Below are 230,686 nucleotides of genomic sequence, written 5' to 3'. Positions count from 1 at the left end.
CCATGATCTACCCCAACGACGCTTTCGATCCGCTGCTGACCCTCAGTTGCGTGGCTGAAGAGCAGGCCACCACCCTGTACGGTGTGCCGACCATGTTCATCGCCATGCTCGACCACCCGCAGCGGCCGGAGATGGACCTGTCGAGCCTGCGCACCGGGATCATGGCCGGCGCCACGTGCCCGATCGAGGTGATGCGCCGGGTGATCGGCGAGATGCACATGAGCGAGGTGCAGATCGCCTACGGCATGACCGAAACCAGCCCGGTGTCGATGCAGACCGGTCCCGATGACGACCTGGAACTGCGCGTGACCACGGTCGGGCGGACCCAGCCGCAACTGGAGAGCAAGATCATCGATGAACAGGGCTGCATTGTGCCGCGCGGGCAGATTGGCGAGCTGTGCACCCGCGGTTACAGCGTCATGCTCGGTTACTGGGGCAATCCGGCGGCCACCAGCGAAGCTATCGACCCGGCGGGCTGGATGCACACCGGCGACCTGGCGACCATGAACGAGGCAGGCTATGTGTGCATTGCCGGGCGCAACAAGGACATGATCATTCGCGGTGGCGAGAACATCTATCCGCGAGAGCTCGAGGAGTTCTTCTTCACTCACCCGGCGGTGGCGGATGTGCAGGTGATCGGTATTCCCGATGAGCGCTATGGCGAGGAGATCGTCGCCTGGATCAAGTTTCACCCCGGCCACAGCGCCAGCGAGATCGAACTGCAACAGTGGTGCAAGAGCCGCATTGCCCACTTCAAGACTCCGCGTTACTACCGCTTTGTCGAGGAGTTCCCGATGACGGTGACGGGCAAAGTGCAGAAGTTTCGCATGCGTGAGATCAGCATTGCAGAGCTGATCAAGCGCTGAGTCGGCGGCGCTGCTAGCGCTGGCAAGCCAGCTCCCACAGGTACAGCAGAGCCCTTGAGTGCTCTGAGAACCCTGTGGGTGCTGGCTTGCCCGCGATTGGCTACTACGCTTTCAGCGGTGCCGGCCGTGTCGGCTCGGGGTTTCGACCCTGGCCTTGGCCAATTGCTGATTTTTTTTGAACCCCAAGCCGCGCCCCCGCTCGAACCTTTACCGTCACTTCATAACGGAGCAATGTTCGATGACCCGCGATGAGCCCTTCGAAACCGACCGCATGCCCTCGGCGAGCGACCACCCGGACCAGGCCCTGAGCCTGTCCCAGGCCTTGCTCGAACCGCGGATCGTGATCGAGAACACCGTGCCGGTACTCGATGGCGGACTGTTTGCGGTCAAGGCGGTGGTGGGCGAGCCGGTGCAGGTCAGCAGCAAGGTCTATGCCGATGGCCATGATGCCCTGGCGGTGATGCTCAACTGGCGCCAGGCCCATAGCCGGCGCTGGCATTGCGTGCCGATGCAGTTTGCCGGCAATGACCTGTGGCAGGCCGAATTCACCGTCAGCGAGCAGGGCCGCCACCTGTTCAGCATCGAGGCCTGGATCGACCCGTTCGCCACCTATTGCCATGACCTGGAGAAGAAGTTCAACGCCGGTGTCGCGGTGCCGCTGGAGCTGCAGGAAGGGCAACTGCTGGTCAAGCACAATATCGGTCGCAGCAGAGGCCCCTTGCGCGACCAGCTGCAGGCCTTGCACCAGCAGTTGCCGGGCCTGCCCGCCGATGAGCAGGTGGCCTTGCTGCTGCACCCGGACACCGCGCTGTTGATGGCCGAGGCCGAGCATCGTACCTACCTCAGTCGCAGCCCCGAATACCCGCTGGAGGTCGAACGCCTCCAGGCGCAGTTCGCCAGTTGGTACGAGCTGTTTCCCCGTTCGATCACCGATGACCCTGAGCGACATGGCACCTTCAATGATGTGCACGAACGCCTGCCAATGATCCGCGACATGGGCTTTGACGTATTGTACTTCCCGCCCATTCACCCCATTGGCGTGCGCTACCGCAAGGGCCGCAACAACGCCTTGCAGGCCGAGCCGGATGACCCGGGCAGCCCTTATGCGATTGGCGGCGCCGAAGGCGGGCACGAGGCGATTCACCCGCAACTGGGCAGCCGCGAGGATTTTCGCCGGCTGGTGGCTGCCGCTGCCGAGCATGGCCTGGAAATCGCCCTGGACTTTGCCATCCAGTGCTCCCAGGACCACCCCTGGCTCAAGGAGCACCCGGGCTGGTTCTCCTGGCGCCCGGACGGCAGCATCCGCTACGCCGAGAACCCGCCGAAAAAATACCAGGACATCGTCAGCGTCGACTTCTACGCCGCCGATTCGGTACCGGCCTTGTGGCTGGCCCTGCGCGACGTGGTCGTGGGCTGGGTGAAGGAGGGGGTCAAGACCTTCCGGGTCGACAACCCGCACACCAAGCCCTTGCCGTTCTGGCACTGGCTGATTGCCAATGTGCGCAGCCAGTACCCAGAGGTGATCTTCCTCGCCGAAGCCTTCACCAAGCCTGCGATGATGGCGCGCCTGGGCAAGGTCGGCTATTCCCAGAGCTATAGCTACTTCACCTGGCGCAACACCAAGGCCGAGCTGCAAAGCTATTTTGAAGAGCTCAACCAGCCGCCGTGGTGCTACTGCTACCGGCCGAACTTCTTCGTCAACACGCCGGACATCAACCCGTACTTTCTGCATGAGTCCGGGCGCGCCGGGTTTCTCATCCGCGCCGCCCTGGCGACCATGGGGTCGGGCCTCTGGGGCATGTACTCGGGCTTCGAGCTGTGCGAGGCGACGCCGGTGCCGGGCAAGGAGGAGTACCTGGATTCGGAGAAGTACCAGATCCGCCCGCGGGACTTCACCCAGCCCGGCAACATCATTGCCGAAATCGCCCAGCTCAACCGCATTCGCCGGCAGAACCCGGCCTTGCACACCCACCTGGGCGTGGCCTTCTATCACGCCTGGAACGACAACATCCTGTACTTCGGCAAACGCACCGCCCAGCGCGACAACTTCGTCCTCATCGCTGTCAGCCTCGACCCGCACAACGCCCAGGAAGCGCATTTCGAACTGCCGCTGTGGGAGCTGGGGCTGGACGACAATGCCGATACCTTCGGTGAAGACCTGATGAGCGGCCATCGCTGGACCTGGCACGGCAAGACCCAATGGATGCGCATCGAGCCCTGGCATCTGCCGTTTGGAATCTGGCGTATCGAAAAAGCCCACTAGAAAGGAGTCGAGCATGGCCAAGCGCATCCGCCCAGCCGCCTTTATCGATGATCCGCTGTGGTACAAGGACGCGATCATCTACCAGGTACACGTCAAGTCCTTCTTCGACTCCAACAACGACGGCATCGGTGACTTCCCCGGCCTGATCGCCAAACTCGACTACATCGCCGAGCTTGGGGTCAACACCCTGTGGCTGCTGCCGTTCTACCCCTCGCCACGCCGTGACGATGGCTACGACATCGCCGAGTACAAGGCGGTGCACCCCGACTACGGCACCCTGGCCGACGTCAAGCGCTTCATCGCCCAGGCGCACAAGCGCGGCTTGCGGGTGATCACCGAGCTTGTCATCAACCATACCTCCGACCAGCACCCGTGGTTCCAGAAGGCCCGCCACGCCAAGCCCGGGAGCAAGGCCCGGGACTTTTATGTGTGGTCCGACAGCGACCAGAAGTACGACGGCACGCGGATCATCTTCCTCGACAGCGAGAAATCCAACTGGACCTGGGACCCGGTGGCCGGCCAGTACTTCTGGCACCGCTTCTACTCGCACCAGCCGGACCTCAACTTCGACAACCCGCAGGTGCTCAAGGCGGTGCTTGGGGTGATGCGCTACTGGCTCGACCTGGGCGTCGACGGCCTGCGCCTGGACGCCATCCCTTACCTGATCGAGCGTGACGGCAGCAACAACGAGAACCTGCCCGAAACCCACCAGGTGCTGAAAAAGATCCGCGCCGAAATCGACGCCAACTACCCCGACCGCATGCTCCTGGCCGAGGCCAATCAATGGCCGGAAGACACCCAGCTGTACTTTGGCGAAGGGCAGGGCGATGAGTGCCATATGGCCTTTCACTTCCCGTTGATGCCGCGCATGTACATGGCCGTGGCCCAGGAAGACCGCTTTCCAATTACCGATATCCTGCGCCAGACCCCGGAGATTCCGAGCAACTGCCAGTGGGCGATCTTCTTGCGCAACCACGATGAGCTGACCCTGGAAATGGTCACCGACCGTGAGCGCGACTACCTGTGGAACTACTACGCCGAGGACCGCCGGGCGCGGATCAACCTCGGTATTCGCCGCCGCCTGGCGCCGCTGCTGCAACGCGACCGGCGCCGGGTCGAGCTGTTGTGCAGCCTGCTGCTGTCGATGCCCGGCACCCCGACCCTGTATTACGGCGACGAGATCGGCATGGGTGACAACATCTACCTGGGGGACCGCGACGGTGTGCGCACACCCATGCAGTGGTCGATCGACCGCAATGGCGGTTTTTCCCGCGCGGACCCGGCGCGCCTGGTGCTGCCGCCGATCATGGACCCGCTGTACGGCTTCCAGTCGGTCAACGTCGAAGCCCAGGCCCATGATCCGCACTCGCTGCTGAACTGGAACCGGCGCTTGCTGGCGGTGCGCAAGCAGCAGAAGGCCTTTGGCCGCGGCACGCTGAAAATGCTGTCGCCGAGCAACCGGCGGATCCTGGCCTATCTGCGCGAGTACACCGGCACCGATGGCAAGACCGAGATCATCCTCTGCGTGGCCAACGTCTCGCGCGCCGCACAAGCGGCAGAGCTCGAACTTCAGCAGTATGCCGACAAGGTGCCGGTGGAGATGCTCGGCGGCAGTGCCTTTCCGCCGATCGGCCAGTTGCCGTTCCTGCTGACCTTGCCGCCCTATGGCTTTTACTGGTTCCTGCTGGCTGACAAGGATCAGATGCCCAGTTGGCACGTCGAGCCGGCCCAGAGCCTGCCGGAGTTCACTACGCTGGTGTTGAAAAAGCGTATGGAGGAACTGCTGGAGGCGCCGTCACGGGCCACCCTGCAAGACAGTGTGTTGCCGCAGTACCTGCCCAAGCGCCGTTGGTTTGCCGGCAAGGAAACCGTGATCGAGCACGTGCAGATCGCCTATGGCGTGCGCTTCGGCGCGCCCACCAGCCCGGTGTTGCTCAGCGAGATCGTGGTGCAGGGCGGCGGTCGGAGCAGTCGCTATCAACTGCCGTTCGGCCTGATCGCCGAAGAGCACCTCAACAGCCCGGCGCCGCAGCAGCTGGCCTTGGCGCGGGTTCGCCGCGGTCGCCAGGTGGGCTTGATTACCGACGGTTTTGTCCTGGAAAGTTTCGTGCGCGCGGTGCTTGCCGGCTGCAAGGATGGCCTGCGCTTGCCGTGCGGCGAAGGTGAGCTGCGTTTCGAGGCCAGCGGGCAACTGGCGGCCTTGAACCTGGGGGAGGACGCTCAAGTGCGCTACCTGAGCGCCGAGCAGTCCAACAGCTCGGTGGTGGTCGGTGGCAGCCTGGTGCTCAAGCTGATCCGCCGGGTCAACCCCGGGGTGCACCCGGAGCTGGAAATGAGCGCCTACCTGAGCGCTGCCGGCTTTGCCAACATTTCGCCGCTGCTGGCGTGGGTGAGCCGCGTGGATGATCAGGCGCAGCCGCACCTGCTGATGATCGCCCAGGGCTACCTGAGTAACCAGGGCGACGCCTGGGACTGGACCCAGAACAACCTGGAACGGGCCATTCGTGACGAGATGGAGCCTTCGAGCAAGGACCAGGACGTGCACACCGATGCCCTGCAGGACCTGGCCGATTTCGCCGCCTTGCTGGGGCAGCGCCTGGGTGAGATGCACCTGCTGCTGGCCGCGCCCAGCGCAGATCCTGCGTTCCAGCCGCGGGCCAGCAACCGGCGCGACAGCCAGGCCTGGAACAAGCACATCAGCGCCCAGCTGAGCCGCGCCCTGGACTTGCTGCAGGAACACCGCGCCAGCCTCGACAGCGACAGCCAGGCCCTGGTCGACGACCTGCAACAGCAGCGCAAGCGCCTGCTCGAGCACATTGGCGAACTGAGCAAGCAGGCGCTGGGCGGGCTGCTGATGCGTGTGCACGGCGACCTGCACCTGGGCCAGGTGTTGGTGGTCCAGGGCGACGCCTACCTGATCGATTTCGAGGGTGAGCCGGCGCGGCCGCTGCAACAGCGGCGGGCCAAACACAGCCCGTACAAGGATGTCAGCGGCGTACTGCGCTCCTTCGACTATGCTGCAGCGATGGTGCTGCGCAGTGCTTCTGCTGTCGACCTTTCCGAGGCTGCCCGTCAGGCCCGTCAACGCGTTGCCCGCCGTTACCTGCACCAGGCCCGGCATGCCTTCATCGAAGCCTATGGCCTGGCCAGCGCGGCCATGCCCCATGCCTGGGAGCACGGCGACGGCGAGCAGGCGGCGCTGGCGTTGTTCACGCTCGAGAAGGCCGCCTATGAAATCCTCTACGAAGCCGAGAACCGTCCGCATTGGCTGGCTGTGCCTTTGCATGGCCTGCATGGTCTGATCAGTACCTGGGGAGAGCAGTAAATGACTCAACGCAAGCGCGAGGAAGGCGGGCTGGGGCAGCGTGATATCGACGCCCTGGTAAACGCCGAACACGCCGACCCGTTCGCGGTGCTCGGTCCGCACCCGGATGGTGCCGGAGGCCAGTTTGTCCGCGCCTATTTGCCCAATGCCCTGAACGTGCGGGTGTTGGCGCGCGACGACAGTCGTGTCCTGGCCGTGCTGGAGCAGGGCCCGGTACCGGGGTTGTTCATCACCCGTCTGGCGGAGCAACAGCCGTACCTGTTGCAGATCAACTGGGCCGGCGGTGAGCAGGTCACCGAAGACCCTTACAGCTTCGGGCCGGTGCTCGGCGACATGGACCTTTATCTGTTCGCCGAGGGCAATCATCGCGACCTGTCCGGGGCCATGGGCGCGCAACCGGTGAAGGTCGAAGGCGTCGACGGCGTGCGCTTTTCAGTGTGGGCACCGAATGCCCGGCGGGTGTCGGTGGTGGGTGATTTCAACAATTGGGACGGGCGCCGACACCCCATGCGCCTGCGCCACCCGTCCGGGGTCTGGGAGCTGTTCGTGCCGCGCCTGCAGGCCGGCGAAGCTTACAAGTATGAAGTGCTCGGGCGCGAAGGCATCCTGCCGCTCAAGGCCGACCCGCTGGCTCGCGCTACGGAACTGCCGCCAAGCACCGCCTCGAGGGTCGCAGGTCCCCTGGCCCACGACTGGCAGGACCAGGACTGGATGCAGCAGCGTGGCGAGCGCCAGGCCACCCATGCGCCGCTGTCGATCTACGAGCTGCACGCTGGCTCCTGGCAATGCGAGCTGGACGACAACGGCGAAGTGGCGCGTTTTTACAACTGGCGCGAACTGGCCGAGCGCCTGGTGCCTTATATCCTGCAGCTGGGCTTTACCCATATCGAGCTGATGCCGATCATGGAGCACCCCTTTGGCGGCTCCTGGGGCTATCAACCGCTGTCGATGTTCGCGCCCACCGCGCGCTATGGCACGGCCGAGGATTTTGCCGCCTTTATCGACGCCTGCCACCAGGCGCGCATCGGCGTGATCCTTGATTGGGTGCCGGCGCATTTCCCCACCGACAGCCACGGCCTGGTGCGTTTCGACGGCACCGCGCTGTACGAGTACGACAACCCGCTGGAGGGCTTCCATCAGGACTGGGATACGTTGATCTACAACCTCGGCCGTACCGAAGTGCATGGCTTCATGCTGGCTTCGGCGCTGCACTGGCTCAAGCACTTTCATATCGATGGCCTGCGGGTGGATGCTGTCGCCTCGATGCTCTACCGCGATTATTCACGCAAGGCCGGGGAGTGGGTGCCCAACCGCCATGGCGGGCGCGAGAACCTCGAAGCCATCGACTTTTTGCGTCACCTCAACGACGTGGTGGCGCTGGAAGCCCCCGGTGCCCTGGTGATCGCCGAAGAGTCCACGGCCTGGCCGGGCGTCAGCCAGCCGACCCAGCAGGGCGGCCTGGGCTTTGCCTACAAGTGGAACATGGGCTGGATGCACGACACCTTGCACTACATCCAGAACGACCCGATCCATCGCACCTATCACCACAACGAGATGAGCTTCGGCCTGATCTATGCCTATTCCGAGCATTTCATCCTGCCGATCTCCCATGACGAAGTGGTGCACGGCAAGCACTCGCTGATCGACAAGATGCCCGGCGATCGCTGGCAGAAGTTCGCCAACCTGCGCGCCTACCTGACCTTCATGTGGACCCATCCGGGCAAGAAGCTGCTGTTCATGGGCTGCGAGTTCGGCCAGTGGCGCGAGTGGAACCACGACAGCGAGCTGGACTGGTATCTGCTCAAGTACCCCGAGCACCTGGGCGTGCAGCGCCTGGTCAGCGACCTCAACCGCCTGTACCGCGAAGAGCGTGCCTTGCACGAGCAGGACTGCCTGCCCCAGGGCTTTCAATGGTTGATTGGCGATGATGCACACAACAGCGTCTATGCCTGGCTGCGCTGGAGCGCTGACGGCGAGCCGCTGCTGGTGGTGGCCAACTTCACCCCGGTGCCGCGCGAGGGTTATCGCATCGGTGTGCCGTTTGGTGAGCGCTGGGCCGAGGTGTTCAACAGCGATGCCGAGGGCTATGCCGGGTCCAACTACGGCAACCTTGGTGAAGTGGCCAGCCAGGCGTTGCCCAGCCATGGCCAGCCGTTGTCGCTGGGGTTGAACCTGCCGCCGTTGGGGGTGTTGATCCTGCGACCGCAGTGATTGCCATCGCCGGCAAGGCCGGCTCCCACAAAGGGCCTGCATGCAGCGAACCTGTGGGAGCTGGCCTTGCCAGCGATCGAGCGCGAAGCGCTCGCATCACCACCGTACCCTGATCCCCAGGTTGCCGATCAGCCCGTTCAGGTCATTGTCATCGACATTGCTGCTGTAATCGGCACTGACAAACAGCGCCACCTTTGGCGTTACCCGTGCCACCAGGCCCAAGCCCAGTTCGACCGTGGCGGAATTGCGCCCGCTGCTGATCTTGTCGACCTTGTCCAGGCTCAGGGTGTCGGCGTTGGAGAAGTCATACCAGACGTTGGTGCGAACGAACGGTTCGATCGGCATGCCGCGTACGTTGTAATGCGCAGACAACTTGGCACCGACCCGGCCGGTCCAGTTCGGTTGCTGGTCGAACGCCTCCTGGGTGTCGGTCTGGGTCTGGCTGCCCGGAAAGTACTGCTGGTTGATCAACTGTGCTTGCGGCTCGAGGGTCCAGTTGTTACCCAGGCTGATGGGGTAGCCACCTTCGACCGACAGGGTCAGGGCATGGCCGTTGCCATCCAGGCGCTGGCCGGTTTCGCTGCGGCCATTGATATCGAAGCGCGTGCCCATGGCCACGGCATCCAGGTGCCAGCCCTGATCGTGGGTCATGCTCCAGTACACACCCAGGCTTTGTCCGTCGAGGTTGAGGACGCTTTCCTTGTTGCCGACCTGGGGTTTGCGCAGGCCGTCAAAACCGCTTTGCAGGTTGCTGTGGCCGACAAAGAAACCGGCACGGTGAGTATTGCCGCCACTGGTTTCACGAATGAACAGGTCCGGGCTGATCTGCAGGCTCTGGTTCGATATGCCGAGGTTGTCGACTTCCGGGCTCGGGGTGCGGACCGGGGTCGGGAAAAACTGCGCCCACTGGCTGGCGATAGGGTCGGTCGCGGCCGGGGCGTGGCGCTCGGCCAGGCGCTCGGAAAACGCCCCGAGGGTGCTCAGGCCCAGGCCGCTGGTGCTGACCGGGTTGAGCGAGAGTACAGGCTGAGCCTGCACCAGGTTGCTGAACGGTTCGTTATCCTCCAGGCCCAATGCATGGGTTTCCAACGGGGTTGCCAGTAGCAGCGACGTGGAAACCGCATAGAAAACATACTCAAAGCCCGTAGGATTCGGAGTTTTTTTCATAGCGGATATCCTCTGTTTTCATAGCCAGGGTTCTGGCCTGATGTCACGGGCTGTAAGGCAAAACCAGAGGGCGACCCAAACCAGCAAACCGGTCCCTGCCGCGCGCTGAAAAGCGCGCGCTAGAGGCTCGGAATGGAATCTGCAATTGCTGCATTACTTCTAGCTAAGGAGAGGAGCGGGCGGGCGTCAAGAAAGCGTGAAATAACTGTTATCAAACTATTAGTGGTGGCAATACATTGAAATAAAACAAAAATTCACATTCGATAGCCGCAACTGCTCTTTCCAGCGTCACGGCTATGCCGAATGATTGCTAAAGCTGCACTTCCACCGCCAATGGCAGATGATCGGAGAGGTGGCTCCAGGGCTTGTTGCCGAGGATTTGCGGGGCATGGCTATTGGCGTTGCGCAGGTAGATGCGGTCCAGGCGCAACAGCGGCAGGCGCGCGGGGTACGTGCGGGCGAGCAGGCCATGATGGCGCTCGAAGGCTTCGTGCAGGTCGCGGTGCAGGTTGAGGGTGCGATTGCCACGCAGTTGCCAGTCGTTAAAGTCGCCGGCGATGATCACCGGGGCATCGGCCGGCAGCGAATCGAGCAGCCGGCGCAGCAACTGCAGCTGTTGTTGCCGATGGCTTTCGAGCAACGACAGGTGCACGCAAATGGCATGCACCTCGCGCTGTCCGGGTACATCCAGCACGCAATGGAGCAAACCGCGGCGCTCGGGGCCGGTAATCGACACGTCGAGATTACGGTGCTCGATGATCGGGTACTTGGACAACAGCGCATTGCCGTGATGGCCGTCCGGGTACACGGCGTTGCGACCGTAGGCGAAATCGCTCCACATACTGTCGGCCAGAAATTCGTACTGCGAAGTCGGCGGCCAACTGGCGTAGCGTGCGGCATGCCGGTCGTGGGAACCGAGCACTTCCTGAAGAAACACAATGTCGGCGCGGGTACTGCGCACCGCTTCGCGCAGTTCGGGGAGGATGAAGCGGCGGTTAAAGGCGGTAAAACCCTTGTGGGTGTTGACGGTCAGCACCTGCAGGCGCTTGACCGCTGCAGCCTGGCGGGCGGTAGCTGTATGGCGGGTGTCCGATTCAGCGCTCACGGTGACTCCTGTTCGACCCATCTATAGCATCGGACTTGCCGGGGTACGTGCAGTTCCCCGGCAGTCACGCATCGTCGTCACGGTACAGCTCGAGCAACACCAGCGAGCGACCGCTGACCTGAAACTCGCTGGCAAAGGCATGCTGCTCGCCTTTGCGCAGGTGCGGCCGGTCGGTGTCGACCAGGCAGTTCCAGTATTCGCCCTCCGGCACGCCGGGCAGGGTGAAGGCCACCGTGTCGTGATGAGCGTTGACGATCAGCAGCAAGGTGGCGTCGGCCCCCGGGCGCAGGATGCCACTGACCTGGGCGCGGCCATCCATGAGCATGCCCAGGCAGCGCCCGTGGGCGTCCTGCCATTGCTCGACGCTCATCTCGCTGGCGTCCGGCGCCAGCCACGTGACATCCTTGACCCCGATCGCCTCATTGTAGTCGCCGACCAGAAAACGCGAACGGCGCAGCACCGGGTAAGCCAGGCGCAACGTGGTCAGGCGCTTGACGAACTTGAGCAGCGCGGCGCCGTCGTCGTCCAGCTCCCAGTTGACCCAGCCGATCTCACTGTCCTGGCAATAGGCGTTGTTGTTGCCGTGCTGGGTGCGGCTGAATTCGTCACCGGCAACGATCATCGGCGTACCCTGGGCCAACAGCAGGGTGGCGAACAAGTTGCGCATCTGGCGCAGGCGCAGGGCCTTGATTTCGGGGTCGTCGGTGGGGCCCTCGACACCGTGGTTCCAGGACAGGTTGTTGTTGCTGCCATCCTGGTTGTCTTCGTCGTTGTCCTCATTGTGCTTGTCGTTGTACGACACCAGGTCGCGCAGGGTGAAACCGTCGTGGGCGGTGATGAAGTTGATCGAAGCATAGGGCCTGCGCCCGCGGCGGTTGAACAGCTCGCCGGAGGCGGTCATGCGCGCGGCAAAGTCGGCCAGCTGGCCTTCGTCGCCTTTCCAGAAGGCGCGCACGGTATCGCGAAAGCGGTCATTCCATTCCGCCCAGCCGGGAGCGAAGTTGCCCACCTGGTAACCGCCGGGGCCGCAATCCCAGGGCTCGGCAATCAGTTTCACCTGGCTGAGCAACGGGTCCTGACGGCAGGCGACAAGAAAACTGTGGCGCTCGTCAAAGCCCTGGTGATAACGGCCGAGGATGGTCGCCAGGTCAAAGCGAAAACCGTCCACGTGCATCTCCCCGGCCCAGTAGCGCAGCGAATCGGTCACCAGCTGCAGCACGCAGGGGTGGCTGAGGTCGAGGGTGTTGCCGGTGCCGGAATCATTGACGTAGAAGCGCTTGTCGTCGGGCATCAGGCGGTAGTAGGAGGCATTGTCGATGCCGCGCATCGACAGGGTCGGGCCCAGCTCATTGCCCTCGGCCGTGTGGTTGTAGACCACGTCGAGGATCACCTCCAGGCCGGCGTCATGCAGGTGTGCGACCATCTCCTTGAATTCGGCGATCTTGCCGTTGGCCAGGTAACGCGGGTGCGGGGCAAAGAAGGCAATGCTGTTGTAGCCCCAATAATTGTTCAGGCCCTTTTGCAGCAGGTGCTGGTCGTTGACGAAGGCGTGAATCGGCAGCAATTCGATCGACGACACTCCCAGCTGTTTGATATGGCCGAGCAGTTCGTCGCACATCAGCCCGGCGAAGGTGCCACGGTTGGCCTCGGGGACTGCCGGGTGGCGCATGCTGATGCCACGTACGTGGGCTTCGTAGAGGATCGTCCGCTCCCAGGGAACGCCTACGCGCTGGTCGCGGCCCCAGGTGTAGGCCGGGTCGATGACCTTGCACTTGGGCACGAACGGCGCGCTGTCGCGTTGATCGAAACTGAGGTCGCCATCAGGGTGGCCGATGGTGTAGCCGAACAGTGCCTCGGACCATTTCAGGCGGCCGACCAACTGCTTGGCATAGGGGTCGATCAGCAGTTTGTTGGGGTTGAAACGGTGGCCGTTTTCCGGGGCGTAGGGGCCGTGCACCCGGTAGCCATAGATTTGCCCGGGGTGGGCGTCGGGCAGGTAGCCGTGGAAGATCTCATCGGTGTATTGCGGCAGCTCGATGCGCTCGAGCTCGACCTCGCCGCTGGCATCGAACAGGCACAGCTCGACCTTGGTGGCATTGGCCGAGAACAGCGCGAAGTTGACCCCCAGCCCATCCCAGGTGGCGCCCAGGGGGAAGGGCAGGCCTTCACGGATGCGCGAGGGTTCGGGGTGGACTTCGGCGGCGGGCTTGGCTTTGCGGGTGGTCATTTGTGCTCCTTGATGAGGCTGGGACTGCTTTGCAGCCCATCGCCGGCAAGCCGGCTCCCACAGGATTCGGTGCAAGCAGCCCCTGTGGGAGCTGGCTTGCCAGCGATGCTTTCAACGGCTTAAGCCAGCGGCGGCTTCTTGGCAGCCCTGGGCTTCTTCGGCGCCGCCGTAGCGCCGGCCGGCTTGGCCTTGCCGGTGCTGGCCGGCGGCGCCTTGGCGGGTTTGCGCGGTGTCACCTTGGGCGCCAGCGCTTCGGCTTCGGCGAGCTTGCGCGCCATGTCCCAATGGCGCTGCTCCTGGCCTTCGGGCCGGCCTTCCGATTCCCAGATCTGATAGGCGAATTCACGGATACGTTTTTCTTCGACACTCATCTCGACGCTCCTGAGGACTTAATGATGTTCAATGAACAGATTGACCGGAAACTCCTTGAGTGCAGTACTCAGCCACAGCTCCTGTGAGGCTGAGACTGCGCCTGTGGCAAACAGTCCCGAGCAATTGGCAGGCGACAAGGCAAACGGCAGGATCAGCCGGGTATCGTCCCAGTTCTGTGCCGGGATCAGGGGTATTGGCGACTGTGCAAGCAAGCCCCAGGCCAGGCGTGGCACGACAACAATGGCGTGCTCGTCGGCACTCACCCGGGCAAACGCCAGGACCCGCTCGGCGTGCCTGCCGCGCACTTCAACGGGCAGGTAGCGACCGCGCAGGAACAACTGGGGGTACTGTTGACGCCACTCCAGCACCTGGTTGATCAGCGCCTGTTTGACCCGACCGCTGCGCCAGTCCTGCAGCAGTTGCGACGTTGTGGTGCCGTCCCCCAGCGCCTGGCGGCGGCGGGCAAAATCCACCGGCCGGCGGTTGTCCGGGTCGACCAGGCTCAAGTCCCAGAATTCGTTGCCCTGGTACAGGTCGGGCACCCCTGGCGCAGTCATGCGCAGCAGGCATTGGGCCAAACTGTTGAGGGCCCCCGGGCAGGCGATCGCTTGCGCCGCCTCGGCCAGGGAATGGCGCAACTGCTGACTGGCGCGCTCCAGCAGCAGGGTATCGATAAAGTCCAGGCAGGCCTGCTCGTAGGCCTCGTTCGGTGCGCTCCAGCTGCTGCGCAGCTTGGCTTCGCGCAGGGCTTTGCGCTGCCATTGGCGCAGGCGCTCGGCAAAGGCTTCCAGGGCCAACGGATCGTTCTCGTCGAGCTCCAGCGGCCAGCTGCCGAGCAGGGTCTGATACAACAGCAGTTCATCACCGGCGCCAGGCGCCTCACCGTCGGCCAGGGTGCAGCGCAAGGGGCTGGCAAGTTCGCGCCAGTGTTCGACCCGGCTGGCAAACCAGCTGCTGCGCTCGCTCAGCACCGCCAGGCGCGCGCGGGTGTCTTCGCCGCGTTTATGGTCATGGGTGGCGGTGGTGAGCAGGTTGTCCGGGAACTGCTCCAGGCGCTCGCTGCAGTGCTGATGGAAGTCCTCGACCGGGGCGCTGAAGCGCTCGGCATCAAAGCCGACATCGTTGCGCGACAGCAGCAGAGCCGAACGGTAAAACGCGGTGTCTTCCACGGCCTTGGCGGCGGTGGGTGACGTCAGTTGCTGGAAGCGCACGCAGGCATGACGGCGGTGTTTGCGTGGCCGGCCTGGCGGCAACTGGCGCCAGGGTTCGCCGCCGAGCCAGCGCTGCAGGTAATCGAGCACCGGCCAGTCGGCTTCGCTCAGGCACTGGCGAGCGCCACGCAGGGCCTGCTGGAAAAACGCTTCGTCTTCGCTGGGGCGCCCGCAGGCATTGATGTAGGTGCGGTACACCGGGTAGTGCTCGATCAGGGCCTGCACGGTGCGGCGGATGGCGCCGAAGGTCAGGTCGCGGCTCATCAGGTCGTCGCGGGCCACCTGCAACAATGCCTGGGCCACCGACTCGAAATCGCCGGCCAGGCTGCCATTGAGGATCTGCTGGCGGGCCAGGCGCACTTCCTCGGTAAAATCCGGGCGATCGCTGAGTGCGCTCCACAGCGCGGCCAGTTCACCTTCGCCGTCCGGGTCATGCTGCAGCAGCGAGACCTGGTTCATGAACTCATAACCGGTGGTGCCGTCGACGTGCCAATCGCGGTGCAATTGCTCGCCGGCGCCGAGGATTTTCTCGACATAGATCGGAAAGTGCTCCAGTGCCGCCTCCAGTGGGCGCTGGGCCAGCAGCCCGTCGACCCGGCGGCGCAGCTTGCGGCAGTAGCCTCGCGGGTCGGCCAGGCCGTCGATGTGGTCGATGCGCAACCCATCGACCAGCCCGCGGCCGATCAGCTCGAACACCTTGCCGTGGGTCGCTTCGAACACCGCTGCGCGCTCCACGCGCAAACCGCCCAGTTCGTTGACGTCGAAGAAACGCCGCCAGTTGATGTCGTCGCCGGCGGTGCGCCAGCTGGCCAGGCGATAGGGCTGGCGCTCGAGCAGTGCGTGCAGGCGCTGGAAGCCTTCTGGCGTGCGGCTGTCGAATGCACTGAGCAGATTGTCCAGGGGCTGCTGCCTGGACAGCGCGGCCAGCTCGGCCAGCAGCGGCCGGGCGCGCGCCGGCGCATCGGCAGCCGTGCGCAGGCTCTCCAAGCGTGCGCCCAGCGCCTGCAGGGCGGCGCCACCATTGGCGAGAATCACCCCGTAGTCGGCCGGGCAGATCGGAAAGCGGTGGTGGTGATGCTGGATATGAAACTGCCCAGTAGCGGCATCGAACTGCAGAGGGATTTCACCGCCTTGCAGCATCGCACCGTAGTCACTGGCCAGAAACGGCAGCAACAACTGGCCTTCGAGCAGCGGGTCGGGCGAGTGCCACTGGATGTCGAAGAATTCGGCATAGCGGCTGCGCCGGCCCCAGGCCAGCAGGTCCTGCCACCAGGGATTGTCGCTGCCGACCGCCATGTGGTTGGACACCATGTCGAGGATCAGGCCCATGCCGTGCAAGCGCAGCGCCGCCACCAGCCGCACCAGCGCCGCTTCGCCGCCGAGCTGCGGGCTGACCTGGCCGGGGTCGACCACATCGTAACCATGGCGCGAGCCGGGGCGGGCGCGCAGCAACGGCGAGGCATACAGGTGGCTGACCCCTAAGCGGGCGAAGTAGGGCACCAGCGCGGCGGCGTCGTCGAGGCTGAAGTCAGCATGAAACTGCAGGCGCAGGGTGGCGCTCAGGGCTTTCATCGGTCACGCTCCCAGGCTTGTTCGCGAGCCTGCGCCAGCAACTCCAGGCGCCGCGCCGCGTCCTCGTCGTCGAGCAGGGCAGTGGCCGGCAGGGCAAAGCGCCGGCGCCAGTTCGGGTGGCTGTTGGTGGTGCCCGGCAGGTTGGGTTGTTCATCGATGCCCAGCAGGTCTTCCAGCGGGACCAGCACCAGCGGCGCGCGGGTATGGCCGAGGTAGCGGATGCTGGCATCGATCAGGGCGTCGCTGTCTGCCAGGGGTTGGCCGTAGTTGTGTTCGAGGATCCGCCGCAGGCCCTGACGCTCGTGCTGGCGGGTTTCGCGCCAGTGGCGTTCGGTGATGCCGTCGATCAGGGCCAGGCGCTGGTTCCAGTCAATATCGCGGGCCTCCAGCCAGCCGGCCAGCGTCGGCAGGTCATGGGTGCTGGTGGTCGCCAGGGCGCTGTCGGGCCAGTCGAGGATGGGCTTGAAGTGGCCGGGCGGGTCCTGTTCGAACAGCAGCACGCGCATGCCGAGGATCGCCCGTGCGGCGAGTTTCTCGCGCAGCCCTTCAGGGACGGTGCCGAGGTCTTCGCCCAGCACGATTGCCTGGTGTCGCACTGACTCAAGGCTGAGCAGGCGCAGCAGGTCATCGAGTGGGTAGTGCAGGTAGGCACCCTCGGCCGGGCTTGCGCCTTGCGGGATCAGCCACAGGCGTTGCAGGCCCATGACATGATCGATGCGCAGGCCCCCGGCATGGGCGAAGTTGGCTCGCAGCATTTCGATAAAGGCGCGGTAGCCGTTGCGCCGCAGGCCTTCGGGCGAGAAGGCGCAGATGCCCCAGTTTTGCCCGGTACGATTGAGGATGTCGGGCGGGGCGCCGACATTCAGACCCGCCAGCAGCTCGTCCTGGCGGCTCCAGGCCTGGCTGCCGGCGCCGTCGGCTCCCACCGCAAGGTCAGCGATCAGGCCGATGCTCATGCCGTTGCTGCGCGCCGCATCCTGGGCGCGCTGCAGGCTGCGTTCGATCAGCCATTGGCAGAAGGCGTGAAACTCCACCTCCTCACTGTGCTGGCGGGCGAAGGCGCTCACCTGCGGGCTATGCGGGTCGTGCCAGGCGGCGGGCCAGCCGCGCCAGTCCTGGCCGATATCGCGTTTGAGCGCATGCTCGAGCAGCACCTCGAAGCGGCAGTGGCGCTCCAGTGCGGGCCCGGCGTGCTGGCGATAGCTGCTGAAATCGGCGAACAACGGGTGCTCAGCGGCGATGAAGTCGCGATACAGCGCGCGCAGCAGGCGCTGGCGAAACGACGCCGCCTGCGGCCAGTCGATCAGTGGCAATAGTTCAAGCTGCTCAAGCGGGTCGTGCAACTGACAAGCCTCAATGGCCATGCGCACCGCGCGGTCCCCCAGCAGCGCCGCGGGGCTGGCATACAGGCTGTTGAGAAACAGCCGGCTGGACGGCGAGTAAGGGCTGTAGCGCTGGGTGTCGCTGGCGAACATGGCGTGCAGCGGGCTGATCGCCAGGGCATCGGCGCCACGTTCGGCGGCGCTGCGCACCAGGGCTTCGAGGGCCAGGCAGTCGCCATAGCCGCCGTCGTTGGGGCGACGCAGGCTGTACAACTGGGCGCTCAGCCCCCAGCAGCGCGGTGTTGGCGTGCCGATGGCATCGGCAATGCTGTAGCAGCGTGCGGGCGCTACGGCCAGGGTGAAGTGCTGCTGGTCGATCTGCACCTGGTGATAGCCGATAGGCAAGCTACCGGCAAGCCTGGCTTGGTCATCCAACTGCAGCTGTTGTTCGCTGCCATCCTCAAGCAGCACCCGGCACGGCATCGACGCCGGGAAATAGCCTGCCAGCTCCAGTGGCTGGTGTTGGTCAACGGTCAACAGCGGCGGCAGGTGGCGGGCATCGTGGGCACTGAGCAGGGCCTGGATGCTGGCTTCGATCGCCTCGACGCTATCGGCCGGATGGCCAAGCCCGGCCAGCACCCGCTGCAGCGCCGGGTCGCTGACCCGCTGGGCGCGGCCGTTGGCGTCGATCCAGTCCACGGCCAGGCCCGCCAGTTCGGCCAGTTGCTGCAAGCGAGGGTCAGTCATGGGCAGGCTCCGCTGGGGTGGTCGGCATCAGGCTGACCAGGGTGGTGTAGGGCGGCAGGTGCGTAGTGCCGACGCAAGCCTCGCTGCAGGTGAACAGTCGCGCAGCGTTATCGGGCAGGTCGGCACGTTGCGAGGTCGGGCCAAGGTTCAGGTCGATACGCAGCTCGCCGCCGCTTTTCAGCTGCCAGCGCACACTCAGGGCCTGCGGCCCCAGCACCCGGGCACCGAGGGCGCGGATACCAGGCAGGTGCGGGACGATGCGCCGGGCGCGCAGGGCCAGCAGTTCACGGTATAACTGTAGCCAGGGTTGCTGGCGCGATTGGGGCGGGCGCGGCCTTGAGGCGTTGAAGGTGGTGACGGCGTTGGGGTCGGGAATCCGCGCCCGGGTCGCGGCGTCGGCAAAGGCGACAAAACTGGCGAACTCGGCCCGCCGGCCTGCGCGCACGGCATCGGCGAGTTCGTCGTGATGATCGGTAAAAAAGACGAAAGGTTGCTCGCAGCCCCATTCATCGCCCATGAACAGCAGCGGGATCATCGGTGCCAGCAGCAACAGGGTGGTGGCGGCCCGCAAGGCGGGTAGCGGGCACAGCTGGTTGAGGCGCTCGCCGAATGCGCGATTGCCGATCTGGTCGTGGTTCTGCAGGAACAGTACAAAGGCGGTAGGCGGCAAATGGCCGCTGGGCTCGCCGCGGGGGCGGCCGTTGCGGTCGGGCTGGCCTTGGAAGACGAAGCCCTGGCTCAGGCAGCGTGCCAGTTTGTCGATGGTCGATTCGCTGTAATCGGCGTAGTACGCCTCCTGCTCACCGGTCAGTAGCACGTGCAGGGCGTTATGGCCATCGTCGTTCCACTGCGCATCGAAGCCCTGTTCGAGCAGGTGTGACTGGTTATGTTCGTTCTCAAGGCTCAGCCACACCTGACGCCCGGGAGCGATGTCATTGCGCACCCGGCGTGCCAGCTCGGCGAGAAAATCCGGCTCATCGATGGCGTGCACGGCGTCCAGGCGCAGGCCGTCGATGCGGTAATCCTGCAGCCACATCAGGGCGTTTTCGATAAAGAAGTCGCGCACCTGGCGGCGGCGAAAATCGATCGCCGCGCCCCAGGGGGTCTTGCGATCTTCGCGGAAAAATCCGCTGGCATACTGGCCGAGATAATTGCCGTCCGGGCCGAAATGGTTGTAGACCACATCGAGCACGACCATCAGGCCATGGCCGTGGGCCTGGTCAATCAATTCGCGCAGTTGCATCGGGGTGCCATAACTGTGCTGCGGGGCAAACGGCAGCACGCCGTCATAGCCCCAGTTGCGTTCGCCCGGAAACTGCCCGACCGGCATCAGCTCGATCGCGGTGATACCCAGTTCGGCCAGGGCTGGCAAGCGTTCGATCACTCCGGCATAACCGCCGCACAGGCCGACGTGCAGCTCGTAGATGATCGCTTCGTGCCAGGGGCGTCCGTGCCAGTCCGGGTGCTGCCAGCGGTAGGCGGCAGGGGCCAGCAGCGCGCTGGGGCCGTGCACGCCTTCGGGCTGGTGGCGCGACGCCGGGTCGGCGACGCTCAGCTTGCCGTCGATGCGATAGCGATAACGGCTACCGGCGCTGCACGCGAGCCGGCCGATGAACCAACCGTCAGCCTGTGCCGGCAAAACTTCACGCCGCCCCGACGCGAACTCGACATCTACCCGCTGCGCGTCCGGAGCCCAGAGGGCAAACCGGGCGCTGTTGCTGTCCAGCATCGCGGCCCCGTGAGTCGCGCGCTCCTGTGACCTAAAGGGCATACCTGCCACCTCGCGTTCAGCGTGGGGTTGCACGGGCGTTTTCGACCAGTTCCTCGTAGAGACGGGCATAAGGCTCGACAGCCTGGCACCAGTTGAAGGGTTGGGTCATGGCCAGGCAACGCATGGCGTTGAGCAGGTTTTTTTTGCTGTACACGTAGAACGCCCGGCCCAGGGCTTCGCGGTAGCTGTCGACGGTGGGCTCATCGAACAGAAAGCCGGTCACGCCATTTTCGATGGTGTCGGCCAGGCCGCCGGTGTTACGCGCCACCGGCAGTGAACCGAAGCGCTGGGCGTACATCTGGCTCAGCCCGCAGGGTTCGTAGCGTGATGGCATCAAGAGGAAGTCGCTGCCGGCGAACATGCGTCGGGCATCGGTTTCATTGAAGCCAATACGCACGCCAATCTGCCCGGGATGGCGCAGGGCAAGTTCGCGCATGGCCTGTTCTTCTTCCGGTTCGCCACGGCCGATGATCGCAATCTGGCCCCCTTGGCGCACGATGTATTTGGCCACCCCCAGGGTCAGGTCCAGGCCCTTTTGATACACCAGGCGCGAAACCACGGCGAACAGCGGCCCGCTCGAAGGTTCGAGGTCGAACAGTTCGCGGACCTGCCGGGAGTTGGCGGCCTTGCCTTGCCAGTCGTTGAGGCTGAAGGGGTGGGCCAGGTGCGGGTCGCTGGCCGAGTCCCAGCTTTCGTCAATGCCGTTGGGGATGCCGCTGAGCAGGCCTTGCTGGGCCTTGCTGGCAAGAAAGCCATCCAGCCCGCAGCCAAATGACGGCGTGGTGATTTCCCGGGCGTAGGTGGCACTGACCGTGGTGATGTGGCTGGAGTAGGCGAGGCCGGCCTTGAGGAACGACAGCTTGCCATAGAACTCCATGCCTTCCTGCTGCAGGGCATGATCGGGGATCGCCAGCTCCGGGCAGCAGGCGCGGCTGACCACGCCCTGGTAGGCCAGGTTGTGAATGGTGAACAGGGTCGGGGTCTGCAGGCCGCGCCAGTGCATATAGGCCGGGGCCAGGCCCGCCGGCCAGTCGTGGGCGTGGACCAGGTCGGGCTTCCAGTGGACCATGCCTTCACCGGCGGCGATTTCCGCGGCGGCCAGGCCCAGGCGGGCGAAGCGGATGTGGTTGTCGGGCCAGTCGCGACCGTTGTTGGCACCATAGGGGGTGCCTTCGCGCTGGTACAGCTCGGGGCAGATCAACACATAGATGACCAGGCCATCGGCCAGGTCCATGCGTCCGATCTTGCACGGCGGCAAGGCCGCGTGGCCGCCCAGCTCGCCCACCAGGTGGATCGGGTTGTCGCTCTCCAGCACCTGCGGGTAACCGGGAATCAGCACCCGCACATCGTGCAAATGGCGCATGGCCCGCGGCAGCGCCGCCGAGACATCGCCCAGGCCGCCAGTCTTGACCAGGTCGGCGATTTCCGAGGTAACGAACAACACCTTGCGTTTGTGCGATGAATGTCTGGGGTCAGCACCCAGTGCCTTGGCTGTCGGCGTGAACTCCGCTCCAAGCGGCTCACGCGTATCCGGGGTGAAATGCTCTACATGAGGTTCGACAGCGGCACTGATCATACGTCTCTCCGTCCCTAAGTGGTGCGGGCGTGGGCGCCCGTTGTTGTTTCTTTACCGATACTGTTCTCTGTAAGTGATGTTGCCTTGCGTTCCATGCCCCGAAGCCAAGCGCACAAGCGCTACGCAAGCCGGCATCCTGCCGACGGCGTGGTGACAATATGGGGTGGGTGGGCCGCGTCCGTTGAAGCGGAATCGATGGCCTACTTAGTTCCTGACCTACCGCAATTCCAGAAGTTTCGACTAATTTCAGTCGAGTTTTCCGGGCGATGTCTGGCCGAGTACCGAGTGTAGGAGAGATATCGTGAAAAATGTGACCCGCTGGTCATTTTTGCAGAGGGGAAAACCTGCTGCCCCTGGACCGCAGGTCATGGCGCAGGTTCAGCGTGCGGCGGCAGCGAGGAGTGATGGCGGCTGATCGGCCACTGCTGGCCATTTTCTGTACGCCACGCTAATCGTCAGGCGCGGGTTGGCACCTGGCCGTCCTGGGCTTGCTGCAGGAGCAGATTCAGTTGGGCGACTTGTTGTTGCAACTGGTCGCGCTCCTCCTTGAGGCGACGCAGCTCGTCGCGGCGAACCGTCACGTAGAGGGTCTGGGCAGGCATTTTTGGCAGAAGGGTTCCCATTGCACACCTCGCATAGGGTGGGTCGTTTTTCTAACAGCGTAGCTGCTGGATCGGCGGCGATTCTGAATTCTTTTCGCGGTCATTGGAACTTTTTTGTTTCTGGTTGTCTTGCCGTTCGTCGCTGAACCAAGTGGGCGACGGCTGGACTAACCTTGAAGGCCTGAACCGGCATTTTTCATTCCAGGGGAGCATCGCACATGCAATTGGGAATCGTGGGGCTGGGCCGCATGGGCGGCAATATTGCGCGGCGCTTGATGCGTGGCGGGCATCGCATGGTGGTGCATGACCGTGATCGCCAGGTGGTGGAAGCCCTGGTCAAGGACGGCGCCAACGGCGCCCATGACCTTGGCGCGCTGGTGGGCAAGCTGGACAAGCCGCGGGCGGTGTGGGTGATGCTGCCGGCCGGTGCGGCGACCGAGCAGACCATTGCGCAACTGGCCGATCTGCTCGACGCCGACGACGTGATCATCGACGGCGGCAACACTTTCTACAAGGACGACATGCGCCGCGCCGCCGAGCTGGGCCAGCGCAACCTGCACTATATCGATGTCGGCACCTCGGGCGGGGTCTGGGGCCTGGAACGCGGCTACTGCATGATGATCGGTGGCGAAAAGGCGGTGGTCGAGCGTCTCGATCCATTGTTTGCCACCCTGGCTCCCGGGGTCGGTGACATCCCCCGTACCCGGGGCCGCCAGGGCCCGGCCGGGCGTGCCGAACAGGGCTATATCCATGCCGGGCCGGCAGGCGCCGGGCACTATGTGAAGATGATCCACAACGGCATCGAGTACGGCCTGATGCAGGCCTATGCCGAAGGGTTCGACCTGCTCAAGAGCAAGGGCAGCGATGCCTTGCCGGCCGAGCAGCGCTTTGACCTGAACCTGGCCGAGATCGCCGAAGTGTGGCGCCGTGGCAGCGTGGTCACCTCCTGGCTGCTCGATCTCACCGCCGATGCCCTGGTGGCCGATCCGCAACTGGGCGGCTACAGCGGCTCGGTCGCCGACAGCGGCGAAGGACGCTGGACCATTGATGCGGCCGTCGAGCAGGCAGTGCCGGTGCCGGTGTTGTCCAGCGCACTGTTCGCCCGCTTCCGCTCGCGCCAGCAGCAGGGCACCTACGCTGACCGCATGCTGTCGGCGATGCGCTTCGGCTTTGGTGGTCACGTCGAGAAGAACGCCGAATGAGCAAAACACAGATCGAAGCGGCCCCGCCTTGCAACCTGTTTCTGTTTGGCGCCAATGGCGACCTGGTCAAACGCCTGCTGATGCCGGCGCTGTACAACCTGAGCCGCGATGGCTTGCTCGACAAAGGCCTGCGGATCATCGGCGTCGACCACAACGCCGCCACCGACGGCGAGTTTGCCGCACGCCTGGAAGCCTTCATGCGCGAGCGTGACAAGGCTAGCCAAGGCGCCAGCAAGTGCCTGGATGACAAGCTCTGGGCGCGCCTGGCCAAGCGCATCGGCTACCTGACCGGCGACTTTCTCGACCAGGCGACCTACCAGGCCATCGCCGAGCGCATCCGCAGCAACCCTAGCGCCAACGCGGTGTTCTACCTGGCTACCTCGCCGCGTTTTTTCAGCGAAGTGGTGCAGCGCCTGGGCGCCGCCGGCCTGCTCGACGAAACCGACGGCTTTCGCCGGGTGGTGGTGGAAAAACCCTTCGGCTCGGACCTGGCCAGCGCTGAGGCGCTCAATACCTGCCTGCTCAAGGTCATGAGCGAAAAGCAGATCTACCGTATCGACCATTACCTGGGCAAAGAAACGGTTCAGAACATTCTCGTCAGCCGCTTTTCCAACGGCCTGTTCGAAGCCTTCTGGAACAACCACTACATCGATCATGTGCAGATCACCGCCGCCGAAACCGTCGGCGTTGAAAGCCGCGGCGGGTTCTACGACAACACCGGCGCCTTGCGTGACATGGTGCCCAATCACCTGTTCCAGCTGCTGGCCATGGTCGCCATGGAGCCGCCAGCGGCCTTTGGCGCCGATGCGGTGCGCAGTGAGAAAGCCAAGGTCATCGGGGCGATCCGGCCCTGGTCGAAGCACATGGCCCTGAAAAACTCGGTACGCGGCCAGTACACCGCCGGCAAGCAAGGGCGCAAGAAAGTCCCTGGCTACCGCGAAGAACCGCGGGTCGAGCCCGACAGCAACACCGAAACCTTCGTCGCCCTCAAGGTGATGATCGACAACTGGCGCTGGGTCGGCGTGCCATTCTACCTGCGCACCGGCAAGCGCATGAGCGTGCGCGACACCGAGATTGCCATCTGCTTCAAGCCGGCGCCCTACGCGCAGTTTCGCGACACCGAGGTCGAGCGGCTCAAGCCCAACTACCTGAAAATCCAGATCCAGCCCAACGAAGGCATGTGGTTCGACCTGCAGGCCAAGCGCCCGGGCCCGGCCCTGGCCATGGAGAACGTCGAGCTGGGCTTTGCCTACAAGGACTTTTTCAAGATGCAGCCGTCGACCGGCTACGAGACGCTGATCTACGACTGCCTGACCGGCGACCAGACGTTGTTTCAGCGTGCCGACAACATCGAGAACGGCTGGCGCGCGGTGCAGCCGTTTCTCGATGCCTGGAAGGAGGGCGGCGAGGTGCAGCCCTATGCCGCCGGCGAAAATGGCCCGACGGCGGCGGATGAGTTGCTGGCCCGGGACCGGAGGGTCTGGCACCGCATCGGGTGAAACCCATCGCGGGACAAGCCCGCTCCTACAACCAGTACGTCACCGCCCACCACCCCAGCCCACCCATGACCACGGTATAGGGCAGCGCCATCCACACCATGCGCCCGTACGACAGGCGAATCAGCGGCGCAATCGCCGAGGTCAGCAGGAACAGGAACGCCGCCTGGCCATTGGGCGTGGCCACGCTCGGCAGGTTGGTGCCGGTATTGATTGCCACCGCCAGGGTCTCGAAGTGCTCACGGCTCATGCCGCCGTTGACAAACGCCTGCTTGACCTCGGTGATATAGATAGTGGCGACGAACACGTTGTCGCTGATCGCCGACAACAGGCCGTTGGCGATAAACAGCATGCCTGGCTGCTGATCGGCCGGTAGCGCCAGCACCCACTGGATCAGCGGGGTAAACAGCTGCTGCTGGTGAATCACCGCCACGACGGCAAAGAACACCACCAACAGCGCGGTAAACGGCATGGCGTCCTGGAACGCGCGGCCCAGGCGGTGTTCGTCGGTGATGCCGGTAAAGGCGGTGATCAGCACGATCACCAGCAGGCCGATCAGGCCCACTTCGGCCACATGCAGGCCCAGGCCGATGATCAGGATCAGCGCCGCCAGGCCCTGCACCAGCAGCGCGGCACGCTGCTGGGTGGTGCGCTGGGCGTCGTCTTCGGCGGCATAGGTGGCCAGCACCTGGCGCACGGTGTCCGGCAGCAGGGTGCCGTAGCCGAACCAGCGCAGTTTCTCCAGCAGGACACAGGTGACCAGCCCGGCCACCAGCACCGGCAGCGACACCGGCGCGACCTTGAGGAAGAACTCGGCGAAGTGCCAGCCCATTTCGTGGCCGATCAGCAGGTTCTGCGGCTCACCCACCAGGGTGCACACGCCGCCTAGGGCGGTACCGACAGCCCCATGCATCAGCAGGCTGCGCAAGAACGCGCGAAACTGCTGCAGGTCTTCGCGGTGCAGGTGAGCGATCTGCTGGTCGCTGTCCAGGTCGGACTCTTCCCGCGGGTTGCCGCCGGAAGCGACCCGGTGATACACCGAATAAAAGCCCACCGCCGCGCTGATGATCACCGCCGTGACCGTCAAGGCATCGAGAAACGCCGAGAGGAAGGCCGACAGAAAGCAGAACAGCAAGGCCAGCAGGGTCTTGGAGCGCACCCCCAGCAGGATGCGCGAAAACAGGAACAGCAGCAGGTCTTTCATGAAGTAGATGCCGGCGACCATGAACATCAGCAGCAGGATCACCGGAAAGTTGTGCTGCAGCTCTTCATACAGCGCTTGCGGCGTGGTCATGCCCAGCAACAGGGCTTCGACCATCAGCAGGCCGCCGGGCATCAGCGGGTAGCACTTGAGCGCCATGCCGAGGGTAAAGATGAACTCGATCACCAGCACCCAGCCGGCCACCACCGGGCCAAGGGTGAACAGCAGCAGGGGATTGAGCAGCAGGAACAGGCACAAGGTGGCCTTGTACCAGCGCGGCGACTGACCGAGAAAATTGTGGGCCAGGGCGCCGGCCAGGGAGCGGGACATGAAAATGTATCCTTATGATTCAACAGCTGGGCAAAGTGCCGCATGTGTGAACGGAGATCAAGGTAAAAGTCCCGGTTTTGGCACAAGCGCGGCCTTGGCGCCGACGGCCACCTTGTTATAGTCCTGCGATCAACCTCGCCGCCATCAAGGAAAGCACCGTGACTGAGTACCAAGCGTTCAAGGTCGAACTGATTCACCACATCGCCCACGTGCAGATCAACCGCCCGGAAAAGTACAACGCCATGAACGCGGCGTTCTGGAGTGAGATCGTCGAGATCTTCCAGTGGATCGATGAAACCGACGCGGTGCGCGCGGTGGTGATCAGCGGCGCGGGCAAGCATTTCTCCGCGGGCATCGACCTGATGCTGCTAGCCTCGGTGGCCAACGAGCTGGGCAAGGACGTCGGCCGCAACGCACGCTTGCTGCGCCGGACCATCCTGCGCATGCAGGCGTCGTTCAATGCCGTGGACAACTGCCGCAAGCCGGTGCTGGCGGCGATTCAGGGCTATTGCATCGGCGGCGCCATCGACCTGGTCTCGGCCTGTGACATGCGCTACTGCAGCAGCGATGCGCAGTTCTCGATCAAGGAGGTCGACATGGGCATGGCCGCCGACGTCGGCACCCTGCAGCGCCTGCCGCGGATCATCGGCGACGGCATCATGCGCGAGCTGGCCTACACCGGGCGCAATGTCGCGGCTGACGAAGCCCTGCGCATCGGCCTGGTCAACCGGGTGTTCGACTCGTATGAGGCGCTGCTCGACGGAGTCTTTGCCATTGCCGCTGAAATTGCGGGAAAATCGCCGCTTGCCGTGGCCGGCACCAAGCACATGATCAGCTACATGCGCGATCACCGCATCGACGATGGCCTGGAATACATCGCCACCTGGAACGCCGCCATGCTTCAATCCACCGATCTGCGGGTGGCGGTTGCCGCCCACATGAGCAAACAGAAACCCGAGTTCGCCGACTGACGCCCGGCGGCGAACCTGCGCAAGGAACCGCACAATGTCAGCGCGCTGGATCACCGCAGTACTGGATACGAACATCAGCGGCGGCTGGGCAGTAGCCCGCTGCAGCGAAGGGTTCCTGGTCGATGATAACGGCGCGCTGTTCCCGCGCGACTGGCTCAAGCGCCAGGAGCTGGACGTGCTGTGCGAGCACGGTATCGGCCATTTCGATGGCCAGCCGGTGTTCCTGCTCGAATTGCGCAGCCCGCAGACGGTGCAGGGCTGCAGCTGGCGGGGGTTGCGTCAGTTCATGCTTGAAGGCGACTTCGACACCTACAAGGTCCTCGGCTACGCCGCGCAGATCGGCACCTGGGCCCGCGAGCACCGCTTTTGCGGCAGCTGCGGCCAGCCCATGGCGCAGATCCACTGGGAGCGGGCCATGTACTGCGCGCCGTGCGAGCTGCGCAGCTACCCACGCATCTCGCCGAGCATGATCGTGCTGGTCACCCGTGGCGATGAAATCCTCCTGGCCCGTTCTCCGCGCTTTGTCACCGGCGTGTACAGCACCTTGGCCGGCTTTGCCGAGCCGGGCGAGTCGGCTGAGGATTGCCTGGTGCGCGAGGTGCGCGAAGAGGTGGCGATCGAGGTGCAGAACATCCAGTACGTCGGTAGCCAGTGCTGGCCGTTCCCGCATTCGATGATGCTCGGCTTTCATGCCGAGTACGCCGGTGGCGAGATCATCATGCAGGCGGACGAGATCGAAGACGCCCAGTGGTTTCGCGTCGATGCGCTGCCGCCGTTGCCGGCGGGGCGCTCGATTGCCCGGTATCTGATCGACCTGTACGTGGCGCGGCGTCTAGGCCTGGCCGAACCAGTGCTGCCACGCTAGGCGCACGGTCAACGCCAGCACCACGGTGATGAACACCGGGCGGATGAACTTGCTGCCGCCGCTGATGGCGGTGCGCGCACCGAAAAATGCGCCGACCATCAGCGCCGAGCCCATCGACAGGCCCACCAGCCAGTCGACCTGGCCGGAGAAAATGAACACCGACAGGGCCGCGGCGTTGCTGACGAAGTTCATGCTGCGCGCCACGCCGCTGGCCTTGACCAGGTCGATGGGGTAGAGCAGCAGGGTACTGACGGTCCAGAACGCCCCGGTACCGGGGCCGGCCACGCCGTCATAGAAACCCAGGGTGAAGCCCTGGGGGATCTGCCACTTCTTTTTCACCGGTGCGTCGGCATCCAGCGGCGCCTTGGGCGTGCCGCCGAACAGCAGGTAAACACCGCAGAGGAAGACGATCACCGGCAGCATCTTGTTCAGCCATTCGGCCGGCAGGTAGTGGGCCACCACTGCACCGATCAAGGCGCCGACAAAGGTGCCGGCCAGGGCGTGACGCCACTGCGCCGGGTGGAACAGTTTGCGCCGGTAATAGGTAAAGCCGGCGGTGGCCGAGCCAAAGGTCGAACTGAGCTTGTTGGTGCCCAGCACCAGATGCGGCGGCATACCGGCGGTGAGCAGGGCAGGGGTGGTGAGCAGGCCACCACCACCGGCGATGGCATCGATGAAGCCGGCGACAAAGGCGACGGCGGCAAGAATCGCCAGGGTGGTGAGGTCTACGCTGAGTTCGAAAGGCATGGCGTGGGCTTAACAGGACGCGCGTTGGCAGGCGCAAGGCCGCCATGGTAAACGCAAGCGTTTGCGCTGCCCAGTGCAAGGCCGGTAGTGAGTAAATATCTATATGATCGACGCTGTCGACTTCTGATGAACTGAAGGTTCTCTTTCAATCAGAGGTATCCGTCATGTCATCGTTATTGGCCAATACCCCCGCAGCGTCGTTGCCGTATGCCGGGATCGGTTACATACCATCGTCGTTTTCACCCCTTGAACAGGAAGGTTTGCCCCAATGGCTGCAGACCGCCGAGCCGGCCAAACGCCTGCGCCTGATGCGCATACGTGAAGAGGGCCGTACGCTGCGCCGTGAACTGACGGCGGCGATCTGCGGGCTGCAGACCCTGTATGAATTCTGTCGACCCAAGCTCGAGCAAATGGCCCGTGAAAGCTCTGGCGAAGTGGTCGACACTGTCAACGGCACGTTTCTGGTGTTCAGCCCCGACTCAGCCGCGTTACCCAATCGCCTGGATGAGGTGCTGCTGAGTCAGCGCTCGATGTACGAAGCCGCCTTGCAGAACTTCAGCCTGGCGCAGCTGCGGCAATTGGCTGGCAACCCTTTCGTCAAGCTGGCAATACCCACGGAGTTCGATCTGTTTGCCGGCTTCACCGGCAAGGATCGGGATGCCGTCGATGCCGTAAGTTCCATCGTGTGTTACGCCGACGAGGGTGTTGCCTATGCGCTGCAAGTTCGCATCCTGGATATGGGCAAGCAGTATCAGGAGTACCTGACCCGCCAGCTGGCTGCCGGTTCCCTGCCGCAGGTCAAATGTGCGGCCGCCATGAATGTCCTGGCCGAGGAACTGGCGATTGCCGATATCAAGGGCCAGCTGAGCAGCGCCGCGAAGGTCATCCTCAACACATTCATCAACGGGGCGGCGCGCGATACCCGCCATGGCAGCAAGGTCCGGCATATTCTCAACGACGGCATCTCACCCTACGATCATGCCGAGGGGTGGTCGCTGCACCTGCTTGACGATGTGGCGTTGAGTGAAATTCTCGTGTTTGGCGCCGACAAGCCACAGTCGCCCTGTGTTGCCTTTGTACCGGGGCATCCGCAGCAGCCGTTGAAGGAGTACCCCTCCCGTTCAGCGTTCCTTGACGATCTGCAGGTACAGCTGACTGATGGGGCTTTCCAGGCCTTTTTCCGCCGTTTTGTACCAATGGCTAAATGGTCCATCGTGCTTGAAGCGTTGCTGGAGACCGACGAATACACACGCAACAGGCGCTTGAACCTGCGCACCGAATCGCTGAGCAAGGGTTTGAAGGCACACTGGTTCGAACAAATGTGCCGCAGGCTTGGCGACGATGCCAGGTACCTGGCCGTGCCCACGGCGGCGGTAGAGGGCCGCAGGACGCTTGGCAACATCGCATATTTTCTCGAGGCTACTCAGCAACACCTGATGTTCGGTGCCGGGGTCGGGTTTCAAGCCGGCGAGGAGGATGAGGGCCAGGCCCCCTCCGACTACGTCATGCCCTGGCGCTGGGTGATCCTGCCCAACGGCCGTTACGGGCGTTGGGCCAGCAACCTGAGCGCCTACACCTTGCCGCCCCCGCAGCAGTTCGATCCGCCAAATGATCGAGGCATCATCCATTCGTCCCTGGGGCGGGAAATCCGAATCAATGGCCGCAGCTATTTGATCAATTTCGATGCCAGTATCGAAAAAGAGCGCTTGAGTCTGATTAGCGATCAGCGCGACTATAGTCCGATCCTCGAGCACAACGGCGCGGGCAGTTGGCACCATAGCCTGGAGCGCCCGGAGCGATGGGGGCGGCTATCGTTGCTGCGGCGCCTGGGTAGCTGGCTGGAAGACCTTGGCGATGAAGATCTGATGCTGGCTGCACGCCTCAGTGGTGTAACCAATACCACCTTGCGCAGGGTGTATAGCCATGACGATGCGCCGCCTGCATTACTGGTGTGGACGATCGGCCGACTGCGGCGGGTGCGCAAGACCGAATCGCTGCTGGCGCTGGTCAAGGACGGGCGTGTGGTGCCTGCTGAGTACGAGGTGCCAGAACTGGCAGAATTCCGTGCGCTGTTTACTGTCACCGAGACTCAGGTACCCCGGCCACGACGCAGCCCACAACAGGACGACAGTAACGCTTATTGCGGCCCTGACTGCGGCGCACCGCCGGCGGTGCTGTTTCTGGAATGGTACGACAGGCTGTTTCGCGCGTTCCTGGCCCGCAGCGAAGTCGCCCTGCAACTGCCTGAGCCGGCGCAGGTGGCTGGCGACGTGCAACTTGACGAACTTCGCCAGCACTACCCGGACCTGCCTGTGCAGATGCTTGACCGGCTGATTACCGACTCCTCACCTCTTGTGCTGGAACGTCTTTCCCGCGGTGTCCTTGACCTGAACCTGTTCGAGCGTTCACGCCAGGCCTGGAACGCCTATCGGCTGACGCGTGCGCTGATGGGTTTTCGCGCTCCTGCCCAAGCCCACATCGATACCCGCCTGCTGGCGTTCGCACTATTACCGTCCCTGCCTGGCTGGCACTCAGACCTGAACCTGGCGTTGTATCCGGGAGATGTGCGAAGCACGACGCCGAGGCGCCATGCGCAGGTGCAAGGCGCGCCGTCCTGGGGGATGGGCGCCGGCAGCCCGGTCAGCTACGAAGTGGTTCGACTGGAGGGTGAGCGTTACCTTGACAGCCGTTTCCACAGTGACTTCTATGCCGCGCTGCTGGATCTGATGGGGGCTTCGCAGCGCCAACGCCTGGGGCTGGGTACGAACGAGACTGAACGCTTGCGCAACCTGCTGGATGAACTGGCCGCTACCGATCCGACGCGTGCTTTGGCCCTGCTTGGCATCGAGCGCCCACCCGTTACCTTGCATCCGCAAGGCTCCGGCCGCCGCACCCGGGCGATGGGTGGCACCGGTGGGCGGTTCGAGCGCGGGAGTAGTCGCGAACGGTTGCAACTCATGTTCCCTATGGCATCCGAAAGCCAAATCGATCGTATTTTTGACGAAGTGGCACAACAGGGGATGACGCTCACCGACGCACTCGATAGGCTGGAGCAAGCGCGCTTGCGCCTGGATGGCGCGTTGCGGGCTTGGGTCCGGGTCAGCAATGTGCAGGGGGCGGGTTACGGTGCGCGCCGGCGGGGGATTATCGCCGAGCAGTTGCTCAATGCCATGGCCCCGACAATCCGTGAGCTGGAAATCAACGATGGGTTTGTCGACAGCCTGCCCGAGCTGCCGCTGGACTTCGCCGCAGTCGAGCGCCTGACCCTCAACCTGCCGGCGATGGAAAATCTGCCTGGCAGCTTCATCGCGCGCTTCCCTAACCTGCGCGAACTGCGCTTGATAACCAGGATTGGTCGTCTGCCAATCGGCCTGACCGATTTGCCGCAGTTGCGCACGCTGTCCTTGACCAACGCGTATCTGCGCCCAGAGGACTTGAGGCCGATTGGCCTGCTTGCGCAATTAAGGGAGCTGAACATCATCAATCTGTGGCCAAGGCAAAGTCGTCGCGAAACGCTTACCTGGCGCGCCGAAGACATGGCGGCTATCGCCCGCTGCCAACACCTGCAGCGCTTGCAGATCCAAAACAGCCGGGCGTGGTTCGCGGACGATGTGATTGGCGCGCTGGCGCCCCTTCAACATCTGACGCATCTTGACCTGTCCGGCAACGCGTTCACCCTGTATGGAGAGAATGTTCGCGGTCTCGTTCATTTACGCCATCTGGACCTGAGCCGCACTCCGCTCTTCGACACAGTCGATGTCAGCAGGATGGGCGATTTGCGTTGCCTGGACCTGCATTACTCCTACGCCAACTGGCCGGTGGGCCTGGAAAACCTAGCGCACATCGAACACGCCAACCTTGAGGATGTCAATCTGGACAGCGTGCCGGCCGGTGCAGGCCTTGTGCCTGGGCTACGCCTGTCGGTTGACGGGCTCAATACCCCGGACCGCGAGCGAGTGCTGAGGGAATTGACTGAAGTGAACAACCTGCCTGGCGCGGTTTATGGCGAAGTCCGCCTGTCACGCGCTTTGGTGGGCGAGTCATCAACTGAATCCGAAGAGGAAATGGACACTGAGGAGAACGCCGAGGATACGTTGCTCGACGGCTTGTCGGCAGAGGAACGGCGCCTGGCGCAGCAATTGATTGACGAGAACAGTAATGGCAGCCGTGCGTTTTTTGCCTTGATGAATACGATACGCTCGCGAACGCCAGTGGATGAGCGCGAAGAGGTCACCGGGCAAATCCACTCGATCATCTTGCGCATGTTCAATGAGACCACCCGCGAGGCGTTCTATCGTGTGGCACTGGACCTGGGGTGTATCGATTCCGCGGTGCAACGTTTTTCCGACCTGCTGGGGCTGGCAGAAGCGGATCGGGTAGTGGCCAGTACCTCCGGCGACGCCCGCCCCGAACTGATCGAACTGGGCCTGTCGCTCTGGCGGGTGCGCAGCCTGCGTGAGTCCGTTGCCAGGCGTTATCGCGATTGGTGGGCGCAGCACCCTAATCCTGACGGCCAGCCGGATTATGCCGAGATCGAGTTGTATATTCGTATCGCTTTGACCACCCCGCTGCGTTTGCGTCACCAGCCGCGGCGCCAGGTCAATGCCGACTTGGTAACGTGGATGAGCAGCGCGATGGCGCATGAAGTCGAGGCGGACGTCCTGACCGCGCAGGCACAGGATTTCCCTGTGGCGTTGAGCGATCAGCCGTTCTGGCAGGAGCACCTGGGTGTGGAAGAGTACGCCCCCTGGAGTCACAAGGTTGCATCGGCGCTGCGGAAACTGAGGGATCGCGAAGGTGTGCCGCTCACGTTGAGCGAACCGGTACGTAACCGCCTGGCGCAGCTCCTCAGCCAGGCCCGCAAGGTCATTGCCGAGCGTGACGGCGTGGCAGTGAACACCGGGGCACTGGTGCTGGACAACGAAGACCATCGGCTGCAAGCGCTCCATCTGATGCCGGCAATGGTCCAGCAGTCCATGGTTGAATACACCCGGCAGATCGTCAACGAGTACTTTGCCCAGGGCATGTCGACACAAAGCCCGCAGCCGGGGCCTTCGGGCGTACAGCGCAAACCTTGATCGTCAATAGCGGTGAGTCATGAAGAAAGGGGCCAGTGCCCCTTTCTCTTTTGCGGTCATCGCCATCAGCTTAGAAAACCGCCATCCACGTTCAATGCCACACCGGTGGTATAGCTCGACGCGTCACTGGCCAGGTACAGCACTGCCCCGGCCATCTCCTTCGGATCGGCCACGCGCTTGAGCGGGATCTGCTGCAGGGCGGTGTTGAGGATCGCGTCGTTGTTGACCAGCGCCGAGGCGAACTTGGTATCGGTCAGGCCCGGCAACAGGGCGTTGCAGCGGATGCCGAACGGCGCGCACTCCTTGGCGAACACCTTGGTCATGTTGATCACCGCAGCCTTGGTCACCGAGTAGATGCCCTGGAAGATCCCCGGCGATACGCCGTTGATCGAGGCGACGTTGATGATGCTGCCGCCGCCGTTTTCGCGCATCAGCTTGCCGGCTTCCACTGACATGAAGAAGTAGCCGCGGATATTGACGTCGACGGTCTTCTGGAAGGCGCCAAGGTCGGTGTCCAGCACGTTGCAGAACTGCGGGTTGGTGGCGGCATTGTTGACCAGGATGTCCAGGCGCCCGAATTGTTCGCGAATGCCGGCGAAAACCTGACTGATCTGCTCCATCTCGCCGATATGGCAGGCAACCGCAGTGGCCTTGCCGCCGCCGGCAGTGATCGCATCGACGACCTGCTGGCAGCCCTCGAGCTTGCGGCTGGAGACGATTACATGGGCGCCTTGCTGGGCCAGCAGGTGGGCGATGGCTTCGCCGATGCCGCGACTGGCGCCGGAAACGAAGGCGACTTTACCGTCGAGGTCGAACAGGTGAGTCTTGGACATGGTCTTTTCCTTGTTGTAGTCGTCAGAGTGGGGACTTGGCGATGACCTGCAGGCTCATGTGCTCCAGCAGCGTGTTCATGTGAATGAACTGGGCGAAGCGCTTGTCCTGGGTCTGGCCGTGGAAGAACCGGTAGTAGATCTGCTGGACGATGCCGGCCAGGCGGAACAGGCCGTAGGTGTAGTAGAAGTCATAGTTGTCGATTTTGATCCCGGCGCGTTCGGCGTAGTAATCGACAAACTGCTGGCGGGTCAGCATGCCCGGGGCATTGCTCGGCTGGCGGCGCATCAGTTGCACCGGCGCCGGGTCCGCCGCTTCGATCCAGTAGGCCAGGGTGTTGCCCAGGTCCATCAGCGGATCGCCCAGGGTGGTCATCTCCCAGTCGAGCACACCGATGATGCGCATGGGGTTGTCGGCATCGAGGATGACGTTGTCGAAGCGATAGTCGTTGTGCACGATTGCAGGCTTGGGGTGGTCGGCGGGCATCTTCTCGCGCAGCCAGGCGATGACCTTTTCCCAGCGTGGCGCATCCGCAGTCAGGGCTTTTTCGTAGCGGCTGGCCCAGCCCTCGATCTGGCGTTGCACATAGCCTTCGGGTTTACCCAGGTCGCCCAGGCCGCAGGCGTTGTAGTCCACCTGGTGCAGTTCGACCATGCGCTCGATGAAGCTCTTGCACAGCGCCTCGGTACGCTGCGCATCCAGGCCCAGCTCCGGCGGCAGGTCCGAGCGCAGGATAATGCCCTTGACCCGGTCCATGACGTAGAACTCACCGCCGATCAGCGCCTCGTCGGTACAGTGCACGTAAGCCTTGGGGCAGTAGGGGAAACCGCTGTTGAGCTGGTTGAGGATGCGAAACTCGCGGCCCATGTCATGGGCGGATTTGGCCTTGTGGCCAAAGGGCGGACGCCGCAGCACGAACTCGCGCCCGGGGTACTGCACCAGGTAGGTCAGGTTCGAGGCGCCGCCGGGGAACTGGCTGATGCTCGGCGAGCCGCTCAGGCCCGGGATGTGCGCCTTCAGATAAGGGTCGATCACCGCAGCGTCGAGTTCTTCGCCGGGGCGGACCTGGGTGGACTGGTCGGTGAGCGTCATGCGTTTCCCTTATGATCAAAGCCAGAGATTATTGGTCAATCTAATTCCTGTAACGGTTGCTCACAAGCATAGGTCGGCCTTATAGGCGAGCGTGTTGCAGCCCAATCAGCAGGCTTGATCGGCTGAGCCGGTGGGTGGGGCAAGTGGCGGGTGAATACATATCTACATCCTCGCGCCAGCGTGCCTTTGATTGACTGCTGCCTCAAGCCATCCATGAGGCAGTGCACATGACAACCGACGCTTTGAGGCCATTCAAGGCCCACGACCAGTACTTCGAACAGCAGATCCCCACTTGGCTGAGCCATTCCAGCACCCATGCCATCAAAGAGCTGCATCAACGTCAACTGCCCCCTGCCCAGGTTGCCGCCGATACGGTGTCGCAGCTGCGCGACGCCTTCAATGACAGCCTGCGGCGTAGCCAGGCATCCAATGCCGCCGCCGCCAGGGTTCTGCGCACGGTCAAGGGTATCAGCGAGTTCGCCGAACCGCTGCTGCGGGCTGAACTTAAGAGACGTTTCTCGCTGGATATCAGCGTGACCGCCAATGAGCTGGTGCACATGCGCAATGACGCGTCCTGGCGCGAAGACCGCCTGGCTTCGGTGCTGATTTCTCGCCAACCGTTGTTGCAGGCGGCCTTGCAGAACTTCAGTGCAGGTGACGTTGAGGTCTTTCGCACCGATGCCTACAGCGCCGTTACAGCGTTCGGTGCCTTGCAGCCCTTTCCTGAAGCGGTCGACCCTGCTCGGCGCGCTCACCAATCCATCCGCTACTCGAGCAAACTGTCGATCAGCCCTCATCAGTTCGCGCAAATGTGTCGGGAGCTGGATATCGGCCAGCAGTATCAAGACCATCTTCAGGCAATTTTCGACGCCCCCAATACCCGTGACGCCGTGCGCCAGACCCTGGTTGCAGCCGCCAGAGACCTGTGCGAAACCAGCATTCACGCTGCCCGCGTCGCTGGGCACATCAGCGAGCCGGCCTACCGCATGCTGAAAAAACTGCTTGCCCAGTCGGCGACCTCCCCGGCGTCGCGTACCTTGAGGGTCGACAAGGTGTATGAGTATGGCAAGAGTGCGTTCGACGGTTCGCGTTGTTATTTGCTGAACCTGTTCGGTACCACCCTGGGCGCCGGCTTTTTGCTGATCGGCCCCGATCCTGCGAGCGCGCAGTCGTCTGTGCCATTGGTGGTACTGATGCCGGGCGCTGCCAAGCCTGTGCAGGAATACGACTCCTACGCGGATTTTTACCTCAGCCTCAAGGCGCGCTTGCTGAATCAGGATTTCAGGCGTTTCTTCAGCCGGTTTCTTGGGTGGCGTGGGCAGTCCAAGGTGTTCGGGCAGTTGACGTCGCCCAGCAGTTGGCAAGCGCAAAAGCCCAGGGCCCAGGGGGCTCGGTGTGGCGGCAGGGGTCGTGGGTACAGCGTTGAGCCAGCCGCTGGCGATCGACCTGCTGGAGGCCGTCGAACTACCGGGGGGCGAGGTCCGTTTGTGGCGGCCAGACCTTGGCCCTTACCAGCGCAGCGCAGAGGTGCTGCAGGGAAGCGTTGCCGATCCACAGGGCATTTACCGGGTCGATGGCAGGCGCTATATCCGCATCGAGGGCAAACCGTTCGAAATCACCCTGGATTCGAGCCTGGGCAAATGGCGGATCAAGCATCCCGACGATCCCCAGGCCTATCGGCCTGTGCTCGAGCATAACGACCAGGGGGCCTGGCATCATTCACTTGAGCGCGTGGACAGTTGGCCACGCAAGACACTGGTGCGCAGGTTGGGGCCGGGGTTCGAGGGCTGGTCCGATGCGCTGCTCGAACGCATGGCCGACATCAGCGGGGTCAGCGACGCGCAACTGCGTCGCGTCTACAGTGATGACCTGCCCACCCCGGCAGCGCTGCTCGATACCCGGCACCGTTTCGAAATCGATCGCTTGATCAGTGCGCAGATCAACAATGTCAGGACCGGGCAGGGGCTGCAAAAGGGATTCGACTATCCGGTATCGCTGTTGCCGGAGTTGCCGCAATGGCCGAGCGGCAAATCCATTGAACTGTTTGACAGCGCCGAGTTGTGGGGGCAACCGCAGGTGCATGGCAGCCCGGCGCCAGGTGTGGCGGCGATCAAGGTGTCGCGCAGCGATCTTGCGGCGGGACGCCTGGCCCGCAGGGTGATAGAAGGCTTGAGCCCGGCTGAGCGTCGCCATTGGTTTGGCAATGACTACCTGGCACGAGACCTCGAAGCAGTGCTGCGCCAGAGCCTGGCTGAGCGGATGCTGGCGTCAAGGGTGCGAATCTTCGATAGCCTGTACTTGGACCAGACGGAAATTGTCGACACCTTGCAACGGGCCTTGCAGCGTGATTTCCAGGGGTTGTCGCGCCCGGTCGCCAAGGCTTTGGCCGAGGCTGCCAGTGAAGTTGAAAGCAGTCGTTGGCAGGCTTCGCAGCGGGTGCCGCTGACGCTAGCCAAGCGGGCCCGCGAGGCTTCGCGGCAAATCCGCCTGTCACGCGCTTGCGAAGGCCTTGAAATAAGTTACCTGGCCAAAGACGACACCTACCGGCTGGCCCTTCATTTGTTGCCGGAACTACCCGGCTGGAGCGATACGGTTCATTTGAGCGTGCGCAGCGATAGTGTTTCCGGCACCGAACTTGACAGCATCGGCAGTGCTGCAGCAGTGTCACGCAAAACGCTGGTACGCACCGCGCAGGGGTGGCGCGCACATGACGAACGCGGGGAAACGTTAGACGGGCTGAACAGCTCAGACCACGGATTTTTCACCAGCGTGCTGCTGGCCTTGCCGGACAGCGAGCGTGTGGCACTTGGCCTGAATATCGACGACAGCGACGCACTGCGCCGCAAACTATTGGAGCTGGCCGCCCGCCAGCCGGCCAAGGCAAGGCTGGCGCTGGGCATGGCGGTGGACCATGGCGGCTTCAGGCCTCCTCTGCCTGTAGGCGCCGGGCGCCGTGGTTACCCCTTGGGCGGTGTGATCGGGCGCTTGTTGCCCCGCACTCTGGAGCAGCGGCTCAGAGCGCTGTTTCCAGATTTTACCGATGGGCAGTTGCGTGACTTTTTCCGCAACGCGAGCGTGCAAGGTGAGAGCCTGGAGAACGTAATCGGCGATCTGGAGCAGGAGCTGAGGGCCGAACGGGAAAGCTTGTCAGCCTGGGTAGAGCAAGGGGCTTCGGCCACTGCCCGCACACGGCGCAGGCTAGTGGCAATGCAGTTGCTGGATGTATGGCAGTTGCGTCACCGGGCGCCACTTGAGGTCAGTGAGTACCAACTGGATGGGACGCCGGGTTACCTGCTGAGACTGAACTCCCCTGTGGTTGACGCGCTGCCACCCCTGACGTGCGAAATCGACCAGGTTCTGGAACTCGAATTGAGCACCATGTCGGCCATCACCGAATTGCCCGCGGATTTCCTCCGAGCCTTTCCCAACTTGCGCCGCTTGAGCGTGCGCAACACACCGATCACTGACCTCCCTGAAAACGTGGCGCAACTGAGTGAGCTGCGGGTGCTGGATTTCACCTACACGCAAATAGGCCTGGCCAATCTTGAACGCTTGAGCGGGCTTCGACGCCTGTGGTCACTGGACCTCAGAGGCGTCTCGCGCTCAGCGCTCATGCTTACCGCCGCACAACTTGCGCCCTTGTGCCAGTTACCCGCCTTGCGCTTTTTGTCGCTGATGGAAAACCAAATCAGCTTCGGTCCGGGCGTGTTTGCCGAGTTGGCGCGGCTGCCGAACGTGCGCCAGTTGTATTTGACCCGCAATAACATCACCCTGACCGAGGCCGATGTCGGTGAGCTGGCTGGCATTACCACCTTGCGAGAACTGTCCATGGGGCGCAACCCCTTGATGCGCACCCCGGATATCCGCCAGATGCCGGCGTTGCGCCTGCTGGCCTTGCCCGAAGCGCAGATAACCACCTGGCCGCTCGGGCTTGAAACCACCTCGACTATCGAGGTTCGGCTTGAAGGCAACGCCATCACCGAGGTACCTGAGGGTGCCGGACGGATGCGGGGCCTGTCGTTTGGCTACGAGGGCATGAGCGAGGCGCTTATTACCCGGTTTATTCGTGAGCGCATGCAGTTGCAGCCCGATCCGGGCGCGGACGTGCTTATCGAGGAGGAGTGGGATGAGGACGCGGACGATGACCTCAGTGCCTATCACCAACTGACTGAAGAACAGGCGCACACCGCGCGGGAGCTGTTCAGCCTGCCCGACTCGCACTCCTTCAGGCGCTTGCTGGCCCGGTTGCTGAGAAACAGGCAAGTAGCCGAGGCTCAGGCCGTGAAGTTGATCGAGGCGGCAGCGGCTGACCCTGAAGGGCTGGGCAGGCAACTGTTCGCTCAGGCAGTCGACGCTGATACCTGTGAAGACCGTGACGTCGTGGTGTTCAGTGATCTGCAGGGGCTTGAAGAAGCAGACCAGGCCCTCAGCCAGGTTGCGCTTGCCCAAGGTGACCAGGCCAGTCGCCAACTGCTCGCCCTGGGTATCAGCCGCTGGCGCCTGCAGCGCTTGCGTACCTATGTGGCGGAGCAGATTCGGGGCTGGCGATCGTCGATGCCAGACATCGACGACATAGAAGTGGAGCTGTACTACCGAATTCACCTGGCCGCACGTCTGGGCTTGCGCAATCAGCCGTCCACGATGAGGTTTCCTGGTCTTGTGACCTGGGTGACCAGCGATATGCTGGAGGCGGCGGCGCGCGTCATTAGCCAGGACCAGGCTGGCTTGCTACCGCAATGGATGGTCGAGGAAGTCTACTGGCAGAATTATCTCAGGCGTGTGCACAGCGAGCGCTTTGAGGCGCTGCAGGTTGAACTGGCCGAAGTCTTCGACCCTGCAATCGATTTCATGGAAGCGCTGCAACGGCTCCGGGGAGAGCAAGCGGACCTGGCAACGCCGCTTCCTGTGGTACAGGGCCAGACGGCTGAGCAGCTGGCGCTGGCATTCGGGGTAGCACAAAACGAGCTGGCGCAGTTGGCTTATGTCGAGGCCGAATGGAGTCAGGCGTATGCAAACCTGCAGGATGCCAGGGAGGCCAGGGAGAATGAGCTTCCAGGGCTTCTGACCAGAGAGGAAATTGAGCGTAACGCCCGATAGCGACCTGCCGGCGATTGCAGCAGGCAAAAAACCGAAGCCAGGGCTTCGGTTTTTTTATCGCTGCAAGCCGATCAGGCCGGGAACAGCTCGCTCAGTTTCATCGACAGCATCATGTCGCCTTCAACGCGCAGCTTGCCGCCCATGAAGGCCTGCATGCCGTCGGTTTCGCCGCTGACGATACCCTTGAGGGTTTCGCTGTCCAGTACCAGGGTGCAGTTGGCGTCAGCGTTTTCGCCTTCCTGGATTTCGCAGGTGCCATCCTTGACGATGAGGGCGTAGTGCTTGTCTTCGTCAGTGATGTTGAAACCGAAAACCAGGTCCAGGCCGGCGGCAGCGGCTGGGTTGAACTTGGCTTTCATCGCTTCGACGGCTTTTGCTACATCGCTCATGGTGTGTTCCTTATTAAGTGATTTGCGTGACGGGTGAGGTCACAACGAGCCGGGGTTCATCGGTAGGTGATGAGCTCCGGCGCCTTCAACAGCTGCACATGGGCCTGGCTGTTGAAGGAAGCCAGGGCCACCTCGCGGCCGCGAAACTTCAGTTGGCTGAGCGAGGTGTTGATGATCTGCCAGTTCAGCTCGAAAGCCTGGCCGGCAGTGATACGGGTTACCAGGTGGAGCAGGGCGGCGATGGTGCCGCCCGAGGTGAAAATGGCAATGTTGTCGCCGTTGCCGGCCTGCTGCAGCACCCGCTGCAGGCCGCCGTCGACACGCTGGACAAAGCCCTGCCAGCTCTCGGCGCCTTCGCAGGCATGTTCGCCGCCGTGCCAGCGCTGTACCAGCAAGGCGAACAGGCGCTGGAATTCGCTGCGGTTCTGGGTGGCGTTGCGCAGTACATGCAGGGCTTCGGGCTCGTCCGGCAACAGGCCGGGCAGCAGGCCGCGGATCACGCCATCGGCGTCGAATTCGTTGAAGGCGTTGTCGGTTTCCAGCGCGGGCACTTCACAGCCGGCGTTGTGCATGACGGCCAAGGCCAGGCGCGCGGTGTCTTGCTGGCGGCGCAGGTCGCCGGCCAGGCAGCGGTCCAGGCGCAGGCCCAGTTGCGCCAAGTGCTCGCCGAGGGCCTCGCTCTGGCGCATGCCCACGGGCGAGAGGACATCATAGTCGTCTGCACCAAATGAAGCCTGGCCATGTCGAATCAGGTAGATACTGCCCACGTCGTCCGCCTGCACTTAAGGATGAGCCGAGGTTAGGTTGCCGCTGTCGGGCTGTCAACGAAAAAACATACAAGCGTTTGAAAAGAGCGTTTGAACTGCATTGCCGAAGATTTCCTACGCTGGCAGGGTCAAGGCCGCCTCGGTATGCTTGACTATCGGTTCGCGCCGTACGGGCGCAGGCATGTTAAGGAGTTACTGTGGAGTTTCTTGCAGAGTACGCAAGCTTTCTCGCCAAGACCGCGACCCTGGTGATCGCGATTCTGATTGTCCTCTCGGCGATTGCCGGTTTGCGCGGCAAGGGCCGGCGCAAGGGCGGCGGGCAGTTGCAGGTCAACAAGCTCAACGAGTTCTACAAGGACTTGCGCGAGCGCCTGGAAAGCACCTTGCTGGACAAGGCCCAGCTCAAGGCCCTGCGCAAGCAGCAGGCCAAGGCCGAAAAGCAGCAGAAGAAAAAGCCCGAAGAAAAGCCGCGGGTGTTCGTCCTCGACTTTGACGGCGACATCAAGGCCTCGGCCACCGAGAGCCTGCGTCACGAAATCAGCGCCGTCCTGAGCCTGGCCACGGCCCAGGACGAGGTGGTGTTGCGCCTGGAAAGCGGCGGCGGCATGGTTCACAGCTATGGCCTGGCCGCCTCGCAACTGGCGCGTATCCGCCAGGCCGGGGTGCCGCTGACGGTGTGCATCGACAAGGTCGCCGCCAGTGGTGGTTACATGATGGCCTGCATCGGCGACAAGATCGTCAGCGCGCCGTTTGCCATCCTCGGCTCGATCGGCGTAGTGGCACAGCTGCCCAATGTCAACCGCCTGTTGAAAAAGCACGATGTCGACTTCGAGGTATTCACTGCCGGGGAATACAAACGCACCGTGACGGTGTTCGGCGAGAACACCGAGAAGGGCAGGGAGAAGTTCCAGGAAGACCTGGACGTCACCCACCAATTGTTCAAGGATTTTGTCTCGCGCTATCGCCCGCAGTTGCACATTGATGATGTGGCTACCGGTGAAGTCTGGCTCGGCGTTGCGGCGCTGAACAAGCAACTGGTCGACCAGTTGATGACCAGCGATGAGTACCTGAGCCAGCGCGCCCGCGAGGCCAACCTGTATCACCTGCACTTTGCCGAACGCAAAAGCCTGCAGGAGCGCGTGGGGCTGGCGGCCAGCGGTTCGATCGAGCATCTGGCGATCAAGCTCTGGAGTCGTCTCAGTGGGCGCCTGTGGTAATCGCCCCCTTGGTGGTGCAAGCAGCGTGAGCATTAATTAACACCGTTTTCAGTCCCCAAACAGGTCTTCTAGGCGTTCATGCCAATAGGAGACCTGCCATGACTACCCCCCCTTCAGAATCCGCTCCCGGGCTGCACGGCCACTTTATCTCGCAACGTCTGCCCGATTGGGTCAGGCACTCCACACCTGCAGATTTCGATCGGATGGGCGCCCAACTGGTGCCCGAGCAGCACGCTAGCGCGCTGGCCAACTGGTTCGCGGGCGCCAGCGCCGCTGAGAAAAAGCTGCTCGAGGGCTATCAGACGCGCAGTCGGCGAACCGCTCAGCGGCTGGCGCGTGAGCTCAAAGACTTCAAAGGCATTACCGCCTTTTGCGAGCCCTTGCTCAAGGCCCGTCTCAAGGCTGATCTGGCTGCCGAGCCTGATATCGATAACGATGAGTTCGTGCGGATCTACCGGGAGCCGATACTGCTCGCGACGATGATCAGGATCGTCCCCCGGCGCCAGACCCTGATGCAGGCAGCGCTGCAGAACTTTGCTGCCGACAGCGTGTTTGAGACCGGTACGGCACTGGCGGCAAAAAATGCATTCTTTCTTGAGTTGATACCAGGAACCGAAGCGCATCCGCGTTTTCGCTATCGCTATACGCAACAGCTGCCCATCGATCATCAGGCGTTTGCCCGCTTGTGCCATGACCTGGACCTGGGCGGTCAATACCAGAAGCACCTGAGCGAGGTGTTCGAGCATCCGCGCACCAGCGCCCGGCGCCGCACCCTTGCCATCGAACTGAACAAGGACCTGCTGCGTGTTTGCCTGCAGATCGCATTCATGAAGCAGGAGATCAGCGAGCAGGGCCGCACGGTGCTGCTTGAACTGCTGCAAGGCGTACGTGCGCCACGCTGGAACGGCAAAATAGTACGCTGCAGCCAACTGAGCATGTTTGGCGTGCCGGTATCGGACGTGCTGGTGGTCGGGCCGGTACGTGACGACAATCAGGTCCAGCCGGTGATGCTCTACCTGCCAGGTGCGCCAGGCGCGCAGCTCAAGGAGTACCCATCGGTGCGGGCGGCGCTGGACGACCTCAAGATCAGGTTGCGTCAACCCGCTTACCAGGCATTTCTGCGCCGCTGTGTCTCCCCTCCATCGCAAGAGCATGTGCTGACGCGCTTGCAAGGTGCGCTGTACCACGATGTCAAAGGTGACGATGGTGTGTACCGGCGACTGCCTGACCCCAATGCCAACCTGCACCTGCGCGAGATTGTGGTCGACCAGGAGCTGTTCGCTTACCTGCAAGATCGCCATCTACAGAAGATCAAGGACGACGCCCGGGCCCTGGCGGTGCCCAGTGCCGACGTCGATGAGCAGGCCTGGCAAGCGCGCCTGGCGTACTGGGAGTCCATTGGTTTCAACCTGCTCAATGCGGCGGCGTTTTTTGTCCCGGCACTCGGCGTGGTCATGGCGGGAGTCGCTGCCGCGCAGTTGATCGGTGAGGTGGTGGAAGGTGCGCACGCATGGGAGGCGGGCGATCTGGCCGAGGCCTGGGGGCACTTGAAGTCAGTCGGCCTGAACATTGCGGTCATTGCCGGTCTGGGCGTTGCTGGCGGTGCGCTCCAGAGGGGGGGCGCCAGTGAGGTGGTCGACGGCCTGGTCAAGGTGCGGCTGGCCGATGGCCAACAGCGGCTTTGGCAGCCGGTTCTGTCGGACTATGCCCAGGAGGTCGCGCTGGACAGCATCGAACCCGACGACATCGGCCACTATCGGGTCGGCAACCAGCGCTACATTCGCCTGGGCAACGACACCTTCGAAGTGAGCGAAACCGAGGCGGGGCAGTGGGCCCTGCGCCATCCGTGGGACGAGTCGGCCTATCGGCCCGAACTCAAACACAATGGCCAGGGTGCCTGGCTGGTAGTGGGCGAGCAACCCTTGAGCTGGAGCCGTCTGCAGTTGCTGAGGCGATTGGGGCACGTTACCGAGGGCCTGAACGACGCCGAGCTGGTGCAGGCTGTCGAAATCAGCGGCGTCAGCGACGATGAACTGCGCGCCGTCCTGGCTACGCAGCAACCGCTGTCGCCGCTGCTGGCCGATACCCTGGAGCGTCTGCGCCTGGACCGTCAGCTCCAGGCCTGGATCGCTAACCTGCGCAGTGGCTCGCCAGGTGGGGTCGGACGTGATGTCGCTGCGGTACTGGCCTCGGAACTGCCCGGTTGGCTGCACCAGCCGATCGAGGTGTTTCGCGGCCCCGAGTTGTGGGGGGCGTCGACGGTTTATGGCCTGGACCGCTGGCCCAATGCGGGGACGTTCAAGGTGCTGATGAGCGAGCTCTACGCCAACAAGCTTCCCGAAGTCATGCTCCAGCAGTTGGATAGGCGGGCCATTGAGCGTTTGCTGGGCGCGCAGGTGCAGCCGAGCGAACGGTTGCAGGCGCTGCGCAATCTCTTGGCGGGCCGCGCAGAACAACGCCAGGCCGCCATTTTCGACAGTATCTATGCCACGCCTGCCGCGCAGGCCAGTGCCCAAGCGCGCCTGGTGCAACGGGATTTTCCCTCGTTGCCCCTGAGCGCCGCCGAAGCGCTGGTTGATAATGCCTCCTCGGCTGAACTGCAGCAGATGCAGGGTGCCGATGCCCGAGTCCCCCTGCGCCTGGCCGAAGAGGCGCGCGTGTACCAGCGCCAGGTGCGCCTGAACCGTGCCTTGGAAGGCATGTTCGAGCCCCGGCGCTCAAGCCTGGACAGCGACTGCCTGATGGTGCGGCTGCTTGAGCAATTGCCGGGCTGGAGCGGCCAGGTTCGCCTGCAGGTGCATGAGGGGACGGCCGACGGCAAATTGCTGGCGGCGGCTGGAGAATCCACCGGCACCCTGAAGACGTTACTGCGCAAGGATGGCCGCTACAGCGCCTACGATGCCTTAGGCAACGAACTGACGGTCAATGATGATATTGCCGGTGCGCTGCTCAAAGCCCTGCCTGACAGCGAGCGCCAGGCGCTGGGGTTGCAGATAGATCAGCCCATGCGCCTGCGCACATCGCTGATGGCACTGGCAACGAGCGATCGGCGGCGCGCCTCGACATTGCTCGGCCAGCAGCCCGTGCGGCCCTGGCTGCGCACGCCCATGGGCCTGGCCGATGGGCGTATCGGCTATCCACTGAGCGGTCGTGGGGCTGTCGGCGGCCGGTTCAGTGCCGGGCTGCTGAGCCAGGTTCGCAGCCTTTATCCGATCCTGGAGCCGGCGCAAGCAGAAGCGCTCCTCGAAGGGCTGGGGCTGACGGATGTCGAACGGCTCGAAGTGCTGGAGCGCCGTCGGCTGGAGTACGGGCAATTGACCGATACCTTGAATCAGTGGGTCGAGCAGGGGCAGTACACCGATATTGGCAATGTGCGGAACGATGCTGTGCACCCGCGGGTGTTACGTCAGGTTGCCTGGCAGATCCAAAAGGCCTGGCGCCGGGAAACAGCCCGCGTGCATGCGGGCGATGGGCGATTTGTAGGCTTTCGGTTGGAGTTGGGTAACCTGCGTCTGAGCCAGTTGCCTGCGTTGACCGCAAACTTCAGCCACATTGCCGACCTGCGCCTTTCAGGCATGGGCCTGCAAACCGTGCCATCCGGTTTCTTGCAGGCATTCAGCAGGCTGCGCTGGCTCGACCTCAGCGGCAATCGCCTGACCGCGCTGACCGATGCTGTCGGTGAGTTGCAGGGGCTGACCAAGTTGAAGTTACAGCGTAACAATCTGGTGATGAATGAGACGACCAGGTCGGTGCTTGGGCGTCTGACCAGGCTGAAATTGCTACACCTGAACGATAATCCGCTTGGCCAGCCACCGGCTGTGGCCACTATGCTGGAACTGATCAACCTGTCCTTGAAGAACACCGGGATCAGCACCTGGCCGACAGGCGTGTTCGAACTTGAAAACCTGGCGGTGCTGGATCTGCGCGACAACCGCATTACCCGCATTGCGCAAAGCGTACTGGAGCCGGTCGAGCATGTGCAACGAGTCGAGCGCATCAACGGCATCACCAGCTTGCATGGCAACCCGCTGGATGCCGACAGCCTCCAACGGCTGCAAGCCTACCGCGAACGTACTGGCCGGACCTTGGGAATCTTGCCGGTGCAACGTGGCCCTCATGTCGAGGCCTTGCCAGCGCCGACCCGGGGTGCGGATCTCTGGCTAAGGGGCGCCGACGTCACCAGCTCGGCGCAGGTTCGCAGCCATTGGCAAGCCTTGTCCGAATATCCGGAAAGTGGCGAGTTTTTCCGTTTGCTCAATAACCTGAGCTCCAGTGCTGATTTCACGCAGGGCTACCAGGCGCTGTGTGAACGCGTATGGCGAATGCTCAAGGCCGCCAACGACAGTACCCGCTTACGGGAAGAGTTGTTCGAGTTCGTGGCGCATCCGCAAACCTGTGCAGACGGCACCACTCTGGTGTTCAGCCAGTTGGAGGTGCTGGTGTTGGTGGAGCAAGCCAGGCAGGCCGGGACAGTGGTCGGTGCCGAGTACGCGCTGATCGACCTGGCCCGTGGCTTGAGCCGTCTGGATGCGGTGGAGCGGATTGCCTTGGGTGATATCGCCGCACGGCGAGCGGCAGGCCTTCGGGTCGATGACGTCGAAGTGCGTCTGGCCTACCGCATCGGGCTGGCGCAACGGCTGGAGCTGCCAGGTCAGCCCCAAGGCATGCGGTTCGAGCACATGGCCAATGTCACCGCAGCGCAACTGGACAGCGCCGCAACCGAGGTGCTGGAGGGGGAGACGCCGGAATCCTTGAGGGCGGGGATTTCGGGGCGGAACTTCTGGATCGACTTTCTCAAGGCGCGTTATGCGACACGTTTCGCTGAGGTCAACGAACCATACTTTCACCGGCAGAATGCGCTGGAGGTCGACAAGCAAGATATGGCTGACCAGCTGCACCTTAACAGATCGGACATCATCCTTCGGCGGCAAAAGGAGGCTGAGCAGCGATTGATTGAGTCACTGACCGTGCAGATCTGGAACAGCGTACCGGACCAGGTGACCCATCTCTAACCGCTGGCTCCCGTGCCTGGCCGGGTGCGGGAGCCGCTCTTTTACACATGCTATTACACAAGCACCGGCGTGACACATGCCGGCTGCGTAACACTCTGCCCTGGTTCGACTCCAGTCTCGACACACGGAAATTTTCCAAGAGTCTGGAGGAGTACGTCTTTTGAACAGTTTTTGCCCGCCATCGGCCCCAGCCGCACCTCAGGTAGCGGTAGGGTCGTCCCAGCGACGTGGCGCGTTGCGTGCAGGGGAGCGTGTCCTGCTCAGTGATGAGCGTGGGCATCTGAATGTCATCTGCCTGGCGCCGGGTGGTCAATTCCACACCCACAAAGGCTATCTTGATCATGACCAGATCATCGGCTGTGCGGAAGGCTCGCGGATAACCGGCAGCCAAGGCCTGCAGTACCATGTTTTCAGGCCGCTGCTGAGCAACTTTGTCCAGTCCATGCCGCGAGGTGCCGCGGTGATCTATCCCAAGGATGCCGGCCAGATTGTGACCATGGCCGATATTTTTCCCGGGGCGCGGGTGGTTGAGGCTGGCGTGGGTTCGGGGGCGCTGTCTATTTCCTTGCTGCGTGCGGTGGGCGATCACGGCTACCTGCACTCGATCGAGCGCCGCCAGGAGTTTGCCGATATCGCCCGCGGTAATGTCCAGAGCCTGTTCGGGCAGGCGCACCCGGCCTGGCGCATCACCTTGGGTGATTTGCAGGAACAGGTGCTCAAGCACGAAGCACCGGGCAGTATCGATCGTGTGGTACTCGACATGCTGGCGCCCTGGGAGTGTCTTGATGCGGTCGCCCAGGTACTGGTACCCGGTGGGGTATGGATCAGCTATGTCGCCACCGTGACCCAGCTTTCACGCACGGCTGAAGCGATACGCGCAGACGGGCGCTTCACTGAGCCCCAGGCCTGGGAGTCGATGGTTCGTGAATGGCATCTTGAAGGGCTGGCGGTGCGTCCCGAGCATCGGATGATCGCCCACACCGGCTTTTTACTGATGACCCGGCGCTTTGCCGACGGGGCAGGGCCGTTGTCGTCGGTAGGCCAGAAAAAAACCTTTGCCGATGAAGACTTGGATGCCTGGCTCGCCCTTGAGTCGACGAAGCGCCCCACGTCAGGCCGCAAGCTGCGTCGGGCCGCGAGGAGCGCGGCAGAGGGCACAGCTTTGGCGCAGGATGATCCAGGTACTTGAGATTGACTGCGGGGCAAGTCGGTTTGCCCCGCGATGCATTCAGCGACGACGGAACAGCGGTTGCGGTTCGTCAGTGGCGGCCTGGTAGGTCACCGAAAAGTCCTGCAGGCTTTGCAGCGCTTCGACCGGGTCCTTGTCGGCACGCAGGGCGAAGGCGTCGAAGCCGCAACGCTTCATGTAGAACAACTGATCACGCAGCACGTCGCCAATGGCGCGCAGCTCGCCGGTGAACTTGTAGCGGTCACGCAGCAGGCGCGCATTGGAGTAGTTGCGCCCGTCGGTGAAGGCCGGGAAGTTCAGGGCAATGACCTGGAACTGGTTGGCGACTTCGCCTATTTCTTCGGCTTCTTCATCGGCGTCCAGCCACACGCCCAGGCCGCCGTCGCGGGCCATGAGCATATGACCGTGTTCGCGCCACAGCTGCAGTGGAACAATGTAGTCGTCGCAGTTGGTCACTTCGTCGATGCTGAAGTCCTTGGGCAGCAGGTGCCAGGTTTCGTCGACGATCTGGTTGTTCTTAATGATTCGCTGCATAGACGCGTTCCTTGAATGGGTCGATGCCAATACGTTGGTAGGTGTCGATGAAACGCTCGTCTTCGGTACGTTTTTCAACGTAGACGTCGATCAGCTTCTCGATCACATCCGGCATGTCGTCCTGGGCAAAGGAAGGGCCGAGGATCTTGCCCAGGCTGGCGTCGCGGCTGGCGCTGCCACCCAGGGAGACCTGGTAGAACTCTTCGCCTTTCTTGTCCACCCCGAGGATGCCGATATGGCCGACGTGGTGGTGACCACAGGCGTTCATGCAGCCGGAGATGTTCAGGTCCAGCTCACCGATATCGAACAGGTAGTCCAGATCGTCGAAACGGCGCTGGATGGATTCGGCGATCGGGATCGACTTGGCGTTGGCCAGGGAGCAGAAGTCACCGCCCGGGCAGCAGATGATGTCGGTCAGCAGGCCGATGTTCGGTGTTGCGAAGCCGTTTTCGCGCAGCTCCAGCCACAAGGCGTGCAACTGGCTCTGCTCGACGTCGGCGAGGATGATGTTCTGCTCGTGGGAGGTACGCAGCTGGCCGAAGCTGTAGCGCTCGGCGAGGTCGGCGACGGCATCCAGTTGCTTGTCGGTCAGGTCGCCCGGGGCCACGCCAGTAGGCTTGAGCGACAGGGTCACGGCCACATAGCCGGGCTTCTTATGCGCCAGCACGTTGCGCGCGCGCCAGCGGGCAAAGCCTGGGTGCTGCTGTTCGAGTTCGCTGAAGTCGAGGTTGTCCAGCGCCTTGTAGTCCGGGTCGACGAAGTGCTTGGCCACGCGGTGCACTTCGGCTTCGGTCAGGGTAGTGCTCCCGCCGCGCAGGTGGACCATTTCGGCCTCGACCTTCTCGGCAAACACTTCAGGGGTGAGCGCCTTGACCAGGATCTTGATCCGCGCCTTGTACTTGTTGTCGCGACGGCCGTAGCGGTTGTACACGCGCAGGATCGCGTCCAGGTAGCTGAGCAGGTCCTGCCAGGGCAGGAACTCGTTGATGAAGGCGCCGACCACCGGGGTACGGCCCAGGCCGCCACCGACCAGTACGCGAAAGCCCAGTTCGCCGGCTGCGTTGTACACCGGCTCCAGGCCGATATCGTGCACTTCGATGGCCGCGCGGTCGCTGCTCGAGCCGTTGATGGCGATCTTGAACTTGCGCGGCAGGTAGGCGAATTCGGGGTGGAAGGTGGTCCACTGGCGAACGATCTCGCACCACGGGCGCGGGTCGATCACTTCATCGGCAGCGACACCGGCGAACTGGTCGGTAGTGACGTTGCGCAGGCAGTTGCCGCTGGTCTGGATCGCGTGCATCTGCACGGTGGCAAGCTCGGCCAGAATCTCCGGGATGTCTTCCAGGGCAGGCCAGTTGTATTGCACGTTCTGCCGGGTACTGATGTGGGCGTAGCCCTTGTCGTAGTCGCGCGCGATCTTCGCCAGCATCCGTGTCTGACGCGACGTCAGCTGGCCATAAGGCACGGCGACCCGCAACATCGGGGCAAAACGTTGGATATAGAGGCCATTTTGCAGGCGCAGGGGGCGGAACTCTTCTTCGCTCAGTTCACCGGCCAGGTAGCGGCGGGTCTGATCACGGAACTGCTTGACGCGGTCCTCGATGATCCGCTGATCGTACTCGTCGTATACGTACATAGGGGTCCTGTTCTCAAGCTGCTTGCAGCTAATCGCGCGCACGGCCGCGCACTCCGATGCGGAGCCGAAGAAAGATAGCAGTTTGCGTTTATGCGCAAAAGTGAAGTTTTTGCATATGAAAAGAACCATTTGGACTAAGTGAGACTGACTGGCGTTTAGCCAATGTGCCACTACGGGCGGTTATAATCGGCGGTTTGAATAGCGGGAGCGTTAACGCATGCTCAAGGCCTTGTGCCAAAGCCTTTGCCTGAGCCTGCCACTGGTGGCTGGCGCACAGGCGGCTTCAGTGGTGTTTCTCAATCCGGGCTATTCCAACGAGACCTTCTGGGTCAGCTATTCGCGTTTCATGCAGGCTGCCGCCGACGACCTGGGCATGCAGCTGAGTATCCAGTACAGCGAACGCCGGCCGGAGCTGGCGCTGACCCAGGCCCGGGAAGTGCTCGAAGGTCAGCGGCGCCCGGACTACCTGGTGCTGGTCAACGAACAGTACATCGCCCCGGAGATCATCCGACTGTCCCGTGACAGCGGGGTCAAACTGTTTCTGGTCAATAACGGCCTGACCCCGAACCAGGCCGAGCTGATCGACAGCCACCCGGACAAATACCCGCCGTTGCTCGGCACCCTGGTGGGCAACGACGAGCAGGCTGGCTACCAGATGCTCAAGCAATTGATCGCCTTGCGCGCGCAGCCGGGCCTGACCCGGCCGCTGGAACTGCTGGCGTTTTCCGGGCTCAAGACCACCCCGGCCTCGCAATTGCGCGAGCAGGGTATGCGCCGCGCCCTGGCCGAGCACCCCGAAGTGCGCCTGCGCCAGGTGGTGTATGGCGGCTGGGGCAGGGAGCGCGCCTATGAGCAGGCCAAGCAATTGATACAGCGCTACCCGAAGATCGAGCTGGTGTGGTCGGCCAATGACGAGATGGCCTTTGGTGCCATGCAGGCGATTGTCGAGGCTGGGCATGTGCCGGGCAAGGACGTGCTGTTCAGTGCCGTCAACAGTTCGTCGGCGGCGCTGCAGGCGCGCATTGACGGGCGCCTGAGCGTGCTCATGGGCGGGCACTTTTCCCTGGGCGGCTGGGCCATGGTGTTACTGCACGATGATGCGTTGAAACTGCCAATTGATCGGGACGGGCGCCGTGAACATCAGGTGCCGGTGTTGCAAATGATCGACCCGCTGCGAGCGCGGCGCTGGCTGAACCTGCAGGAACAGGCCGACTACGGCCTGGATTTCAACCGTTTTAGCGCCCAAGGGCACCCGGGCGACTACCGTTATCCGTTCCTCAAGGCCCCCGTCGAATATTGAAATGCCCCTGCTTGAGCAATGGCCATTGCTGGACTTAACTGCAACGGGTTACATGCATTCCCATAACCACTACAAGAGGCGATGCAATGGGAAATTCGACCAAAGCGGGTAAGCCTGACAGCAGTGTCGATGCCTGGGCGATACTCTGTCTGATCATCCTGGTGGTGGTGACCGCCGTGTATTGGGTCAGCCACCAGTGACATCACGCGATGGGTAACAGTGAACCGCCCGCAGAAGGGATATCTGCGGGCGGACTGCTGTTTAGCGGGCGGTAAGGTGCATGGCCAGTTGTACCAGCCCGATCAGTACCAGAATGAAAAGCAAGGTGAACACGGTGCCCAGCGCAATAAAGTGGCTGGCCTTGCCGTGGTTGAAGTCGCGGGCGCGGTTCTTGCCGCTTTGCACCCCGAACGCCGCCGCCAGGATGCTTTGCAGCATCTGCCAGAAGGTTGGGGGTTTGCCTTGGGCGGGTTCGTCCATGAGGGGCTCCTTATAGAAGGCATCTCCCCCAGTGTAGACGGAAGCTGCAAGCTGCAAGCTGCAAGCTACAAGCTACAAGCTACAAGCTACAAGAAGCTGATGCGCCCACTTGCAGCTTGTGGCTTGCAGCTTGCAGCTTCAGTTGTCATAGCCAAGGTTAGGCGCCAGCCAGCGCTCGCTTACGCTCAGGTCCTGCCCCTTGCGCACCGTGTAGCTCTGCACCTGGTCCTTGTCGACCTTGCCCACGGCAAAGTACTGCGCCTGCGGGTGAGCGAAGTACCAGCCGCTGACCGCCGCCGCCGGGAACATGGCGAAGTGATCGGTGAGGAACACGCCGCTGGGGCCGGTTTCGCCGATGGCGGTGCCGTCGAGCAGGCGGAACAGGGTTTCCTTCTCGGTGTGGTCCGGGCAGGCCGGGTAGCCCGGGGCAGGGCGGATACCCGCGTACTGCTCCTTGATCAGCGCCTCGTTGTCCAGGTGCTCGTCCTTGGCATAACCCCAGTAGTTTTTCCGCACCTGTTCATGCAGCCACTCGGCGCAGGCCTCGGCCAGGCGGTCGGCGAGGGCCTTGACCATGATCGAGTTGTAGTCGTCGCCCTTGTCCTGGTAAGCCTTGGCCACTTCCTCGGCGCCGATGCCGGCGGTGGTGATGAAGCCACCGACGTAATCGGTGATGCCGGTCTCTTTTGGCGCAACGAAGTCGGCCAGGGAGAAGTTCGGCTTGTTGTCCGGCTTGATGGTCTGCTGGCGCAGGTGGTGCAGTTGTGCCAGCGGCTGGCCGTCGGCGCCATAGACTTCGATGTCGTCATGGTTGACCTGGTTGGCCGGCCAGAAACCGAACACCGCGCGGGCGCTGATCAGCTTCTCGTCGATCAGCTTGGCGAGCATCTCCTGGGCATCCTTGAACAGCGCGGTGGCCGCTTCGCCGACCACTTCGTCGGTGAGGATGCGCGGGTACTTACCGGCCAGGTCCCAGGAAATGAAGAACGGCGTCCAGTCGATGTAGGCGGCCAGCACCTTGAGGTCGATGTCCTTCAGCACTTTGACGCCGGTGAAGCTCGGTACCACCGGCTGATAAGCGGCCCAGTCGTATTTCGGCTTGGCGGCAATCGACTGCTCGTAGCTCAGGCGCTCGGTGCGGGCGCTGCGGTTGGCGGTGCGCTCGCGGACTTCAACGTAGTCCTGGCGGGTCTTTTCGACGAAGCCCGGCTTGAGCTCCTTGGACAGCAACTGGGTGGCGACCCCCACGGCACGCGAGGCGTCGGTGACGTAGATCACCGCGTCGTTGCTGTATTTGGGCTCGATTTTCACCGCCGTGTGCGCCTTGGAGGTGGTGGCGCCGCCGATCATCAGCGGCAGGTGGAAGTCCTGGCGCTGCATCTCACGGGCAACATGGACCATCTCGTCCAGCGACGGGGTGATCAGCCCGGACAGGCCGATGATGTCGCACTTCTGCTCGCGGGCGGTCTGCAGGATCTTCTCGGCCGGGACCATGACCCCAAGGTCGACGATGTCATAGCCGTTGCAGCCGAGCACCACGCCGACGATGTTCTTGCCGATGTCGTGCACGTCGCCCTTGACCGTGGCCATGAGGATCTTGCCCTTGGCTTCGGGCTTGTCGCCTTTTTCCGCTTCGATGAACGGAATCAGATGGGCCACCGCCTGCTTCATTACCCGCGCGGACTTGACCACCTGGGGCAGGAACATCTTGCCGGCGCCGAACAGGTCACCGACCACGTTCATGCCGCTCATCAGCGGGCCTTCAATCACCTCGATGGGGCGCGCGCACTGCTGGCGGCATTCTTCGGTGTCTTCGACGATAAAGGCAGTGATGCCTTTGACCAACGCGTGTTCCAGGCGCTTGTCGACCGGCAGTGAGCGCCATTCTTCGTTCTCGACTTCCTTGACCGCGCCACCGCCCTTGTAGTCGTCGGCGATAGCGAGCAGGGCGTCGGTGCCGTGCGGGGTGCGGTTGAGCACCACGTCCTCGACCTTCTCGCGCAAGGCTGGCGGGATTTCGTCGTAGATCTCCAGTTGGCCGGCGTTGACGATACCCATGGTCAGGCCATTCTGGATCGCGTGGTAGAGGAACACCGAGTGGATCGCCTCGCGCACCGGGTTGTTGCCGCGGAACGAGAACGACACGTTGGATACCCCGCCCGAGGTCAGGGCGTAGGGCAGATGGTCGCGGATGTAGGCGCAGGCTTCGATGAAGTCGACGGCGTAGTTGTTGTGCTCTTCGATGCCGGTGGCGACGGCGAAGATGTTCGGGTCGAAGATGATGTCTTCCGGCGGGAAGCCCACTTCATTGACCAGGATGTCGTAGCTGCGCTGGCAGATCTCGCGTTTGCGCGCAGCGGTGTCGGCCTGGCCGACCTCGTCGAAGGCCATCACCACCACGGCGGCACCGTAGCGCTTGCACAGCTTGGCGTGATGCTTGAAGGCCTCGACGCCTTCTTTCATCGAGATCGAGTTGACGATGCCCTTGCCCTGGATGCATTTGAGGCCCGCTTCGATCACGTCCCATTTGGAGGAGTCGATCATGATCGGTACGCGGGAGATGTCCGGCTCGCCGGCGATCAGGTTGAGGAACTTGACCATGGCTGCCTGGGAATCGAGCATCCCTTCGTCCATGTTGATGTCGATCACCTGGGCGCCGGCCTCGACCTGCTGCAGGGCGACTTCCAGGGCTTCGGTGTAGTTCTCTTCGCGGATCAGCCGGGCGAACTTGGCGGAACCGGTGATGTTGGTGCGTTCACCGACGTTGACGAACAACGAGTTGCGGTCGATGGTGAACGGCTCCAGGCCCGACAACCGGCACGCCTTGGGGATGTCCGGAATGGCCCGTGGCGGGTACTTGGCCACCGCTTCGGCAATTGCCTGGATATGCCCGGGGGTGGTGCCGCAGCAACCGCCAATGATGTTCAAAAAGCCGCTGGCGGCGAACTCTTCGACCACCACGGCCATTTCGGCCGGGGTTTCGTCGTATTCACCGAAGGCGTTCGGCAGGCCGGCGTTGGGGTGCGCCGAGACATGCGTGCCGGCCTTGGTCGACAGCTCTTCGAGGTAGGGGCGCAGGTCCTTGGCGCCGAGGGCGCAGTTCAGGCCCACGGAGATCGGGTTGGCGTGGCGCACCGAGTTCCAGAAGGCTTCGGTGGTCTGCCCCGACAGGGTCCGGCCGGAGGCGTCGGTGATGGTCCCGGAGATCATGATCGGCAGTTCGACGCCGTCCTCCTCGAACACCTGCTGCACGGCGAAGATCGCCGCCTTGGCGTTGAGGGTGTCGAAGATGGTTTCGATCAGGATCAGGTCGGCGCCGCCCTCGATCAGGCCGCGGGTGGCCTCGATGTAGTTTTCTACCAACACATCGAAGGTGACGTTGCGGTAGCCCGGGTCGTTGACGTCGGGGGAAATCGAGCAGGTGCGGCTGGTCGGGCCGAGTACGCCGGCAACGAAGCGTGGTTTGTCCGGCGTCTCGAGGGTCTTGGCGTCGGCCACCTGGCGGGCGACGCGCGCGCCTTGCACGTTGAGCTCGTAGACCAGTGCTTCCATGCCGTAGTCGGCCTGGGAAATCTGCGTGGCGTTGAAGGTGTTGGTTTCGAGAATGTCGGCGCCGGCGTCCAGGTAGGCTTTCTCGATAGCGGCGATGACGTCGGGGCGCGACAGCAGCAACAGGTCGTTGTTGCCTTTGACATCGCTTGGCCAATCGGCGAAGCGCGTGCCACGATAGTCGTGTTCCTCGAGGCGGTAGCTTTGGATCATAGTACCCATGCCGCCATCGAGAATCAGGATGCGCTCTTTGAGTGCTTGCTGAAGTGCTTGGAAACGAGCGCTGCGGTCAGACATAGGACTACCTGGTCGGGCAAATACAAAAGTTGCGGAATAATAACAAAGCTGCGCGGTTTTTAGACGTGTTGAAGATTTACATGAATTTCATTCATGTTGGCACGCCGCCAGCACCGGTAGAATCGTGAAGCTATCAATACCCAGGACATTCGGCACATGGTGCATCGCTTACTTGCCGGCGCTTTCGCTCTGTTCATCAGCGGCGTGGCGTTGGGGCAAGCCCCTCAATCAAGCTCGGCTATTTCGTATACCCGGGACATCCAACCGATCTTTACCGAGAAATGCGTGGCCTGCCACGCCTGCAACGACGCGGCCTGCCAGCTGAACCTGGGCAGTGCCGAGGGTGCCTCGCGGGGCGCTTCGAAAGTGCCGGTGTACCAGGGCGACCGCAGCACGGCGGTGGCGCCGACGCGGCTGTTCTACGACGCCAACAGCACGCAAGCCTGGCAGCGCAAGGGCTTTTACTCGGTACTCGACAACCAGGGCAGCCAGGCTGCGCTGATGGCGCGGATGCTCGAACTGGGGCACAAGACCCCGCTGACGCCCAACGCCAAGCTGCCCGAGGAGATCGTCCTGGGCCTGAACCGCAACAACATGTGCCCGCTGCCCGGCGAGTTCGACGCCTATGCCGGCGCACACCCGAAAGAGGGCATGCCGCTGGCGGTCACCGGCCTCACCGATGCCCAGTACCAGACCCTGCAACGCTGGCTGGCGGCCGGTGCGCCGGTGGAGCACAACCCGATCCAGCCGAGCGCCAAAGAGGCCGCGCAGATCGCCGACTGGGAGGCGCTGCTCAACCGCCCGGGTTCGACCGAAGCGCTGGTCGGCCGCTGGCTGTACGAGCATCTGTTCCTGGCCCACATTCATTTTGTCGGTGGCGAGCAGGGGCACTTCTTCCAGTGGGTGCGATCGCGCACGCCAAGCGGCCAGCCGATCGACCTGATCGCCACGCGCCGGCCCAATGACCCGCCGGGCACCGACTTCTATTACCGGCTGATGCCGGTGCAGGGCGTGATCGTGCATAAAACCCACATCACCTACCCGATGGGCCCGCAGAAGCTCAAGCGCGTCAAGCAGCTGTTCTACAGCGGCGACTGGCACGCCAATGCGCTGCCCGGCTATGGCCCGCGCCACCGTGCCAACCCGTTCGAGACCTTCGAAGCGATTCCGGCGGTGGCCCGTTACCAGTTCATGCTCGATAACGCCGAGTACTTCGTACGCACCTTCATCCGTGGCCCGGTGTGCCGTGGCCAGATCGCCACCGACGTGATCCGCGACAACTTCTGGACGCTGTTCCAGGAACCGGCCCACGACCGCTACCTGACCGATGCCGAGTATCGCGGCCAGGCCACGCCGCTGCTGGCCATGCCCGGGCAGATCGACGACGTCGGCAGCATCCTGACCCTCTGGCATGCCTACCGCGACAAGCGCAACGAGTACGAAAAGCTGCGCCGCGATGCCTATGCCGAAGTCCCGCCGCCGAGCTGGTCGACCCTGTGGGCCGGTAATGACAACGCGCTGTTGACCATCTTCCGCCACTTCGACAGCGCCTCGGTGAGCAAGGGCCTGATCGGTGACGTGCCGAAGACCATCTGGCTGTTCGACTACCCGCTGTTCGAGCGCACCTATTACCAGCTGGCGGTCAACTTCGACGTCTATGGCAACGTCTCGCACCAGGCGCAGACGCGGCTGTACTTCGACCTGATCCGCAATGGCGCCGAGGTCAACTTCCTGCGCCTGATGCCGGCCGATGCCCGTGCTGCGATCCTCGGCGACTGGTACCAGAACAGCGGCAAGGTGAAGATGTGGATGGACTATGAGGACATCGACACCGCCACCCCGAGCGCGCTGAAGCTGGACAAGCGCGACCCCAAGCGTGACTTCGGCCTCAAGCTGATTCAGCGTACCGGCAGCCTCAATGCCACGCCCGACCCGATCAACCGGTGTCAGGGTGCCTACTGCTCGCGCCCGCAGATGAGCGAAGCGTTCCGCGATGTCGAACAGGCCCTGAGCCGCCTGGTATCACGCCCGGCGGCCGGCCTCAAGGTGATCAACCAGTTGCCGGAAGCGACCATGCTGCGCATCGAAGGGCCGGGTGGCCAGCGCCAGGTCTACAGCCTGCTGCGCAACCGCGCCCACAGCAACGTCGCCTTCATGCTCGGCGAGGCCTACCGTTACCAGCCGGGCCTGGACACCCTGACCCTGGTGCCGGGCGTGCTCAGCAGCTACCCGAACTTCATCTTCAACGTCCCGGCCAGTGATGTGCCGGAGTTCGTCGAGGACCTGGAAGCGGCCCGTGATGACACCGCCAAGTTCGAGCGTATTGTCATGCGCTGGGGCGTGCGTCGCAGCCATCCGCAGTTCTGGCAGTACTTCCATGACCTCGACAGCTACATCAAGGAGACCGAGCCGGTAGAGTCGGGCGTGCTCGACATGAACCGCTACGAGAATCTCTGAACATGATCTTTCCCGACAGAATTACTAGGACTTTGTTCGGCGGCCAGGTTGGCGTAAACTGCCGACAAGTCTGTGAGGAACTTCCATGAGCGCCATAACTATTACCGACGCCGCGCACGATTACCTGGCCGATCTGCTGGAAAAGCAGAACACCCCGGGTATTGGCATTCGCATTTTCATTACCCAACCGGGCACCACCTACGCCGAGACCTGCATTGCCTACTGCAAGCCGGGCGAAGAGAAGCCGGAAGACCAAGCGGTGGGCCTTAAATCCTTCACCGCCTACCTCGACGCGGTCAGCGTGCCGTTTCTCGAGGACGCCGTGGTCGACTACGCCACCGACCGCATGGGCGGCCAGCTGACCATCAAGGCGCCGAACGCCAAGGTGCCGATGGTCAACGAAGACAGCCCGATCAACGAGCGCATCAACTACTACCTGCAAACCGAGATCAACCCGGGGCTGGCCAGCCACGGCGGCCAGGTCAGCCTGATCGAAGTGGTCGAGGACGGTATTGCCGTGCTGCAGTTCGGTGGCGGTTGCCAGGGCTGCGGCCAGGCCGACGTGACCTTGAAGGAAGGCATCGAGCGGACCTTGCTCGAGCGTATTCCGCAACTCAAGGGTGTGCGTGATGTGACTGACCACAGTCAGAAAGAGAACGCCTACTACTAGCTCCATAGGGCCCCATCGCTGGCAAGCCAGCTCCCACAAGGTTCGGTGCATGCTGTACCTGTGGGAGCTGGCTTGCCAGCGATGGCGGTCTTCAAGCCTCAAAAGTCATAACTGACACTCGCATAGTAAAACGCCCCCTGCGCCCCCTCCGGCGACGTAATCGAATACTTCGGCACCCCGTACAACTGCGGCCCTTCGAGCTTGTCCGGATGGCTGTCTAACAGGTTGATCGCGCCCACCGACAGTTTCAGCCCCTGCTCGAAGCTGTAGCTCAGGTCCAGGTCGGTGATCCACTGCGGGCTGAAGGTCTGGTCCAGGTTCGGGTTGCTGCTGTTCAGGCTCTGCCACTGGCCATAACGGCGCTGGGTCAGGGTCACGCCCCAGTTCTCGTACAGCCAGTTGGCGCTCAAGGTCAGCTTGTCTTCCGGCGTGCCGTGTTCGATCAGGCCCTGGGTGGCGCGGCCGACGATCTGCTCGCCGCTGATACCGCCGACATCGCGCAGCTCGGTGATTCGCGTGCGGGTCTTGGCAACGCCTGCGTTGAGGTTGAGCCGGCCAAACTGCTGCAAGTCCCACTGGTATTGCCCCGCCAGTTCCAGGCCGTCGGTGCGGGTGTCGGCGATGTTGGTGTAGAACGCCGCGCTCTGGATGTTGGCGTAGGGCGTGCCGGCAAAGATCGGCCCGACCACGTTGCTGGGCAACTGGTCGGAGAGGGTGATGCGGTTGTCGATATCGATGCGGTAGGCATCCAGGGTCACCGAAGCGTTGCTCAGCGGGCGCCAGACCAGGCCCAGGGACAGGTTGGTAGACTCCTCGGGCTTCAACGTGCGGCCACCGAGCAAGGCCGCCTCCGGGCTGTCGGCGCGCAGGGTGCGCTGCTGTACTTCGACCCAGTTGCCGCTGCCTGAAGGCTGTTCGACCACCTGCACGCTGAACGACGACAAACCGCTCTGCACCAGCGATGGCGCGCGGTAACCGGAACTGATGCTGCCGCGTGCGGCGATTTGCGGGGTGAAGTCGTAGCGCAGCGACAGCTTGCCGTTGGTGGTGTCGCCAAAGTCCGAATAATGCTCGGAACGCACCGCAACCCCGGCCTGGAACTTGTCGGTGATCTGCCCTTCGACATCGACATAGGCACCGAACACCTTGCGCTCAAGCGACGCGGCATCGACCTGGGTGATGCCTGCGTAGTAACCGGGAATGCGCCGGCCACTCAGTGGGTCGAGCGTGTTGAACAGCGGCCCGTTCTGCCAGCCAGCCGCTTCGCCGGCACTCAGGCTGTAGTGCTCCTTGCGCCAGGCCAGGCCCGCCGACAGGGTCAGCGGCTTGGCCAGCAGGTCGGTAGGGAAGTCGCGGACCCAGTCCAGGGTCAGGTTGGTCTGTTCGTTCTCGCGCTCGCCGGTGTAGATCTTCTGCGGGCTGGCGTTGCCCCAGCTGGGGTTGATGGCATTGCGGTCGGTGGACTTGAGCGTGTCGTTGCCGTAGTTGGCCGCCAGGTCGAACTTGCCCAGTTGATCGTCTTCGTAACGCACGCCACCGGTCACGGCATAGTCTTCAAGGTTGTAGCGGGTGATCGGCAAACGACCGTCCGGGTAGCGCTGCAGGGCCACGCTGCCGTAGTTGTTGCGCAGGGTTGTCGGCGGGTCGAAGAAGCCTTCGGCGTCGGTGTTCTTGTGCGCGTAGGTGGCAAAGCCGTAGGCGGTCAGGCCGTCGCCGATGCCGAGCTCGCTGTTGGCCACCAGGTTGTACTGGTCGGAGACATTGCCCGAGCCCCAGTTCCAGGTGCGGTAGCGGTTGTTCTGTTCGCGCTCGCTGTTGATGCTGGGGGAGCCGGGGTAGAAAATGCGGTTGTCCGGGCGGGTGTCGCTGGCCGGGTCCTGGCTGCCGGCATCGAAACTCAGGTTGAGAAAACCATCGTTGGGCAGAGCCAGGCCCTTCCAGCCGCTGAGCTTGCGCTGCAGGCCGTCGCCCTTGGCGTAGCCGCCAAAACGATAGCCGATGTTGCCGCCGGCGTCGTTCTCCTTGAGCACGATATTGATCACCCCGGCGATGGCATCCGAGCCGTACTGGGCAGCGGCGCCATCACGCAGGATCTCCACCCGCGAGATGGCGCTGAGCGGGATCAGGCTCAAGTCCACCGCCGCCGCACCGCGGCCGTTGGCCAGGCCCTGGCGGGTGACGTTGGCACTGCTGTGGCGGCGCTTGCCGTTGACCAGCACCAGCACCTGGTCGGAGGCCAGGCCGCGCAACGAAGCGCCCTGGGCAATGGAGCCGGCAAAGGCCCCTTGCGGCGACTGCGGGAAGCTGAACGACGGCGACAGCGCAGTGAGCGCACCGGACAAATCCTGCGCGCCGGTTTCCTGCAACTGCTCGGCGCTGAGCACATCCACCGGGGCGGCGCTTTCCAGGGCGGTGACATCGCTGCGGCGGGTGCCGACCACCACCACGGTGTCGAGCTTGCTGTCGCTGGCGCCCGGCGCCTGGGCGTAAACGCCGGGCGCGCCGAAGCCGCCGATGACCAGCGCGATGGCGCTGGCCTTGGGGGTAGGTCGGAACATGGGAACAGACTCCTGTAAGGCGCAAAAGGTGCAGCGATCAGAACCGGCTGGTGACACTCAGGCCCACGGTGCGCGGGTCGCCATAGGTGATCACGTACTGGCCGGCGGTGCCGTTGGGGCGGCCGTGGACCTGGTAGCGGCGGTCGGTGAGGTTGTTGACGAAACCGGTGACGCTGAGCTTTTCATCCGGGCTGAACCAGGTCAGGCGGGTATTGGCCAGGGTGTAGTGCGGCTGGTTGAGGGGCTGGTCGGCGCTGCTCTGGCGATCGGCGAGGAAGTACTCGCGGTCACGGAAGCTGACATCGGCACCGGCCACCAGCTTGCCGCCGACTTCCAGCGGGATGGTGTAGTCGCCACCCAGCGACACCACGTAGCGCGGCGAACGCACGAAACTGTTGCCGCTGTAGTCGGCGGTGACAGCACCGGTGGTGGGGTTGGTGTTCTTGAAGTCGGTGTATTCGGTGTCGAGGAACGACAGCGCCGCGCGCAGGTGCAGGGCGTCGGTTGGCTGGCCCTCGATTTCGAGCTCGGCGCCCTTGACCTTGCCCTTGGCACCGTTGGTCAGCGCCGTGGTGAGGATGCCGTTGTTGACCGTCAGCAGGTTGACCTGGATGTCCTGGTAGTCGTAGTAGAACAGGTTGGCGTTGACCGTCAGGCGATGGTCGAGCCATTCGGATTTAAGCCCCAGCTCGTAGGCGTCCAGCTCTTCCGGATCGACCGTGGTCAACTGCGCGAGGCTGGTCGACAGCCCGGTGTTGAACCCACCGGAACGAAAGCCATGGGCGTAGCGGAAGAACACCCGCAGGTTGTCATTGATGCGGTACTCGGGGGTCAGGTCGTAGGTCCAGGCATCCCAGCGCTTGGCTTCTTCCTGGGAGCCGTTGCTGCCGTTGGCGGTCAGCGGGATCAGCGGGCCGTTGGCGGTGGCGCGGGTCAGTTGCACCAGGTCCAGGTCGATGTCCTTTTTCTCGGTGGTCCAGCGCAGGCCGCCGGTCACCGTCAGGTTGTCGGTGACGTCGTAAGCCAGGTTGCCGAACAGCGCGTAGCTGTCGGTCTTGTGGGTGTAGCTCAGGTCGCGAAAGTCCACCACACCGCCAGTCTGGTTGGAGCCCGTACCATTGGGCGTCGGCCCCGGGGTGACGGTGCGCAGGGCGCTGCTGTCGAGGGTTTCGTGGAAGTAGTGGGCGCCGAGCATCCAGCGCAGGGTTTCCTGCTGCGGCGAGGCCAGGCGAAACTCCTGGGAATACTGGTCGTAGCGGTTGTCGCTGTCGGCGGCGCCGTTGACTTCATAGGGGGTGTAGTCGGCGTCGCTGAGCTGCTGGTTGCGGATGTAGTCGTAGGCGCTGATCGAGGTCAGCGTGTAGTCGCCGATGTCCCAGTTCAGGGTCAGCGAGGTGCCGTTGTGGTCGAGCTTGGCATCTTCATCGACGTTCAGCTCGATGCGCCGGCCTTCCGGGCGCTGGTAACCGACGTTGTAGTAGCGGCCGAGCGTTAGCGAACCGCTGCTGCCATCGCCCTTGAACTGGCGGCCGTGGATCTTCCACAGCGCTTCCAGGTCGGGGTTGAGCTTGGCCAGAAACTGCACGCGCACCGCCTTCTTGTTGACGTCGCCGTAGGTCTGGTCGTTGCTCAGGTTGTGGGTGAAGCCATCGCGCTCTTCGGAGTACAGCGACACCCGTGCGGCCAGGCGCTCATCGACCAGCGCGCCACCGATGGCACCACTGAGGATGCGCTCGTTCTTGCTGCCAAAACCGATTGTGCCAAAGCCGTCGGTCTCGAAGCCCGGCTTCTTGGAGATGATGTTCACTGCACCAGCGGTGGTGTTCTTGCCGTACAGGGTGCCTTGCGGGCCGCGCAGGATCTCGATGCGCTCCAGGTCGAACAGCGGGCCGCCGCCGGCCACCGGCGCATTGAGGTAGACGTCGTCGGCGTAGATGCCCACCGGGTAGACGGTGGCAGCGCCAGTGTCGCCGGTGCCCAGGCCGCGGATGTACCAGCGCGGGCGGCCGTCGCCGTCGGGGTTCTTCGCTGAAGCGTTGGGGATGAACGTGGTGATGTCGCCCATGGCCCGAACGCCGTCGGCGGTGATGCTGCTGCCTTGCACGGCGGTGACCGCCACAGGGACTTCCTGCAGGGTTTCTTCGCGGTGCTGGGCGGTGACCGTGACGGTCTTCAGGGCCGGTGTGGTGCTGTCGTCGGCCCTGAGCAGTTGCGACTGGCTGGCCAGCAGGATGCTCAGGCCGATGCCTGTGGCGATTGGGTTAAGTGTGTGCATGCTGCTGGTCTCCCCGGATGTGCAGTTGAAGGGGATAGAGCAGGGTTTGTGCCATGTTTATAACATGCTGTATTTAAAGGGTTTTATTGGGTTTTTTAGCGGTGACTGTTAGCTATTCAGCAGGGCGGTGTGGAATGCCTGCTGCTCCAGCAGCAATCGCGAACCCTGTGGGAGTTGGCTTGCCAGCGATGGGCTGCAAAGCAGCCCCAAAAAACCTCAGGTCGCCACCCGCGAAGTGGAGCCGATCACCGCCTCCAGCACCCTGAAATCAATCCACTCACGCACATCGAAGCGCCGCGGTATAAAGGCCCAGCGATGGAGAAAGTCGGTGAAATCCTGCAACGCCTCGATCGAGCGGCTATCGAGCGTGGTGCGCAAGCGCCGATGGGCATCCTCGCCATAGGCCGCCGCCACCCAATACTCGCTGGTGTTCAGCTCACGGGCCAGGTAGCGCCGGGTTTCATCGGCATTGGCCCAGGCCCACTGCTCGGTGCGCAGCAGCACGTCAACGATGCGCTTGCAGGCACCGAAGTGCTGCTCCAGCAGGTTGATATCCACGGTCAAGGTGCGCGGCGTACCGTTGTTCGAACGAATCAGCGGGTCAGGGTGGGAGCCGGTGTCGATCACCACCCGCAAGCCGAACTCGTGGGCCAGTTGCAGCGCTGAGGCGCCCTTGAGGAAGATCGCATCGATATCCCCGCGCAGCAGGCCGATCAGTTCGTTGTTGCGCCGGCTGACCCGGTTCACCCCCAGGGTCACCGCTGCGCCATGCACATGGGTGACCTGTTCATCACTGTGAGTGCCGCCATAGGGGTAGTCGACCAGCTCGACATCGGCCACGCTCAGGCCTTCGAGTTTCAGCGCGTTCTCCAGCCCGCGCAGGGCCTGGGCGCGGGTGAAGTCGATCTGCACGTTGGCCCATTTCGGCAGGCCGAAGCGGCGGTTCTTCAGGTCGCGAACCGTGCGCACGCCACTGTCTTCGGTGGTCAGGATCAACTGCACTTCATCGGCCCAGCTCAGGCCCAGCACGCGGGTCTGCACGCCGCTGGCATAGGCCCAGATCGCCGGAATGTTGCCGCCGTGGCGCACCGAGTTGCGCAGGTGATGGTCGTAATGGGCTTCGCGCACTTCGCGCTCGCTGGATTCACGCAGCGACTGTATCGAGGTGCCCAGCGGCTGGAAGGCTTCGGCCAGGCGCCCGCTTTGCACGGCGATGCCAAGGCCGGTGGGCACCGGGCTGTGGGTGTACCAGAGGGTGTCGAGGGGTGTACTCATCGTGGGTTCCAGTCCTTGTAGAGTGGCCGGTTAGCCGGCCAGTGTGGTCTGCAGCCCATCCATGGGGCGGCGGTCGATCCATTGGCGCACATCGAACGCCGTGCGGATAAAGCGCCAGCGCTGCAGGAAGGCAATGAAGTCCTGCAGGGCGGCGATGGCCTGTTCGTCGAGGGCGGTGTGCAGGCGCTTGTGGGCGTCTTCGCCGTAGGCGCGGCTGACCCAGTACTCGCTGCTGTTGGTTTCCAGGGCCAGGTAGCGGCGGGTCTGCTCCGGGTGCTGGTGAGCCCAGGCTTCGGCGCGCAGCACGCTGTCGAGCACCCGGGTGGCGACGGGCAGGTGCTGGTCGAGCAGCGCCTGGTCGACCGTCAGGGTGCGCGGCGTGCCGTTGTTGCTGCGCATCAGCGGGTCGGGGTGGGCGCCGATGTCCAGTAATGTGCGCAGACCGAAATCATGGGCCTGCTGCACGGCGCTGGCGCCCTTGAGAAAGATCGCATCGACGTCACCGCGCAGCAGGCCGATCAATTCCAGATTGCGCGCTTCTTCACTGCTGGTCACGCTGCTGCCGGCAACAACGCGCACCGGGCTGTCACTGAAACCGCTGTCGTAGCGGAAGTTGACCAGCTGCAAGTCGCCGACCTGCAAGCCTTCGAGTTTCAGCGCGTTTTCCAGCCCGCGCAGGGCCTGGGCGCGGGTGAAGTCGATCTGCGCGCGGGCGCGGTCGGGCAAGCCGAAACGCTTGCCAGCCAGCTGCTGGATGCTGTGAATGCCGCTGTCGGCGCGGGTCAGGATCAACTGCGCTTCATCGGCCCAGGACAGCCCGATCAGGCGCGTGGCACGGCCTTGGGCGCGGGCCCAGATCGCCGGGATGCTGCCGCCATGGCGCACCGAATGGCGCAGGCTGTGATCGAAGTGCGACTCGCGCACCGCAGCATCGTCGGCCTCGCGGATCGACTGCACCTGGGTGCCGAGGCTGCGCAGGCTGTCCTGTAACCAGCCTTGCTGCACGGCGATGCCCAGCCCCGTGGGCACCGGGCAGCGGGTGTACCAGAGGGTATCGAGGGGTGTGCTCATGTCAGGCTCCGGTCAGGCAGTAGCGGTCAGGGGCAGGGCGGCGGGCGGCGCCTGACGCACCAGCGGCAGCACCTCTTGGCCGATGCGCAGGGCTTCTTCCAGGTGCGGGTTGCCGGCCAGGATGAAGGTCGAAAAGCCGGCGTCGCGGTACTCGGCCAGGCGCTCGGCAATGTGCTCGTGGCTGCCCACCAGGCCCACGGTCGGCCCAGGCTTGGCCTTGGCGAATCCGGCCCAGAGGTTGGGACCGATGATCAGGTCGTCGAAGCGCTGGATGTTCTGGTGATAGGCGGTTTGCCGTGCACCGCCGACCGAGTCGCTGGCGCTGGTGAAGGCCGTGGAGACGGCGCTGGGCTTGCCTCCGAGCTTGTCGAACTGACGGCGCAGGTCGCGCCAGGCGGCTTCTTCGGTTTCACGCGCGAACAGGTCGACCCGCAGACCGAAGCGCACCGTGCGCCCTTGCTTGTCGGCAAGCTCACGTACCCGCTCGATGTGCGGCTTGAGCTGCTCAACCGGCTCGGCCCAGTTCAGGTACACGTCGGCGTGGCGGGCGGCGACTTCTAGTGCCGGCTCGGAGAAGCCGGAGAAGTACACCCCTGGCTTGCGTTCGTTACCCAGGTGCGGCGGCAGTGCGCCGTTTTCCAGGCGGTAGATGTCGCCGTCGTAAGAGAAGCGCTCGTTGCTCCACAAACCCTGGATGATGTCGAGGAACTCGCCGGTACGCTTGTAGCGTTGGTCGTGGTCGAGAAAGTCACCCTGGGCGCGCTGGCTGGCCGGGTTGCCGCCGGTGATGATGTTCCAGTCCAGGCGCCCGTGGCTCAGGTGCTGGAGGATCGCCGCCTGCTGGGCGGCGTAGGCGGGCAGGGTCCAGGTGGCCTGGAAGGCGATCAGAAAGCGCAGCCGGCGGGTTTCCCGGGCCAGGGCCGCGGCGGCGATCCACGGCTCGGGGCCGGTGGGCAACAGCGCGCCTTCGAAGCCTGCAAGTTCCGCGGCCTTGGCCACCTGGGCGATGTAGTCGATGTAGGTGAAACCGTCGGCGCTGCCGTCCTGCAGCAGGCCGGGGGCGATATGCCCGGGCGTGTGGCTGAAGCTGCCGCGGTTGTGCTTGTCGGTGCTCAGTTGCGGGCCGTCGGTGCCCAGGGGCAGACGCCAGAAGAATTCGGTGCTCATGGCTGTTCCTCGGTGAATGTGAGGACACTGGTGCAACGCCCATGCCACGCCGCGCGGGCCCGGAATTACAGGGGGTTGAGGGCAGGGGTGTTGCCAGGGCAGCAGCGGGTCAGCAGTGGCTGCGGCGGTTGCAGCACAACAGCATCGCTGGCAAGCCCGCTCCCACAGGTTTGGCGTACACAGATCCACTGTGGGAGCCGGTCTTGCCGGCGATGGAAGGCAAAGCTTTCCTGCTTGTCAGCAAGCTTCCCCCTGTAACTCGGCACTGTGCTGATAGCGCCGGTACAACGCCGCATATTCGCCACCCCTGGCCAACAACTGTTGATGCGGCCCTTGCTCCACCAGCCTGCCCTCGCGAATCAGCACGATCCGCTCGGCATCGCGGATGGTCGCCAGGCGGTGGGCGATGATGATCGCCGTGCGCCCCTCGCACAGCCGCCGCAGTGCCCGCTGGATGCGCCGCTCGGTGTGCACGTCGACCGCCGAGGTGGCCTCGTCCAGCACCAGAACCGCCGGGTCGGCCAGGTACGCCCGCACCAGGCACACCAGCTGGCGCTGGCCCTGGCTCAGGTGGCTACCCAGCGGCCCGACCTGGGTGTCGTAGCGATGGGGCAGGCGTTCCAGCACCTCGTCGGCACCCAGCTCGCGCACCGCAGCAATCAGGGTTTGATCCTCGGCATCCGGTGCGGCCAGGCGCAGGTTGTCGAGAATGCTGCCGTTGAACAGTACGTTGTCCTGCAGCACCACACCCACATGGCGGCGCAACTGTTGCTGGCTGAGCTGGCGGATATCGACGCCATCGAGGGTCACTGCGCCCCGGTCGACTTCGTAGAAGCGCGTGAGCAACTGCACCAGGGTACTTTTGCCATGCCCGGACGGGCCGACGATCGCCAGCACTTCACCGGCATGAATGCGCAGGTCCAGGCCGTCGATCACCGGCCGGGCCGGCTGTGGCAGGTAGGCAAACTGCACCTGTTGAAAATGCACCTCGCCACGGGCCCGGGGCAGGTCAACCGGGGTAAGCGGGTCGAGGATCTGCGGCGCCGTGTCGAGCAACAGGAAGATCCGTTGGGCCGAGGCGGAACCGGTCGCGTAGCGTTCGAACAGGTCGGTCAGCTCTTGCAATGGCCCGAGGAACAGCATCACGTAGAACAGGCTCTCGCCCACCTGGCCGACTGTGACGGTGCCCGCGGCCAGGCTGTAGCCGCCGACCAGCACCAGCACCGCCATGCCGGCGGCGGTGAGCAGGGCGGTAAAGGGCGCGAACCAGCCCGAGCGCAAACTGCCGACGATCAGCGCGTTGTTGAAGGCGTGCAGCAACTGCTGGTAGTGCGCCAGGTTCGGCGCTTGCTGGCCGGTCTGCTGCAACAGGCGAACGCCGCTGACGCTCTCGACCAGGTGCGCGGTAAAGCGGCTGCGCTGTTCGGCGACCTTGGCCCAGTTGCGCTGGGCGATGCGTTTGAAGGCCCAGGTCGCCGCCAGCAGCAAGGGCACGCTACCGATCAGGCTGAAGAAGAACAGCGGTTCGATCAGCCACAGCATCACGGCCGCCAGGCTACAGCGCAGCAGGGCGCCGAGCAGCTCCGGCGGGCCCTGGATCAGCAGCGGCTCCAGGGCATCGACGTCGCGGTCGGCGCGGGAAATGATGCGCCCGGCGCGGGTGCGATCGAAGTAGCCGACGCTCAAGGCCTGGACATGGGCAAACACCCGCACCCGCAACTGGTTGAGCACGCCGATGGCGGCGCTGCCGGCAATGTACTGCGACACCCCGGCAAGTAGAAAACGCCCCAGCCAACTGGCCGTAAGCCCCAACCCCAGCCATAGCACCAGTGGCTGGTCGAGCAGCCAGCGGTTGCCGTCGTGGATCAGGCCGCGGTCGAGCAGTTCACGGACGAACCAAGGGCGCAGGAACACGGTGAACACCAGCACCAGCTCCAGGCCAATCACCCAGGCGATCTGCTTGCGCACCGGCCGCAGCAACGGCAGCAGGCGCTGGAACATGCTGCGGTCGAGGGCTTTTTTGGCCAGCAGTTCTTCGATTTCGATATCGCTCAGGGCGTTGCCCGGCAGTGGCTTAGCCATGGTCGATCCCCAGCAGGTCACGGTAGGTCGGGTTGCGTTGCAGCAGTTGCGCGTGGGTACCGCTGTCGGCGATGGCGCCATTGTCGAGCAGCAGCACGCGGTCGGCGCGTTGCACGGTGGAAACCTTGCTGGCGATCAACAGCAGGGTAGTGGCCTGTGGTTGCCGGCGCAGGTTGTCCAGCACTCGGCCTTCGCTGTGCGCGTCGAGGGCGCTGGTGGCGTCGTCCAGGCAGAGAATGGCGGGCGCGGCGAGCAATGCCCGGGCCAGGCACAAGCGCTGGCGCTGGCCGCCGGAGAGGGTCACGCCGCGATCGCCGAGCGGGCTGTCGAGGCCATCGGGCAGGCGTTCGAGGATATCCTCGGCGGCGGCCTGGTACAGGGCCTGGAGCAGTTGCTGGCCGCTGGCGCCAGGGGCGCTCAGGCGCAGGTTGGCGGCGAGGCTGTCGGCAAACAGGAAGCTCTCCTGGGGCAGTACATGCACGCGCCGGCGCAGGTCGCTCAGGTCCAGGTCGCGAATGTCCTGCCAGCCGGATTGCGCGTTGCCGAGCAGCACACGGCCTTCGGCAACATCGGTCAGGCGAGGCAACAGGCTGGCCAGCAGGCTCTTGCCGGTGCCGGTAGCGCCGACCAGGGCGACGGTTTCACCGGGTGCCAGCTCGAAGGCGCAGTGGCGCAGGATCGCCTGGCCACCGCCGGGGGCGGCCACGCTGACGTCTTCGAGCCTCAGCCCCAACGGCCCCTCGGGCAAGCGCTGACTACCGCCGACAAGCAGCGCCGGCGCATCCAGCAACTGCCAGATACGCCCGGCCGAGGCGCGGGCGTCGGCGAAGGTCTGCATCACCCGGCCAATGCCTTCGATGCGAAACACCAGGGTGGTGGCGATCAGCAGCGAGGTCACCAGTTCGCCAATGCCGATCCGGCCTTCTGCGACCAATCGTGCACCCATCACTAGTATCCACACATGCCCCAGCGCCACCACCGCCTGCGGCAGCGGTATCCGCGAGCTGGCGTAGGCCAGGGCCTGGCGGGCCAGGGCGCTGAACTGCACAACCTGGCGCTCGAAGCCGGCGATGCGCTGGGCCTGCAGGCCGAACGACTTGATCACCCGCACCGCGCCAATGCCTTCGGCCAGGTCCTGGTTGACCCGGTCGTAGGCGGCGCCGACCGCGCGGTCGAGGCTCACCAGGCGCTCGGTCTGCAGGACGAAAATCCACACCCCGAGCACCGTCAGCAGCAGCGGCCCGAGAGCCAGCAACGGGTCGTACCAGGCCAGCAGGCCGACGGTGGCCAGCACCACCAACGGCGTTTCGATCAATTGCCGCCAGAAACTCACCAGCGCATCGCGAACCTTGTCGGCATCGCGAGTGGTGCGGGTGACCATCTCGCCCATGCCATGCTGCCAGTGATAGCCCAGGTGCAGGCGCAACACCTGTTCGAGCAGGCGTTCGCGCAGGCGCGTCAGCAATGCCTGGCCGAGGATCAGCGAGCCGATGGCGGCGGCGTACTGCAACAGCGCCCGGCCGAGGGCCACGCCGAGGATCAGCCAGAACCAGCGCCAGGCGCGCTGGCTGTCGAGGCTACCATCGGCCAGGCGCTGCACCGCCGTGCCGGCGCTGACCTCGTTGAGGGCGTGGCCGATCAGCCATTGCTGCCAGACCAGCCCGAGGTTGATGGAAACGAACAGCCCGGCGACCAGGGCGAAACGCCAGGGCATTTCGCGGTAGATCGCCAGGCTGCGCAGCAGCGGGTGTCGAGGGCTCATGAAGGACTCGCGGCAGAAGGAAAGTGTGTGCTCAGCGGCTGGCGCCGGCCTTTTGCTTGGCAGTGAGGATGGCGGTGTATTCGCCCGGGTCGATGCCGTTGAGGTAGTAGTTGCCGACGTGGTGCAGGCGCCAGCGGATCGGGTCGTGGGTGGTGTGCACGCGGGCGTTGCGCCAGAAGCGGTCGAGGTTCCACTTGCTCAAGGATGAACTGGCACCGAGCAGCGAGAAGATGTCGCTGGAGATTTTCAGCGAAGCACCATCGGCATGGGCGCGGGCGGTAGCCACCGAGAGGATCAGCTCGTCTTCCAGGGCCTTGTTGTCCGGCTCCCGCTCATGGGCGTCGAAGGTTCGCGCGGCGTCGCGCAGCAACGATTCGGCCGCGCGCAGGGCCACCGCGTATTCGCCGATCTGGCGGATGATATGCGGCTCGTCACTGGCCCGTTCCACCTCACTCTCGACCCACGGCCGGGCGTGCTGGTTGAGGTAGTCGATGCCGGCCTGCAAGGCGCCGGCGGCGATGCCGGTGTCGATGGCGGCGTGGAGGATCTGCGGGAAGGTCAGGCCGGTGCGCTTCATCGGGCCCTGGCGACGCAGTACGTAGCGCTCGTCCAGTTCGATGTTGTCGAAGATCACCGTGCCGCTGACCGAATTGTTCTGGCCGAAGGCGTCCCAGTCGTCGACCAGGGTCAGGCCGGGCGTGTCGCGCTGTAGCAGCACCCCGGCGCCGCCGTCATCGCTGGCGGCGGTCAGCGAGATCCACTCGGCCAGGTAGGCGCCGGTGGAGTAGAACTTGCTGCCGTTGAGGATCAGCTTGCCATCGGCGCGGCGCTCGACCCGGGTCTTGAGGGCGAACTTGTTCTTGCCGCCGACCTCGGCCAGCGCATTGCCCAGGCGCTTGCCGGCCAGCACGTCGCTGACCACGCCGTCGCGCACCTCGTCCGGGTAGCCGCTGAGCACGCCGCGCAGCATCACGTTGTGAATCTGCAGTAACTGGCCGACGCCGCCGTCGGCGCGGGAGATGATGCGCACGGTTTCAACGATGGTTTCTACCGACGCGCCCAGGCCGCCCAGCGCTGCGGGTACACCGATGGCGGTGATGCCGCTGTCGGACAGCAACTGCGCCTGGCGCCGGGGCAGTTCGCGGTTGAGCAACGGGTCGGCGGCGAGGGCGGCGATGGCCTCGGCAATCTCATGGGCCGCGGCGATGGCCTGGGCGGGGCTGTGCAGGCGACGGGGCAGGGTACTCACGATAGGGCTTCCTTGAATGAACAGGTACCCAGGGCCTTGAGCAGGTTCTGTGCCATTGGCGGCAAAGCCCCGCGCAGCAAGGCTTGCGCAGCGTTTGCCAAGGCCGGGTGTTGCTGGAGCAGCAATCGGCGGGTGATTGTTGCTCTGGCAGCAGCAAGGCTGCGGCACAACTGCTGGCAGATCAGCAGTCGATGCCTTTGACAAAGGGCAAGGTCCAATGAAATCAGGGCCTTGCCGAGTTGGCACGGGCGCTGCAATACCTCAGGCAAAGGCCACCTGGCCGATTCGATCCGCTTGATGGAGCATGCCCATGACAATCGCCGCCACCTTGCCGCTGCCTACCACAACTTCGCTTGAGCAACTCTGGTTTACCCGCTGCCCGGTGCCGACCGCTTCCGGCATCGCCTATACCCTGGGCTGGCTCACGGAAGAATTCGCCGCCGACGGCCTGCCGGTACACACCCTGCAGGAAGCCCGGCAACTGGGCCATCACCACTACGATCACCAACTGCCCGGGCTGTTTCGCGAGGGCGGTAATGTCCCGGCCTTGGCCGCCCGCGCCGCCGGTGCGCCGAGCCGCCTGATCGGCCTGACCTGGATCGAGGAGTGGCAGACCATCCTGGTTCGCCCCGACTCAGGCATTCGCAGCGCCGCTGACCTCAAGGGCAAGCGCCTGGCTCTGCCGGCCTGGGGCGCCAACCGCCCCGGCAGCATCGCCCGGGCCATGAGCCTGCACGGCTACAAAGGTGCCCTGAGCCTGGCCGGGCTGAGCTTCGATGATGTCCAGCTGGTGGAAGTGGCGCTGCACTCCCAGGACGATGCACCGACCCCGCAGCAGGGGTTGCAGCGCCTGTGGTCGGGCCTGGATTACCTGGTGCGCGGCGAGGTCGATGCGGTCTACGTCAAGGGCGCTGCCGCCGCCGACGCTGCCCGGCGCCTGGGCCTGGTGGTGGGTATCGACCTGGACCAGATCGAAGACCCACGCTTGCGCATCAACAACGGCACGCCACGGCCGATCACCGTGCACCAGAGCCTGCTCGACGATCACTTCGAGCTGGTGGTGCGCTTTCTCGCCCAGACCCTGCGCGCCGCCGACTGGGCCCGCGATAACCGCGCCGGCCTGCTGCGCATCCTTCAGGACGAAACCCGCGCCGGTGCCGAAGGCGTCGATCAAGCCTACCGCGGCGACTTCCATACCACCCTGGCCCCGGACCTTTCGGCCGAGCGCCTGGCCTACCTCGACATCCAGAAAACCTTCCTCAACCTGCACGGCTTTCTCGAAGCCGATTTTGCCCTGGCCGACTGGGTCGACCCGCGTCCACTGCAAGCCGCCCAACAATTGCTGGCCGAACGCCGCGCCCGCGCTTAAAGGAGCATTGCCATGACTGTACTGACCAGCGACCACCTGATCGATGCCGAACTGAAAACCTTCATCGAGCAGGTGATCAACGAGGCCGAGCAGGCCTTCACCGTGTTCCGCGAAACCAACACCATCACCGCCAACGGCACCGTCGGCTTTATCGAGCGGGTACCGGGCCGCGAGCTGCTGGTGTCGGTCAACTACCCGGGGCCGTGGGAGTACCGCAAACCGCTGCAGGCCACGGTCAGCGACCTGGCCGGCAACCTGGTGCATGGCCAGGGCAAGGGCGGCCTGGGCCGATACGCCAAGCTGTTCCGCGAGCAGGCGCAGATCACCACGGTGTCCCATGTGCACTCGCCGTACCTGGGGGCCTGGGCCCAGACCCAGCGCACCTTGCCGTTCAACTATGTGCCGGTGCAGCGCTTCCAGCTGGCCCGCGAGCTGCCAACCTACATCGACCGGCGCCAGGACGAGGTCGATTTCATCCTCGAACGCCTGGTCGAGAACCCGTTCACCCCGGCCATCCTCGAAGCCAACGGCGGCGCCACGGTCTGGGGGCAGCACGGCCTGCGCGCCACCGCCGAGTTCATCGTGCTGCTGGAGGAGGGCGCGCAACTGCAACTGCTGGCCGAAGCCATCGGTGGCTCGCGGCCCTTCGGCCCGGGCGTGCTCACCCAGCAATGGAAGATGAGCAAGCTGATCGACAAGGCCAACGAGCTGGGCCTGATTCCCGCCACCGACCGCATTCGCGCCTGAGGAAAGACCATGGCAGTCAAGATTCTCTGGTACCTGACCAGCCCCGACGGCCCTTATCCATGGGAAGCCCAGGGGCGCTGGAAGACCGATTTTGCCCACCTCAAGCAACTGGCGGTGGCCAGCGATCGCCTCGGCTACTACGGCTCGCTGCTGGGCTCGAGCCCCAATGAAAGCCTGGCGGTGGCCGCCGCGCTGATCGACGCCACCGAGCGTTTGCGCTTTCTGGTCGCCCAGCACCCGGGCGAGCTGTCGCCGGCGGTGTTGGCCAAGTGGGCGCTGACCTTCGATGAGTTTTCCAACGGCCGCCTGTTGTTCAACGTGGTCAACGGCAGCGATGCCGGCCTGGCCCCCCTCGGTGTGCACTATCCGCACGATGAGCGCTACCAGTTCAGCCTGGAATACTGGCGCGCCTTCCAGAGCATCTACGCCGGTGAAACCGCAGGCTTCGACGGTCAGTACGTCAAGCTGGCGCCGCGCCCGGCTGCGGCGGCGCGCCACCCGCTCGGAGGCTGGCATCCGCCAAAACGCGCAAGCGTTCCGCTGTGGGGCGCAGGTACCTCGGGCCCGGGGGTTGCCCATTCGGTGCAACTGCTCGATGTCTACCTGAGTTTTGCCGACACCCCGCCAAAGCTTGGCGACAAGTTCCGCCGGGTGGCGGCGGAGGCGGCGAAGATCGGCCGCGAACTGACCTTCGGCACGCGCCTGCAGATTATCGTCCGCGAAACCGAAGAAGAGGCCTGGGCCCACGCCGAAAAGCTGCTGCAACAGACCTCGCTGGCCACCGCCCGCGCCGCCATCGAGCGCCAGTTGCCGCCAGGGCAAACGCTGGACACTTTCACCAGCGACAACCCGCAGATCCAGCGCAATGTGCAGAGCATCCGCGACGGCCGCCTGCCCACGACCCGCGAGCTTGAGATCTACCCCAACGTCTGGACCGGCCCGAGCCTGTTCGGCTTCAACATCCTCGGTCCTGCGGCCGGCACCTACCTGGTCGGCAGCGCCGAGCAGGTGGCCGCACGGATTCGCGAGTACCAAGCCCAGGGCACCTCGGCGTTCATCCTCTCGGGTTTCCCGCTGATCGATGAAGCCCACCGGGTCGCCGACCTGCTGTTCCCCTTGCTGGACCTGGACCACGGTTTCGACATTCCGCGCCTGAGTGCACGCACGGTTGCCGAACCGGCTTAAGGAGTTGCCCATGCCAAACGAATTTTCCCGCCGGGTGTTCCTCGGCAACAGCCTGGCCGTCGGTGGCGGTCTGTTGCTCGGCTCCAGCCTGCTCAGCGGCTGCGGCGGCGGTGAGCCTGCCGTGGTCGGTGCCATCAGCCGCCCCACCCAGCCGGTGCGCGGTGGGCGCCTGCGGGTCGGCATCATCGACGGCGACCAGGCCGGCAACCTCGATGCGCACAAGCCGTCTGGCGGCGGGATCATTCGCGGCTGGGCGCTGTACAGCAAGTTCTGGGAGTGGAACGACGACGTCAGCACGCGCCTGGGCCTGGCCGAGTTTGCCGAGCCCAACGCCGATGCCAGCGCCTGGACCATCCGCATCAAGCCGGGCCTGGAGTTCCACCATGGCAAGAGCATCACTGCCGACGACATGCTGTTCTCGATCCTGCGCCTGACCGACCCGAAACTGGCTTCGCCGTTTGCCGGGCTGGTCGGCGCCATCGACCGTCAGGCCCTGCGCAAGCTCGATGAGCGCACCATCGAGATCCGCTTCAAGCAGGGCCGCAGCTTCTTCCCGCTGGATGAAACCCTGATCGCCTTCGGCGGCATCGTGCCGACCGATTACCACCCGGTGAGCAACCCGGTGGGGGCTGGGCCGTACCGGCTGAAAAGCTTCGTGCCGGGCCAGCGCGCGCTGTTCAGCCGTTTCGAGAATTACTTCAAACCCAACCAGCCGTATGCCGATGAGCTGGAGATCATTGAATTCAAGGACCAGGTGTCGCGGGTCGCGGCGTTGCGCGCCGGGCAGATCGACGTTGCCAGCGGCGTGCAGGCCGAGCACAGCGCCTTGATCAAGGCCGACCCGCGGCTGCAACTGGTGGTGTCGCCGACCACTTCGTTCAGTGGCTTTAACCTCAACACCGCCAAGGCGCCGTTCCAGGACGAACGGGTACGCCAGGCCTTCCGCCTGCTGGCTGATCGTCAGGAGCTGATCGGCCGTGGCCTCAATGGCTTCGGGCGCATCGCCAACGACCTGTACTCACCGCAGGACCCGACCTACAACCACGCCATCGCCCAGCGCGGCCACGACCTCGACCAGGCCCGCTCGCTGCTGCGCCAGGCCGGCGCCAGCGACCTGCGCGTCGAGCTGACCACCACTGCCAACGAAGTCAACGCCGCCCTGGTGTTCGCCCAGCAGGCGAAGAAGGCCGGGGTCGAAGTCAAGGTCACGCCGGTGGACAGCTCGGTGTTCAACGGCCCGCAAAAAGAACAGTGGCTGATGTCGCCAGGCTCCACGCCGGCCCGTGGCTTCTTGGCCACCGGCCTGCACAACGACGCGCCGCTGGCGATCTACAACCGCAGCAATTTTCGCGATGAGCGTTTCTCCGAGCTGTTTACCCAGGCCCTCGGCCAGCCTGACCTTGAGCGGCGTAAGCAACTGGTACATGAGGCCCAGGCCATCCAGCACCAGCGCGGCGGCTTGCTGATCTGGGGCTTTACCGACGTGCTCGATGCCGCCTCCAGCAAGGTTGGCGGCCTGCACGGCGAACAGACCACCTTCGCCTCCTGGCGTTTTGACAGCCTGTGGTTGAACCATGCCTGAACCGTGCGCACGAACCTCCCGACTCCCGGCCTGGCTGCCGTGGTTCATCGGCCGCCTGGGCTACGGCCTGCTCACCGCCTGGGTCATCAGCCTGGTGGTGTTCATCGCCACCCAGGCGCTGCCTTCGGACCCGGCGCGGGTCATTCTCGGCCCCGAGGCACCGCTGGAAAGCGTGCTGACCCTGCGCGAGCAATTGGGCCTGAACCGGCCGATCCTGGTGCAGTACTTCAGCTGGCTCGGCCAGGTGCTGCGCGCTGACCTGGGGATTTCCCTGGACTCCAACCAGCCGGTAGCCTCGATCATCTTCAGCCGCTTCGGCAATACCCTGGCGCTGCTGGCCGGGGTGCTGGTGCTGGTGGTGCCGCTGGCCTTGAGCATCGGTGTCAGCCTGGCCTTGCGCCGCGACAGCCGCCTGGACCGCTTTGGCCTGTCGGCGCTGATCTTCCTCAAGGCCACGCCGGGCTTTCTGCTGGCCATCGGCCTGGTGCTGCTGTTCTCCATGCCCCAGGTCAACCTGCTGCCGGCGGTGTCGATCCTCGACCCGGACAAGGCCCTGTGGCAGCAGCTTGAGTACCTGTTGCTGCCGATCTTCGCCCTGAGCCTGTCGTCGCTGCCGTACCTGGCACGCATGGTCCGCGCCTCGATGATCGAAGCGCTGGACTCGGACTACGTCAGCGCGGCGCGCCTGCGCGGTATCGCCGAATGGCGCATCGTCTGGCGCCACACCTTGCCCAATGCCCTGGTGCCGGCGATCCAGGGCGTGGCCCTGACCCTGCGCACCCTGATTGGCGGTGCGTTGCTGGCCGAGGTGATCTTCAGCTACCCGGGGATCGGCACCCAGCTCAATAGCGCGATCCAGATGCGCGACCTGCCGCTGGTGCAGGGCGTGGTGCTGGTCATCACCCTCGGGGTGGTGCTGATCAACCTGGTGGCTGACTTGCTTACCGTTCTGCTCACCCCGAAACTGCGCACCGCCCGCCGCGCCACCCTGATCCAGCGCAACCGCCGCGGCATCCAGAGCTGGTGGCGGCGCCCGGCGGCCAAAGCCCCTTGAAAGGAATAGCCCATGTTCTATGCACGCTGGTGGCGTGAGCCACAGATTCGCCGCGGCGCCCTGGTGACCCTGGCCATCGTCCTCCTCGCCCTGTTCGGCCCCTGGCTGGCCCCCCATGCGCCCACCGACATGGTTGGCGGTGTCTACGGTGCTCCGGCCAGTGACGCGCCGCTGGGCCATGATTTTCTTGGTCATGACGTGCTGTCACGGTTGCTCAATGGCGGCTTGTCGATTTTGTGGATGTCGCTGGCGGCAGCGGCCATCGCCTTGATCGTCGGTACCGTGCTGGGGCTGCTGGCCGGTTTGTCGCGCCAGCGCCTGGACCAGGCGATCACGTGGCTGGCGGATGTCTGGCTGGCGTTTCCCGACTTGATCCTGGTGCTGTTGATTGTCTCGATGCTTGGCCGGGCGCCGTGGTTGATCGTGCTCACCGTGGCCATCGCCTTCACCCCCGGGGTGATCCGCCTGGCCCGTGGCAGCGCGGTGGCGGTGGCCAGCCAGGAGTTCGTCGAGGCGGCGCAGATGATGGGTTTTTCGCGCACGCGCATCCTCTTGCGCGAGATATTGCCCAATGTGCTGACGCCGTTGCTGGTGCACTTTGGCAACATGCTCACCTGGGGCATCGGCATGCTCTCGGGGCTGAGCTATCTCGGTTACGGCGTAGCGCCTCCGGCCGCCGACTGGGGCCTGATGATCAACGAAAACCAGGCCGGCCTGCTGGTCCAGCCCTGGGCGGTGTTGGCCCCGGCGCTGCTGATCGGGGTGTTCGCCTACGGCACCAATATCTTCGCCGAAGGCATTGCCCGGCATAGCGCGGGAGAACGTCGATGAATTCACATGCCCAACTGGCCCCATCGCTGGCAAGCCAGCTCCCACAGGATCCTTGGCCTGCTGCCGAACCTGTGGGAGCTGGTCTTGCCAGCGAGAGGCCGGCCCTGCAGGTGCAAAACCTGCGGGTTGAACTCAACACAAGCGCCGACATCATCGACCACATCAACTTCACCCTGGCCTCTGGCGAAATCCTCGGCCTGGTCGGCGAGTCCGGCTCGGGCAAGACCACCCTGGCCACCGCTTTGCTGGCCCATGCCCGGCGCGGTGCGCGCATCGCCGCAGGGCATATCCAGGTTGCCGACGTCAGCCTCCTTGAGCTGCACGGCGAGCCCCTGCGCCAGGCCCGTGGCGGGCTGATCGGCTATGTCGCCCAGGACCCGGCGCAAGCCCTGAACCCGGCCCTGCGCATCGGCCCTTTGCTGCTGGAAACCCTGCACGCCCATGAACCGCAGTTGCCAAAAGCCGCGCAGCAACAGCGCCTGCAACAGACCCTGCTCGACGTCGGCCTGCCGGGCGACGCGCAGTTTCTGCAGCGCTTCCCTCATCAACTGTCCGGCGGCCAGCAGCAGCGGGTGATGCTCGCCCTGGCGTTCGTCCTGCGGCCACGCCTGATCGTGCTCGACGAACCGACCACGGCCCTGGACGTCAGCACCCAGGCGCACATCCTGCAAACCCTGCGCCGGCTGTGCAAAGAGCAGGGCGTGGCGGCGGTGTACGTGTCCCACGACCTGGCGGTGATCAAGGACCTGGTCGACCGGGTGCTGGTCCTGTACGCCGGACGCATCGTCGAAATGGCCAGCCGCGAACGGTTGTTCGCCCGCCCCAGCCATCCCTATACCCTGGGGTTGCTGGCGGCGATCCCGGACGTTGCCCGCCAGCACCCGCTGCAGGCGATCCCGGGCCATGCCCCGGCACCGGGCCAGCGCCCCAACGGTTGTGCTTTCGCGCCACGCTGCCCTCGGCGTACGGCGGCCTGCGAGCAGGGGGAGCCGGGCTTGCAAACGCTTGAGGCCCGGCAACAGGTCGCTTGCCTGCATCCGCAGCTTGAGGCGCTGGCGCCGACAGCGGCGCCGCAGGTACGGGCGACGCGGGCGGATCAGGCACCGTTAATGGCGATCAGCAACCTCAACCTGACCTACGACCGGCCGGTGCTGTTCGACCTGGCCCTGGACGTACAGGCGGGGGAGTGCCTGGCGGTGGTCGGCGAGTCCGGCTCGGGCAAGACCAGCCTGGCCCGTACCCTGGCAGGCCTGGGCGACAACGCTACGGGTGAGCTGCGCTTCGATGGCCAGGCGCTGAGCCTGCTGGCCCGGCAACGTCCCAGCGCTACCCGCCATCGCATCCAGTACATCTTCCAGAACCCGTACCGGGCCTTGAACCCCCGGCAGACTGTTGGCCAATGTCTGCAGGCACCGCTGGAGCACTTCTTCAAGCTCAAGGGCCAGGCCTGCCGGGCGCGTATCGAGGCGGCGCTGCAACGGGTGGCCTTGCCGGTCACGGTCGCCGACAAGTACCCCCACCAGCTGTCCGGCGGCGAGCGCCAGCGGGTGGCGATTGCCCGCGCGTTGGTGTGCGAGCCGAGCGTGCTGATTTGCGATGAGGTGACCTCGGCGTTGGACGTTTCAGTCCAGGCGGCGATCCTGGCCCTGCTCAAGCAACTGCAAGGCGAGGGCATGACCCTGGTGTTCGTCACCCACGATCTGGGCGTGGTGCGAGCGATTGCCGACCGGGTGGTGGTGATCAAGCAAGGGCGCATCGTCGAGCAAGGCCCGGTGGATCAGGTGCTGGACCGGCCGGTAGACCGCTATACCCAGAGCCTGCTCGCCCATACGCCGAGATTGGCAGCAGCGCTTTAGCGGCGGCGCCAGGGCGCGCCGTTGGCAAAACGCGCCTCGATCCACTGCTTGAAGGCGAGGGTCGCGGCGCTGTTGTAGCGGGCGCCGGGGCGCACGAAGTAGATGCCGGCGTCGCTATCCAGTTGCCAGTCGGGCAGCACCGGCAGCAGGCGGCCGCTGTCCAGTTCGTGCTGCATCAGCCAGTCACCGCCGGCGAGGATGCCGACCCCGGCGCGCGCGGCGGCCAGTAGCGCTTCGTTGTCGTTACTGACCAGCGAACCGCGTACTTTTACCGTCTGCTGCTGGCCAAAGCCTGCCAGGCGCCATTCGGGGTACGAGCGCAGCCCGGTAAAACCCAGGCAGTTATGGCGGGCGAGGTCGGTCGGTGTTTGCGGCTGGCCGTGTTGTTGCAGGTAGGCCGGCGCCGCGCAGAGGATACGCCGATGCTCACAGAGCTTGCGCGCCACCAGCCGGCTGTCGGCCAGCTCGCCAATACGGATTGCGGCATCGAAGCCTTCGGCGACGATATCGACAAAGCGTTCGGCGTATTCGGTCTCAAGCTGTACCTCGGGAAACGCCAGGGCAAACTCGGCGAGCATCGGGCTCAGCCACAGCCGGCCCATCGACGAGGGCAGGGCGATGCGCAGCCGCCCGCGAATCTGCGTAGCGCCCTGGGCTGCTTCGCGTTCGGCCTCGCTGATCAGGTTTGCGGCCTGGCGCAGGCGCTCCACCAGCCGTGCGCCTTCATCGGTAAAGCGCAACTGGCGGGTGGTGCGCTCGACCAGGCGAATCCCTAAGCGCTGCTCCAGCGCACCCAGGCGCTTGGACAGCACCGACGGGTGGCGCTGCAGCGTGCGCCCGGCGGCGGCAAACGAGCCTTGCTCGAACAGCGCCAGGAGGGTGGCAAGCTCATCGGCCTGGCGACTGTCGAACGGGTCCATCGGGGCTACCTCGGTAGGTCAGGGCGTGAGGATGATCGCGCCCTGTGAACGTCCATATTGCAGGTCTTCATGGGCCATGGCGGCGTCGGCCAGGGCATAACGCTTGCAGATCTGCGGGCGAATGATACCTGCCGCCACCGCCGCCAGCACCTCCCCGGCACGTTGCTGGTATTCGGCAGCCGTTGCCGTGTGCGCCGCCAGCGACGGGCGGGTGATGAACAACGAGCCCTTGGCGTTGAGGGTGCTCAGTTCGATGGCCGGCGGTGCACCCGAAGCCATGCCGCAGGACACCAGCAAGCCGCGTGGGCGCAGGCTGTCCAGCGAGGCCTCGAACGACACCCGGCCAATCGGGTCGTAGACCACGTCGAGTTTCTGCCCCTGGGTCAGTTCCAGCACCTGCGCAGCCAGGGTGGCGGCGTCGAACACCAGCACCTCGTCGCAGCCGGCGGCCCGGGCGCGGGCGACACTTTCTGGTTTCGACACCACGCCGATGACAAACGCGCCCAGGTGCTTGGCCCAGGGCACCAGCAACTGCCCCAGGGCACCGGCGGCGCCGTAGATCATCAGCCGCGTGCCGGGCCCGACCGGGTAAGTGCTGTGAAGCAGGTAGTGGGCGGTGATGCCCTTGAACAGCAGCGCGGCGGCGTGGTCCAGGCCGAGCGTGTCTGGGAGTTTCACCAGCCGCTCGGCGGGGTACAGCCGGGCGCTGGCGTAGGCGCCCAGCGGGCCGGTGGCGTAGCCGACGCGCTCGCCGACAGCGATGCCGCTGACCCCCGCGCCAATTGCCGCTACCGTCCCGGCGCCTTCCAGGCCCAGGCCCGAGGGCAGGGCGATGCGCACATCGCCCTTGCGCTGGCTGACGTCCAGCGGGTTGACGCCGATCGCCGCCTGTTCAAGCCAGACCTCGCCGGGGCCGGGTACTTGCGCGGTGGTTTGTTCGAGGTGCAGAACACGTGGTGCGCCAGTCTGCTGGAGGCGGATGTGCATGACCATGGTTGAGAATCCTGAAACACAGTTAAGGTGCGTTCAAGGGTATTTTCTCAACCAGGGTCCAGCAATCGGCTTGTATGCAGTTGATTGCAGCAGCCAGTGCACGAGTCTGAGGGTTTGAACGTGCTTATGCCAGCAAAGGCCGTAATACGCCCGCTACGATTGTGTCGTTGAGGTACTCGACGATGCCGTGGCGGTTATCGCTGCCGTTGCTGGCGTTGCTGTGGTTTTGCACCGCAGGTGCTCCACTGAACCGCGCGGCGGGAATTTCGTAGAGCGCCACCACATCGCGTTTGTCACGAATGTTGACCCAGCTGGGTACGCCATCCGGGGCCTTGCGCGGCGAACCGTTGGAGGGCAGCCGGCTCAGGATGGCTTCAATGCCCAGGGGCGAGCCGAGGGTCACCAGGCCCTTGATATTGCTGCGTGCAGGCCGGTTCATCAGCAGGTTATAGGCAATGATGGTACCCAGGGAGTGGGCCACCACGATGCACGGATCGTTTTCTGGAAGCTGCGCATCGACCAACGTGTTGACCGCGTCACGGATGGTTTTTTCGGTCAGGTAGTACCACACATCGCGGGTGAACAACTCGACCGAGGTCGCGCCGACACCGGGCAACTGATCGAGCAGGCGCAGGGCCGCCAGCACGCCGCGCCAGTTCTGAACACCTTTCTCAAGCATCTCGCCATTGGCCTCGGCGTTGATCTGTTCCTTGCTGATACCTTGCTGCTTGGCAATGTCGTAAATGACCTGGCGCATGAACTCTTCTTCCTCGCCACCCGGGGCCGCGGCGTCGGCGCCTTTGTCGGTGAGTACCTGAAAGTCTTTCTGCGCTCTGCGGTAGGTTTCGTCGAACAACAGATCGCCGTAGTAAGGGAAGGCCACATCGACCACGCCAGTGTAGGGCGAACCGATGTCTTCAAAACCCTTGATCAAGGCATTGGTCCAGGTGTTTTGCAGGGTGAGCGGGTTCTTGCCTTGTTGTGACCGGCCATGGATGAACACGACTTTCATGACAACTCTCCTTGTAGAAAAGCTTCGATAAGCGGTTGGGTATCGCGGCGGCGAAAGGTCGACCATTCAGTATTGAGCCGGTATTTACCGGCTTCGAGGATTGCAGGGTGGAGCTTCTGGTTCTTGCCATGGGCTGCCAGCACTGTCCAACCCAGGCTCATCATCGGGCAGAACGGGGCGATCAGCGGCCGTGCCTTGCGCTTGCCGGATGCCAGGGCGCCGGCGAGCAAAGCCACATCGAACGGCACGGGCAAAGGCGGTTGGGACGATGCCTGGTAGTCAAGGAAGTAGCTCAGTACCGAACGCACGCCTTGGTCGTCAGCGGCCAGCAGATAGGCGTAGGCGGCGTAGATGCCCAAGGTCGGGTCCAGGCGCTTTTCCTGGCGCAGGACATCGGCGAAGCTCGATGCCTGGGTCGCGGCCAAGGTGCGCAGTTTGGCGCTGCTGGCGAAGGCTGCGGCAAGTGCTTGCAGGTGGTGCAGGTGCAGGCGCCTGCTCGGAGTTTGCGCAAAGGTCTGGGCCAGGGTCATACCCATCTCGAACGAAACCGACTGCACCAGGCCTTCGTCTACGTGGACTGTGCCGATGTAGCCGGGCATGACCGGCAAGACGATCAGGGTGTCGTCGCTGAACGTGACGATGACTGACTGTGCCTGAGCAGACGGCGCCAGGCTGATGATGCTCTGCTGGTCATGGGTTTGCACAAGGGGCGCCGCTTGGCCGGGGGCCACCAGCACGCTGATGGCCTGGCTGCCGATGATGCGCAATCCGCTTTCGGCCAGGCTCTGGGGGAGTGCTGTGTAGCGCTGCAGGTTGCGCCGGTAGGCTTCGTCGAGGCCGGCTTGTTCAAGCAATGTGGTGCTGATGTACGCCTCGGGTTCCTTGAGAAAGCTGCTGGCCACCTGTTGTATCGCCTGGTTTCGGCTGGTGACCCTGAGGTCTGCTGGAAACAGATCGGGAAGCGGCAGGATCTGGATTTGCTCAAAGTAGGGTGCTCCGGCTCCAGCCGGCAGGCCGTAGTCCAGCGGCCCGGGGCCAGGCAGCGGGGAAGGGCTCGCAAAGATTAGCGGCGGGCTGGCATAGCCGAGGAACAGCGGTTGGCGCGCCTGGACAATGATGTCCGGCGTTTGCTCGAAGCGCGGTGTTTGCTGCTGGGCGCGGGTCGGCACCTGGTTGTACAGGTAGTCTTCCAGAAGCCAGGTGGGAATGATCGGCACGCTGGAGCCCGGCCAGGTCTCGCAAATTTCTGTCGGTGGGCTTTGCAGCGCTTCGAGCAGGACCTTGGTAAAGAAGCCTTCGCCTTTGTACTCCTTGGCGGTTTGTGACGGTTCGGTGGCGTAGAAGATATCGACCTTGCCGGGCTTGATGCCGACCACCGCACCGCGTTTCACCGCCGGCCTGCCACTGACCTGGCCCAATGAACCAAAGGGGTCGACCGCATTGCGACAGGCGTCGGAGATGATCACGACATGGGGTACGCCAATATGGCGGGCGTTGAGCGCCGTTGCGGCAATGTTGATGGCTTCGTCGGGGTAGTCCTTGACGTTCGACAGCAAGACTTGTTCATCGGCGCCGTTCTTGACAATGCCGTGCCCGGAGAAATACAGAATCAACAGGTCGAGCCCGCCGACCGCGAGCAAGTCGCGGGCGGCGGTCTGGATCGCCTTGGCTTCGACCACCTGGTCATTCTGATCGGTCAGCACGCTGATGCTCGGGCTGATGCCGAACTGCTGTTGCTCCTCCAGCCAGCGGGCAAATTGCAGTGCCCCGCTGGCCGCGCCCTTCAACGAATCCAGAATGCCAGTGTGATCCACCCCGACGGCAATCAAACCAACGTTTCGGCTCATGGCCCGGCCCTCGGTCCGCTAGAGGCGTAGTGCTATCAGTATGGGGCGGTTTTTGCGCTTATCCAGTGCGGCGCCGGTGCCGGGCGACGAGGTGCCAGCAGGGCAGTCAGGCCAACACCTCGATAATTCGCCGGGCAATGCAGGGCGCATGAGTCTCCAGGGCAAAGTGGCCGGTATCGAGCAGCTCGACCACGGCATTGGGGTTGTCGCGCTTGTAGGCCTCGGCCCCCGGGGCAATGAAGAACGGGTCGTGCTTGCCCCAGATGATCAGCGAAGGCACCTGATACTCGCGCAAAAACGCCTGGAACTGCGGGTAGCGCTCAAGGTTGTTGGCGTAGTCGAGGAACAGGTCGAGCTGGATCTCCTTGTTGCCCGGGCGCTCCAGCAACAGCGCATCGAGGGTGTAGGACTCGGGGGCGACCAGGCTCGGGTCCGCCACGCCATGCAGGTACTGCCAGCGAGTGCCCTCCAGGTGCAGAACCGCATCGCCCACGGTTTTCCGGTTGGCCGCCGAAGGGTCAGCCCAATACGCCCTGATCGGCGCCCAGGCATCGCCCAAGCCTTCAAGATAGGCGTTGCCATTTTGCGAGACGAAGCCGGTGACCCGTTCAGGATGCGCCATGGCCAGGCGCAGGCCGGTGGGCGCGCCGTAGTCGAACACATACATCGCGTAGCGCTTGAGGTTAAGGGCCTCGACAAAGGCGCCGAGGGTCTGCGCCAGGGCATCGAAACTGTAGCGATAGTCGCGCTCGGGCGGCACTTCAGTGAAGCCAAAACCCGGCAGGTCCGGGGCAATCAGGTGAAAGTGCCCGGCCAGCAGCGGGATCAGCTGGCGAAACTGATGGGATGAACTGGGAAATCCGTGCAGCAGGAGCAATACCGGGGCCCCCGGCTCGCCGGCTTCACGGTAGAACACGCGAACGCCGTCGGCGTCGACGTACTGGTAGCGCACGGTTGGGGTGAAAGTGCTCATCGGACTGATCCTCTGTAACCGATTAAATTGGTTTGTCAGGTTACTGCGCGAGCAAATCTTGCACGAGCTTAGTAACCTGTCAAACTCAATTTAAGAGGTTACAGATCTTTCGCGATGAGTGGTGCTGTAACTTGTACTGCAGAAAATAAGGGTTACCATGGACCAACCCCAGCACCGAGAACGGCCATGACCGACACCATCACCGAGCCCTATGTCCTTGCCGACCACCCGGTGCTGGACATGCTCAACACCGTGGCCATTGTCGACGGCCAGCGCACCGATTTCTGGCGCAGCGATGCCGATGTGCTGACCTGGCTGCAGCGCCTGGGCTTACACCCGCAGGCGATGCCGCGCCTGGCCAAGGGCGCTTTGCTGGCGGCGGCAGTCACTTTGCGTGAAGCACTGCGCGACCTGGTCGAGCAGCGCAAGGCGGGCGAACGCGGCAATCCGGCGATCCTCAACCGCTTCCTGGCCCAGGGCGCCAGCCACGGGCAACTCGTGTGGGACCAGGACGCCAACCCGAAACTGCTGCGAGTGGCCGAGCAGCGTTCGGCCGAGCAACTGCTGGCGCCCCTGGCCGAGCAAGCGGCCGAGCTGCTGGCCGGCGGCGACTTCAGCCTGGTCAGAACCTGCGAACACCCGGACTGCATCCTCTGGTTCTACGACCGCACCAAGTCCCACCGTCGGCGCTGGTGCAGCATGGCGGTGTGCGGCAACCGGCATAAGGTCGCCGAGCACCGCAAGCGCCTGCGCCAGGAGTAGCCGCCATTGTAGGAAGGCTCTGATGCCCGGGTTTAAACACCCGGCAACCGGGCAGCGCTAAACCGGTGCATGCCGGCGGTTTAAACAAACCCCTCCAGCGCGCCATCTTGGCCCGCTATGTGCTTTGCCTCTGCCATCGATTGCTGATCGATTGGTCAAACCTGCAAGTCGCCGCATTGGCTTGAGCGCGCAGGTTGTTTCTTGCAAATGCGTCTGTAGCCCGATAGCTGCAGCGTTTACTGGAACCTGAGGCATGTCGCTCCCCGCAACCCCCGACCTGGACACCGCTGATGCCGGCTGGCGCGCCGAGCTCAGGCTGCGTTTCATCCGGGGCGAGACCAGGACCTGTATTGGTGCGCGGCGCCATTTCGGTCCACTTTTGGTGCAGCGGCCGTTCTATCCCGAGGGCGCGCCGTGCCACGTCTATGTGCTGCACCCGCCAGGCGGCGTGGTCGGCGGCGACAAGCTGCTGCTCGATGTGCAGTTGGAACCGGGCAGCCATGCACTGCTGACCATGCCCGGGGCGACCAAGTTCTACCGCAGCGCCGGCCCGACCTCGATCCTCCAGCAGCACTTCTACCTGGCCGAAAACAGCACGCTCGAATGGCTGCCCCAGGGCAGCATCTGCTTTGCCGGCGCCCGCGTGCGCCTGGAAAACCGCTTTACCCTGGCGCCCGGCGCCCGCCTGCTGGCCTGGGAAACCCTGTGCCTGGGCCGCCCGGTGATGGGCGAGACCTTCAGCCACGGCGCCCTCGACAGTCGCCTGCACATCGAGGTGGCCGACGACCCGGGCCTGCACGAACGCTTGCGCATCGACGGCGGGCCGCTCGACAAGCTCGCAGGCTTCCCCCTGCAAGCGACCTTCTGCGCCTACCCGGCCAGCAGCGAACTGCTCGACCACAGCCGCGCCCTGCTCGAAGACCTGGGCGCCCCGGCCGGCGCGACCCTGCTCGGCCAACTGCTGGTGGTACGCCTGCTCGACCACGACAACCAACGCCTGCAATCCACTTTGCAGCGGCTCTGGCATGCCTTGCGACCCGCCGTGGTCGGCCTGGCGCCATGCCCGCCGCGGATCTGGGCCACTTGAGAGAACGCCATGGAGCTGACCCCGCGAGAGAAAGACAAACTGCTGCTGTTCACCGCCGCGCTGCTGGCCGAGCGGCGCCTGGCCCGTGGCCTGAAACTCAACTACCCGGAAGCGGTGGCATTGATCAGCGCCACGGTGATGGAAGGTGCCCGCGACGGGCGCACCGTGGCCGAGCTGATGAACCTGGGCCGCGAAGTGCTGCGCCGCGACCAGGTGATGGCCGGGGTCAGCGAAATGATCCCCGATGTGCAGGTGGAAGCGACCTTTCCCGACGGCACCAAGCTGGTCACAGTCCATGACCCGATCATCTAGGAGCGCAGGATGATTCCCGGAGAAGTACAGGTCGCCGACGGCGACATCGAACTCAATGCAGGCCTGGCGGTAATCAGCGTCACCGTCGCCAACCACGGCGACCGGCCGGTGCAGGTCGGCTCGCACTATCACTTTTACGAGGTGAACAACGCCCTGGTGTTCGAGCGCGAGCCGACCCGTGGTTTGCGCCTGGATATCGCCGCCGGCACCGCCGTGCGGTTCGAACCGGGCCAGGCACGCACCGTCCACCTGGTGCCGTATCGCGGCAAACGCGAGGTCTACGGCTTTCAGGGCAAGGTCATGGGCAAGCTGGAGAATCAGGCATGAGCCGGATATCACGCAGGGCCTATGCCGACATGTTCGGCCCGACGGTGGGCGACCGCGTGCGCCTGGCCGATACCGAGCTGTGGGTCGAGGTCGAGAAGGACTTCACGGTTTATGGCGAGGAGGTCAAGTTCGGCGGCGGCAAGGTCATCCGCGACGGCATGGGCCAGGGCCAGATGCTTGCCGACCAGGCGTTGGACCTGGTGCTGACCAATGCGCTAATCATCGACCACTGGGGCATCGTCAAGGCCGACATCGGCATCAAGGACGGGCGCATCGTCGGCGTCGGCAAGGCCGGCAACCCCGATGTGCAACCGGGGGTGACCCTGGCGGTGGGGCCGGGCACCGAGGTGATCGCCGCCGAAGGCAAGATCGTCACCGCTGGCGGCATCGACTCGCACATTCACTTCATCTGCCCGCAGCAGGTCGAAGAAGCGCTGACCTCGGGCATTACCACCTTCATCGGCGGCGGCACCGGGCCTGCCACCGGCACCAATGCCACCACCTGCACCTCCGGGCCCTGGTACCTGGCGCGCATGCTCCAGGCCGCCGACCAGTTGCCGATCAATATCGGCCTGCTGGGCAAGGGCAACGCCTCACGGCCCGAGGCCCTGCGCGAGCAGATCGAAGCCGGCGCCGTCGGCCTGAAACTGCACGAAGACTGGGGCTCGACCCCGGCGGCCATCGACTGCTGCCTGAGCGTGGCCGAGGAACACGACGTGCAGGTGGCGATCCACACCGACACCCTCAATGAATCCGGCTGCATCGAGGACACCCTGGCGGCCATTGGCGACCGCACCATCCATACCTTCCACACCGAAGGCGCCGGCGGTGGCCATGCGCCGGACATCATCCGCGCCGCAGCCTTTGCCAACGTGCTGCCGTCCTCGACCAACCCGACCTTGCCCTACACCCAGAACACCGTCGACGAGCACCTGGACATGCTCATGGTCTGCCACCACCTGGACCCGAGCATTGCCGAAGACGTGGCCTTCGCCGAGTCGCGCATCCGCCGCGAGACGATTGCCGCCGAAGACATCCTCCATGACCTCGGGGCGTTTTCCATGACCTCGTCCGACTCCCAGGCCATGGGCCGGGTCGGGGAGGTGGTGCTGCGTACCTGGCAGGTGGCGCACCAGATGAAACTGCGCCGTGGCCCCTTGGCGCCAGATAGCGCACGCAGCGACAACTTCCGGGTCAAGCGCTACATCGCCAAGTACACCATCAATCCGGCGCTGACCCATGGCATCGCCCATGAAGTGGGCTCGATCGAGGCCGGCAAACTGGCTGACCTGGTGCTTTGGGCGCCGGCGTTCTTCGGGGTGAAACCTGCGCTGGTGATCAAGGGCGGGATGATCGCCATGGCACCCATGGGCGATATCAACGGCTCGATCCCGACCCCGCAACCGGTGCACTACCGGCCGATGTTCGGCGCCCTGGGCGCCGCGCGCCATGCCACGCGCATGACCTTTCTGTCCAAGGCGGCGATCGACCGTGGCGTGCACCGGCAACTGGGGCTGCACAGCCTGATCGGCGAGGCCCGAGGCTGCCGCACGGTGCGCAAGGGCGACATGGTCCATAACGGCCGGTTGCCGATGATCGAGGTCGACTCGCAAACCTACCAGGTGCGCGCCGACGGTGAGCTGCTGGTGTGCGAACCGGCCACGGTGTTGCCGATGGCCCAGCGTTATTTTCTGTTTTAAGGAGCGAGCATGATCCTCTTGACCCGTCGCCTGAGCGACACCGCCCAGGTAAGCGGCACCGTCACCCTCACTGTCGACACGCGCATCAAGAGCCGCGTGCGCGTCACCCTCGACGATGGCCGCGAAGCCGGCTTGATGCTCGAACGCGGGCAGTTGCTGCGCGGTGGCGAACTGCTTGGCGAAGCGCAGGGCGGCGAGGTGATTCGCGTGCTGGCGGCGGCCGAGCAGGTGTCCACGGTGCGCTGCGCCGATCCGCTGTTGCTGGCCCGCGCCGCCTACCACCTGGGCAACCGCCATGTACCGCTGCAGATCGAGGCCGGCCTGGTGCGTTATCAGCACGACCATGTGCTCGATGAGATGGTCCGCGGCCTGGGCCTGGAGGTGGAGCTCGAGCAGGCGCCGTTCGAGCCTGAAGCCGGTGCCTACCAGAGCGCGCCGCACAGCCACGCCCACAGTGACCATTTGTTCGTTCGCGTCGCTCAGCACTGATTGTCGATAAGGAGATTGCCCGATGAAAAAACTCATTACCCTCGCACTGCTGCTGGTTGCGGTTCCGGCGTTCGCCCACCCCGGCCATGACGCCAACCCGTTGCAGGACGGTTTGCTGCACCCGCTGACCGGCCTTGATCACTTGCTGATGCTGCTCGGCACCGGCGTGCTCGCGGCCCTGACCGGGCGCACCCTGGCGCTGCCGTTGCTGACCCTGGGCGCGATGTTCGGCGGGGCGCTGATGGGCCACGTGTTCGGCGGTGTGCTCGGCATGGAAACCATGATCATCGGCTCGCTGCTGGTGGCCGCCGCGGCGCTGCTGGTGCCCAGCCGCCAGGTATTGCTGGCCCTGGCCATGCCGCTGTTTGCCCTGTTCCACGGTTGGGCCCATGGCGTTGAAGCCAGCCCGGGCGCGTTCTGGGTGTTCAGCGCAGGGTTCGTCAGCGTCAGTGGCCTGTTGTTGCTGGTCGGTTTTGGCGCGGGATGCCTGCTGCGTCGGCACCAGGGCTTGCAGAAGGCCTTCGCTGGCGGCCTGCTGGCCGGCGCCGCGTTGGTGCTGGCCGGTTGATGAGCCACGACCTGAAGCTACTGCGCTTGCTGCAACTGGCCAGCCCGAGCCTGCCGGTGGGTGGTTTCACCTACTCGCAAGGCCTGGAGTGGGCGGTGGAGGCCGGCTGGGTGCAGGGCGCCGAAGGTTTTCGCAACTGGCAATGCCAACAGATCGAGGACACCCTGTGCCACCTCGACTGGCCGCTGCTGGCGCGGCTGTATCAAGCTTGCCTGGATGACGATGCCGAGGCGTTCGCGCGCTGGAGCCGGTTTTTACTGGCCAACCGCGAAACCGCCGAACTGCGCCTGGAAGAACGCCAACGCGGCATGGCCCTGACCCGCCTGCTCGATGGCTGGCAACTGGGCCAGGCGCCTGAATGGCGTGCGTCGCTGGAGCTCAGCCAGCTCGGTGGCATGGCCTGGTTGGCTGTGCACTGGGAGATCCCGTTGCGTGATCTGGCCCTTGGTCATGGCTATGCCTGGCTCGAAGGCGCGGTGATGGCCGGGGTCAAGCTGGTGCCGTTTGGCCAGCAAGCGGCACAGACCTTGCTGCGTGACCTGAGCGAAGTTCTACCCCAGGTGCTGCAAACCGCCCTGGCCCTTGGCGATGACCAGCTCGGCGGCGGCTTGCCGTTGCTGGCGATTGCCTCGGCGCGGCACGAAACCCAATACACCCGCTTGTTCCGATCCTGAGGAACCCCCCATGCAAAGCTACCAACAACCCCTGCGCGTCGGTGTCGGCGGCCCGGTCGGCTCCGGCAAGACCGCGCTGCTCGAAGCGCTGTGCAAGGCCATGCGCGACCATTATGAGATCGCCGTGGTGACCAACGACATCTACACCAGGGAAGACCAGCGCATCCTCACCGAGGCCGGCGCCCTGGCCCCCGAGCGCATTGTCGGGGTGGAAACCGGTGGTTGCCCGCACACCGCGATCCGCGAGGACGCCTCGATGAACCTGGCGGCGGTGGAAGAACTGGCGCGCACGTTCGGCAACCTCGAAGTGATCTTTGTCGAGAGCGGCGGCGACAACCTCAGCGCCACCTTCAGCCCGGAGCTGGCGGACCTGACCGTGTACGTGATCGATGTCGCCGAAGGTGAAAAAATCCCGCGCAAGGGCGGGCCGGGGATCACCAAGTCGGACTTCCTGGTGATCAACAAGATTGACCTGGCGCCTTACGTCGGAGCTTCGCTGGAGGTAATGGAAAAGGACACCCAGCGCATGCGCCCGCAACGGCCGTGGACCTTCACCAACCTCAAGACCGGGCAAGGCTTGCAGCAGGTGATCGATTTCATCGTCGAGCGGGGCATGTTGAAACCGCTGTGATCGTCAACAGCATCGCTGGCAAGCCAGCTTCCGCAGGAATGCGTGGGCCTGATAGAGTCGCCACCCCCAACGACTCGATCCAATGCAGGAGGCAACTTTGATGATGTGCAGTCAGTGCGGCAAGGACCACGCCGATGACCTGGGTGAACTGGCGTTCCGACGTCCGGATGCGCTGTTCGCGCTTAGCGCCGAGGAGCGCGAGCACAAGGTTAGGGAAAGCAACGACTGGTGTGTGATCGCCGGCGAGCGGTTTTTTCTGCGGGCACTGTTGCCACTGGCCGTGGCGCAAATGAACGATAGCTACTGCATCGGTATCTGGGTTGAACTGCAGCCGAGCGATTTCGAACGTGTCTGCGAGCTCTGGCGTGATGAGGGCCAGGCTGGCGAGCCGCCTTTTGCCGTACGCCTGGCCAACAGCATTGCCAACCTGCCAGAGACCCTGGGGCTGGAAGGCCTGCTGCAGTTGAGCGGGCCGACCTCACGCCCCAGTGTGACGCTGAGCGCCAGCAGCCACCCGTTGGCCGTGGAGCAGGCCAACGGGATTTCCTTGCACCGCGCGCATGAGTACAGCGTGATCTTCGCCTGAAAGGCCCAGGCCCGTATCGTGCTGGGTGGCCAGGCCTATGCCACCCATCAGTCATAATGTACCCCGAGCCACACCGTGGCCTGGGTGCTGTCGGTCCATTCGACCCGATGCCGGCAGTGCGCCGGAATATCAATGAAATCCCCCGGTCGTAGCACCCGCTCGGCAGGCTCATGTTCCAGCCGCAACCCGGCAGACCCGGCCAGCAGCAGCACCCATTCGCCCTGCGCCTGGTTGTACCAGAACCCCGGTGGGCTGGCCTGGCCGTGGGAGACGATGCGTTCAATGCGCAGCCCCGGGCGGGTCAGCAGTTGTTCGAAGTGCTCTTGTGCGCCCGCCGTGGGCAGTGGATCAAACAGGTTGTCGAGCATGGTGGCCTGGCTCTCGTCTGGTTGCACGTTGTGGTTTAAGGTGGGCACCTGCCACTCATGATAGGGATTGATCATGAAACACCCGCTTTTGCGGCCCCTCGTTGTTGCAATGCTGCTGGGCGCGGCCCTGCCAGCCCTGGCGGCATTGCCAAGCGCGCCGTCCTACATCGACGATAGCGGTTATTCGCCGGCTGCCAAGCAGCGCATCCTGCCGCCAATGTTCGCCCAGACCCTGACCAGCACCCGCTACCTTGCCAAGCCGGACAACCCGCTGATCACCCAGGCCGAAGCCAGCGAATTCCGCCAGACCAGCAACTACGACGAAACCCGCGCCTACATGACCCGCCTGGCGGCGGCCTCCGGTGGCAATATCGTGCTCAACGACCTGCCGGAAAAAAGCGCCGAAGGTCACCCGATGTTGATGGCCATCGCCTCCCTTGAGGTCGACAAATCGCCGGCCGGGTTGAATGAATCGGGCAAGCCGACGATCTTCGTCGAGGCCCAGATTCACCCGGGCGAAGCCAATGGCAAGGATGCGATGTTCATGCTCCTGCGTGACATGACCACGGGTGACAAACCGTTGGCTGCCTTGCTGGAGAAGGTCAACATCCTGTTCATTCCCACCGTCAATGTCGACGGCGACCTGCGCCGCAGTGCCTACGGGCGGATCAACCAGAACGGCCCGGATGAAACCGGCTGGCGGGTCAACGGCCTGAACTACAACCTCAACCGTGACTTCACCAAGCTCGACAGCGCCGAAATCCGCAACGTCGCCTGGGTGTTCAACACCTACCAGCTGAGTTTCTTCGCTGACATCCACTCCACTGATGGCGCCATGTACCCTTACGACAGTTCGTATTGCCACAATGGCAATGGCTGGTCGCCGGCCAGCAGCGCCTGGATGGACAACGTCATGCGCGCACCGGTGTACCAGGCGCTGGAGGCCGACGGCCATGTGGTGCACGAGTGCATCAGCCTCAACAGCAACCAGGACCCGAGCCAGGGCTACTACCCGTACCGCACGGACTACGCACGTTTTTCCAACCAGTACGGCGATATCCGCAATGTACCGTCGATCCTGATCGAGCAACACGCATTGCACCCGTACCAGACCCAGGTGCTGGGCAATTACGTGATGCTCAAGAGCATGTTCCAGGTGATCGGCGATCAGGCGGTGTCGCTCAACGAAGCCATCCGCCAGGACCGCGAACGCCTGGAGACGCAAGAGCAGGTGACCCTGACCTGGAAGCCGGGCAAGGCCCAGACCACAGCGTTTACCGTAGGTGATTACCGCTATGAGCAGTCGCCGATTACCGGCGCCAGGACCATTGTCTGGAGCAACACGGCGAAAAAACTCAAGGTCCCGGTCACCGGCAACACCGAGCCCGACCTGGTGGTCAAGCGGCCCCGGCAGTACGTGGTGCCGGGGCAGTGGCGCGAGGTGATCGCCCGGCTCAAGGCCCATGGCATCCACATGACCACTCTCGACAAGCCGACACCGATTGCCGTTACACTGTATCGCATGGATGAGGTGAAAGTGGCGGGTGGTTTCGAACCCGATCGCACGCAAAGCAACCAGATCCCCGGTTACGAAGGGCGCTTGCTGGTCAGTGGCGTGGCCAAGCCGCTGGAGCGCTTGCAGACCTTCCCGGCCGGTTCGGTGGTGATCGATACCGACCAGCCGTTGGGCGTGCTGGCGGTCAACCTGCTATACCCCGAAAGCCCGGACTCGTTCTGGGCCTGGGGCTTCTTCAATTCGACCCTGGTGGCGGCTGAAGAGCCGGAGGAATACGTGATGGAACCCATGGCGCGCAAAATGCTCGCCGAGAGCCCGGAACTGAAGGCCGAGTTCGACAGCAAGCTCAAGAACGACAAGGCCTTCGCCGCCAGCCCCAGCGCACGCCTGCACTGGTTCTACGCGCGCACGCCGTTCTATGACGTCAATGCGTTTGTCTATCCGGTGGGCGCGGTGTACTGACCGGGTATCAATCGGTCTGAAATCGGTATTGGTCTTGGGCAAAAGCGGTGATCTATAAAGGCTCTGGTCTTTCAGCCAGAGCCTACATTGCATGAACATCCGCCGTCGCTCGCTTTTCGCCGCCAGCATGGCCCACGCCGTGCACGACGGCCTTACCGACGTTATCTACGTATTGCTGCCGCTGTGGCAGGCGCAGTTCGCCCTGAGTTTTGCTCAGGTCGGCCTGCTGCGTGGCGCCTATGCCGGGATAATGGCGGGCCTGCAACTGCTGGCCAGCCGCGCGGCAAAGCGCTGGGGCCGGGAGCGCCTGTTGGTCGGCGGCACCGCCCTGGCCGGGCTGGCTTACCTGGTTGCCGGGCAGGCCAGTGGCCTCGCTGTGCTGTTGCTCGCGCTGTTGCTGGGCGGCCTTGGCGCCAGTACCCAGCACCCCCTGGCGTCGTCGTTGGTCACCGACACCCATGAGGCCGGGGGCGGGGTCAAGGAGGCGCTGGCGCAGTACAATTTTGCCGGCGATATCGGCAAGATGCTGGTGCCTGCCGGGGTCGGTTTGCTGTTGCTGGTAACCAGTTGGCAAACCAGCGTCACCGTGCTGGGCCTGCTTGGCCTGGCTGCCGCCGGCGTACTCTGGTGGCTGCTTGCGCCGCAGCCGTCGTTGCCGTCGAGCCCGCGCAAAACCGTGCCTGCCCGTGGTAACGACTCCGGCAGCGGCCTGGCCGCCTTGCTGCTGACCGGCACCCTCGACAGCGCCGTGCGCATGGGGTTTCTTACCTTTCTACCGTTTTTGCTGCAAGGCAAGGGCGCCGGCTCCGCGGGTATCGGCCTGGCGTTGATGCTGCTGTTTGTCGGCGGCGCCTTCGGCAAGCTGGTGTGCGGCTACCTGGGTGCGCGCATTGGCATGATGAGAACCGTGTGGTTCACCGAGTCGGCCACTGCGTTGCTGATCCTGTTGATGTTGTTCCTGCCGCTAGCGGCGATGATGGCGCTGTTGCCGCTGCTGGGCCTGGTGCTCAATGGCACCTCGTCGGTGCTGTACGGCGTGGTGCCGGAACTGGCGGGGGCGGGCAGGCGCGATCAGGCCTTTGCCTTGTTCTACACCGGCACCATTGGTGGCGGCGCGCTGGCGCCGGTGGTGTTCGGCCGCCTAGGCGATGGGGCCGGCATCACTGCGGCGGTAATCGGCCTGGCGGCGCTCCTGCTGCTGACCCTGCCGTTGTCCTGGTGGGTCGAGCGGCAACTGCATAGCTACCTGCCAAGGACCCTTTAGGCGCAGCGGTCGCAATCCAGGCGCCACCGGGTGTGCTGGCTGGGCGGTCCTCATCGCTGGCAAGCCAGCTCCCACAGGTTCTGCGCCAGCCGAGCCCTGTGGCCAGGGCAGCCAGTTGTTGAGCCTGCTCAGATAAAGATCGTTCCGCGCAGGTACAGCGCACCCTCACCGCTGATGATCACCCGGCCGTTGTCCAGCACTTGACAGTGCAGCTGGCCCTTGCGCACGCCGCCTTGCTCGGCCGTCAGGCTGCGCTTGCCCAGGCGCTCGGCCCAGTAGGGGGCCAGCGAGGTGTGCGCGGAGCCGGTGACCGGGTCTTCATTGACGCCTACCCGCGGGCCGAACCAGCGCGAGACGAAGTCAAAGTGCTTGCCCGGGGCCGTGACCGCAATACCGCGCACGTCAAAGGCCGCCAGCGCAGCATAGTCGGGCTCAAGATCGGCGATCAGCGCTTGATCCTCGACCACCACCAGGTAGTCATCGGTGCGGTACAGCGCCTCGATCCGCTCCAGGCCCAGGGCCTGCAACAAGCCATCGGGCACTGCCACGGCTTGTGGCTGCTTGGCCGGGAAGTCCATGGCCAGGCGAGCACCGTCACGGCGAACCCGCAACTCGCCGCTACGGGTGGCAAAGCGCAGGGTGTCGCGCTGTTCAGCGAACTGCTCGAACAGCACCCAGGCGGTCGCCAGGGTGGCGTGGCCACACAGGTCGACTTCTACCGTCGGGGTAAACCAGCGCAATTCGAACAGCTCGCCATTGCGCACCACATAGGCGGTTTCCGACAGGTTGTTCTCGGCAGCAATCTGCTGCAGCGTCGCATCCGGCAACCAGGCCTCAAGCGGGCACACTGCGGCCGGATTGCCGCCAAACGCCGTGGCTGAAAACGCGTCTACCTGGAACATTTCAAGTTGCATGCTGCTCATTCCTGTCCGTTGTCTGTCGCCCGGATCTGCTCCAGGTAGTTGTAGATGGTGTAGCGGGTCACGCCGAGTGTGGCGGCGGCTTTCTCGATACCGCCCTTGACGATGAACAGGCCGCGCTCCTGCATGTGCCGCACGGCCTGGATCTTTTGCGCTTTCTTCATGCCTAGCACGCCGCCGGGGCAGGCGTCCTGGATGATTTCGATCATCAACTGTTCCATGTCCCGGGATTCATCCGGCACTGGCGCAGGTGCGCTGGCCAGCCCCAGCAGGCCTGCGAGCACGTGATGCGCGGCAGCGATCGCGCTGAGGTCGGTGTTGATGCACAGGCTGGCAAACGGCTGCCCGCTGCTGTCGCGATAAACCACGGTAGCGCTGCGCAAGGGGCGGCCGTCGGGGGCGAGGGTGGCGTAGTTCTCGACCACGATCGGCTCGCTACTGGAGCGATCGTCCATCGCCCGGCGCACGGCGGCGAAACCCTGGTCATGACGCGGCCCGGCCAACACCGAATCACCGACCTGGCGCCCGGTGACATGGCCGTTGGCGATGGCGAGGATGGAGCGCTGCGGGTTGAGCACGTCATGCAGGACGATTTCGGTATGGGAGCCGAGTGCATGGCTGAGCATTTTCAGGGTGCTGTGCAGTACGCCGAGGATCAGCTGTCGTTCGCTGCTCAATGCGCTGGAAACCTTCATCAGGGCCTTCGAGGGAGTTGAATGGTCGCGGTCAAATTATCAACTAGTAGTTGAAATATCAACTAACTGTAGATTTTATGTCTAGCATCTCCACCCGCTAGGGCCCTTCAGGATTGCGTCCGCCCGGCTCAGGCACTTAAGATATAACCATTCTCATTTAATGCCTGCGCCGATGAAAGTGCCTCCTCCTGCTGACAGTCTCGACACCTTGTACAAGGGCTATCACGGCTGGTTGCTGGGGTGGCTGCGACGGCGCCTGGACTGTCCGCACAATGCCGCCGACCTGGCCCAGGACACTTTCGTGCGCCTGCTCAATGCCGGTGCCTACGTGGCGCCGCGCGAGCCGCGAGCGTTTCTGGCCACGGTGGCGCGCCGCCTGCTGGTCGATCGCGGCCGTCGGCAAAAGCTTGAGCAGGCGTACCGTGAAGAACTCGCGCGGCACGTCGAGCACCTCGAGCAGGCCCCTTCACCCGAACAACTGCTGGCGGCCGTAAATGCCCTTGAACACATTGCCCGCGCGCTGGAGCAGATGAGTGCGCGCGCACGTCAGGTGTTTATCCTGCGCCACCTGGAAGGCCTGAGCCATGCGCAGATCGCCGAGCGCTTCCAGGTCTCGAGCAAAACCGTGCAGAACGATCTGGTCCAGGCCTTGCTGCAGTGTCATGCCGCCAGCGAGTCGGCACGATGAGCCCGTCACCCAGCGCCGCGGTGTTGCGCGAGGCGGCCGAATGGTTGGTACGCCTGGATGATGAACCGAGCGCTGCCGACCAGCAGGCGTTCAGCGCCTGGTTGGCCGAGGCCGATGAACACCTGGACGCCGTGCAGCGTTTGCAAGGCAGCCTCGCACCGCTGCGTGAACTGCCGCGTGTGCCGGCCCGTGCCGCCTTGCAGCGGGTGACGGCGCGAGCCCCCGGCAAGCAGGCACTCAAGGCGCTGGCCGTCAGCCTGGCGCTGTTGCTGCCCGGCGCTGCCTTGCTCCAGCATTATCCGCCGGCCTACCTGATGGCCGATCTGCGCACCGGTACGGGCCAGTGGCGCAGCGAGCAATTGCCGGACGGCAGTCGGATCAGCCTGGAGGGCCGTACGGCGGTCGACCTGCAGTTCGACGCGCAGACCCGTACCGTTCGGTTGCTCAGCGGTGACATCCTCGTGGACGTGGCCAAGGATGCCGCCCGGCCGTTCCGGGTGGTGACCGAGCATGGCAGCATTCGCGCACTGGGCACGCGTTTTAGGGTGGAGCGCCTGGACGAAAGCACGCGCCTGGTGATGATCGAGTCGAGCACCGAAGTGCGCAGCGGCGCCAGCACCCAGACGGTGAGCGCCGGACAGCAGGTACAGTTCAGTGCCTCGGGCATGCAGGCGGTGCAGGCAGTGGATGCCTCGGGCCAGGAGCAGGCCTGGGCCAGGCAGCAGATGCTGGTGCGCGAACAACCCTTGAGCGAGGTGCTGGAGCGCCTGGCCCGCAATCACCAGGGCTACCTGCTGTTCGATGCCAAGGCTCTGGCGCACCTGAACGTCACCGCGGTGCTGCCTGCCGACGACAGCGAGCGGGCCTTGCGCCTGCTGGCGCGCAGCTTCCCGATCCGGGTCGAGCACTACACGCCGTGGCTGACCCGTGTCAGGCTCGAATAAAAATTATTATCAAACGCTTCCAGTTCTTGTTACCCGAGCGTCCTTGTATTAGCCCAATACATCGGAGAGTCGGGAACATGCTTTCACCCAAGCCATTCAAGCCCTGCCGTGCGTTGACCCTGGCGGTCCACTTCGCCCTCGGCGCCGTGCCTCTGCTGGCTGCCCAGCCGCTACAGGCCCAGCAGCAGATAAAACGCTACGACATTCCTGGCGGCCCTTTGGGTGACGTGCTGAGCCGCTTTGCCCGCGAGAGCGGCCTGGCCATCTCGTTCAATGCCGGGCAAGTGGCAGGCCTTGCCAGCGCCGGTCTGCAGGGCAGTTACGCCGTGCAGGAAGGGTTCGCCCAGGTCCTGCGGGGCCATGCATTGCAGGCACAGGCGAGCAGCGATGGCTATGTGCTGGTCGAGGTGCCCGCCGCCAATGGGGCATTGGAACTGGGCGCCACCAGTATCAATGGGCAGGTGCTGGGAAGCATCACCGAAGACAGTGGCTCCTACACCACCGGGCCGATGCAGACGGCGACCAAGCTGGCCCTGACCATCCGCGAGACACCGCAGTCGGTAACGGTGATCACCCGACAGCGCATGGACGACCAGAACCTGCGCAGCCTTGAAGATGTGCTCAAGAGCACCCCCGGCATGTCCATGACCAAGGATGGCCCGCAGCGCCCGACGTTCTACGCGCGTGGCTTTACCGTGGAAAACCTGATGAACGACGGGCTGTCCAATGACCTGTCGCATTACCTGTCGCGGGACATGAACTCGGCGCCGGACATGGCCATCTACGACCACGTCGAAGTGGTGCGCGGCGCCACCGGGCTGATGCAGGGGGCGGGTACGCCGTCGGCGGCCATCAACATGGTGCGCAAGCGCCCGACCGCGGACCCGCGCGTGAGCATCACCGCCAGCGCCGGTAGCTGGGACAACTACCGCAGCGAAGTGGATGCTTCCGGGCCACTCAACGACAACGCCACCTTGCGCGGGCGGGTGGTCACGGCGTACCAGACGCGCAACAGCTTTCAGGACGTCACCGATAGCGAGCGTTCGGTGTTCTACGCCATTGGCGAGGCCGACCTCAGCGACAACAGCACCTTGACCCTCGGCGTCTCCAACCAGCGCGTCAACAACACCGCGACCTGGGGTGGCCTGCCAACGGCAATCGATGGCAGCGACCTGCATTTGTCCCGCAAGACCTACCTGGGCAATGACTGGGAGTACTGGGACCAGGACAACACCACCGTGTTCAGCCGCCTGGATTACCGCTTCGACAACGACTGGAAACTGCTGTTGGCCGCCAGCCGCACCTGGTCGGACCTGAAGATGCTGGGCACCATGACCGAACGCATGGGCGATGAGGGCGAGGTGTTCGGTCAGTACCTGGGCCAGTACCACTATGACGATGAGCAGAGCAGTTACGACGCCTACGCATCGGGGCCTTTCCAGTTGCTCGGGCGGACCCATGAACTGGTGGTCGGTGCCAGCCGGCGTGAGCTGACCTTCGAAGGCAAGGGCAACTACAGCGACGACGCGATCGGCATGGATATCTACAACTGGGACCCGGGCTCGCTGCCCAAGCGCGAGCTGGACCTGAGTTACTGGCATCAGGATCGCGAGACCTCGCAGACCGGCGCCTACCTGACCACCCGCTTCAACCTGGCCGACGACCTGAAGCTGATCCTCGGCGGGCGCCTGGACTGGTACGACAACGACACCCGTACCCGCAACGGCAGCCGCGCGCCAACCGGCAGCGACTACTCGGTGACGCGTCATGTCACGCGTTACGCCGGCATCATCTATGACCTGGATGTGCACCATTCGCTGTACGCCAGTTACACCGACATCTTCAAGCCGCAGTCGGAACTGGACGCGGCGGGCACCGCGATCGAGCCGATGGAGGGCAAAAACTATGAGCTCGGGATCAAGGGCGAGTACTTCGACGGCAGTTTGAATGCCAGTGCCGCAGTGTTTCGCATCGACCAGCAAAACCGCGCCAAGACGCTTGAGATCAATGAGTGTTCGGCGCTGGTGCCCAGTTGCGCGGAGGCTGCCGGCAAACTGCGCAGCGAAGGGATCGAGCTTGAGCTCAACGGCACCGTTCTGCCGGGGTGGGAGTTGGGCGCGGGCTATACCTTTGCCCAGGTCAAATACGTCAAGGACAGCAACCCGGCCAACGAGGGACGCCTGTTCGATACTGATATTCCCCGCCATGTGTTCAAGGCCTTCACCACCTATCAACTGCCGGGTGAACTGCAACGCTGGAAGGTCGGCGGCGGCCTGTACCGGCAGAACCAGATCTACAACAAGGGCAACAACTTCTATGCCACCGAGAGCCGTTACCGTATCGAGCAGCAGGCCTATACCCTGGTCGATCTGATGCTCAGCTACCAGGCCTCCGAGCACCTGGATGTGCGCTTGAACCTGAACAACGTGTTCGACAAGAAGTACTACCAGAGCATTGCCGGCAATACCGCCTACGGCGGCAACCTGTACGGTGATCCGCGCAACTTCATGCTGACCACGCGCTGGAGCTTCTAAGGGCCGAGCCTGCGGGGTAACCGCAGAGGGCACAGGTAAGGCAAGAGCGGCGCCCTTGATGTGCGGGCCGCCGCTCAAGCCTTACAGAATTTGAAATAGTTTCATGCTGTGAGAAAAGACTGCTGCAATTGTAGGATCACTTCCCCAATTGATTTCAGGTTGACATGACTTCGTTCTCGGAGCCCCCCAGTACCCGGCCGTTCCGGCCTTTCTCCCGTCCTTGTGACGCTTCCCGCCTGTTCCCGCACATGAGTAATCGCCCATGGAATGGCTAGCCGACCCCACGGCCTGGCTGGGCCTTGCCACGCTGATTGTGCTGGAGCTGGTACTGGGTATCGACAACCTGGTATTCATCGCCATCCTCGCCGACAAGTTGCCGCCCCATCAACGCGACCGCGCGCGGGTGATCGGCCTGTCGCTGGCATTGATCATGCGCCTGGGCCTGCTGGCCAGCATTTCCTGGATGGTGACCCTGACTGCGCCGCTGTTCGAGGTGTTCGACAAGCACTTCTCCGGTCGCGACCTGATCATGCTGTTTGGTGGTGTATTCCTGCTGTTCAAGGCCACCATGGAGCTGCACGAGCGCCTGGAAGGCCACGTTGCGCAAAATACCGGCAGCGTGCGGCATGCCGCGTTCTGGCCAATCGTGGCGCAGATCGTGGTGCTTGATGCGGTGTTCTCCCTGGACGCGGTGATCACCGCCGTGGGCATGGTCGAGGAACTGTCGATCATGATGATCGCGGTGGTCTTCTCGATCGGCATCATGATTGTCGCCAGCAAGCCGTTGACCCGCTTCGTCAACAACCACCCGACGGTGATCATGCTGTGCCTGGGCTTCTTGATGATGATCGGCTTCAGCCTCACCGCCGAGGGCCTGGGCTTTCATATCCCCAAAGGCTACTTGTATGCGGCCATTGGCTTCTCGATCCTCATCGAGCTGTTCAACCAGTTGGCCCGTGCCCGGCGCAAACGTAGCCTGCAGCAGCACCGGCCGCTGCGTGAGCGTACCGCCCATGCGGTCATGCGCCTGCTGGGCGGGCGTCGGGTCGAGGCCGACGACGTTGGCGAGGAGATCGCCGACCTGGTTGAAGGCGGTGAAGCGCAGGTGCTGTTCGACCGCCGCGAGCGGGTGATGATCAGCGGCGTGCTGAACCTTGCCGAGCGGCCAATCAAGACGGTGATGACGGTTCGGGCCGAGGTCGACGCGATTGACCTGGCGCAGCCGGCCGAGGCGATTCGCACTGCTCTGATGCATTCGTCCTATTCGCGCCTGCCGCTGATTCGCGACGGGCGCATCGAAGAACCCCTGGGCTTCGTGCACAAGAAGGAGCTGCTCAAGGAGCTGCTGGCCGGTCATCAGCCCGACCTTGAGAGCCTGGCCCGGGTGCCGCTGAACCTGCTGGAGAGTTTCAGCATCCTCAACGCCCTGGAGCAGATGCGCAACCAGTCGACGCACATTGCCTTCGTGGTCAACGAGTTCGGTGATTTCACCGGGGTGCTGACCATGACCGATATCCTCGAGTCGATTGCCGGCGAGCTACCGGATGCCAGTGAGGTCGAGGGGCCGGGCATTGTCGAAGACGAGCAGGGCTTTGTCGTCAGCGGCGCCCTGAACCTCAGCCAGATCCAGGCGCGCACCGGTTTTGCCGCCAAACCCACCGAGGACTACCAGACCCTCGCCGGCCTGGTCATGAGCCTGCTCGATCGCTTGCCAATGGTCGGCGACAGCCTGGTGTGCAATAGCTGGAAGATGACCGTGGTCGCGGTGGAGGAGCGTCGGGTGCGGCAGGTACGCCTTACACCGAACGCCGCCGTTGACGCAGCAGGTGCCTGACGCCCTCAGCGATCAGCACCAGCACCGCCAGCCAGATCGGCAGGTAGGTCAGCCACTGGTCGGGGCCGATGGTCTCGCCCAGTAGCAGGGCGACGGCCACCAGCAACACCGGTTCGACATAGCTGAGCAGGCCGAACAGGCTGAACGCCAGCAGGCGGCTGGCCAGTACATAGCAGATCAGCGCCAGGGCGCTGATCACCCCCAGCAGCGGAATCAGGCCGTACAGCCCCGGATGCTCGGCCAGGTCCCGGGCCGACAACGGGCCCTGAATGACGAAGTACAGCGCCGCAGGCAACAGCAGGCACATGTCGGCCCATAGCCCACCGAGGTGATCGGTGGCGCATTTGCGCCGCAACACGAAGTACAACGGGTAGCCGCCGGCGACCAACAGGGTTTCCCAGGCAAAGCTGCCGTGCTGGTAGAGCTCATGGCCGACGCCGGTCATCGCACAGGCTACCGCCAGTTTCTGCAGGCGCGACAGGCGCTCGCCATAGACCAGGCGGCCGGTCAGGACCATGGTCAACGGCAACAGAAAGTAACCCAGCGAGACTTCCAGGCTGCGCCCGTGCAACGGCGCCCAGAGGAACAGCCAGAGTTGCACGCCCATCAACGACGACGTCCCCAGCAGGCCGAGCAACAGCAGCGGCTTACGCCGCACGCGCGCCAGCAACCCGGTGACCAGCGGCCAGTCGCGGGTGAACAGCATGAACAGGGTGACGCACGGCAGGGTCAGGAGCATGCGCCAGCCAAATACCTCTTCGCCATCCAGGGGTGTCAGCAGCGAGGTGTAGTAGTACATCACGGCAAACAGGAACGATGCCGTGACCGATGTAATGATGCCTTTTGACACAAATGCCTCGGTTGCAAAAGATGACAGAGCGGGTAACCCGCCATGATCTCAGGCTGCAGGCCTAACCGGCAACCTCCGCCCTCTGTGGCGCGACCTCGGCCTGGGCCGCCAGGGCGCGGACAAAGTCTTCTATCGGCATCGGCCGGGCGAACAGATAGCCTTGCTGAAAATCGACGTTGTGGCGTGCCAGGTAGTCGCGCTGGGTGTCGGTTTCCACGCCCTCGGCGACGATGCCCAACTCAAGCTTGGCCGACAGCTCGATGATGCTGTCGAGAATGTGCAGCGACAAGGCGTCGACGCCGATCAGGGCAACGAAACTCTGGTCGATCTTCAGGTAATCGACCTTGAACTGGCGCAAATAGCTGAGGCTGGACTGACCGGTGCCGAAGTCGTCGATGGCGATCATCACCCCCAGTTCGTGCAGCTTGGCGAACAGCGTCTGGGTGGCCTCGCTCGGGGCGATCAGTTTGCGTTCGGTCAACTCCAGGGTCAGCAACACCCGCCCGGGCGGGAAGGCGGCGAGAAAGTTCCGGCAGTCGTGGTACAGGGCCAGGTCCTGGCAGTGATCGGCGGTGATGTTGATGCCAATGTGAAAGCCATCGTCCATCAGCGCGGCATGCGGCGCCAGAAGCTGGGCGGTGCGCTGCATGAGCAGGCGCGTCATCGGTACGATCTGGCCGCTGTGTTCAGCATAGGGAATGAACAGGTCGGGGCGCACCAGGCCTTCACGCGGGTGCTGCCAGCGCATCAGCACTTCGGCACCGGCCCAGCGGTAGTCGCCCTTGCGCACCACCGGCTGGAAGTAGGGCAAAAATTCGTCGGCCTCCATCGCCCGCTGCAGTTCGACCCGCGGCGAACTGGCCCGGCGCAGCATCCAGCGGCACACGGCGCCGGCGATCACGCCGAGAAACACCAGCAAGCCGAACAGGGCAGGGTATTCGTCGCGCATCACCTGGCCGATCTTGCCGTGCTCATAACCGCTGTGAATCGAGAACGGGTAGTGGCTGGAGTCGAGCCGTACCGGTGCAACGGCGGCAGCGGGGGCGAGCCCCTCATGCACCAGGCCGTCCTTGCCCATCCAGTAGCGCCCCACCTGCAGCAACAATTGGGTGTGCGGGCCGATCAGGCGCAGGGCGGTGAGCAGGTGATCACCGTCGACGGTGCTGATGGCGCCACGCTCGCCTTCGTAGACCCGATACACCAGCAGGGGGTGGCCGGGGGTCACCGAGTTGCCATTCATCAACCAGAGTTTGCCATCGACATAGTCGCTGGCGTTGACCTGCTCGCTGTAGGGGCCGAACAGCGAACTGCAATACAGTTCGTTGCGGTACACCAGATTGGTCGAGCGCACGAACGAGCGACGGGTGACCTGATCGCGCAGGGCCAGTTTTTCTTCCATGCACGGCAGGCCGGCCAGCGGCAGCAGCGACCTGGCCGCACCGGAAATGTTATCCAGGATCAGCTCCACCTGCGCCACCACCTGCTGCGCCGTGGCCTGGCTGCGTGCGTCAAGCGCGCGCTCGGCCTGCAGGTGCATGATCACCAGCCCGCAAAGCACCGGCACGGCGCCGACGGCCCAGGGCAGTAGGGCACGCAATGTCCAGCGTCCGGGACGTTTTACCGTGAGCGGCATGGCAGCTAACCTGTATAAGCGCAGGGAATGAAAACGGCGGTGTGCCTAGGATAGCCGCTCGTCGGCCGATGGGTGTCAACTTAAGTGCGGACAAAACGGTTTACGCACTGTAGAATCCTGTTACGCATACAATAATAAGGTTCTCCACCGTCGGGGAATCAACCCACCGAGAATGGGTCCATATGAAGTGTCATGGGTTCAAGCTGATTTATGGTGACTACCTCGCCAGAAGTGTGAGGGGCATCTCTTGCGCGCCACCACGCCTGCTCGACATCGATAGCAATTAACGACCGTTATTTACCCGCTTTGATGATGAGGAAACGAGCATGGCTGATATCTTTGAAAACCCGATGGGCCTGATGGGCTTTGAATTCATCGAGTTCGCGTCGCCGACCCCGGGCGCCCTGGAACCGATCTTCCAGATCATGGGCTTCACCAAGGTGGCCACCCACCGCTCCAAGGACGTGCACCTGTACCGCCAGGGCGACATCAACCTGATCCTGAACAACGAGCCGAAAAGCGTCGCCTCGTACTTTGCCGCCGAGCATGGCCCGTCGGTATGCGGCATGGCTTTCCGTGTGCGTAATGCCCACGAAGCCTATGCCCGAGCCCTGGAACTGGGCGCCCAGCCGGTGGAAATCGAAACCGGGCCAATGGAGCTGCGCCTGCCGGCGATCAAGGGTATCGGCGGCGCGCCGCTGTACCTGATCGACCGTTTCGAGGAAGGCAGCTCGATCTATGACATCGACTTCAACTTCATCGAAGGCGTCGATCGTCATCCGGTGGGTGCCGGCCTCAAGATCATCGACCACCTGACCCACAACGTTTACCGCGGGCGCATGGCCTACTGGGCCGGTTTCTACGAGAAGCTGTTCAACTTCCGCGAGATCCGCTACTTCGACATCAAGGGCGAGTACACCGGCCTGACCTCCAAGGCGATGACCGCGCCCGACGGCATGATCCGCATCCCGCTCAACGAAGAGTCGTCCAAGGGCGCCGGGCAGATCGAAGAGTTCCTGATGCAGTTCAACGGCGAAGGCATCCAGCACGTCGCGTTCCTCTGCGACAACCTGCTCGAAAGCTGGGATGCCCTGAAGAAACTCGGCATGCGCTTCATGACGGCGCCGCCAGACACCTACTACGAGATGCTCGAAGGTCGTCTGCCAGGTCACGGCGAGCCGGTTGGCGAGTTGCAGAGCCGTGGCATTCTGCTCGACGGTTCGTCCGAGGCGGGTGACAAGCGCCTGCTGCTGCAGATCTTCTCGGAAACCCTGATGGGCCCGGTGTTCTTCGAGTTCATCCAGCGCAAGGGTGACGATGGCTTCGGTGAAGGCAACTTCAAGGCATTGTTCGAATCCATCGAGCGTGACCAGGTGCGTCGCGGTGTGCTGAGCACCGACTGATCTGGGCGGTCACTGAAAAGGCCATTGGGCGTGTGCTCAATGGCCTTTTGTATGGGTGATCACTCAGTCGGCGACGACGGCCTGCGGCGTTGCCTGAACAAACCCCAATAAGCCACCGCAGACGTGATGATGCCAACCAGCAGCAATGATGGCGCGGTTGAAGCCATGGCCTGGGTGATCATCTGCCAGGTATGACCATCCGGGTAGCCGGCATGCACGGTGTAGCCATACTTCTCCGAGACCGTGCGCTGGAGATTTTCCTTGTGATCGGGCACTTGCGAGGCGCTGCCATTGCCGGTTGCCCAGATATAGTCATTACCGAATTGCAGTACCAGGACGATGGCGTTCTTGAAACCCTGCAACTCGGTCTGCAGGATGCGGGCATCGCTGATGGCGATCACGCCGAAAGGGTATTCCTGGATACGGTAATGCAACACCGGAACATCCGGAGTGATTTCGTTGCGCAGGTCCAGGCGCAGGCGCTGGTTGAAGAAAGTGCCAGGGTCCACCGCCGCGTCAAAGTCGCCGAGCAGGGTGCTGCAATAGCCGCGGTTTTCCCTGACCAGCACCAGCGAGCGCACGTTGGGCTGTTTGAAGGCTTGCTGGCGCAGGGTGGGGAGAGCGCTCTCGCAGCGTTGTCCGGCCAGGCTGAGTACCGCACCGGCGGCGTCATGCAAGGTATCGATTACCCGGTCAATGACGTAAATGGCTTCAACGGCGGACAATTCGGAGGTTTCTTCCTGTTTGCGCTCGACCTGAAGTGACAGCACCAACAGCCCGCATGCGACCGGTGCCAGACCGATCAGGAGGGTAAGCAGAAATTCGAGCAGACTACGGCCGGCAAGACTGGGTGGAGCCATGATTGCACCTCTATGCTGAACGTAACAACGACCTTCCTGGTCGTGTGGTTACGCGTCAGCATAAAGAGTGAAGTCAGAAGCGACTGTAGGCTTGATTTACTCTGCGCGACGTACCAATCGACAATCGGTGTAATCAAGCGACTCAGCGCTTTTTCAGCGCTTCAATCACCCGGTCCGCCACAACGCCCGCCGACGCAGGGTTCTGGCCGGTGATCAAGCGTCCTTCCTTCTGATCGGCAATGGCGAAGGCTTGCCACGGCTCTTCGGCCTTGACGTACAACCCGCCGCGGGCCTTGAGCTCGGTTTCGGTCAGGTAAGGCACCACCTTGTCCAGTTCCGCCAGTTTCTCTTCCGTGTCGGAAAAACCGGTTACCTCGCGGTCCTTGACCAGCAAGGTATTGTCGCTGAGCTTGATATTGAGCAGAGCAACGGCGCCATGGCACACCGACGCCACCACGCCACCGGCTTCGAAGATGCGCCGGGCCAGGGTTTGCAGCTCAATGTTGTCGGGAAAGTCCCAGATCACACCATGGCCGCCGGCATAGTAAATGGCGCTGTAGTCCTGGGCCTTGACTTCGCCGGGGGGCAGGGTGTTGCCCAGGCGGTTCATGAACGCCTTGTTCTGATACCACTCCCAGTCGATATCCGCCGCCATTTGCAAGCTGTGCGGGTCGATCGGTACATAGCCGCCGCCGGGGCTCAGGTAGTCGACCTTGTAGCCAGCCTTTTCGACCTTGTCGACAAAGTGCACCGCTTCACCCAGCCATAGACCAGTGGCGCGCTTCAGCGTCGGGTATTTGGCCGTATTGGTCAGCACCACCAGTATCTTCTTGCTCATCGCAACGCTCCCTGATTCCGGAACCGATCCGGACTGCCCGGATCGCAGTGGAGAAACCTGTTCAGCATAGTAGCGGCTGGCATGGATGCCATTCCCCGCCGGCGATATGCTAGCCTGCGAGGATATCGCCAGCTTTGCTACAGGGAGTCTTCAAGCGGATGAACACTTTGACCCAACCCGTGGATGCGTTCATGCAGGCGGCCATCGATGAGGCCCGTCTGGGCCACGAAGAGGGTGGCATACCGATCGGCTCGGTGCTGGTGCATGACAACCGGATCATCGGCCGTGGCCACAACCGTCGCGTGCAACAGGGCAGTGCGATCCTGCACGGTGAAATGGATGCGCTGGAGAACGCTGGCCGTCTGCCAGCCAGCGTCTATGCCCAGGCGACCCTGTACACCACCCTGTCACCGTGCCCGATGTGCAGCGGGGCCATTCTGCTGTATGGCATCAAGCGCGTCATTGTGGGCGAAAACCAGACCTTCATGGGCGAGGAAGACCTGCTCAGGGCCCGTGGTGTCGAGGTGCAGGTCCTGCACAATGATAACTGCGTCAAAATGATGAAGGATTTCATCGAGGATCGCCCCGAACTCTGGAACGAAGATATCGGCGTCTAGGTCCGATCATCAAACTCCTTACCGCCAGCCGAGCTCGCCCATGTCAGTACCGATGAGTGTCAAGGTTCGCAATCACGACTGGGGCAGCACCGCCCTTGGGCCTTTGCACCTGTGGCCGGCGTCATTGCGCATTGCCGTGGACATGCTCCTGGCGTCGAAATTTCCCGGTTGCCTGATCTGGGGGCCGCAGCTGGTAACCCTCTACAACGATGCGTTCAAGCCGATCCTCGGGGCCAAGCCCGAGGCGCTCGGGCGCGGTTTTGACGAGGTCTGGAGCGAGGCCTGGGACAATATCGGCGCGCTGGTGTTTCGCACCCTGTCCGGCGAGGCGATCTTCATCGAAAACTTCCCGTTGATGATCAATCGCAACGGTTCGATGGAGCAGACCTACTTTACCTTCTGTTTCAGCCCTATCCGCGATGAGCGTGGGGCGGTAGCGGGGTTTCTCGACACGGTGATCGAGACCACCGCCAGCGTCGAGGCCGAACAGCAATGGCGTCATCTGGCCAACACGTTCGAGCGCCAAGTGCAGGAGCGCACGGCTGACCGCAATCAGTTCTGGCAACTGTCCAGCGATATCATGTTGATGGTCCTGCCGGACCTCACGATCAGCGCGGTGAACCCTGCCTGGACCCAGGTCCTGGGCTGGCACCAGGACGAAGTGCTGGGCTGCTTGATCATGAATTGGGTCCATGCGGACGATTACCAGGAGGTCGCGTCGGTGGTTGAGCGCCTGCGCGCGGGCCAAGGCACTGGAAACACGGTCAGTCGCTTGCGTCACAAAGACGGGCACTATCGTTGGTTCAACTGGGCAGCGGTGCCTTCGGCGCTTGGTTTTACCGCCGTAGGCAGCGACATCACCCTGGAGCGCGAGCGCGAAGAGGCGTTGCGTCACGCTGAAGAATTGCTGCACCAAAGCCAGAAAATGGAGGCAATCGGTCAGCTTTCCGGCGGCATGGCCCATGATTTCAACAACCTGCTGACCAGCATCAGCGGTAGCCTGGAACTGCTCGAACGGCGCATTGCCCAGGGGCAGCTGGATAACCTGCACGTCTACCTCGATGCCGCCCGTGGCGCGACCAGGCGCGCGGCGTCCCTGACCCATCGATTGCTGGCCTTTTCCCGGCGCCAGGCACTCGATCCCAAACCTGCCAGTGTCAATCAGTTGGTACTGGACATCGAGCGGTTGATCCAGCAGACCCTGGGTACGCACATCGAATTGCAGGTGCAGGTCGAGCCTGCCCCCTGGTGGGTGCTGGTCGATGCCACTCAGCTTGAGAATGCCCTGATCAACCTGTGCATCAATGCCCGCGACGCGATGGGGGCCGGTGGCTGCCTGCGCATCAGTACCGGAAACGAACGCCATGAGTTGCCCTTAGAGGGCGAAGATGGCCTGGGCCCGGGCGACTATTTTTCGCTACAGGTACAGGACAACGGTCAAGGCATGAGTGCCGACATCGTCGCGCGTGCCTTTGACCCGTTCTTTACCACCAAGCCGGTAGGCCAGGGCACCGGGCTTGGCCTGTCGATGGTCTATGGGTTTGTCCGCCAGTCGGGCGGGCGGGTATGGATCGATTCGAGTCCCGGGCAGGGCACCCGGGTGAAGATACTCCTGCCACGCTACCTGGGCGAACTGCCGGAATCCGCGCGTGGCAAGTCTTCTGGCAAAGCCTACGCACGGGCCAATGGCGAGCGCATCCTATTGGTCGACGATGAGAGCAGCTTGCGTTCAATGATCAAGGAGGCCCTGGACGAGGAAGGCTTCGAGGTGTTCGTCGCGGGCGATGCCAATGCGGCGCTGCAGCAGTTTCAGGCGTTGGGCTCGGTCGACCTGCTGATCACCGATATCGGCTTGCCGGGCGGCTTCAACGGCCGACAGCTGGCCAATGCCCTGCGCATGCTGCAGCCAGAGCAGAGGATACTGTTCATTACCGGCTTCGCAGCACAGGAAGTGACCGAACAGCAAGTCCTTGAGCCTGGTTCTGCGCTGATGACCAAGCCTTTTTCCCTGCAAGACCTGGTCCACCAGGTGCAGGAGATGCTGGCACCGGTTCAGCCGCTGGTTTGCGACCTGTCCCCGGTGCTGCGCTGACTGGCCAGGTGCTCGAGCACCAGGTACGTCAGTGTGGCAATCAGCAGCGGCAGCAGAAAGTAGATCGCCCGATAGCCAATCAATGCCGCAAGCAGCGTACCTTTGCCGTAGCTCCCGTGCAGCAGGGAGAGAAACACTGTTTCAAGCACACCGAGCCCGGCCGGAATATGGGTAATGACCCCGGCAATGCTGCTGATCATCAGCACCGCCAGAAGGGTCGGATAGTCTGCCCCTTTGGGCAGCAGGGTGAACACCACCAGCGCCATCAACGACCAGCTGCAGGCGCCCATCAGCATTTGTAGCGTGGCCAGGCGGATGCCCGGCAGGCTGATCTGATGCTGGCGCAAGCGCCAGGTACGACGGGTGGCGAACCCGCAGGCAAGCCAATAGATCACCGCCACCAGCAACAGCAGCGCGCCGATCAGGCGCAGGCCGGTATTGCCGATCTCCATGCCGGCCGGCAATCTGGGCAGCCCGCACACAAACAAGCTACCCGCCACCACGCAGTACCCCACCCAGTTGGTCAGTAGCCCCAGGCTGAGCACCCGGGTAATGGTCGAGACCTTCAGGCCGAGGCGGGTATACAAGCGGTAACGTAGGGCGATGCCACCGACCCAGGCGCTGAGGTTGAGGTTGAAGGCGTAGCACACGAACGCCAGCGGCAGCACCTGACGGGCCGGCAGGTGGTGCCCGGTGTAGTGGCGCCCGAGCAGGTCGAAGCTGCTGAACAGGGCAAAGCTGCCCAGGGTCACGCCAGCGGCCAACGCCAACGTGCTCCAGCGATAGGCGGCCAAGGCCTGGTGCACTTCCTGCCAGTCGAGGTTTTTCAGCACGCTGAACAGCAACACCGGCACCAGGATGAAAAACGCCAGGGTCAGTGCCTGCCGCGCACGGCGCCAGCGCTTCCGGTGCTTGTTCATGTCGGTTTTCCCGGTAGTTCGTGCCCTTCGTACAGCGGTTTGAGCCGTGGTACATGGGCCGGCAGCCAGCCAATCAGGGCCGGAAAATGGCGGATGAAGTGAAAGGTCAGGAAGATCAGCGGCGCCCGCCACCAGTAGCCGCGCAGCACGCGTTTCAGGCTGACCGCTTTGCAGCGATGGGCGGTGAGCTCCTGCAGGTGCTCGTGCAGGCGGGTGTTGAAGGTCTCATCGCGGATGATCAGGTTGGCCTCAAGGTTCAAGGCCAGGCTCAGGGGGTCGAGGTTGCTGGAACCGACCGTCGACCAGTGCCGGTCCACCAGCGCCACCTTGCCGTGCAAGGGCCGCTCGCAGTACTCGAAAATCCGCACGCCGTCGCTGATCAGGTAGTTGTACAGCAAGCGCGAGCACATTCGCACCCAGGGCATGTCGGGCACGCCCTGCAGCACCAGGGTGACCCTCACGCCGCGGCGGGCGGCATTGCGGATCGCCCGTAGCAGCCGGTAACCGGGAAAGAAATAAGCATTGGCGATGGTGATCCGTTCGCGCGCACCGTTCAACGCCCGCAGATAGTGCTGCTCGATGTCATTGGGATGATCCTGGTTATCGCGGATGCACAGGGTCATGCTCGCCTGATCACTGTCCGGGGCGATCGGCACCCGCCGTTGCCACCAGCGCCGGCTGCCCGGTTTGAGCGCGCTGTGTTGTTCCAGCAAGCGCAGGGTAGCGCGCTGCAGGTCGGCGACGATCGGCCCGCGCACCTGTACCGCGTAGTCCTGTTTGGCCATCGGTCCGAAGTCGGCCAGGTGATCGGCGCAATAATTGATGCCGCCGACAAAGCCGACCTCGCCGTCGACCACCAGGATCTTGCGGTGCAGGCGGCGAAACAGGTTGGTGCGCAGGCCCAGGCGTTTCGGGCTCGGGTCGAACGCCTGCAGGTGAACGCCGGCGTCGCTGAGTTCGCGCAGGTAGTCGACGCTCAGGTCGGCGGTGCCGTAACCGTCGACCAGCATCTCGACCTTGACCCCGCGCTTGGCTGCAGCGATCAACAGTTGCTGCAGCTGCTTGCCGACTTTGTCTTCAAAGATGATGAAGGTTTCCAGGAGGATTTCCACGCGCGCCTGTTCAATGGCGGCAAAGGCACTGGCGAAATAGTCTTCACCGTTGATCAGCAACTGCACCTGGTTGTCGGGTCGCCATTGGTTGTTCACAGGAGCACCTCCACTGCCAATGGCAGGTGATCGGAAAGGTGGGTCCAGGGCTTGCGGGCCATGACCTTGGGCGCATGCGCGCGGGCGTTGCGCAGGTAGATGCGGTCCAGGCACAGCAGCGGCCAGCGCGCCGGAAAGCTGCGCGCCGGCTGGCCATATGCCTGGCTGAAGACTTCCCGCAGGCCGCACTCGAGCAGCACCCCATCGGCGCGCTGGCGCCAGTCGTTGAAGTCGCCGGCAACGATGACCGGGGCATCGCCGGGCAGGCTGTGCAGCAGCGCGCAGAGCAGGCGCAACTGTTGCTGGCGCTGGCGTTCGTCCAGGCCCAGATGCACGCACACCGTGTGCAGTTCGGTCTCCGCCGGCAGCGCCAGGACCGAATGCAGCAGGCCACGTTGCTCAGTGCCGTGGACGCTGACATCGAGATTGTCGTGGCGCAGGATCGGGAACTTGGACAGCAGGGCATTGCCGTGTTCGCCTTGCGGGTACACGGCGTTGCGGCCATAGGCGAACACCGGCCAGAGGCTGTCGGCGAGAAACTCGTACTGCGGTACCTGCGACCAGTTGCGGTGGCGCAGGCCGTGCTGGCGGTGGCTGCCCAGCACTTCCTGAAGGAACACCAGGTCGGCGTTCTCGCTGCGCACCGCTTCACGCAGCTCGGGCAACACGTAATGGCGGTTCAGCGGGCTGAAGCCCTTGTGCGCGTTGACCGTCAACACCCGTACCCGATGCACTGCCGGCGCCGCAGCAAGAGGGCTGGTTGATTCCATCCGGCTCATGGCCGACGACCCTTGCCAAGGTAGAGAGGCCGGGTCAGCTGGCTGAGCTGCACCGGTGCCGGAATCAGTGCTCGTTCGGCATTGGCTAACGCATTGCCCACGGGTGGCCTCCGTTGATAACGCTCAGGCAAGCACTGTGGGTGCCTGCTGTCCTCGCACTATCTCTGGACCACAGGGGTTGCCGGGGGGTTCAACCGGGGTGGCGGACGGTTGTCGAAGCGGGTCAAAGACCTTGTTGCACCAGCGGGTCGTCCGGGTTCTGCTGTTCCAGCTGGGCCAGCAATACCTGCACATTCTGCAGTTGGCCGGTTTCTTTCCAGTACTCGATCAGCAGCACCCGCGCCTTGCGATTGGCCGGTTGCCGGGCAAGGATGGTCTCCAGCTGCTTTTGTGCGGCATCGACCTGCTCCAGCTGGTGCAGGCTGGTGGCCAGGGTGTAGCGGTAGTCGTTGTTCTCCGGTTCCAGCTCCAGGGCCCGGGCGAAGGCCAGCAGGGCGTACTCGTCCTGGCCATGGCGCAGCAGCCAGCGGCCCAGTTCATGTTGCAGGAAGGCTGAACCCGGGCGTTGTTGCAAGGCCTTGGCCAACACCTGGCGCGAGGCATCGGTCTGATTCTGGCGCTCCAGCAACTGGACCTGGGCGGCCAGTGCATCGAGATTGTCCGGGGCCAGTTGCAAGGTGCGCTGCAGTGCTTGTGCGGCCTCCTGGTAGCTGTTTTCGTGCAGGTACAGCTGAGCCAGGTGCAACTGCGCGCTGGCATCGTCGTCACGCCGGGCCAAGACCTGCTGATACTGCTCCAGCACCTCCTGCAGCGGGCCAAAGTACAGGCCAATGTCATCCGGGCCCAGCCCGAGCAAGGCATCGACCACCGCGAAACGCACACTTTGCTCGTCATCGTCGAGCAAGGGGCCGAGTACCAGGCTGCGCTGGGCGCCGGGCAGCATCGCCTGAATGCTGGCAATGGCGGCGCGGCGCACCAGCGGATCGTCGTGCTGCAGGTCGCGGCTGGCCAGTTTCAGGGCCAGGGGCGAGGGGTAGTTGGGCAGTTCGGCGTACAGGCTGGCGCGGCGGATAGGCGACAGGTCAGCGCGCCCCAGTTGCTGGTAAAGCACCCGTGCAGCGCCTGGCTGGCCGTCATGGGCCATGGTCAGCGCCTTGGTGTAGCTGTGCTTGAGGGCCGGTGCCGGTGCCGGGCTGTCGTCACGCCAGAAATAGCCACCAAGGCCCAGGATGATGAGCAGGGTCAGGCTGATGAACGTGTACTGGCGCTGTTTCGACATGGTGAATCCGAAGCGTGTCGCGGCTGCAAAGGGTTGAGCTTGGGTCACGAGGGCCGGTGGCGTCAAATGCAAAGCGTGGTTATGCGCTGACTGCATCGCCGGCAAGGTCCAGCGTATGCAGCACCTGTGGGAGCTGGCCTTGCCAGCGATGGGCTGCAAAGCAGCCCCTGGAATCGTCAGACACAAAAAAGCCCCGCCAGCGTGAGCCAGCGGGGCAAAAGGCCGGTCAGAAACCAACCAAAGGAGCTATTGAATCAGTTCACCGCCGCCACGCTCTCGGCCTGCCAGCCACCACCGAGGGCCTTGTAGATGGCGACAATGCCGCGGTACAGGTCGACTTCACCCTGGGCCTGGGCGTCTTCGGCGCTCAGGCGTTCGCGTTCGGCGTCGAGCAGCACCAGGTAATCGACCGTACCTTCACGGTAGCGAATCGAAGCCAGCTCCGCCGCCTTGCGGCTGGCTTCGCTCTGGCGCAGCAGGGCCAGCAGGCGTTGCTGACGTTTGCTGTAGTCGCTGAAGGCGTTTTCCGACTCTTCCAGGGCCAGCAGCACCTGCTGTTCATAGTTGGCCAGCGCGCCCTCGGCATCGGCATTGGCGCCGCGCAAACGGGCGCGCACGCTGCCCAGGTCAAAGGCCGCCCAGGTAATGCTCGGGCCCAGGGCCCAGGCTTTGGCGGCTGACGAGCCCAGTTGCGAACCGCGCCCGGCGGTAAAGCCCAGGAAGCCGCTGAGGCTGACCCGTGGGAACAGGTCGGCCGTGGCCACGCCGATGTTGGCGGTGGCGGCGGCCAGTTGGCGTTCGGCGCTGCGGATATCCGGGCGGCGCTTGAGCAGCTCGCCCGGGTCACCCACCGGCAGCGCTTTGGCAATGGCCGGCAGTTGCGCCGGTGACAGGTCCACCGCCAGGGTGTCCGGGCGCTGGCCGAGCAGGGTGGCGATGCGGTTGCGCGCCCGCACCTGTTCGGCCTGCAGTTGCGGCACGCTGGCTTCGACCGCCGCCAGGCGGGCATCGGCACGCACCACGTCAAGGTCGTTGCCGACCCCGGCGTCGCGCAGGGTTTCGGTAATGCCACGCGAATCCTGCTGGGTCTTGAGGTTGGCCAGGGCGATCTTCTCGCGCAACTGTGCACCGCGTAGCTGGCCGTAGGCGTCGACCAGCTCGGCGATCAGGCTGACCTGCAACTGCTGCAGGTCGGCCTGGGCGGCATCCTGCTCGGCTTCGCTGGCTTCCAGCTGGCGCTGGATACGGCCGAACAGGTCCAGTTCCCAGGCCATGTCCAGGCCCAGGTCGTAGCGTTCGCTGTTGACCCGGTCCTCGGTCTGGCCGGGGACCTGGCCCTTGCCCAGGTCGCTGCTGGCGCGGCTGGTCACCGTTGGCAGGGCGTCGTTGCTGACATCGTCGCGAATCGCCCGCGCCGCTTTCAGCCGGGCGAAGGCCACGCGCAGTTCACGGTTGCCGTCCAGCGACTGGCTGACCAGCGTGTTCAGCACCGGGTCGTCGAACTGCTTCCACCAGATGCTTTCGAAGCGGCTGCGGTCGAATGTAGCCTTGGCGCTCGGCTCGTTGGCGGCGCTCAGTTGCGCCGCTGCGGTATCCGGGGCCTTGTAGTCCGGGCCCACCGCACACGCGGCCAGGGCCAGGACCAGCAGGCTGGGCATAAAGAGTTTCACACTGCGGTTCATGCATGAGTCTCCAGCTTCAGCGCACGCGCCGCTTTGCGGGCCTGGCTGCGTTCCACGTAACGGCGGATCAGGACAAAGAACACCGGCGTCAGCAGCAGACCGAAGAAGGTCACCCCGATCATCCCGGAGAACACCGCCACACCCATGGCATGACGCATTTCGGCACCGGCACCGGAAGAGAACACCAGCGGCACCACACCCATGATGAAGGCGATCGAGGTCATCAGGATCGGCCGCAGACGCAGGCGGCAGGCTTCCAGTACCGCGGCCAGCGGGTCGAGGCCTTCGGCCTGTTTGTCCTTGGCGAACTCGACGATCAGGATGGCGTTCTTGCACGCCAGCCCCACCAGTACGATCAAGCCGATCTGGGTGAAGATGTTGTTGTCGCCACCGGACAGGATCACCCCGGTGATCGCCGACAGCAGGGTCATCGGCACGATCAGGATCACCGCCAGCGGCAGGCTCCAGCTTTCGTACTGGGCGGCCAGCACCAGGAAGGCCAGCAGCACGCAGAGCGGGAAGACGAACAGCGCGGTGTTACCGGCGAGGATCTGCTGGTAGGTAAGCTCCGTCCATTCGAAGGTCATGCCGTTGGGCAGTTCTTCCTTGAGCAGCTTCTCGATGGCCTTTTCCGCTTGCCCGGAACTGTAGCCGGGCGCTGCGGCACCATTGATCTCGGCGGTGATGAAGCCGTTGTAGTGCATGACACGGTCCGGCCCCGAGGTGTCACTGACCTTGATGAAGGTCGCCAGCGGGATCATCTCGCCCTGGTTGTTGCGCACCTTGAGCTGGCCGATCTGCTCGGCTTCGAGGCGGAACTGCTGCTCGGCCTGGACGTTGACCTGGTAGGTGCGGCCAAAGCGGTTGAAGTCGTTGGCGTACAACGAACCCAGGTAGATCTGCAGGGTGTCGAAGATATCGCTGATGGCGACACCGTGGGTCTTGGCCTTCTCGCGGTCGATGGCGGCATCGACCTGTGGCACGTTGACCTGGTAGCTGGTGAACAGCCCGGCCAGTTCCGGCACGTTGTGGCTCTTGGCGATGATGTTCTGGGTTTCCTTGTACAGCGCTTCATAACCCAGGTTGCCACGGTCTTCGATCTGCAGGCGGAAACCACCGATGGTGCCCAGCCCCTGTACCGGCGGCGGCGGGAAGATCGCAATGTAGGCGTCTTCGATGTCGGCGAACTGCGCGTTCAGTGCGGCGGCAATCGCGGCGGCCGACTGGCTCGGGTCCTTGCGCTCATCGAACGGCTTGAGCGGGGTGAACACGATGCCGCTGTTCGGGCTGTTGGTGAAGCCGTTGATCGACAGGCCCGGGAAGGCCACCGAGTCGGCTACGCCGGGTTGCTTGAGGGCGATCTCGCTCATCTTCTTGATCACCGCTTCCGTGCGGTCGAGGCTGGCGGCATCCGGCAGTTGCGCGAAGGCCACCAGGTACTGCTTGTCTTGCGCCGGGACGAAACCGGTCGGCGTCGAGGAGAAGCCCAGCCAGGTCATGATGATCAGGCCGCCATAGACGAACAGGGCGATGCCGCTGCTGCGGATGACCCGGCCGACCGCGCCGACGTAGCCATGGCTGGCACGGTCGAAGAAGCGGTTGAACGGGCCGAACAGCCAGCCACCGAGCAGGCGTTCGAGTACTTTCGAGAAGCGGTCCTTCGGTGCGTGATGCTCCTTGAGCAGTACCGCGGCCAGGGCCGGCGACAGGGTCAGGGAGTTGAAGGCCGAGATCACCGTCGAAATGGCGATGGTCAGGGCGAACTGCTTGTAGAACTGCCCGGTAAGGCCGGAAATGAACGCTGCCGGCACGAACACCGCGCACAGCACCAGCGCCGTGGCGATGATCGGCCCGGTCACTTCGCTCATGGCCTTTTGCGTGGCTTCCAGGGGCTTGAGGCCCAGGCCGATGTTACGTTCGACGTTCTCCACCACAACGATGGCGTCGTCGACCACGATCCCGATGGCCAGTACCAGGCCGAACAGCGACAGGGCGTTGAGCGAGAAGCCGAACAGGTGCATGACCGCGAAGGTACCGATCAAGGATACCGGCACGGCCACCAACGGGATGATCGAGGCGCGCCAGGTCTGCAGGAACAGGATGACCACCAGCACCACCAGGATCAGCGCCTCGAACAGGGTATGCACCACCGCTTCGATCGAGCCGCGGACGAACACCGTCGGGTCATAGACGATGCTGTAGTCCATGCCTTCGGGGAAGTCCTTCTTCAGCTCGGCCATTTTCCCCCGGACCTCGTCGGAGATCTCGATGGCGTTGGAGCCAGGACGCTGGAAGATCGGGATGGCCACCGCCGGCTGGTTGTTCAGCAGCGAACGCAGGGCGTACTGGCTGGAGCCGAGCTCGACCCGGGCAATGTCTTTCAGGCGAGTGATTTCGCCATCGGCACCCGAGCGAATGATGATGTTCTCGAACTCTTCCTCACTGACCAGGCGGCCCTGGGTGTTGACCGACAGCTGGAAGCTGGTGGCCCCTGGCGCAGGCGGCGCACCCAGTTGGCCGGCAGCCACCTGGCGGTTCTGCTCGCGAATGGCCGCAACCACGTCGCTGGCGGTCAGGTTGCGCGAGGCGGTCTTGTTCGGGTCGAGCCAGACCCGCAGCGAGTAGTCGCCCATGCCGAACAGTTGCACGTCACCGACACCGCCCAGGCGGGCCAGTTCGTCCTTGATGTTAAGGATGGCGTAGTTGGACAGGTAGAGCATGTCGTAACGGTTGTCCGGCGAGGTCAGGTGCACGACCATGGTCAGGTCGGGCGAGGCCTTGTCGACGGTGATACCGATGCGCGTCACTTCCTCGGGCAGCTTGGGCTGGGTGCGGGTCACGCGGTTCTGCACCTGCACCTGGGCGTTGTCCAGGTCAGTGCCCAGGGCAAAGGTGATGGTCAGGGTCAGCTTGCCGTCGGCGGTGGACTGCGAGGACATGTAGAGCATGTTCTCCACCCCGGTAATCGCCTGCTCAAGCGGCGCGGCGACGGTCTCGCCGATCACTTTGGGGTTGGCGCCGGGGAAGTTGGCGCGCACCACCACGGTGGGCGGCACCACTTCCGGGTATTCGCTGATCGGCAGCTGGAACAGCGAGATGCTGCCGGCGATCAGGATCAGCAGCGACAGCACCGCGGCGAAAATCGGCCGGGTAATAAAAAACTTGGAAAAATTCATCGGACTGATCCCTTAACCGCGCGGTGCCGAGGCACTGGCAAGTTTTACGCTGGGGTTGACCACGACCTTGCCCTGGGTGCTGGCTTCGAGTGCCTGACGTTGTTGGGCGAGGGCGGCGATGGTTGCGTCACTGGCCATTGGCGTGTCCTGCGGGTCGACCGGCGAGCCCGGGCGTACCCGTTGCAGGCCCTTGACCACGATGCGGTCATCCTTGCTCAGGCCGTTGCGCACAATGCGCAGGCCTTCGAGCTTCGGCCCCAGCTCCACGGCGCGGTAGGCGGCCTTGTTGTCCTTGTCCATGACCAGCACGAACTTCTTGCCAAGGTCGGTGCCCACCGCTTCATCGTTGATCAGCACCGCCGAGTAGGTGGCGCTGCCGACCAGCTTCAGGCGCGCATACAGGCCCGGGGTGAACTGGCCATCCGTGTTGTCGAACACCGCGCGGCCACGGATGGTGCCGGTCTTGGGGTTGACCTGGTTGTCGACGAAGTTCATCTGCCCCAGATGCGGGTTGCCGCTTTCGTTGGACAGGCCCAGGTACACCGGGGTGCTCTGGCCGCGCTGGCCATCGCGCGCCAGCTGGGTGTACTTGAGGTACACGCGCTCGTCGGCGTCGAAGTAGGCGTAGACCTTGTCGGTGGAGACCACGCTGGTCAGCGGCGTCACGTCGGCAGTGACGATGTTGCCGGCAGTGAACTGGGCACGACTGACCCGGCCGCTGATCGGCGCGGTCACGCGGGTAAAGCTCAGGTTCAGGCGGGCCAGGTCAAGCTGGGCCTGGATTGCGGCGACTCCGGCGCGGGCTTCGGCGGCGGCGCTGGTGCGCGATTCGGCAAGCTCGGCGGAAATCGCGTTGCTGCTGCGCAGGCGCTCGCCACGTTGGGCTTCGTTTTCACTGCGGATGGCGGTGGCGCGGGCTTGTTGCAGTTGGGCTTCGAGGCGGCGGACCTCAGCCTGGAACGGACGTGGGTCGATCTGGAACAACAGATCGCCTTTTTTCACCTGGGCGCCTTCGGTGAAGGCCACCTGGTCGATCTGCCCGGAGACGCGCGGGCGCACCTCGACGGTTTCCGGCGCTTCCAGGCGGCCGGTGAACTCGTCCCATTCGTTGATCGGTTGTTCCAGAACCTTGGCCACGCTGACCTTGGTCGCTGCCGGTGCCTGCACGGCCTCCGGGGTGCGACCGCAGGCACTCATCACCACTACAGCCAATAGAGCAAGGGGGTAACGCAAAGGTTTGAGTGACTGTTCCATGGGGAGTCCGCCAATTTATTGATAGTGGGCGGATTCTGCGATCTGGAACTATTAACGACGAATCGAATGGGGCGAAGGTTATTATCATTGGGAATGATATGAGGGCATCTGGCCTCATCGCGGGTCAAGCCCGCTCCTACAGGCCTGCATCAATCCTGTGGGAGCGGGCTTGACCCGCGATTGAAATTACAGCGACCGCAAAAACGCTCGCAACGCCCGGCGATCCTCAGCCAGCAGCGCCTTGAACCGCTCCCGCGCCACAGCCCCTTCACCGCCATGCCACAACACCGCCTCCTCAAGCGTACGCGCGCGGCCGTCATGCAGGTAGCCGGCGCCAGGGTTGATCCGCTCGATCAGCCCCAGCCCCCACAGCGGCGGGGTACGCCACTCGCGGCCGGTGGCCAGGTAATCGTCACGGCCATCGGCCAGGCCCGGGCCCATGTCATGCAGCAACAGGTCGCTGTAGGGCTCGATCTGGCGCGCTGACAACAGCGGGTACAGCGGATGCTGCCCTGTGCTCAGGTGCGGGCGGTGGCACTGGGTGCATCCCGCTTCATTGAACAGCCGCTCGCCACGCTGCACCTCGGGATTGTCCAGGCCTCGCCGCGGCGGTGGCGCCAGATGCGCCAGGTAGAAGTGCAGGTCGCCCAGTTGCACGGCATCGAGCTCCGGCTCACCGCCACTGACCGCCTGGCGACAGTCCTGTTGCAACGCCGTGCAGTTCTGTTCAGGGTACAGCGCCGAGGTAATCCCCAGATCACCGTGCAGGGCGCTGGCAATCTGCTGACGCAGGTCCGGCTGGTTGGATTTGAGGCCGAAGCGCCCGGGCTCAAGGCGTTGGCGCTCGACGCTCCACACCTGGTTGACGCGGCCCTTCACGCCATCAGGCTTGGGGGCGTCGGCCAGCGCTCGCAGGGTGCTGGCCTCGATGGCTTCGAGCAGGCCCAGGCCGAACACCGGTGAGCCGACCCGCATCGAGGTGTACACGTTATCCAACGGACCATAGCTCAGCTCGCTGAAGCTCAGCCGTGGCGAACGCAGGCCGATGCGCTCAGCATCCGCCAGGGTCACAAACTGCTCTTGCCAGCGGACATGCGCCCGGCCTTCACCGGCCACACCGGGAATCCCCGACTCGTTGAGCTGATCGCCATAGGCCGGATGCGGCAGTGGCCCGCCATGGACGTCGCGCCCGGGCAGCGAGAGGCGGACCAGCAGCGTGCGCAGCGGTTCGTGTTCGCTGGCAGGTGCCTGCCCGCGACCATTTTTCGGGTGGCAGGCAATGCAACTGATGCGGTTGTACAACGGCCCCAGGCCATCGACCGCTTCGTCCCGCGAGGGGGTGATCACCCAGGCCTGGCGGAACAGGCTGCGGCCGTGGAAGAAACGCTCCCGTTGCTGCGGGTCATCCAGGCCTGGCAAGGGTTGGGCGAAGGCCTCACGGGTGATGGCGGCAGGCTCGGCGCTTGCGTTCAGGCTCAGCAGCGCGCCAAACAGCAGCCAGAGACCGCAGCGCTTCACAGGCCCATGGCCGCAAGCAGGCGCTCGGCTTGCGCCTGTTGCCTGGCGCTATGGAACTGCCAGGCGATTTCCTCACGGCCCAGCGCATCCTGATCGCTGACCGGCTGGCGCAGCATGCCGTGATCCTGGCGTTGGCCAAACAGCGCCAGCAGCGTGGCTGAGGTGGCTTGATCCTCGTCGATGGGCGGCACGCTGAGGAACTCGCGCACGGCGGTCAGGTCACGGCCCTGGGCTTCACCGGCATGCACCCGCGCCCACAAGGCGCTGAGTTGCTCATGGGGCTGGCCGAGCCATTGCTCAAACAGTGAGGTGATCAGCGCCAGGCGTTCGCGCGAACTGTCGTTCGCGTAGGCATAGCTACCTTGGCGTGCAGCGGCAAAGGGGTCGTGATAATCCGCCGGCAGTTGCGCATAGACGCCGGGGCGCACCGGCAGTTTGCGAATGTCCGGATCGGCCAGCAGGGTTTGCCCCTCGGGCGACAACACAAAGCGCACGAAGGCCCTGGCGCCCTCGACCTGCTTGGCGGTCCGGGTGATGGCGATATGCGCCGGGTTGAGGCCGCCATGGGTGGGATAGACGAACTCGACCGGCTGGCCGTTGCTGACCGCCGAGGCAACGAAGAAGTCGATCGACACCCCCACCACCGAGCGCCCGCTGGCCACCTCGTCACTGACCAGGGTGCCGCCGCGGCTGACCAGCCGCGATTGCCCGGCGAGCTCGCTCCACAGTGCCCAGCCCTTATCCCAGCCGTAGGCCTGCAGAACGATGTCCAGCAGCACCGGGGCAAAGCCGACCTGGGCCGGGTCGGGCAGGGCGATGCGCCCGCGCAGGCGGGCATCGAGCAGGTCCGGCCAGTCCCGTGGGGCGCGCAGGCCCAGCGAGTGCAATTCGCCCGGGTTGATGGCAAAGCCGTAACCGGCGAGTTCCGTGGCCTGGTAGCACGCATCGCGATCGCGCAGGGCGATGCCACCCAGGCGTGGCGGCAAACCTTGCAGGTCGACACCCAGCGGCTGCCAGCCAGCATCCTTGGCCAATCGGCTGAAGTTGCCCGGTGACGGCGCCCAGTACACATCGACACCGCCTTGATCCGCTTGACGCAAATAGGGCAGGGCATCGAAGCCCTGGCGCCAGAGGATCTGCAGGCGATAGCCGGGGTTGGCGCGCTCGAAGGCCTCTTCGAAGCGCGTCATCATCTCCTCGGGGTAGCTGGTCAACACCACCACCGGCTGCGGCGCTGCGGCTTGTGTGCTGGCCGAGCCCAGCACCAGCGCCAGCAGCCACGCCTTACAGCGGCACATTGAACTGTACGAAGTAGTTGCGGCCAATTTCCGGATACCCCTCGCTGTATGCATAAAGACGGTCGAACAGGTTGCGCACGCCCGCCTCGATGCGCAGGTCATTGCTGAAGCGGTAGCCGCTCTTGAGGTTGTACACCGCGTAACCGCCGCTCATCTGGCTGCCATCAGACAGGTTGTAGCGCCGCGACGCGGCTTCGACGCCGGCGGTGTGGCGCCAGGCATCGAGGTTCAGGCTGGCCGAGGCGAACAGGTTGTGGCGCGGTGTGTCGATCGGGCGCAACTCGGGGTTGCTGCGGTTTTCGCGATCGAGGTAGGTGTAGCTGGTGTTCAATTCCCAGTTGCCCAGGTCACCGCGCAGGCCCAGTTCAACGCCCTGGTTACGCGCCTTGGCGATGTTCTGGTATTGCCCGCACGGTGCTGCGCAACCGGCTACCGGGGCGACGGTGACCTGCTGGATGGAATCTTCGATGTTACTGACGAACAGCGCCGCATCCAGGGCCCAGTGCGCCGCCAGCGCACCGCTGTAGCCCAGCTCGTAATGGGTGGCGCGTTCGGATTTCAGGTCGGGGCTGGGGATGACCGTGCCAAAGCGCGTCGAGTAGCGATCCTTGATGGTCGCAAAGCGGCTCTTGCGCGCCACGGTCAGGCGCACCTGGCCGTTGTGATCGATGTTCAGCAGCGGGCCGGTGTTCATGAACAGGCCCAACTGGCTGTTGAGCGCATCATCGCTGCCGGTGGGTTCGTCATACAGGGTCTTGACCCTCGGCGACGCGGCGTTGGTGCCGAAGTTCTCGGCCTCCAGGCTTTTGCGGTAGTTGTACGAGACGCCGCCGACCACGCTGAAAATCTCGTTCAGGCGCAGGGTGTCTTCCAGGGCGATGGACTGGGTCTGGTCGCGAAAGTGCGTTTGCGGGTCGCTGCCATCGTGGGAGCGGTGCAGGTCTTCCTTGAAGTGATAGGCGATGCCCAGGCGATTGCTTTGGCTCAGGGCCAGGTCGCCTTCGACCGAGAAGCCGGTGGACTCATCGTCGTACTTGCTCGGAAAACCAGGCTGCATCGCGCCAGGGTTGCCGTTGTTGTAGACGAAGCTTTCCAGCGAGTTCTTGAAGGTGTCGCGGTACACCCGGGTTTTCAGGCCGTGCTCGCCGAAGCGGGTGTTGGTGGCCAGGAACAGGCTGGTCTTGTCCCATTGCGGCCACTCCCACCAGCGCTTGCGTTGGCCGCTTGCAGGCAGGTCGCCGGCGTAGGGCGGCTGGCCCTTGCGGCCTTGCTGCTGGACATAGCCGAGCACGTACTCGTCGGTGTCGTTGGGGGTAAAACCGAGTTTGAAGCTGGACTTGCCGTCACGCTTGTTGCTGTTTTCGCGGCGGCCGTTGCCTTGCTGATTGTTGCTCGGCTCGAAGTCGTCCGGCAGCATCGTGTAGTCATAGTCAACATAGGACACGCCGCCCTGCATCCACCAGGCACCCTGGTTGGAGCCGAGGTTGGCATAGCTGCGGTAGGCGTTGACGTTGCCGTGGTCGGTCAGCTCCAGGCCGCCGCCCACTTCACCTTCGAAGGCCTCGGTGGGCCGCCGGGTAATCAGGTTGATCGCACCGCCCAGGGTGTTTGGGCCGTACAGCAATGAGGCAAAGCCCTTGGCCACCTCGATGCGCGACAGGTCGTAGGTGGTGAAGCGGCCCAGGTCGATATTGCCGTCGTAGGGTACGTAGGTGGGGATGCCGTCGATATAGACCGGTACCTGCAGACGGTCAAAACCACGCACGTACACCACCTGCTCGGCGCGCCCGCCCATGTAGGCGAGGTTCACCCCGGGCGCCAGGGCCAGGGCGCGGTCGACGGTTTCACGGTCGTGCAGGCGCATGTCTTGGAGCTCGACGACGCTGCTGCCGGTTGCCAGGGCATCATCCTGCGGGGCGCCAATCTGGATTTCGCCGAGACTGAAGGTTTTTTTCTGCTCTGCCAGGGCGGCCTGGGCACTGATGGCAGCCAGGGCGAGCAGCAGGGTAGGCGGGGCGAACGGCTTCATGGCGCTCCTTTATCGGTATCGTTATATATTTTGTTATATAGCGCATGGCGCAAAACGGCCGACGGCTCCCTCCCCGGGGCAGTCAGGTCGTATCGGTCAAGCAGGCACGCGCATCGGCAGAACGCCGCAGATACTAGAGGCAGGCGTGGAAATTGACAACGCTATATAAAAATTAATATAGCGCTTTGCTCATAGGCTGGGTTCGGCTAGCGCTTGCACTCGGCCAGCACCACCTTGCAGGTCGCCGGCAGGCCGCCCGAGCGCCCGGCATAGCGCATGCAGTTGTTTATGGATTTTTGCCGGGCGATCTGCAAGGTCGCGCCCCAGGCCAGCCCGCCTTCACCCGCGCTGGGCACGGCTTTGGCGTGGCAGTTGGACCCTGCGTTGGCGGCCTGGTAGGAGGCTTTGGGTTTGCTCGAGCAGCCGGGCAGCAGCGCCAGGCAGAGGGCGAGCAGGCAGGTGGTGAAAGCGGTGCTGTTCATATCAAAGGTTGTCCGGACCGCCGAAGAGAGCTGTACCCGGGTGTGCCCCGGTGCTGATCAATTATAGGCAGTGGGCAACAATGTTTGTCGGGTATTTTGAGCGCAAAGCGTTCGGCCTGAGAGAGCAGGGTAGACCTGCCCCCAGTGTGTTGCATTCACCGGTTGAATCCACAGCTCAAAGCGGACGGTCGAACGCGTACGTTCCTCGATGGCTATTGCAAAGGCTGGATTGCAGCGCTCCGAGTACCGGCGAACGCACTTGTGCCAAGCCAGCGCCACAAGTTTTGCGCATCCTGCACAGCGCCGTCCACACGCAGCTCTTGCGACTGAAGAACCTCCCTTGGTGTACGGTCGCCAGTCCACACCTCGGTCAATGCACGCACGCTAGAGTCCACGACGAGCGTGAGTTCGCGTCCGGGGTCGTCGCGGCACAGATCTGCCACACCCTGTTCGACCACCAGCCACCACGCTTGCTCGCCGGACCGCGCGTCGCGGAACCTGAAGTGAATGACCACCGGTCGGGACGGGAACATCTCGATGCGCGCGAACCGGCGCACGTCCCACATGAGCAGGCCCGCGTCGAGCTCGTCATCGCGAAGACGACTACCTATCCAACGGGCGCCCCAATGGCCTAGCGCCATTATGATGGGGCGCAATGCCTCGCCTGCCTCGGTCAGGCTGTACTCCCAGACTTTGCCTGTGGCTGTGCGATGTACGACACCGATATCTTCCAAGTGGCGCAGCCGCTGTGCCAGCAAGCTGGTGGACATCCGTGGTACGCCGCGGTGCAGTTCATTGAAGCGCTTGCTGCCGCATAGCAGCTCGCGCACGACCAAAGGCGTCCAGCGCTCGCACAGTGCTTCAGCGCCGCGCGCGACCGTGCAGAACTGACCGTAGCTTTCGTCCATCGCCTGTACTCCGCAACTACAACGCTTCAGATTCTGAACTAGCCTCGCGACTTCACCAGGTGCACGCTGAAACCTGCGAAAGCCACCGCCCGAGGAGAACGCCATGACCATGATAGCCATCATTCAGCGGCCGCCCGTGCTGCTCGATCGCAGCGCGACGATCGCTCGAGCCGTGCAATCAGTTGCTGAGGCTGCGGCGGCCGGAGCCGCGTTGATTGTTTTACCCGAATCGTTCATTCCAGGTTACCCGTCGTGGATCTGGCGGCTGGCGGCGGGAAAGGACGGGGCCTTGATGGGGCAGTTGCACACGCGTCTGCTGGCCAACGCCGTTGATATCGCCAACGGTGACCTGAACGAATTGTGCGAGGCCGCCAGCGCCCATGCCGTGACCATCGTATGCGGCATCAATGAATGCGAGCGGCGTAATGGCGGCGGCACGCTCTTCAACAGCGTAGTCGTTATCGGTGCGAACGGCGAAGTGCTCAACCGGCATCGCAAGCTGATGCCCACGAACCCCGAGCGCATGGTCCATGGTTTCGGTGATGCGTCCGGGTTGCGTACGGTCGATACACCCGTCGGGCGCATTGGTACGCTCATCTGCTGGGAAAACTACATGCCCTTGGCGCGCTATACATTGTATGCCCAAGGCGTGGAAATCTACGTCGCGCCCACGTACGACGCCGGCGAGGGCTGGATCAGCACGATGCGTCACATTGCACTCGAAGGTCGATGCTGGGTGCTCGGCAGTGGCACCGCGTTGCGCGGCAGTGACATTCCTGATGACTTTCCGGCGCGCATGCAACTGTTTCCCGATCCGCAAGAGTGGATCAACGACGGCGACTCGGTGGTGGTCAACCCGCAAGGCCGGATCACAGCCGGTCCATTACACCGAGAGGCAGGCATTCTGTATGCAGACATCGACGTGTCACTCGTGGCGCCAGCGCGGCGGACGCTTGACGTCACCGGTCACTATGCGCGCCCTGACATTTTCCAATTGCAGGTGCGCCGCGCGCCGGCGACAGCGGTGCGCTTCATCGACGGATGAAGCCAACCGCCCCCCTGGCGGTCCATTCCAACCTCAGCGATGTGTGTAACAACTGATCAAGGAGTCATGTCATGAGCATTCAAAAGTCTTACAAGGGCAGTTGTTTTTGCGGCGCAGTCGAGTTCACCGTCAGCGGTGAGCCAGCGGCAATGGGCTATTGCCATTGCGAGTCGTGCCGACATTGGTCAGCAGCGCCGGTCAATGCCTTCACGCTGTGGAAACCCGAGGCGGTGCAAGTAACGCGGGGGGCTGACAACATTGGCACCTACAACAAGACACCGCAGAGTTCTCGCAAATGGTGCAAGCGTTGCGGCGGGCATATTTTCACCGAACACCCGGGGATGGGGCTCATCGACGTGTATGCCGCAGTCATCCCGGATTTCGCGTATTCGCCAGGCGTTCACGTCCACTATCAGGAGACCAGGCTGCGGATCAAAGACGGGTTGCCCAAACTGAGGGATGTCCCTAGCGAATTAGGGGGATCGGGCGTCAGCGTGGACGAATAGCGCTGGTACCGTCACGGACTTCAGTAGACCCGGTTTTATAGACGCTGCGACGGGTCGTTAAGGGTCGTTTGCTGCCTGTTGCGAAGGGCAGTAAACGGCCAAATGCGGTCGTTCAGTAAAAAGTGAGAAATTTCCAATAGGTGTTTTTATCGCAATAGACTTAACCCGTTCTTAGCGTCCGAGTGAGGGCGGCCCATAAAGTTCGGTTTCCCAGTCTTCAAAAGGTGGCGTCACTTTGAAAGATGGGTCGCAGTAGGATCTTAGGTAGTCAGTCGCTCTCCTTTGGGCGTGGGTGAAATTGAGTACATTGCCTTCATTGTCCATCTCTATCACGTTCGCAAATATCGCGAACACCATCTCAATTGCACTTGGCTCTGACCCATAAATATCCAGGTACTCCACGTTTTTTAGCATGTAGTGGGTACCACTTGCCATGAAGTACGCAAACGTTCGGAGTGCCCCGCTGAAGTCATTACTTAGCTTTTCCATGTCAATTTTCCGTAGCCAATATTCTGGTTTGATTGAGGGGCGAGTTCTATCCCGTCCCGAGCGAAAAAAATGGTTTGTACCGTTAACCAGGTTCTAAGAATACACAACAGTACCAGGCGGCAATTTTATACCGCGCAGAGAGCGGTAACAGACCCCATTCCCGTACACAAGGCCCGCATCCAGGGCTTGAGCTTTAACCACTAACGTTCGCAGCTTGTGGATAAGCCGAGATAGCCGCCCCCTGAATAACAGCGGTTGAATCGGCCGCCGTGGTTGCCTGGGATACTGAACTTCACCTAGATATTCCCGCCAGCTTGTGGGACGCCGATACAGCTGCATTTCGAAGTTGTTCAGAATTTCCAAAGCGTTATTTAGATCGTCACTTCTGAGGCAGAATTTTACGTTTATTGACGTAATGCTCATCCCTGCATCTCTTTGAGCATATCGTTCAAAAGCAGGTGCTATCAGGTAAAAATAACCAGACGAATGAAAGCAATCAGATCTGAAAACAATTTGGTCTTGAGGGTCTAGCTGCCACAATTGCTCTGTTTTTTTCGAGGTATATAAACCGATGATGTGATGCATGTGACAATCCTGATTACTGACATGCTTATTGGTGACGGCAAGCACAATAACTTGCGAGGACTTAGCATAGCAGGCCCATGCCATCCATTTGCCACGGCTTTGTCCGCTTCTGGCAGTGGATTCAACCGGTCGACGCTGTCAGCTATGGGTCGAGAGCCGTCTGTCGCGAACGGCTGCTATTGACCCATCTGGCCGGCGTTACCCCTTGGTCAGATCAACCAGCGGCGTCTGCCGCACCTCGGTTTCGCGCCCACCCTGGATCTCGCCCACCTGTTTCAAGGCCTTGTCCACAGCCGCCTTATCCGTCAATAAGCTGTAGCTGATGTGGAACTGCCTGTGTTCCTTCGGCCCGATTGTCGGCACCAGGTTCAGTGGCCGCTGGTAACGGCGGTTGTAGGAAAAACTCGTTCCTGGCTCCAGCCCTGTGACATAGCCCTGGCCTTGGGTATCGGTATTTTTCCACAGGGAAAACACGGGCAGTGTCCGAGTATTGAAACCGACTGAAACGCCCAGGCTGCCTGCCTTGTTATACAACACGGCCAACGTATCGCCCTTGGCATCGGCATACGGCACCACGTTATACACCGTTTCGTCATAGTCCTTGGTGGGTGCGCGGTAGACTTGCCAGTCGGGCAGATCGCCCCTGGCCTTGTCGTTGAACGGCGACACCTGTTTTACCGGCGCGGCGAAACGAGCGTCCTGTTCCAGGAACGGGGTGCTGAAGTTGCTGTGATACAGCGCCTGGTATTCCTTCGGATAGTCGCCGTTGTTGGTTAGGGTGTCGTTGAGGGTGAACCCCACGCTGCCGGGTTCGGTGACCACTTCGGTAGCGACGGAGAAGTCGACCTTCTTGAATACCTGCTCTTTCAGTTCGCCACGCAAGGTGATGGCGTACGGTGGTTTCTCATCGATGTGCAGGGTGACTTTGTTCGCAGGAATGTTGGCGGCCCGGCCGTGCAGGGTCAGCAGTTCGCCGTTGTCGACGCCGGGGTGGCCGACCCATTCGTAACCGCAGCGGGCGACCAGCTCGTTGAAACCTTCCAGCCAGCCTAGACCATTGCGCCCATTGAGTTCGATGAAGGACGGGTTGACCACTTCCTTGACCGGCGAATCCCAGCCCATGCGCACATTACCGACCGAGGCCTGCAAGACGTTCATTCCGCGAGTCGGCACTACCGAAAGTTTCATCGTACCGTTATCGATGTCGACAATGCTGACACCCTCCTGCCGACCTCCGTGCAAGGTGCGCAGGGTAACGCTGAAGGGCTTATCGGTTTTTACGCCAAGTAGCTGGCTAGTGATCTGCCAGTGCTGGGCGGCTTTGTCGGTGTCGAGCAGGACGTAATCCCAGGCCATGGCGTGGGAGGCCGCGGACAGGGCGCTGAGAGCAACGAAGAGTTTGAGGGGGGACATGGCAGCAGCCTTTCTTGGAGTTGTGCCTTTTTATAGACTTACAGAAACGTTTCAGCAAGCTGAATAAGTGAGGCTTCCGGCAAATGTCAGGAATCATTTGGAGATCAACTACGCCAGAAATCTTCGGCGCATTTGTTGGCCAGCGCAGCCTCCGGCAGCGATTAAGGTACACAGGTTGCTTGACCGCTTTGGGTCGTTAGCTGTCGTTTGCGAGTGATGCTTTCGATCCAAAGCTGCCCCAAAAACGGGCATTTCAGATAACCCAGCCTCACGATGTTACTGCCCGTCAAAGACGATGAACTTCAATCTGGAGCCCCTCACCCTCATCCGGGGCGCGAAAGTAGCTAGTGATCAGATCGAACTCCGCGTCAGTCGCCGCAAACTCATGTTCGGCGCGGTTGTTGCGAAGATGCAACCTGTCTCGACAGGTGTCATCGTCCACCTCGATGTAATGGACACAATGAGAAACCTCGGCTGCATCAGCCAAGTCACGCAACCATTGTCGATCTTGAGGAGTATTAGCGGGAAAATCCAAAACCACAGTCACGCCAGCCTTCAGGACATCGATGACGAGCGGGCCCAGTACTTCCCGCATCTGGCGTGCAAGGCGCACATAATCGGTCACTGACTTGATCTGATCAGGGTAAAGCCGTGAGAGCCAATGATCCTCACTCAGCAGGATTGCGGATCGTTCGGCTGCCAAGCTTTTGGCCAGCGTTGATTTGCCGGAAGCAATCTTGCCTGACATGAGATGAAGCACTGGTTTGGTCATGGGGACGTCTCCTTGTCGAACCCCGATGATGCTTATTGAAAAGTGTCGAAGCAACAACCGAGCCGACATTCAGGAGCGAGTTGGTTCTTTATACGCAATGAGTTCTCCATCACACGCTCACGTGTCGAGACGTTCGGTACGGCTGACAGCGACCTGTCGCCCGCGCTTCAGGTCGACTCCCGCCAGGATCAGCAGACCGACGACGAAATAGCTGCCAGTAATCAGCATCGCCAGGCGGTGATCGCCTGCGGACAGCCAACTGGTCAGGCCGTAAGTCATCGGGCCGAGGATTGCCGACAGTTTGACCGCCAGCCCCCAGAGGCCGAAGAACTCCGCCAGCCGTGTCGGCGGCGCAAGCAGGCCGACTATCGCCCGTCCGGCCGATTGGCTGGCGCCCATGCACAGACCGGCAAGGTTGGCGGCCAGCCAGAACAGCCCGGGGCCGCGCGCGACCCAGACCAGAGCGACCATGCCCAGCCAGCCCAGCAAGGTCAGCGCCAGGGTGGCACGATGACCGAGGCGGTCCTGCAGCCAACCGAACAGCACTGCACCGATGGAGGCCGTGATATTCACCACTAGTATCAGCAGCAGCGTGTCTTGGGTACTGAAGCCCATGACCTGATTGGCATAGATGGCAGCCAGGGTGATCACGGCCGAGATACCGGCCTGGTAGCAGACCGTGCAGGCAAGAAAGCGCAGCAGGTCGCGATAGCGCCCGGCTTCGCGTAGCGTCTGCGCGAAGCGCGCCAGCACCGCTTGCGCGACAGGCATGTCGCCGCACACGGGCTGCGGCTGGCTGCGTTCGCGCAGGAACAGGAAGGTCGGCAGGCTGGCGACGGCGAACAAGGACGCGGTGATCAGCATGCACACCGGCACGAACTGCGCCGCAGTCTGGCCCTGTGCCTGGGCCCAGCTGACGAAGGCCAGGCAGGCGCCCAGGCTGAACAGGCCACCGATATAGCCGAATCCCCAGCCCCAGCCGGACACCTTGCCCAAGGCCTCCACACGGGCGAGTTCGGGCAGGAAGGCGGCGATCAGGTTTTCGCCGCTGCCGAAGCAGAAGTTGGATAGCACGATGAAAAGGATCGCGACACCGAGTTCCCCGGGTCCTGCCAGCGCGAGTCCAGCGGTAAATACGACACAACCGACGGTACTGAACAGCAGCAGGCGTTTCTTGCAGGCGAAGGCGTCGGCATAGGCGCCAACCAGCGGCGCGCTCAGGATGATCAGGGCGTAAGAGAGGGCTATGGCGCTGGTCCAGGCCAGCGTACCCCAGGCTTCGCCTTTGGCGACCACGGCGACGAAGTAGGCGTTGAACACGGCGGTGATCACCACCGTCGTGTAGCCGGAGTTGGCGAAATCAAACATCGCCCAGGCCCAGAGTTCTCGGCGTGTCACTCCGGGGGCAAGGCTGGCTGGCATGGCGATCCCTCTACAGGGCTGTGGCGAGGGTAAAGCCCTCGCCACAGGTGCAATGTTCGTCTCAACGTCCTTAACCGACTGGTATTGAGCCTAGCCCTGGCCCACCCTTCCTGCGAGCGTATAATGGCAATTGGCAAGGATTTACACGCAGAGTTTCCTGTCATGAGGGGCCGCCGATGTCTCGTCCGCCTCCAGACCCCCGCGCCGTTCCCCATTACGATGGGGGCGCGGAAAAATTGCTCGAAATTGTCCAGCGCACCGTGGTCGAGCTGCACCCGCAAGCGGCAGAAGGGGTGCACGTTACCTTGCACAGCGTGCTGGACCGGGACCTGGGCGTCGACAGCCTGGCTCGAGTCGAACTGTGGTCACGTATCGAGCACGAATTCGGTGTGCGTTTGCCAGAACACCTGTTCGCCTCGGCGGACACCCCCGCCGATGTACTGCGCGTGCTGCACAGCAGTCATGGCGCCGAGGCCGTCCGTCCGTTGCCCGCCAGTGACGCTAGCGAAGCCCTGACAGCAACGGTGCAGACGCCGGACGCCGCGCGGACCCTGATCGAGGTACTGGACTGGCATGTGCGTCATCAGCCGCAGCATCTCCACGTACGCCTGCTAGGTGAAGGTGACCAGCAGGAAGCGATCAGCTATGGCGCCTTGCACCAGGGCGCCCTGGCCGTTGCCGCAGGGCTGCAACGCAGTGGCTTGCGGGCCGGTCAGACCGTGGCCCTGATGCTGCCCACAGGCCGCGACTTTCTCCAGGGTTTTCTCGGCATCCTGTTGGCCGGTGGGGTGCCGGTGCCCATCTACCCGCCTCTGCGCCTGTCGCAGATAGAGGAGCATCTGCGCCGCCAGGCCGGCATCCTGCACAACGCCGAGGCCAAAGTGCTGATTACCGTGACGCAAGCGAAGCTGCTCGCCCGCCTGCTCCGGCCGCAGGTCCCGAGCCTGGTCCGTATCGCCAGCGTGGCCGAGTTGACGGGCGAGGGGGGCGAGTGTGTCACACCGTTGCGGCAACCGGATGACATCGCCTTCCTGCAGTACACCTCGGGTAGCACTGGCCAGCCCAAGGGCGTGATGGTCAGCCATGCCAATCTGCTGGCCAATCTGCGCGCCATGGGCAGGGCGCTGAAGGTGGGCCCGCAGGACGTGTTCGTCAGCTGGCTGCCCATGTACCACGACATGGGCTTGATCGGTGCCTGGCTGGGCAGCCTGTATTACGGCTACAACCTGGTGCTGATGTCACCGCTGGCTTTCCTGGCACGGCCGGAGCGTTGGCTAAGGGCCATCGATAGCTTGCGCGGCACCTTGTCGGCGGCGCCCAATTTCGCCTACGAACTGTGCCTGAACAAACTCGCTGACAGTGACCTCGAGGGCCTGAACCTGAGCAGTTGGCGGCTGGCCTTCAACGGTGCCGAACCGGTCAGCCCGGATACCTTGCAGCGCTTTACCGAGCGCTTCGTACGCTACGGCCTGGCGCCCACTGCGTTGACGCCTGTCTATGGGCTGGCCGAGGCCACGTTGGGCGTAGCCTTTCCTCCCCTGGGCCGAGGGCCGCTGATCGACCGGGTGCAGCGAGAGGCGTTCCAGACCCGTGGCACTGCACTGCCCGCCGAAGCGGACGCCAGCGCAACGCTGCGCTTTGTCTCCAGCGGCCGGCCGTTGCCGGGGCATCAGATTCGTATCGTCGATGGTCGCGGGGTCGAGCTCCCCGAGCGCAGCGAAGGTCACCTGCAATTCACTGGGCCATCTACCACCGCAGGCTATTACCGTAACCCCGAAGAGACCCGCCGGGTGTTGCGCGATGGCTGGATCGACTCGCTCGACTTCGCCTACATGGCCGCTGGTGAGGTCTACCTGACCGGCCGCGCCAAGGATCTGATCATTCGGGCCGGGCGCAACATCTACCCCTACGATGTCGAAGCGGCGGTCGGCAACTTGCCCGGTCTGCGCAAAGGCTGCATTGCGGTGTTCGGCAGTCCTGACCCGGCCACCGGCACCGAGCGCCTGGTGGTGTTGGCCGAAAGCTACGAGAAGGAAGCTGCCGCGCGGCAACGCCTGCAGCAGGAGGTCAACCGCATCGTGGTCGACCTCACCGGGGTGTCGCCCGACGATATCGTGCTGGCACCGCCGCATAGCGTACTGAAAACCTCCAGCGGCAAGATTCGCCGTGCTGCCAGTCGCGAACTGTATGAGCGCGGTGAAGTAGGCCGGCCACACCTCGCTGTGTGGCGCCAGCTGCTGCGCCTGGTGCTGCAGGCCGTACGCGGGCATTTCCGTCGCAGTTGGCGGAGCAGCCGCGCGGCGCTATATGCCGCTTACATCTGGCTGCTGTTCTGGTTGGTCACCCCACTGACCTGGCTGGGCGTCGCGCTCCTGCCGCGCCAGCGTTGGTGCCGCAGCTTTACCCGCGCGGCCGCACGGCTGTTCGTGTGGTTGACGGGTGTGCCGTTCAGCGTCACAGGGCTGGAGCACCTGCCTGAGTCTGGGGCGAGCGTGCTGGCGGTAAACCATACCAGCTACCTCGACGGCGTCATGCTCTGCGCGGCCCTGCCGCCGCGATTCAGCTTCGTTGCCAAGCGCGAACTGGCTGGACAGTGGATCGCCGGCCGGTTCCTGCGCAAGCTCGGTGCCCGCTTCGTCGAACGCTTCGACCTGCAGCGCAGCGCCGCGGACACCGGGCACCTGGCCGAGGCGCTAGAGGCTGGCCAGCCGCTGGTGTTCTTCCCCGAGGGAACCTTCACCCGCGAGCCAGGCTTGCGAACGTTCCATATGGGTGCCTTCGTGCTCGCCGCGCGTACCGGCGTGCCGCTGCTGCCGGTCGCAATCCGCGGCACGCGCCGGGTGCTGCGCGACGGTCAGTGGTTCCCGCGTTACGGTGCAATTCACGTCAACGTCTGCTCGCCGCTGTTGGCGCAAGGGCCGGACTGGACGGCGGCAATCAAGCTGCGGGACACGACGATAGCGATGCTGCTAGAGCATCTGGATGAATCGGAACGCGCCCAGCGCGCTGGATAGGCGACTACTGTGCTGTCGTCGTCTGTCCAGGGCCGGTTATAGCGTGGCACACGTCAACAGCGAAACTGGATTGGATCAATCATCACCGACACGAGCTGACCAGGGCGGCTGCAGGTGCCGAGCAATAGCACACTCCAACACCCTGGCCACCACCTGAGCAGGTCCGATGACCTTGCGGACAGCCAACACCGTGACGGTTGCAAGCCCCAGCATTGGCGGCTTCAGTTTTGCGCGGTCTTTTCACCTGCTTCCAGTTTCACTGTCTCTTCCAGGGTGAAGCGCCCCAGCGGGTTTTGCAGGAAGTTCTGGATATTGCTGCGCGAAATATTGATGTAGGGGCTGTAGTACAGATCGATCCAATGGACATCCTGTTTGGCCTGCTTCTGTAGTTCCTGGTAAATCTGCTTGCGTTTGCTCGGGTCGATCTCCACCCGGGCCGCGGCCACCAGGTCCTTGACCTTGTCGTTGTGGTAGCGGGTCATGTAGTTCATGTTGGTGTCGTGACCGAGCACGAAGGTGGTCTTCTGGTCCGGGTCCAGCACGTCGTTGGTCCAGTACATCACCGACAGGTCGTAATCGCCATCGACCAGCATCTGCCAGCTCTGGGTCGGGTCGACCTTCTGCAGGTTGGCGGTGATGCCGACATCGGCCAACTGCTTCTGCACCAGCACGGCGATCTGCTCGTCGGCCTCGTTGCCGGCGTTGACGACATAGTTGACCTTGAGCCCCTCGGCGCCAGCCTTCTTCAGCAGCTCGCGGGCCTTGGCCGGGTCGAAGGGGCGTTGTAGGTTGTTGGCGTTGTGATAGAGCGCGCCCTTGGGAATGTACGAATAGGCCACGTCGCCATGGCCGAAGGTCACGGTGTCCACCAGGGCCTTCTTGTCGATCGCCAGGTCGATAGCCTCGCGCACCTCGACCTGCCCCAGCAACCCCTTCTCGTGGTTGATCAGCAGGTGGTCCTCACGGGTCGACGGGTCGATGTGAATGGTCAGGCTCGGGTCCTTGCGCAGGGTATCGACACGGGAGAAGGGCACGAAGATCGCCGAGTCCAGTTCGCCGGCCTGGACCTTGAGCATGCGGGTGTTGTCGTCGGGGATGGAGATCCACTCCACGCCATCCAGGCTGACCTTGTCGGCCTCCCAGAAGTGCGGGTTCTTTTCCAGGATCACCCGGTCACCGCGCAGCCACTCCTTGACCTTGAAGGCACCGGAGGTCACCGGCTCCTGGGCGTAGGCGTCCTCGCCGATCGCGTCCATGGCTTTTTTCGACAGGATCGAGACGTTGGCGGTGGCCAGTTGCGAGAGGAACGGCACCGACTTGCTCTTCAGGGTCACCACCAGGGTGCGGTCGTCCGGGGCGTCGGCCTTGTCGATGATCTTGTAGGAGTCGGCCCACAGCGAGCCGGGGTTGTCGCGGATGCGCAGCAGGGAGAACGCCGCATCGCTGGCGCTCAGTGGCGAGCCATCGGAGAACTTGGCTTCGCGGATCTTGAAGGTGTAGGTCAGGCCGTCGTCGGAGACCTTCCAGCTTTCGGCCAGCCCCGGGACCAGCCGGGTGCCGCTGTTGTCGACCCGGATCAGCACGTCGTAGACGTTGGCGAAGACCCAGCTGTCGCGGTTCTGTGCGCTCTTGATCGGGTCGAAGGTAGTGCTCTCCTCACGGCAGCCGATGGTCAGCACGCCGGCTGCCAGGGTTGTGCCGGTGGCCAGGGTGCTGGCGGCCAGGACGGCGGCGGTGAGTAGCTTCAATGCTGTGGGTTTCATGCTCAAGCTCCGTTTGATGGTCATGGTTGTTGTGTCAGTACGGCGGTCGCGGATGGATGCAGGCATGGCGCCGGGCACCCTGTGAGTGGCTGGGCGGCGCGGTTTCGCTGCAGGTGGGCAGCGCCTGCGGGCAGCGTGGGTGGAAGGCGCAACCCGACGGCAGGTGCAGCGGGCTCGGTGGCTCGCCGGCCAGGGGGCGTTCTGGCAGGCGGCGGGCCGGGTCGATGTCGGCGATCGACTGGATCAGCGCGGCGGTGTAGGGGTGATGGGGCGCGTCGAACACCTCGTCCACCGGGCCTTCCTCGACGATCTGCCCCAGGTACATCACCGCCACCCGGTCGCACAGCCGGCGCACCACGCCCAGGTCGTGGGTGATGAACAGCAGCGCCAGGCCCATGCGTTCGCGCAGCGTCAGCAGCAGGTTGATGATCTGCCCCTGGATCGACACGTCCAGGGCGGCGACGCATTCGTCGGCGACGATCAGCCGCGGCTCGATGGCCAGGGCTCGGGCGATGCCGACCCGTTGGCACTGGCCGCCGCTGAGCGAGCCGGGCTTGCGTTCGGCCATCTCGGGGTGCAGGCCGACCAGCTCGAGCAGTTCGACGACCCGCGCCGGGATCCGCTCGGCGGGCACCTTGCGCTGCACCTGCAGGACTTCGGCGAGGATCTGGCCGATGCGCTGGCCTGGATTGAGCGCGCTGTACGGGTCCTGGAAGATCATCGCAGTCTCGCGGCGCAGGCGGGCGATATCGACCTTGCGGCCCTGGGTCATGTCGATGCCGTCGAACACCACTTGCCCGGCGGTGACCGGGTTCAGTTGCAGGATGGCCCGGGCCAGGGTGCTCTTGCCGCAGCCCGATTCGCCCACCAGGCCGAGGGTCTGGCCGGCGGCGAGGGTCAGCGAGGCGCCGTTGACCGCGTTGACTTTGCGTGGGCGCAGGCCGAACAGGCCGCCGCCGGCGGCGGAAAACTGCACATGCAGGTCCTTGACCTGCAACAGCGTGGTCATGACAGGCCTGCGGCCAGCAGCGGGGTGTGGCAGGCCAGGCGGTGGCCGGGGCCGCTCTCACGCAGCTCCGGCAGTTGCTCCCGGCACCTCGGCAGGGCCTGGGCGCAGCGCGGCTCGAAGCGACAGCCCGGGGGCAGGGCATCGAGCAGGGGCGGTTGCCCGGCAATGGTGTTCATCAGCCGCACCTGGCGTTGCGCCGCGGGGTGGCAGGCCAGCAGCCCGGCACTGTACGGGTGGCGTGGATGGGCCAGCAGCTGGTGCTTGGCGCCGTGCTCGCAGAGACGTCCGGCGTACATCACGGCGATGCTGTCGCAGGTCTGCGCCACCACTCCCAGGTCGTGGCTGATCAGGATCATCGACAAGCCGCGACGGTCACGCAACTCCAGCAGCAGGCGCAGGATCTGCGCCTGCACGGTGACGTCCAGGGCCGTGGTCGGCTCGTCGGCGATCAGCACTTTCGGGTTGCAGCCCAGGGCCACGGCGATCATCGCCCGCTGGCGCATGCCGCCGGAGAACTCGTGAGGGTAGTTGTCCACCCGGGATTTGGGATCGGGAATGCCGACCTGGCGCAGCACTTCGATGGCCTCGGCCCGAGCCTCGCGGCGCGAGGCGCCCTGGTGCAGGCGGATGCCCTCGGCGATCTGCTCGCCGATGCGCATCAGCGGGTCCAGGTGGCTGCTGGGGTTCTGGAAGATCATGCCCAGCTCGCGTCCGCGTAGGCGGCGCATGCCGGCCTCGTCCAGTTGCAGCAGGTCGTGGCCCGCCAGGTGCACGGCCTTGCCCTCGATCCGCAGGTTCGGCGAGGGCAGCAGGCGCATGAGGGCACGGCAGGCCAGGGTCTTGCCCGAGCCGCTTTCGCCCACCAGGCCGAGGATCTCGCCCTGGCCAAGGTCGAAAGACAGGCGCTCGACCAGGGTGATCTCGCGCAGGCCGTTGCGGGCGATCACGCTTAGCTCCCGGACCTGCAGCAGCGGTGTGCTCATGAGCGGTCTCCAAGGCGTTCGGCGACGCCATCGGCCAGCAGGCTGAAGCCCATGGCCAGGGTCACCACGGCAAGGCCCGGGAAGGTACAGATCCACCAGGCGATGGTGATGAAGCTCTGGCCCTCGGCCACCATCGAGCCCCACTCCGGGGTCGGTGGCTGCACGCCAAGGCCCAGGTAGCTGACGGCGGCGCCGTTGAGCAGCACCAGCACCGCGTCCGACATGCAGAACACAACCGAGCCGAACAGGGCATTGGGCAGCAGGTGGCCGAACAGCGTGCGCCGGTGGCTGAAGCCCAGGCTCCTGGCGGCCAGGGCGAAGTCGCTTTGCTTGAGCACGAGGATCTGTGAGCGGATCAGCCGTGCATAGGACACCCAGCCGACCAGGGCCATGGCGATATAGAAGCTGCCAAGGCCCGGGCCGAGAATGGCCATGATCGCCAGCATCAGCACCAGGAAGGGGAAGGCCAGAACGATGTCGATCAGGCGCATGCAGGCGTTGTCCAGCAAGCCGCCGATGTAGCCGGAAATGGCGCCGATGCAGGTGCCCAGCAGGAACGGAAAGATCACCCCGATCAGGGCCATCTGCAAGTCGATGCGCGCCCCCCAGATCACTCGCGACAGCACGTCGCGGCCGAAATTGTCGGTGCCGAAGGGGTGCGCCAGGCTGGGGGCGGCCAGGCGCAGCTCGCCGTTCTGCATCAGCGGGTCGAACGGCGCGATCCATGGTGCGCACAGCGCCAGCAGGCACCAGCCGAGGACGATGGCGAGGCCGCAGTACAGGGTCAGACGACCGTTGCGCAGGCTCCAGACCAGGCGCCAACGGAGGGAACGCGTGGGGCTGGGACTGTGGCTCATTGGATCTTCACCCGCGGATCGAGGGCGGTGGTCGCCACGTCGGCGATGAAGTTCACCGCCACCGTGGCACAGGCCAGCACCATGGCCACGCCCTGGACCACCATGTAGTCGCGGGTGAAGATGCCGCGCACCAGCAACTGGCCGATGCCGGGCAGGGAGAACAGGCTCTCGATTACCACGGTGCCACTGATCAGCCAGCCGATGTTGACCGCCAGCAGGTTGATCGTCGGCACCATGGAGTTGGGCAAGATGTGGCGCCGCAGCAGCGCGCCTTCGCCAAGGCCGCGGGCGCGGGCCGCGGTGACGTGGTCGGCCTGCATCTCCAGCAGGATGCTGGCGCGCAGGTTGCGCACCAGTACCGCCGAGAGCGCCAGGGCGATGGTCAGGCAGGGCAGCACCAGGTGATGCAGCTTGTCGGCCCAGGTCCGGCCATAACCGGATACCGGGAACAGCCCCCAGTGCACGCTGAACAGCAGGATCAGCATCAGGCCCAGCCAGAAGGCCGGCAGGCCCAGGCCGGCGGTGGTGAACAGGCGGATCAGGTTGTCGGTCCAGCCGCCCTTGTTGCGGGCGGCAAGCGTGGCTAGCGGCACGGCGATGAGCAGTGCCAGCAGCACGCTGCCCAGTACCAGCATCAGGGTGGGCTCGATGCGGCTGGCGATCAGGGGCAGGGCTTCGATCTTGTACAGCAGCGATTTGCCCAGGTCGCCGTTGAGCAGGTTCTTCAGGAAGTACAGGTACTGCATCCAGATCGGCTCGTCCAGGCCAAACTGGGCACGGATCTTCTGGATCGCATCCGGGGTGCTGCGCGCACCCAGCAGCACCCGCGCCGGATCGCCCGGAATCGAACGGACCAGCACGAAGGTGATGATGCTGATACCCAGCAGCACCGGCAGCAGTTGCAACGGCCGGATCAAGACGAACCGGTAGCGTGCCAGGTTCATCGATCAGCCCCGGTTGCGCTGCAGGAAATCCAGCAACACCGGGAAGTAGGCTTGCGGCTCTTCGTAGAACGGCATGTGGCTGCTGTTGGGGAACACGTGCAGCTCGGTCTGGTCATGCAGTGCCAGTTTCATGCGCAGGGCGCAGGCGGGGGACAGTTCGTCGTGCTGGCCGGTGGTGATCAGGACCGGCATCTGGAACTCGCGCATTTGCTCCAGGCGGTTCCAGTCCTTGAGGTTGCCGATATAGAGGAATTCGTTGGGGCCCTGCATGGTGGTGTAGGGGCCCATGTTCCAGTCGCCCAGCGAGCGATTGACCGGCGCCGGCCACTCGTCGAGGCGGCACACGTGACGGTAGTTGAGCAGGGTGATGGCTGCCTGGTACTGGGGATGGTCGAGGTTTCCCTGGGCCTCGTAGCGCTGCATCATCGCCACGGTTTCGCTGCCCAGGGCACTGCGCAGGCGTTCCAGCTCGCTGATCAGGTGCGGGATGTCGCCGACGGTGTTTTCCAGAATGAGGGTTTTCAGCGACTGCGGGTGGTGGATGGCGTATTCGATCGCCAGCCAGCCGCCCCAGGAGTGTCCCAGCATGTGTACGCGGCCCAGGTCCAGGGCCTGGCGGACCTGCTCGACCTCGGCCACGTAGCGGGTGATGTTCCACAGGCTGTCGTCGTCGGGGCGGTCGGAGGCGCCGGTCCCCAACTGGTCGAAGGCGACCACGCGGATGCCCTTGTCCTTGAGCCAGGCATGGGCATCGCGAAGGTAGTCGCAGGGCAGGCCCGGCCCGCCGTTGAGGCACAGCAGCACCTCGTCCCCTTCGCCAAAGCTGTACACCACGAGATTGTGGCCATCGACCGATACGTTGAACTGCTGGTCAGGTTGCATCTCACGCCACATCGCTACTCTCCTGTTGGCCATGGCTTACAGCTATACCCTGCACAGGAGAGTGCGCCGCCTACAAGCTAGTATTTCTTATAGGTTTTGTCTGGCAGTCCCGCGCCGAGCCGTGGCATTCTACTCGGCGGACTTCAAGATGGAAATCCAACAGGGTATACACAGGGAGTGTAAGGAATGCAGGCCAAGCTGGCTGATCTCCATACCCGTCTGGCGTCGGACAGTAACCTGGACGAACAGATGGACAGCGTCGCCGAGCTGGCGGCGCAACTGGGCTTCGATGCCCTCGTGTACGACTACAGCCCGGTGCCGCTGGATCACCTCGGCGAGTTGATCACCCCCTCCGTGGTCAGGCTGCGCCAGACCCCGAGGGATTGGCAGGACCTCTGGTGCTCCGATGGCTTCTACCAGATCGACCCGGTGCAGCAATTGGCCGTTTCCTCCATCGCGCCGTTCGCCTGGTCGTACCTGCCCAAGGGCGAGACCGTCCTGCAGCGCCTGATCGATCGCCGCCATGCGCCGGTGGTTGGTTACCTGCTCGATGCGCAGCTGGCCTGCGGCGTCACCGTGCCCATCCACCTGCCGCGCGGTGGGCTGGCGACCCTGACCGGCCTGCGTCCCCAGGCCAGTCAGCGTGACCTGGACGATGCCCGGGAACACCTCGCCGACTTCAGCCTGATCGCCCATGCCTTGCAGGAGGCGGCCTATCCCTTGCTGGGCAAGGAGGCCGCCAGCCGCGCCATCCGCCTGACCCGCCGTGAGCTCGAGTGCCTGCGCTGGGCTGCCGAAGGCCTGACCGCGGCGCAGATCGCCGAGATGCTCACTCGCTCGCTGGCCACGGTCTCCCTGCACCTGACGTCGGCCATGCACAAGCTGGGGGCGAAGAACCGGGTCCAGGCGGTCGCCCGGGCGGTGCACTATCGTCTGCTCGACAATTGAGTGGTAAAAAATCCGAAAACCTAGAGAACTCTCTAGTTATGCCTCGTCGTGCGTAGGGCTATTGTGTGCTCCACGATTCGCACGGAGCCGGATGAAATGGAACTCATCAAATCGCATGAAGGTTTTGCCCCGTTCGGCGACTATCAGACCTGGTACCGCGTCACGGGTGACCTGGATTGTGGTCGCACTCCGCTGGTCATCCTGCATGGCGGGCCGGGCTGCACCTACGATTATGTCGATGCCTACAAGGATGTCGCGGCCGGTGGCTACCCGGTCATCCACTATGACCAGCTGGGCAACGGCCGTTCGACCCACCTGCCGCAGATGCCGTCGTCGTTCTGGACGGTGAAACTGTTCATGGAAGAGCTCGACAACCTGCTCGAGCACCTGGGCATCAGCGACCGCTACGCCCTGCTGGGCCAGTCCTGGGGTGGCATGCTGGCCAGCGAGCACGCGGTGCAGCGCCCGGCGGGCCTGCGTTGCCTGGTGATCGCCAACTCGCCGGCAGATATGCGCACCTGGGTCAGGGAGGCCAACCGCCTGCGCGAGAGGCTGCCCGAAGATGTTCAGGCCACACTGTTGCGCCATGAAGCCGTGGGCGACTACACCGCCGCCGACTACATCGCCGCCACCCGGGTGTTCTACGACCGTCACGTGTGCCGCCTGAACCCCTGGCCGGATGAGGTGGCCCGCACCTTCGCCCAGGTCGATGCCGACCCGACCGTGTACCACGCCATGACCGGACCCAACGAGTTCCACATCATTGGCAGCACCAAGGACTGGACCATCGTCGACCGCCTGCCGCAGATCAACGTGCCGAGCCTGCTGATATCAGGACGCCATGACGAAGCCACGCCGCTGGTGGTCAAGCCGTACTTGGACCTGATCCCGGGCATCCGCTGGGCATTGTTCGAGAACTCCAGCCACATGCCCCATGTGGAGGAGCGGGTGGCCTGCATGGGTACCGTGGTCAAGTTCCTCGACGAGAGCCTGTAGCGTTCGCAGCGGCCCTCATTCCGGCGATCACTACCTTACGATTGGTGTAGGCAGGATTTTCCATGGGTAGGTTGAAGAAAATCCTGCGTCGCCAATCTACCTTCCCATGCAGGCAATCGCTGCACCTTCGAGCCTCGGGCTCAGCCCCCCCGCGGGCAAGCCACGAACCCGGTACATGACGTGCACCTGCTGCTCATCTCAAGATCATCGTGTTTTTGAAATCACACCACTCATGTATTGATGTAGATCGCGCAGGTCCTTAACACTCCAGGCGTGCGGCGGTATCTTTACACCGTTCTCCTGCAACGTCTTTGGAATTAAGTTTCCATTGGGGCGAAGTATTATGGAAGATACAATAACACCCGGGTAATCACTCAGCCGCCTCTTGAAAGCCGATGTTGTAAGGTCAGGGGTTGGCGGATTGCTTTTATTGGCCAATGGCCCTGTCCTCTTGATATCTGCTCCGTGACACACGGCACATCTCTGTAAATAGAGACTTTTCCCATTGGTATTATCCGCGAGGGCGGGTGATGTTTGAATGAGTGAAAACACCCCGAGTAAAGCAAGGAATGGTATTTTAATTTTTATTTGTCCGTGTTGTATGAGTAGCATCCGCATCGAGGGCAAACCCCGCGTTACCAATGCAACGCTCAATGCGCTCGATAACATTTGAACCCAGAGTGTTCATTAGGGTCTTTACGAAATATGCCTGCGCGACAAGGGTGGAAACCGACCCATGGCGGCCAATGGCACACGCTCGGTTGAAAGGGCAGCTAACGGTATGACAGCCGTCTTAGAGAACCGACTCCACTCGCCATGTCCAGCGCCCCAACGGGCTATTCTGCACCGCCTGCACAAACACCCCGTAATCTTCGAGGTAGTGGTAGCTCTCGGCCCATTCAGAAGTAGCCGTTTTGTGCTTGGAACAGCTCAGCGGCTTGGCCATGCCTTGCAAGGCGGGGTTTATCTGACTGGCTGGCAGCGCGGCGCCGACCTTGCAGGTGACGGTAGTGGTGAAAGGCCCCGTGGTGGTGGCCTGGACCAGGTCATAGGCCACTTCGCTGTGTTCCGGCAGGCGTTGCCAGTCGCCTGTGAAGCTCAAGCCGATGACGTGCAAGGAGTCTTCTACCTGGTTGCCGTTGTTGCGGTCGAACGAGCGGTTGGCCAGCTCGATCAGGCCGCGGAACGTCAGCAGCAGCTTGGTGCCCAGCACCGAATCCACTGGCTGCAGCAGCAGCTGGCCGCTATGCGGGTCACGGCTGAAGATGTCCTTGCGCTGCACGCCGGTGATCTTCATGCCGTTGAGCACCAAGGCGTCGTAGCGATAGTGCAAAGCCTGTAGCGTCAAGCGCGGTTCGGGCAGTTGCAGGGTATTGATCGCCGCCAGCACGGCTGGCGCCGTCTTGGGTGTATCGAGCTGCGGCGGCAGTGGCGTGCGCACAGGGGGCATCGCCATCTGGGCCCAGGTGGCAGCGGGCTGGCAGGCAGCTTCGATCAGGCGTTGTTGTCCGCTGTCGGCCTGTGCCTGCGGCATCATTGGGGTGTCCAGATTGACCTTGCCGTTGTACACCCGGCCATTGTCGTCCACCTTGAAGTCGCTCAACGGCTTGAAAGTGCGCTGCTTGCAGTCGATGGCCAGGCGCTCATGCAGTTGTGCAATCTGGCCGTACCCTTTGACTGCTTGATAGTTGGCAAGTTGAATGCTCGTCCAGATCTTGAGTACGCCATCCTCGTGAATCGCGCTGTTACGGTCCAACACCAGCCAGTCTTGAACTGGCGCGGTGTCCAGCGCTCGCCAGTCAGGCACGGCGCGATAGGCGCAGGCATTTTTGAGTTGTTCGCTGCGCTGCAGCACCTGCAACTGTGGTTGCGGAAGGTTGCTGGAATCGTCGTTGTCAGAAAACGCCTGCATGCCCCGTTTGGTGGGATAGAACATGCTGCCGCTGGGCTGGCTGCAGGAGGCGTCAAAGCGGGTGACCCAGGGGTTGCTCGCGGAGGGCGCGATCATGTAGGTGATCTGGTCGCCTTGACGGATGATCGAATCGGGCGCGGCCGATTCGTTGATCACTCGTTCGAACACTTCAAGGCCAGGGTGCTTGGCCGGTGGTTGCGGCTTGGGCGGGGTGCTGCAGGCGGCGAGGGCGAGCGGCAGGGCTAATGAAAGCGAGAAACGGGCATCCATGCAAAAAAGCTCTTGGTCAAAAAAGCGCGAGTTTACCTGACCTGCACTGGTGCTCAACTGATGAAGATGATCTTCGACACCAGCTCTGCGCTGTTCTTGGCCTGAAGTTTCTTCATCAGCCGGGCGCGGTGGACTTCCACGGTGCGGTGGGAAATGCCCAGCTTGCGCGCCACTTCCTTGCAGGTCAGGCCATTGACGATATGCAGCGAAATCTCCCGTTCGCGCGGAGTCAGCTGGATGGTCGGCGCCGGCTGGCGATCCAGGCGCTCGAAATGCCAGACCATCAGTTTGAACGGGTCTTCCACCGTCAGGGAAAACCCGTGGGCCCGGGCCCAGAACACCTCGCCGTTGCGATGCTGCATGAAGCGCTCGTCGGAGTAGAAGGCGCCGGGGCCGTTGCGCAGCCAGTGCTCGCTGCGCTCGCCGATGCTCTGGTAGTCGGCCTGGGAGGGGTACAGCAGCAGGGTCAGGTGGCCCTGCAAATGCTCGCGCTCGTAGCCGAACAGGCGGACGAAGGCCTGGTTGCAGTCGAGCATGCGCCGATGGCCGGTGATCATCTGCGGCGCGGGGGAAACCTGGAAGGCCAGGCGCTCGAGGTCCTGGAATCGCGGGTCGTGTACGGTCATCAGGCATCCTGCCTCGGGTTTATCTCGGGTACTACTTACTGGCGTAAGTAGTTGCCCCAACTAGCGTGTGATTCGGGCGCTGAATCATTGTATGGAATACGCGCTTCAAGGACAGAAGAAAATCACCATGACTCACGACTCCGTATCCATCGTCGCTGCCGCCCACAGTCCTTTCGGTCGCCTGGACGGCCTGAACCTCGAGGACCTGATCGTCCAGGTTACCCGCGAAGCCCTGGCGGACGCGGCGATCGACGCAGCAGAAATCGACGCGCTGTTTCTCGGGCACTTCAACGCCGGCCTGGTGGCCGATGGTTTCCCCGCCTCGCTGATGCTCCAGGCCGACCCGCAACTGCGCTTCAAGCCCGCCACGCGCTGCGAGAACGCTTGCGCCTCAGGCTCAGCGGCGATCCAGGCCGGGATCAACGCGATCCGCAGCGGTGCCGCCGAACTGGTACTGGTGGTCGGCGCGGAGAAAATGACCGGCAACAGCACCGTCGAAGTCACCCGGGCCCTGGCCGGCGCCGGCTACCAGAATGCCCTCCAGGAAGCCGGCCTGAGCTTCGCCCAGCTGTTTGGCCAGGTGGCGCAGCAGTACGCCGAGCGCTACCACAGCCCCTTGGCCTCGATGGCCGCGATCGCGGTGAAGAATCACGCCAATGCCATGGCCAACCCCCTGGCGCAGATGCACCGGGTGATGGACTTCGAACACTGTAACAATGTTTCCCAGGGCAACCCGCTGATCGCTCCGCCACTGCGCCTGACCGACTGCTCGCTGATCAGTGACGGCGCGGCGGCGATCATCCTCGCCTCGCCGCGGCGCGCCCGTTCGATGCGGCGCCAGGTGGCGATCCGCGCCATGGTCCAGGTGAACGACTTCCTGCCCTTGTCGCGCCGTGACATGCTGGCCTTCGAAGGGCCGCAACGGGCTATCCAAGGGGCCCTGCGCGAGGCCGGGGTGACCCTCGGCGACCTGAGTTTCGCCGAGGTCCACGACTGCTTCACCATCGCCGAACTGCTGATCTACGAAGCCATGGGCCTGGCGCCCAAGGGCGAGGGCCACCGGGTGCTGGACGCGGGCATCGTACGCCAGGGCGGCCGCCTGCCGGTGAACCTCTCCGGCGGGCTCAAGGCCAAGGGGCATCCGGTGGGGGCCACCGGGGTATCGATGCATGCCCTGGGCTTTGCCCAACTGGTCGGTAAACCCATCGGCCTGGGGGTGCCCGGTGCCGAGTTCGGCTTGCTGTTCAACATGGGCGGCATGGCGGTGGCCAACTACGCCAGCGTCCTGCAAGCGGTCAAGGTCTGAGGATGAACATCGCCCATTGGCTGCACGCTGCGGCCCAGCGCTGGCCGCGGCGGGCGGCGCTGTTCGAGGGGTGCCGCGAGGTTGCCGACTACCAGGCGTTCGCCGCCCAGGCCCGGACACGTGCCCTGCAATTGCGCCATGAGTACGGCATCGTGCCTGGTGACCGGGTGGCGTTGCTGATGAAGAACAGCTGCGGCTATCTCGAATTGCTGTATGCCATCTGGTGGAGCGGGGCGGTGGCGGTTCCGATCAACAGCAAGCTGCACGCACGGGAAGCGGCCTGGATAGCCGGCAATGCCGGGGCCCGGTTGGTCTATACCGATGAGGGCGAGGTCTTTGACCGCGCGTCGCTGCCGGCTGGCTGCCGTGAGCTGGCCGCGCCCGGGCTGGCCGATCCAGGCCAGCTGCCGGGCGATGAACTGCTGGCGCCGCACCCGCGGGAGGACAGCGACCTGGCCTGGCTGTTCTACACCTCCGGCACCACCGGGCGTTCCAAGGGGGTGATGCTGTCCCATGGCAACCTGATCGCCATGTCCTTGTGCTATCCGCTGGACGTCGATCCGGTGGCCGCAGAAGACGCGGTGGTCTATGCCGCGCCGATGTCTCACGGCGCCGGCCTGTACAACTTCATCCATGTGCGCTGCGGCGCCCGGCACGTGGTGCCGGCGTCCCGGGGGTTCCAGGCGGCGGAGTTGTTCGAGCTGGCGCAGGCGCTGGGCCAGGTCAGCCTGTTTGCCGCGCCGACCATGGTCAAGCGCATGGTCGGCCAGGCCCGGCAGCAGGGCTATTGCGGCGAAGGGATCAAGACCATCGTCTACGGCGGGGCGCCCATGTACCTGGCCGACCTCGCCGAGGCCCTGGACACCTTTGGCCCGCGCCTGGTGCAGATTTACGGCCAGGGCGAATGCCCGATGACCATCAGCGCGCTGTCGCGGGAGGCCATCGCCGACCGCGGGCATGCCGACTGGCCGGTCATTGCCGCCTCGGTCGGGCGTGCCCACGCCTGCGTCGAGGTGCGCGTGGTGGATGCGCAAGGCCTGCCCCTGGCCCCCGGCGAACCCGGGGAAATCGCCGTGCGCGGGGCGGCGGTGATGCAGGGGTACTGGGATAACCCGCAAGCCACCCAGGAGGCCCTGGTGGATGGCTGGCTGCGTACCGGCGACATAGGGTTCCTCAATGAACAGGGCTACCTGACCCTTACCGATCGCAGCAAGGATGTGATCATCTCCGGTGGCAGCAACATCTACCCGCGGGAAGTCGAGGAAGTGCTGATCCAGCACCCCGAGGTGTTCGAAGTGTGCGTGGTGGGGGAGGCCGATGCCCATTGGGGCGAGTCGGTGGTGGCCTTCGTGGTCCTGCGCACGCCCCACAGCCTCGATGCACAGGCGCTCAACGATTGGTTCCTGGCGCGCATGGCCTCGTTCAAAAAACCGAAGAAATACCTGTTTTGCGCCGAGCTGCCGAAGAACAGCTATGGCAAAATTCTCAAGACCCGCTTGCGTCAGTGGCTGCAAGACCCCACGGGGCCTTTGAGCAACCTCTGAAACACTGCATTTCATGGATAGCACTACGACAGGAGTCCCCACGATGGGTGTGTCATCTTTCAACTCCCAGCGCCAGCGGCGCCGGGCCTTCATCGGCGCCACTTCCGGCCACTTGATCGAGTGGTACGACTATGGCGTCTACGGTTTCCTGGCCTTGTACATCGGCAAGGCCTTCTTCGTCTCTGACGACCCCACCAGCAGCCTGCTGGCAAGCTTTGCGGCCTTTGCCTTGAGCTTCTTCATCCGGCCCCTGGGCGGCCTGTTCTTCGGCCCTCTGGCCGACAAGATCGGCCGGCGCAAGACCCTGATCACCGTGCTGGTGATGATGGCCGGCTCCACCTGCCTGCTGGGCCTGTTGCCAACCTACGCCAGCATCGGCATTGCCGCGCCGGTGATGCTGGTGCTGATCCGCTGTGTGCAGGGCTTCTCCGCCGGTGGCGAAATCGGCACCATCACCAGCTTCATTTCCGAATATGCCGGCCCCGGGCGCCGGGGGTTCGCCACCTGCTGGCTGATGGTCACCGCCGTGCTCGGCCTGCTCCTGGGCGGCGCCGTGGCCAACGGTATGACCTGGGCCCTGGGCGCCGACCTGATGCAGGACTGGGGCTGGCGGATCCCGTTCCTGATCGCTGGGCCGCTGGGCTTCATCTCGCTGTACATCCGCCTGAAGCTTGAGGACAGCCCGGAGTTCCTCGCCCTGGTAGAGGCCGGGCAGACCTCGAAGGCGCCGCTGCGCGAGGTCTGGCAGTGGAAGCGCTCGATTGCCCTGGTGTTCTTCATCATCACCCTGCACAGCTCGATCTTCTACCTGGTGCTGACCTTCGCCTCGACCTACATGTCCAACACCCTCAAGTTCGACAGCGGTACCACCTTGCTCTACGTGTTCGTCGCCAGCCTTTCGGCGGCGGTGGTCATGCCCTTCGGCGGCGCCTTCACCGATCGTTACGGGCGCAAGCCGTTCCTGATGGTGATCGGCACCCTGGCGACCCTGGCCATGTACTGGTTCTTCAAGGCCGCGCCCGGCGCCACCCCGGCCACCTTGTTCTGGCCGTTGATGGCCGTGGCGATCCTGTTCGGGCTGTACGCGTCCTCGACCTACGCACTGATGAGCGAGCTGCTGCCAACGCGCATCCGCTCCACCGGCATCGCCGTGGCCTACAACATCCCGGTGGCGGTGTTTGGCGGCAGTGCGCCGCTGATTTCCACCTGGCTGATCAAGCTCACCGGCGACATCACCGCGCCCTGGTACTTCTACGTGGCGACCGGGGTCGCGTCGTTGCTGGCACTGGTGGTGCTGCGCAAGGAGGATTTCGTTGCGTGTGGCCATGACGTTCGGCACGAGGGTAGCGCGGCGGTGCCAGGGTTGGTGAATCTGCAGCCTTGAGCGCGTCGGTCGGCGCCAGCGTTGGCTGGCGCCGCCTGTCACAATCGAAGTTACGGTGGCGGCTGCAGCGGGAACTTCAGGGTACTGGGCAGGTCAATGGGGGCCCTGTATCGGCAATGCCGAGCAGCACTGTGGTCTGTTTACGCCAGTGCCGTCCGAGATCAGTCGAGTCCGCCCCCTGATGCCAACCAAGAGTTTTCTCCCGGGTCTGATCCTGGTGTTCTGCGCCGTCGCGTCGCTTGGTTCGGTTGCGGCTGAGCGAAGAGCGCCAGCGCACAGTAACAGCGCATCAACCACCCTCATCGAAACCGCCTCGCGGCAATATGAAAATGGCCAGTTGGACCAAGCCGCTGCCACGCTGGAGCGAGCCCTGCATATCCAGCCGAACAATCCCGCTACGCTGCATTACCTTGGTGTCTTGCGTCTTCAGCAGGGGCAATACCAGCAGGCTGAAACCTTGGCGGTGCGCTCGAACATGCGGGTTGGTCGCAACGTCGAGTTACGCAACCGCAACTTCCAATTGATCCAGGCGGCGCAGCAGGCCCGGTCTTCGGGTATCCCGCCCAGCGTCAAGGCGGACCTGGTCGCAGCACAGAAGAGGCCGCAAGAGCAGGCGCAAAGGCGCAGCGAGGCAGCACTGGGCGTTGCCGAACAATCCACGCAGCCTGGGTACGATGCAGTGGTAATTCCCCGCAGCCATTTGCCGCCTCCGGGTAAATGCCGAATCTGGTTTCCTGATCGCCCGCCGGGGCATCAGCCCGCACCCGGCAAATGCAAGAAACTGCGGTATCGGGTTCCGTCAGGGGCTTACCTGGTGCACGGGTGAGTTTCTGCGTATCCAGGTCTGGCCGCCGCCGGCCGGTAGCGTTGCCGGCCACGTTGTGGGAGGGACAAAGCGGACGTTCATATCTATTCCACCTCACCGCTGTAGCAAATGCACTGTCATACCAACCAGCGCGCAGGCTAACAGCACTTGAATGACTCCCCGTTTGAAGCGAAACAAGGCGACGGCGGCACCGACCGCGATCAGCGCGGATGGCCAATCAAACGTGCCGTTGAAGCCGTTTGGCCAAAGCACGTGATAACCGAAGAACAGCGCCAGGTTGAGGATTACGCCTACCACTGCGGCGGTGATGCCGGTGAGCGGGGCGGTGAACTTCAGCTCGTTATGAGTCGACTCCACCAACGGTCCGCCAGCCAGGATGAAAAGGAAAGACGGCAGGAACGTAAACCAGGTGACGAGGCTGGCTGCGATTGCGCCGGCAAGGAAAGGCTGATCGGCACCAAACATTGGATTGAGATACCCGCCGACAAACCCCACAAATGCCACCACCATGATGAGTGGCCCGGGAGTGGTTTCGCCCAACGCGAGCCCGTCAATCATCTGGGTAGGCGTCAGCCAGCCGTAATGACCAACGGCACCCTGGTAGACGTAAGGCAACACCGCGTAGGCGCCGCCGAATGTCAGCAAAGCGGCTTTGGTGAAAAACCAGCCCATCTGGGTCAGGGTGCTGTCCCAGCCAAACGACCCTATCAATGCCCCCATTGGCAGTAGCCACAACCCGGCACCAATCAGCGCCAGGCGCAGTAGATGCGCCCAGCGAAAGCGCGCGTGCTCGGGCGTTGGCGTGTCGTCATCGATCAGGGCGGGGCCGTAATTGGCTTTCGCAGCACCATGCCCGCCGCCAATGACGAACTTGTCCGCGGCAAAGCGGCCACCGATATAACCAGTGATACCGGCAACCAGCACGATCACCGGGAACGGCACGTTCAGCGCAAAAATGGCCACGAAGGAGGCTGCGGCAATCGCCCAAAGCCAAGCGTTCTTCAGGGCCCGAGAGCCGATCCGGTGAGCGGCGTGAACCACAATCGCCGTCACCGCAGGCTTGATACCGTAGAAGATCCCGGCCACCACCGGCACCTCGCCAAAGGCCACATAGACCCAGGACAATCCGATCAGGATAAAAAGCGACGGCAGCACGAACAGCGCCCCGGCAATCACTGCGCCCCAGGAACGGTGCATCAACCAACCGATGTAAGTCGCAAGCTGCTGGGCCTCCGGGCCGGGCAGCAGCATGCAATAGTTCAGCGCGTGTAGAAACCGCTTTTCACTGATCCAGCGCCGACGCTCGACCAGCTCCTGGTGCATGATCGAAATCTGACCTGCCGGGCCGCCAAAGCTGATGAAGCCAAGTTTGAGCCAGAACAGCAATGCTTCAAACAAGCCGACAGGCGGCGGAGCAGCATGCGGCTGATCGCTAATTGCAGAGGTTGTATCAACCATTGGCAACATCCTCGCTTGCGAAAGCCGCCAGGAGGCCATCAAAGATGCCCCCGGCAACCTGGGTCAGTTGATCATCATCGAGAATACTTTCCCGCAATCCGGTGAGGACACGCTCAATCCCTGGGGCTTCAACGGGCTGGCTCCCCCCCACGTCCAGGTAGTGAACGACGGCGGCAAGTCGCGATAGCCCCGATACTTCAAGGGCAAAGCTGGCAATGAGGGTCTCGAAGGAGACTCGCTGGCCGGTGTGGCTGAACTGCGCCCCATCGAAATCGAAGCCGAGCGCATCGCCAGGACAGTCCTTCGGGCTATCCAGCCAGATGATTTTGGCGTTCGTATCGATAAAGCGGCGGATCAACCAGGCGCAGGCAAGCCGGTCTACCCACGGGCGCTTTCGGGTCGCCCATTTACGCCCTTGAAACGCGCTGCGATCAAGAACGATGATCGGCTGTTCATAGGCTGTCGGCTCGTCGGCAGACAGCGCTCGACTGATTGCCGTCTCCAGGTCTTGAAGCGCTGAGTCGGCCTGGGCTTTGGGTGCGCCAGGGAAAAAATCGATGGTCGTCAACTGGCCATAGGCCTTCCTGAGCTTTCTCACCTGCCGCGCTACTTGAAGTGCATTGTCCTGAGTCAGCGCTGCTCGGCAGCCAGCAATGTCTTCCAGCAGCTTGGTGTAGTCATCGCTTCGGTCGAACAGCGCACTGTAGCGTTCTTCCGGCGCCGAAAACGTCAGCAAGTATGCCGTGCCATTGAGGCTAAGTACGTCTCGCTCAACCGTCTCGAATGCATCTTTGCTCACGCTGAACTCGGGGAGCAGATAGACACCGTCGCGCAAAACCGTCGCGCCTGAAGACTTCAGGGTCCTCCAGGCACGCATTCGCTCGGTCGCATTCGCTGTCGGTAGACCAAGAATCAATAGCGACCAACCGACCATGTAGATCTCTCAACAATTAATGTCATGTACTCTACATTAAACTCGATCAGGCCGAAGTCAATCTCATCCTGCCGGGATAACCAGGGCGGGCGGGAAAAAACGTGGTGTATGTGCCGTGCGAGCGCAGCAGTTCATCCGCGTTCATCAGCCAATCAGCTGCATGTACTCTTGCAACGGTGAATCCGCTCCGCTCACTGGGCTCGTAAACGCTACGCTTGATCATTGGCTGACTATTGCCCAATGCTTTAGTCCAGTTCAGGGCCGTTCTGCAAGACGCATGGGTGGTAAGGGCATTGAGGACGCTATGACTGACCGCGAACAACTTCATCGAGATGGCTATGTGCTGCTCCGTCGAGCAATCCCGGACGAGTGGCTGGGTGACCTTCGTGCAGTGTTCGATGCGGGGGTGAAGCCATCGGGCCAATGGCCAGTGCCGCGTGGCATGGGCTGGCGCCATTCGCTGTTGGACACAGACTCGACGGTTCAGGCTGTGTGTCGCCTGCCGCGGGTGCTGGCGGCGGTTGGTGAGTTGATCGGAGAACGGTTCTTCCTCTCGCAGGTGGAGGGTCGCGAACCCCTTGCAGGTGACGGTCATCAGCAGCTGCACCGCGACTTGTCGGCCCAACGGCCAGGCGACATAGTGAGCGCGCTGGCTTATTTCGACGATTATGGTCCCGAGAACGGCGCGACACGTATCGTCCCCGGCAGCCATCGCCCTGGGCAGGGAGAGCCGCCATTCGACTTCAGTGACGAGTCCCGGTCTGTGCAGCTTTCAGGCTCCGCTGGCGACATCCTGGTGTTTGATGTCGATTTGGTGCATGCGGGCAGTCTGAACTCAATCGGCGCACGCCGTCGCTCCCTCCTGATTAGCTACTTTTCTGAGCTTCTGTACGCGTCACACCTGGAAACAGTGAGCCTGCGAAGTGTTCGGATGGACACGACCGATCGGTTCGATCCTTCGGACTTTGCCTTTGGGGCTATATAACCTGACCTACCTGACACAAAAGCCAGTTATCCCTGGCAACGCAGACGGCCCGATGCGCTTGGCTATTGGTCCAGCAGCGGTGCCAGCAGTGCACACATGCCGCGCCAGTGCGAACCCTCCCAGTAAACCCGTTGGCAGGCGTCGCAGCGCAGGAATTGCGAATAGAGGGCGCCAATGCGTGGCGGCACCTGCGGCCGGGCCAGTTCCGGGCTGATCTCGTGCAGCGGCTGGTTGCAGTGAAGGCACAGGCTGAATGGCCGCGCGCTACGCGCCAGGTCGAGGCGCTCGTACAATTCGCGCAGTTGCAGCGACGGCTTCAGGGCATGCACGTAACAGCCGTGGCTGATGATCCGCCGCTTGAGGAGTTCGCGGTCGCGGGTTAGCACGATGCGTCCTTGCTGCGCAGCGATTTCGGCAATCTCGGCGTCCTCGAAGCCATTGTCGTAGAGCGTGTCGAAGCCACTCATGCGCAGCAGGCTGGCCAGCCCGCCAAGGTGCGCATCAGCGATGAAGCGCAGCACCCGTAAAGGTTGCGCACGAACCTGTAGCAGCGGGCTGATGTCCAGCGCTTCGAACTTGGGATACACCGCCAGCCGGTCGCGGTCGAAGACCACCCGCTCGAAGCCCACCGACTCGTCGTTGAGCAGCACCAGCTCGACCTCGGTGTGCGGTATCCCAAGCGCCTCGATCATGTGCTTGACCGTGGCCCCGCGCGCGCACTCGCAGGTGAAGGACTGCCGCCGCCGTTCGGCCGGCAGGAAATCGTTGAGCTCTTCGTAGAAGCGGAAGGTTGCACTGGTCATGCTGATCAGTATGGCAGGGCTGCAGGATGAGCGCGTCGAGCCCGGTCAAGGACTATCCGGATCCCCTCATTCAGCAACGGAACAGGCGACGCACGCCTTGGTCGCCCGTTCTCCCTCCCAGGTAGGCTGAAACTCCCATGTTGCCTAGGAGTATCGGCCGATGCGCAATCCCCGGCGCTCGTTCACAGTGGTGGATGGTAGCAGTAAAGGTCCACGCTCCGGCCTCTGGGGCCGGGATTGCTCGGGAGAAAGCCATGACTATCCGCAAAAAAATCGCATCGCCGACGAGCGACCTTACCGATGACACGGATGCCAACCTGTTTCCCATCACGATCGCCTCCACCAACCCGACAGACGCCACCCCCGCCAGCACTGCCATCACCACCGCCTGCGCCCTGAGCGTCGAGGCGACAGGGGTGAACGTTTCGCTGGACGAAACCGCCGGGTTGCAAAACAGCACGGCCACCGCAAGCCCTGCGGGAGACGCTGACGACAATGACATTCTGATCTCGGCGCTGCCCTCGGTCTTCGCTACCCGCTTGACCGCGCTGGGGGCAGGTACCGCAACAGGTGCAGCCCTGAGTGGTTATACAGGTGCGGTGGGCAACACCGGCAGTGATGCGTTCACCATCACCGCTGCACCCGGCGGCAGCGTTACCGATGTCAGCTTCACCGACAGTCTGGGCGCACCGCTCAATGGCCTGGACAGCGGACTCGATACCCTCGATGGCACCAGCATCCTTCTCTATACCGATACCAACAACAACATCCTGCTGGGCCGAGCCGGGGGCCCAGCCGGCGCAATCGTGTTCGCGGCCTACATTGAAGAAACCGGATCGCCGGTCACCGGCGGCAAGATCTGGACCGTGGAATACCAGCCGCTCAAGCATCCGGATGCCAGTAACCCGGACGATGCCCTCAACCTGCTGGACAAGGTGTTCATCGGCGCCAGCCAGGACCTGGGATTCAGCCTGGCCAATGCGCCCTCCGGGCAGAACCTGTTCCTGATGTTCACGACGGCGAACCCGACCGTGGTTGACGACGGTGGGGTCCTGCGGATCACGGATCCGACCGTTATCGCCACCGGCAAGGACCCCGCCGACCAGTCAAGCGGCGCCAATATAACGACGGGCGACACGATCAACACCAGCCAGGGGGGTGGCCCGACCACCTTTGGCACCAACAATCAGATGATCGTGGAGCAGGAAGGCATCCGTTTTTCGTTCGTCACCGGTGCCAGGCAGAATGTGACCGTTCCCAACCTTAGTCAGAACGAAGCAGATGTTGAAGCCAACATCGACTTTACCGACGTCTTCAATACGAGGTCGGCCGCGTTCGACGTCGTGCAGTTGCAAAGCGGCAAGAGCGCGGTGGTAAAAATCAGCGCATTCAGCACCGCTGCTGAACCTGGCGTGAATTTCATCAACGGTTATGCCAATGATGCGTCGGTTGCAATCAGCAATGTTCGCGTCATCAACATCAGCACCGGGCTGGTGATCGAGAACTCGGACGGCTCGGTGAATGATCCGGCCATTGTCATCAGCTTTGCTTCCGGGGTTGCCACCATCACCGGCGTTAAGGCCGGCTACCAGATTGAGTACACCACAACGGCCGACCACAACCGCGTGCTCATCGAGAATGGCGCGGCCATCGACGCCAAGGGCAATAACCACGCCGATTTCGATATCGGTGGCTTCACGATGCGCCAAGCCTCTACCACGACCGCCGAAATCGGCTCGAAGATAATCTTCGAGGACGACGGCCCGAGCATTAGCACCACTGGCACCGAGCCAACGCTGACCGTCGATGAAACCGTGCTCGCAACCGACGCCACGCAGAACTTTGCCGCCAACTTCACCTCGGCGTTTGGTGCCGATGGTGCCGGCACCCTGACCTATGCGCTGGGCGTGGTGGCCGGGGCTTCCGGACTGACCGACACCGCCAGCGGTGAGGCGGTCAACCTGTCGCTCAATGGCACAGTGGTGGAAGGCCGCACGGCGACGACCAATCAACTGGTGTTCACCGTCAGCGTCGCTGCCAACGGTGATGTCACCCTTGACCAGCTCCGCGCCGTGGTCCATCCCGACGCGACCGATCCGGATGACTCCACCAGTTTGACTTCGGACAACCTGGTGACCCTGACGGCAACCAAAACCGACGGGGACGGCGACAGTGCCCAGGCGACCCTGAACATCGGGCAGAACCTGGTGTTCAAAGATGACGGCCCAAGCATCAGCACCACTGGCACCGAGCCGACGCTGACGGTGGACGAAACCGTGCTGGCAACCGACGCCACGCAGAACTTTGCCGCCAACTTCACCTCGGCGTTTGGCGCCGATGGTGCCGGCACCCTGACCTATGCGTTGGGCGTGGTAGCCGGGGCCTCGGGGCTGACCGACACGGCCAGCGGTGAGGCGGTCAATCTGTCGCTTAATGGCACAGTAGTCGAAGGCCGTACGGCGACGACCAACCAACTGGTGTTCACCGTCAGCGTCGCTGCCAACGGTGACGTCACCCTCGACCAGCTTCGCGCCGTGGTGCATCCCGACGCGACCGATCCGGATGACTCCACCAGTTTGACCTCGGACAACCTGGTGACCCTGACGGCAACCAAAACCGACGGGGACGGCGACAGTGCCCAGGCCACCCTGAACATCGGGCAGAACCTGGTGTTCAAGGATGACGGCCCAAGCATCAGCACCACCGGCACCGAGCCAACGCTGACCGTCGATGAAACCGTGCTGGCAACCGACGCCACGCAGAACTTTGCCGCCAACTTCACCTCGGCGTTCGGCGCCGATGGTGCTGGCACGCTGACCTATGCGCTGGGCGTGGTGGCCGGAGCTTCCGGCTTGACCGACACTGCCAGCGGTGAGGCGGTCAACCTGTCGCTCAATGGCACAGTGGTGGAAGGCCGTACGGCGACGACCAATCAACTGGTGTTCACCGTCAGCGTCGCTGCCAACGGTGATGTCACCCTCGACCAGCTCCGCGCCGTGGTCCATCCCGACGCGACCGATCCGGATGACTCGACCAGCCTGACCTCGGACAACCTGGTGACCCTGACGGCAACCAAAACCGACGGAGATGGCGACAGTGTCCAGGCGACCCTGAACATCGGGCAGAACCTGGTGTTCAAGGATGACGGCCCAAGCATCAGCACCACCGGTACGGAACCGACGCTGACGGTGGACGAAACCGTGCTGGCAACCGACGCCACGCAAAGCTTTGCCGCCAACTTCACCTCGGCGTTTGGCGCCGATGGTGCTGGCACCCTGACCTATGCGTTGGGCGTGGTGGCCGGAGCTTCCGGCTTGACCGACACTGCTAGCGGTGAGGCCGTCAACCTGTCGCTCAATGGCACAGTGGTGGAAGGCCGTACGGCGACGACCAACCAACTGGTGTTCACCGTCAGCGTCGCAGCCAACGGTGATGTCACCCTCGACCAGCTTCGCGCCGTGGTGCATCCCGACGCGACCGATCCGGATGACTCCACCAGTTTGACCTCGGACAACCTGGTGACCCTGACGGCAACCAAAACCGACGGAGATGGCGACAGTGTCCAGGCCACGTTAAACATCGGGCAAAACCTGGTGTTCAAGGACGACGGCCCGAGCATCAGCACCACCGGTACGGAGCCGACGCTGACAGTGGACGAAACCGTGCTGGCAACCGACGCCACGCAGAACTTCGCCGCCAACTTCACCTCGGCGTTCGGTGCCGATGGTGCCGGCACCCTGACCTATGCGTTGGGCGTGGTAGCCGGGGCCTCGGGGCTGACCGACACGGCCAGCGGTGAGGCGGTCAATCTGTCGCTTAATGGCACAGTAGTCGAAGGCCGTACGGCGACGACCAACCAACTGGTGTTCACCGTCAGCGTCGCTGCCAACGGTGATGTCACCCTCGACCAGCTTCGCGCCGTGGTCCATCCCGACGCGACCGATCCGGATGACTCCACCAGCTTGAGCGCCGACAACCTGGTGACCCTGACGGCAACCAAAACCGACGGGGACGGCGACAGTGCCCAGGCGACTCTGAATATCGGGCAAAACCTGGTGTTCAAGGATGATGGCCCGAGTATCAGCACCACCGGTACGGAACCGACGCTGACGGTGGACGAAACCGTGCTGGCAACCGACGCCACGCAAAGCTTTGCCGCCAACTTCACCTCGGCGTTTGGCGCCGATGGTGCTGGCACCCTGACCTATGCGTTGGGCGTGGTGGCCGGAGCTTCCGGTTTGACCGACACTGCTAGCGGTGAGGCCGTCAACCTGTCGCTCAATGGCACAGTGGTGGAAGGCCGCACGGCGACGACCAACCAACTGGTGTTCACCGTCAGCGTCGCTGCCAACGGTGATGTCACCTTCGACCAGCTCCGCGCCGTGGTCCATCCCGACGCGACCGATCCGGATGACTCCACCAGCTTGAGCGCCGACAACCTGGTGACCCTGACGGCAACCAAAACCGACGGGGACGGCGACAGTGCCCAGGCGACTCTGAATATCGGGCAAAACCTGGTGTTCAAGGATGATGGCCCGAGTATCAGCACCACCGGTACGGAACCGACGCTGACGGTGGACGAAACCGTACTAACAACCGACGCCACGCAAAACTTTGCCGCCAACTTCACCTCGGCGTTTGGCGCCGATGGTGCTGGCACGCTGACCTATGCGCTGGGCGTGGTGGCCGGGGCTTCCGGGCTGACCGACTCTGCCACCGGTGAGGCGGTCAACCTGTCGCTCAACGGCGGCGTGGTGGAAGGCCGCACGGCCACGACCAATCAACTGGTGCTCACCGTCAGCGTTGCCGCCAACGGTGACGTCACCCTCGACCAGCTTCGCGCCGTGATCCATCCCGACGCGACCAATCCGGATGATTCGACCAGCCTGGCCTCGGACAACCTGGTGACCCTGACGGCAACCAAGACCGACAAGGACGGTGACAGCGCCCAGGCCACCCTCAATATCGGGCAGAACCTGGTGATCAAGGACGACGGCCCGGCACTCGCATTCGGCAACCTGATCGGGACCGGTAGCGTCCTTGCGCAATACGGCTTCTGGAGCAAGTCGGCCGGTGCCGATGGGCTGGGGGCGACGGGCCTGAACATCTCGTTGGTCAATGGCCAGTTCACCCTCGTCAGACCCGACAACACGACCACGACCGGGACCGGCACGCTCACCGAGCTGGTGCCCTCGCCGGACCTCAATGGTGCGTACCAGTTCGCCGGGACCTTGACCGGTGACTTCGACAACAACGCCGCAACGGCGAACACCACCGTCGACTACACGCTGACCGCCTTTGCCAATGGCAGCTATGCATTGGATCTGGTGCAAGGCTTTGCTTCGACGATCGTGCTCAGCAGTGCCGACGGCGCACTCGCTGCCGGCGGCCCGGACCCGGTGCGCACCTTGTTGATTCCAGAGCCGGATGACCCGGCTATCCCTTCGCCCTCCGAGGAGATTGTGTTCTTTTCCGCCAAGGCGCTTGCGTCTACGGCGGACATCCTGACCGGCATCGGGCTCGGAGAACCCGACCCCACTGAAGCTGCGCTGCAGACCAACCCCTTGCCAGCGTACATAGACCCGGCGGCCATGAACGTCAGCACAGCCGGCATTGGCGTTGCCAATAACCTCTTCCAAGGGGACAACCTGGCGGCCATCAGCGCTGCCGATGAAAGTTTCGTCATCAACCCGGAGAGCCTGCTGACAGCCATGAGGGTGTTCATCGACAACTCCGTGGGGGGATACAACACGGCGACCGAGGACCTGTACTACAGGATCTACTACGAGGATGGCACGTTCTCCAACCTCATCGAGGTCAACACCCTGACGCCGGAGGCCGGTGGACAGGTCTCCTTCCTCGTTGAGAAGCAGGGCACGGCGCTGATCGACGCGGTTCAGCTGACGATGGCCAGGGGCGAGATCAAGATCCCGGTGATCCAGTTCATCCAGGAGACCGAGAGCCTGGCCAGCGATGTCAAGCTGGCGTTCAATGCGACGCTGACGGACAAGGACGGGGACACAGCGACCAGTGCGTTCGACGCCAACCTGTTCGCCAACGACGCGGCCAACGCAACGTTCGACTTCACCCTGATCGGCACGGGCGGTGAGCAGGATGCCTTCAACATCGATCTGTCAGTCGCCGAGAACCTGTACCAGGTCACCGGCTTCGATGTGAGCCTAAGCCTGCGCGACACGCTGGTGCTCAACGGCGACCAGAGCGCCGTTGTCCAATCGATCGACAACAGCGGTGCAGACAGCATCGTGACGGTTGCCGAGACGGCCGGACAGACAACGACCATCACCCTGGTCGGGGTCGATCTGCTCAATAGCGACATTGTGTTTGGCGGCGCCTGAGGCCGCGCATGTGTGAAAGGATGCGAGGGTGGTGCAAACCACTCTCGCATTTTTTTGCAGTTCCAATATGAGCCTTTGCTCAAAGGCTATCCGGATCCCCGAAAAACATTTGGACAGGTCTCTAGGGCGGCGTTTTTGGTTTGCTGAATCAGAAATGTACCCCCAGAAATACCCTTGATACCCCCGGCAGGGTGCGCGATCGAGAATGGCGATTTCTGACAGCTGTCGAGGTGGCGCACACTGGACTTCAGTGTACCTCCATGGCGGGGTGGCCGGAAGCAGGGCGGGGCTGCGTCCGTATGGGGCCGTTTGTCACGATCGGCAGCTATCGGTTGAATCCACAGTTAATGGCGGACTATCAGTGGCTCTGTGCAGATCGACTTCCCCCGCCTCCAGGCGGCGTTGCCCGTTCGCTTACGGCATAGACGCCGCCAAATTACTTCGTCCATAGCTGTGCGGCAGCAGCCATGTCTTCGTCTTCAGCGGCAAGCACTTCTTTAAGTGGCGTCTCTCCCACTCCCATCGCTCGCTCGATCAGCAGTTCGCTTCCATTACCCTGAAGCATCGCCTGCAGACGCCCGAACTCGTTGCACCAGATCGTCTCGATATCCTTGTCGCGCTGCGTGTCGCGATCACGGCTCAATGCCACCGCACGCACCTGCATGCGGCCGTTCTCGGCCTTGCCTCCCAGCTCCACACCATAGCCTGGCGTGGCCGACTTGCGCAGCACTATCTTGCCCGAGTCGGCCCAGGCGGTGATCATGCCTTCGCGCACTTCGTAGCCGAGTTCGGCCAGCCCCTGGAGCATGGCTTCGCGACGGGCGAGGGCGGCTTGCGCTTGCACATGGGCGGCAAGAATTGCTTCGCAGCGGCTCGTCAGCTCGCTCACCATGGCTTGCGAGGTGCTGGTCGTGCACTGGCTGACATGCTCGAGCAATGCCTCGTTCCCTGCGTCCAGGTGGGTTCGCACTTCGTTTGCCAGGTCATGGAGCTTGGTGAGCGAATCGCGACTTAGCTGGAAGTCGCGGCTATTGTCGGCCAGCTCGATCACCAGGCTGTCGAGCAGCAAGTTGCGCTGTTGCGCCTGGGGCTGCGCTTCGGCCCGGGCCAAGGCTTGTACGAAGGGCGCCGCACAGGCTGCGCCTTGCAACAGGTACAGCTCGGCGATATGCCGGTCGATCTGCTGCAGGCGTGGGTCGCGGGTCGCTTGTGCTCGCTCGGCCAGCCATGTGTTGCGGTCGGGCGCGGGTGCGTCGTCCTTGAGCCGCTGAGCCAGCGCGCGTTGCTGCTCATCAAGGGTTTGCGCTTCGTTGCTGCTGCTCAATTGGGCGAAGCCTTGGGCAAGCAGCTGCTCGGCATTGTCCAGTTGAGCGCCATCGACTAGTTGTGTCAGGGCTTGCACTACCTGCGGGGCGGTGTCGGGGCGGCTGCCCAGGGCCTTGAGCAGAAGCGCTGCATTTTCCTGCATGCGGCGTTGATGCTGACGTTGCTCGGTCGCTTGCAGAACAGCGCGTTCCTCGCGGGCCAGCTGGTCGCGCCGCAGGTGCTCGATCTCGATGGGGATGACCTTCTGCAACTCTCGGAGCTGGTCCTCAGTGAGCAAGGCGCGCAACCGCGCTTGCCGTGCCCGCGTGGCCGCGCGCTCTTGCTCGTTCAGTTGGCCAAGCTTTTCGGCCTGGGCTTCCCAACGGGACACAGCCTGATCAAGGCGGCGCAGATGGCCTTCGCAAATGGCGATGATTTCTTCACGGGTGACGATGCGCACCACCTTCGGGCCACTCATTGGCAGGTCTCCTTGTCGTTGGATGCGGCCGCTGGCTGCCCGGCTTGCATGGCGCCCTCGATGGCCGCGCGTAGGCGGGCTCGCTCATTGTCGCCGTCGTGGTACCAGGCCTGGGACGAGACGCGGTGGATCTGCGGGATCGCCCGGCGCAGCACCGAGGGCCGCCAGACTTCCCGGGCCCGGGCGCGCTCGAGCAGGGCGTGGCTGGGCGCGTCGCATTCGATGCCGATGGCATAGGTGCCGGTCTCCGGGCTTGCGATGGCGAAGTCCAGGCCAAACGCGTCGCCTTCGCTGGCCGGGGCGGCATTCCAGCCCAAGGATGTGATGAACGCGCCAACGATCCTGGCGAAACCGTCGCGGCCCTGGTCGTGCCCATGCACCTGCGTGCTGCGGTCGGTTTGCAGGCGGCCAAGCAGCTTGCCGCTGTAGTCGAATTCGCCGGCACACAGCGCTCGTGCGTATTCCAGGTAGCCTTGCAGGTAGTCGCGTGGGCTGGCGGGGGCGCGTTGGGTGTTGAGCATGTCCGAAATGTCGGCGATGGGCATCGAGGTGATCATCACCACCTTGCGCCGAGCACGGGTCACCGCCACGTTCAGGCGGCGTTCGCCACCGGTCTGGCCGAGCACCCCGAAGTGGCGGCGGAAGGTGCCCTGGCTGTTGCGGCCGAAGGTGGAGGAAAACACGATCACGTCGCGCTCGTCACCCTGCACGTTCTCGACGTTCTTGACGAACACCGACATGTCTTCACCGTCCTCGCTGCGTTCGCGCTCCTGGGAGTACGCGGCGCGGAAAGCTTCGTTTTCAGTGGCGTGGGCTTCCAGGTGCTCCTCGATCAGCTCGGCCTGCTTGCGGTTGAAGGTCACCACGCCCACCGACGGGCGCTGCGCGTAAGGGAGCTGCCAGAGCGCCTCCAGGTACTGCACGACACGCTCGGCTTCGGTAGCGTTGCTCTGGTTCTGGTACAGGCCCTCGACCTGGATCAGTTCCAGCGGCTTGAGCTGACGAATGCTCGCTTGGGGGTGGCGCACCGGCACGTTCAGGCGGTTGCCGTAGAACGAGGCATTGGAGAAACCGATCAGTTCGCGGTAGGCCGAACGGTAGTGGATCTGCAGGGTGGTGCTGGGCAGGGCGTTGCGCGCCAGTTGCAGCAGGTCCGGGCAGTCCTTGATCTCGCGGCGGTTCCAGGTGTCCTCGAAGGCCTCGCGTTGTTCTTCGTCGGCGTCCTCGTCCGGCTCATCGCCATCGAACAGTTCGGCCTCGTCACTTTCGACCCGGCTGGAGAAGAACGCCGTCGGCGGCATCTGCTTCTCGTCGCCGCTGACCACGGTGACCCGGCCGCGGAACAGGGTCGGCAGGGCAAACTCCACCGGCATCTGTGATGCCTCGTCGTAGATTACCGTGTCGAACAGGCCGTTCTTCAGTGGCAGCACCCGGCTGGCCACGTCCGGGTTCATCAGCCATACCGGGCGCAATGACATCAGCCCCAGCGGAGCACCCAGTTCGAGGAATTCACGCAGCCGGCGCGAGCGCTTGCCGGTCAGCCGGGTCACATCCTCCCACTGCTTGCGGCTGCCCAGGCGCGTCGGGTCGATGCCTGTGGCCAGCAGTTGGCGATTGAGCTCACGCATCCGTGTATCGGCTTGAGCCAGGCTGGCAACCTTGGCCTGGGCCTCATCCTGGCTGAACAGCAGCTCCGGGTTGGCCTGTTCGATGCGGTGCTTCCAGCCCAGCCGCGCTTCGCGGTTGAGCAGGCGGCGCACGGCGGCGTCGAGATGCTCTGAGGGCAAAGCGTCGAGTTGCGCCTGGCGCTGGCGCAGCAGGGCCAGCAGGTCCAGGTCAGCCTCGGTGAGCTGCCCGGTGCGGGCCCGGAAGCTCTGGTAGGCCGCCAGGTGGGGCAAGGCGTCGTGCAGGCGGCTGAGCGCCAGTTCGTTGCTCAGGTTGTGTTCCACGGCATGCCGCAGCTGTTGAGCCAGTTCGTTGCCGAGCCAGTCGTCGAGCAGCTTGAGCTGGTCAAGGCTGGACTGGCGCACGCCTTGGCGCAGCAGCGAGGCGTCCAGATCTCCGAGCAACGCCTCCAGGTGTTGTTTGTCGCCGGTAAGCACGGCGTCGTCTGCCTGGCGTGCGCGGGGCGACTGTGCCAGTGCCTGCGCCAAAGCCTGGATCTCGACGAGCTGGCGGATATCAGCCTTGACCAAGGCAGCCAGCTCCAGGCCTGCCTGCGGGGCGACGCTATCCAGGGCCAGGGCCTGGTGAAGTGCAGCAAGTTCGGCGCGCAGGGGGCGCCACTGCTGTTCCAGGTTGATGGCCGCGCGCAGCCCTGGCAGGGCTTCATCCATACGGCCGTCACCCCGAGTTTCGAGGAAGCCGTGCAGACGCTTGCGCCTGAGCAGGTGCAACGGGTTCATGCGCGTCAGCCAGGAGCGAGCGGCCATGACCTTGGCGCAATCGCTTTCCAGGCTACGCAGCGGCTTGCTGTCGACCAGGCTCAAGGCGGGCGACAGCGCTGGCAGGTAATCGCCTTCGGGCAGTTGGTCGAACTGCTGTTGCAGTTGCCGCAGCTCGTTCAGTATCGATTCGCCACGCGGCAGCTGCTCGCCGTCCTTGCTGCGGAACAGTGGCAGCCAGCGGGCCAGGCGCAGCCGCTGTTCCTGGCTCAGATCGAGCAAGGCCGCCACATGGGTGGCCATCCATGCCCGGTACGGCGCAGGGTCTTCGATCTCGAAGCTGGCCGGGTGTGCTTGCAGGGTCGCTTGGCGCTGTAGCTCAGCCTGGCTGAAGGCCTGCAGGCTGTCGGTAAAGGCCAGCAGGGTAGAACGGTCCGTGGCGAACGGCTGCAACTGCGCCAGGGGGCTGCCTTCGTAGCGGGCAGGCAGCCACAGGCGTATCAGCGGCGCGCAGTTTTCTTCCAGGCGGGTCAGGCTGGCAACGTCAAGCACGGCCAGGCGCTGGCGCAACGCCGGGAACTCGAGTGGTGCCGGCCCGCCTTCGAGGGCGATCAGCTCGCCCAGCAGGCGCCGGTAGCTCAAACCGGTGGCCGGGTCCGGGCGGTGCAGGCTCTGGTGGAAACGGTCCAGCTCGCCTTCGAGTGTCTCGATACGCGCCGCCACTTGTTCGCGCTGGCGGAGCAGGCCCTGGCCTTCATCGCCACCGATGAACAGGGTTTCCAGCTGTTCGCGAATACTGCGGATGATCGGTTCGCGGTCGCGGTTGACGTCGTTGAGCATGACGATACGTTGGCCCAGCCCTTCGGCCACCAGGCGCTTGTACACCACCTCCAGCGCCGCGTGCTTCTGGCAGACGATGAGCAGGCTGCGTTGGCGGCCGATGGCATCGGCGACCATGTTGACGATGGTTTGGCTCTTTCCTGTGCCCGGTGGCCCCTCGACCAGCAGGCCCGGGCCTTGGCGCGCTTGCAGCACGGCCGCCTCCTGGGAGGGGTCGCTGGCGACGGTAAAATAGCGGTGCAGTTCAGCCGGCGGGGCCACGGCCTCGGCTTCCTCGTCGGCCCTGAGCCGCAGTGCGGTCTCGAGCCCGCTGCCGGCAGGCGAGAGCGACTTCAGCTGGCGCAGGTCCTCGCCGATGGCCTGGCCCATGAAGGTGACGTGGAACAACACGCCGGCACATGCTAGTTCGTCCTGGTAAGGCACGACTTCCACGCTGCTGGCCGGCAGTCCGACGATGCTGCGCGAGCGCGCAGTGGCAAGCATGCCGAACGCATCCATCACATCGCTGGCGCGGATCGAGGAGCGGCCAAGCAACTCGTCGGCCGTCTTGCGCCAGCGCTTGCAGGCTTCGGCCCCGAGTACGCTTTCCAGCGCGGGGTTCAGTCGCACCTCTTCGCGTTCGCTGTCGAAGGCCAGGGCCGCAAGGCCGCGGCTGCCCACTTCCAGCAGCAGCTTCACCGGCCACAACAACAACGGAATGATGCGTGTGCGAGTGGTGCCGCGTGGGTCGCGACTGAGCAGGAATGGGAAGCCCAGGTACAGCCCGTCGATGCCGGTGTCGCGTTTGTACAATGCGCTCTGCCGGTGCAGCGCGTGCAGGCGCGAGGCAATCTGCGGCATGGCCTGGAAGCACTCCGGGTCCAGGTTCACGGCCCGTTCGTTGCGCAGCAGCAGGTGGTCGAGCAGGGCGGCGGCCGGGTGGCGCTCGCTGTGCAGTTCGTTGAGATCGACCCGGGCGGTGGTCTTGCCGATGCTCATGCGTACCAACGGGCCGCGCATCACTGCGGTTACCACCTTCTTCTCGAAGAACTCGAGGATCTGTGACACATACTGCTGCTTTTGCGGCTCAAGCCACTGGCTTGCCGGAATGGCCAGCAGCACCAAGGCCTGGGCCAGAGGCATGCGCCGTTCCAGGCGGAACTGCTCGGCCCATGCATCCACTGCGGCGACGCCGCTGCGGGCGAACCCGCGTATGCGCTCATCGACGCTGTGGTAAAGGTCCTGGCGCGGGTGCTGAAGCAGCGCTGTGGCAGCTTCGCTGTCGAACCAGCCGACCTCGACGCTGCTGGCCAGCTCAGCCGCTTCCTGGATGATCGCATCCACCGAACGGAATTGGCCGATCGAAGCGCTGAGCAGCACGATCAGGTCTTCTTCGGCGATGATCCGTCGCTCCGCCAACGCCAGCAGGCCGGGGTGCTCGGTATCCGGCAGCAGGCGTTGGCGCGCCTGCCATTCGCTGGTCAGCTTTGCCCGCGAGGTCGAAAGCAGGTATACCCGCAAGGTCTCCTCGACCAGTTCGATCTGCTGGTGCAGGGCGCGCTGGCGAACCTGCTCGGCGCGCAGTTTGAGGCGAGAAAGCCAGTTGTCGGTCTGCAGTTGCTCCAGCAGGTCGGGCACCGAGCCACTGATCAGTCGGTAGCCTTCCAGCGGATGCTCCAGCAACCAGCCCGGGGTGACGATATCACCACGGTGGATCAGCGGGATTTCCGGGTTGAGCAGTTTCAGCGCGAGCATCAAACGGAAATCGTCCTCCAGCCCGTCATGCTGCACCACTTGGCGAAGGCCGGCGAGCAATGAGGGGGGAAGGCCGAGCTGTTCGGCCCAGGTGACGATGACGCCGCGCAGCAGGTGGTCGAGTGCCTGCTGCCAGTGCTCGGCGTGCGCGGCGGCAAGGGCGAATACCGCCGGCTTGTGGTAGCGCGCCTCGCCCAGTTGCAAGGTGGCACCTTCGCCGTCGTCACGTTCGGCGAAGGCTGAAGCCGGCGCCTGCACCGGGCGACCGTCGAGCCAGGCCTCGACCTCGGGCCATTGCCAGCGCTGGTGCCGGTCGCGTGCCAGCAGGCCGCGCAACAGCAGGTTCAGCTGTGGGTCGAGGTCGTCGGGAATCGGGACACCGTTGGCCAGTACATGGATGAGGAAGGCATTGGCATGAATGCCCTCGAAGCAGGCCCCCCCGGTCAGTTGTTCGATCAGGATCATGCCCAGGCTCCACCAGTCCGAGGCGGCCGCCACACCGCCGGCGATGGCTTCAGGGGCCATGTAGCGGCTGGTCTCCAGGGGCGAGACGATGTCAAGGTCGAACTCCGACAGGCGCGCCGAGCCGAAGCCGCTGATCACCAGGTCCAGTGGCTCATGGGCACGTACCAGCAGGCTGGCCGGGCGCAGGTCACGGTGGCGCAACCCGGCCTCGTTGAACGCGTGCAGTGCCTGGCCCAGCTCGCGCAGCACATGGCGCACGCTGTGGGCTTCACGGATCACGCCGCCGAGGTCGTCCAGGCTGCCGCCGGTCAGTTCCTCGACCACTTCGAATGCACGGCCATCCCAGCGGCCGGTGGCGATGATTTCGGGCACATGCTCGCGGGGCAGGCGGCGGATCACGTCATATACCGCAGGGTCCGGCTCTGCGCCTGGTCGATAAAGGGTGAGCACCGCTTGGCGAGCGGTTTCCTGGTGCACTGCAAGATAGCGCTCGCGGACGCCGTCGGTATTGCTGATCTGGCGGATTAGCGACCAGCCTTCGATCAATGTTTCGTTGGCTGCGGGCGCATTGTCGACTGGGGCAACCGGCACACCGTTGGTTGCAGACTGGGCGGGCGAGGCATCGCACTGCAGGCACATCAGGTCGCCGGGGTCCATGGCATGGCCGTTTTCACAGACGATGCCGGGCGCCGGAGATGTGTTCGTCGGGGGGAGATTGTCCACAGTATGGATGATCTGCGGGCGCCAGCCGTCAGCGTGGATCGGCTCGCCGGCCAGGTCCCAGTTGCACGGGTGCTGGTCGACGGTGCCCTCGCAGAACATTTCCTGTACCGGGCGTGCGGTGTTGCAGTTTGGGCAATAGCGAATCATTGGGCGAATTCCGGTCAGTGGCGGTGCGCGCTGGTGCGAACCTGGTGGCCTTGCACGTTCAAAAGGTCGCGCAGACGCAGTACGTCGTCACGCCGAGGGATCCCCGCCATCCACACGCTGCCGTTCTCGTCGAACATGAGGTCGAGGGCCTGGTCGGCGGGTTGCAGGGGACGCTGGTAGCTGGCCAGGCGTTCATGGCCGAGCGGGGTCAGCAGGTTCAGGCGCTGATTATCGCTGCCACGCAGCGCCAGGGATTGTTCGCTGCGCTCGTCGAAGGGGTCGCTGATCAACGCATCGATCAGGCCTTCGGCTTGTTGTAGTTGGGGTTGCAGGTGCTCCAGCGAGTAGCCGCTGTACACCAGAATGTCCAGAGGGCTCGACTGGCGCAGCCCTTGGAGCAGGGTGAGCAGGGCTGGGAACTGGTCGAAGGGTTCGCCGCCGGAGAGGGTGATGCCTTCAGCCTCGACCAACCAGGGCGTCAGTTGTTCCAGCAGCTGTGCGATGCCCACGCGGCGCTTGCCTGGCCCCCAGGTGTCGGCGGAAATACAACCAGGGCAGCGGATGCTGCAGCCCTGAAACCAGATGCCCAGGCGACGACCTGGGCCGAGGGTGGTGACCGGGAAGTGCACGCGGGAAAGGCTCAGCTCCATGGTCAGCGACGTTCCAGGGTCAATCCGCCGAGACCCAGTCGGCTGATGGCGAAATGCTCGCCAGGTTGAGCGTCCTGGTCGAACAAGGCCCGCGCCAGCGGGTTGAGCAGATGCGCCTCGAGCTGGTTGCGGATGCCACGGCCGCCGTTGGACAGGTCGCGCAGGCACAGGGCGTGCAACGCTTGGCGCGCCTCAGGAGCGATGGCCACGTGCAGTTCCTGCTGTTGCAGGTCCTTGAAGGTGCCATCGACCATCTGTTCGAAGATCTGCAGGCCGACCTCTTCACGAATGAAGTCGAAAACGATGACGTTTTCGCCGATACGGTTGAGGATCTCCGGGCGATTGAGCACCAGCTTGAAATGCCGGTCGATCTCGCTGTGGACTTTCTCCCGGACCTGCTCGTAGGGCTCACCCGGCAGTACGTTGGCAACGCGCTCGCCGTTATCGCCCAGGCGGTAGATTCCCAGGTTGGAGGTGAACACGATCAGCGCTTCGGAAAAGTACACCCGGTCACCGCGACCGGAGGTCAGCACGCCGTCGTCAAGAATTTGCAGGAACTTGTCGAGGATGCGCGGGTGGGCTTTTTCGATTTCGTCGAATAGCACCACGCTGAAGGGTTTCTCGCGAATCGCATTGGTCAGTTCGCCACCGACGTCGTAGCCGACATAGCCGGGTGGTGCACCAATCAGGCGTTGGTCGGCATGCTCGGCGCTGAATTCCGACATGTCGAAACGGATATACGCGCTTTCGTCGCCGAACAGCAGGCTGGTCATGGTCTTGGCCAACTCGGTCTTGCCCACCCCGGTGGGGCCGGCCAGGAAGGCCACGCCACGCGGGCGGTTGCCCTTGCGGCTGGCGCCGACGCCGGTCATCGCCCGCTTGACGATGTCAAGCATGTGGGTCACAGCGTGGTCCTGGCCTTTCACCCGCTGGTGCACCAGCTCGTCGCCCCGGCGGATGCGCTGGCGGTCAATGCGCAGCCAGGGGTCCTCGGTGACACCCACTTTATATCGGCGAACGGCATCGGCGATCTGCACCATGGCCACACCCTCGACCCGCGCGAGTTGCGCGATGGCGCTGAGGTCGAGCAGCAGCAGGCCCTCGGTGTTCTGCACGAAGGCGTCCGCGGCCTGGGCGATGGCGTCCTGACTTGCCTCCTGGCTACCGGCGAGCCCCTTGAGCAGGGCCGGGGCCAAGGCGCGGCGGGCCAGTTGGTCGGGCCTGGAGACCGGAATGTGGCGGATTCGTGGATTGTCGACCAGCAGCCAGTCCGGTAGGTCGCCTTCTTTTTCCACCAGCCACAGCAGCGTATTGAAGAATGGCTTGCGCGTTTGTGGCTGCGGCCGGCTGCGCGCCTGGTGGGCATGCACCAGGGCCTGAGTGAACAGCTGGTGCTCGGCCGCGCTCAAGGAATCGCTACGTACCGCCAGGCGCGAGGCGAAGTCGATGATCAGGGCGACCGGCGTATCGGTGCGGGCCAGCAGCCGCTGCACGGTGGCTGCCAGCAGGTCGATACCCGCAGACGCGGCACCGTTCACCGGGGTCAGGCCGAGTTCCTGGAGTAGGGTTTGGCCCGGTGCCGGGTCGCTGCTGGGCTTGCCAAGCACACGAAAACCAGCCACCGGGTCCCAAGCCAGCACGTGGCCATAGCCGGTGTCGAGCAGGGCTTCGCACAGGGTCTGGTTGAAGCTCTGGGCCGTGACCGTGCCAGGGGCGACCTCGCAGGCCTGGAGGTCGCGGATGTTGCCCGACAGGACGAATTGGCTTTTCAGTGGCAGGAAGCGGACGAGGTCACGCATCCAACGCGGGGTTTGAAACGGTGTAATCCCTGACATGATCAACTCGTCTAGGTTGTATCCTTGGCAGGGTATTGTTCCTTGCGCGTATTTTCCAGTATTGCTGTCTGAAAGTTCAGCGCGTTGGATGGCAGCATTTCAGGTATGCCTCGATACCTCCTGCATACCTCGTAAATAAGCGGCATGCGAGGTCCGTTTTGGGTTGTGGATTCAACCGGTGGATGCAACACATTGGCTGAACCTGTCCGCCGGTTGAATCCACAGTCGATAGCGGGCATTCGCGAGATCGACAGATTTCGACGCGAGCTATCTCTCATTGAAGAGGGTGAGTCAAAGGCTCATGACCTAGAAAGATTCTCAGGTGTGTCAAAAATGTCAGGGTCGGCGAAAAACATTTTGACTGCGCTCTAGAACGGCAGTTTCAGGCAGGGAAAATTGATATTTTCCCCCATTATTGCCCCCAGCCGCACTGAATATGCGAGCGATCGCTCACGGCGATTCCTGACAATATTCAGCATGGCTCCGGGTGGCTTTCGGTGTGCGCCCAAACTGGGGATAGGGTAGGGCACTGATACGCCCAGACGCCCTCCCTCAGTGACCTGAAACCAAAGCAGGTTATGCGTACCCAGTTCTTGTTCGGCCCTGCTAGCGCAAAGTGGCCATAGCGGTTTTGACATGTTTCGGGTAGCTAGCCTAACCCTGTATTGCTTACCAAGAACCGACTACTGACACATCCTTGAGCTTCACGGTGGTCATCTGGCCTTTTTCATCACCCACCGTGATGGTCGGAGGAATTGTTTTCGGCGGCCGCCTATACCAGTCACAGCATCCCTTTATCACGTCACTGAGAAATCGGCTTTCCAGGACTTTCCGCACAAGGTTATCTGTCAGCACTGGATTCGGATCGAAGAAAAAATCACCAGCCTGTTCGAGCTCCATGGGAGATAGATTCATGGTGTCGAATTTTCGCTGAAAGGACTTGGCTGGTGGGGTGAATGCGTGGTGGGAAGATTTAGCAGTCTCAGGAAAAATCGGACTCATAAAGTCGATTAGATAGCCGTCGCACGCAACCATCGCGTGGAAGGCGCTGGGGCTGCTATGGGCTTCGCTCTCTTCAATTGTTGCGAAGCACATGACCTTCGAGTCTTCGACATCCGTCATCAGGCACATTGCGCCCGCGAGGGGGTGAGCCTCCCTCCTATAGTGCTGGCGGAGAATTGCAGCGCCCGCCATGCTGAAGTACCAGCAGGCGTGAGCAGTGTCTGCCTGACACGAGTCCAGCACGCTGCGGATGACACGATGAATCCGCAAATAGTCGAGTAGCGGTATTAGCTCAGGCGATTTCTTACTCATGGTTGTCCTTTTCAATGAGGGTGACCCGGTCCCCCGGCCTCCACCGGTGCACAGAATCAGTAGCCAAGCTTGTTGCTCAGGTAATGAAAAAGCGTTCTGACCGCATTGACGAACAGGAAGGCTTCTGGCGCCTCGATGAGGTGTTCGTTTGGATGAGCGACGCTTCCGTGGTTGCGGACGGTGTTCAGTGCATCCAAAGGGTGACTTTTCGAGAAGGGAACTGTTGGGCGTTAGGCTGGGGGCATCCTTTTCAAACCATCCATAGCATGCCCTCAAATATGGCCCTGGGAGCCTCATCCTCTGGAAGTGGATGGATCTCCATGGACTATGAAAAGGCAGAAATGATCAGATTATCAGCCCGCTCGACAACGACTATAGACTCTCAGGGTCGCCAAAAAACATCTGAATCCTCGACCGTAACCACCGCTCCCCCGGATCATTATCCTGCGACCCGCGCCAAGCCATGTGCAGCTCGAAGGTCTGCACCTCCAGCGGCGGGTCCTCGGCGCGCAGGCCGCCGGCGGCGGTCAGGACTTCGGCGGTGTAGTCGGGTACGGTGGCGATGATGTCGGTGCCGGTCAGCAAACTGCCCAGGCCGTTGAACTGCGGCACCGCGAGGACCACATGGCGCTTGCGCCCGACCTTTTCCAGGATCTCGTCCATGAACCCGCCCAGGTCACCGGCAAACGACACCAGGGCGTGGGGGCGGGCGCAGAAGTCGTCAAGGCTCAGGCTGCCCGGCATGCTGTCGGCCCGCAGTACCTTGGGTTTGCTGCGCCGCAGCACCTTGCGTTTGGCGTTGGCCGGCAGGTCGTTGGTCCAGCTGACGCCCACGGAGATTTCCCCCGAGGCCAGCAGCGCCGGCATCAGCAGGTAGTTGACCCGGCGCACCACCAGGACGATGCCCGGGGCTTCGGCGCGCACGCGCTTGAGCAATTGCGGCAGCAGGGCGAACTCGGCGTCGTCGGACAGGCCGATACGAAACACCGCGGTGCTGGTGGCCGGATCGAAGTCGGCGGCGCGGCTGACCGCGGTGGAGATCGAGTCCAGTGCCGGCGAGAGCAGGGCGAAGATTTCCATGGCCCGCGCCGATGGTTCCATGCTGCGCCCGGTGCGCACGAACAACGGATCATCGAACAGGTTGCGCAGGCGCGAGAGGGCGGCGCTGATGGCCGGCTGGCCGAGGAAGAGTTTCTCCGCCGCGCGGGTCACGCTACGCTCGTGCATCAGGGTCTCGAAGACGATCAGCAGGTTCAGGTCGACGCGACGCAAGTCGTTACGGTTCATCGGCTCGGCTTCACAAGGCGGTTGGGGCAGGGGTGAATCTTACGGGTAAAGGCTGGTACCCTGCACCGCATAAATTGATGAAGGCTGAACTAGCATCAATCAATGACAGGCATGTTGACTATTAATGGCCACTGATGGTCTAACCGTCAAAGCCCGGATAGAGTTCAGGGCATTAGAGGTTCAATTGGCGAGGTTTGCGATGTCCCGCATGATCCGTTTCCACAAGTTCGGCCCGGCCGAGGTGCTCAAGATCGAAGAGCAGGCTCAGGCGCAGCCGGCCGCCGGCGAGGTGCAGATTCGTGTAGAAGCGATCGGCATCAGCTGGTACGACGTGCTCTGGCGGCAGAACCTGGCGCCGTCCCAGGCGCGCCTGCCTGCCGGGATCGGGCACGAGATGGCGGGCGTGGTCACAGCCGTGGGCGAGGGTGTCGACGACTTGGCTATCGGTGACAAGGTCGCCAGCTTTCCGGCCAGCAGTGCCAACGAGCATCCGGTCTACGGTGAAGTCATCGTCATGCCGCGCAACGCGCTGACCCGTTATCCGGACATTCTCTCGCCGGTCGAGGCCAGCGTGCATTACACGCCGCTGCTGATCGCCTATTTTGCCTTTGTCGACCTAGCCCGGGCCAAGGCCGGGCAAACGGCGCTGATCACCGACGCCAGCCACTGCGCCGGCCCTGCTTTCGTGCAGTTGGGCAAGGCCCTGGGCCTGAAAGTGTTCGCCGCGACCAAAGAGGCCGACCAGCGTGACTACCTGATCAGGCTCGGTGCCGACAAGGTGATCGTCACCGAAGAGCAGGACCTGCTCATGCAGATCAACAAGTACACCGACAACCGCGGTGTCGACATGGTGCTTGACGGCCTCGGCGGCCCGCAGATGGCCCTGCTCGGTGATGCCCTGGCGCCGCGGGGCAGCCTGGTGCTGTACGGCCTGCAGGGCGGCAACCAGACGCCGTTCCCGGCCTGCGCGGCGTTCCAGAAGAACATCCAGTTCTTCGTCCATTGTATCGGCAACTTCACCGGCAAGCCGGAACTGGGCATCAGTCAGGACCAGGTGGCGCTGCAGCGTGCCCTGCGCGATATCAACCAGTTCACCGCCGACAAACTGCTCACGCCGCTGATCATCAAGACCTATCCGTTCGAGAAAGTGGTCGAGGCACATCGCTACATGGACGAGTGTCCGTGCGGCGGCAGGCTGGTGCTGGACCTGTCGTTGCCCGGGTAATACGCGCAACGAAACGCAACAACACTGAAGCCCGAGCCGTGACTCGGGCTTTTTTGTGGGTATTTCCTAGGCTGGTTTCGGATATTTCCACGGTGACTTTTCCCGGTGTTACGACAGTATTCTTGCTATGTTCAAACAAGAGGAAAAGTGCTGTGATGTTGTCTGAATAATAACTGTTGGGTGGCAGGTTCTGAATTGTTTTTTTACCCTGATCTGTATCTTTTATTCGCCCGGCAACGCCCGATAATAGTTCGTCAATGGTCGTCTCATGGAGCGAGGCAAGATGGGTCGTAAGCCGAGGGTTAGAGACGTTGTGCTGCCAGGCTGGGGAGGGGGAGCCAGGAGGAATAATAGTTTCTGAAGTTATTTTCCGTAGGAGGTTGTAGGAAGTTTCTTAGGATGAATTTTGTTTATCCTCCTTTGCTGATTGAAAGTTCTTCGCTGGGGTATTTTTCTTTCAGGTCGCCATATTCTGAATAGCGGGTATGTGTTATGGGCAGCATTCACGATCAGGCCATGCAATATATTTATCAGCAAGTGTTGCAGCGCTTGCTGGAGCACTTGTCACAAGCCCAGCGGGCGTCCTTGCAACTGCTGATACAGCGCTTGATCGTCGCAGCCGGCGGTATCGAACGCATTGGCGGGTTCAAGCTGATGTTCACCCAGGATGGCAGCCAGAATGCCAGCCATGCGCTGGCCTGCCTGCGCGCGGCGCAGTTGAGCATTGCTGCGCGGTCGCCGGGTACGTTTCAGCTGCGCGTTGCCGTGGTCCGCCAGCCGGGCATGAGCGCTACGGCGGTGAGCAATATCGAGCACGGCTTCTCGGCGTTGTTCCTGCATGACGACCCACGGGTCGAACTGTTGATGCTCGTCGATCAGCAGTTGCTGCCTTTTGACAGCCGGCACTGTCCTTCTGCCAGTCAACAGCAGGCTGAACGTCATGAACTGCTGCTGTTCGGTCATTTGCTGGCAGGGCTGCCACGCGCAGGTTTTGGCAGCCATGGCTACTTGCGCCTGGCCGAGCTGTGTCGCCAGGCCCTCGACTGGCGTGGCGGCGTCGACGCCATCATCAGCGCCCAGCCGCTGCTTGAGCGCAGGCGCTACCTTGCCTGGAGCCGCAGGGCCCTGCGTGAGGAGGACCTGCTGAGCATCAGGCCTATCCACAGTTGCGCCGCCTCACTGTGCGAGGGCTTGAGCGAACTGCGGCGGCGCTACCTGGAGCAGTTGTACGGCCAGGCGAAAACCTTCCCTCAGGCCGCGGTCGGTGACGTGTGTGCGCCGGCGATGCGCTTCATCACCATCGATGATCTGGTTCACGACCCCGACGTGCCCCATGACGAGCGCTTGAACCGCTTCCTGGGGTATCGCTTTGATGAGCAGTATTACGCCTGCGCACGCTCGGGCACGGCCAATCCGTTGCTGCTGGCGCACCTGAGCGGGCTGCATGCGCAGTTCATCGAAGACAGCGATTACCGTGAAGGTGTCGATGCCTACCTGCGCCAGGCGCGGTTGCTGATGCAGCGCAATGGTCTGCCGCGAGCCGTGCAGGTTCGCGTGTTGGGCCGCTGGCAGAACGCCGAGCAGTTGCAGCAACGCCGGGCCCAGGCCAATGAGTTTGCCTTGCAGGCCTATGGCCTGAGCGAGGCGCAACTGGTTTGCCAGCTGTTTGCGCCATTCGTCTCCCGTGGCTTGCGGCTCGAGGTATTTCTGCGCCGCTGTCATCCCGGCATGCTGGTGGCGTTGCCCTATCTGCACAAGGCGTTGCAGCAGTTGCCCGCGCCTGAGCCGGTGGTGCAATGGATGATCGACATCAGCGGCCTGAGTTTGCCACTGCTGCAGATGCTCTATCAGCGAGAGCCGCAGCCCAGTGCCCGGCCGCGTTCGCTGCTGGCGCGTATTCAGGGCCGCGGCGCGGACCTGCAACACCTGCGCCTGGCGCCGACGGCATGGACCTGGCTCAAGGCCGAGCAGCCTGGCGGCCATGGATGAAAGCGCCGGCGCACGGCGAGTTCGCCTATCGGGCAGTGTACCGTTACCTGGTCGAACTGATTGCTCAGATGGCACCGGGCAGTTACAGCAAGCTGCCTTCGCTGCGTGACCTTGCTCAACGCCTTGACGTGTCGATTTCCACGGTGCAGTACGCCTATTCACTGCTCGAGCATGAGGGCCGGGTACAGCCGGTGCCCAAGTCCGGCTACTTTGCCAAGGTGCCGGCACTGGACGGCCAGCCGCGCAGTGGCGGTGATTTGCTTCAGGACCTGCAGGAGCATGCCAACTCGCCGCAGATGCTGGTGCTCAGCGGCGGCCAGGCGCAGGCCTTGCCATCGATCGAGGCAACGCTGTTGGGTGTCGAGCGCCAGCTGTTGCGTCAGTATCCGCGGCTTGCCGGTGCGCCCCAGCCATGGGGCGATCTGCAGCTGCGCACCGCCCTGGCGGCGCGCTACACCCGCTCGGCGCAGCTGTACTGGAGTGCCGAGGATGTCTACCTGGCGCTGGATGTTCGTTCGTTGCTGGAGACCACCCTGGCGGCCCTTGAGTTGCATAACAGTGCGGTGCTGGTCACCACACCCTGTTCCTGGCGTCTGTTGCGGGTGTTTCAGGCCGCCCGGATTCGGGTCATTGAACTGCCCTTGGGCCCTGAGGGTGGCCTGGACCTCGAGCAGCTCGCCCGGCTGCTACGTGAAGAGCCGGTGCGCCTGGCCATGCTGTCGTCACGCCTGAGTGTCCCGCAGGGCAGCCTGATGCCGGAGGCTGACCGCAAGGCCATGGCGCAGCTCCTTGACGTGCACGGGGTGTGGTTACTGGAGAACGACCTGGAGGCCGAGCTGTGCTTCCAGCCTGCGGCGGCGGGCTATCTGCGCGAGCTGGTCGACCCGCAACGCTTGCTGGTGTTCTCTTCGCTGGAGCGCAGTGTCGGTGCCGAGGCGCCTTATGCCTACCTGCTGTCCCGGAACTGGCATGGGCCCTTGCACCGGCAGTTTCTGTTGCGCGGTTTTCGCTTGCCGCCCTTGCGCCAGCAAGCGGTAGCACGTTTGTACAGCAAGGGCCGCATCGACCGGCACCTGGAACAACTGCGCTTGCGCTTGCACGAGCGCCTGAGCCACCTGTACCGGCAGATGCAGCTGTACCTGGGGGCCAGTTGGAGTTCCAGATGCCGGCGGGTGGCGCCTGTATCTGGGTGCGGGCGCCGGTGGATACCCGGCCGTTGTTCCATCGTTTGCTGCAGCAAGGCCTGGTAATCGCCCCGGGCGAACTGTTCAGCTTGCGTGGCGACTTTCGTCGGCATTTGCGCCTGGGCTGGCCGCTGGGGCCGCAAGGGGACCTGCAGTACGGCCTGAGCATCCTCAGTGACGAGCTGCGGCGCACCCAGCAGGCCAGCTGAGCCCCCGCGCATCGGCGTCAGCGGCGCAATGTCGCGCAGTAGTCCTGTTCCGGTTGCGCGGCGGTGTACCAGACAAAGTCCGCGCTTTCGGCGCTGACGGTCTTGCCGGCCTCGGCCAGTATCAGCACCGGGTCGCTGCCGGGTGCTCCCAGGTCGATCAGGTGCAGCGGTACGCCCAGGTCCTTGCGCACATGGAATGCCCCGGCCAGTAACAGCGCCGGGCTGGGCGCGGCCAGCAGGCGTTCGGCCATGCGCCGGTCGCGTTGTTGCTGCACCGCCAGCATTGCCGGCATCTGGGGCTCGGGCAGCAAACCGCAATGGGACGAGCGAATGTCAGCGAGCAGGGTGGCTTGAACCTGTTGGGTGGTGGAGGCGTGGCCTTCGAGCGTCGGGTGCTGTGTATAGACCTGCATTACCTGCGCCCGGTCCAGGTTGGCGGCCAGCAGGGCATAGGGCTGGCGCAGCGCATAGGTCACCAGCGGTCCGTACAGGCTCCAATCCCAACCGGCTTGCCAGGCCAGCGCCTGGATCGGGTCGGCAGGTGGCTGCCCTGCGCGCGATGCGGCCTGCACGGCATCGACCCGATTCTGTTGGTCGGGGTTGAGCATTTCCAGCAACAGGCTGCCTTGCGGGCGCCGGGCTGCCAGTTCGCGCAACAGCCACAGTTGCAGGGCGTGATGGTCGGGGTTGTCGTGCTGCTCGCCGACCAGCACCCGTGGTGCCGCAGCCAGGCGCTCGACCAGTTGCTGCGGGGTCAGGGTACGGCCGCTGGCCAACTCGCGGATCATGCCAACGTCGGCGTGATCGCGCCCATGGGGCGCTATCGGTGCCGGTGGTGGCAGAACCTGATGGGATTGGCAGGCAGCCAGCAGGCCGACCAGGCAGAGCAGTCCTATGCGCATGGGATTTCCTTGTCGTCATGGATCGTAATCGCCAGCAAGAGCCTACGTTGGTCGCACGCAGGTTGCCAGACCAATGAGTCTGTATGTATAACCAGTGTTCCAGTTGCCAGCCCGTACTGTCCCGTGATCGCTCATTCCGTCGACGACCCGTTCTATTACCTGCACAACTTCCAGCAAGTGCTCGACTGGATCGAGTTGCGCTATGCCGACCTGCTCGACGACCAGGAGCAGGCCTTCATCCGCCAGTTTCGCCAGCAACCGCAGGCAGCCCGGGCTTTATTGGTGCGCATGGTGATGCGCAAGGGGCTGCTGTTTCGCCCGAGCAAGCTCGACTACGCCGAAATCGGCCCGGCACAGGCAGCGTTGGCGCCCTTGCTGGCTCTGGGCTGGGTGGCCGATGACAGCCTGCTGAGCCTGGAGCAATTGTTCCATCTGCTGCGCAAGGACGAGCTGGCCAGCAGCTTTGCCGAGTGGCTCGAGCGCCCGCGGGCCGCCAAGCGCGAGCTGCTGGCCCAGCTGCAGGCACTCGATCTGCAGCCCCGGCCGCTGCAGGCATGGCTGCCCGGCTTCGATGAGCCGATCATCGAGTTGCGCCTGCAGGCCTTGTGTGACCGCTTGCGTCTGCTGTTCTTCGGCAACCTGTACCAGGACTGGTCGGAATTCGTGCTCGCCGACCTTGGCCTGCTGCGTTACGAGCAAGTGGCCTTCAGCGACGACTCGCGGGCGTTGCGCAAACGCAGCGATATCGATGTCGCGCTGGCCTTGCACCAGTGCGCCGAGTTGCTGGAGCAGGGCGTGGCCCTTGAGCAGGTGGTCGAGCACATCGAGTGCCTGGACAGCGACAACCCCTGGTTGCTGCGCCGGCGCTCACGGCTGCTGTATCAGCTTGGCCAGCACAGCGAGCGCCTGGCCGACTGGCAACTGGCCTTGCGCATCTACCCGCGTAGCCAGCATCCGCAGGCGCGCATTCGTCAGGTGCGGGTGCTGGAGCGTAGCGAGCAGTGGGCACAGGCGTTCGAGCTGGCCTCGCAGATTGCCCGGCAACCGGCCAATGGCCTTGAGGTCCAGGCCCTGGCGCGGATGTTACCGCGTTTGCAGCGCAAGCTGGGCGGGCCGGCGCAGCCACGGCGGGCCAAGCCGCAGGTCAGCCTGGTCGAGCTGCAGTTGCCGGCCGAGCTGGCGGCCCTGGGGGTGGAGCAGGCCGTGCAGTTGCACCTGGGGCAGGGCGGTGGGCAGGTGCATTACGTCGAGAACGGCCTGTTCAACAGCCTGTTCGGCCTACTGTGCTGGGAGGCGATCTTCGCACCGTTGCCTGGCGCGTTTTTCCACCCGTTCCAGAGCGCGCCGCAGGATTTGCATGACGCCGAGTTTCACGGGCGCCGCAGCGAGCTGTTCGCACGTTGCCTGGGGCAACTGGACGATGGCAGCTACCGGCAGACCATCCGCCGCCATTTCATCAGCAAGCAGGGCCTGCAATCGCCTTTCGTTTATTGGCAGCTGCTCAGCGAAGCGCTGCTTGAGCAGGCCCTGGCCTGCCTGCCCGCGGCGCACCTGAAAAGCTGCTTCGAGCGCCTGCTTGACGACATCCAGGGTAACCGTTCGGGCATGCCCGACCTGATCCAGTTTTGGCCCGAGCAGCAGCGCTACCGCATGATCGAGGTCAAGGGCCCGGGCGATCGCCTGCAGGACAGCCAGCTGCGCTGGATCGAGTTCTGCGCCGGGCACGGCCTGCCGGTGGAAGTCTGCCACGTGCAATGGGCACCATGAGCTACCGTGTGGCGGTGCGGGCGCTGTGTGAGTTCAGCGCCAAGGTCGGCGACCTCGACCTGCGCTTCACGCCGTCGCCCACCGCCGAGGAGGGCATCAGCGGCCATCGTCGGGTAGTGGCCGGACGGGGTGAGGGGTATGAGACCGAAGTCAGCCTTGAGGGGCAGTACGCGACCTTGCAAGTGCGCGGCCGTGCCGACGGTTACGATCCGCGGCTCAATCGCCTCGAAGAAATCAAGACCTACCGCGGCGACCTGGCCCGCCAGCCCGACAACCACCGGCAACTGCACTGGGCCCAGGCGCGGGTCTACGGTTGGTTGCTGTGCCAGCAGCGCCAGTTGCCGGTGTTGCGCCTGGCGCTGGTCTACCTGAATGTCGACAGTGATGAACAGACGCTGGTCGAAGAACAACGCAGCGCCCAGGAGCTTGAGCAGTTTTTCAATGGCCAATGCGCGATCTTCCTGCACTGGGCCGAGCAGCAGATGCTGCGTCAGGTTTCGCGCAATCAGGGCTTGCAGGCCCTGGCATTCCCCCATGGGCAGTTTCGCCAAGGCCAGCGCGAGCTGGCCGAAACCGTGTACAAGGCGGTCAGCACCGGCCGCTGCCTGATGGCCCAGGCCACCACCGGCATTGGCAAGACCCTCGGCACCCTGTTCCCGTTGCTCAAGGCGATGGCCCCCCAGCAACTGGACAAAATCCTCTTCCTCACCGCCAAAACCCCTGGCCGTGCCCTGGGGCTGGAGGCGCTTCGGCAGGTGATGGCCAGCGCTACCCCGCCTGCGCTGCGCAGCTTGGAGCTGGTGGCCCGCGACAAGTCCTGTGAATACCCCGGCACGGCCTGCCATGGTGATGCCTGCCCGTTGGCCAAGGGCTTTTACGACCGCCTGCCCGCAGCGCGCCAGGCCGCCCAGGCCGTGGCAGTGCTGGACCAAGCGGCGCTGCGCGAGGTGGCCCTGGCCCATCAGGTCTGCCCCTATTACCTGGGCCAGGAGATGGCCCGGTGGGTCGATGTGCTGGTGGCCGACTACAACTACTACTTCGACCAGAGCGCCTTGCTGTATGGCTTGGCCCAGGCCAACCAGTGGCGCCTGGCGCTGCTGGTGGACGAGGCGCACAACCTGGTCGAGAGGGCCCGGCAGATGTACAGCGCCAGCCTCGACCAGGGCCAGTTGCTGGCCCTGCGCAAGCTTAAGCCCGCAGGCCTGAGCAGCGCCCTGGACCGTCTCAACCGCCAGTGGAACGCCCTGCACAAGGAGCAGGTGGCGCCTTATCGGGTGGTTGACGGCTTGCCCGAGGCGCTGCTCAGGGCCTTGCAGCAGTGTGTCGGGGCGATCCAGGAGCAACTGAACCAGAACCCGACCGGCATTGACCCGGCTGTGCTGCAGTTCTTTTTCCAGGCGCTGCAGTTCACCCGCGTCAGCGAGTTGTTCGACGAACACTTCCTGTTTGATATCAGCAAGCGCCCGGGCCCGGGCAAGCGTGCCTTGTCGACCCTGTGCCTGCGCAATGTGGTACCCGCAGCGCTGATCGGCCCCCGGCTGGCGGCAGCGCGCAGTGCCACGCTGTTTTCCGCGACCCTCAGCCCGCGCCACTACTACGCCGACCTGCTCGGCATGCCAGCCGATTGCGCCTGGCTCGAGGTCGCCTCTCCGTTTGCCGCCGAGCAATTGCAGGTGCAGGTGATCAGCAGCGTCTCGACCCGATACCAGCACCGGGAAGCCTCCCTGGCACCGATCGTCGAGCTGATTGCCGAGCAATATGGGCGTGCGCCGGGCAATTACCTGGCGTTTTTCAGCAGCTTTGAGTACCTGCAGCAGGTCTCGGCCTTGTTGGCTGCGCGCTATCCGGCCATCAGCCAATGGCGCCAGGCACCGGGCATGGATGAGCAGCAGCGCCAGGACTTTCTCGAACGTTTTGCTCCCCAGGGCCAGGGCGTGGGCTTTGCCGTGCTCGGCGGGGCCTTTGCCGAAGGCGTCGACCTGCCCGGCACGCGCCTGATCGGTGCGTTTGTCGCCACCCTCGGGTTGCCCCAGGTCAACCCGGTCAACGAACAGATCAAGCTGCGCATGGCCCGGTTGTTCGGCGCGGGGTTCGACTACACCTACCTGTATCCCGGGGTACAGAAGGTCATTCAGGCGGCAGGACGGGTGATTCGTGGCACGCAGGATCGTGGCACGGTATTGCTGATCGATGACCGCTTCGCCGAAGCCCGTGTACAACGCATGTTTCCGGCCTGGTGGGCGCCACAGTAGAAATAATTGCCACGCCAGGGATCGTCACCGTCGCAAGCTTGTCAAAGTGCCAGTAAACTGCCTGTTTTCATTACCCTGAACATCCTTTCTTGAGGTTTTGCATGAAGCTCAGTCCTTTGGCGGGCAAACCGGCCCCGGCCTCCGTGCTGGTGGATATCCCGCAACTGTTGACCGCCTACTACACCGGCCAGCCCGATGCCAGCATCGCCACCCAGCGCGTTGCCTTCGGCACCTCCGGCCACCGCGGCAGCTCTCTGGAGCTGAGCTTCAACGAACACCACGTGTTGGCCATCAGCCAGGCCATCTGCCTGTACCGTCAGGCCAAGGGCATCGATGGCCCGTTGTTCATCGGCGCCGACACCCACGCGTTGTCGACCCCGGCCGCAGCAAGCGCGCTGCAGGTCCTGGCGGCCAACGGCGTTGAGGTCATGCTGTCCAAGGATGACGAGTACACCCCGACCCCGGCGGTGTCCCATGCCATCATCTGCTACAACCGCGGACGCAGCAGCGGCTTTGCCGACGGTATCGTCATCACCCCGTCGCATAACCCGCCGCAAAGCGGCGGCTTCAAGTACAACCCGCCCAATGGCGGCCCGGCCGACAGCGATGTCACCAAGTGGATCGAGGCCAAGGCCAACGAGCTGCTGGCGGTGGGCCTGGCGGGCGTCAAGCGCATCTCCCATGAACAGGCGCTGGCAGCCAGCACCACCCATCGTCATGACTATGTCGCCAGCTATGTCGCCGATCTGGAAAACGTCATCGATTTCGACGTGATCCGCAGCGCCAACCTGCGCCTGGGCGTCGACCCGCTGGGTGGGGCAGGGGTGCGCTACTGGTCGGCGATTGCCGAGCACTACAAGCTGAACCTGGAAGTGGTCAACACCGAGGTCGACCCGACCTTCCGCTTCATGTCGGTCGACTGGGACGGACAGATCCGCATGGACCCGTCTTCGCCGTATGCCATGCAGGGCCTGATCGGCCTGCGCGAGCGTTTCGACGTGGCGTTCGCCTGCGACCCGGACCACGACCGCCACGGCATCGTGACCCCGAACGGCCTGCTGGCGCCGAACAACTACCTGGCCGTGGCCATCGACTACCTGTTCCAGCACCGTCCGCAATGGCGTAGCGACGCCGCCGTGGGCAAGACGGTGGTCAGCAGTGGCCTGATTGACCGCGTCACCGCGCGCTTGGGGCGTCGTTTGTTTGAGGTGCCGGTGGGCTTCAAGTTCTTCGCCGACGGTCTGTTCGACGGCTCCCTGGGCTTTGGTGGCGAGGAGAGCGCCGGCGCCTCGTTCCTGCGCAAGGACGGCAGCGTCTGGACCACTGACAAGGACGGCCTGATCCCGGCGCTGCTGGCGGCGGAAATCACTGCCCGCACCGGCCGCGACCCAAGCCAGGCCTATACCGAACTTACCGCCAAGCTGGGCGAGCCGTTCGCCACCCGCGTCGAGGCCAAGGCCAACCCGCAGCAAAAGGCCCTGCTGAGCAAGCTGGCACCCGAGCAGGTCAAGTCGACGATGTTGGCCGGTGAACCGATCGAGCAGATCCTCAGCCATGCGCCGGGCAACAACCAGGCCATTGGCGGCCTCAAGGTGATGACCGCCAACGGCTGGTTCGCGGCGCGGCCGTCGGGGACCGAGGACATCTACAAGATCTACGCCGAAAGCTTCATCGATGAAGCGCATTTGCAGCGCCTGGTGGCTGAAGCCCAGGAACTGGTGGATGCGGCGATTGCCTGACCGCTAAAAGCATCGCTGGCAAGCCAGCTCCCACAGGTGTTGCAAATATCTGAGAGATATCACCTGACCTGTGGGAGCTGGTCTTGCCAGCGATGGGCCGCATAGCGGCCCTAGGCTACATCGACCAGCACGATCTCGCTGTCCTGCACCGCCGTCACCCTGAGCACCGGCTCGTCCTCGATCGCCACCCCGTCACGGGCTTCGGCGCGCAAACCGTTGATTTCAACCTGGCCCTTGGCCGGCACCAGGTAGCCACGGCGCCCGGCTTCGAAGCGGTACTCGGCGGTTTCTCCTGCCTGCAAGGTCGCTGCCACCAGGCGTGCATCGGCACGAATCTGCAGGCTGTGCTCGTCGCCCTCGCGGCCACTGGCCAAGGTCACGAAGCCTTCACCGCGCTCGCCTTTGGGGAACGGCCGGGTCCCCCAGGAAGGCGCCTGGCCAACGCGCTCAGGGACGATCCAGATCTGGAAGATGCGCGTATCGACCTTCTCCAGGTTGTATTCGCTATGGGTGATGCCGGTGCCGGCACTCATCACCTGCACGTCACCGGCCTCGGTGCGGCCCTTGTTGCCAAGGTTGTCCTGGTGGCTGATGGCGCCTTCGCGCACATAGGTGATGATCTCCATGTCGCGGTGCGGGTGCGGCGGGAAGCCGCTACCCGCAGCAATCAGGTCGTCGTTCCAGACCCGCAGGTTGCCCCAGTGCATGCGCGCCGGATCGTAGTACTCGGCGAACGAAAAGTGATGATGGGCATCGAGCCAACCATGGTTGGCATGGCCAAGGCTCTTGAATGGGCGCAGTTGCAGCATGTTGGCTCTCCTCGAAAGGTAGTGGATGGAGGAGATGATCTATCAAATAATGATCGAAAATAAGCGTAAATTTCGGCTGAATACAATCAATATTGTCGATATATAGAGCTAGGGTAATTTGTACGCTTCATCGCCTAATTTACTGATCTGCAAGCAATCGGCTGGTGATTTTTGCCCGATGGAGCGAACATGGCCGCTGGTTTTCATTGTGTTGGAGTCGGTGTGTCTGAAGAGCGTCCCAAGCTACCCCTGGAGTTGATTGCGCCCGCGCAGCTGCCGTGGCTGCGTCGCCTGGCCGCGCGCCTGCTCGGGCGTGGCCTGAGCCACTTGCAGGCGCAGCATCGCGATTCCTGGTTCCAGGGCCATGCCAGCGGTCAGCGCACCGGTCATGCCGATGGCCTGCGCGAAGGCTACGAAGAAGGGCGGATCGACGGCTATGAGGCCGGGCGCCAGGTCCTGGTGATCCGCGACACCCGCCCCGACGCTCACGCTGTGCCCGGGCTGGACGACGCGCTGTTCGATGACTGGCGCCTGGCGCTGACTGCCGAGCTGAAGAAACGCTTCAAGGCCGACGTTGCCCAGCGCCTGCCGGCCCATGCCCAGCCAAGCGCGGCGCAGTGGAAGATGATCTTCAGCGACACGCCGTCAACCTGCGTGATTGCCGGCGCCGGCGCCGGCAAATCGACCTCGCTGGTGCTGCGCATCCTGCTGCTGCGCCATTACCTGGGCTACGAGCTGGACGCCATGACCGTGGTGACCTTCACCCGCGAATCGCGCAAGGATTTCATCAATCGCCTGGTCCAGGTATTTGCCCTGTGGCAACTGGACCTCAGCCAGGCCCAGGCCCGTGAGCTGGTGCGTACCTTCCATTCGCGCATCTTGCCGCTGGTGCGCAGCTTGCCGGGCTTTAGCCAGGTGCGCGCGTTCGAGACCCTGGGCAGCGAAATGCCCGGCGGCAGCGAAGCCAGCGCCGAGAGCAATCCGTTCGACCTGCGCATCAACGATGCCCAGCGTCAGCAGCTCAACCTCTGCTATCGCGACCTGCTGGGCAGCAGCCCGCGCTTTGCCGAGCTGATCGCCAGCCTGCGCCGCGAGGCCCTGCAGCTCAAGGCGCTGGACCGTGATCACCCCGACGTGCAAAAGCGCGTGGCAGTGACCCAGCTGTCCGCCAGCCGCGACGAAGAGCTGTGCGACACGCTCGAAGACCTGTGGTTCGCCGCCGGCGCCTGGCCGATCAAGGGCATCGAACCGAGCCGCGAAACGGTCGAGATCAACGGCAGCCGTTTTCATTTCCACGGCCATATCGCCGAGTTGGACGCTTATGTCGTGCTCGGCTTCGACCCCAAGGAAAACCAGCAGTACAAGCGTCCCAGCGCCAAGCTGCCGGTGTGGGCGGAGTGGGTGATAAAGCGCACCCTGTTTCAAGCTTTCTGTGATAAGCCTGTGATTTGGCTGGAAAACTACTCTGCTGCCAAGCGCCTGGCTTCGTCCCTGGCAGGCGATGCGGTGGCTGGGCCCGGCTTCGATTACAAGGTCAAGGGTGAGCTTGCCGCAGCCCCTTTGCTGGATGCCTTTGTCGGCGCCGCCGGCTTTATCGAGAACCTCGGGCTTGAGGTCAACACCGCAGTCGCCGCCATGAGTTTCCCGGCGGGCGACAACGATGCGCTGTTCTTCGAAGCGCTGGGCCTGTACTGGAAAGCCCTGGAAGCGCACCTGCTTGGCCAGTCGCCGCCGATCATGAGCTACAACCGCATGTTCGCCCTGTTCGGCGAGAACAACCCGGAGAATCTGCGGCTGTTGCCCGATCCGCTGTTACGGCCGTTGGCGCACCTGATGATCGATGAGTTCCAGGACGTCTCGCCGCAGATCGTCTCCTGGCTGCGCGCCTGCCTGCGCGAAATCCGCCGCCGCGGCCCGGCCATGCAGGTCGGGCGGGTGGCGCAGCATTCGTCGTTGCTGTGCGTGGGCGACGACTGGCAGTCGATCTATGGCTGGCGCGGCAGTTCGCCCAAGTACTTCATGGAGTTCGCCAAGGAGTTCCCGGCGCCGAGCAGCACCCGGGTCATGCTCGCCGACAACTACCGCAGCCATCAGCACATCATCGATGCCGCCGAGCACATCGTGAAGTCGGCCCCGGCTATCAGCGGCAAGAAAGCCAGGGCGTGCGGACCGGCAGCCGAAACGCCAGTACCGGTCAAGGTGCTTGAGCGTGACGAGGCGAGCCTGGCCGAGACACTGCTGGAGCATTACCGCAAGGGCGAGTCGGTGATGTTGCTGTACCGCAAGAGCAGCGACAAGGCGGCGATTGCCGACCATTTGCAGGCATTGGTCAACCACGAGGCCGGGTTGCCGGCGGCACAACGGCGCCTGCGCCAGCTGACTTATCACAGCGCCAAGGGGCTACAGGCCGATGCGGTGTTCATGCTCGGCGATTGTCAGCACCTGACCAACTCACCGTACAAGAACCAGGTGTATCGCCAGGCAGGTCTAGGCCGCAACGGCGATGCCCAGGCGTTCGACAACGCACAGAAGGACGAGGTGTTGCGCCTGGCCTACGTGGCCATTACCCGGGCGGCGAAGCACTGTTACTGGTATGTCGAGAAGCCGACGGCAGAGGCGGCCAACCTGCCACGGGCGTCGAGCCAGGTGGATGGGCGCAAGGTGTTCTTCGAGGATGGGCGGGAAATGGCCCGCAGTTGATTTTGGCGCTGCCTGGATTACGACCGCTGCGCGCTCGATCGCTGGCAAGGCCAGCTCCCACAGGTTGTGCGGACACAGATCCAATGTGGGAGCTGGCTTGCCAGCGATGAGGCGTGAATCAGGCCTTCAGGGCCGCATCCGGCGCCACCGCCGGCACCGGCTTGCCGGTGGCCGCTTCAACCCGGCGGGCGACCGCCGGGTCGTCGGCGAAGGGGATCAGGCTGGCTTGATCGTCCACTTCGCCGTTGTGGCGCTGCAGGCAGGCACTGGTGACCAGGTAGAAAAACAGTACGCCGCTCAGGCAGTACAGTGCATACAGCCAGTCATCCATCTCCGTGCCTCCTAGGCCAGGCTGGCGTTGTTCAGCGCCAGTTTTTCATCGGCCACCCGCACGGTGCGCCAGGTGTTGTAGGCCATCAGCAGCATGCCGCTCAAGAAGCACACGCCACCGACAAAGCGCACGATAAAGCCCGGGTGGCTGGCCACCAGCGCCTCGACGAACGAGTAGGTGAGGGTGCCGTCGTCGTTGGTGGCGCGCCACATCAGACCCTGGGCGATGCCGTTGACCCACATCGAGGCGATGTACAGCACGGTGCCGATGGTCGCCAGCCAGAAGTGCAGGTTGATCAGGCCGACGCTGTACATCTGCTCGCGGCCAAACACTTTCGGGATCATGTGGTACAGCGAGCCGAAGGTGATCATCGCCACCCAGCCCAGGGCACCGGCATGCACGTGGCCGATGGTCCAGTCGGTGTAGTGCGACAGGGCGTTGACGGTCTTGATCGCCATCATCGGGCCTTCGAAGGTCGACATGCCGTAGAACGCCAGCGACAGCACCAGAAAGCGCAGGATCGGGTCGCTGCGCAGCTTATGCCAGGCGCCGGAGAGGGTCATCATGCCGTTGATCATGCCACCCCAGCTTGGCGCCAGGAGGATCAGCGACATCGCCATGCCCAGCGACTGCGCCCAGTCGGGCAGGGCGGTGTAGTGCAGGTGGTGGGGACCTGCCCAGATGTACAGGGTGATCAGCGCCCAGAAGTGCACGATCGACAGGCGATAGCTGTACACCGGCCGGCCCACTTGCTTGGGCACGAAGTAGTACATCATCCCCAGGAAACCCGTGGTCAGGAAGAAGCCCACGGCGTTGTGGCCGTACCACCATTGCACCATGGCGTCAGTGGCCCCGGAGTACACCGGGTACGACTTGAACCAGCTCACCGGAATCGACAGGTGGTTGACCACGTGAAGCATGGCGATCACCACGATGAAGGCACCGAAGAACCAGTTGCCGACGTAGATATGCTTGGCCTTGCGGCGCATCAGGGTGGCGAAGAAGACGATGCCGTAAGCAACCCAGACGATCGCCATCCACACCGCGCCGGTGAATTCGATCTCGGCATATTCCTTGGTCGTGGTCAGGCCCAGCGGCAGGCTGACCAGCATGATCACGATGGTCGCCTGCCAGCCCCAGAAGGTGAAGGCGGCGAGTTTGTCGCTGAACAGCCGCACTTGGCAGGTGCGCTGTACCGCGTAATAACTGGCGGCGAACTGCGCGCTACCGGCGAAGCCGAAGATCACCAGGCTGGTGTGCAAGGGGCGCAGGCGGCCGAACGAGGTCCACGGCAAGTCGAGGTTAAGCTCGGGCCAGACCAGTTGCGAGGCGATCCAGACGCCCATGGCCATGCCGACGATACCCCAGACCACCGTCATGATGACGAATTGCCGGACCACCTTGTAGTTATAGGCCTGCGCCTGTTGATGTGTGCTCATGGCTAGTTTCCACAGTTCCTGTATGGCTCGCCCTGCCGTGGGGCAGGGGCACAGGCGCAGACTCTAGGAAGCTGCTGGCATACAAAACAGACTCAGAAACCGGCGTTAATACCGGATCAGATAAAACCCCCGTATTCATTGGACAATGGCGCACCTGTTATGGATTGGGTGCGGCGATTTATCTCTGTTCTGCATCGAACCTGCCGGCAAAAGCGTGTCGCTGTGTCGCAGACAAAACCCCGTGGAATTATCTTGACATCACGGCAAATGCGGACGCAGAATTTCACAAACTTTGCGCGCAAAGTTTTATGTCGGGCCCACTTACTCGCCCGGCAAGTGGTGCGCAACCAACTTTGACGCCATCCCGCTATACGCCCTTGTCTCGGTGCTCTCAAGCCGGGACGGGGTACGCGCGCAGCGGCGGCACACTATAAGAACGAAGGGAGCAACAGATGAAGCTTTCCAAGGAACTGGTCCTCCAGGCAAAAGCGACGTTCGGGACACCGACCTACCTCTACGATGAAGCCGTGCTACGCAGCAGTTTCAACGAGTTGCGCGATGCATTGCCGGACTGCGTGGATATCTTCTATGCGTTGAAGGTCAACCCGAACCTGTCCCTGGTGAAACTGATCCGCTCCTACGGCGGCAATACCGAAGTCTGCTCGCTGGGCGAGCTGGAAATCGCCCTGAAGGCCGGGGTCGCTCCTGAGGACATCATTTTCCTCGGGCCCTACAAGAAACCCGAGGAACATCGGCGCGCCCTGGAAGTTGGGGTGTTTGCCATCGTCGTCGAATCGGAAACCGAACTGCGCAAACTCTCGGCGCTGGCGGGCGAACTCGGCCGCGTGGCGCCGGTGGCGATTCGTATCAACCCTAACTTCTCCGCCTCCGGTTCCCCGTGGAAGATGGGCGGGCGGCCGACCCATTTCGGCATTGAAGAAGATACGGCCGTTGCCAATTTCGGCGACTACGCGGCGTTGCCAAACCTGCAGATCAAAGGCATCCACGTTTACAACGGGACCAAGATCCTCGATGCGCAGTCGGTGTACGACAACGCCAAGTACATTCTTGGCCTCTACCGTAGCCTGACCCGGCGCTACAACCTGGACATGAGCATGGTCGATGTCGGCGGCGGCCTGGGTATCAAGTACTACGAGAACGAGAGCGAACTCGACACCCGCCAGCTCAAGCAACTGCTGGCGCCACTGTTCGAGGCGTTCAATCAGCAGTTCCCGCAGACCCGGATCATTGTCGAGTCGGGGCGCTTCGTCGCCGGCAAGTGCGGTGCCCTGCTGGTGACGGTCGACAACATCAAGGAAAACCACGGCAAGACCTTTGCCGTCACCGATGGCGGTACCAATTGTCATGGCGCCGCCGCTGGCAGCGGCCAGGTGCTCAAACGCAACTTCCGTATTGTCCACGCCACCGGCAGCACCGGCGCGCCGCTGCGCGAATACCATATCTCCGGGCCGCTCTGTAGCCCCGATGATCTGCTGGCCCGTGACCTGCAGATCGAAACCCTGCACGAGGGCGACATCCTCGCCGTCACCGCCTCAGGTGCCTACGGCCCGTCTGCTTCGCCGACCCTGTTCCACAGCCATGGCCACCCGGCCGAAGTGATTGTCAGCAACGGCCAGCTGTTCCTCGCCCGTGCCCGGCAAACCGCCCTGGACATCCGTGACAGCCACGCCGATGTACCGCTGTCGGCCATGCTCGGCGCTGCCCCGGCGGCGAGCGAGCCGACGCCGATCGCCCAGGCGGCGACCCAGCGTCAGCTCGGCGAGATCCTGCGGGTGGTGCTGAAACTGCCGGCAAACACCGTGATCAGCGCCGACTCGCATCTGCGGGACGACCTGGGGCTGGATTCACTGACCTCCATGGAGTTGCTGGTCAATCTGGAAGACGATATCGAAGGTTTCTTCGTCAACCCCGACACCATCGCCCCCGGACACTTCAATACCGTCGCCACCCTGGCCGGCTATATTGACGCCCACCGTCAACCGGCGGCGGTGCGCCGGGCACGTTTCGAGGTGCAGCATGAAGGCGTCTGACGTCCTCTTGCAGCACGTGCTGGACCGTCCCAACGGCCTGTACCCGGACAAGGCAGCGATCATCTATGCCGATGAAACCTACACCTATGCCCAGCTCGACGAAGCCAGTGGGCGCCTGGCTGCCGGGCTGCAGGTCAATGGCCTGCAGCGCCAGGAGCGGGTGGTGGTGTGCCTGGGCAACCGGGTCGAGACCGTCTGTGCGTTCTGGGGCGTACTCAGGGCCGGCGGGGTGATGGTCAACGTCGGCCTGGAAACCCCGGCCGACAGCCTCGACTACATCATCCGCGATGCCGAGGCCTCGGTACTGATCACCACCTCGGAGAAATTCGCCAGCCTGCCGGCGGGCACCTCCGAGCTGAGCTACCTCAAGGCCATCGTGCTGCTCGACGGCGAAGCCGACTCCCCGGTTACCCAGACTGTCGAAAGCCTGTTGGGGCAGGGCGCCGGCGTGCCACTGCCGTGCGGCAACCTCGACCTGGACCTGGCTGCGATCATCTACACCTCAGGGTCCACTGGCGCGCCCAAGGGGGTGATGCTTACCCACCGCAACATGCTCGCGGCGCTCAACTCGCTGCATACCTACCTGGGGTACACAGCCACTGACAACGTGCTGTGCTCGTTGCCGCTGTCGTTCGACTACGGCCTTTACCAGATGATCATGGCCTTGAGCAGTGGTGCCACCCTGGTGCTGGAAAAGGAATTCACCTGGCCGATCTTCCTGATCAAAAAGATTCGCCAGTATCAGGTCACGGTCATTCCGTTCGTGCCGACCATGCTCATGCTCCTGCATGAATACGCGCACAAGCGCGAGGCGACTTTCCCCCAGGTGCGCATGGTGACCAACACCGGCGCGGCCCTCAAGCCGACCCACATCGCCCAAATGAAAGGCCTGTTCCCCCAGGCGCAGATCTTTTCCATGTACGGCCTGACCGAGTGCAAGCGCTGCACCTACTTGCCACCGGAAGATATAGACGACAAACCGGGCAGTGTCGGCATCGCCATCCCCAACACCGAGCTGTGGCTGGTGGACGACGAAGGCCGGCGCATCGACCAGCCGCATCAGGTCGGTCAACTGGTGATTCGCGGCGCCACTGTGATGGCAGGTTACTGGCGCAACCCCCAGGCCACGGCGCAAAAGCTCAAGCCGGGCCCGTACCCGGGTGAAAGCGTGCTGTACACCGGCGACTACTGCAGCCTTGATGAGGACGGTTACCTGTACTTCCAGGGCCGTATGGACCACGTGATCAAATCGCGCGGCATGAAGGTCAGCCCCAGTGAAGTCGAGAGCTTCCTCTATGCCATTGATGGCGTCGAAGCGGCGGCGGTGGTCGGTATCGAGCATGCGTCGGTCGGCGAGGCGTTATGGGCGTTCGTCACCTTGGGCCAAGGTGTGAGCCTGAGCGTGGAACAGTTGCTCGAACGTTGCCGGCACGGCCTGGAGTCGCACAAGGTACCCCTGTCGATCAGTATCGAAGGCACCCTGCCGCGTACGGCCAACGGCAAGTTCGACCTGCAGCAGCTGCAGCACACGGCGCGCAGCGCACAACTGGCGGTGGCCGGTTGAACGGCGCCTTTGATGGGTGATTCAGTCATACAGGAGGTACGGACATGAGTCTGGGCAATAGAGGCCGCGATCAATCGCTGGACGTTAACGGCAACCATGTTGCATTGCGTATCTGGGGCAATGAGCGTGGCCATCCGGTGCTGGCCATCCATGGCTGGCTCGACAACGCGGCGTCGTTCGAGCGCATTGCGCCGCTGCTTGATGAGTGTTTCGTGGTCGCCCCGGACCTGGCCGGCCACGGGCGTTCCGAGCACCGCCGCGGCGACAGCGGCTATTACCTGTGGGAACACGCTGATGACATGAACGCGCTGGTCGAATGCCTGGGCTGGAAGCGTTTTTCAGTGTTGGGCCATTCCATGGGCACGGGGGTCGCATCGATTCTGGCGGCAATGAACAAGTCGATCGACAGCATGGTGTTCATCGACGGCATGGGGGCGCCTTTTACCATCGCCGAAGAAGACACCGTCGAGCACCTGAAAAAGTCCCAGCGCCTGCTGCGCCTGGCCCTGCGCACCCGCCTGCATGGCTTCTCGGCGGCGCAAACGGCGCAGTTCGACAGCCTTGAAGCGGCCATTGGCGAGCGGCGCAACAGTATCGACGCCACGCTGTGCGCCGAGGGCGCGCGGTTGCTGGCCATGCGCGACCTGCTCAGCGTCGGCGACGGTTACCGCTGGCGCCATGACCCGCGCCTGGTGTTGCCCGAGGCAATGCAGCTGACCGAGCGTCAGGCCTGCGATTTCCTGCGCCAGATCAATTGCCCGCTGCACCTGATGCTTGGGCGCCAGGGGCTGTTTGCCGGCGCCCAGTTCGACAAAAGAAAACACGCCTTGCCCTGGGCCACCCAGGTGCACTGGCATGACGGCGGCCACCATTTTCACCTGGAGGAGCCGAGCGCGGCCTTGATCGGCCAGATCAACGCTGCGCTGCTTCAGCGTGAGTCGGGGCCGCGGCAACGATTAGTCAATGAGTAATGGAGTACACCCGTGAAAGAGTTCTGGATTGCACCATCGATTCTGGCGGCCGATTTCGCCCGCCTCGGCGCTGAAGCCGAGCAGGTGCTGGCTGCCGGTGCCGATGTCATCCATATCGATGTGATGGATAACCACTATGTGCCCAACCTGACCATGGGCCCGCAGTTCTGCAAGGCCTTGCGCAGCCACGGGATCACCGCGCCGATCGATGTGCACCTGATGGTCACCCCGGTGGATGCGATGATCCAGGCCTTCGCCGAGGCCGGCGCCGACTACATCTCGATCCATCCCGAAGCCACCCTGCACCTGGACCGCTCGCTGCAGTTGATCAAGGACCTGGGCTGCAAGGCAGGCCTGGTGTTCAACCCGGCCAGCACCCTCGACGCGGCTCGCTACGTGCTCGACAAGCTCGACCTGATCCTGCTGATGTCAGTCAACCCGGGCTTTGGCGGGCAGCGGTTCATCCCTTCGGTATTGCCCAAGGTAGCTGCAGCGCGCAAGCTTATCGACGACAGTGGCCGGGCGATCCGTCTGGAGGTAGACGGTGGCGTCAACCTCGAAACCATCGGCCAGGTGGCTGCCGCCGGGGCTGACATGTTCGTTGCCGGCACGGCGATTTTTGCCCAGAGCGATTACCGCGTTACCATCGAGGCCTTGCGCCGGGAGATTGCTCAAGCTGTGCCCAACCGCCACTGATAGGCGGTCTTTCCAACGATTCTCGCGAATCCAGTACGAGTTACCTGTCCTTGCACACTACAACTTTAATCAAGGCCTTGCTGCGTCAGCCGACTGCGCGCACACCGGTCTGGCTGATGCGCCAGGCCGGGCGTTACCTGCCCGAGTACCGAGAGTTGCGGGCCCGCGCCGGATCGTTCCTGAACCTGGCGAAAACGCCGGACTACGCCACCGAGGCTACCTTGCAACCCATGCGCCGCTTCAACCTGGATGCGGCAATCGTGTTCTCCGATATCCTCACCGTGCCTGATGCCATGGGCCTGGGCCTGTACTTTGGCACGGGCGAGGGCCCGCGTTTTCGCCATCCATTGCGCGACGAGCAGGCCATCAAGCGCCTGCGTGTGCCTGAGCCCGAGTCACTGGACTACCTGTACCAGACCGTGGCCCAGGCCCGCCGGGCGCTGGACCCCAAGGCGGCGCTGATCGGCGTTGCCGGCAGCCCCTGGACCTTGGCCTGTTACATGGTCGAAGGCGGGCCGCCGGGTGATTTCCAGCTGATCAAAAAGATGCTCTACCGCCGCCCGGAACTGCTTCAGCGCATTTTGCAGGTCACCAGCCAAGCGGTGGCGGCCAGCCTCAATGCGCAGATCGAGTCCGGCGCCCAGGCGCTGATGATCTTCGACACCTGGGGCGGGGCCCTGGCCGATGGCGCCTACCAGCGTTTCTCGCTGTTCTACATGCGCGAGGTGCTGGCGCGCCTGCACAAGACCCATCACGGTCAGCGGGTACCGTCGATCATCTACACCCCAGGTGGTAGCCCCTGGCTTGGCGAAATGGCCGACAGCGGTGCCGACGCCCTGAGCCTGGACTCGGCCTGTAACCTGGGCATGGCCCGGCAACTGGTGGGCCACAGCGTCGCCTTGCAAGGTAACCTCGACCCCAGCGTCTTGCTGGGCGATGAGGCCTGCATCCGCCGCGAAGTGCAGCGCACCTTGCAGGCCTTCGGGCCGCCGGCCGCAGGCTTTGGCCATGTGTTCAACCTGGGCCAGGGGATCTCGCCGGCAACCTCGCCAGAGGCGGTGGCGACCCTGGTCGAGGCGGTCCATGAATTGAGCCGCGTGCGCGGAGGTGCCTATGCTTGACCCGACCTTCGACTTCGACCGGATGCTGTGCTTCTCGCTGTATTCGACCGCCAATGCCATGGTCCGTGACTACGCCGAACCGCTGAAAAAGCGCGGTGTGACCTACCCGCAATTGCTGGTGATGGCCGGGTTATGGGGCCAGGACGATGTCTCGATCAGTGCCCTGAGCGAGCTGACCTTGTTCGACCTTGGCACCCTGACACCGATCGTCAAGCGTCTGGCCGACAATGGCTTCATCACTGTCTATCTCGACCCCAATGACCGCCGTCGACGTAACCTGCTGCTGACCGACAAGGGCCGTGAGCTCAAGGCCGAGGCGGCGCAGGTGTTCAGCAACATGGCGTGCAAGATCGACCTGGGCGAGGGGGAGGTGGAGCAGGTGCTGGACGTGTGCCACCGGATCAGGTCGCGGTTGCGCTGAAGCTGGACTTGTCAGCGATCGCCGGCCTCATCGCTGGGCAAGCCCGCTCCCACAGGTCCTGCATCAATCTGTGGGAGCGGGCTTGCCCAGCGATGACTAGGTGCGCAAAAACTCCGGGGTATTGAAATTGCTCAGGCGCAGGTCGCCCTCGGCGCACTCCAGGGCCCGCACCGGGTGCTGGCGCAAGGTCCGTTGCACTCCTCTATCGCCCGCATCCCAGGCTCGCTGAAAGTCAGCGCGCAAGGCGCAGGGAATCAGGCTGAACATCGGCTGCCAGTAGCCGCCCTGGCGGATCATCGCCGGCTGCTGTTGGTCATTGGCCAGGTGCATCAGGTCGAGGATCAGCGCCTGGTCGATCAACGGCGCGTCGCAGGCCAGCACCAGCATCCATTCATGCCGCGCCACCGCCAGCCCCGCCAGCACCCCGGCCAGTGGCCCGGGAAAATCCGCTTCGGCATCCCCCACCAACTGATCGGCGTAAGGCCGGTACAGGTCCTGGTTGCGGTTGCAGGAAATGATCAGGTCGTCGGTCAGCGGCCGCACCACGGCGTGGATGTGGGCGATCAGGGGTTGGCCCTGCCAGTCGAGCAGGCCTTTGTCCTGGCCGCCCATGCGCTGGCCGCGGCCACCGGCAAGGATGAGGATGGAGCAGGGGGGAGGGGCGGCGGGCATGGTCAGGGTTCCTGGCGGTATCAGCCGATCACCTTCCCATGCACGCCGCAGTCTGTCCAGATCAGCTGTCGCTGGCTACCGGCGCGCACGCTCGGGCGTGGCCCTTGGCCCGGCGCTTGCCGGTCAGGCGCATCACCACCACGAAGAACACCGGCACGAACACCACCGCCAGGGTGGCGCTGAGCATGCCGCCGATCACCCCGGTACCGATGGCCTGCTGGCTGGCCGAGCTGGCGCCGCTGGCAATCGCCAGGGGCACCACACCGAGGATGAACGCCAGCGAGGTCATGACGATCGGGCGCAAGCGCAAACGTGCGGCTTGCACGGTGGCATCGACCAGGTCGTGACCTTCATCGACCAGGCTCTTGGCGAACTCGATGATCAGGATGGCGTTTTTTGCCGACAGGCCGATCAGGGTGATCAGGCCGACCTTGAAGAACACGTCGTTGGGCATGCCGCGCAGGCTCACCGCAATCACCGCGCCCAGTACGCCCAGCGGTACCACCAGCAGTACCGAGGTCGGGATCGACCAGCTCTCGTACAACGCCGCCAGGCACAGGAACACCACCAGCAGCGACAGGCCCATGAGGATCGGCGCCTGGGCGCCGGACAGGCGCTCCTGCAGCGACAGGCCGGTCCATTCCAGGCCCATGCCCTGAGGCAGTTGATCGACCAGGCGCTGGATCTCGTTCATCGCCTCGCCGGAGCTGTAGCCCGGTGCCGGCTCGCCCGACACGGCAATGGCCGGGTAGCCGTTATAGCGGGTCAACTGCACGGGGCCAGTGATCCACTTGGCCTGGACGAAGGCCGACAGTGGCACCATCTTGCCGTTGCTGTTGCGCACGTGAATCTTCAACAGGTCGTCGACCTGGCTGCGCTGGTCGCCTTCGGCCTGCACCACCACGCGCTGCATCCGCCCCTGGTTGGGGAAGTCGTTGACGTAGTTGGAGCCCACCGCAGTGTTGAGCACGTTGCCGATATCGGCAAACGACACGCCCAGGGCATTGGCCTGCTTGCGGTCGACTTCCAGCTGCACCTGCGGGCTCTCGGCCAGGGCGCTTTCGCGCACGTTGACCAGCAGCGGGCTTTTTTCCGCGGCGGCGAGCAACTGGTCGCGCGCCGCCATCAGCCCGGCATGGCCGAGGCCGCCACGGTCCTGCAGGCGGAACTCGAAACCGCTGGACGTGCCCAGGCCATCCACCGGCGGCGGCAGCACCGAATAGGCAATGGCGTCCTTGAGCTGGCTGAACGCGGCATTGGCGCGGTCGGCGATGGATTGCGCGCTGTCGTCGCTGCCGCGCTCGGACCAGTCCTTGAGGGTGGTGAACGCCAGCGCCGCGTTCTGGCCGTTGCCAGAGAAGCTGAAGCCGAGAATCAGGGTGCTGTTACCGACGCCAGGCTCTGTGGCGTTATGCGCCTCGATCTGCGCCGCCACCTGTTCGGTGCGGGCGCGGCTGGCCCCCGGCGGCAGCTGGATGTCGGTAATGGTGTAGCCCTGGTCTTCGGTGGGCAGGAACGAGGAGGGCAGTTGGCTGAAACCGTATACCAGCCCGGCCACCAGCACCAGGTAGACCAGCAAATAGCGGCCGCTGCGCTTGAGGGCCTGGATCACCCAGCGCTGGTAGCCATTGGTCATGCTTTCGAAGCGGCGGTTGAACCAGCCGAAGAAGCCGGTTTTCTCGTGGTGCGAGCCCTTGGCGATCGGCTTGAGCAGGGTCGCGCACAAGGCCGGGGTCAGGCTCAGGGCGAGGAACGCCGAGAACAGGATCGACACCGCCATCGACACCGAGAACTGCTGGTAGATCACCCCCACCGAGCCTTTCATGAAGGCCATCGGCAGGAACACCGCCACCAGCACCAGGGTGATGCCTACGATGGCGCCGCTGATCTGGCTCATGGCCTTTTTCGTCGCCTCGCGCGGTGCCAGGCCTTCTTCGCTCATGATCCGCTCGACGTTCTCGACCACGACGATGGCGTCGTCGACCAGGATACCGATGGCCAGGACCATGCCGAACAGGGTCAGCACGTTGACCGAGAAGCCCAGCGCCAGCATCACCGCAAAGGTACCCATCAGCGCCACCGGCACCACCAGGGTCGGGATCAGGGTGTAGCGGATGTTCTGCAGGAACAGGAACATCACCGCGAACACCAGGGCCATGGCTTCGAGCAGGGTGGTGATGACCTGCTGGATCGAGACCTTGACGAACGGCGAGGTGTCGTAGGGGATGTCGAACTTGGCCCCCGGCGGCAGGTAGCGCGACAGCTCGTTGAGCTTGGCTTGCACCAGGGTCGCGGTTTCCATGGCGTTGGCGCCGGGCGACAACTGCACGCTGAAGGCGCTGGTCGGCTTGCCGTTGAGACGGGTGCCGTACTGGTACTCCTGGCTGCCGATCTCGACCCGGGCGACATCGCCGATGGTGACTGTCGAGCCATCGGGATTGGCGCGCAGGACGATGTCCTTGAACTCCTGCACAGTGCTGAGCTGGCCCTTGATCACCACGTTGGCGGTGATTTCCTGGGTGCCGGTACCCGGCAGGTCGCCGATGCTGCCTGGCGCCACCTGGGCGTTCTGCGCAGCGATGGCGTCGTTGACGTCATCGGGGGTGAGGTTGAAACCGATCAGCTTGGCCGGGTCGATCCAGATGCGCATGGCCCGTTCCGAACCATACAACTGCGCCTTGCCGACACCCTTGAGGCGGCGGATTTCGTTCATCACGTTACGGGCGAGAAAGTCGCTCAGGGTCACTTCATCGAGGCTGCCGTCCATGGCGGTGAGGGTCACCATCAACAGGAAGCCGGTGGAGACTTTCTCCACCTGCAGGCCTTGCTGGGTGACCGGGCGCGGCAGGCGCGACTCGACCACTTTCAGGCGGTTCTGCACGTCGACCTGGGCCAGGTCCGGGTTGGTGCCCGGCTCGAAGGTGGCGGTGATGGTGGCGCTGCCCAGGCTGCTTTGCGAGCTGAAGTAGAGCAGGTTGTCGGCACCGTTGAGCTCTTCCTCGATCAGGCTGACCACGCTGTCGTCGATGGTCTGCGCCGAGGCGCCGGGGTACACGGCGTAGATTTCCACCTGCGGCGGCGCCACGTCGGGGTACTGGGCCACCGGCAACTGCGGGATGGCCAGGGCGCCGGCCAGCAGGATGAACAAGGCGACCACCCAGGCGAAGACCGGGCGGTCAATGAAAAACTGCGGCATGAATCAGGCCCTCACTGGCCGTTGGACTGAACGATGGGAAGGGCGTCCTTGCCCGCGTTGTCGACCTGTACCTGGTCGCCGGGGTTGATGTGCTGCAGACCTTCGACCACCACCCGGTCACCGGGGGCCAGGCCGTCGCTGACGATCCAGCGGTCGTTCTGCACACTGCCCAATACCACCGAACGTTCGCTGATGCGCTGTTCGGCATCCACCAGCATTACCTTCGGGTTGCCAGCACTGTCACGCAGGATGGCCCGTTGCGGCACGCTGATGCCTTGTTGCTTGACCGCCTGCTCCAGGCGCACGCGGATGAAACTGCCCGGCAGCAGGTCCAGGTCCGGGTTGGGGAACTCGCTGCGCAGGGTGATCTGCCCGGTGCTCGGGTCGACGCTGATGTCCGAGAACAGCAGCTTGCCCGGCAGCGGGTAGAGCGTGCCGTCGTCCTGGATCAGCGTCGCGCTGGCCTGGTCCTGGCCCACCTGCTGCAGTTCGCCGGCACGCAGGGCGCGGCGCAGGGCATTGAGCTCGCGGGTCGACTGGGTGACGTCGGCATGGATCGGGTTCAACTGCTGGATGGTCGCCAGCGGCGTGGTTTCGTTCTGCCCCACCAGGGCGCCTTCGGTCACCAGGGCGCGACCGATACGCCCGGAAATCGGCGCGGTGACGGTGGCGTAGCCGAGGTTGAGCTTGGCCCGCTCGAGCGCAGCCTTGGCAGCGGCGACATCGGCATCGGCTTGCAGGAAGGCGGCGCGGGCGTTGTCATGCTCCTGGCGGCTGATCGCATTGATGCCGATCAGCTCGCGATAGCGCTGGTCCTGCAAGCGCGCCTGGAACAGCGTGGCTTCGGCGCGGGCCAGGCTTGCGCGGGCGCTGTCGTAATCGGCCTGGAACGGCGCCGGGTCGATGCGAAACAGCACATCGCCCTGTTTGACGTCGCTGCCTTCGCGGTACACACGCTTGAGCACCACCCCGGCCACTCGCGCACGTACCTCGGCGGTACGTGGGGCAAGGATGCGGCCATTGAGCTCGGTGCTGATCGCCAGCGGCTGCACGCGCACGGTCTCGACCTTGACGGCGCTCGGCGGGGCCTTTTCTTCGGCCGGCGATTTGTCGTCGCAGGCGCTCAGGGCAAAGGTGATCAACAACAGCGGCGCCAGGGCGCGCAGACGGGCGGGACTTGTACTGGACATGCGGATCTTCCGAAAATGACCCGGCAATGCTAAGGCAGGCGACCGACGGGCAACAGTTAAGCTGTGTAGGCCATGTGTAAAAAAGTGTGAAGCTTTATCCTGCGAGCGCGTGAGCTCTTATATCCTGCCTGACTTTCCCAGCCTGTCAAACTACCCATGCCGAATATCCTCCTGGTCGAAGACGACTGCGCCCTGTCCGAACTGATCGCCAGCTACCTGCAGCGCAACGACTTCAGTGTCAATGTGATTGCCCGTGGCGACCATGTGCTGGCCGAAGCCCGGCGCAACAAGCCGGACCTGGTGATCCTCGACCTGATGCTGCCCGGCCTCGATGGCCTGCAGGTGTGCCGGCTGCTGCGCGCCGAGTCCCAGGCCTTGCCGATCCTGATGCTGACCGCCCGCGACGACAGCCATGACCAGGTGCTGGGCCTGGAGATGGGCGCCGACGACTACGTGACCAAACCTTGCGAGCCACGGGTGCTGCTGGCCCGGGTACGCACATTGCTGCGCCGCAGCTGCATCAACGAGCCCCGGCTTGAGAGCGACCTGATCGTGGTCGGCGGCCTGCGCATCGACCTGGCCGAGCGCAACGTGTTCTGGCGCGAACAACCCGTGGAGCTGTCCAGCGGCGAGTTCAACCTGCTGGTGGTGCTGGCGCGCAACGCCGGGGTGGTGCTCAGCCGCGACCGTATCCTCCAGCAACTGCGCGGCATCGAGTTCAACGGTACCGACCGCTCGGTGGACGTGGCGATTTCCAAGCTGCGGCGCAAGTTCGACGACAGCGCCGGCGAAGCGCGCAAGATCAAGACCGTGTGGGGCAAGGGCTACCTGTTCAGCCGGGTCGAGTGGGAGTTCTAGCGGCTCATGCTGAAGATCCTCATCCGTCTGTACCTGATCACCATCGTGGCCTATGCCGGGGCGATCTTCCTGATTCCCGACGCCATCGTCGGCGCCTTTCATCAGCGCTTCATCGCCTACAACCTTGATCAGGCGCGGGGCGTGCAGCGCCTGATCGTCAAGCAGTTCGAGCAGGTGCCGGCCAGCGAGTGGCCGGCCAAGGCCAGGGAGCTGGCGGCGGATTTCGCGCCCCTTGAGATCGAGCTGCGCCGCCAGGACCAGATCGGCCTGAGCCATGAAGAACGCGATCGCCTCAACGCCGGGCAGAACGTGGTGCGCCTGGGCGACTGGGGCTACTACGAAACCGCCCTGGCGCCGCTGGACGACACCTGGCTGGTGGAACTGAGCAACCCGCCCGACCCGATGGACATCAGCCTGCTGTCCTGGGTGGTGACCGTACTGATTGGCGCCGCCTTGCTCGGTTGCCTGCTGTTCTGGGTATGGCCGCACTGGCGCGACCTTGAGCGCCTCAAGGAAACCGCACGGCGCCTGGGCCAGGGCGAGTTGTCGCAGCGCACCCATATTCCGCCGCGCTCGAACATCGGCGAACTGGCCCAGGTGTTCGACACCATGGCCCAGGACGTCGAGCGCCTGCTGACCCAGCAACGCGAACTGCTCAACGCCGTGTCCCATGAACTGCGCACGCCGCTGACGCGCCTGGATTTTGGCCTGGTATTGCTGTTCGACGAAGTGCCGCCGAACTGCCGCAAGCGCCTGCTGGAACTGGTCGGCCATGTCCGCGAGCTGGATGAGCTGGTGCTCGAGCTGCTGTCCTATAGCCGCCTGCAGAACGCCGACCAGGCGCGCGAGCGGGTCGAGGTGTCGTTGCTGGAGCTGGTCGACAGTATTCTTGGCAGCTTTGCCGAGGAGCTCGATGGCCGCGGCATCGAATGGCAGGTGCGCGCCGACGACAAACTGCCGCGCTTCATCCTCGACCCACGGCTGACCGCCCGCGCCTTGCAGAACCTGGTGCGCAACGCCATGCGCTATTGCGACGGGCAGATCCTCCTGCGCCTGAGCCTGGACCCGCAGGGCCATTGCCTGCTGACCGTGGAGGATGACGGCATCGGCATCCCGCCTGATCAGCGTGAGCTGATCTTCCAGCCGTTCTACCGCCTGGACCGCAGTCGCGACCGGACCACTGGCGGCTTTGGCCTGGGCCTGGCGATCAGCCGCCGGGCCATTGAGGGCCAGGGTGGCACGCTGACTGTCGGCCAGTCAGCGCTCGGTGGCGCGCAGTTCAAGATCAGGTTGCCACGGGGCTGACCTCACGTTTGACCACCAAGGTCAGAATGTCATAACTGGCCACCAGCTCTCCCAACTGGTTGGTCACCTCCACATCCCAGGCCACCACCCCTTGCGGGATGCCTTGCGGGCTGCTCTTGCCCTGGTCGATCTTGCGCTTGCAGGTCAACCGGGCCTGGATGGTGTCGCCAATGCCCACCGGGTTGATGAAGCGCAGGGTATCCAGGCCGTAGTTGGCCAGTACCGGACCGGGAGCGGCACTGACAAACAGCCCGGCCGCGGCCGACAGCACGAAGTAGCCGTGAGCGATGCGCTTGCCGAACTGCGAGTCCCTGGCGGCGATTTCGTCGAAATGCATGTAGAAGTGATCGCCCGACAGGCAGCCGAAGTTCACCAGGTCGGCTTCGGTGACGGTACGTCGGTGGGTCAGCAGCGACTCGCCGATGCGCAGGTCCTGGAAGTAACGGCGAAACGGATGCACCTCGGTTTCAATCACCTCGGCGCCGCGCACGTACTCGCCAGTGACCGCCGTGAGCATGCTCGGCGAACCCTGGATCGCCGCCCGTTGCAGGTAGTGCTTGACCGCACGCAGGCCGCCGAGCTCTTCACCGCCACCGGCACGCCCCGGGCCGCCGTGCTTGAGTTGCGGCAGCGGCGAACCATGGCCGGTGGACTCCGGCGCCGCCTGCGGGTCGAGGATCAGCAGCCGGCCGTGCCAGGCGGCTGCTACCGGGATGACCTTGGCCGCCACCTGGCGGTCGCAGGTCACCAGGCTGGCGACCAGGCTGCCTTTGCCCCGTGCGGCCAAGGCCAGGGCTTCGTCGAGGTCGTCATAGGCCATCAGGGTGCTGACCGGGCCGAAGGCCTCGATGTCATGGGCGCCGCCTTCGGCATGCGGGTCGCGGGCCTGGAGCAGGGTCGGGGCAAAGAACGCCCCTTCGCTGACCCCTTCGCCACGCGGGGCGAAACCATCGCTGGCACCGAACAGCTGCTCGCAGCTTTGCAGCAGGCTGTGCAGGCGTTCACCGACATCACGTTGTTGCTCATGGGAAGCCAGGGCGCCCATGCGTACGCCCTCGATCGACGGATCGCCCACCACCACCTGGCTCAGGCGCTCACGCAGGGCGCTGGCCACGGCGTCGATGTGCCGGGCCGGGACGATGGCGCGGCGGATCGCGGTGCACTTTTGCCCGGCCTTGGTGGTCATTTCGCGGACCACTTCCTTGATGTACAGCTCGAACGCCGGATCGCCCGGCTTGACGTCCGGGCCGAGGATCGCGCAGTTGAGCGAGTCGGCTTCGGCGCTGAAGGGGACCGAGTGACGGATCAGGTTCGGGGTCACGCGCAGTTTTGCCGCGGTGTCGGCTGAGCCGGTAAAAGTCACCAGGTCCTGGCCTTGCAGACGGTCGAGCAGGTCGCCGGTGCTGCCAATCACCAGTTGCAGGCTACCGGCCGGCAGCAGGCCGGATTGCGCCATCAGGCGCACCACCGCTTCGGTCAGGTAGCTGGTGGCGGTGGCGGGTTTGATGATGCAGGGCATGCCGGCCAGGAAGGTCGGGGCGAATTTCTCCAGCATGCCCCAGATCGGGAAGTTGAACGCGTTGATATGCACCGCGAGGCCCGCTCGCGGGACCAGAATATGGCTGCCGACGAACGAGCCCTGTTTGCCCAGGGGGATGGCCGGGCCTTCGTGAAAAATATTGCCCGAGGGCAGCTCCCGCGCGCCGATGCCGGCGTAGGCGAACAGCGTGGCGTTGCCGCCTTCGATGTCGATCCAGCTGTCGGCACGGGTGGCACCGCTGTGGTGGGAGAGGGCGTAGAGCTGCTCCTTGCGTTCGCTCAGGTACAAGGCCAGGGCCTTGAGGCGGGCGGCGCGTTGTTGGAAGTCCATGGCCATGAGGGCCTGCAGGCCCTGAGCGCGGGCATGCTCGATGGCCTCGGCAAAGTCCGGGCGCTCCTCGTGGCTGTAACCGATGATATGGCCGTCCAGGGCACTGCGCAGCGGCGTGGCGCCGTGCTGGCCGATCCATCGGCCGGCAATGAAGCTTTGCAAGGTAGGGGCAGCAGACATCGGGTGTCCTCCGGTTTCAGGTAATCGATTGCACACGGGCTTGGCGCTTACCACAGCGCCAGGGTGTAGCCGATGATCAGGCGGTTCTCGTCCAGCGCCGTGGTCAGGCCGTTGCCCGAGCGAAACATGACATTGCGCCAGCGCAGGCTGACGTTTTTCAGCGGGCCGCTCTGGATCACGTAGGTGATATCGGTATCGCGCTCGCGCTCACGACCGTTGTCGATGGCCCCGGCCTTGGCGTGACGGCCGTCGGTATAGCGGGTCATGAAGCTCAGGCCCGGTACGCCGAGCGCGGCGAAGTCGTAGTCGTAGCGCAGTTGCCAGGAGTCCAGCCCCGCGCGGGTGTAGGTGTTGTAGGTGACCAGGTTGACGGTGTAGGGGTCGCCACCGTTGAGAAACGGAAAGGCGCTGTCGCCAGACATCTGTTGCAGGTTGGCGGTGAACTTGTGGGCGCGCACGCCGAGGGCGAAGCTGGCGTTGAAGTTGCGGTTGTCGATTTGTCCGCCACGTTCGGCGCCATCGCCGCGGCTGTCGAAGTAACGCAGGTCGCTGCGCAGGTTCAGGCCCTCGGCCAATGGCAGGGTATGCACCAGGCCGACAAACTGCTGGCGGTAGATGTGCTCAAGCTTGCCGTAGTAGTAGCTCAGGCTCAGTTGCGGGTTGAAGGCATAACTGCCGCCGGCAAAATCGAAGCCGTCGCTGCTGGCCGCGCCATAGCCGATATCGTCGCGGCTTGAAGAGTCGCGCAGGTTGGCCTTGGTCAGGCGCCCGGCATTGACCGTCAGGCCGTCGATTTCCTGGCTGCTGAGCAAGCCGCCCTGAAAGCTTGAGGCCAGCAGGCGGGTATCGTTGTACACCACCACCGGCAACAACGGCTGCAGGGTGCCCAGGCGCAACACGCTTTTCGAGGCGCGCAGCTTGGCGGTCAGGCCCAGTTCGCTGTAGTCGTCGGCCGGCTCCAGGCTGTTGCGCCCGTAGGGCAACAGGCCAGTGCCACGGCGGTCGCGACTGGAGTCGAGCTTGATCCCCAGTTGGCCCATGGCGTCGACGCCAAGGCCCACGGCCCCCTCGGTAAAGCCCGACTCCAGTTTAGCCGTGAAGCCCTGGCCCCATTCTTCGGCCTTGGCCTGGGGCGCGTTGTCCTGACGAAAATCGCGGTTCAGGTAATGGTTGCGCAGCTCGAGCTTGGCGTGGCTGTCAGCGAAAAAGTCCGCCATGGCCGGTGCGGCGACCATGGGCAGGGCAAGGCTGGCCAGCAGCGAGGCTGGCTTGAGGCGAATGTGGTTCATTATTTTTATACCCGACAATCGTTTTTGTTGTTGGTGTCAGTGCTTGCTGGCGCCGGCGGCGCCGATCCCGGTCATGGAGCGAATGAACTGCGCGAGATAACGGCCACGTTCCTCGGTGGCCCGCGCCGAGGTGTCGGTGACCGAGAACAGCCAGGCGCCGAAGAAGGCCAGGCTCATCGAGAACAATGCCGGGTTGCTGTAGGGGAACAGCGCCTGCTGGTGATGCAGGACGTTGACCCACACCGCCGGGCTGAGCACCAGCAGGACGATCGCCGAGATCAACCCGCTCATGCTGCCGACCACCGCGCCGCGCGTGGTCAGGCCTTTCCAGAACATCGACAGGAACAGCACCGGGAAGTTGACCGAGGCGGCGATGGCCAGCACCAGGCCGGAGAGGAAGGCAATATTTTGCGACTCGAACATCAGGCCGAGAATGATCGCCAGCACGCCAATCCCTAAGGTGGCAAGGCGCGAGACGCGCATCTCTTCCTTCTCGCTGGCCTGGCCCTTGCGGATCACGCAGGCATACAGGTCATGGGACACCGCCGAGGCGCCGGACAGCGCCAGGCCGGCGACCACGGCCAGGATCGTGGCGAAGGCCACCGCCGAAATGAAACCGAGGAACAGGTTGCCGCCCACCGCCTGGGCCAGGTGCACCGCGATCATGTTGCCGCCGCCGATGATTGCGCCGCTGGCATCGCGGTAGGCCGGCTCGGTGCCGACCATGACAATGGCGCCAAAGCCGACCACGATCAGCAACAGGTAGAAGTAGCCAATGAAACCGGTGGCATAGAACACGCTCTTGCGCGCTTCCTTGGCGTCACTGACGGTAAAGAAACGCATGAGGATATGCGGCAGCCCCGCCGTGCCGAACATCATCCCCAGGCCCAGGGATATGGCATCTATCGGGTTGGACAGCAAGCCACCGGGGGCCATGATCGCCGTGCCTTTGGCGTGCACCGCCGCCGCGCCGGCAAACATCGCCTCGGTGCTGAAGCCGAAATGCTTGAGCACCATGAAGGCCATGAAGCTGGTGCCCGAGAGCAGCAGGACGGCCTTGATGATCTGCACCCAGGTGGTCGCCAGCATGCCGCCGAAGGTCACATAGAAGACCATCAGCACACCGACCAGCAGCACCGCATTGAAATAGCTGATGCCGAACAGCAGTTCGATCAGCTTGCCGGCACCGACCATCTGCGCCACCAGGTACATCAGCGCCACGGTCAGGGTGCCGAAGGCCGAGGTCAGGCGCACCGGCGTCTGCGCCAGGCGGTAGGACACCACGTCGGCGAAGGTGTATTTACCCAGGTTGCGCAGGCGCTCGGCAATCAGGAACAGGATGATCGGCCAGCCGGCCAGCACCCCCAGGGCATACAGCAGGCCATCGTAGCCATTGAGGAACATCATCGCCGAGATGCCGAGGAAGGAGGCGGCGCTGATCATGTCGCCGGCAATGGCCAGGCCATTCTGAAAACCGCTCAAGCCACCACCGGCGGTATAGAAGTCACTCGCCGAACGGGTGCGTAGTGCCGCCCAGCGGGTAATGCCAAGGGTGAACAGTACAAACAGCAGGAACATTGCGATCGCGGTCCAGTTCATTGTGCACACTCCCGCTTGACCTTGTCGTTCAAGGGGTCGAGCACATTGTTGGCGCGATGCACGTAGATCCCGGTAAGGGCAAACGAGGCCAGCACGATCAGCACCCCGACCAGCATGCCGACCGTGGTGACCCCACCGCTCAATGACTGGCCAAGGGTCTCGGGGGAGAACGCCACCAGCAGGACGAAGCCGTAATAGATGCACAGCATGATCAGGGTCAGGACCCCGTTCAGACGCCGTTTTCGTTTGACCAGTTGCTGGAAGTCAGGGTGCTGGCTGATGCTTTCGATGTCGTTGGGGGTCATGGCCGTACTCTTGTTATTTTGGTTGTTGTCAGGACACGCGAGGTACCACAGGGAAAGTCGTCTTCTGCTCCTTGGGCTTAGAGTTGGTCGAAGTCCAGCACCACCTTGGCGCTGAGTGGATAGCTCTGGCACGACAGCACATAGCCGGCGGCCACTTCGTAGTCTTCAAGGGCGTGGTTGCTGTCCATTTCCACTTCGCCTTCGATGACCTTGCACTTGCAGGTCGAGCACACCCCGGCCTTGCACGAGTAGGGCAGCTCGGCGCCGATGGCATTGCCGGCATCCAGCACGCTCAGGGTGTTGCGCGGCAGGTCGAAGGCCAGCGCGCGGCCGTCGCTGATCACGGTGATCTGGCTGCTCTGCGGGTTCTCGACCCGGGCCGCTTCGCGCTGCTGGCGGCGTTGCTCATTGCCAGCGGCAGCGAACAACTCGAAATGAATCCGTTCAGCTGCCAGGCCATTGGCCTTGAGGCTGTCGCGCACCATCTCGGTCATGCTCTGCGGCCCGCAGATGAACGCGGCATCCAGGCGCGGCGCATCCAGCCAGCGGCTGAACAACAGGTTGCATTTGTCGGCATCGATACGACCGTTGTACAGATCGATGTCCTGTTGCTCGCGGCTGAACACGAAGATCAGGTTCAGGCGTTGCAGGTAGCGGTTCTTCAGGTCTTCAAGCTGCTCGCGAAACAGTGCCGAGGTGCTGGCGCGGTTGCCGTAGAGCAGGGTGAAGCGGCTGTGCGGTTCGTGCTCCAGGGTGGTCTTGATGATCGACAGGATCGGCGTGATACCGCTGCCGGCCGCCACGGCCAGGTAGTTGCCCTGGCGCGCGGGGTCGAGCTGGACATTGAAGCTGCCGGCCGGCGGCATGACCTCCAGTACGTCGCCCGCCGCCAGCACATCGTTGGCAAAGGCCGAGAAGCGCCCGCCGGCGACGCGTTTGACCGCCACCCGCAACTCGCCATCATTGACCCCGGTGCAAATCGAATAGGAGCGGCGTACTTCTTCGTTGTCCAGGTGGGTACGCATGACCAGGTACTGGCCCTGGACGAAGTGAAACTGTTCGCGCAGGTCATCCGGTACGTCGAACAGGATCGACACCGCATCGCGGGTTTCATTGCGCACTTGCTTGACGGTCAGGCTATGGAACTGGCTCATGGTCGTTCTCCATCAGGCGCAGCAATGTGCGCTCAGATGCATTTGAAATAGTCGAAAGGTTCACGGCAGTCGCAGCAGCGATACAACGCCTTGCAGGCGGTCGAGCCGAACTGGCTGAGCAATTCGGTATGGCTGCTGCCGCATTGCGGGCAACTGATCAGCGGGCTGTCACCCAGCAGGCTGCGTTTGCTGGCACTGCCCTGGGGCGCCGCGATGCCGTAGGCCTGCAGGCGCTCCCGGCCGCTGGCGCTGATCCAGTCGGTGGTCCAGGCCGGGTGCAATTGGCGCTTGAGCCGTGGCGTGACAAAGCCTGCGTCCTCCAGGGCCTGGCAGATGTCCTGCTCGATCACCTCGGTGGCCGGGCAGCCGGAGTAGGTTGGGGTGACCACCACCTGCAGGTGGCCGGTTTGCCAGCTCAGCTCGCGAACGATCCCAAGCTCCACCACGCTGACCACCGGCACTTCCGGGTCCATGACCTGGGCCAGTACCGCCCAGGCCCGGCTCAGGTCGTCGCCGCGCGCCGCCCGGGCGCCGCCATCGCTGGCAATCAGTTCACCAGGTTGCATCGGGGTAGGCTCGTGGCAGGAACTGCATTTCGGCCAGCAACAGGCCCAGGTGCTCGCTGTGGATGCCGCGGCGGCTGTCCAGGTAGAAGGGGCTGGCGGCGGCCGGGACGGGCAGGGTGGCGCTGGCGAACGTGCTGGCCACCTGCTGCTGCCAGGCGGCGGCGATGGCCTGCGGATCACCGATGATGCCGGCCTCGAACAGGCGTTGTTCGAGCGCGTCGCTGTTGACCAGCTCAACGGTAAAGCGCCACACCTGAGGGATGGCTGCCAGCATGCGCTGGTGGCTTTCTTCGGTGCCATCGCCCAGGCGTTCGATCCACTCGCCCGAGCGGCGCAAATGGTAGGTGACCTCTTTCAACGCCTTGGCGGCTATGCCCTGGATGCGCGGGTCGAGCGACTGGCTCAGTTGCTCAAGCACCTGGAAGTGCCAGGCGTCGTAGAGAAACTGCTTGAGCATGGTCACGGCGAAATCGCCATTGGGCTGCTCGACCAGCAGCAGGTTGCGGTAGTCGCGCTGATCGCGACGAAACACCAGATGATCGGCGTCGCGGCCGTCGTTGCTCATTTCGGCCGCGTAGTCCAGCCAGTTGCGGGCCTGGCCGACCAGGTCGAGGCCGACGTTCATCAGCGCCAGTTCTTCTTCCAGCGCCGGCGCATGGCCACACCATTCGCACAGGCGCTGGCCCTGGATCATGGCACTGTCGCCCAGGCGCAACAGGTAGGGGATCAGGTCCTGGGTCATGTTACATATGCCCCACTTCGGCCGGCAGCTCATAGAAGCTGGCGTGGCGGTAGACCTTGTCCTGCGACGGATCGAACAGCGGCTCTTTCTCGTCGGGCGAGGAAGCAATGATCAGCGCCGAGGGCACCACCCACAGGCTGACCCCTTCGTTGCGGCGGGTGTACAACTCGCGGGCGTTCTCGATCGCCATGGTGGCGTCGGCGGCGTGGACGCTACCGACATGCTTGTGGTTCAGGCCGTGCTTGCTGCGCACGAATACTTCAAACAGGGTCCATTCGGACATGGCGGGCTCTCCGGTCAGGCGGCGATCTTGTTGTGTTTTTTGCGGGCATGGGCGACGGCGGCGGCGCGGACCCAGGCGCCATCCTCGATGGCCTGGCGTCGGGTGGCGACGCGTTCCTGGTTGCACGGGCCGTTGCCCTTGAGCACTTCGTAGAACTCGTCCCACTGGATTTCGCCGAAGTCGTAATGGCCGCGCTCGGCGTTCCACTTCAGGGCCGGGTCCGGGACGCTGCAGCCGAGCAGTTCGAGCTGCGGGATGGTTTGGTCGATGAAGCGCTGGCGCAGTTCGTCGTTGCTCTGGCGCTTGATCTTCCAGGCCATGGACTGGGCGCTGTTGGGCGAGTGCTCGTCGCTGGGGCCGAACATCATCAGCGCCGGCCACCAGAGCCGGTTGATGGCGTCCTGGACCATGTCCTTCTGTACCTGGGTACCGTGGCGCATCATGGTCAGGAGCATTTCGTAGCCCTGGCGCTGGTGGAAGCTCTCTTCCTTGCAGATGCGAATCATCGCCCGCGAGTAAGGGCCGTAGCTGGTGCGCTGCAGCACCACCTGGTTGACGATGGCGGCGCCGTCCACCAGCCAGCCCACCACGCCCATGTCAGCCCAGCTCAGGGTCGGGTAGTTGAAGATGCTCGAGTACTTGGCCTTGCCGTTGTGCAGCTTGGCGATTTCGCTGTCGCGGTCGGCGCCCAGGGTTTCCATGGCGCTGTACAGGTACAGGCCGTGGCCGGCTTCGTCCTGGATCTTGGCCATCAGCTGCAGTTTGCGCTTGAGGGTCGGGGCGCGGGTTACCCAGTTGCCCTCCGGCAGCATGCCGACGATTTCCGAGTGGGCGTGTTGCGAGATCTGCCGGATCAGGGTCTGGCGGTAGGCGTCGGGCATCCAGTTCTTGGCTTCGATCTTGATTTCGTCATCGATCCGTTGCTGGAACGCGCGCTCTTGCGCGGACATCTCATCCAGGCTCTTGAGGCGCTTGACGCCGGTTTCTACCAGTTGTGCGTACATGGTGTTCTCCAGCCTTTTATGAAGGGGGCTTTGAGGCTGAAGACAGTTATATGTGATACAGGGCAAAATATCAAACATAAAAATGTGTATCGAGTTCGTCTTGTGTATCGCTTTATTCGGGCATGAAAAAGCCCCGGCCGCGCGGGGCGTGACCTGCGAAGAGGTTGCGGGCAATGGGCCGCGAGGCGGCCCGCGGCTGTATTACTTGCGCTTGTCGAAGACGTGACAGGCCTTGCCTTCCGAGCGTTTGATCGAATAGGCGGGCTGCAGTACCACTCGCGAGCTGATACCGATATGCGTCTTGATATGCCGGCTCAGCTCGCTGCACAGGTCCTGCTGCCGGGCCGGGTCCAGGTGTTGGTGTTCGCTTTTCAGTTCGACATGCACGTCGACGCTGTCCAGGTTTCCTTTGCGATACAGATGTATTTCGTAGACTTCTGAAAACTGTTTGATTTTAAGCAGCTGTTCCTCGACCTGCGTCGGGAACACGTTCACCCCGCGAATGATCAGCATGTCGTCACTGCGGCCGGTAATCTTGTCGATGCGCCGCATCGGCCGCGCCGTGCCTGGCAGCAGGCGAGTCAGGTCGCGGGTGCGATAGCGGATCATCGGCAGGGCTTCCTTGCTCAGCGAGGTGAACACCAGCTCGCCCAGCTCGCCGTCGGGGAGTACCGCGCCGCTCACCGGATCAATGATCTCGGGGTAGAAGTGGTCCTCCCAGACGGTCGGGCCATCCTTGCTTTCGGCGCACTCCATGGCCACCCCGGGGCCCATGATCTCCGACAGCCCGTAAATATCCAGGGCTTCAATACCCAGGCGTGCCTCCAGGGCGCTGCGCAGTTCCGGGGTCCAGGGTTCGGCGCCAAAAATCCCCAGGCGCAGGGCCAGCGAATGCGCGTCGATGCCCTGGCGTTCGATCTCGTCGGCCAGGTTGAGCATGTACGAGGGGGTGACCATGATGATGTCGGGCTGGAAGTCGCGGATCAGCTGCACCTGTTTTTCAGTCTGGCCGCCGGACATGGGGATCACCGTGCAACCCAGGCGCTCGGCGCCATAGTGCGCGCCCAGCCCGCCAGTAAACAGGCCGTATCCGTAGGCAACATGGACCTTGTCGCCCCGCCGCCCGCCGGCGGCGCGAATCGAGCGGGCGACGACATTGGCCCAGGTGTTGATGTCGTTCTGGGTATAGCCGACCACGGTCGGCTTGCCAGTAGTGCCGCTTGAGGCATGCAGGCGCACCACATCGTGCAGTGGTACGGCAAACAGGCCATAGGGGTAGTTGTCGCGCAGGTCGGCTTTACAGGTAAAGGGAAAGCGCGCCAGGTCGTCGAGCGAGCGGATGTCATCAGGGTGCACGCCCAGCTCATCGAAACGTTGCCGGTACATGGGCACGTTCTGGTAGGCATGGCTCAGGCTCCAGCGCAGGCGTTGCAGTTGATGCTGGCGCAGTTCGTCGATACTGGCGGTTTCCAGCGGGTCGAGCACGGGGGCATTGGGGATCTGCATGTTCATGGTTTCACTCTAATTGTTGTTGTTTGTTGCCGTCTGCACGCGGCTTGAGTGTGGAGCTAGGGTACGGCTTCAGTCCTCCAGGCGCTCGATAATCAAGGCAATGCCCTGGCCGACGCCGATGCACATGGTGCACAGGGCATAACGCGCCTGGCGTTGCTCCAGCTCATGCAGCGCCGTGGTCACCAGGCGGGCACCGCTCATGCCCAGCGGATGCCCCAGGGCAATGGCGCCGCCGTTGGGGTTGACCCGCGGGTCGTCGTCGGCAAGCCCCAGCTCGCGCAGTACTGCCAGGCCCTGGGCGGCGAACGCTTCGTTGAGCTCGATCACCTCCATGTCGGCCAGGCTCAACCCGGCGAGGGCCAACGCCTTGCGTGTCGCCGGCACCGGGCCGATGCCCATGATCCGTGGTTCGACCCCGGCCGTGGCCATCGCCAGCACCCGTCCGCGGGCTTTGAGAGCAAAGCGCTCGGCCTGTTCGCGGCTGGCCAGCAGCAGGGCGCAAGCCCCGTCATTCAGGCCTGAAGCATTACCGGCTGTCACCGTGCCGTTGTCCCGAAAGGGCGTAGGCAGTTTCTGTAATTGCGCGAGGGTTGTTTCTGCGCGGGGGTGTTCATCATGCACGACCACGTGTGCCGGCCCTTTGCGCTGGGCGATGGTCACCGGCACGATCTCCCTGGCCAGGCGTCCGCTGGCCTGGGCCGCCGCGGCGCGCTGTTGGCTGCGCAGGGCAAAGGCATCCTGATCGGCCCGGGAAATGTTGAACTGCGCGGCGACGTTCTCGGCCGTTTCCGGCATGGAATCGATACCGTACTGCTGTTGCATCAGCGGGTTGACGAAGCGCCAGCCCAGGGTGGTGTCATGCAGTTCAGCCTGGCGGGAAAACGCCTGTTCGGCCTTGGCCATGACCAGCGGCGCCCGCGACATCGACTCGACGCCCCCCACCAGCAGCAGCCCGGCCTCACCGCAGCGGATGGCGCGGGCGCCGCTACCGATTGCATCCAGCCCCGAACCGCACAGGCGGTTGACGGTGGTGCCGGGCACGCTGGGCGGCAGGCCGGCCAGTAGCGCCGACATGCGTGCGACGTTGCGGTTGTCTTCGCCGGCCTGGTTGGCGCAGCCATAGATCACATCGTCGACGGCGCTCCAGTCGACCTGCGGGTGGCGTTGGCACAGGGCGCGCAGGGGCAGGGCGCCGAGGTCGTCTGCACGCAGGCTGCTCAGGGCGCCAGCGTAGCGGCCGATCGGGGTGCGCAAGGCGTCAATGATCAGGGCGTCGGTCATGCCTGGGGCTCCTCGGGCAACACAGTGCCGCGTACTTTGTAGGACTTGCCGTGAAACAGGGCGATCAACTGGCCCTGCTGGTTCTCGATGCGTACGGCGTAGTTGCCGGTACGCCCGCTGCGGCTTTGCTCGCTGCAGGTGGCGGTGAGGGTATCGTCCAGGTGCGCCGGGGCGACGTAGTCGATACTGCAGCCCAGGGCGACGGTGGCTTCGTTGTGGCTATTGCAGGCAAAGGCAAAGGCTGAGTCGGCCAGGGCAAACAGGTAGCCGCCGTGGCAGGTGCCATGGCCCTGGAGCATGTCCTTGCGCACGCTCATGCCGACCCGGGCGCTGCCGGGGCCGGCGGCCAGCAGGCGCATGCCCATGCCCTGGCTGGCCGGGTCGCGTTCGAACAGCGCCTGGGCGCAACGGCTGGCGAGGTCCAATCGTTCATTCATGAAAGCAGGCTCCTTCGGCCAGCAGCCGACGCAAGTGCAGGGAGGGGCGGTAGCGTTCTTCACCGTAGGCGGCCTGCAGGTTGCTCAGCACCTGCACCGTGTAGCCGATGCCCAGGGCGTCGGCCCAGGCCAGTGGGCCGCAGGGGTAATTGACCCCGGCGCACATCGCCAGGTCGATATCCGCGGCCGAAGCCACCCCGTGCAACAGGGCGTCGGCGCCTTCGTTGGCCAGGCAGACCACGGTGCGCAGCACGCACAGGGCCGGACTGTCGCGCAGAGCGGTTAGCGCAATGCCGGCGGCATTGAGCAGGGCCACCACCTGGTCGATGGCGGCGGGCGAGGTGTCGGCTGCCCAGCTGATGCCCAGGCGCCTGGCGCTGGCGTAGTCGAGTGCCAGATCGAGCAGGACCAGGTTGCTCAGGCCCTCATCCCTGGCCCGCTGGCTGGCCAGGCGGCCATCGCTCAGGGCCAGTGTCGCCTGGCCAATGCGCAACAGGCCGTTGCCGGGGCGGTGGCTGAGCACCAGGCCTGCGCTGGCCAGGCGCTCAAGCAGGGGTGCGAGCAAGCCAGGCTCGCCTTCGACGAACAGGGTGTCGGGCACGGCCTGGCTTTCCAGGCTCAGCGGTTGTGGGCGCAGTGCGTGTTGGTGATAGTCATAGAAGCCCCGGCCGCTCTTGCGCCCCAGGTACCCGGCGTCGACCAGCGCCTTTTGTACCAGCGACGGCGTAAACCGCCGGTCCTGGTAGTAGGCGTCGAATACCGAACAGGTCACGGCGTAGTTGACGTCGTGGCCGATCAGGTCGGTCAGTTCGAAGGCGCCCATGGCAAAGCCGCCAGCTTCGCGCAGCAAGGCATCGAGGCTGGCGCAATCGCTCACTTGCTCCTGGAGCAGGCGCAGGCTTTCGGCGTAGAACGGGCGCGCGACCCGGTTGACGATAAAGCCTGGGGTGGAGCGCGCCAGCACCGGCTGCTTGCCCCAGGCCAGGGCGGTGTCCTTGATGCACTCGGCGATCTGGCTGGCGGTGGCCAGCCCGCTGACCACTTCGACCAGGGCCATGACCGGTGCCGGATTGAAAAAGTGCATGCCCACCAGCCGTTGCGGGTGCGCAAGGCCGGCAGCCAGTTGCGTGATCGAGATTGACGAGGTGTTGCTGGCCAGGATGCAGTCGCTGCGGCACAGCGACTCCAATTGGCCTAGCAACTCACGTTTGACCTCAAGCTTTTCGACGATGGCCTCGATCACCAGGCCCGCGTCGGCCAGCTCGTCCAGCTGCGCGGCGGGCCGCAGGCGAGCCAGGCATTCGGCCCGGGCGCTGGCGGCGAGCTTGCCGTTGGCCACGCGTTTGCCCAGGTGCTGGTCGATGGCTGCAATGGCCTGGGCGGCGGCGCCGGGGCGGCTGTCGTACAGCTGCACCCGGTGCCCGGCCTGGGCCGCCACCTGGGCGATACCGGCGCCCATGGCCCCGGCGCCGATCACCGCGACCATGACGTTGTGACTGAGGGCAGTCATGCTCAACGCCCTTTGAACTGAGCAGTACGCTTGGCCATGAAGGCACTCACGCCTTCGCGATAGTCCTCGCTGCGCCCGGCCAGGCGTTGCAGGTCGCGCTCCAGGGTCAGTTGCTGTTCGAAGCTGTTGTCCAGGCTTGCATGCAGGCTGCGCTTGATCAGGCCCAGGCCGTAGGTGGGCTGGGTGGCCAGGTGGCGGGCCAGCTTGATGGCCTCGTCGCGCAGTTCAGCATCCTCGACGCAGCGGTAGATCAAGCCCCATTGCTCGGCTTGTTCGGCGCTCAGCCGTTCGCCGAGCATGGCCAGGGCTTTGGCCCGGGCCATGCCGACCAGCCGTGGCAAGGCGTAGGTGCCGCCCGAATCGGGGATCAGGCCGATCTTGCAGAACGCCTGGATAAAGCTGGCCGAGCGAGCAGCCAGCACCAGGTCGCAGGCCAGCGGTATGTTCGCGCCAGCACCGGCGGCGACGCCGTTGACGGCACAGATGACCGGGATCGGCAGGTCGCGCAGGGTGTGAACCAGCGGGTTGTAGTAGCGCTCGATGGATTCGCCCAGGTCGGGTGCCTCGGCGCCGGGGACGACATTGCGGTCGGCCAGGTCCTGGCCTGCGCAAAAGCCGCGGCCTTCGGCGGTCAGCAACAGGACCCGTACGTCATTGCTGCGGCGTACCAGGCGCAGCGCCTCCTGAACCTCTTCATGCATGCGGCCGTTGAAGCTGTTCAGTTGCTCGGGACGATTGAGGCTGAGCAGGGCGACGCCTGCATCGATGGAAAACAGGATGTGCTCGAAACTCATGGTATCTGCCTTTGGTTGCAGGTCAATCGAGGGGGTGGTGGGGCTTATTTGCCGCAGAAGCTGGCGCGGCGTTTTTCCTGGAAGGCACGGATGCCCTCGTTGCGGTCGGCGGTGCCGGCCAGCAGGGTGAAAGCGTGGCGTTCAAAGCGTAGGCCGCTGGCCAGGTCCAGGTCCTGGGCCTTGAGCAGCGCCTCCTTGGCCAGGCGCAGGGCCAGCGGTGCTTTGCTGGCAATGCGCTGGGCAATCTGCAAGGCGCGCTCGACCGTCAGCTCCGGCGGGGTGATTTCGCTGACCAGGCCGGCCTCGAGGGCGCGCCTGGCACTGATCGGCTCACCGCTGAGGACCATCTGCATGGCCAGCGACTTGCCCACCGCCCGCAGCAGGCGCTGGGTGCCACCGGCCCCGGGCATGATGCCGAGGTTGATTTCCGGCTGGCCGAACTGGGCGTCCTCGCCAGCAATCAGGATGTCGGCGTGCATCGCCAGTTCGCAGCCGGCGCCCAGGGCGTAGCCATTGACGGCAGCAATCAGGGGCTTGGCGAACTGGGTAATGGTTTGCCAGTGCGCCTGACGCGGATCGTTGAGCATGCCCACCAGGTCGCGTCCGGCCATTTCATTGAGGTCGGCGCCTGCGGCAAAGGCCTTGCGGCTGCCGGTCAGGACCACGGCGCCAATGCTGTCGTCGCTGGCGCAGCGCTGCAGTTGCTCGGCGAGCTCGGCCAGCAGTTCACTGGTCAATGCATTGAGTGCTTGTGGGCGCTGCAGGGTGATCAGGCAAACCGCCTGGTGGGTGTGCACGGCAAGGGTATGCGGCATGGCGAAGGTCTCGCAGGGCGGTCGGGCGTCAAGGCCGGGATTTTTATTGGGCGGGCGGGAGCCGTTTCGTCAAAGTATAGGCATGAAGCGATACGAAAATACAACACGAAAAATAACAATGCGTGTCTAATTGTTTGTGGCTCTATGCCTGTGGTGTTGCCGAATCCAATAAATAGCGGAGGCTTATAGGAGGGGGTGCACTGATGGTGACATGGTAAAACGATACATAAAATGTTATTGCTGTCAGGTGATTGAGGTTAAATGCTACGAGGAGATTCGCCATGCCCTGCTACAGCCTTGACGGCCTCACGCCGGTGGTCGACCCCAGTGCCTATGTACACCCGAGCGCCGTATTGATCGGCGACGTGATTGTTGGCCCGCGGTGCTACATCGGTCCTTTGGCCAGCTTGCGCGGTGATTTCGGCAGGATCGTGCTGGAGGAGGGCGCCAACCTGCAGGACACCTGTGTCATGCATGGTTTCCCCGACAGTGATACGGTGATCGAGCGCGACGGCCATGTCGGTCACGGCGCGGTGTTGCATGGCTGCCGGGTGGGCGCTGATGCGCTGATCGGTATCAATGCCGTGGTCCTGGACTACGCCCGCATCGGCGCGCGCTCGATCGTCTCGGCTGGCGCCCTGGTCAAGGCGCGCTTCACCTGCGCCGAGCAATCGCTGGTGGTCGGTTCGCCAGCCCGGGTTACCCGGCGCTTGAGCGATGAGGAAGTGGCCTGGAAGCAAGCCGGCACCCGCGAATACCAACTCCTCGGCCAGCGCTGCAGCAGCCTGGTGGAGTGCGCGCCGTTGTCGGCTGTCGAAGCCGACCGGCCACGGATCAGCCACAGCGAGCATCGCCCCAAGGCCGCCAGCAGCACCTGAAACCCTCGGGCAACAGGGCCGGCGTAGTCTTGAGCTGGGCGGCGGGGTATATTTCAACTTTTTCGATGGACCGTCTATGTCGTCCCTGACACCGCTCAATCAGCTGATCAACCGTTTTCAGCAACAGACACCCATACGGGCCAGCTCGCTGATCATCACCTTGTATGGCGATGCCATCGAGCCCCATGGTGGCACCGTGTGGTTGGGCAGCCTGATTCAGCTGCTCGAGCCCATGGGCATCAACGAGCGGCTGATCCGTACCTCGATCTTTCGCCTGAGCAAAGAAAACTGGCTGACCGCAGAGAAGGTTGGCAGGCGCAGCTATTACAGCCTGACCGGCACCGGCCGGCGGCGCTTCGACAAGGCTTTCAAGCGTGTGTACAGCGCCAACCTGTCGGCCTGGGATGGCTCATGGTGCCTGGCGATGCTGACCCAGCTGCCTGCCGACAAGCGCAAGCAGGTGCGCGAAGAGCTCGAATGGCAGGGGTTTGGTGCGATTGCACCCACGGTACTGGCCTCGCCGCGTTTTGACCGCGGCGACGTCAATGCCACCTTGCTGGAGCTTGGCGTGCAGGAAGACACCATCCTGTTCGAGACCACCACCCAGGATGTACTGGCCTCGCGGGCGTTGCGCATGCAAGTGCGCGAAAGCTGGAACCTTGAGGAACTGGCGGCCCATTACAGCGAGTTCATCCAGTTGTTTCGGCCGCTCTGGCAGAGCCTGCGCGAGCAACCCACGCTCGACCCTCAGGACTGCTTCCTGGCCCGTATCCTGTTGATTCACGAGTACCGCAAGCTGTTGCTGCGTGACCCGCAGCTCCCCGACGAGCTGCTTCCGGGGGACTGGGAAGGCCGCGCAGCCCGGCAATTGTGCCGCAACCTGTACCGGCTGATCGTCGCCCCGGCCGAGCAATGGCTGGAAAGCGCCATGGAAACCGCCGACGGGCCGCTACCGGATGTCGGCGAGAACTTCTACAAGCGCTTTGGCGGCTTGACCTGATCTGTTGACACCGCCCGTGGATGGCAAGCGCTGCGCAGCTGCGGTTGCGCCGCCACGGCCCTGACGGGCTGGCCTGCTGCGCGGGGCTGGCGAAAGGCTTCATTGACGATGCCGATGCTGCAGGGCAGGGCGTCCAGGTAGCCTTGGCGCACCAGCGGCGCCAGGCGCCCGCTGCCGGCACCGTCGTGCCACCAGACCTGCACATTGAGGCTGGCCAGTTGCTCCAGCCAGCGGGCATTGACTGCCGGGCTCAGGCGCCCGGTGCTGAAGGCGCTGATGTGCAGCGGCGCATCCAGCCGGCGGTTGAACGCCTGCAACTGGGTGTACAGCGCTTGGCGGCGGTCGGCACTGTGAAAGTGCAGGTCGTCCAGTTCCATTGGCAGGTACCAGCCTGCCACCGGCAATTGCCAGTCCTGGCGCACCTTGCGCTGCTGGGCCAGGGCGTTGCCCAGTTGGGCCTTCCAGTAGGCGGCAAGGCCGGCGCCGTCCAGCGCGTCGATGCGCTGGTAATAGGCGGCGTCCATGTACAGCCCCAGCACCAGTTGCAGCCCCTGTTCGTGGGCCAGGCGCAGGCTGTTGGCCAGCCAGCCCCGGGCACCACCGAAGTCGCTGTCGCCGTAGGCGCTCCACTGCACGATCAGGGTTTTGCTGCCCTGGGCCGCGCTGGCCTTCCATCGCGAGCGCCATTGTTCCTGGCTCAACTGGGCGTCGCGGTTCAGCGGTTGGTAGAACAGGTGTTCGTCGGCGCTGGCCTGCAGGCTCAGCACCAATAGCATCACAGCGATCAAACGGCGCATCAGAAGGTCAACTCCGCACCCAGCAACACGCCATTGGCGTGTTCATAAAGATTACCGCCCAGCGCTTGCTGGTATTCGGCGCGTACTTTCAGCGAACCGCGATAGGCGTTGTAGCGGTCGTCGTCGAACCACCATTGCCAGCGCAAGCCCAGGCCGGTGCGCAGGTCCTGGCGCCAGTCGTTGCTCGGGTCCTGGCTTGAGAGCTCAAGAAAGCCATAGGGCATCAGGGTTTGTGGCGAGGTGCTGGGCAGTTTCCAGGTGTGTCCGCGCTGGTAGCGCGACAGCCATTGATGATCACCGGCGCGGGTCCACCAGGCGCCATCGAGGTAGAGGAAGCGCTCGTCCCAGTCGTCTTCATCGGCGCGCCAGTCGTTGCGCCATTTGCCCTGGTCGAGGAACGAGGCGGTGGCGCGCAGCAGCAGGTCGTTGCTCGACGCGGCGTGGCCGCGCAGGTCGCTATAGTTGTCGCCAGCCTTGCTCGGGCTGATCAGTTGGCCCAGGCTCAAGCCGCCATAACGGGCATCGTCGATCTGGCGCTGGTGATAGAGCTCGCTGTAGAGGTTGAGGTTGGCCGTGCCGAACGGCTTGTAGCGCAGGCCGACGCCGGTGCCCATGCTTTGCGCGTAGTCGTTGCGGCCCGTGCCGCCAAACAACACCCGGCCATAGACCGAGAAGGTGCTGCCATTGCGGCTCGGTTCCTCGCCCAAGGCATGGTCCCACATCGCCAGCTGCACGTTTTGCGAGGTGGCACGGCGGTTCTGGCGCTCGTCACGCAAGTTGTCGTTGGTCGAGACGCCACCCGGCGACCAGGTACTGGCCAGGGTGATGCGGTCGCGTCGCGACAACGCTTCATGGTCGCGGCGCTGACGGTACTTGCGTGCTTGCAGGCTGCCGAACTGGTCATCGCCGTCGACCAGGTCCTGCTCGACATCCAGCACCCGGCGCAGCTCTTTGCACGCGGCGGCGCTGTTCCCCACTTCGGCGTAGCGCCAGGCCAGGGTTTCGCCGAGGCGGTAGTCCTCGGGGAAGTCGTGAGTGGCGCGCTCAAGGTGGGCAATCGAGCGGGCTCGGGTCGCTTCATCCTGCGAGCCTGACAGGCGCATGCCGTAGTCGGCGCGGTAGCGCGGCTGGTCCGGCGCCAGGCGT

Annotated in this window: 166 protein-coding genes and 3 pseudogenes (2 of these 169 only partly in view); 71 read left to right on the top strand and 98 right to left on the bottom strand. The window is 63.7% G+C overall.

Going from position 1 to position 230,686, the window contains the following annotated elements:
- The 4 genes from KHO53_RS25480 to glgB form a co-directional block, all read left to right on the top strand.
- Positions 1-866 carry the 3' portion of an AMP-binding protein gene (locus KHO53_RS25480; RefSeq protein ID WP_010223750.1) on the top strand. It extends 808 nt beyond the left edge of the window, so the window shows 866 of its 1,674 coding nt (coding positions 809-1,674); the start codon falls outside the window, past its left edge; its stop codon occupies positions 864-866.
- Positions 867-1,104: 238 nt separating this feature from the next.
- Positions 1,105-3,129, top strand: a complete 2,025-nt coding sequence (locus KHO53_RS25475; protein ID WP_036995202.1) for an alpha-1,4-glucan--maltose-1-phosphate maltosyltransferase — start codon at positions 1,105-1,107, stop codon at positions 3,127-3,129.
- A gap of 13 nt (positions 3,130-3,142) precedes the next feature.
- Positions 3,143-6,454, top strand: a complete 3,312-nt coding sequence (gene treS, locus KHO53_RS25470; protein ID WP_213571228.1) for a maltose alpha-D-glucosyltransferase — start codon at positions 3,143-3,145, stop codon at positions 6,452-6,454.
- Positions 6,455-8,665, top strand: coding sequence for a 1,4-alpha-glucan branching protein GlgB (gene glgB / locus KHO53_RS25465; RefSeq protein ID WP_100783336.1), 2,211 nt, complete (start codon positions 6,455-6,457; stop codon positions 8,663-8,665).
- A 96-nt stretch (positions 8,666-8,761) separates the two neighbouring features.
- On the opposite strand, the gene KHO53_RS25460 is transcribed toward glgB, so the two are convergent.
- The 9 genes from KHO53_RS25460 to KHO53_RS25420 all read right to left on the bottom strand — a co-directional run bounded on the left by KHO53_RS25460 (position 8,762) and on the right by KHO53_RS25420 (position 22,358).
- Complete coding sequence (locus KHO53_RS25460; RefSeq protein WP_159388796.1) at positions 8,762-9,832, bottom strand: autotransporter domain-containing protein; 1,071 nt, start codon at positions 9,830-9,832, stop codon at positions 8,762-8,764.
- 310 nt (positions 9,833-10,142) lie between these two features.
- Entirely contained in the window at positions 10,143-10,958 is an 816-nt protein-coding gene (locus tag KHO53_RS25455) for an endonuclease/exonuclease/phosphatase family protein (protein WP_249684659.1), read from the bottom strand.
- A gap of 43 nt (positions 10,959-11,001) precedes the next feature.
- Positions 11,002-13,164: a glycogen debranching protein GlgX gene (glgX, locus tag KHO53_RS25450; protein WP_010223741.1), complete on the bottom strand. Its 2,163-nt coding sequence runs from the start codon at positions 13,162-13,164 to the stop codon at positions 11,002-11,004.
- A 119-nt stretch (positions 13,165-13,283) separates the two neighbouring features.
- Complete coding sequence (locus tag KHO53_RS25445) at positions 13,284-13,535, bottom strand: DUF2934 domain-containing protein (protein ID WP_010223739.1); 252 nt, start codon at positions 13,533-13,535, stop codon at positions 13,284-13,286.
- 18 nt (positions 13,536-13,553) lie between these two features.
- Positions 13,554-16,319: a malto-oligosyltrehalose synthase gene (locus tag KHO53_RS25440; RefSeq protein WP_213571226.1), complete on the bottom strand. Its 2,766-nt coding sequence runs from the start codon at positions 16,317-16,319 to the stop codon at positions 13,554-13,556.
- Positions 16,316-18,388 (bottom strand): 4-alpha-glucanotransferase, encoded by a 2,073-nt coding sequence (gene malQ / locus KHO53_RS25435; RefSeq protein ID WP_213571224.1) that lies wholly within the window; start codon positions 18,386-18,388, stop codon positions 16,316-16,318. Before malQ ends, KHO53_RS25440 begins: the two co-directional genes overlap by 4 nt.
- Positions 18,381-20,159 carry a malto-oligosyltrehalose trehalohydrolase gene (gene treZ / locus KHO53_RS25430; protein WP_249684658.1) on the bottom strand — a complete coding sequence of 593 codons (1,779 nt, stop codon included), beginning with the start codon at positions 20,157-20,159 and terminating at the stop codon, positions 18,381-18,383. Before treZ ends, malQ begins: the two co-directional genes overlap by 8 nt.
- A gap of 16 nt (positions 20,160-20,175) precedes the next feature.
- Positions 20,176-21,735 carry a glycogen synthase GlgA gene (glgA, locus tag KHO53_RS25425; RefSeq protein WP_213571222.1) on the bottom strand — a complete coding sequence of 520 codons (1,560 nt, stop codon included), beginning with the start codon at positions 21,733-21,735 and terminating at the stop codon, positions 20,176-20,178.
- A 455-nt stretch (positions 21,736-22,190) separates the two neighbouring features.
- On the bottom strand, positions 22,191-22,358 hold the full coding sequence (locus KHO53_RS25420) for a DUF6026 family protein (protein ID WP_010223732.1): 168 nt from the start codon (positions 22,356-22,358) through the stop codon (positions 22,191-22,193).
- A gap of 170 nt (positions 22,359-22,528) precedes the next feature.
- On the opposite strand from KHO53_RS25420, the gene gnd reads away from it, so the two are divergent.
- Together gnd and zwf are read left to right on the top strand one after the other, a co-directional pair.
- Complete coding sequence (gene gnd / locus KHO53_RS25415; RefSeq protein ID WP_349628602.1) at positions 22,529-23,539, top strand: phosphogluconate dehydrogenase (NAD(+)-dependent, decarboxylating); 1,011 nt, start codon at positions 22,529-22,531, stop codon at positions 23,537-23,539.
- A complete protein-coding gene (gene zwf / locus KHO53_RS25410) occupies positions 23,536-25,038 on the top strand; it encodes a glucose-6-phosphate dehydrogenase (protein ID WP_213571218.1) in 1,503 nt (500 codons plus the stop codon). The genes gnd and zwf overlap by 4 nt, the downstream gene beginning before the upstream one ends.
- Before the next feature lie 25 nt (positions 25,039-25,063).
- On the opposite strand, the gene nhaB is transcribed toward zwf, so the two are convergent.
- The gene (gene nhaB, locus KHO53_RS25405) at positions 25,064-26,566 is read right to left on the bottom strand and encodes a sodium/proton antiporter NhaB (protein ID WP_010223726.1); all 1,503 of its coding nucleotides are present in this window, start codon (positions 26,564-26,566) and stop codon (positions 25,064-25,066) included.
- 158 nt (positions 26,567-26,724) lie between these two features.
- Here nhaB and KHO53_RS25400 point away from each other — a divergent pair, with 158 nt between their 5' ends.
- Together KHO53_RS25400 and nudC are read left to right on the top strand one after the other, a co-directional pair.
- On the top strand, positions 26,725-27,537 hold the full coding sequence (locus tag KHO53_RS25400; RefSeq protein ID WP_213571216.1) for a crotonase/enoyl-CoA hydratase family protein: 813 nt from the start codon (positions 26,725-26,727) through the stop codon (positions 27,535-27,537).
- Positions 27,538-27,571: 34 nt separating this feature from the next.
- Positions 27,572-28,402 carry an NAD(+) diphosphatase gene (gene nudC, locus KHO53_RS25395; protein ID WP_010223721.1) on the top strand — a complete coding sequence of 277 codons (831 nt, stop codon included), beginning with the start codon at positions 27,572-27,574 and terminating at the stop codon, positions 28,400-28,402.
- Here the strand turns inward: nudC and KHO53_RS25390 are convergent.
- On the bottom strand, positions 28,370-29,149 hold the full coding sequence (locus tag KHO53_RS25390; RefSeq protein ID WP_010223718.1) for a TSUP family transporter: 780 nt from the start codon (positions 29,147-29,149) through the stop codon (positions 28,370-28,372). The genes nudC and KHO53_RS25390 overlap by 33 nt on opposite strands.
- A 308-nt stretch (positions 29,150-29,457) precedes the next feature.
- Between KHO53_RS25390 and KHO53_RS25385 the strand changes: the two genes are divergently transcribed.
- Entirely contained in the window at positions 29,458-34,227 is a 4,770-nt protein-coding gene (locus tag KHO53_RS25385) for a dermonecrotic toxin domain-containing protein (RefSeq protein ID WP_213571214.1), read from the top strand.
- A 65-nt stretch (positions 34,228-34,292) separates the two neighbouring features.
- Here the strand turns inward: KHO53_RS25385 and KHO53_RS25380 are convergent, their stop codons facing one another.
- Together KHO53_RS25380 and KHO53_RS25375 are read right to left on the bottom strand one after the other, a co-directional pair.
- Entirely contained in the window at positions 34,293-35,060 is a 768-nt protein-coding gene (locus KHO53_RS25380) for an SDR family oxidoreductase (protein WP_213571212.1), read from the bottom strand.
- A gap of 22 nt (positions 35,061-35,082) precedes the next feature.
- Entirely contained in the window at positions 35,083-36,150 is a 1,068-nt protein-coding gene (locus KHO53_RS25375; protein ID WP_159388789.1) for a phosphotransferase family protein, read from the bottom strand.
- 227 nt (positions 36,151-36,377) lie between these two features.
- Between KHO53_RS25375 and KHO53_RS25370 the strand changes: the two genes are divergently transcribed.
- The gene (locus KHO53_RS25370; RefSeq protein ID WP_213571210.1) at positions 36,378-37,847 is read left to right on the top strand and encodes a dermonecrotic toxin domain-containing protein; all 1,470 of its coding nucleotides are present in this window, start codon (positions 36,378-36,380) and stop codon (positions 37,845-37,847) included.
- 115 nt (positions 37,848-37,962) lie between these two features.
- Positions 37,963-41,247, top strand: a complete 3,285-nt coding sequence (locus tag KHO53_RS25365; RefSeq protein ID WP_213571208.1) for an NEL-type E3 ubiquitin ligase domain-containing protein — start codon at positions 37,963-37,965, stop codon at positions 41,245-41,247.
- 71 nt (positions 41,248-41,318) lie between these two features.
- Here the strand turns inward: KHO53_RS25365 and KHO53_RS25360 are convergent, their stop codons facing one another.
- Together KHO53_RS25360 and KHO53_RS25355 are read right to left on the bottom strand one after the other, a co-directional pair.
- Positions 41,319-41,636 (bottom strand): SCP2 sterol-binding domain-containing protein, encoded by a 318-nt coding sequence (locus tag KHO53_RS25360; protein WP_036995189.1) that lies wholly within the window; start codon positions 41,634-41,636, stop codon positions 41,319-41,321.
- A 56-nt stretch (positions 41,637-41,692) separates the two neighbouring features.
- Positions 41,693-42,403: a histidine phosphatase family protein gene (locus tag KHO53_RS25355; RefSeq protein ID WP_010223707.1), complete on the bottom strand. Its 711-nt coding sequence runs from the start codon at positions 42,401-42,403 to the stop codon at positions 41,693-41,695.
- Between the two features lie 197 nt (positions 42,404-42,600).
- Between KHO53_RS25355 and sohB the strand changes: the two genes are divergently transcribed.
- From sohB to KHO53_RS25340, 3 genes are all read left to right on the top strand, one after another.
- Positions 42,601-43,620, top strand: coding sequence for a protease SohB (sohB, locus tag KHO53_RS25350; RefSeq protein WP_213571206.1), 1,020 nt, complete (start codon positions 42,601-42,603; stop codon positions 43,618-43,620).
- 98 nt (positions 43,621-43,718) lie between these two features.
- Positions 43,719-48,632: an NEL-type E3 ubiquitin ligase domain-containing protein gene (locus KHO53_RS25345; RefSeq protein WP_213571204.1), complete on the top strand. Its 4,914-nt coding sequence runs from the start codon at positions 43,719-43,721 to the stop codon at positions 48,630-48,632.
- Positions 48,633-48,792: 160 nt separating this feature from the next.
- On the top strand, positions 48,793-49,821 hold the full coding sequence (locus tag KHO53_RS25340) for a tRNA (adenine-N1)-methyltransferase (protein ID WP_249684657.1): 1,029 nt from the start codon (positions 48,793-48,795) through the stop codon (positions 49,819-49,821).
- Positions 49,822-49,860: 39 nt separating this feature from the next.
- Here the strand turns inward: KHO53_RS25340 and KHO53_RS25335 are convergent, their stop codons facing one another.
- Positions 49,861-50,355 carry a DUF934 domain-containing protein gene (locus KHO53_RS25335; RefSeq protein ID WP_010223700.1) on the bottom strand — a complete coding sequence of 165 codons (495 nt, stop codon included), beginning with the start codon at positions 50,353-50,355 and terminating at the stop codon, positions 49,861-49,863.
- The gene (locus tag KHO53_RS25330) at positions 50,339-51,991 is read right to left on the bottom strand and encodes a nitrite/sulfite reductase (RefSeq protein ID WP_010223698.1); all 1,653 of its coding nucleotides are present in this window, start codon (positions 51,989-51,991) and stop codon (positions 50,339-50,341) included. Before KHO53_RS25330 ends, KHO53_RS25335 begins: the two co-directional genes overlap by 17 nt.
- 217 nt (positions 51,992-52,208) lie before the next feature.
- Here KHO53_RS25330 and KHO53_RS25325 point away from each other — a divergent pair, with 217 nt between their 5' ends.
- The gene (locus KHO53_RS25325) at positions 52,209-53,291 is read left to right on the top strand and encodes an ABC transporter substrate-binding protein (protein WP_159388784.1); all 1,083 of its coding nucleotides are present in this window, start codon (positions 52,209-52,211) and stop codon (positions 53,289-53,291) included.
- A 261-nt stretch (positions 53,292-53,552) separates the two neighbouring features.
- Here the strand turns inward: KHO53_RS25325 and KHO53_RS25320 are convergent, their stop codons facing one another.
- Entirely contained in the window at positions 53,553-53,771 is a 219-nt protein-coding gene (locus tag KHO53_RS25320) for a DUF2970 domain-containing protein (RefSeq protein ID WP_010223692.1), read from the bottom strand.
- 138 nt (positions 53,772-53,909) lie between these two features.
- A complete protein-coding gene (metH, locus tag KHO53_RS25315; RefSeq protein ID WP_036995181.1) occupies positions 53,910-57,617 on the bottom strand; it encodes a methionine synthase in 3,708 nt (1,235 codons plus the stop codon).
- Positions 57,618-57,773: 156 nt separating this feature from the next.
- Between metH and KHO53_RS25310 the strand changes: the two genes are divergently transcribed.
- Both KHO53_RS25310 and nfuA read left to right on the top strand, forming a co-directional pair.
- Positions 57,774-60,074 (top strand): fatty acid cis/trans isomerase, encoded by a 2,301-nt coding sequence (locus tag KHO53_RS25310; protein ID WP_213571202.1) that lies wholly within the window; start codon positions 57,774-57,776, stop codon positions 60,072-60,074.
- 85 nt (positions 60,075-60,159) lie between these two features.
- Positions 60,160-60,744 (top strand): Fe-S biogenesis protein NfuA, encoded by a 585-nt coding sequence (gene nfuA / locus KHO53_RS25305; protein ID WP_010223686.1) that lies wholly within the window; start codon positions 60,160-60,162, stop codon positions 60,742-60,744.
- A 98-nt stretch (positions 60,745-60,842) separates the two neighbouring features.
- Here nfuA and KHO53_RS25300 read toward each other — a convergent pair whose 3' ends face one another.
- The 8 genes from KHO53_RS25300 to KHO53_RS25265 all read right to left on the bottom strand — a co-directional run bounded on the left by KHO53_RS25300 (position 60,843) and on the right by KHO53_RS25265 (position 74,183).
- Positions 60,843-63,302: a TonB-dependent receptor plug domain-containing protein gene (locus KHO53_RS25300; RefSeq protein WP_213571200.1), complete on the bottom strand. Its 2,460-nt coding sequence runs from the start codon at positions 63,300-63,302 to the stop codon at positions 60,843-60,845.
- A gap of 37 nt (positions 63,303-63,339) precedes the next feature.
- A complete protein-coding gene (locus KHO53_RS25295) occupies positions 63,340-65,577 on the bottom strand; it encodes a TonB-dependent receptor (RefSeq protein WP_010223684.1) in 2,238 nt (745 codons plus the stop codon).
- Positions 65,578-65,793: 216 nt separating this feature from the next.
- Positions 65,794-66,852 (bottom strand): ABC transporter substrate-binding protein, encoded by a 1,059-nt coding sequence (locus KHO53_RS25290; protein ID WP_010223683.1) that lies wholly within the window; start codon positions 66,850-66,852, stop codon positions 65,794-65,796.
- Positions 66,853-66,882: 30 nt separating this feature from the next.
- Positions 66,883-67,923 carry an ABC transporter substrate-binding protein gene (locus KHO53_RS25285; RefSeq protein WP_010223682.1) on the bottom strand — a complete coding sequence of 347 codons (1,041 nt, stop codon included), beginning with the start codon at positions 67,921-67,923 and terminating at the stop codon, positions 66,883-66,885.
- Positions 67,924-67,935: 12 nt separating this feature from the next.
- Positions 67,936-69,090 (bottom strand): LLM class flavin-dependent oxidoreductase, encoded by a 1,155-nt coding sequence (locus KHO53_RS25280; protein WP_010223680.1) that lies wholly within the window; start codon positions 69,088-69,090, stop codon positions 67,936-67,938.
- Positions 69,091-69,327: 237 nt separating this feature from the next.
- Entirely contained in the window at positions 69,328-71,172 is a 1,845-nt protein-coding gene (locus tag KHO53_RS25275; protein ID WP_213571199.1) for an ABC transporter ATP-binding protein, read from the bottom strand.
- A complete protein-coding gene (locus tag KHO53_RS25270; RefSeq protein ID WP_213571197.1) occupies positions 71,165-72,934 on the bottom strand; it encodes an ABC transporter ATP-binding protein in 1,770 nt (589 codons plus the stop codon). Before KHO53_RS25270 ends, KHO53_RS25275 begins: the two co-directional genes overlap by 8 nt.
- Before the next feature lie 31 nt (positions 72,935-72,965).
- Positions 72,966-74,183 carry an acyl-CoA dehydrogenase family protein gene (locus tag KHO53_RS25265; RefSeq protein WP_010223674.1) on the bottom strand — a complete coding sequence of 406 codons (1,218 nt, stop codon included), beginning with the start codon at positions 74,181-74,183 and terminating at the stop codon, positions 72,966-72,968.
- A 310-nt stretch (positions 74,184-74,493) separates the two neighbouring features.
- Here KHO53_RS25265 and KHO53_RS25260 point away from each other — a divergent pair, with 310 nt between their 5' ends.
- The 7 genes from KHO53_RS25260 to KHO53_RS25230 are packed head-to-tail and all read left to right on the top strand — an operon-like array spanning position 74,494 to position 82,807.
- A complete protein-coding gene (locus KHO53_RS25260; RefSeq protein ID WP_036995169.1) occupies positions 74,494-75,552 on the top strand; it encodes an ABC transporter substrate-binding protein in 1,059 nt (352 codons plus the stop codon).
- Positions 75,553-75,564: 12 nt separating this feature from the next.
- Positions 75,565-76,299 (top strand): class II aldolase/adducin family protein, encoded by a 735-nt coding sequence (locus KHO53_RS25255; RefSeq protein WP_010223671.1) that lies wholly within the window; start codon positions 75,565-75,567, stop codon positions 76,297-76,299.
- A gap of 9 nt (positions 76,300-76,308) precedes the next feature.
- The gene (locus KHO53_RS25250; RefSeq protein WP_036995168.1) at positions 76,309-77,484 is read left to right on the top strand and encodes an LLM class flavin-dependent oxidoreductase; all 1,176 of its coding nucleotides are present in this window, start codon (positions 76,309-76,311) and stop codon (positions 77,482-77,484) included.
- A gap of 10 nt (positions 77,485-77,494) precedes the next feature.
- On the top strand, positions 77,495-79,066 hold the full coding sequence (locus KHO53_RS25245) for an ABC transporter substrate-binding protein (protein WP_010223668.1): 1,572 nt from the start codon (positions 77,495-77,497) through the stop codon (positions 79,064-79,066).
- Positions 79,059-80,120 (top strand): ABC transporter permease, encoded by a 1,062-nt coding sequence (locus KHO53_RS25240; protein ID WP_213571195.1) that lies wholly within the window; start codon positions 79,059-79,061, stop codon positions 80,118-80,120. The genes KHO53_RS25245 and KHO53_RS25240 overlap by 8 nt, the downstream gene beginning before the upstream one ends.
- A gap of 12 nt (positions 80,121-80,132) precedes the next feature.
- Positions 80,133-80,951, top strand: a complete 819-nt coding sequence (locus tag KHO53_RS25235; RefSeq protein ID WP_159388775.1) for an ABC transporter permease — start codon at positions 80,133-80,135, stop codon at positions 80,949-80,951.
- Positions 80,948-82,807, top strand: coding sequence for an ABC transporter ATP-binding protein (locus KHO53_RS25230; protein ID WP_223253915.1), 1,860 nt, complete (start codon positions 80,948-80,950; stop codon positions 82,805-82,807). The genes KHO53_RS25235 and KHO53_RS25230 overlap by 4 nt, the downstream gene beginning before the upstream one ends.
- Here KHO53_RS25230 and KHO53_RS25225 read toward each other — a convergent pair.
- The 5 genes from KHO53_RS25225 to KHO53_RS25205 form a co-directional block, all read right to left on the bottom strand.
- The gene (locus KHO53_RS25225; RefSeq protein ID WP_213571193.1) at positions 82,804-83,727 is read right to left on the bottom strand and encodes a LysR family transcriptional regulator; all 924 of its coding nucleotides are present in this window, start codon (positions 83,725-83,727) and stop codon (positions 82,804-82,806) included. The two genes, KHO53_RS25230 and KHO53_RS25225, sit on opposite strands and share 4 nt — an antisense overlap.
- An 18-nt stretch (positions 83,728-83,745) precedes the next feature.
- On the bottom strand, positions 83,746-84,720 hold the full coding sequence (locus KHO53_RS25220) for a quinone oxidoreductase family protein (RefSeq protein WP_010223658.1): 975 nt from the start codon (positions 84,718-84,720) through the stop codon (positions 83,746-83,748).
- Between the two features lie 124 nt (positions 84,721-84,844).
- Positions 84,845-85,732, bottom strand: a complete 888-nt coding sequence (locus KHO53_RS25215; protein WP_010223655.1) for an alpha/beta fold hydrolase — start codon at positions 85,730-85,732, stop codon at positions 84,845-84,847.
- Entirely contained in the window at positions 85,729-87,579 is a 1,851-nt protein-coding gene (locus tag KHO53_RS25210) for a caspase family protein (protein ID WP_100783358.1), read from the bottom strand. The genes KHO53_RS25215 and KHO53_RS25210 overlap by 4 nt, the downstream gene beginning before the upstream one ends.
- A gap of 106 nt (positions 87,580-87,685) precedes the next feature.
- Entirely contained in the window at positions 87,686-88,552 is an 867-nt protein-coding gene (locus tag KHO53_RS25205; RefSeq protein WP_213571191.1) for an alpha/beta fold hydrolase, read from the bottom strand.
- Between the two features lie 186 nt (positions 88,553-88,738).
- On the opposite strand from KHO53_RS25205, the gene KHO53_RS25200 reads away from it, so the two are divergent.
- The 10 genes from KHO53_RS25200 to KHO53_RS25155 all read left to right on the top strand — a co-directional run bounded on the left by KHO53_RS25200 (position 88,739) and on the right by KHO53_RS25155 (position 95,688).
- Entirely contained in the window at positions 88,739-89,314 is a 576-nt protein-coding gene (locus KHO53_RS25200) for a CGNR zinc finger domain-containing protein (RefSeq protein ID WP_036995164.1), read from the top strand.
- A 253-nt stretch (positions 89,315-89,567) separates the two neighbouring features.
- Positions 89,568-90,401, top strand: coding sequence for an urease accessory protein UreD (locus tag KHO53_RS25195; protein ID WP_213571189.1), 834 nt, complete (start codon positions 89,568-89,570; stop codon positions 90,399-90,401).
- Between the two features lie 9 nt (positions 90,402-90,410).
- Positions 90,411-90,713, top strand: a complete 303-nt coding sequence (locus KHO53_RS25190) for an urease subunit gamma (RefSeq protein ID WP_010223644.1) — start codon at positions 90,411-90,413, stop codon at positions 90,711-90,713.
- A 9-nt stretch (positions 90,714-90,722) separates the two neighbouring features.
- On the top strand, positions 90,723-91,040 hold the full coding sequence (locus KHO53_RS25185) for an urease subunit beta (protein ID WP_010223642.1): 318 nt from the start codon (positions 90,723-90,725) through the stop codon (positions 91,038-91,040).
- Positions 91,037-92,740 carry an urease subunit alpha gene (gene ureC, locus KHO53_RS25180; RefSeq protein ID WP_213571187.1) on the top strand — a complete coding sequence of 568 codons (1,704 nt, stop codon included), beginning with the start codon at positions 91,037-91,039 and terminating at the stop codon, positions 92,738-92,740. The genes KHO53_RS25185 and ureC overlap by 4 nt, the downstream gene beginning before the upstream one ends.
- Before the next feature lie 9 nt (positions 92,741-92,749).
- A complete protein-coding gene (ureE, locus tag KHO53_RS25175; protein ID WP_010223638.1) occupies positions 92,750-93,229 on the top strand; it encodes an urease accessory protein UreE in 480 nt (159 codons plus the stop codon).
- 22 nt (positions 93,230-93,251) lie between these two features.
- The gene (locus KHO53_RS25170; protein WP_010223636.1) at positions 93,252-93,797 is read left to right on the top strand and encodes a HupE/UreJ family protein; all 546 of its coding nucleotides are present in this window, start codon (positions 93,252-93,254) and stop codon (positions 93,795-93,797) included.
- Positions 93,797-94,471 (top strand): urease accessory protein UreF, encoded by a 675-nt coding sequence (locus tag KHO53_RS25165; protein ID WP_010223635.1) that lies wholly within the window; start codon positions 93,797-93,799, stop codon positions 94,469-94,471. Before KHO53_RS25170 ends, KHO53_RS25165 begins: the two co-directional genes overlap by 1 nt.
- 10 nt (positions 94,472-94,481) lie before the next feature.
- The gene (ureG, locus tag KHO53_RS25160) at positions 94,482-95,102 is read left to right on the top strand and encodes an urease accessory protein UreG (protein ID WP_010223633.1); all 621 of its coding nucleotides are present in this window, start codon (positions 94,482-94,484) and stop codon (positions 95,100-95,102) included.
- A gap of 100 nt (positions 95,103-95,202) precedes the next feature.
- On the top strand, positions 95,203-95,688 hold the full coding sequence (locus KHO53_RS25155) for a DUF2199 domain-containing protein (protein WP_010223631.1): 486 nt from the start codon (positions 95,203-95,205) through the stop codon (positions 95,686-95,688).
- A gap of 47 nt (positions 95,689-95,735) precedes the next feature.
- Here the strand turns inward: KHO53_RS25155 and KHO53_RS25150 are convergent, their stop codons facing one another.
- A complete protein-coding gene (locus tag KHO53_RS25150; protein WP_026001370.1) occupies positions 95,736-96,056 on the bottom strand; it encodes a cupin domain-containing protein in 321 nt (106 codons plus the stop codon).
- A 73-nt stretch (positions 96,057-96,129) separates the two neighbouring features.
- Here KHO53_RS25150 and KHO53_RS25145 point away from each other — a divergent pair, with 73 nt between their 5' ends.
- Both KHO53_RS25145 and KHO53_RS25140 read left to right on the top strand, forming a co-directional pair.
- Positions 96,130-98,034 (top strand): M14 family metallopeptidase, encoded by a 1,905-nt coding sequence (locus KHO53_RS25145; protein WP_213571185.1) that lies wholly within the window; start codon positions 96,130-96,132, stop codon positions 98,032-98,034.
- Positions 98,035-98,125: 91 nt separating this feature from the next.
- Complete coding sequence (locus tag KHO53_RS25140; RefSeq protein WP_213571183.1) at positions 98,126-99,298, top strand: MFS transporter; 1,173 nt, start codon at positions 98,126-98,128, stop codon at positions 99,296-99,298.
- A gap of 128 nt (positions 99,299-99,426) precedes the next feature.
- On the opposite strand, the gene KHO53_RS25135 is transcribed toward KHO53_RS25140, so the two are convergent.
- Both KHO53_RS25135 and KHO53_RS25130 read right to left on the bottom strand, forming a co-directional pair.
- Positions 99,427-100,212: a PhzF family phenazine biosynthesis protein gene (locus tag KHO53_RS25135; protein WP_010223623.1), complete on the bottom strand. Its 786-nt coding sequence runs from the start codon at positions 100,210-100,212 to the stop codon at positions 99,427-99,429.
- 5 nt (positions 100,213-100,217) lie between these two features.
- Entirely contained in the window at positions 100,218-100,913 is a 696-nt protein-coding gene (locus KHO53_RS25130; RefSeq protein WP_036995158.1) for a helix-turn-helix transcriptional regulator, read from the bottom strand.
- 172 nt (positions 100,914-101,085) lie between these two features.
- On the opposite strand from KHO53_RS25130, the gene KHO53_RS25125 reads away from it, so the two are divergent.
- From KHO53_RS25125 to KHO53_RS25110, 4 genes are all read left to right on the top strand, one after another.
- Positions 101,086-101,601, top strand: a complete 516-nt coding sequence (locus tag KHO53_RS25125) for a sigma-70 family RNA polymerase sigma factor (RefSeq protein WP_026001368.1) — start codon at positions 101,086-101,088, stop codon at positions 101,599-101,601.
- Positions 101,598-102,545, top strand: a complete 948-nt coding sequence (locus KHO53_RS25120; protein WP_213571181.1) for a FecR family protein — start codon at positions 101,598-101,600, stop codon at positions 102,543-102,545. Before KHO53_RS25125 ends, KHO53_RS25120 begins: the two co-directional genes overlap by 4 nt.
- Before the next feature lie 77 nt (positions 102,546-102,622).
- Positions 102,623-105,079: a TonB-dependent siderophore receptor gene (locus KHO53_RS25115; protein ID WP_051636750.1), complete on the top strand. Its 2,457-nt coding sequence runs from the start codon at positions 102,623-102,625 to the stop codon at positions 105,077-105,079.
- Positions 105,080-105,341: 262 nt separating this feature from the next.
- Positions 105,342-106,913 (top strand): TerC family protein, encoded by a 1,572-nt coding sequence (locus KHO53_RS25110; protein WP_010223613.1) that lies wholly within the window; start codon positions 105,342-105,344, stop codon positions 106,911-106,913.
- On the opposite strand, the gene rarD is transcribed toward KHO53_RS25110, so the two are convergent.
- Complete coding sequence (gene rarD, locus KHO53_RS25105) at positions 106,876-107,763, bottom strand: EamA family transporter RarD (RefSeq protein ID WP_159388767.1); 888 nt, start codon at positions 107,761-107,763, stop codon at positions 106,876-106,878. The genes KHO53_RS25110 and rarD overlap by 38 nt on opposite strands.
- A gap of 61 nt (positions 107,764-107,824) precedes the next feature.
- A complete protein-coding gene (locus KHO53_RS25100) occupies positions 107,825-109,396 on the bottom strand; it encodes an EAL domain-containing protein (protein WP_036995152.1) in 1,572 nt (523 codons plus the stop codon).
- Between the two features lie 326 nt (positions 109,397-109,722).
- Between KHO53_RS25100 and hppD the strand changes: the two genes are divergently transcribed.
- On the top strand, positions 109,723-110,799 hold the full coding sequence (hppD, locus tag KHO53_RS25095; RefSeq protein ID WP_010223608.1) for a 4-hydroxyphenylpyruvate dioxygenase: 1,077 nt from the start codon (positions 109,723-109,725) through the stop codon (positions 110,797-110,799).
- Positions 110,800-110,858: 59 nt separating this feature from the next.
- On the opposite strand, the gene KHO53_RS25090 is transcribed toward hppD, so the two are convergent.
- Positions 110,859-111,659, bottom strand: a complete 801-nt coding sequence (locus tag KHO53_RS25090) for a CSS-motif domain-containing protein (RefSeq protein ID WP_010223605.1) — start codon at positions 111,657-111,659, stop codon at positions 110,859-110,861.
- Between the two features lie 142 nt (positions 111,660-111,801).
- Complete coding sequence (locus KHO53_RS25085; protein WP_010223603.1) at positions 111,802-112,497, bottom strand: type 1 glutamine amidotransferase domain-containing protein; 696 nt, start codon at positions 112,495-112,497, stop codon at positions 111,802-111,804.
- A gap of 179 nt (positions 112,498-112,676) precedes the next feature.
- On the opposite strand from KHO53_RS25085, the gene KHO53_RS25080 reads away from it, so the two are divergent.
- Together KHO53_RS25080 and KHO53_RS25075 are read left to right on the top strand one after the other, a co-directional pair.
- Positions 112,677-113,114 (top strand): nucleoside deaminase, encoded by a 438-nt coding sequence (locus KHO53_RS25080; RefSeq protein WP_010223601.1) that lies wholly within the window; start codon positions 112,677-112,679, stop codon positions 113,112-113,114.
- 52 nt (positions 113,115-113,166) lie between these two features.
- Positions 113,167-115,206: a hybrid sensor histidine kinase/response regulator gene (locus KHO53_RS25075; RefSeq protein ID WP_213571179.1), complete on the top strand. Its 2,040-nt coding sequence runs from the start codon at positions 113,167-113,169 to the stop codon at positions 115,204-115,206.
- On the opposite strand, the gene KHO53_RS25070 is transcribed toward KHO53_RS25075, so the two are convergent.
- The 12 genes from KHO53_RS25070 to KHO53_RS25015 form a co-directional block, all read right to left on the bottom strand.
- On the bottom strand, positions 115,167-116,126 hold the full coding sequence (locus KHO53_RS25070) for a lysylphosphatidylglycerol synthase domain-containing protein (RefSeq protein ID WP_010223597.1): 960 nt from the start codon (positions 116,124-116,126) through the stop codon (positions 115,167-115,169). The genes KHO53_RS25075 and KHO53_RS25070 overlap by 40 nt on opposite strands.
- Positions 116,123-117,334 carry a cardiolipin synthase ClsB gene (clsB, locus tag KHO53_RS25065; RefSeq protein ID WP_010223595.1) on the bottom strand — a complete coding sequence of 404 codons (1,212 nt, stop codon included), beginning with the start codon at positions 117,332-117,334 and terminating at the stop codon, positions 116,123-116,125. Before clsB ends, KHO53_RS25070 begins: the two co-directional genes overlap by 4 nt.
- Positions 117,331-118,104, bottom strand: a complete 774-nt coding sequence (locus KHO53_RS25060; protein ID WP_010223593.1) for an endonuclease/exonuclease/phosphatase family protein — start codon at positions 118,102-118,104, stop codon at positions 117,331-117,333. Before KHO53_RS25060 ends, clsB begins: the two co-directional genes overlap by 4 nt.
- A 232-nt stretch (positions 118,105-118,336) precedes the next feature.
- A complete protein-coding gene (locus KHO53_RS25055) occupies positions 118,337-119,392 on the bottom strand; it encodes a tetratricopeptide repeat protein (protein WP_010223592.1) in 1,056 nt (351 codons plus the stop codon).
- A 254-nt stretch (positions 119,393-119,646) separates the two neighbouring features.
- Complete coding sequence (locus tag KHO53_RS25050; RefSeq protein WP_036995146.1) at positions 119,647-121,074, bottom strand: efflux transporter outer membrane subunit; 1,428 nt, start codon at positions 121,072-121,074, stop codon at positions 119,647-119,649.
- Positions 121,071-124,250 (bottom strand): efflux RND transporter permease subunit, encoded by a 3,180-nt coding sequence (locus tag KHO53_RS25045; RefSeq protein WP_036995144.1) that lies wholly within the window; start codon positions 124,248-124,250, stop codon positions 121,071-121,073. The genes KHO53_RS25050 and KHO53_RS25045 overlap by 4 nt, the downstream gene beginning before the upstream one ends.
- A gap of 12 nt (positions 124,251-124,262) precedes the next feature.
- Positions 124,263-125,504 (bottom strand): multidrug efflux RND transporter periplasmic adaptor subunit MexE, encoded by a 1,242-nt coding sequence (gene mexE / locus KHO53_RS25040; protein WP_010223589.1) that lies wholly within the window; start codon positions 125,502-125,504, stop codon positions 124,263-124,265.
- A gap of 186 nt (positions 125,505-125,690) precedes the next feature.
- Positions 125,691-127,022 (bottom strand): di-heme oxidoreductase family protein, encoded by a 1,332-nt coding sequence (locus KHO53_RS25035; RefSeq protein ID WP_213571177.1) that lies wholly within the window; start codon positions 127,020-127,022, stop codon positions 125,691-125,693.
- Positions 127,019-128,320 carry an ABC transporter substrate-binding protein gene (locus KHO53_RS25030; RefSeq protein WP_213571175.1) on the bottom strand — a complete coding sequence of 434 codons (1,302 nt, stop codon included), beginning with the start codon at positions 128,318-128,320 and terminating at the stop codon, positions 127,019-127,021. Before KHO53_RS25030 ends, KHO53_RS25035 begins: the two co-directional genes overlap by 4 nt.
- Positions 128,307-130,349 (bottom strand): TonB-dependent receptor plug domain-containing protein, encoded by a 2,043-nt coding sequence (locus tag KHO53_RS25025; protein WP_213571173.1) that lies wholly within the window; start codon positions 130,347-130,349, stop codon positions 128,307-128,309. Before KHO53_RS25025 ends, KHO53_RS25030 begins: the two co-directional genes overlap by 14 nt.
- A gap of 206 nt (positions 130,350-130,555) precedes the next feature.
- Positions 130,556-130,831, bottom strand: coding sequence for a hypothetical protein (locus KHO53_RS25020; RefSeq protein ID WP_213571171.1), 276 nt, complete (start codon positions 130,829-130,831; stop codon positions 130,556-130,558).
- Between the two features lie 212 nt (positions 130,832-131,043).
- Positions 131,044-131,739, bottom strand: coding sequence for a winged helix-turn-helix transcriptional regulator (locus KHO53_RS25015; RefSeq protein WP_100783387.1), 696 nt, complete (start codon positions 131,737-131,739; stop codon positions 131,044-131,046).
- A gap of 103 nt (positions 131,740-131,842) precedes the next feature.
- Here KHO53_RS25015 and KHO53_RS25010 point away from each other — a divergent pair, with 103 nt between their 5' ends.
- The gene (locus tag KHO53_RS25010; protein WP_213571169.1) at positions 131,843-132,784 is read left to right on the top strand and encodes a carbon-nitrogen hydrolase family protein; all 942 of its coding nucleotides are present in this window, start codon (positions 131,843-131,845) and stop codon (positions 132,782-132,784) included.
- A 71-nt stretch (positions 132,785-132,855) separates the two neighbouring features.
- Complete coding sequence (locus KHO53_RS25005) at positions 132,856-133,290, top strand: GFA family protein (RefSeq protein ID WP_010223583.1); 435 nt, start codon at positions 132,856-132,858, stop codon at positions 133,288-133,290.
- Between the two features lie 171 nt (positions 133,291-133,461).
- On the opposite strand, the gene KHO53_RS25000 is transcribed toward KHO53_RS25005, so the two are convergent.
- From KHO53_RS25000 to KHO53_RS24985, 4 genes are all read right to left on the bottom strand, one after another.
- Positions 133,462-133,779, bottom strand: coding sequence for a DUF7677 family protein (locus KHO53_RS25000; protein ID WP_010223582.1), 318 nt, complete (start codon positions 133,777-133,779; stop codon positions 133,462-133,464).
- A gap of 783 nt (positions 133,780-134,562) precedes the next feature.
- Positions 134,563-135,777, bottom strand: a complete 1,215-nt coding sequence (locus KHO53_RS24995) for an aldose 1-epimerase family protein (protein WP_159388755.1) — start codon at positions 135,775-135,777, stop codon at positions 134,563-134,565.
- A 286-nt stretch (positions 135,778-136,063) separates the two neighbouring features.
- On the bottom strand, positions 136,064-136,549 hold the full coding sequence (locus KHO53_RS24990; RefSeq protein ID WP_010223580.1) for a P-loop nucleotide/nucleoside kinase family protein: 486 nt from the start codon (positions 136,547-136,549) through the stop codon (positions 136,064-136,066).
- A gap of 117 nt (positions 136,550-136,666) precedes the next feature.
- The gene (locus KHO53_RS24985; RefSeq protein WP_036995130.1) at positions 136,667-137,971 is read right to left on the bottom strand and encodes an MFS transporter; all 1,305 of its coding nucleotides are present in this window, start codon (positions 137,969-137,971) and stop codon (positions 136,667-136,669) included.
- Positions 137,972-138,147: 176 nt separating this feature from the next.
- Here KHO53_RS24985 and KHO53_RS24980 point away from each other — a divergent pair, with 176 nt between their 5' ends.
- A complete protein-coding gene (locus KHO53_RS24980; RefSeq protein ID WP_249684655.1) occupies positions 138,148-140,985 on the top strand; it encodes an AMP-binding protein in 2,838 nt (945 codons plus the stop codon).
- 221 nt (positions 140,986-141,206) lie between these two features.
- Here the strand turns inward: KHO53_RS24980 and KHO53_RS24975 are convergent, their stop codons facing one another.
- Genes KHO53_RS24975 through KHO53_RS24950 form a run of 6 tightly spaced genes read right to left on the bottom strand, consistent with a single transcriptional unit; the run spans position 141,207 to position 147,435 of the window.
- Entirely contained in the window at positions 141,207-142,748 is a 1,542-nt protein-coding gene (locus KHO53_RS24975; protein WP_010223575.1) for an ABC transporter substrate-binding protein, read from the bottom strand.
- Between the two features lie 34 nt (positions 142,749-142,782).
- The gene (locus KHO53_RS24970; protein WP_010223573.1) at positions 142,783-143,757 is read right to left on the bottom strand and encodes an ABC transporter ATP-binding protein; all 975 of its coding nucleotides are present in this window, start codon (positions 143,755-143,757) and stop codon (positions 142,783-142,785) included.
- Entirely contained in the window at positions 143,754-144,740 is a 987-nt protein-coding gene (locus KHO53_RS24965; protein ID WP_036995126.1) for an ABC transporter ATP-binding protein, read from the bottom strand. Before KHO53_RS24965 ends, KHO53_RS24970 begins: the two co-directional genes overlap by 4 nt.
- Entirely contained in the window at positions 144,737-145,597 is an 861-nt protein-coding gene (locus tag KHO53_RS24960) for an ABC transporter permease (protein WP_010223570.1), read from the bottom strand. Before KHO53_RS24960 ends, KHO53_RS24965 begins: the two co-directional genes overlap by 4 nt.
- Entirely contained in the window at positions 145,594-146,541 is a 948-nt protein-coding gene (locus KHO53_RS24955; RefSeq protein WP_213571167.1) for an ABC transporter permease, read from the bottom strand. Before KHO53_RS24955 ends, KHO53_RS24960 begins: the two co-directional genes overlap by 4 nt.
- A gap of 3 nt (positions 146,542-146,544) precedes the next feature.
- A complete protein-coding gene (locus tag KHO53_RS24950) occupies positions 146,545-147,435 on the bottom strand; it encodes a proline iminopeptidase-family hydrolase (RefSeq protein ID WP_010223568.1) in 891 nt (296 codons plus the stop codon).
- A 174-nt stretch (positions 147,436-147,609) separates the two neighbouring features.
- On the opposite strand from KHO53_RS24950, the gene KHO53_RS24945 reads away from it, so the two are divergent.
- Positions 147,610-148,371 (top strand): LuxR family transcriptional regulator, encoded by a 762-nt coding sequence (locus tag KHO53_RS24945; RefSeq protein WP_010223567.1) that lies wholly within the window; start codon positions 147,610-147,612, stop codon positions 148,369-148,371.
- Positions 148,372-148,467: 96 nt separating this feature from the next.
- Positions 148,468-149,367 carry a proline iminopeptidase-family hydrolase gene (locus KHO53_RS24940; protein ID WP_010223566.1) on the top strand — a complete coding sequence of 300 codons (900 nt, stop codon included), beginning with the start codon at positions 148,468-148,470 and terminating at the stop codon, positions 149,365-149,367.
- A gap of 204 nt (positions 149,368-149,571) precedes the next feature.
- On the opposite strand, the gene KHO53_RS24935 is transcribed toward KHO53_RS24940, so the two are convergent.
- The 3 genes from KHO53_RS24935 to KHO53_RS24925 form a co-directional block, all read right to left on the bottom strand.
- Positions 149,572-149,979, bottom strand: a complete 408-nt coding sequence (locus KHO53_RS24935) for a c-type cytochrome (RefSeq protein ID WP_213571286.1) — start codon at positions 149,977-149,979, stop codon at positions 149,572-149,574.
- Positions 149,980-150,160: 181 nt separating this feature from the next.
- Positions 150,161-151,549 carry a hypothetical protein gene (locus KHO53_RS24930; protein WP_213571165.1) on the bottom strand — a complete coding sequence of 463 codons (1,389 nt, stop codon included), beginning with the start codon at positions 151,547-151,549 and terminating at the stop codon, positions 150,161-150,163.
- 53 nt (positions 151,550-151,602) lie between these two features.
- Positions 151,603-152,175: a LuxR C-terminal-related transcriptional regulator gene (locus tag KHO53_RS24925; protein ID WP_036995119.1), complete on the bottom strand. Its 573-nt coding sequence runs from the start codon at positions 152,173-152,175 to the stop codon at positions 151,603-151,605.
- A gap of 127 nt (positions 152,176-152,302) precedes the next feature.
- Between KHO53_RS24925 and KHO53_RS24920 the strand changes: the two genes are divergently transcribed.
- The 4 genes from KHO53_RS24920 (at position 152,303) to KHO53_RS24905 (ending at position 157,235) form a co-directional block, all read left to right on the top strand.
- Positions 152,303-153,481 (top strand): acetyl-CoA acetyltransferase, encoded by a 1,179-nt coding sequence (locus tag KHO53_RS24920; protein WP_010223562.1) that lies wholly within the window; start codon positions 152,303-152,305, stop codon positions 153,479-153,481.
- Positions 153,482-153,483: 2 nt separating this feature from the next.
- Positions 153,484-155,025 (top strand): class I adenylate-forming enzyme family protein, encoded by a 1,542-nt coding sequence (locus KHO53_RS24915; RefSeq protein WP_213571162.1) that lies wholly within the window; start codon positions 153,484-153,486, stop codon positions 155,023-155,025.
- 43 nt (positions 155,026-155,068) lie between these two features.
- Positions 155,069-156,409, top strand: a complete 1,341-nt coding sequence (locus KHO53_RS24910) for an MFS transporter (RefSeq protein WP_010223560.1) — start codon at positions 155,069-155,071, stop codon at positions 156,407-156,409.
- 181 nt (positions 156,410-156,590) lie between these two features.
- Positions 156,591-157,235, top strand: coding sequence for a tetratricopeptide repeat protein (locus tag KHO53_RS24905; protein ID WP_036995114.1), 645 nt, complete (start codon positions 156,591-156,593; stop codon positions 157,233-157,235).
- Between the two features lie 93 nt (positions 157,236-157,328).
- Here the strand turns inward: KHO53_RS24905 and chrA are convergent, their stop codons facing one another.
- A complete protein-coding gene (gene chrA / locus KHO53_RS24900; RefSeq protein WP_010223558.1) occupies positions 157,329-158,693 on the bottom strand; it encodes a chromate efflux transporter in 1,365 nt (454 codons plus the stop codon).
- Positions 158,686-159,627: a chromate resistance protein ChrB domain-containing protein gene (locus tag KHO53_RS24895; RefSeq protein WP_213571160.1), complete on the bottom strand. Its 942-nt coding sequence runs from the start codon at positions 159,625-159,627 to the stop codon at positions 158,686-158,688. Before KHO53_RS24895 ends, chrA begins: the two co-directional genes overlap by 8 nt.
- 304 nt (positions 159,628-159,931) lie before the next feature.
- On the opposite strand from KHO53_RS24895, the gene KHO53_RS24890 reads away from it, so the two are divergent.
- Positions 159,932-160,612 carry a phytanoyl-CoA dioxygenase family protein gene (locus KHO53_RS24890; protein WP_026001358.1) on the top strand — a complete coding sequence of 227 codons (681 nt, stop codon included), beginning with the start codon at positions 159,932-159,934 and terminating at the stop codon, positions 160,610-160,612.
- Positions 160,613-160,674: 62 nt separating this feature from the next.
- Here the strand turns inward: KHO53_RS24890 and KHO53_RS24885 are convergent, their stop codons facing one another.
- Positions 160,675-161,415, bottom strand: a complete 741-nt coding sequence (locus KHO53_RS24885; RefSeq protein ID WP_010223555.1) for a Mut7-C RNAse domain-containing protein — start codon at positions 161,413-161,415, stop codon at positions 160,675-160,677.
- Positions 161,416-161,669: 254 nt separating this feature from the next.
- On the opposite strand from KHO53_RS24885, the gene KHO53_RS24880 reads away from it, so the two are divergent.
- Complete coding sequence (locus KHO53_RS24880; RefSeq protein WP_213571158.1) at positions 161,670-167,771, top strand: DUF5801 repeats-in-toxin domain-containing protein; 6,102 nt, start codon at positions 161,670-161,672, stop codon at positions 167,769-167,771.
- A gap of 436 nt (positions 167,772-168,207) precedes the next feature.
- On the opposite strand, the gene KHO53_RS24875 is transcribed toward KHO53_RS24880, so the two are convergent.
- The 7 genes from KHO53_RS24875 to KHO53_RS24845 form a co-directional block, all read right to left on the bottom strand.
- The gene (locus KHO53_RS24875) at positions 168,208-169,554 is read right to left on the bottom strand and encodes a hypothetical protein (RefSeq protein ID WP_159388752.1); all 1,347 of its coding nucleotides are present in this window, start codon (positions 169,552-169,554) and stop codon (positions 168,208-168,210) included.
- Positions 169,551-175,847: an AAA domain-containing protein gene (locus KHO53_RS24870; protein WP_213571156.1), complete on the bottom strand. Its 6,297-nt coding sequence runs from the start codon at positions 175,845-175,847 to the stop codon at positions 169,551-169,553. The genes KHO53_RS24875 and KHO53_RS24870 overlap by 4 nt, the downstream gene beginning before the upstream one ends.
- A 14-nt stretch (positions 175,848-175,861) precedes the next feature.
- The gene (locus KHO53_RS24865; protein WP_159388750.1) at positions 175,862-176,497 is read right to left on the bottom strand and encodes a 4Fe-4S single cluster domain-containing protein; all 636 of its coding nucleotides are present in this window, start codon (positions 176,495-176,497) and stop codon (positions 175,862-175,864) included.
- Positions 176,498-176,499: 2 nt separating this feature from the next.
- Complete coding sequence (locus KHO53_RS24860; protein ID WP_159388749.1) at positions 176,500-178,332, bottom strand: AAA family ATPase; 1,833 nt, start codon at positions 178,330-178,332, stop codon at positions 176,500-176,502.
- A 669-nt stretch (positions 178,333-179,001) separates the two neighbouring features.
- Complete coding sequence (locus tag KHO53_RS24855; RefSeq protein WP_213571154.1) at positions 179,002-179,646, bottom strand: DUF2026 family protein; 645 nt, start codon at positions 179,644-179,646, stop codon at positions 179,002-179,004.
- A gap of 56 nt (positions 179,647-179,702) precedes the next feature.
- Positions 179,703-179,843: an abortive infection family protein gene (locus KHO53_RS24850; RefSeq protein WP_232531733.1), complete on the bottom strand. Its 141-nt coding sequence runs from the start codon at positions 179,841-179,843 to the stop codon at positions 179,703-179,705.
- 175 nt (positions 179,844-180,018) lie between these two features.
- Positions 180,019-180,933, bottom strand: a complete 915-nt coding sequence (locus KHO53_RS24845; protein WP_159388747.1) for a LysR family transcriptional regulator — start codon at positions 180,931-180,933, stop codon at positions 180,019-180,021.
- 199 nt (positions 180,934-181,132) lie between these two features.
- Between KHO53_RS24845 and KHO53_RS24840 the strand changes: the two genes are divergently transcribed.
- From KHO53_RS24840 to KHO53_RS24830, 3 genes and pseudogenes are all read left to right on the top strand, one after another.
- Positions 181,133-182,158 (top strand): zinc-dependent alcohol dehydrogenase family protein, encoded by a 1,026-nt coding sequence (locus KHO53_RS24840; protein WP_010225212.1) that lies wholly within the window; start codon positions 181,133-181,135, stop codon positions 182,156-182,158.
- A 516-nt stretch (positions 182,159-182,674) separates the two neighbouring features.
- On the top strand, positions 182,675-184,147 hold the full coding sequence (locus KHO53_RS24835; RefSeq protein ID WP_145959322.1) for a hypothetical protein: 1,473 nt from the start codon (positions 182,675-182,677) through the stop codon (positions 184,145-184,147).
- Positions 184,144-185,540: pseudogene (locus tag KHO53_RS24830) on the top strand (aminotransferase-like domain-containing protein). The gene KHO53_RS24835 and the pseudogene KHO53_RS24830 overlap by 4 nt, the downstream one beginning before the upstream one ends.
- Before the next feature lie 17 nt (positions 185,541-185,557).
- Here KHO53_RS24830 and KHO53_RS24825 read toward each other — a convergent pair.
- Entirely contained in the window at positions 185,558-186,442 is an 885-nt protein-coding gene (locus KHO53_RS24825) for a ChaN family lipoprotein (protein WP_213571152.1), read from the bottom strand.
- Between the two features lie 123 nt (positions 186,443-186,565).
- Here KHO53_RS24825 and KHO53_RS24820 point away from each other — a divergent pair, with 123 nt between their 5' ends.
- From KHO53_RS24820 to pgm, 3 genes are all read left to right on the top strand, one after another.
- Positions 186,566-188,209 carry a VRR-NUC domain-containing protein gene (locus KHO53_RS24820; protein ID WP_213571150.1) on the top strand — a complete coding sequence of 548 codons (1,644 nt, stop codon included), beginning with the start codon at positions 186,566-186,568 and terminating at the stop codon, positions 188,207-188,209.
- Positions 188,206-190,461 carry an ATP-dependent DNA helicase gene (locus KHO53_RS24815; protein WP_213571148.1) on the top strand — a complete coding sequence of 752 codons (2,256 nt, stop codon included), beginning with the start codon at positions 188,206-188,208 and terminating at the stop codon, positions 190,459-190,461. Before KHO53_RS24820 ends, KHO53_RS24815 begins: the two co-directional genes overlap by 4 nt.
- A gap of 101 nt (positions 190,462-190,562) precedes the next feature.
- Positions 190,563-192,200 (top strand): phosphoglucomutase (alpha-D-glucose-1,6-bisphosphate-dependent), encoded by a 1,638-nt coding sequence (pgm, locus tag KHO53_RS24810; RefSeq protein ID WP_213571146.1) that lies wholly within the window; start codon positions 190,563-190,565, stop codon positions 192,198-192,200.
- Between the two features lie 110 nt (positions 192,201-192,310).
- Here the strand turns inward: pgm and KHO53_RS24805 are convergent, their stop codons facing one another.
- Positions 192,311-193,009, bottom strand: coding sequence for a pirin family protein (locus tag KHO53_RS24805; RefSeq protein WP_036997041.1), 699 nt, complete (start codon positions 193,007-193,009; stop codon positions 192,311-192,313).
- Between the two features lie 189 nt (positions 193,010-193,198).
- Between KHO53_RS24805 and KHO53_RS24800 the strand changes: the two genes are divergently transcribed.
- Positions 193,199-195,709: a UvrD-helicase domain-containing protein gene (locus KHO53_RS24800; protein WP_036997044.1), complete on the top strand. Its 2,511-nt coding sequence runs from the start codon at positions 193,199-193,201 to the stop codon at positions 195,707-195,709.
- A gap of 118 nt (positions 195,710-195,827) precedes the next feature.
- Here the strand turns inward: KHO53_RS24800 and KHO53_RS24795 are convergent, their stop codons facing one another.
- Together KHO53_RS24795 and ccoN are read right to left on the bottom strand one after the other, a co-directional pair.
- Complete coding sequence (locus KHO53_RS24795) at positions 195,828-196,040, bottom strand: hypothetical protein (protein WP_010225226.1); 213 nt, start codon at positions 196,038-196,040, stop codon at positions 195,828-195,830.
- Positions 196,041-196,051: 11 nt separating this feature from the next.
- Positions 196,052-197,479, bottom strand: coding sequence for a cytochrome-c oxidase, cbb3-type subunit I (gene ccoN / locus KHO53_RS24790; protein WP_100783391.1), 1,428 nt, complete (start codon positions 197,477-197,479; stop codon positions 196,052-196,054).
- Between the two features lie 452 nt (positions 197,480-197,931).
- On the opposite strand from ccoN, the gene KHO53_RS24785 reads away from it, so the two are divergent.
- From KHO53_RS24785 to KHO53_RS24760, 6 genes are read left to right on the top strand one after another with little or no spacing between them, the layout of a single operon-like run.
- Complete coding sequence (locus KHO53_RS24785; protein WP_010225231.1) at positions 197,932-199,530, top strand: phosphopantetheine-binding protein; 1,599 nt, start codon at positions 197,932-197,934, stop codon at positions 199,528-199,530.
- On the top strand, positions 199,517-201,094 hold the full coding sequence (locus KHO53_RS24780) for a class I adenylate-forming enzyme family protein (RefSeq protein WP_051636826.1): 1,578 nt from the start codon (positions 199,517-199,519) through the stop codon (positions 201,092-201,094). The genes KHO53_RS24785 and KHO53_RS24780 overlap by 14 nt, the downstream gene beginning before the upstream one ends.
- A gap of 44 nt (positions 201,095-201,138) precedes the next feature.
- Positions 201,139-202,065: an alpha/beta fold hydrolase gene (locus KHO53_RS24775; RefSeq protein WP_036997052.1), complete on the top strand. Its 927-nt coding sequence runs from the start codon at positions 201,139-201,141 to the stop codon at positions 202,063-202,065.
- Positions 202,066-202,077: 12 nt separating this feature from the next.
- Positions 202,078-202,761, top strand: coding sequence for a ribulose-phosphate 3-epimerase (gene rpe / locus KHO53_RS24770; RefSeq protein WP_213571144.1), 684 nt, complete (start codon positions 202,078-202,080; stop codon positions 202,759-202,761).
- Positions 202,762-202,805: 44 nt separating this feature from the next.
- Entirely contained in the window at positions 202,806-203,882 is a 1,077-nt protein-coding gene (gene hemE / locus KHO53_RS24765; RefSeq protein WP_374046005.1) for a uroporphyrinogen decarboxylase, read from the top strand.
- A complete protein-coding gene (locus KHO53_RS24760) occupies positions 203,875-204,303 on the top strand; it encodes a MarR family winged helix-turn-helix transcriptional regulator (protein ID WP_010225236.1) in 429 nt (142 codons plus the stop codon). The genes hemE and KHO53_RS24760 overlap by 8 nt, the downstream gene beginning before the upstream one ends.
- A gap of 96 nt (positions 204,304-204,399) precedes the next feature.
- Here KHO53_RS24760 and mobA read toward each other — a convergent pair whose 3' ends face one another.
- From mobA to KHO53_RS24745, 3 genes are all read right to left on the bottom strand, one after another.
- Entirely contained in the window at positions 204,400-204,975 is a 576-nt protein-coding gene (gene mobA, locus KHO53_RS24755) for a molybdenum cofactor guanylyltransferase MobA (RefSeq protein WP_010225238.1), read from the bottom strand.
- A gap of 61 nt (positions 204,976-205,036) precedes the next feature.
- The gene (locus KHO53_RS24750; RefSeq protein ID WP_036997054.1) at positions 205,037-208,171 is read right to left on the bottom strand and encodes a multidrug efflux RND transporter permease subunit; all 3,135 of its coding nucleotides are present in this window, start codon (positions 208,169-208,171) and stop codon (positions 205,037-205,039) included.
- Between the two features lie 11 nt (positions 208,172-208,182).
- Positions 208,183-209,361 carry an efflux RND transporter periplasmic adaptor subunit gene (locus tag KHO53_RS24745; RefSeq protein WP_010225241.1) on the bottom strand — a complete coding sequence of 393 codons (1,179 nt, stop codon included), beginning with the start codon at positions 209,359-209,361 and terminating at the stop codon, positions 208,183-208,185.
- Between the two features lie 156 nt (positions 209,362-209,517).
- Here KHO53_RS24745 and KHO53_RS24740 point away from each other — a divergent pair, with 156 nt between their 5' ends.
- Together KHO53_RS24740 and KHO53_RS24735 are read left to right on the top strand one after the other, a co-directional pair.
- Positions 209,518-210,219: a response regulator gene (locus tag KHO53_RS24740; protein WP_010225242.1), complete on the top strand. Its 702-nt coding sequence runs from the start codon at positions 209,518-209,520 to the stop codon at positions 210,217-210,219.
- 6 nt (positions 210,220-210,225) lie between these two features.
- The gene (locus KHO53_RS24735; protein WP_010225243.1) at positions 210,226-211,524 is read left to right on the top strand and encodes an ATP-binding protein; all 1,299 of its coding nucleotides are present in this window, start codon (positions 210,226-210,228) and stop codon (positions 211,522-211,524) included.
- Here KHO53_RS24735 and paaZ read toward each other — a convergent pair.
- The 15 genes and pseudogenes from paaZ to paaF all read right to left on the bottom strand — a co-directional run bounded on the left by paaZ (position 211,505) and on the right by paaF (position 226,865).
- Positions 211,505-213,574 (bottom strand): phenylacetic acid degradation bifunctional protein PaaZ, encoded by a 2,070-nt coding sequence (paaZ, locus tag KHO53_RS24730; RefSeq protein WP_100783397.1) that lies wholly within the window; start codon positions 213,572-213,574, stop codon positions 211,505-211,507. The genes KHO53_RS24735 and paaZ overlap by 20 nt on opposite strands.
- Positions 213,575-213,621: 47 nt before the next feature.
- A complete protein-coding gene (locus KHO53_RS24725; protein ID WP_036997060.1) occupies positions 213,622-214,863 on the bottom strand; it encodes an OprD family porin in 1,242 nt (413 codons plus the stop codon).
- A 36-nt stretch (positions 214,864-214,899) separates the two neighbouring features.
- Positions 214,900-216,462 (bottom strand): annotated as a pseudogene (locus KHO53_RS24720) (cation acetate symporter); the annotation flags it as partial.
- Entirely contained in the window at positions 216,459-216,767 is a 309-nt protein-coding gene (locus tag KHO53_RS24715) for a DUF485 domain-containing protein (RefSeq protein ID WP_010225248.1), read from the bottom strand. The gene KHO53_RS24715 and the pseudogene KHO53_RS24720, both read right to left, overlap by 4 nt.
- 77 nt (positions 216,768-216,844) lie before the next feature.
- Positions 216,845-217,921, bottom strand: a complete 1,077-nt coding sequence (paaE, locus tag KHO53_RS24710) for a 1,2-phenylacetyl-CoA epoxidase subunit PaaE (protein WP_010225250.1) — start codon at positions 217,919-217,921, stop codon at positions 216,845-216,847.
- 32 nt (positions 217,922-217,953) lie between these two features.
- Complete coding sequence (gene paaD / locus KHO53_RS24705; RefSeq protein WP_010225252.1) at positions 217,954-218,487, bottom strand: 1,2-phenylacetyl-CoA epoxidase subunit PaaD; 534 nt, start codon at positions 218,485-218,487, stop codon at positions 217,954-217,956.
- Positions 218,474-219,229, bottom strand: a complete 756-nt coding sequence (paaC, locus tag KHO53_RS24700) for a 1,2-phenylacetyl-CoA epoxidase subunit PaaC (protein ID WP_010225254.1) — start codon at positions 219,227-219,229, stop codon at positions 218,474-218,476. The genes paaD and paaC overlap by 14 nt, the downstream gene beginning before the upstream one ends.
- A gap of 1 nt (position 219,230) precedes the next feature.
- On the bottom strand, positions 219,231-219,512 hold the full coding sequence (gene paaB / locus KHO53_RS24695; RefSeq protein WP_010225256.1) for a 1,2-phenylacetyl-CoA epoxidase subunit PaaB: 282 nt from the start codon (positions 219,510-219,512) through the stop codon (positions 219,231-219,233).
- Between the two features lie 14 nt (positions 219,513-219,526).
- Positions 219,527-220,516: a 1,2-phenylacetyl-CoA epoxidase subunit PaaA gene (paaA, locus tag KHO53_RS24690; protein WP_010225258.1), complete on the bottom strand. Its 990-nt coding sequence runs from the start codon at positions 220,514-220,516 to the stop codon at positions 219,527-219,529.
- Positions 220,517-220,717: 201 nt separating this feature from the next.
- Positions 220,718-222,028 carry a phenylacetate--CoA ligase PaaK gene (paaK, locus tag KHO53_RS24685; protein ID WP_213571142.1) on the bottom strand — a complete coding sequence of 437 codons (1,311 nt, stop codon included), beginning with the start codon at positions 222,026-222,028 and terminating at the stop codon, positions 220,718-220,720.
- A gap of 69 nt (positions 222,029-222,097) precedes the next feature.
- Positions 222,098-223,309: a 3-oxoadipyl-CoA thiolase gene (pcaF, locus tag KHO53_RS24680; RefSeq protein WP_010225262.1), complete on the bottom strand. Its 1,212-nt coding sequence runs from the start codon at positions 223,307-223,309 to the stop codon at positions 222,098-222,100.
- Positions 223,306-223,746 carry a hydroxyphenylacetyl-CoA thioesterase PaaI gene (gene paaI, locus KHO53_RS24675; protein WP_010225264.1) on the bottom strand — a complete coding sequence of 147 codons (441 nt, stop codon included), beginning with the start codon at positions 223,744-223,746 and terminating at the stop codon, positions 223,306-223,308. The genes pcaF and paaI overlap by 4 nt, the downstream gene beginning before the upstream one ends.
- Entirely contained in the window at positions 223,739-225,256 is a 1,518-nt protein-coding gene (gene paaH / locus KHO53_RS24670) for a 3-hydroxyacyl-CoA dehydrogenase PaaH (protein WP_036997066.1), read from the bottom strand. Before paaH ends, paaI begins: the two co-directional genes overlap by 8 nt.
- 2 nt (positions 225,257-225,258) lie before the next feature.
- Positions 225,259-226,050 (bottom strand): 2-(1,2-epoxy-1,2-dihydrophenyl)acetyl-CoA isomerase PaaG, encoded by a 792-nt coding sequence (paaG, locus tag KHO53_RS24665; RefSeq protein ID WP_010225266.1) that lies wholly within the window; start codon positions 226,048-226,050, stop codon positions 225,259-225,261.
- A gap of 44 nt (positions 226,051-226,094) precedes the next feature.
- Positions 226,095-226,865 (bottom strand): 2,3-dehydroadipyl-CoA hydratase PaaF, encoded by a 771-nt coding sequence (paaF, locus tag KHO53_RS24660; RefSeq protein ID WP_036997069.1) that lies wholly within the window; start codon positions 226,863-226,865, stop codon positions 226,095-226,097.
- A gap of 281 nt (positions 226,866-227,146) precedes the next feature.
- On the opposite strand from paaF, the gene KHO53_RS24655 reads away from it, so the two are divergent.
- Together KHO53_RS24655 and paaX are read left to right on the top strand one after the other, a co-directional pair.
- Positions 227,147-227,743, top strand: a complete 597-nt coding sequence (locus KHO53_RS24655) for a phenylacetic acid degradation protein PaaY (RefSeq protein WP_010225268.1) — start codon at positions 227,147-227,149, stop codon at positions 227,741-227,743.
- A 76-nt stretch (positions 227,744-227,819) separates the two neighbouring features.
- Positions 227,820-228,743 (top strand): phenylacetic acid degradation operon negative regulatory protein PaaX, encoded by a 924-nt coding sequence (gene paaX / locus KHO53_RS24650; RefSeq protein ID WP_010225269.1) that lies wholly within the window; start codon positions 227,820-227,822, stop codon positions 228,741-228,743.
- On the opposite strand, the gene KHO53_RS24645 is transcribed toward paaX, so the two are convergent.
- Together KHO53_RS24645 and KHO53_RS24640 are read right to left on the bottom strand one after the other, a co-directional pair.
- Positions 228,716-229,540 carry a DUF4434 domain-containing protein gene (locus tag KHO53_RS24645; RefSeq protein ID WP_010225270.1) on the bottom strand — a complete coding sequence of 275 codons (825 nt, stop codon included), beginning with the start codon at positions 229,538-229,540 and terminating at the stop codon, positions 228,716-228,718. The two genes, paaX and KHO53_RS24645, sit on opposite strands and share 28 nt — an antisense overlap.
- Positions 229,540-230,686: pseudogene (locus KHO53_RS24640) on the bottom strand (NfrA family protein); its annotated part runs 527 nt beyond the window's last position; the annotation flags it as partial. The gene KHO53_RS24645 and the pseudogene KHO53_RS24640, both read right to left, overlap by 1 nt.

It is taken from the genome of Pseudomonas sp. RC2C2 (assembly GCF_018390435.1).
GTDB classification, from domain to species: Bacteria; Pseudomonadota; Gammaproteobacteria; order Pseudomonadales; family Pseudomonadaceae; genus Aquipseudomonas; species Aquipseudomonas donghuensis.
The sequence above is the reverse complement of the archived record's forward strand: the minus strand, read 5'-3'. Positions and strand labels throughout refer to the sequence as shown.

Coding starts and splice junctions, on each gene's coding strand:
- KHO53_RS25475 (WP_036995202.1), top strand. CDS start 1,105: ATGACCCGCGATGAGCCCTTCGAAACCGACCGCATGCCCTCGGCGAGC.
- treS (WP_213571228.1), top strand. CDS start 3,143: ATGGCCAAGCGCATCCGCCCAGCCGCCTTTATCGATGATCCGCTGTGG.
- glgB (WP_100783336.1), top strand. CDS start 6,455: ATGACTCAACGCAAGCGCGAGGAAGGCGGGCTGGGGCAGCGTGATATC.
- KHO53_RS25460 (WP_159388796.1), bottom strand. CDS start 9,832: ATGAAAAAAACTCCGAATCCTACGGGCTTTGAGTATGTTTTCTATGCG.
- KHO53_RS25455 (WP_249684659.1), bottom strand. CDS start 10,958: ATGGGTCGAACAGGAGTCACCGTGAGCGCTGAATCGGACACCCGCCAT.
- glgX (WP_010223741.1), bottom strand. CDS start 13,164: ATGACCACCCGCAAAGCCAAGCCCGCCGCCGAAGTCCACCCCGAACCC.
- KHO53_RS25445 (WP_010223739.1), bottom strand. CDS start 13,535: ATGAGTGTCGAAGAAAAACGTATCCGTGAATTCGCCTATCAGATCTGG.
- KHO53_RS25440 (WP_213571226.1), bottom strand. CDS start 16,319: ATGAAAGCCCTGAGCGCCACCCTGCGCCTGCAGTTTCATGCTGACTTC.
- malQ (WP_213571224.1), bottom strand. CDS start 18,388: ATGACTGACCCTCGCTTGCAGCAACTGGCCGAACTGGCGGGCCTGGCC.
- treZ (WP_249684658.1), bottom strand. CDS start 20,159: ATGCCCTTTAGGTCACAGGAGCGCGCGACTCACGGGGCCGCGATGCTG.
- glgA (WP_213571222.1), bottom strand. CDS start 21,735: ATGATCAGTGCCGCTGTCGAACCTCATGTAGAGCATTTCACCCCGGAT.
- KHO53_RS25420 (WP_010223732.1), bottom strand. CDS start 22,358: ATGGGAACCCTTCTGCCAAAAATGCCTGCCCAGACCCTCTACGTGACG.
- zwf (WP_213571218.1), top strand. CDS start 23,536: ATGAGCAAAACACAGATCGAAGCGGCCCCGCCTTGCAACCTGTTTCTG.
- nhaB (WP_010223726.1), bottom strand. CDS start 26,566: ATGTCCCGCTCCCTGGCCGGCGCCCTGGCCCACAATTTTCTCGGTCAG.
- nudC (WP_010223721.1), top strand. CDS start 27,572: ATGTCAGCGCGCTGGATCACCGCAGTACTGGATACGAACATCAGCGGC.
- KHO53_RS25390 (WP_010223718.1), bottom strand. CDS start 29,149: ATGCCTTTCGAACTCAGCGTAGACCTCACCACCCTGGCGATTCTTGCC.
- KHO53_RS25385 (WP_213571214.1), top strand. CDS start 29,458: ATGCGCATACGTGAAGAGGGCCGTACGCTGCGCCGTGAACTGACGGCG.
- KHO53_RS25380 (WP_213571212.1), bottom strand. CDS start 35,060: ATGTCCAAGACTCACCTGTTCGACCTCGACGGTAAAGTCGCCTTCGTT.
- KHO53_RS25375 (WP_159388789.1), bottom strand. CDS start 36,150: ATGACGCTCACCGACCAGTCCACCCAGGTCCGCCCCGGCGAAGAACTC.
- KHO53_RS25370 (WP_213571210.1), top strand. CDS start 36,378: ATGACAACCGACGCTTTGAGGCCATTCAAGGCCCACGACCAGTACTTC.
- KHO53_RS25365 (WP_213571208.1), top strand. CDS start 37,963: ATGGCCGACATCAGCGGGGTCAGCGACGCGCAACTGCGTCGCGTCTAC.
- KHO53_RS25360 (WP_036995189.1), bottom strand. CDS start 41,636: ATGAGCGATGTAGCAAAAGCCGTCGAAGCGATGAAAGCCAAGTTCAAC.
- KHO53_RS25345 (WP_213571204.1), top strand. CDS start 43,719: ATGACTACCCCCCCTTCAGAATCCGCTCCCGGGCTGCACGGCCACTTT.
- KHO53_RS25335 (WP_010223700.1), bottom strand. CDS start 50,355: ATGCAGCGAATCATTAAGAACAACCAGATCGTCGACGAAACCTGGCAC.
- KHO53_RS25330 (WP_010223698.1), bottom strand. CDS start 51,991: ATGTACGTATACGACGAGTACGATCAGCGGATCATCGAGGACCGCGTC.
- KHO53_RS25325 (WP_159388784.1), top strand. CDS start 52,209: ATGCTCAAGGCCTTGTGCCAAAGCCTTTGCCTGAGCCTGCCACTGGTG.
- KHO53_RS25320 (WP_010223692.1), bottom strand. CDS start 53,771: ATGGACGAACCCGCCCAAGGCAAACCCCCAACCTTCTGGCAGATGCTG.
- metH (WP_036995181.1), bottom strand. CDS start 57,617: ATGTCTGACCGCAGCGCTCGTTTCCAAGCACTTCAGCAAGCACTCAAA.
- KHO53_RS25310 (WP_213571202.1), top strand. CDS start 57,774: ATGGTGCATCGCTTACTTGCCGGCGCTTTCGCTCTGTTCATCAGCGGC.
- nfuA (WP_010223686.1), top strand. CDS start 60,160: ATGAGCGCCATAACTATTACCGACGCCGCGCACGATTACCTGGCCGAT.
- KHO53_RS25300 (WP_213571200.1), bottom strand. CDS start 63,302: ATGTTCCGACCTACCCCCAAGGCCAGCGCCATCGCGCTGGTCATCGGC.
- KHO53_RS25295 (WP_010223684.1), bottom strand. CDS start 65,577: ATGCACACACTTAACCCAATCGCCACAGGCATCGGCCTGAGCATCCTG.
- KHO53_RS25290 (WP_010223683.1), bottom strand. CDS start 66,852: ATGAGTACACCCCTCGACACCCTCTGGTACACCCACAGCCCGGTGCCC.
- KHO53_RS25285 (WP_010223682.1), bottom strand. CDS start 67,923: ATGAGCACACCCCTCGATACCCTCTGGTACACCCGCTGCCCGGTGCCC.
- KHO53_RS25280 (WP_010223680.1), bottom strand. CDS start 69,090: ATGAGCACCGAATTCTTCTGGCGTCTGCCCCTGGGCACCGACGGCCCG.
- KHO53_RS25275 (WP_213571199.1), bottom strand. CDS start 71,172: ATGGCTAAGCCACTGCCGGGCAACGCCCTGAGCGATATCGAAATCGAA.
- KHO53_RS25270 (WP_213571197.1), bottom strand. CDS start 72,934: ATGAGCCCTCGACACCCGCTGCTGCGCAGCCTGGCGATCTACCGCGAA.
- KHO53_RS25260 (WP_036995169.1), top strand. CDS start 74,494: ATGACAATCGCCGCCACCTTGCCGCTGCCTACCACAACTTCGCTTGAG.
- KHO53_RS25255 (WP_010223671.1), top strand. CDS start 75,565: ATGACTGTACTGACCAGCGACCACCTGATCGATGCCGAACTGAAAACC.
- KHO53_RS25250 (WP_036995168.1), top strand. CDS start 76,309: ATGGCAGTCAAGATTCTCTGGTACCTGACCAGCCCCGACGGCCCTTAT.
- KHO53_RS25245 (WP_010223668.1), top strand. CDS start 77,495: ATGCCAAACGAATTTTCCCGCCGGGTGTTCCTCGGCAACAGCCTGGCC.
- KHO53_RS25240 (WP_213571195.1), top strand. CDS start 79,059: ATGCCTGAACCGTGCGCACGAACCTCCCGACTCCCGGCCTGGCTGCCG.
- KHO53_RS25235 (WP_159388775.1), top strand. CDS start 80,133: ATGTTCTATGCACGCTGGTGGCGTGAGCCACAGATTCGCCGCGGCGCC.
- KHO53_RS25230 (WP_223253915.1), top strand. CDS start 80,948: ATGAATTCACATGCCCAACTGGCCCCATCGCTGGCAAGCCAGCTCCCA.
- KHO53_RS25225 (WP_213571193.1), bottom strand. CDS start 83,727: ATGGACCCGTTCGACAGTCGCCAGGCCGATGAGCTTGCCACCCTCCTG.
- KHO53_RS25220 (WP_010223658.1), bottom strand. CDS start 84,720: ATGGTCATGCACATCCGCCTCCAGCAGACTGGCGCACCACGTGTTCTG.
- KHO53_RS25215 (WP_010223655.1), bottom strand. CDS start 85,732: ATGAAAGTCGTGTTCATCCATGGCCGGTCACAACAAGGCAAGAACCCG.
- KHO53_RS25210 (WP_100783358.1), bottom strand. CDS start 87,579: ATGAGCCGAAACGTTGGTTTGATTGCCGTCGGGGTGGATCACACTGGC.
- KHO53_RS25205 (WP_213571191.1), bottom strand. CDS start 88,552: ATGAGCACTTTCACCCCAACCGTGCGCTACCAGTACGTCGACGCCGAC.
- KHO53_RS25200 (WP_036995164.1), top strand. CDS start 88,739: ATGACCGACACCATCACCGAGCCCTATGTCCTTGCCGACCACCCGGTG.
- KHO53_RS25195 (WP_213571189.1), top strand. CDS start 89,568: ATGTCGCTCCCCGCAACCCCCGACCTGGACACCGCTGATGCCGGCTGG.
- KHO53_RS25190 (WP_010223644.1), top strand. CDS start 90,411: ATGGAGCTGACCCCGCGAGAGAAAGACAAACTGCTGCTGTTCACCGCC.
- KHO53_RS25185 (WP_010223642.1), top strand. CDS start 90,723: ATGATTCCCGGAGAAGTACAGGTCGCCGACGGCGACATCGAACTCAAT.
- ureC (WP_213571187.1), top strand. CDS start 91,037: ATGAGCCGGATATCACGCAGGGCCTATGCCGACATGTTCGGCCCGACG.
- ureE (WP_010223638.1), top strand. CDS start 92,750: ATGATCCTCTTGACCCGTCGCCTGAGCGACACCGCCCAGGTAAGCGGC.
- KHO53_RS25170 (WP_010223636.1), top strand. CDS start 93,252: ATGAAAAAACTCATTACCCTCGCACTGCTGCTGGTTGCGGTTCCGGCG.
- KHO53_RS25165 (WP_010223635.1), top strand. CDS start 93,797: ATGAGCCACGACCTGAAGCTACTGCGCTTGCTGCAACTGGCCAGCCCG.
- ureG (WP_010223633.1), top strand. CDS start 94,482: ATGCAAAGCTACCAACAACCCCTGCGCGTCGGTGTCGGCGGCCCGGTC.
- KHO53_RS25155 (WP_010223631.1), top strand. CDS start 95,203: ATGATGTGCAGTCAGTGCGGCAAGGACCACGCCGATGACCTGGGTGAA.
- KHO53_RS25150 (WP_026001370.1), bottom strand. CDS start 96,056: ATGCTCGACAACCTGTTTGATCCACTGCCCACGGCGGGCGCACAAGAG.
- KHO53_RS25145 (WP_213571185.1), top strand. CDS start 96,130: ATGAAACACCCGCTTTTGCGGCCCCTCGTTGTTGCAATGCTGCTGGGC.
- KHO53_RS25140 (WP_213571183.1), top strand. CDS start 98,126: ATGAACATCCGCCGTCGCTCGCTTTTCGCCGCCAGCATGGCCCACGCC.
- KHO53_RS25135 (WP_010223623.1), bottom strand. CDS start 100,212: ATGCAACTTGAAATGTTCCAGGTAGACGCGTTTTCAGCCACGGCGTTT.
- KHO53_RS25130 (WP_036995158.1), bottom strand. CDS start 100,913: ATGAAGGTTTCCAGCGCATTGAGCAGCGAACGACAGCTGATCCTCGGC.
- KHO53_RS25125 (WP_026001368.1), top strand. CDS start 101,086: ATGAAAGTGCCTCCTCCTGCTGACAGTCTCGACACCTTGTACAAGGGC.
- KHO53_RS25120 (WP_213571181.1), top strand. CDS start 101,598: ATGAGCCCGTCACCCAGCGCCGCGGTGTTGCGCGAGGCGGCCGAATGG.
- KHO53_RS25115 (WP_051636750.1), top strand. CDS start 102,623: ATGCTTTCACCCAAGCCATTCAAGCCCTGCCGTGCGTTGACCCTGGCG.
- KHO53_RS25110 (WP_010223613.1), top strand. CDS start 105,342: ATGGAATGGCTAGCCGACCCCACGGCCTGGCTGGGCCTTGCCACGCTG.
- KHO53_RS25100 (WP_036995152.1), bottom strand. CDS start 109,396: ATGCCGCTCACGGTAAAACGTCCCGGACGCTGGACATTGCGTGCCCTA.
- hppD (WP_010223608.1), top strand. CDS start 109,723: ATGGCTGATATCTTTGAAAACCCGATGGGCCTGATGGGCTTTGAATTC.
- KHO53_RS25090 (WP_010223605.1), bottom strand. CDS start 111,659: ATGGCTCCACCCAGTCTTGCCGGCCGTAGTCTGCTCGAATTTCTGCTT.
- KHO53_RS25085 (WP_010223603.1), bottom strand. CDS start 112,497: ATGAGCAAGAAGATACTGGTGGTGCTGACCAATACGGCCAAATACCCG.
- KHO53_RS25075 (WP_213571179.1), top strand. CDS start 113,167: ATGAGTGTCAAGGTTCGCAATCACGACTGGGGCAGCACCGCCCTTGGG.
- KHO53_RS25070 (WP_010223597.1), bottom strand. CDS start 116,126: ATGAACAAGCACCGGAAGCGCTGGCGCCGTGCGCGGCAGGCACTGACC.
- KHO53_RS25060 (WP_010223593.1), bottom strand. CDS start 118,104: ATGGAATCAACCAGCCCTCTTGCTGCGGCGCCGGCAGTGCATCGGGTA.
- KHO53_RS25055 (WP_010223592.1), bottom strand. CDS start 119,392: ATGTCGAAACAGCGCCAGTACACGTTCATCAGCCTGACCCTGCTCATC.
- KHO53_RS25050 (WP_036995146.1), bottom strand. CDS start 121,074: ATGAACCGCAGTGTGAAACTCTTTATGCCCAGCCTGCTGGTCCTGGCC.
- KHO53_RS25045 (WP_036995144.1), bottom strand. CDS start 124,250: ATGAATTTTTCCAAGTTTTTTATTACCCGGCCGATTTTCGCCGCGGTG.
- mexE (WP_010223589.1), bottom strand. CDS start 125,504: ATGGAACAGTCACTCAAACCTTTGCGTTACCCCCTTGCTCTATTGGCT.
- KHO53_RS25030 (WP_213571175.1), bottom strand. CDS start 128,320: ATGTGCCGCTGTAAGGCGTGGCTGCTGGCGCTGGTGCTGGGCTCGGCC.
- KHO53_RS25025 (WP_213571173.1), bottom strand. CDS start 130,349: ATGAAGCCGTTCGCCCCGCCTACCCTGCTGCTCGCCCTGGCTGCCATC.
- KHO53_RS25020 (WP_213571171.1), bottom strand. CDS start 130,831: ATGAACAGCACCGCTTTCACCACCTGCCTGCTCGCCCTCTGCCTGGCG.
- KHO53_RS25015 (WP_100783387.1), bottom strand. CDS start 131,739: ATGGACGAAAGCTACGGTCAGTTCTGCACGGTCGCGCGCGGCGCTGAA.
- KHO53_RS25010 (WP_213571169.1), top strand. CDS start 131,843: ATGACCATGATAGCCATCATTCAGCGGCCGCCCGTGCTGCTCGATCGC.
- KHO53_RS25005 (WP_010223583.1), top strand. CDS start 132,856: ATGAGCATTCAAAAGTCTTACAAGGGCAGTTGTTTTTGCGGCGCAGTC.
- KHO53_RS25000 (WP_010223582.1), bottom strand. CDS start 133,779: ATGGAAAAGCTAAGTAATGACTTCAGCGGGGCACTCCGAACGTTTGCG.
- KHO53_RS24995 (WP_159388755.1), bottom strand. CDS start 135,777: ATGTCCCCCCTCAAACTCTTCGTTGCTCTCAGCGCCCTGTCCGCGGCC.
- KHO53_RS24990 (WP_010223580.1), bottom strand. CDS start 136,549: ATGACCAAACCAGTGCTTCATCTCATGTCAGGCAAGATTGCTTCCGGC.
- KHO53_RS24985 (WP_036995130.1), bottom strand. CDS start 137,971: ATGCCAGCCAGCCTTGCCCCCGGAGTGACACGCCGAGAACTCTGGGCC.
- KHO53_RS24980 (WP_249684655.1), top strand. CDS start 138,148: ATGTCTCGTCCGCCTCCAGACCCCCGCGCCGTTCCCCATTACGATGGG.
- KHO53_RS24975 (WP_010223575.1), bottom strand. CDS start 142,748: ATGAAACCCACAGCATTGAAGCTACTCACCGCCGCCGTCCTGGCCGCC.
- KHO53_RS24970 (WP_010223573.1), bottom strand. CDS start 143,757: ATGACCACGCTGTTGCAGGTCAAGGACCTGCATGTGCAGTTTTCCGCC.
- KHO53_RS24965 (WP_036995126.1), bottom strand. CDS start 144,740: ATGAGCACACCGCTGCTGCAGGTCCGGGAGCTAAGCGTGATCGCCCGC.
- KHO53_RS24960 (WP_010223570.1), bottom strand. CDS start 145,597: ATGAGCCACAGTCCCAGCCCCACGCGTTCCCTCCGTTGGCGCCTGGTC.
- KHO53_RS24955 (WP_213571167.1), bottom strand. CDS start 146,541: ATGAACCTGGCACGCTACCGGTTCGTCTTGATCCGGCCGTTGCAACTG.
- KHO53_RS24950 (WP_010223568.1), bottom strand. CDS start 147,435: ATGTGGCGTGAGATGCAACCTGACCAGCAGTTCAACGTATCGGTCGAT.
- KHO53_RS24945 (WP_010223567.1), top strand. CDS start 147,610: ATGCAGGCCAAGCTGGCTGATCTCCATACCCGTCTGGCGTCGGACAGT.
- KHO53_RS24940 (WP_010223566.1), top strand. CDS start 148,468: ATGGAACTCATCAAATCGCATGAAGGTTTTGCCCCGTTCGGCGACTAT.
- KHO53_RS24935 (WP_213571286.1), bottom strand. CDS start 149,979: ATGCTACTCATACAACACGGACAAATAAAAATTAAAATACCATTCCTT.
- KHO53_RS24930 (WP_213571165.1), bottom strand. CDS start 151,549: ATGGATGCCCGTTTCTCGCTTTCATTAGCCCTGCCGCTCGCCCTCGCC.
- KHO53_RS24925 (WP_036995119.1), bottom strand. CDS start 152,175: ATGACCGTACACGACCCGCGATTCCAGGACCTCGAGCGCCTGGCCTTC.
- KHO53_RS24920 (WP_010223562.1), top strand. CDS start 152,303: ATGACTCACGACTCCGTATCCATCGTCGCTGCCGCCCACAGTCCTTTC.
- KHO53_RS24915 (WP_213571162.1), top strand. CDS start 153,484: ATGAACATCGCCCATTGGCTGCACGCTGCGGCCCAGCGCTGGCCGCGG.
- KHO53_RS24910 (WP_010223560.1), top strand. CDS start 155,069: ATGGGTGTGTCATCTTTCAACTCCCAGCGCCAGCGGCGCCGGGCCTTC.
- KHO53_RS24905 (WP_036995114.1), top strand. CDS start 156,591: ATGCCAACCAAGAGTTTTCTCCCGGGTCTGATCCTGGTGTTCTGCGCC.
- chrA (WP_010223558.1), bottom strand. CDS start 158,693: ATGGTTGATACAACCTCTGCAATTAGCGATCAGCCGCATGCTGCTCCG.
- KHO53_RS24895 (WP_213571160.1), bottom strand. CDS start 159,627: ATGGTCGGTTGGTCGCTATTGATTCTTGGTCTACCGACAGCGAATGCG.
- KHO53_RS24890 (WP_026001358.1), top strand. CDS start 159,932: ATGACTGACCGCGAACAACTTCATCGAGATGGCTATGTGCTGCTCCGT.
- KHO53_RS24885 (WP_010223555.1), bottom strand. CDS start 161,415: ATGACCAGTGCAACCTTCCGCTTCTACGAAGAGCTCAACGATTTCCTG.
- KHO53_RS24880 (WP_213571158.1), top strand. CDS start 161,670: ATGACTATCCGCAAAAAAATCGCATCGCCGACGAGCGACCTTACCGAT.
- KHO53_RS24875 (WP_159388752.1), bottom strand. CDS start 169,554: ATGAGTGGCCCGAAGGTGGTGCGCATCGTCACCCGTGAAGAAATCATC.
- KHO53_RS24870 (WP_213571156.1), bottom strand. CDS start 175,847: ATGATTCGCTATTGCCCAAACTGCAACACCGCACGCCCGGTACAGGAA.
- KHO53_RS24865 (WP_159388750.1), bottom strand. CDS start 176,497: ATGGAGCTGAGCCTTTCCCGCGTGCACTTCCCGGTCACCACCCTCGGC.
- KHO53_RS24860 (WP_159388749.1), bottom strand. CDS start 178,332: ATGTCAGGGATTACACCGTTTCAAACCCCGCGTTGGATGCGTGACCTC.
- KHO53_RS24855 (WP_213571154.1), bottom strand. CDS start 179,646: ATGAGTAAGAAATCGCCTGAGCTAATACCGCTACTCGACTATTTGCGG.
- KHO53_RS24845 (WP_159388747.1), bottom strand. CDS start 180,933: ATGAACCGTAACGACTTGCGTCGCGTCGACCTGAACCTGCTGATCGTC.
- KHO53_RS24840 (WP_010225212.1), top strand. CDS start 181,133: ATGTCCCGCATGATCCGTTTCCACAAGTTCGGCCCGGCCGAGGTGCTC.
- KHO53_RS24835 (WP_145959322.1), top strand. CDS start 182,675: ATGCAATATATTTATCAGCAAGTGTTGCAGCGCTTGCTGGAGCACTTG.
- KHO53_RS24825 (WP_213571152.1), bottom strand. CDS start 186,442: ATGCGCATAGGACTGCTCTGCCTGGTCGGCCTGCTGGCTGCCTGCCAA.
- KHO53_RS24815 (WP_213571148.1), top strand. CDS start 188,206: ATGAGCTACCGTGTGGCGGTGCGGGCGCTGTGTGAGTTCAGCGCCAAG.
- pgm (WP_213571146.1), top strand. CDS start 190,563: ATGAAGCTCAGTCCTTTGGCGGGCAAACCGGCCCCGGCCTCCGTGCTG.
- KHO53_RS24805 (WP_036997041.1), bottom strand. CDS start 193,009: ATGCTGCAACTGCGCCCATTCAAGAGCCTTGGCCATGCCAACCATGGT.
- KHO53_RS24800 (WP_036997044.1), top strand. CDS start 193,199: ATGGCCGCTGGTTTTCATTGTGTTGGAGTCGGTGTGTCTGAAGAGCGT.
- KHO53_RS24795 (WP_010225226.1), bottom strand. CDS start 196,040: ATGGATGACTGGCTGTATGCACTGTACTGCCTGAGCGGCGTACTGTTT.
- ccoN (WP_100783391.1), bottom strand. CDS start 197,479: ATGAGCACACATCAACAGGCGCAGGCCTATAACTACAAGGTGGTCCGG.
- KHO53_RS24785 (WP_010225231.1), top strand. CDS start 197,932: ATGAAGCTTTCCAAGGAACTGGTCCTCCAGGCAAAAGCGACGTTCGGG.
- KHO53_RS24780 (WP_051636826.1), top strand. CDS start 199,517: ATGAAGGCGTCTGACGTCCTCTTGCAGCACGTGCTGGACCGTCCCAAC.
- KHO53_RS24775 (WP_036997052.1), top strand. CDS start 201,139: ATGAGTCTGGGCAATAGAGGCCGCGATCAATCGCTGGACGTTAACGGC.
- KHO53_RS24760 (WP_010225236.1), top strand. CDS start 203,875: ATGCTTGACCCGACCTTCGACTTCGACCGGATGCTGTGCTTCTCGCTG.
- mobA (WP_010225238.1), bottom strand. CDS start 204,975: ATGCCCGCCGCCCCTCCCCCCTGCTCCATCCTCATCCTTGCCGGTGGC.
- KHO53_RS24750 (WP_036997054.1), bottom strand. CDS start 208,171: ATGCCGCAGTTTTTCATTGACCGCCCGGTCTTCGCCTGGGTGGTCGCC.
- KHO53_RS24745 (WP_010225241.1), bottom strand. CDS start 209,361: ATGTCCAGTACAAGTCCCGCCCGTCTGCGCGCCCTGGCGCCGCTGTTG.
- KHO53_RS24740 (WP_010225242.1), top strand. CDS start 209,518: ATGCCGAATATCCTCCTGGTCGAAGACGACTGCGCCCTGTCCGAACTG.
- KHO53_RS24735 (WP_010225243.1), top strand. CDS start 210,226: ATGCTGAAGATCCTCATCCGTCTGTACCTGATCACCATCGTGGCCTAT.
- paaZ (WP_100783397.1), bottom strand. CDS start 213,574: ATGTCTGCTGCCCCTACCTTGCAAAGCTTCATTGCCGGCCGATGGATC.
- KHO53_RS24725 (WP_036997060.1), bottom strand. CDS start 214,863: ATGAACCACATTCGCCTCAAGCCAGCCTCGCTGCTGGCCAGCCTTGCC.
- KHO53_RS24715 (WP_010225248.1), bottom strand. CDS start 216,767: ATGACCCCCAACGACATCGAAAGCATCAGCCAGCACCCTGACTTCCAG.
- paaE (WP_010225250.1), bottom strand. CDS start 217,921: ATGAGCCAGTTCCATAGCCTGACCGTCAAGCAAGTGCGCAATGAAACC.
- paaD (WP_010225252.1), bottom strand. CDS start 218,487: ATGCAACCTGGTGAACTGATTGCCAGCGATGGCGGCGCCCGGGCGGCG.
- paaC (WP_010225254.1), bottom strand. CDS start 219,229: ATGACCCAGGACCTGATCCCCTACCTGTTGCGCCTGGGCGACAGTGCC.
- paaB (WP_010225256.1), bottom strand. CDS start 219,512: ATGTCCGAATGGACCCTGTTTGAAGTATTCGTGCGCAGCAAGCACGGC.
- paaA (WP_010225258.1), bottom strand. CDS start 220,516: ATGTACGCACAACTGGTAGAAACCGGCGTCAAGCGCCTCAAGAGCCTG.
- paaK (WP_213571142.1), bottom strand. CDS start 222,028: ATGAACATGCAGATCCCCAATGCCCCCGTGCTCGACCCGCTGGAAACC.
- pcaF (WP_010225262.1), bottom strand. CDS start 223,309: ATGACCGACGCCCTGATCATTGACGCCTTGCGCACCCCGATCGGCCGC.
- paaI (WP_010225264.1), bottom strand. CDS start 223,746: ATGAATGAACGATTGGACCTCGCCAGCCGTTGCGCCCAGGCGCTGTTC.
- paaH (WP_036997066.1), bottom strand. CDS start 225,256: ATGACTGCCCTCAGTCACAACGTCATGGTCGCGGTGATCGGCGCCGGG.
- paaG (WP_010225266.1), bottom strand. CDS start 226,050: ATGAGTTTCGAGCACATCCTGTTTTCCATCGATGCAGGCGTCGCCCTG.
- paaF (WP_036997069.1), bottom strand. CDS start 226,865: ATGCCGCATACCCTTGCCGTGCACACCCACCAGGCGGTTTGCCTGATC.
- KHO53_RS24655 (WP_010225268.1), top strand. CDS start 227,147: ATGCCCTGCTACAGCCTTGACGGCCTCACGCCGGTGGTCGACCCCAGT.
- paaX (WP_010225269.1), top strand. CDS start 227,820: ATGTCGTCCCTGACACCGCTCAATCAGCTGATCAACCGTTTTCAGCAA.
- KHO53_RS24645 (WP_010225270.1), bottom strand. CDS start 229,540: ATGCGCCGTTTGATCGCTGTGATGCTATTGGTGCTGAGCCTGCAGGCC.